This window comes from Nocardia africana NBRC 100379 (genome assembly GCF_001612635.1).
Lineage (GTDB): Bacteria > Actinomycetota > Actinomycetes > Mycobacteriales > Mycobacteriaceae > Nocardia > Nocardia africana.
Genome location: NZ_BDAV01000014.1, coordinates 112,834 through 343,519, shown reverse-complemented (window position 1 = coordinate 343,519; position 230,686 = coordinate 112,834). Strand labels below are relative to the sequence as shown.

At 69.0% G+C, this 230,686-nt stretch carries 208 protein-coding genes, 1 tRNA gene and 2 pseudogenes (2 of these 211 running past the window's edge); 138 read left to right on the top strand and 73 right to left on the bottom strand.

The window, feature by feature from the left end:
- Both NA3_RS26400 and NA3_RS26395 read right to left on the bottom strand, forming a co-directional pair.
- Positions 1-949: the 5' portion of an FAD-binding oxidoreductase gene (locus NA3_RS26400; RefSeq protein WP_062966306.1), read on the bottom strand. 476 nt of this gene lie to the left of the window's left edge; the window shows 949 of its 1,425 coding nt (coding positions 1-949); it begins with the start codon at positions 947-949; its stop codon lies beyond the left edge, outside the window.
- 543 nt (positions 950-1,492) lie between these two features.
- Complete coding sequence (locus NA3_RS26395) at positions 1,493-2,791, bottom strand: glycosyltransferase (protein WP_062966305.1); 1,299 nt, start codon at positions 2,789-2,791, stop codon at positions 1,493-1,495.
- Between the two features lie 91 nt (positions 2,792-2,882).
- On the opposite strand from NA3_RS26395, the gene NA3_RS26390 reads away from it, so the two are divergent.
- A complete protein-coding gene (locus tag NA3_RS26390; protein WP_062966304.1) occupies positions 2,883-3,521 on the top strand; it encodes a TetR/AcrR family transcriptional regulator in 639 nt (212 codons plus the stop codon).
- Between the two features lie 157 nt (positions 3,522-3,678).
- On the top strand, positions 3,679-4,785 hold the full coding sequence (locus NA3_RS26385) for a 4Fe-4S binding protein (RefSeq protein ID WP_063917755.1): 1,107 nt from the start codon (positions 3,679-3,681) through the stop codon (positions 4,783-4,785).
- A gap of 6 nt (positions 4,786-4,791) precedes the next feature.
- Here NA3_RS26385 and NA3_RS26380 read toward each other — a convergent pair whose 3' ends face one another.
- Together NA3_RS26380 and NA3_RS26375 are read right to left on the bottom strand one after the other, a co-directional pair.
- Entirely contained in the window at positions 4,792-5,418 is a 627-nt protein-coding gene (locus tag NA3_RS26380) for a DedA family protein (RefSeq protein WP_062966303.1), read from the bottom strand.
- A gap of 53 nt (positions 5,419-5,471) precedes the next feature.
- On the bottom strand, positions 5,472-7,211 hold the full coding sequence (locus NA3_RS26375; RefSeq protein ID WP_227995308.1) for a hypothetical protein: 1,740 nt from the start codon (positions 7,209-7,211) through the stop codon (positions 5,472-5,474).
- A 279-nt stretch (positions 7,212-7,490) separates the two neighbouring features.
- Here NA3_RS26375 and NA3_RS26370 point away from each other — a divergent pair, with 279 nt between their 5' ends.
- Together NA3_RS26370 and fmdA are read left to right on the top strand one after the other, a co-directional pair.
- On the top strand, positions 7,491-7,766 hold the full coding sequence (locus tag NA3_RS26370; protein WP_062966301.1) for an FmdB family zinc ribbon protein: 276 nt from the start codon (positions 7,491-7,493) through the stop codon (positions 7,764-7,766).
- Positions 7,767-7,782: 16 nt separating this feature from the next.
- Entirely contained in the window at positions 7,783-9,036 is a 1,254-nt protein-coding gene (fmdA, locus tag NA3_RS26365; protein ID WP_062966300.1) for a formamidase, read from the top strand.
- Between the two features lie 27 nt (positions 9,037-9,063).
- Here the strand turns inward: fmdA and NA3_RS26360 are convergent, their stop codons facing one another.
- Complete coding sequence (locus NA3_RS26360) at positions 9,064-9,528, bottom strand: MarR family winged helix-turn-helix transcriptional regulator (protein ID WP_062966299.1); 465 nt, start codon at positions 9,526-9,528, stop codon at positions 9,064-9,066.
- A gap of 66 nt (positions 9,529-9,594) precedes the next feature.
- Here NA3_RS26360 and NA3_RS26355 point away from each other — a divergent pair, with 66 nt between their 5' ends.
- The gene (locus NA3_RS26355; RefSeq protein ID WP_062966387.1) at positions 9,595-10,686 is read left to right on the top strand and encodes a substrate-binding domain-containing protein; all 1,092 of its coding nucleotides are present in this window, start codon (positions 9,595-9,597) and stop codon (positions 10,684-10,686) included.
- A gap of 3 nt (positions 10,687-10,689) precedes the next feature.
- On the opposite strand, the gene NA3_RS26350 is transcribed toward NA3_RS26355, so the two are convergent.
- Complete coding sequence (locus NA3_RS26350; RefSeq protein ID WP_062966298.1) at positions 10,690-11,175, bottom strand: MarR family winged helix-turn-helix transcriptional regulator; 486 nt, start codon at positions 11,173-11,175, stop codon at positions 10,690-10,692.
- Positions 11,176-11,268: 93 nt separating this feature from the next.
- On the opposite strand from NA3_RS26350, the gene NA3_RS26345 reads away from it, so the two are divergent.
- A complete protein-coding gene (locus tag NA3_RS26345) occupies positions 11,269-11,703 on the top strand; it encodes a nuclear transport factor 2 family protein (RefSeq protein ID WP_062966297.1) in 435 nt (144 codons plus the stop codon).
- 81 nt (positions 11,704-11,784) lie between these two features.
- Here the strand turns inward: NA3_RS26345 and NA3_RS26340 are convergent, their stop codons facing one another.
- On the bottom strand, positions 11,785-13,503 hold the full coding sequence (locus tag NA3_RS26340) for a purine-cytosine permease family protein (protein ID WP_062966296.1): 1,719 nt from the start codon (positions 13,501-13,503) through the stop codon (positions 11,785-11,787).
- A 304-nt stretch (positions 13,504-13,807) separates the two neighbouring features.
- Between NA3_RS26340 and NA3_RS26335 the strand changes: the two genes are divergently transcribed.
- Together NA3_RS26335 and NA3_RS26330 are read left to right on the top strand one after the other, a co-directional pair.
- Entirely contained in the window at positions 13,808-14,476 is a 669-nt protein-coding gene (locus tag NA3_RS26335; RefSeq protein WP_062966295.1) for a trimeric intracellular cation channel family protein, read from the top strand.
- A complete protein-coding gene (locus NA3_RS26330; RefSeq protein WP_062966294.1) occupies positions 14,476-15,738 on the top strand; it encodes an amidohydrolase in 1,263 nt (420 codons plus the stop codon). The genes NA3_RS26335 and NA3_RS26330 overlap by 1 nt, the downstream gene beginning before the upstream one ends.
- 22 nt (positions 15,739-15,760) lie before the next feature.
- Here NA3_RS26330 and NA3_RS26325 read toward each other — a convergent pair whose 3' ends face one another.
- Positions 15,761-16,234 carry a DUF6194 family protein gene (locus NA3_RS26325; protein WP_062966293.1) on the bottom strand — a complete coding sequence of 158 codons (474 nt, stop codon included), beginning with the start codon at positions 16,232-16,234 and terminating at the stop codon, positions 15,761-15,763.
- Positions 16,235-16,281: 47 nt separating this feature from the next.
- On the opposite strand from NA3_RS26325, the gene NA3_RS26320 reads away from it, so the two are divergent.
- The gene (locus tag NA3_RS26320) at positions 16,282-17,025 is read left to right on the top strand and encodes a MerR family transcriptional regulator (RefSeq protein WP_062966292.1); all 744 of its coding nucleotides are present in this window, start codon (positions 16,282-16,284) and stop codon (positions 17,023-17,025) included.
- A 233-nt stretch (positions 17,026-17,258) separates the two neighbouring features.
- On the opposite strand, the gene NA3_RS26315 is transcribed toward NA3_RS26320, so the two are convergent.
- Positions 17,259-17,678, bottom strand: a complete 420-nt coding sequence (locus NA3_RS26315; protein ID WP_062966291.1) for a group I truncated hemoglobin — start codon at positions 17,676-17,678, stop codon at positions 17,259-17,261.
- Between the two features lie 272 nt (positions 17,679-17,950).
- Positions 17,951-18,652, bottom strand: a complete 702-nt coding sequence (locus NA3_RS26310) for an NADPH-dependent F420 reductase (protein ID WP_218021900.1) — start codon at positions 18,650-18,652, stop codon at positions 17,951-17,953.
- A gap of 90 nt (positions 18,653-18,742) precedes the next feature.
- On the opposite strand from NA3_RS26310, the gene NA3_RS26305 reads away from it, so the two are divergent.
- The 3 genes from NA3_RS26305 to NA3_RS26295 all read left to right on the top strand — a co-directional run bounded on the left by NA3_RS26305 (position 18,743) and on the right by NA3_RS26295 (position 21,773).
- A complete protein-coding gene (locus tag NA3_RS26305; RefSeq protein WP_218021899.1) occupies positions 18,743-19,129 on the top strand; it encodes a winged helix-turn-helix transcriptional regulator in 387 nt (128 codons plus the stop codon).
- A gap of 192 nt (positions 19,130-19,321) precedes the next feature.
- Entirely contained in the window at positions 19,322-20,422 is a 1,101-nt protein-coding gene (gene gcvT, locus NA3_RS26300) for a glycine cleavage system aminomethyltransferase GcvT (protein WP_062966289.1), read from the top strand.
- A gap of 250 nt (positions 20,423-20,672) precedes the next feature.
- Complete coding sequence (locus NA3_RS26295; protein WP_036500139.1) at positions 20,673-21,773, top strand: branched-chain amino acid aminotransferase; 1,101 nt, start codon at positions 20,673-20,675, stop codon at positions 21,771-21,773.
- Positions 21,774-21,820: 47 nt separating this feature from the next.
- Here NA3_RS26295 and NA3_RS26290 read toward each other — a convergent pair whose 3' ends face one another.
- Complete coding sequence (locus NA3_RS26290; RefSeq protein WP_062966288.1) at positions 21,821-24,157, bottom strand: arylsulfatase; 2,337 nt, start codon at positions 24,155-24,157, stop codon at positions 21,821-21,823.
- A 240-nt stretch (positions 24,158-24,397) separates the two neighbouring features.
- On the opposite strand from NA3_RS26290, the gene NA3_RS26285 reads away from it, so the two are divergent.
- Positions 24,398-25,378, top strand: a complete 981-nt coding sequence (locus NA3_RS26285) for a formylglycine-generating enzyme family protein (RefSeq protein WP_084491875.1) — start codon at positions 24,398-24,400, stop codon at positions 25,376-25,378.
- 145 nt (positions 25,379-25,523) lie between these two features.
- Positions 25,524-27,191, top strand: a complete 1,668-nt coding sequence (locus tag NA3_RS26280; RefSeq protein WP_062966287.1) for a SulP family inorganic anion transporter — start codon at positions 25,524-25,526, stop codon at positions 27,189-27,191.
- On the opposite strand, the gene NA3_RS26275 is transcribed toward NA3_RS26280, so the two are convergent.
- The 7 genes from NA3_RS26275 to NA3_RS26245 form a co-directional block, all read right to left on the bottom strand.
- Entirely contained in the window at positions 27,178-27,837 is a 660-nt protein-coding gene (locus NA3_RS26275) for a GAP family protein (RefSeq protein ID WP_062966286.1), read from the bottom strand. The two genes, NA3_RS26280 and NA3_RS26275, sit on opposite strands and share 14 nt — an antisense overlap.
- Before the next feature lie 217 nt (positions 27,838-28,054).
- Positions 28,055-28,663 carry a TetR/AcrR family transcriptional regulator gene (locus NA3_RS26270; protein ID WP_062966285.1) on the bottom strand — a complete coding sequence of 203 codons (609 nt, stop codon included), beginning with the start codon at positions 28,661-28,663 and terminating at the stop codon, positions 28,055-28,057.
- Positions 28,664-28,780: 117 nt separating this feature from the next.
- Complete coding sequence (locus tag NA3_RS26265; protein WP_084491874.1) at positions 28,781-29,515, bottom strand: ABC transporter ATP-binding protein; 735 nt, start codon at positions 29,513-29,515, stop codon at positions 28,781-28,783.
- Complete coding sequence (locus tag NA3_RS26260) at positions 29,512-30,636, bottom strand: ABC transporter permease (protein WP_062966284.1); 1,125 nt, start codon at positions 30,634-30,636, stop codon at positions 29,512-29,514. The genes NA3_RS26265 and NA3_RS26260 overlap by 4 nt, the downstream gene beginning before the upstream one ends.
- Before the next feature lie 183 nt (positions 30,637-30,819).
- Positions 30,820-31,533: an MBL fold metallo-hydrolase gene (locus NA3_RS26255; RefSeq protein ID WP_062966283.1), complete on the bottom strand. Its 714-nt coding sequence runs from the start codon at positions 31,531-31,533 to the stop codon at positions 30,820-30,822.
- Between the two features lie 104 nt (positions 31,534-31,637).
- Positions 31,638-32,609, bottom strand: a complete 972-nt coding sequence (locus tag NA3_RS26250; protein ID WP_062966282.1) for a carbohydrate kinase family protein — start codon at positions 32,607-32,609, stop codon at positions 31,638-31,640.
- A 102-nt stretch (positions 32,610-32,711) separates the two neighbouring features.
- Positions 32,712-33,062, bottom strand: a complete 351-nt coding sequence (locus NA3_RS26245) for a HesB/IscA family protein (protein WP_062966281.1) — start codon at positions 33,060-33,062, stop codon at positions 32,712-32,714.
- Positions 33,063-33,375: 313 nt separating this feature from the next.
- Between NA3_RS26245 and NA3_RS26240 the strand changes: the two genes are divergently transcribed.
- The 6 genes from NA3_RS26240 (at position 33,376) to NA3_RS26215 (ending at position 41,451) form a co-directional block, all read left to right on the top strand.
- Complete coding sequence (locus NA3_RS26240) at positions 33,376-34,044, top strand: DUF3043 domain-containing protein (protein ID WP_062966383.1); 669 nt, start codon at positions 33,376-33,378, stop codon at positions 34,042-34,044.
- Between the two features lie 216 nt (positions 34,045-34,260).
- Positions 34,261-36,201, top strand: a complete 1,941-nt coding sequence (gene cobT / locus NA3_RS26235) for a nicotinate-nucleotide--dimethylbenzimidazole phosphoribosyltransferase (RefSeq protein ID WP_084491873.1) — start codon at positions 34,261-34,263, stop codon at positions 36,199-36,201.
- A 175-nt stretch (positions 36,202-36,376) separates the two neighbouring features.
- Positions 36,377-37,120: an adenosylcobinamide-GDP ribazoletransferase gene (locus NA3_RS26230; RefSeq protein ID WP_062966280.1), complete on the top strand. Its 744-nt coding sequence runs from the start codon at positions 36,377-36,379 to the stop codon at positions 37,118-37,120.
- 504 nt (positions 37,121-37,624) lie between these two features.
- A complete protein-coding gene (locus tag NA3_RS26225; RefSeq protein ID WP_227995480.1) occupies positions 37,625-38,665 on the top strand; it encodes an ATP-grasp domain-containing protein in 1,041 nt (346 codons plus the stop codon).
- A 38-nt stretch (positions 38,666-38,703) separates the two neighbouring features.
- Positions 38,704-40,707 (top strand): hypothetical protein, encoded by a 2,004-nt coding sequence (locus NA3_RS26220; protein WP_062966279.1) that lies wholly within the window; start codon positions 38,704-38,706, stop codon positions 40,705-40,707.
- A gap of 21 nt (positions 40,708-40,728) precedes the next feature.
- Complete coding sequence (locus NA3_RS26215) at positions 40,729-41,451, top strand: maleylpyruvate isomerase family mycothiol-dependent enzyme (protein WP_062966278.1); 723 nt, start codon at positions 40,729-40,731, stop codon at positions 41,449-41,451.
- Positions 41,452-41,518: 67 nt separating this feature from the next.
- On the opposite strand, the gene NA3_RS26210 is transcribed toward NA3_RS26215, so the two are convergent.
- The 4 genes from NA3_RS26210 to asnB form a co-directional block, all read right to left on the bottom strand.
- The gene (locus NA3_RS26210; protein ID WP_062966277.1) at positions 41,519-43,111 is read right to left on the bottom strand and encodes a purple acid phosphatase family protein; all 1,593 of its coding nucleotides are present in this window, start codon (positions 43,109-43,111) and stop codon (positions 41,519-41,521) included.
- Between the two features lie 347 nt (positions 43,112-43,458).
- Complete coding sequence (locus tag NA3_RS26205; RefSeq protein ID WP_062966276.1) at positions 43,459-43,728, bottom strand: DUF2277 domain-containing protein; 270 nt, start codon at positions 43,726-43,728, stop codon at positions 43,459-43,461.
- Positions 43,729-43,781: 53 nt separating this feature from the next.
- On the bottom strand, positions 43,782-44,129 hold the full coding sequence (locus NA3_RS26200; RefSeq protein ID WP_128145167.1) for a hypothetical protein: 348 nt from the start codon (positions 44,127-44,129) through the stop codon (positions 43,782-43,784).
- Between the two features lie 231 nt (positions 44,130-44,360).
- Positions 44,361-46,286, bottom strand: a complete 1,926-nt coding sequence (asnB, locus tag NA3_RS26195) for an asparagine synthase (glutamine-hydrolyzing) (protein WP_062966274.1) — start codon at positions 46,284-46,286, stop codon at positions 44,361-44,363.
- 456 nt (positions 46,287-46,742) lie between these two features.
- Here asnB and ctaC point away from each other — a divergent pair, with 456 nt between their 5' ends.
- Positions 46,743-47,741, top strand: a complete 999-nt coding sequence (ctaC, locus tag NA3_RS26190) for an aa3-type cytochrome oxidase subunit II (protein ID WP_062966273.1) — start codon at positions 46,743-46,745, stop codon at positions 47,739-47,741.
- 18 nt (positions 47,742-47,759) lie between these two features.
- Positions 47,760-48,176 (top strand): cytochrome c oxidase subunit 4, encoded by a 417-nt coding sequence (locus NA3_RS26185; protein WP_062966272.1) that lies wholly within the window; start codon positions 47,760-47,762, stop codon positions 48,174-48,176.
- A gap of 138 nt (positions 48,177-48,314) precedes the next feature.
- Here the strand turns inward: NA3_RS26185 and NA3_RS26180 are convergent, their stop codons facing one another.
- On the bottom strand, positions 48,315-49,598 hold the full coding sequence (locus NA3_RS26180) for an FAD-binding oxidoreductase (protein ID WP_062966271.1): 1,284 nt from the start codon (positions 49,596-49,598) through the stop codon (positions 48,315-48,317).
- Positions 49,599-49,626: 28 nt separating this feature from the next.
- Positions 49,627-50,538, bottom strand: a complete 912-nt coding sequence (locus NA3_RS26175; RefSeq protein WP_063917766.1) for a CPBP family intramembrane glutamic endopeptidase — start codon at positions 50,536-50,538, stop codon at positions 49,627-49,629.
- A gap of 358 nt (positions 50,539-50,896) precedes the next feature.
- On the opposite strand from NA3_RS26175, the gene NA3_RS26170 reads away from it, so the two are divergent.
- Complete coding sequence (locus NA3_RS26170; protein ID WP_062966269.1) at positions 50,897-51,664, top strand: SDR family oxidoreductase; 768 nt, start codon at positions 50,897-50,899, stop codon at positions 51,662-51,664.
- 172 nt (positions 51,665-51,836) lie between these two features.
- Here the strand turns inward: NA3_RS26170 and NA3_RS39330 are convergent.
- The 3 genes and pseudogenes from NA3_RS39330 to NA3_RS26160 form a co-directional block, all read right to left on the bottom strand.
- Positions 51,837-51,992 (bottom strand): annotated as a pseudogene (locus NA3_RS39330) (phosphotransferase); the annotation flags it as partial.
- Between the two features lie 28 nt (positions 51,993-52,020).
- Complete coding sequence (locus NA3_RS26165) at positions 52,021-52,470, bottom strand: PASTA domain-containing protein (protein WP_062966268.1); 450 nt, start codon at positions 52,468-52,470, stop codon at positions 52,021-52,023.
- A 163-nt stretch (positions 52,471-52,633) separates the two neighbouring features.
- On the bottom strand, positions 52,634-53,524 hold the full coding sequence (locus tag NA3_RS26160; protein ID WP_227995307.1) for an IclR family transcriptional regulator: 891 nt from the start codon (positions 53,522-53,524) through the stop codon (positions 52,634-52,636).
- 343 nt (positions 53,525-53,867) lie between these two features.
- Between NA3_RS26160 and cysD the strand changes: the two genes are divergently transcribed.
- Genes cysD through NA3_RS26135 form a run of 5 tightly spaced genes read left to right on the top strand, consistent with a single transcriptional unit; the run spans position 53,868 to position 59,877 of the window.
- Complete coding sequence (gene cysD, locus NA3_RS26155; protein ID WP_062966267.1) at positions 53,868-54,773, top strand: sulfate adenylyltransferase subunit CysD; 906 nt, start codon at positions 53,868-53,870, stop codon at positions 54,771-54,773.
- A complete protein-coding gene (gene cysC, locus NA3_RS26150; protein ID WP_062966266.1) occupies positions 54,773-56,665 on the top strand; it encodes an adenylyl-sulfate kinase in 1,893 nt (630 codons plus the stop codon). Before cysD ends, cysC begins: the two co-directional genes overlap by 1 nt.
- 35 nt (positions 56,666-56,700) lie before the next feature.
- Positions 56,701-57,939: a hypothetical protein gene (locus tag NA3_RS26145; protein WP_227995306.1), complete on the top strand. Its 1,239-nt coding sequence runs from the start codon at positions 56,701-56,703 to the stop codon at positions 57,937-57,939.
- Complete coding sequence (locus tag NA3_RS26140; protein WP_062966265.1) at positions 57,936-58,727, top strand: SDR family oxidoreductase; 792 nt, start codon at positions 57,936-57,938, stop codon at positions 58,725-58,727. The genes NA3_RS26145 and NA3_RS26140 overlap by 4 nt, the downstream gene beginning before the upstream one ends.
- A 13-nt stretch (positions 58,728-58,740) precedes the next feature.
- Positions 58,741-59,877 (top strand): sulfotransferase family protein, encoded by a 1,137-nt coding sequence (locus NA3_RS26135; RefSeq protein WP_062966264.1) that lies wholly within the window; start codon positions 58,741-58,743, stop codon positions 59,875-59,877.
- 79 nt (positions 59,878-59,956) lie between these two features.
- On the opposite strand, the gene NA3_RS26130 is transcribed toward NA3_RS26135, so the two are convergent.
- Entirely contained in the window at positions 59,957-60,622 is a 666-nt protein-coding gene (locus NA3_RS26130) for a TetR/AcrR family transcriptional regulator (RefSeq protein ID WP_062966378.1), read from the bottom strand.
- 140 nt (positions 60,623-60,762) lie between these two features.
- On the opposite strand from NA3_RS26130, the gene NA3_RS26125 reads away from it, so the two are divergent.
- Genes NA3_RS26125 through NA3_RS26105 form a run of 5 tightly spaced genes read left to right on the top strand, consistent with a single transcriptional unit; the run spans position 60,763 to position 65,850 of the window.
- Entirely contained in the window at positions 60,763-61,914 is a 1,152-nt protein-coding gene (locus tag NA3_RS26125) for an acyl-CoA dehydrogenase family protein (RefSeq protein ID WP_062966263.1), read from the top strand.
- 25 nt (positions 61,915-61,939) lie between these two features.
- On the top strand, positions 61,940-62,698 hold the full coding sequence (gene fabG, locus NA3_RS26120; protein ID WP_062966262.1) for a 3-oxoacyl-ACP reductase FabG: 759 nt from the start codon (positions 61,940-61,942) through the stop codon (positions 62,696-62,698).
- A gap of 20 nt (positions 62,699-62,718) precedes the next feature.
- Positions 62,719-63,876, top strand: a complete 1,158-nt coding sequence (locus NA3_RS26115; protein WP_062966261.1) for an acyl-CoA dehydrogenase family protein — start codon at positions 62,719-62,721, stop codon at positions 63,874-63,876.
- Positions 63,873-65,357: a long-chain-fatty-acid--CoA ligase gene (locus NA3_RS26110; protein WP_062966260.1), complete on the top strand. Its 1,485-nt coding sequence runs from the start codon at positions 63,873-63,875 to the stop codon at positions 65,355-65,357. Before NA3_RS26115 ends, NA3_RS26110 begins: the two co-directional genes overlap by 4 nt.
- A 40-nt stretch (positions 65,358-65,397) precedes the next feature.
- Entirely contained in the window at positions 65,398-65,850 is a 453-nt protein-coding gene (locus NA3_RS26105) for a MaoC family dehydratase (RefSeq protein ID WP_062966259.1), read from the top strand.
- A 101-nt stretch (positions 65,851-65,951) separates the two neighbouring features.
- Here the strand turns inward: NA3_RS26105 and trpD are convergent, their stop codons facing one another.
- A complete protein-coding gene (gene trpD, locus NA3_RS26100) occupies positions 65,952-67,004 on the bottom strand; it encodes an anthranilate phosphoribosyltransferase (RefSeq protein WP_062966258.1) in 1,053 nt (350 codons plus the stop codon).
- 91 nt (positions 67,005-67,095) lie between these two features.
- Complete coding sequence (locus tag NA3_RS26095; protein ID WP_062966257.1) at positions 67,096-67,563, bottom strand: hypothetical protein; 468 nt, start codon at positions 67,561-67,563, stop codon at positions 67,096-67,098.
- A gap of 209 nt (positions 67,564-67,772) precedes the next feature.
- On the opposite strand from NA3_RS26095, the gene ctaE reads away from it, so the two are divergent.
- The 5 genes from ctaE (at position 67,773) to NA3_RS26070 (ending at position 72,555) form a co-directional block, all read left to right on the top strand.
- The gene (gene ctaE / locus NA3_RS26090; protein ID WP_082857314.1) at positions 67,773-68,384 is read left to right on the top strand and encodes an aa3-type cytochrome oxidase subunit III; all 612 of its coding nucleotides are present in this window, start codon (positions 67,773-67,775) and stop codon (positions 68,382-68,384) included.
- 81 nt (positions 68,385-68,465) lie between these two features.
- Positions 68,466-69,344 (top strand): cytochrome bc1 complex diheme cytochrome c subunit, encoded by an 879-nt coding sequence (gene qcrC / locus NA3_RS26085; RefSeq protein ID WP_084491870.1) that lies wholly within the window; start codon positions 68,466-68,468, stop codon positions 69,342-69,344.
- 20 nt (positions 69,345-69,364) lie between these two features.
- A complete protein-coding gene (gene qcrA, locus NA3_RS26080; protein WP_062966377.1) occupies positions 69,365-70,513 on the top strand; it encodes a cytochrome bc1 complex Rieske iron-sulfur subunit in 1,149 nt (382 codons plus the stop codon).
- The gene (gene qcrB, locus NA3_RS26075) at positions 70,510-72,138 is read left to right on the top strand and encodes a cytochrome bc1 complex cytochrome b subunit (protein ID WP_062966254.1); all 1,629 of its coding nucleotides are present in this window, start codon (positions 70,510-70,512) and stop codon (positions 72,136-72,138) included. Before qcrA ends, qcrB begins: the two co-directional genes overlap by 4 nt.
- Positions 72,139-72,279: 141 nt before the next feature.
- Complete coding sequence (locus NA3_RS26070) at positions 72,280-72,555, top strand: Lrp/AsnC family transcriptional regulator (RefSeq protein ID WP_036500227.1); 276 nt, start codon at positions 72,280-72,282, stop codon at positions 72,553-72,555.
- Between the two features lie 15 nt (positions 72,556-72,570).
- Here the strand turns inward: NA3_RS26070 and NA3_RS26065 are convergent, their stop codons facing one another.
- Positions 72,571-74,406: a DEDD exonuclease domain-containing protein gene (locus NA3_RS26065; RefSeq protein WP_084491869.1), complete on the bottom strand. Its 1,836-nt coding sequence runs from the start codon at positions 74,404-74,406 to the stop codon at positions 72,571-72,573.
- A gap of 550 nt (positions 74,407-74,956) precedes the next feature.
- Here NA3_RS26065 and NA3_RS26060 point away from each other — a divergent pair.
- From NA3_RS26060 to NA3_RS26015, 10 genes are all read left to right on the top strand, one after another.
- Entirely contained in the window at positions 74,957-75,550 is a 594-nt protein-coding gene (locus NA3_RS26060; protein WP_062966253.1) for a C40 family peptidase, read from the top strand.
- 175 nt (positions 75,551-75,725) lie between these two features.
- Entirely contained in the window at positions 75,726-76,823 is a 1,098-nt protein-coding gene (locus tag NA3_RS26055; protein ID WP_084491868.1) for an NlpC/P60 family protein, read from the top strand.
- Between the two features lie 53 nt (positions 76,824-76,876).
- On the top strand, positions 76,877-77,878 hold the full coding sequence (locus NA3_RS26050; RefSeq protein WP_062966252.1) for a hypothetical protein: 1,002 nt from the start codon (positions 76,877-76,879) through the stop codon (positions 77,876-77,878).
- Positions 77,879-77,941: 63 nt separating this feature from the next.
- Entirely contained in the window at positions 77,942-79,114 is a 1,173-nt protein-coding gene (locus tag NA3_RS26045) for a glycosyltransferase family 4 protein (protein WP_062966251.1), read from the top strand.
- Positions 79,115-79,226: 112 nt separating this feature from the next.
- Positions 79,227-79,610 (top strand): hypothetical protein, encoded by a 384-nt coding sequence (locus NA3_RS26040; protein ID WP_062966250.1) that lies wholly within the window; start codon positions 79,227-79,229, stop codon positions 79,608-79,610.
- Between the two features lie 23 nt (positions 79,611-79,633).
- Positions 79,634-80,071 (top strand): SRPBCC family protein, encoded by a 438-nt coding sequence (locus tag NA3_RS26035; protein WP_062966249.1) that lies wholly within the window; start codon positions 79,634-79,636, stop codon positions 80,069-80,071.
- Positions 80,068-81,369, top strand: coding sequence for an ArsA family ATPase (locus tag NA3_RS26030; protein WP_305781565.1), 1,302 nt, complete (start codon positions 80,068-80,070; stop codon positions 81,367-81,369). The genes NA3_RS26035 and NA3_RS26030 overlap by 4 nt, the downstream gene beginning before the upstream one ends.
- Positions 81,366-82,049, top strand: coding sequence for a hypothetical protein (locus NA3_RS38825; RefSeq protein WP_227995305.1), 684 nt, complete (start codon positions 81,366-81,368; stop codon positions 82,047-82,049). The genes NA3_RS26030 and NA3_RS38825 overlap by 4 nt, the downstream gene beginning before the upstream one ends.
- On the top strand, positions 82,046-83,104 hold the full coding sequence (locus NA3_RS26020) for an ROK family protein (RefSeq protein ID WP_062966248.1): 1,059 nt from the start codon (positions 82,046-82,048) through the stop codon (positions 83,102-83,104). The genes NA3_RS38825 and NA3_RS26020 overlap by 4 nt, the downstream gene beginning before the upstream one ends.
- Before the next feature lie 325 nt (positions 83,105-83,429).
- On the top strand, positions 83,430-84,155 hold the full coding sequence (locus NA3_RS26015) for a lysophospholipid acyltransferase family protein (protein ID WP_030514742.1): 726 nt from the start codon (positions 83,430-83,432) through the stop codon (positions 84,153-84,155).
- Between the two features lie 122 nt (positions 84,156-84,277).
- Here NA3_RS26015 and NA3_RS26010 read toward each other — a convergent pair whose 3' ends face one another.
- The gene (locus tag NA3_RS26010; protein ID WP_062966247.1) at positions 84,278-84,793 is read right to left on the bottom strand and encodes a polyadenylate-specific 3'-exoribonuclease AS; all 516 of its coding nucleotides are present in this window, start codon (positions 84,791-84,793) and stop codon (positions 84,278-84,280) included.
- 172 nt (positions 84,794-84,965) lie between these two features.
- Here NA3_RS26010 and NA3_RS26005 point away from each other — a divergent pair, with 172 nt between their 5' ends.
- The 3 genes from NA3_RS26005 (at position 84,966) to NA3_RS25995 (ending at position 87,219) form a co-directional block, all read left to right on the top strand.
- Positions 84,966-86,351, top strand: coding sequence for a class II 3-deoxy-7-phosphoheptulonate synthase (locus tag NA3_RS26005; RefSeq protein ID WP_062966246.1), 1,386 nt, complete (start codon positions 84,966-84,968; stop codon positions 86,349-86,351).
- Between the two features lie 14 nt (positions 86,352-86,365).
- Positions 86,366-86,758: a hypothetical protein gene (locus NA3_RS26000; protein ID WP_062966245.1), complete on the top strand. Its 393-nt coding sequence runs from the start codon at positions 86,366-86,368 to the stop codon at positions 86,756-86,758.
- A 146-nt stretch (positions 86,759-86,904) separates the two neighbouring features.
- Positions 86,905-87,219 carry a hypothetical protein gene (locus NA3_RS25995; RefSeq protein WP_128145168.1) on the top strand — a complete coding sequence of 105 codons (315 nt, stop codon included), beginning with the start codon at positions 86,905-86,907 and terminating at the stop codon, positions 87,217-87,219.
- 8 nt (positions 87,220-87,227) lie between these two features.
- Here the strand turns inward: NA3_RS25995 and pknB are convergent, their stop codons facing one another.
- Entirely contained in the window at positions 87,228-89,204 is a 1,977-nt protein-coding gene (gene pknB / locus NA3_RS25990; protein ID WP_157126598.1) for a Stk1 family PASTA domain-containing Ser/Thr kinase, read from the bottom strand.
- 136 nt (positions 89,205-89,340) lie between these two features.
- On the opposite strand from pknB, the gene NA3_RS25985 reads away from it, so the two are divergent.
- Entirely contained in the window at positions 89,341-89,709 is a 369-nt protein-coding gene (locus NA3_RS25985; RefSeq protein WP_062966372.1) for an Rv2175c family DNA-binding protein, read from the top strand.
- 169 nt (positions 89,710-89,878) lie between these two features.
- On the opposite strand, the gene NA3_RS36270 is transcribed toward NA3_RS25985, so the two are convergent.
- The 4 genes from NA3_RS36270 to NA3_RS25965 form a co-directional block, all read right to left on the bottom strand.
- The gene (locus NA3_RS36270; RefSeq protein WP_084491867.1) at positions 89,879-91,114 is read right to left on the bottom strand and encodes a phytoene/squalene synthase family protein; all 1,236 of its coding nucleotides are present in this window, start codon (positions 91,112-91,114) and stop codon (positions 89,879-89,881) included.
- The gene (locus NA3_RS25975; protein WP_084491866.1) at positions 91,111-92,742 is read right to left on the bottom strand and encodes an alpha-(1->6)-mannopyranosyltransferase A; all 1,632 of its coding nucleotides are present in this window, start codon (positions 92,740-92,742) and stop codon (positions 91,111-91,113) included. Before NA3_RS25975 ends, NA3_RS36270 begins: the two co-directional genes overlap by 4 nt.
- Positions 92,743-92,810: 68 nt before the next feature.
- Positions 92,811-94,388, bottom strand: coding sequence for a phytoene desaturase family protein (gene crtI, locus NA3_RS25970; RefSeq protein ID WP_062966243.1), 1,578 nt, complete (start codon positions 94,386-94,388; stop codon positions 92,811-92,813).
- Positions 94,385-95,509 (bottom strand): polyprenyl synthetase family protein, encoded by a 1,125-nt coding sequence (locus tag NA3_RS25965; protein ID WP_062966370.1) that lies wholly within the window; start codon positions 95,507-95,509, stop codon positions 94,385-94,387. Before NA3_RS25965 ends, crtI begins: the two co-directional genes overlap by 4 nt.
- A gap of 469 nt (positions 95,510-95,978) precedes the next feature.
- On the opposite strand from NA3_RS25965, the gene NA3_RS25960 reads away from it, so the two are divergent.
- Together NA3_RS25960 and NA3_RS25955 are read left to right on the top strand one after the other, a co-directional pair.
- Positions 95,979-96,974 carry a methylenetetrahydrofolate reductase gene (locus tag NA3_RS25960; protein WP_084491887.1) on the top strand — a complete coding sequence of 332 codons (996 nt, stop codon included), beginning with the start codon at positions 95,979-95,981 and terminating at the stop codon, positions 96,972-96,974.
- A 149-nt stretch (positions 96,975-97,123) separates the two neighbouring features.
- The gene (locus NA3_RS25955; protein ID WP_062966242.1) at positions 97,124-97,831 is read left to right on the top strand and encodes a hypothetical protein; all 708 of its coding nucleotides are present in this window, start codon (positions 97,124-97,126) and stop codon (positions 97,829-97,831) included.
- Here NA3_RS25955 and NA3_RS25950 read toward each other — a convergent pair.
- The 5 genes from NA3_RS25950 to NA3_RS25930 form a co-directional block, all read right to left on the bottom strand.
- Positions 97,815-98,960, bottom strand: a complete 1,146-nt coding sequence (locus NA3_RS25950; RefSeq protein WP_084491886.1) for a glycosyltransferase family 2 protein — start codon at positions 98,958-98,960, stop codon at positions 97,815-97,817. The genes NA3_RS25955 and NA3_RS25950 overlap by 17 nt on opposite strands.
- Positions 98,961-99,107: 147 nt before the next feature.
- The gene (locus NA3_RS25945) at positions 99,108-99,815 is read right to left on the bottom strand and encodes an LppM family (lipo)protein (RefSeq protein ID WP_062966240.1); all 708 of its coding nucleotides are present in this window, start codon (positions 99,813-99,815) and stop codon (positions 99,108-99,110) included.
- Positions 99,816-99,889: 74 nt separating this feature from the next.
- Positions 99,890-100,675 carry a carotenoid biosynthesis protein gene (locus NA3_RS25940; protein ID WP_062966239.1) on the bottom strand — a complete coding sequence of 262 codons (786 nt, stop codon included), beginning with the start codon at positions 100,673-100,675 and terminating at the stop codon, positions 99,890-99,892.
- A complete protein-coding gene (locus NA3_RS25935; protein ID WP_062966238.1) occupies positions 100,672-102,234 on the bottom strand; it encodes a phytoene desaturase family protein in 1,563 nt (520 codons plus the stop codon). The genes NA3_RS25940 and NA3_RS25935 overlap by 4 nt, the downstream gene beginning before the upstream one ends.
- A complete protein-coding gene (locus NA3_RS25930; protein WP_062966237.1) occupies positions 102,231-102,857 on the bottom strand; it encodes a GNAT family N-acetyltransferase in 627 nt (208 codons plus the stop codon). Before NA3_RS25930 ends, NA3_RS25935 begins: the two co-directional genes overlap by 4 nt.
- A gap of 239 nt (positions 102,858-103,096) precedes the next feature.
- On the opposite strand from NA3_RS25930, the gene NA3_RS25925 reads away from it, so the two are divergent.
- The 23 genes from NA3_RS25925 (at position 103,097) to NA3_RS25815 (ending at position 131,023) form a co-directional block, all read left to right on the top strand.
- Positions 103,097-103,540, top strand: coding sequence for an SAV_6107 family HEPN domain-containing protein (locus NA3_RS25925; RefSeq protein WP_227995303.1), 444 nt, complete (start codon positions 103,097-103,099; stop codon positions 103,538-103,540).
- A gap of 124 nt (positions 103,541-103,664) precedes the next feature.
- Positions 103,665-104,093, top strand: coding sequence for an SCO2097 family morphological protein (locus NA3_RS25920; protein ID WP_062966235.1), 429 nt, complete (start codon positions 103,665-103,667; stop codon positions 104,091-104,093).
- 490 nt (positions 104,094-104,583) lie between these two features.
- Entirely contained in the window at positions 104,584-105,015 is a 432-nt protein-coding gene (mraZ, locus tag NA3_RS25915; RefSeq protein ID WP_030514722.1) for a division/cell wall cluster transcriptional repressor MraZ, read from the top strand.
- A gap of 164 nt (positions 105,016-105,179) precedes the next feature.
- Positions 105,180-106,151, top strand: a complete 972-nt coding sequence (gene rsmH, locus NA3_RS25910; RefSeq protein ID WP_062966234.1) for a 16S rRNA (cytosine(1402)-N(4))-methyltransferase RsmH — start codon at positions 105,180-105,182, stop codon at positions 106,149-106,151.
- A gap of 84 nt (positions 106,152-106,235) precedes the next feature.
- The gene (ftsL, locus tag NA3_RS39100; protein WP_265337374.1) at positions 106,236-107,159 is read left to right on the top strand and encodes a cell division protein FtsL; all 924 of its coding nucleotides are present in this window, start codon (positions 106,236-106,238) and stop codon (positions 107,157-107,159) included.
- A gap of 56 nt (positions 107,160-107,215) precedes the next feature.
- Positions 107,216-109,078, top strand: a complete 1,863-nt coding sequence (locus NA3_RS25900) for a peptidoglycan D,D-transpeptidase FtsI family protein (protein ID WP_227995302.1) — start codon at positions 107,216-107,218, stop codon at positions 109,076-109,078.
- A 183-nt stretch (positions 109,079-109,261) separates the two neighbouring features.
- Positions 109,262-110,944 carry a UDP-N-acetylmuramoyl-L-alanyl-D-glutamate--2,6-diaminopimelate ligase gene (locus NA3_RS25895; protein ID WP_062966232.1) on the top strand — a complete coding sequence of 561 codons (1,683 nt, stop codon included), beginning with the start codon at positions 109,262-109,264 and terminating at the stop codon, positions 110,942-110,944.
- Positions 110,941-112,461 (top strand): UDP-N-acetylmuramoyl-tripeptide--D-alanyl-D-alanine ligase, encoded by a 1,521-nt coding sequence (locus NA3_RS25890; protein WP_062966231.1) that lies wholly within the window; start codon positions 110,941-110,943, stop codon positions 112,459-112,461. The genes NA3_RS25895 and NA3_RS25890 overlap by 4 nt, the downstream gene beginning before the upstream one ends.
- On the top strand, positions 112,458-113,534 hold the full coding sequence (gene mraY, locus NA3_RS25885; RefSeq protein WP_062966230.1) for a phospho-N-acetylmuramoyl-pentapeptide-transferase: 1,077 nt from the start codon (positions 112,458-112,460) through the stop codon (positions 113,532-113,534). The genes NA3_RS25890 and mraY overlap by 4 nt, the downstream gene beginning before the upstream one ends.
- A gap of 47 nt (positions 113,535-113,581) precedes the next feature.
- Positions 113,582-115,045 carry a UDP-N-acetylmuramoyl-L-alanine--D-glutamate ligase gene (murD, locus tag NA3_RS25880; RefSeq protein ID WP_062966229.1) on the top strand — a complete coding sequence of 488 codons (1,464 nt, stop codon included), beginning with the start codon at positions 113,582-113,584 and terminating at the stop codon, positions 115,043-115,045.
- Complete coding sequence (gene ftsW / locus NA3_RS25875; RefSeq protein ID WP_063917753.1) at positions 115,042-116,565, top strand: putative lipid II flippase FtsW; 1,524 nt, start codon at positions 115,042-115,044, stop codon at positions 116,563-116,565. The genes murD and ftsW overlap by 4 nt, the downstream gene beginning before the upstream one ends.
- The gene (gene murG / locus NA3_RS25870) at positions 116,562-117,737 is read left to right on the top strand and encodes an undecaprenyldiphospho-muramoylpentapeptide beta-N-acetylglucosaminyltransferase (RefSeq protein WP_062966228.1); all 1,176 of its coding nucleotides are present in this window, start codon (positions 116,562-116,564) and stop codon (positions 117,735-117,737) included. Before ftsW ends, murG begins: the two co-directional genes overlap by 4 nt.
- 98 nt (positions 117,738-117,835) lie before the next feature.
- The gene (murC, locus tag NA3_RS25865; RefSeq protein WP_062966367.1) at positions 117,836-119,281 is read left to right on the top strand and encodes a UDP-N-acetylmuramate--L-alanine ligase; all 1,446 of its coding nucleotides are present in this window, start codon (positions 117,836-117,838) and stop codon (positions 119,279-119,281) included.
- A gap of 46 nt (positions 119,282-119,327) precedes the next feature.
- Complete coding sequence (locus NA3_RS25860; RefSeq protein ID WP_372464237.1) at positions 119,328-120,104, top strand: cell division protein FtsQ/DivIB; 777 nt, start codon at positions 119,328-119,330, stop codon at positions 120,102-120,104.
- A 424-nt stretch (positions 120,105-120,528) separates the two neighbouring features.
- Positions 120,529-121,749 (top strand): cell division protein FtsZ, encoded by a 1,221-nt coding sequence (ftsZ, locus tag NA3_RS25855; RefSeq protein WP_062966227.1) that lies wholly within the window; start codon positions 120,529-120,531, stop codon positions 121,747-121,749.
- Between the two features lie 388 nt (positions 121,750-122,137).
- On the top strand, positions 122,138-122,863 hold the full coding sequence (pgeF, locus tag NA3_RS25850) for a peptidoglycan editing factor PgeF (protein WP_062966226.1): 726 nt from the start codon (positions 122,138-122,140) through the stop codon (positions 122,861-122,863).
- Positions 122,860-123,627: a YggS family pyridoxal phosphate-dependent enzyme gene (locus NA3_RS25845; RefSeq protein ID WP_084491864.1), complete on the top strand. Its 768-nt coding sequence runs from the start codon at positions 122,860-122,862 to the stop codon at positions 123,625-123,627. The genes pgeF and NA3_RS25845 overlap by 4 nt, the downstream gene beginning before the upstream one ends.
- 187 nt (positions 123,628-123,814) lie before the next feature.
- Complete coding sequence (locus NA3_RS25840) at positions 123,815-124,618, top strand: cell division protein SepF (protein WP_062966225.1); 804 nt, start codon at positions 123,815-123,817, stop codon at positions 124,616-124,618.
- Positions 124,619-124,740: 122 nt separating this feature from the next.
- Positions 124,741-125,043 carry a YggT family protein gene (locus tag NA3_RS25835; RefSeq protein WP_030514706.1) on the top strand — a complete coding sequence of 101 codons (303 nt, stop codon included), beginning with the start codon at positions 124,741-124,743 and terminating at the stop codon, positions 125,041-125,043.
- A gap of 75 nt (positions 125,044-125,118) precedes the next feature.
- The gene (wag31, locus tag NA3_RS25830; protein ID WP_062966224.1) at positions 125,119-125,952 is read left to right on the top strand and encodes a DivIVA-like cell division protein Wag31; all 834 of its coding nucleotides are present in this window, start codon (positions 125,119-125,121) and stop codon (positions 125,950-125,952) included.
- Between the two features lie 130 nt (positions 125,953-126,082).
- Positions 126,083-126,283, top strand: coding sequence for a hypothetical protein (locus NA3_RS25825; protein WP_062966364.1), 201 nt, complete (start codon positions 126,083-126,085; stop codon positions 126,281-126,283).
- 310 nt (positions 126,284-126,593) lie between these two features.
- Positions 126,594-129,821, top strand: coding sequence for an isoleucine--tRNA ligase (ileS, locus tag NA3_RS25820; protein WP_062966223.1), 3,228 nt, complete (start codon positions 126,594-126,596; stop codon positions 129,819-129,821).
- Positions 129,822-130,447: 626 nt separating this feature from the next.
- Complete coding sequence (locus tag NA3_RS25815; RefSeq protein WP_062966222.1) at positions 130,448-131,023, top strand: C40 family peptidase; 576 nt, start codon at positions 130,448-130,450, stop codon at positions 131,021-131,023.
- A gap of 108 nt (positions 131,024-131,131) precedes the next feature.
- On the opposite strand, the gene NA3_RS25810 is transcribed toward NA3_RS25815, so the two are convergent.
- The gene (locus NA3_RS25810; RefSeq protein ID WP_218021898.1) at positions 131,132-132,331 is read right to left on the bottom strand and encodes an ABC transporter permease; all 1,200 of its coding nucleotides are present in this window, start codon (positions 132,329-132,331) and stop codon (positions 131,132-131,134) included.
- 79 nt (positions 132,332-132,410) lie between these two features.
- Between NA3_RS25810 and NA3_RS25805 the strand changes: the two genes are divergently transcribed.
- Complete coding sequence (locus NA3_RS25805; RefSeq protein WP_227995300.1) at positions 132,411-132,824, top strand: MarR family winged helix-turn-helix transcriptional regulator; 414 nt, start codon at positions 132,411-132,413, stop codon at positions 132,822-132,824.
- Between the two features lie 10 nt (positions 132,825-132,834).
- Here NA3_RS25805 and NA3_RS25800 read toward each other — a convergent pair whose 3' ends face one another.
- Positions 132,835-133,713 carry a UTP--glucose-1-phosphate uridylyltransferase gene (locus NA3_RS25800; protein ID WP_062966220.1) on the bottom strand — a complete coding sequence of 293 codons (879 nt, stop codon included), beginning with the start codon at positions 133,711-133,713 and terminating at the stop codon, positions 132,835-132,837.
- 236 nt (positions 133,714-133,949) lie between these two features.
- Between NA3_RS25800 and NA3_RS25795 the strand changes: the two genes are divergently transcribed.
- The 3 genes from NA3_RS25795 (at position 133,950) to NA3_RS25785 (ending at position 139,342) form a co-directional block, all read left to right on the top strand.
- Positions 133,950-135,278, top strand: coding sequence for a DNA polymerase IV (locus tag NA3_RS25795; protein ID WP_062966362.1), 1,329 nt, complete (start codon positions 133,950-133,952; stop codon positions 135,276-135,278).
- 112 nt (positions 135,279-135,390) lie between these two features.
- The gene (locus NA3_RS25790; RefSeq protein ID WP_128145170.1) at positions 135,391-135,888 is read left to right on the top strand and encodes a WKL family lipoprotein; all 498 of its coding nucleotides are present in this window, start codon (positions 135,391-135,393) and stop codon (positions 135,886-135,888) included.
- Positions 135,889-136,072: 184 nt separating this feature from the next.
- The gene (locus NA3_RS25785) at positions 136,073-139,342 is read left to right on the top strand and encodes an arabinosyltransferase domain-containing protein (protein ID WP_265337882.1); all 3,270 of its coding nucleotides are present in this window, start codon (positions 136,073-136,075) and stop codon (positions 139,340-139,342) included.
- A gap of 14 nt (positions 139,343-139,356) precedes the next feature.
- Here the strand turns inward: NA3_RS25785 and NA3_RS25780 are convergent, their stop codons facing one another.
- Both NA3_RS25780 and NA3_RS25775 read right to left on the bottom strand, forming a co-directional pair.
- On the bottom strand, positions 139,357-140,064 hold the full coding sequence (locus NA3_RS25780) for a sensor domain-containing protein (protein ID WP_063917749.1): 708 nt from the start codon (positions 140,062-140,064) through the stop codon (positions 139,357-139,359).
- Positions 140,052-141,047 carry a hypothetical protein gene (locus NA3_RS25775; protein WP_227995298.1) on the bottom strand — a complete coding sequence of 332 codons (996 nt, stop codon included), beginning with the start codon at positions 141,045-141,047 and terminating at the stop codon, positions 140,052-140,054. The genes NA3_RS25780 and NA3_RS25775 overlap by 13 nt, the downstream gene beginning before the upstream one ends.
- A 344-nt stretch (positions 141,048-141,391) precedes the next feature.
- Between NA3_RS25775 and lspA the strand changes: the two genes are divergently transcribed.
- The 7 genes from lspA to NA3_RS25735 all read left to right on the top strand — a co-directional run bounded on the left by lspA (position 141,392) and on the right by NA3_RS25735 (position 148,768).
- Complete coding sequence (gene lspA, locus NA3_RS25770; RefSeq protein WP_062966360.1) at positions 141,392-141,997, top strand: signal peptidase II; 606 nt, start codon at positions 141,392-141,394, stop codon at positions 141,995-141,997.
- The gene (locus NA3_RS25765) at positions 141,994-142,920 is read left to right on the top strand and encodes an RluA family pseudouridine synthase (RefSeq protein WP_062966217.1); all 927 of its coding nucleotides are present in this window, start codon (positions 141,994-141,996) and stop codon (positions 142,918-142,920) included. The genes lspA and NA3_RS25765 overlap by 4 nt, the downstream gene beginning before the upstream one ends.
- A gap of 12 nt (positions 142,921-142,932) precedes the next feature.
- Positions 142,933-143,592, top strand: a complete 660-nt coding sequence (locus tag NA3_RS25760) for a hypothetical protein (RefSeq protein WP_062966216.1) — start codon at positions 142,933-142,935, stop codon at positions 143,590-143,592.
- Between the two features lie 201 nt (positions 143,593-143,793).
- Entirely contained in the window at positions 143,794-146,241 is a 2,448-nt protein-coding gene (locus tag NA3_RS25750) for a cation-translocating P-type ATPase (protein ID WP_062966214.1), read from the top strand.
- A gap of 93 nt (positions 146,242-146,334) precedes the next feature.
- On the top strand, positions 146,335-147,174 hold the full coding sequence (locus NA3_RS25745) for a PhzF family phenazine biosynthesis protein (RefSeq protein ID WP_062966213.1): 840 nt from the start codon (positions 146,335-146,337) through the stop codon (positions 147,172-147,174).
- Between the two features lie 171 nt (positions 147,175-147,345).
- Entirely contained in the window at positions 147,346-148,275 is a 930-nt protein-coding gene (gene rarD / locus NA3_RS25740) for an EamA family transporter RarD (RefSeq protein WP_062966359.1), read from the top strand.
- Positions 148,276-148,354: 79 nt separating this feature from the next.
- A complete protein-coding gene (locus NA3_RS25735; protein WP_062966212.1) occupies positions 148,355-148,768 on the top strand; it encodes a VOC family protein in 414 nt (137 codons plus the stop codon).
- A 56-nt stretch (positions 148,769-148,824) separates the two neighbouring features.
- Here the strand turns inward: NA3_RS25735 and NA3_RS25730 are convergent, their stop codons facing one another.
- Entirely contained in the window at positions 148,825-149,442 is a 618-nt protein-coding gene (locus tag NA3_RS25730) for a class I SAM-dependent methyltransferase (RefSeq protein ID WP_062966211.1), read from the bottom strand.
- 40 nt (positions 149,443-149,482) lie between these two features.
- Complete coding sequence (locus NA3_RS25725) at positions 149,483-150,952, bottom strand: alpha/beta hydrolase family protein (RefSeq protein ID WP_084491862.1); 1,470 nt, start codon at positions 150,950-150,952, stop codon at positions 149,483-149,485.
- Between the two features lie 139 nt (positions 150,953-151,091).
- On the opposite strand from NA3_RS25725, the gene NA3_RS25720 reads away from it, so the two are divergent.
- The gene (locus tag NA3_RS25720; RefSeq protein ID WP_308189534.1) at positions 151,092-152,393 is read left to right on the top strand and encodes a serine hydrolase domain-containing protein; all 1,302 of its coding nucleotides are present in this window, start codon (positions 151,092-151,094) and stop codon (positions 152,391-152,393) included.
- A gap of 63 nt (positions 152,394-152,456) precedes the next feature.
- Here the strand turns inward: NA3_RS25720 and ilvA are convergent, their stop codons facing one another.
- Positions 152,457-153,812 (bottom strand): threonine ammonia-lyase IlvA, encoded by a 1,356-nt coding sequence (gene ilvA, locus NA3_RS25715; protein ID WP_062966209.1) that lies wholly within the window; start codon positions 153,810-153,812, stop codon positions 152,457-152,459.
- A gap of 137 nt (positions 153,813-153,949) precedes the next feature.
- Complete coding sequence (locus NA3_RS25710; protein ID WP_062966357.1) at positions 153,950-154,393, bottom strand: nitroreductase family deazaflavin-dependent oxidoreductase; 444 nt, start codon at positions 154,391-154,393, stop codon at positions 153,950-153,952.
- Between the two features lie 108 nt (positions 154,394-154,501).
- On the opposite strand from NA3_RS25710, the gene NA3_RS25705 reads away from it, so the two are divergent.
- Positions 154,502-154,738 carry a hypothetical protein gene (locus NA3_RS25705; protein WP_062966208.1) on the top strand — a complete coding sequence of 79 codons (237 nt, stop codon included), beginning with the start codon at positions 154,502-154,504 and terminating at the stop codon, positions 154,736-154,738.
- A 48-nt stretch (positions 154,739-154,786) separates the two neighbouring features.
- Here the strand turns inward: NA3_RS25705 and dnaE are convergent, their stop codons facing one another.
- Positions 154,787-158,332, bottom strand: coding sequence for a DNA polymerase III subunit alpha (gene dnaE / locus NA3_RS25700; RefSeq protein WP_062966207.1), 3,546 nt, complete (start codon positions 158,330-158,332; stop codon positions 154,787-154,789).
- A 538-nt stretch (positions 158,333-158,870) separates the two neighbouring features.
- Here dnaE and NA3_RS25695 point away from each other — a divergent pair.
- Together NA3_RS25695 and NA3_RS36265 are read left to right on the top strand one after the other, a co-directional pair.
- Positions 158,871-160,214 (top strand): T6SS phospholipase effector Tle1-like catalytic domain-containing protein, encoded by a 1,344-nt coding sequence (locus NA3_RS25695; protein WP_084491861.1) that lies wholly within the window; start codon positions 158,871-158,873, stop codon positions 160,212-160,214.
- Between the two features lie 520 nt (positions 160,215-160,734).
- On the top strand, positions 160,735-161,268 hold the full coding sequence (locus tag NA3_RS36265) for a transglycosylase SLT domain-containing protein (RefSeq protein ID WP_128145171.1): 534 nt from the start codon (positions 160,735-160,737) through the stop codon (positions 161,266-161,268).
- A gap of 18 nt (positions 161,269-161,286) precedes the next feature.
- Here the strand turns inward: NA3_RS36265 and treY are convergent, their stop codons facing one another.
- From treY to NA3_RS25675, 3 genes are all read right to left on the bottom strand, one after another.
- Entirely contained in the window at positions 161,287-163,713 is a 2,427-nt protein-coding gene (treY, locus tag NA3_RS25685) for a malto-oligosyltrehalose synthase (RefSeq protein WP_062966206.1), read from the bottom strand.
- Positions 163,710-165,884, bottom strand: a complete 2,175-nt coding sequence (gene glgX, locus NA3_RS25680; RefSeq protein ID WP_062966205.1) for a glycogen debranching protein GlgX — start codon at positions 165,882-165,884, stop codon at positions 163,710-163,712. Before glgX ends, treY begins: the two co-directional genes overlap by 4 nt.
- Before the next feature lie 91 nt (positions 165,885-165,975).
- Positions 165,976-167,013 carry a bifunctional helix-turn-helix transcriptional regulator/GNAT family N-acetyltransferase gene (locus tag NA3_RS25675; RefSeq protein ID WP_062966204.1) on the bottom strand — a complete coding sequence of 346 codons (1,038 nt, stop codon included), beginning with the start codon at positions 167,011-167,013 and terminating at the stop codon, positions 165,976-165,978.
- Between the two features lie 157 nt (positions 167,014-167,170).
- Here NA3_RS25675 and NA3_RS25670 point away from each other — a divergent pair, with 157 nt between their 5' ends.
- The 7 genes from NA3_RS25670 (at position 167,171) to NA3_RS25640 (ending at position 174,174) form a co-directional block, all read left to right on the top strand.
- Positions 167,171-168,442 carry an adenosylmethionine--8-amino-7-oxononanoate transaminase gene (locus tag NA3_RS25670; protein ID WP_062966203.1) on the top strand — a complete coding sequence of 424 codons (1,272 nt, stop codon included), beginning with the start codon at positions 167,171-167,173 and terminating at the stop codon, positions 168,440-168,442.
- 148 nt (positions 168,443-168,590) lie between these two features.
- Complete coding sequence (locus NA3_RS25665; RefSeq protein WP_218021897.1) at positions 168,591-169,436, top strand: class I SAM-dependent methyltransferase; 846 nt, start codon at positions 168,591-168,593, stop codon at positions 169,434-169,436.
- Positions 169,437-169,511: 75 nt separating this feature from the next.
- Complete coding sequence (locus NA3_RS25660) at positions 169,512-170,666, top strand: FAD-dependent monooxygenase (RefSeq protein ID WP_062966202.1); 1,155 nt, start codon at positions 169,512-169,514, stop codon at positions 170,664-170,666.
- Positions 170,667-170,735: 69 nt separating this feature from the next.
- Entirely contained in the window at positions 170,736-171,884 is a 1,149-nt protein-coding gene (locus tag NA3_RS25655) for an 8-amino-7-oxononanoate synthase (RefSeq protein ID WP_062966201.1), read from the top strand.
- 30 nt (positions 171,885-171,914) lie between these two features.
- On the top strand, positions 171,915-172,595 hold the full coding sequence (gene bioD / locus NA3_RS25650) for a dethiobiotin synthase (protein ID WP_062966200.1): 681 nt from the start codon (positions 171,915-171,917) through the stop codon (positions 172,593-172,595).
- A 58-nt stretch (positions 172,596-172,653) separates the two neighbouring features.
- Positions 172,654-172,992 (top strand): MmcQ/YjbR family DNA-binding protein, encoded by a 339-nt coding sequence (locus NA3_RS25645; protein WP_062966355.1) that lies wholly within the window; start codon positions 172,654-172,656, stop codon positions 172,990-172,992.
- Positions 172,993-173,028: 36 nt separating this feature from the next.
- On the top strand, positions 173,029-174,174 hold the full coding sequence (locus NA3_RS25640; protein ID WP_062966199.1) for an alpha/beta fold hydrolase: 1,146 nt from the start codon (positions 173,029-173,031) through the stop codon (positions 174,172-174,174).
- Between the two features lie 12 nt (positions 174,175-174,186).
- On the opposite strand, the gene NA3_RS25635 is transcribed toward NA3_RS25640, so the two are convergent.
- The 4 genes from NA3_RS25635 to NA3_RS25620 form a co-directional block, all read right to left on the bottom strand.
- Positions 174,187-175,209: an ABC transporter substrate-binding protein gene (locus tag NA3_RS25635; protein ID WP_062966198.1), complete on the bottom strand. Its 1,023-nt coding sequence runs from the start codon at positions 175,207-175,209 to the stop codon at positions 174,187-174,189.
- 219 nt (positions 175,210-175,428) lie between these two features.
- On the bottom strand, positions 175,429-176,250 hold the full coding sequence (locus tag NA3_RS25630; RefSeq protein ID WP_308189533.1) for an ABC transporter ATP-binding protein: 822 nt from the start codon (positions 176,248-176,250) through the stop codon (positions 175,429-175,431).
- On the bottom strand, positions 176,247-177,278 hold the full coding sequence (locus tag NA3_RS25625; protein ID WP_062966197.1) for a FecCD family ABC transporter permease: 1,032 nt from the start codon (positions 177,276-177,278) through the stop codon (positions 176,247-176,249). The genes NA3_RS25630 and NA3_RS25625 overlap by 4 nt, the downstream gene beginning before the upstream one ends.
- Before the next feature lie 186 nt (positions 177,279-177,464).
- Positions 177,465-178,049 carry a TetR family transcriptional regulator gene (locus NA3_RS25620; protein WP_062966196.1) on the bottom strand — a complete coding sequence of 195 codons (585 nt, stop codon included), beginning with the start codon at positions 178,047-178,049 and terminating at the stop codon, positions 177,465-177,467.
- Positions 178,050-178,222: 173 nt separating this feature from the next.
- Here NA3_RS25620 and bioB point away from each other — a divergent pair, with 173 nt between their 5' ends.
- The 5 genes from bioB (at position 178,223) to NA3_RS37790 (ending at position 184,739) form a co-directional block, all read left to right on the top strand.
- Positions 178,223-179,236 (top strand): biotin synthase BioB, encoded by a 1,014-nt coding sequence (gene bioB / locus NA3_RS25615; RefSeq protein WP_030514661.1) that lies wholly within the window; start codon positions 178,223-178,225, stop codon positions 179,234-179,236.
- 83 nt (positions 179,237-179,319) lie between these two features.
- Positions 179,320-179,544, top strand: coding sequence for a biotin synthase auxiliary protein BsaP (gene bsaP / locus NA3_RS25610; RefSeq protein WP_030514660.1), 225 nt, complete (start codon positions 179,320-179,322; stop codon positions 179,542-179,544).
- A complete protein-coding gene (locus NA3_RS25605) occupies positions 179,544-180,170 on the top strand; it encodes a DUF2567 domain-containing protein (protein ID WP_062966195.1) in 627 nt (208 codons plus the stop codon). Before bsaP ends, NA3_RS25605 begins: the two co-directional genes overlap by 1 nt.
- 327 nt (positions 180,171-180,497) lie before the next feature.
- A complete protein-coding gene (locus NA3_RS25600) occupies positions 180,498-184,454 on the top strand; it encodes an NACHT and WD repeat domain-containing protein (RefSeq protein ID WP_063917760.1) in 3,957 nt (1,318 codons plus the stop codon).
- A gap of 108 nt (positions 184,455-184,562) precedes the next feature.
- Positions 184,563-184,739 carry a hypothetical protein gene (locus NA3_RS37790; RefSeq protein WP_167355044.1) on the top strand — a complete coding sequence of 59 codons (177 nt, stop codon included), beginning with the start codon at positions 184,563-184,565 and terminating at the stop codon, positions 184,737-184,739.
- A gap of 18 nt (positions 184,740-184,757) precedes the next feature.
- Here NA3_RS37790 and NA3_RS25595 read toward each other — a convergent pair whose 3' ends face one another.
- Complete coding sequence (locus tag NA3_RS25595; protein WP_062966193.1) at positions 184,758-185,402, bottom strand: DedA family protein; 645 nt, start codon at positions 185,400-185,402, stop codon at positions 184,758-184,760.
- Between the two features lie 147 nt (positions 185,403-185,549).
- On the bottom strand, positions 185,550-186,326 hold the full coding sequence (locus tag NA3_RS25590) for an NUDIX hydrolase (protein WP_062966192.1): 777 nt from the start codon (positions 186,324-186,326) through the stop codon (positions 185,550-185,552).
- Between the two features lie 95 nt (positions 186,327-186,421).
- Here NA3_RS25590 and nadA point away from each other — a divergent pair, with 95 nt between their 5' ends.
- The 3 genes from nadA to nadC are packed head-to-tail and all read left to right on the top strand — an operon-like array spanning position 186,422 to position 190,174.
- The gene (gene nadA / locus NA3_RS25585; protein ID WP_062966191.1) at positions 186,422-187,483 is read left to right on the top strand and encodes a quinolinate synthase NadA; all 1,062 of its coding nucleotides are present in this window, start codon (positions 186,422-186,424) and stop codon (positions 187,481-187,483) included.
- 44 nt (positions 187,484-187,527) lie between these two features.
- Positions 187,528-189,279: an L-aspartate oxidase gene (locus NA3_RS25580; RefSeq protein ID WP_062966353.1), complete on the top strand. Its 1,752-nt coding sequence runs from the start codon at positions 187,528-187,530 to the stop codon at positions 189,277-189,279.
- 34 nt (positions 189,280-189,313) lie between these two features.
- The gene (nadC, locus tag NA3_RS25575) at positions 189,314-190,174 is read left to right on the top strand and encodes a carboxylating nicotinate-nucleotide diphosphorylase (protein ID WP_062966352.1); all 861 of its coding nucleotides are present in this window, start codon (positions 189,314-189,316) and stop codon (positions 190,172-190,174) included.
- A 6-nt stretch (positions 190,175-190,180) separates the two neighbouring features.
- On the opposite strand, the gene NA3_RS25570 is transcribed toward nadC, so the two are convergent.
- Together NA3_RS25570 and NA3_RS25565 are read right to left on the bottom strand one after the other, a co-directional pair.
- Positions 190,181-191,350 carry a winged helix DNA-binding domain-containing protein gene (locus NA3_RS25570; protein WP_062966190.1) on the bottom strand — a complete coding sequence of 390 codons (1,170 nt, stop codon included), beginning with the start codon at positions 191,348-191,350 and terminating at the stop codon, positions 190,181-190,183.
- A gap of 9 nt (positions 191,351-191,359) precedes the next feature.
- On the bottom strand, positions 191,360-192,271 hold the full coding sequence (locus tag NA3_RS25565) for an alpha/beta hydrolase (protein ID WP_062966189.1): 912 nt from the start codon (positions 192,269-192,271) through the stop codon (positions 191,360-191,362).
- A 41-nt stretch (positions 192,272-192,312) separates the two neighbouring features.
- Between NA3_RS25565 and NA3_RS25560 the strand changes: the two genes are divergently transcribed.
- The 5 genes from NA3_RS25560 to NA3_RS25540 all read left to right on the top strand — a co-directional run bounded on the left by NA3_RS25560 (position 192,313) and on the right by NA3_RS25540 (position 198,085).
- The gene (locus NA3_RS25560; RefSeq protein WP_062966188.1) at positions 192,313-192,789 is read left to right on the top strand and encodes a MarR family winged helix-turn-helix transcriptional regulator; all 477 of its coding nucleotides are present in this window, start codon (positions 192,313-192,315) and stop codon (positions 192,787-192,789) included.
- 103 nt (positions 192,790-192,892) lie between these two features.
- Positions 192,893-193,759 (top strand): arylamine N-acetyltransferase family protein, encoded by an 867-nt coding sequence (locus NA3_RS25555; protein WP_062966187.1) that lies wholly within the window; start codon positions 192,893-192,895, stop codon positions 193,757-193,759.
- Between the two features lie 63 nt (positions 193,760-193,822).
- Positions 193,823-195,589, top strand: a complete 1,767-nt coding sequence (locus NA3_RS25550; RefSeq protein ID WP_062966186.1) for a penicillin-binding transpeptidase domain-containing protein — start codon at positions 193,823-193,825, stop codon at positions 195,587-195,589.
- Positions 195,590-195,822: 233 nt separating this feature from the next.
- Positions 195,823-197,385, top strand: coding sequence for a serine/threonine-protein kinase (locus NA3_RS25545; protein ID WP_062966185.1), 1,563 nt, complete (start codon positions 195,823-195,825; stop codon positions 197,383-197,385).
- A gap of 94 nt (positions 197,386-197,479) precedes the next feature.
- Positions 197,480-198,085 (top strand): maleylpyruvate isomerase family mycothiol-dependent enzyme, encoded by a 606-nt coding sequence (locus NA3_RS25540; protein WP_062966184.1) that lies wholly within the window; start codon positions 197,480-197,482, stop codon positions 198,083-198,085.
- 26 nt (positions 198,086-198,111) lie between these two features.
- Here the strand turns inward: NA3_RS25540 and NA3_RS25535 are convergent, their stop codons facing one another.
- Complete coding sequence (locus tag NA3_RS25535) at positions 198,112-198,963, bottom strand: helix-turn-helix transcriptional regulator (RefSeq protein ID WP_062966183.1); 852 nt, start codon at positions 198,961-198,963, stop codon at positions 198,112-198,114.
- 142 nt (positions 198,964-199,105) lie between these two features.
- Between NA3_RS25535 and NA3_RS25530 the strand changes: the two genes are divergently transcribed.
- The 6 genes from NA3_RS25530 to hisH all read left to right on the top strand — a co-directional run bounded on the left by NA3_RS25530 (position 199,106) and on the right by hisH (position 204,343).
- Positions 199,106-200,140 carry an aldo/keto reductase gene (locus NA3_RS25530; protein WP_084491860.1) on the top strand — a complete coding sequence of 345 codons (1,035 nt, stop codon included), beginning with the start codon at positions 199,106-199,108 and terminating at the stop codon, positions 200,138-200,140.
- 29 nt (positions 200,141-200,169) lie between these two features.
- On the top strand, positions 200,170-200,457 hold the full coding sequence (locus NA3_RS25525) for a putative quinol monooxygenase (RefSeq protein ID WP_039777553.1): 288 nt from the start codon (positions 200,170-200,172) through the stop codon (positions 200,455-200,457).
- A 163-nt stretch (positions 200,458-200,620) separates the two neighbouring features.
- Positions 200,621-201,958 carry a histidinol dehydrogenase gene (gene hisD, locus NA3_RS25520; protein WP_062966181.1) on the top strand — a complete coding sequence of 446 codons (1,338 nt, stop codon included), beginning with the start codon at positions 200,621-200,623 and terminating at the stop codon, positions 201,956-201,958.
- Entirely contained in the window at positions 201,955-203,088 is a 1,134-nt protein-coding gene (locus tag NA3_RS25515) for a histidinol-phosphate transaminase (RefSeq protein WP_062966180.1), read from the top strand. The genes hisD and NA3_RS25515 overlap by 4 nt, the downstream gene beginning before the upstream one ends.
- Entirely contained in the window at positions 203,085-203,717 is a 633-nt protein-coding gene (hisB, locus tag NA3_RS25510; protein WP_030514645.1) for an imidazoleglycerol-phosphate dehydratase HisB, read from the top strand. Before NA3_RS25515 ends, hisB begins: the two co-directional genes overlap by 4 nt.
- A complete protein-coding gene (gene hisH, locus NA3_RS25505) occupies positions 203,714-204,343 on the top strand; it encodes an imidazole glycerol phosphate synthase subunit HisH (protein WP_062966179.1) in 630 nt (209 codons plus the stop codon). The genes hisB and hisH overlap by 4 nt, the downstream gene beginning before the upstream one ends.
- A 4-nt stretch (positions 204,344-204,347) precedes the next feature.
- Here the strand turns inward: hisH and NA3_RS25500 are convergent, their stop codons facing one another.
- Positions 204,348-204,824: a hypothetical protein gene (locus NA3_RS25500; RefSeq protein ID WP_062966178.1), complete on the bottom strand. Its 477-nt coding sequence runs from the start codon at positions 204,822-204,824 to the stop codon at positions 204,348-204,350.
- Positions 204,825-205,055: 231 nt separating this feature from the next.
- Here NA3_RS25500 and priA point away from each other — a divergent pair, with 231 nt between their 5' ends.
- Genes priA through hisI form a run of 4 tightly spaced genes read left to right on the top strand, consistent with a single transcriptional unit; the run spans position 205,056 to position 207,809 of the window.
- Positions 205,056-205,787, top strand: coding sequence for a bifunctional 1-(5-phosphoribosyl)-5-((5-phosphoribosylamino)methylideneamino)imidazole-4-carboxamide isomerase/phosphoribosylanthranilate isomerase PriA (priA, locus tag NA3_RS25495; protein ID WP_062966177.1), 732 nt, complete (start codon positions 205,056-205,058; stop codon positions 205,785-205,787).
- A gap of 1 nt (position 205,788) precedes the next feature.
- Positions 205,789-206,631 carry an inositol monophosphatase family protein gene (locus tag NA3_RS25490; RefSeq protein ID WP_062966176.1) on the top strand — a complete coding sequence of 281 codons (843 nt, stop codon included), beginning with the start codon at positions 205,789-205,791 and terminating at the stop codon, positions 206,629-206,631.
- A complete protein-coding gene (gene hisF / locus NA3_RS25485) occupies positions 206,628-207,401 on the top strand; it encodes an imidazole glycerol phosphate synthase subunit HisF (RefSeq protein WP_062966175.1) in 774 nt (257 codons plus the stop codon). The genes NA3_RS25490 and hisF overlap by 4 nt, the downstream gene beginning before the upstream one ends.
- A gap of 60 nt (positions 207,402-207,461) precedes the next feature.
- Complete coding sequence (gene hisI, locus NA3_RS25480; RefSeq protein WP_030514639.1) at positions 207,462-207,809, top strand: phosphoribosyl-AMP cyclohydrolase; 348 nt, start codon at positions 207,462-207,464, stop codon at positions 207,807-207,809.
- 5 nt (positions 207,810-207,814) lie between these two features.
- On the opposite strand, the gene NA3_RS25475 is transcribed toward hisI, so the two are convergent.
- The 3 genes from NA3_RS25475 to NA3_RS25465 form a co-directional block, all read right to left on the bottom strand.
- Positions 207,815-208,339 (bottom strand): MarR family winged helix-turn-helix transcriptional regulator, encoded by a 525-nt coding sequence (locus NA3_RS25475; RefSeq protein WP_227995297.1) that lies wholly within the window; start codon positions 208,337-208,339, stop codon positions 207,815-207,817.
- 149 nt (positions 208,340-208,488) lie between these two features.
- The gene (locus NA3_RS25470; RefSeq protein ID WP_062966174.1) at positions 208,489-209,085 is read right to left on the bottom strand and encodes a hypothetical protein; all 597 of its coding nucleotides are present in this window, start codon (positions 209,083-209,085) and stop codon (positions 208,489-208,491) included.
- Between the two features lie 129 nt (positions 209,086-209,214).
- Positions 209,215-209,691, bottom strand: coding sequence for a peroxiredoxin (locus NA3_RS25465; RefSeq protein ID WP_062966173.1), 477 nt, complete (start codon positions 209,689-209,691; stop codon positions 209,215-209,217).
- Between the two features lie 96 nt (positions 209,692-209,787).
- Between NA3_RS25465 and NA3_RS25460 the strand changes: the two genes are divergently transcribed.
- From NA3_RS25460 to NA3_RS25420, 9 genes and pseudogenes are all read left to right on the top strand, one after another.
- Positions 209,788-211,365 (top strand): anthranilate synthase component I, encoded by a 1,578-nt coding sequence (locus NA3_RS25460; RefSeq protein ID WP_372464235.1) that lies wholly within the window; start codon positions 209,788-209,790, stop codon positions 211,363-211,365.
- On the top strand, positions 211,362-212,303 hold the full coding sequence (locus tag NA3_RS25455) for a TIGR02234 family membrane protein (RefSeq protein WP_084491858.1): 942 nt from the start codon (positions 211,362-211,364) through the stop codon (positions 212,301-212,303). Before NA3_RS25460 ends, NA3_RS25455 begins: the two co-directional genes overlap by 4 nt.
- Before the next feature lie 151 nt (positions 212,304-212,454).
- A complete protein-coding gene (gene trpC / locus NA3_RS25450; RefSeq protein ID WP_030514633.1) occupies positions 212,455-213,279 on the top strand; it encodes an indole-3-glycerol phosphate synthase TrpC in 825 nt (274 codons plus the stop codon).
- On the top strand, positions 213,276-214,550 hold the full coding sequence (gene trpB, locus NA3_RS25445; protein ID WP_062966172.1) for a tryptophan synthase subunit beta: 1,275 nt from the start codon (positions 213,276-213,278) through the stop codon (positions 214,548-214,550). Before trpC ends, trpB begins: the two co-directional genes overlap by 4 nt.
- The gene (gene trpA / locus NA3_RS25440) at positions 214,547-215,338 is read left to right on the top strand and encodes a tryptophan synthase subunit alpha (RefSeq protein ID WP_062966171.1); all 792 of its coding nucleotides are present in this window, start codon (positions 214,547-214,549) and stop codon (positions 215,336-215,338) included. Before trpB ends, trpA begins: the two co-directional genes overlap by 4 nt.
- 83 nt (positions 215,339-215,421) lie before the next feature.
- Positions 215,422-216,363: pseudogene (lgt, locus tag NA3_RS25435) on the top strand (prolipoprotein diacylglyceryl transferase); the annotation flags it as partial.
- Positions 216,364-216,712: 349 nt separating this feature from the next.
- Positions 216,713-217,189, top strand: coding sequence for a TM2 domain-containing protein (locus tag NA3_RS39325; RefSeq protein ID WP_062966169.1), 477 nt, complete (start codon positions 216,713-216,715; stop codon positions 217,187-217,189).
- A 103-nt stretch (positions 217,190-217,292) separates the two neighbouring features.
- Positions 217,293-218,714, top strand: coding sequence for a pyruvate kinase (pyk, locus tag NA3_RS25425; protein ID WP_084491857.1), 1,422 nt, complete (start codon positions 217,293-217,295; stop codon positions 218,712-218,714).
- Between the two features lies 1 nt (position 218,715).
- Positions 218,716-219,621 (top strand): acyl-CoA thioesterase, encoded by a 906-nt coding sequence (locus NA3_RS25420; protein ID WP_062966168.1) that lies wholly within the window; start codon positions 218,716-218,718, stop codon positions 219,619-219,621.
- A gap of 15 nt (positions 219,622-219,636) precedes the next feature.
- Here NA3_RS25420 and NA3_RS25415 read toward each other — a convergent pair whose 3' ends face one another.
- The 4 genes from NA3_RS25415 to NA3_RS25400 form a co-directional block, all read right to left on the bottom strand.
- Positions 219,637-220,041, bottom strand: coding sequence for a hypothetical protein (locus NA3_RS25415; RefSeq protein ID WP_062966167.1), 405 nt, complete (start codon positions 220,039-220,041; stop codon positions 219,637-219,639).
- Positions 220,042-220,148: 107 nt separating this feature from the next.
- Positions 220,149-220,778: an arsenate reductase/protein-tyrosine-phosphatase family protein gene (locus tag NA3_RS25410; protein WP_062966166.1), complete on the bottom strand. Its 630-nt coding sequence runs from the start codon at positions 220,776-220,778 to the stop codon at positions 220,149-220,151.
- Between the two features lie 147 nt (positions 220,779-220,925).
- Complete coding sequence (locus NA3_RS25405; protein WP_062966165.1) at positions 220,926-221,507, bottom strand: phenylacetaldoxime dehydratase family protein; 582 nt, start codon at positions 221,505-221,507, stop codon at positions 220,926-220,928.
- 113 nt (positions 221,508-221,620) lie between these two features.
- Positions 221,621-221,707: transfer RNA gene (locus tag NA3_RS25400), tRNA-Leu, on the bottom strand.
- A gap of 196 nt (positions 221,708-221,903) precedes the next feature.
- Here NA3_RS25400 and NA3_RS25395 point away from each other — a divergent pair.
- From NA3_RS25395 to NA3_RS25380, 4 genes are all read left to right on the top strand, one after another.
- Positions 221,904-222,530 carry an ANTAR domain-containing response regulator gene (locus NA3_RS25395; RefSeq protein WP_030514623.1) on the top strand — a complete coding sequence of 209 codons (627 nt, stop codon included), beginning with the start codon at positions 221,904-221,906 and terminating at the stop codon, positions 222,528-222,530.
- A gap of 222 nt (positions 222,531-222,752) precedes the next feature.
- Positions 222,753-225,533: a DNA polymerase I gene (gene polA, locus NA3_RS25390; protein WP_372464234.1), complete on the top strand. Its 2,781-nt coding sequence runs from the start codon at positions 222,753-222,755 to the stop codon at positions 225,531-225,533.
- A gap of 29 nt (positions 225,534-225,562) precedes the next feature.
- A complete protein-coding gene (locus NA3_RS25385; protein WP_062966163.1) occupies positions 225,563-226,207 on the top strand; it encodes a class I SAM-dependent methyltransferase in 645 nt (214 codons plus the stop codon).
- Positions 226,208-226,613: 406 nt separating this feature from the next.
- Positions 226,614-227,042: a 2-isopropylmalate synthase gene (locus tag NA3_RS25380; protein ID WP_062966162.1), complete on the top strand. Its 429-nt coding sequence runs from the start codon at positions 226,614-226,616 to the stop codon at positions 227,040-227,042.
- 90 nt (positions 227,043-227,132) lie between these two features.
- Here the strand turns inward: NA3_RS25380 and trxA are convergent, their stop codons facing one another.
- Positions 227,133-227,498 carry a thioredoxin gene (gene trxA / locus NA3_RS25375; RefSeq protein WP_030514619.1) on the bottom strand — a complete coding sequence of 122 codons (366 nt, stop codon included), beginning with the start codon at positions 227,496-227,498 and terminating at the stop codon, positions 227,133-227,135.
- A 76-nt stretch (positions 227,499-227,574) separates the two neighbouring features.
- Positions 227,575-228,198, bottom strand: coding sequence for a 2'-5' RNA ligase family protein (locus tag NA3_RS25370; RefSeq protein ID WP_227995296.1), 624 nt, complete (start codon positions 228,196-228,198; stop codon positions 227,575-227,577).
- A gap of 83 nt (positions 228,199-228,281) precedes the next feature.
- On the opposite strand from NA3_RS25370, the gene NA3_RS25365 reads away from it, so the two are divergent.
- The 3 genes from NA3_RS25365 to NA3_RS25355 form a co-directional block, all read left to right on the top strand.
- Entirely contained in the window at positions 228,282-229,346 is a 1,065-nt protein-coding gene (locus tag NA3_RS25365; protein WP_062966346.1) for an isocitrate/isopropylmalate dehydrogenase family protein, read from the top strand.
- 152 nt (positions 229,347-229,498) lie between these two features.
- Positions 229,499-230,407: an ABC transporter substrate-binding protein gene (locus tag NA3_RS25360; protein ID WP_227995295.1), complete on the top strand. Its 909-nt coding sequence runs from the start codon at positions 229,499-229,501 to the stop codon at positions 230,405-230,407.
- 6 nt (positions 230,408-230,413) lie between these two features.
- Positions 230,414-230,686, top strand: partial view of an amino acid ABC transporter permease gene (locus tag NA3_RS25355; RefSeq protein WP_062966344.1) — the start only. It continues 678 nt past the right edge of the window; only the first 273 of its 951 coding nucleotides appear in the window; its start codon is at positions 230,414-230,416; its stop codon lies off the right edge, out of view.

Genomic DNA, 230,686 nt, shown 5'->3' with positions numbered 1-230,686 from the left:
CATCGAATGTGTCGACCAGAGGGGACAATTCACGCAGCGGAGTCAGCAGATCGTGTGCCGTGGCCGCGTCGGCTTGCACCACGGCCTCGATGATCGCGAACGTCCGCCCGGCGAACATCGGCGGCACGTCGGGTGCGTCGGGGAAGCGCAGTACTCGTGCCACGGAGGTCACCGTCTCCGGAACCGTCGCGGTCCATCGCGTCCACCTGTGGAAGATGTCGCGGGTCGATTCGACCGGCCAGAACAGGGCGCCGGCGACCACGTCACCGATGGCGTGCAGACGCAGCGTGAGGGCGGTGATCACGGCGATATCGGCGCCGGCGAGGGCCGAATCGAACAGGTCGTCGCCTGCTCGGACGCGCCGGAGCACACCGTCGGCGGTGACGAGTTCGAGCTCGAGGACCGAGGCTCGGGCGGGGCCGTGTGAACGGGCGAACCAGCCCAGGCCGCCGCCCAGCACGAGGCCGACCACGCCGACGTCGGCGGAGAAACCGCCGATCGGTACGAGCCCGGCGGATGCCGCGGCCGCGGTGAGGTCGGCGCAGCGAGCACCGGCGTGGACGTGCGCGAGGCGTGCGGCGGCGTCGACCTCGACCCGGTCGAGTGCGCCGGTGCGCAGCAGGATCGTGCGGGCGAGGTCGCCCAGCGGGGTGGCGTTGTGGCCGGTGGATTGCGGTGCGACGCGCAGTCCGAGTGCGGCGGCGGCGCGGACGGTGAGTGCGACGTCGTCGGTCGTCGCCGCGGTCACCACGGCGATCGGTCGTTGATCGGCCAGCAGTTGCCATGCGGCGCGGGCCTGATCCCATTCGGCATCGGTGGGGCGAACGAGGGTGCCGGTCAGGGCGGCCGCGAGGTCGGCGAGGGTACGAAAGTTGTTCGGTAACTCGGCGTTTCGGTCGATGACGGGGCTGCTGTGCGCGCGGTGGAGGGCATCGTGCGGGAGGGTCATGATTTCTCCTTGTTGGGTTGGCTGGTGCGGCCCGATGCGGGCGCGACGGATTGTCCGGCCCGTGGGACATGCAGGCCGGATGAAGTGAAAGATGATGTGGTCGAAGAGAACTGGCCGTGTGGGGCAACCCGAGAAATGTGATGCCTGGCGATGACCGGTGTGTCACCGGGGAAATGGCTGGATGCGCTGATCATCCCGGCTGTGGTGATCGAAAAGGTGTCGAGCTGCCGGTGGGTTTGTCGTGAGCGGATCGTCTCCATCGACGGCGGTGCTCGAGGCCGCTCTGTCGATGACGTCGGCGCCCCGCAGCGTGCGCACGACCGGACGCTGATCGGCACTCCTGAAGCAGGAGACGAGGTTTGGAAAGCGAGCGTGGGCCGACAGGATGCCGCGCGAACGGTTTGCGATGCACCGGACGCCTGGGTGGCGACCGACCGGATCCCGCTTCGGCCTCTCAACGACTCGCAACCAGGTCTTCGCCGGCGCGGTCGTTATGGCCCGCGAACCCGAACGCCGCCCCCCGATCTGATCACCGGACGATGTTTATGCCCGCTGCTGAGTGGCGGATCGCACGGCGCCGGCGACGATCTCGTGTACGGCCCCTGGCCCGGGTGATCGACGGATCGAGTCGCCGATCGCCTTGGCGCGCAGGCGATAACGTTCGTCGGTCAGCACCGTGCGGACCGCGGCGGCGACCTCGTCCGGCGTGGGATTGTCGGTGCGCAGGTCGATGCCGACGCCGGACCAGGCCACCCGCGCGCTGACCTCCGTCTTGTCCTCGGTGCGGCCCGCGACCACGATCGGCACGCCGTGTTCGAGCGCGTAGTGCACGCCGCCGTAGCCCCCGTTGGTGACGAAGACGTCGGTCTGCGGCAGCAACCGGTCGTAGGGCAGGAATTCGGCGACACGCACATTGGCGGGCAGGTCGCCCGGCAGCGTGCCGACCGGTCGCCCGCCGGTGCTGACCACGACGATGACGTCGTCGCCGGCGAGTGCGCGCACCGTGGGTTCGACCAGCGTCCATTCACCGGTGGCGACCGTGCCCTGTGTCACGTGCACGACGCGACGGCCCGCGAGATCGTCCCACCACTCCGGCACCGGGCTCGTAGACGGTCGCGAGCGGGCCACCGGCCCGACGAAATGCACGGTGTCGGGCAAGCCGCGGCGGGGATACTCGAATTCGGGGACGGTGAACTGCACGATGTGGTCGGCTCCGGCCGGCCAGTCGAGGAAGAAGCGCGGCAGTGCGCGCCCCGTCTCGGCGCGCGCGATCTCGTTCGCGAAGCGCTGGACGGGAGCGAACACGAACCTCTCGGCGCCGAGGGTGAGTATCGCGTTGCGCAGACGTCCCAGCCGTCCGGGCATCGGTGCGATCCCGAGACCGAACGGCGCGACATCCGGATGCTTCAGCGCCAGAGGCAGAATCCCCAGGTTGACCAACAACGGTCGTTCCGCGCGCGGAATACCGCTCAGCACCGCGGCGGCGGCGAACATCGACTCGGCGAGAACGGCATCCGTGGACTCGGCGGCGATGGCCTCCCGGACCGCTCGCAGCTGGGCGGGCACCGGGCGGAGGAAGATCTCGATCATGTCGTATCGAATCCCCGCGGGGCCCGACAGCCCGCGACGGCCGGGGAAGGCGGCATCGATATCGCGATCGTCGTAGTCGGCCTCCGGCGGAAGTGGCAGGAAGTCGGCGCCGGTGGCGAGGACGTCGTCGCGGAAGCGGGTACCGGTGAGGAACCGCACGCGGTCACCCGCGGCGACGAGAGCCTCCGCGACGGACAGCAGGGGTGTGACATGGCTGCGCACAGGAGTGGCGGTCAGGAGAACGGAGGTCATGGGCAGGTCTTCCGACGGGTGAAGCGAAGTAAGATTGGTGACACCGATGAAGTATTCACTACCTTGCTGGGGTAGTCAATTAGGAATTGAGATGACTGACAAGACCGCCACCCGGACCTATCGATCCGCTCTGCGCACTGAACAAGCCGCGGCGACCCGCCGCCGTGTGCTCGACGCCGCGGCGGCCTGCTTCGTGGAGCGCGGCTACGGCGGCACCTCGCTGTCCGATATCGGGACGCGCGCCGGAGTCTCGACCGAAACCGTGAAGGCCAACGGCCCCAAGCGCACTCTGCTGCTGGGCGCCTTCGAGCAGGCGTTCGCGGGCGAGGAGGGGGAGGCGCCCGTATCCGACAGCGACGCCGCGGTCGAGGTCAACGCCATCGCCGACCACGACGCGTTCCTGCGGGCGGCCGCGAGTTTCGTCGCCGCGGCCAACGCGCGCACCAGCGTGCTGTGGACGGAGTTCCTGAGTGCCGCGAACGCCGATACCGCCGTCGCCGAGGCGCTGGCCGGACTGCTGGCCCGCCGCAAGCAGGACTATCGCAACGTGGTCGGCATGTTGCTCGACCGCGGAATCGCCCGCGACGACACCGATCCCGAAACCGCGGCCGACGAGCTGTCCTTCCTCTGGTCACCCGAAAGTCACCAGCAACTCGTCCTGCAGGGCGGATGGAGTATGGAACGCTACGAAGAGTGGCTCGTCGCCGCGGTCCGGCGTCAACTGGGCTGAGATCCGAAAGCGGTTGCTGTGCAGTGATTGTCACTTCTCGTCCTAGGTTGCGGTTCCATAACGTCTGCGGCCGTGGCGGTTACCGGCGATGATTTCCGGCCGCCGGATTCGTCTATCTCTTCGAGGCCGTACGTCTCGTGGAGATAGGAGGGGCGCGATGTCGTCAACCGACCGGGAACCGGCGGAGGCGGGGCGCTACGCGGAGCACCCGACCGTCAAACACCTTGCCGCACAAGGGAGAAAGGCGCCCGATCCGGTGCTGACCGCCGCGCGGCTGCGTGAGATCTGCCTCGCTGCCGGGGCCGACGACGTGGGCTTCGTGTCCGTCGACGACCCGAGGGTGGCGGAGGAGCGCGAGCACGCGCGCGGCATTCTGCCGTCGGCGCGCACCTTCGTGGCCTTCTGTATCCGGATGAACCGCGACAATCTGCGCAGCCCGATGCGCAGCCTCGCCAACGCCGAGTTCAACCATGCCGACGACGAGACGAACGTGGTGTCGCGGCGCATCACCCGAGCCCTCGAGGAGGCCGGCTACCGCGCGGTCTATCCGGCGCCGGGATATCCGATGGAAGTCGAACAGTTTCCGGGGCGGGTGTGGGTGCTCGCGCACAAGGTGGTGGCCGAGGCTGCGGGTCTGGGCGTCATGGGCATTCACCGCAACGTCATCCACCCGAAGTTCGGCAACTTCATCCTGCTCGGCACCGTGGTGACCGACGCGGTGGTCGACGAGCCGAGTGCGGCGCTGGACTTCACCCCGTGTCTGGAATGCAAGTTGTGCGTCTCCGCGTGCCCGGTCGGTGCGATCACCCACGACGGTGGTTTCGATTTCCAGGCCTGCTACACCCACAACTACCGGGAGTTCATGGGCGGCTTCACCGACTGGGCCGAAACGGTCGCCGACAGCGCCGACCGCGACGACTACCGCGAGCGCGTCACGAGGGGTGAATCGTTCTCGATGTGGCAGAGCCTGTCGTTCAAACCCAACTACAAGGCCGGCTACTGCATGGCCGTGTGCCCGGCCGGCGAAGATGTGATCGGCGCCTTCCTCGACGACCGAAAAACGCATCTCGACGAGGTGGTGCGCCCGTTGCAGAACAAGGCGGAAACCGTCTACGTGCTGCCGGGATCCGCGGCCGAGGAACACGTCACGCGCCGATTCCCCAACAAGACGCCGAAGCCGGTCGGCAACGGTTTCGGCGACGAGGTCAACGATCTGCTCGACCAGATCGGGCCGCGCCCGCGCCGCGGCACGCCGCCGCGGTGAGCTCGCCTACGCGCGTTTGCGCAGTTGCCCGAGTAGTGGCACCAGCGACACCACGACGATGACCGCGACCGCGGGCAGCAGGTACTTGTCGACGTTGGGCATCGACGCCCCGAGCCAATAGCCCAGCAGGACCAGGCTCTGCGACCACAGGATCGCGCCGACGATCTGCCACACCGTGAACGTGCGGGTGGGCACGTCGAGCACCCCGGCCACCGGGCTGATGACCGTCCTGACCATCGGCACGAATCGGCCGATCACGATCGCCCGGCGCGCGCCGTACCGGTCGAGCCAGCGTTCGCCACGAGCCACGACCGTGTGCAATCGAGGGTTCGATGTGCGATGGAGGACGGCTCGGCCGCCGTGCTTGCCGAAGGCGTATCCGGCCTGGGCGCCGGCGATCGAACCTACTGCGGCGCAGAGCAATACCTGCCACAGGATGAGGTGAGGACCGGAATGAGCCCTGCCCGCGCACAGGATGCCGGCGGGGAAGATCAGGGTGTCGCCCGGAAGGAAGAACCCCACCACCAGCAGACCCGACTCGGCGAAGGTGCCGGCCAGCACGGCCAGCGCCCCGAAGTTGGCCAGCAGCGAGGACCCACTCGTCGGATTGAGTGCGGTCCACGTGCCGGTCACGGGACAACCGTAACGGTTTGCCGGATTCGGGGCCGGATACGGCGTCGGTCGCGCTAGGAAACGCTTCCGTCCCGGCTGTGCTCGACTGTCTGACCCGGTCGTAGCACCGTTCCGCACTCACCGGTCCGCTGGTAGTCGGACAACAGGTGCGGAAGGACCTCGCTCGAGTACCGGCGCAGTTGATCGAGCTGCTTGTCGCCGCGCACCACGTCCTTGCGGACCCAGTCCTCGTCCGGACTGGACGTGTTCTGCGACTGCTGAATCCGGTAGTAGTCGCGGTCCATGCGCGGATCGACGGTGAGGCCGTTCCGCATCCAGACGCCGTGAGTGTGGACGAACGTGGGCTTCAGGTCCTCGAACACGTAGTCGGCGAGGCCGACGTCGGCCTTGCCCGCGTAGATGTCGGCGATGTGCGCATCGGCGAGCCCCGCCATATCGATCAGCCGCAGTCGGGAGGTCAGCGCGCTTCCGCCCATGTCGGGGGCCAGTAGCGTGCCCTGCTGCAGGTCGAGGATGTCGGCGTAGCCGTTGAAGTAGCGCCCGAAGCGGAACGCTATCCAGCACAACGGGATATCGGAATCCGCACGGTAGGACTCGGCGGCGTCGGCCAGGGCGACACCGGAGGGGATCATGGCGGCGACCAGCGTCAGCGCGACCAGTGCCCTTCCCCGGGTGCGCAGCCGGGCCAGCACCTCCGTCGCCGAGAGTACGACGACCAGCGCGGCGAGCGCCCACACCGGAGTGGCGAACCGGAACTGCCCCATCCAATCCGGTTGCAGCACACAGTAACCCGTAATCGCCAGAGCCAGCGGAACCAGCAGGGCGACAAGGCCGTTGCGGATTCTGCCCGGCCCGGCCAGGGCGAACCCGACCACACCGACGGCCGCGACCACGGCGGGTGCGCCCGCGTACTGCACGAGGTCACCCGCCCTGGTCAGGTCGTGCACGGTCGGCATCGCCTGATTCTTGGCGACCGCCGTATTCGCGACGAGCCGGCCGAACTCGCTGATCCGCCACGCCAGATACGCCCCGAACGGAATCGCGAACGCCGCAGCGGAATACAGCACATGACGAAGTGCGACAGGCCAGGTGGCGCGGCGAACCAGGATCACCGACACCAGGGGATAGGCCGCGAGGTAGATCAGGCCGTCGGGCCGGGTCAGCGCCGCGAACGCCGCTATCGCACCGGCCGTCACAGCCATCGCGGGTGTCCACAACCGCTCGTCCAGCACCGCCAGGAACAGGCGGACGGCCAGAGCGCTCGCCGCCAGCGCGAACAATGAATTCTCCAGGCCGGAGAAACACCAGATGACGAACGACGGAATCGCGGCGAGCACGGCGGCGGTGACGAACGTCACCAGCGCGGGCCAACGCGACACCCGCCGCGCGGCGACGTAACAGCAGACGAGGATCCCGGCGCAGCACAGTGCCGCGACCGCCTTGGGGTAGAAGACGAAGTCCGGGATGCCGAACAGGGAGCCGGAGTCGAACAAGCCGCACCATTTGCCCAGCACCAGCACCGCGAGCCAGGTGGGATCGGAGAATCCCTCGACCGGTTGCGCGCCGGGTTGCAGGACCGGCCCGGCGCCCTCGGCGACACTGCGCGCGTAGGCGAACGTGATTCCGGCGTCGTCCACCAGCCAGATGCCGTACTTCGCCGCCTGCCACACCAGTAACAGCACGCCGCTCGTCACCGCGGCCGCCGCGCCCCACCATGATCGCCCGCGTCGCTGCCGGACGTTCTCCCGCTGCCGGCCGGAGGTTTGCGGCCGTGCTGCTACTACCTCAACCATTCACCAGAACCCATACTCGAAAGGTGTTGCCAAGCGGCGCAACGGCTTTTGCGCACTTGCGAATTCCTCGACAGAAGTCGGTCGATCTTGAATCCGTGTGCCGACGGCTGTCAATCCGCCGAGTGCGGTCAGCGGTGGGGAACGCGTGCGTGCCGGTGCGTGACAGGGCACGCGGGCATCGAAACGAGAAGTTCACCCGCGACGAATGATCCGGTAACACCCCGAGCCGTAGATTCTGTTCAGAAAATATTTCATCTGAAAGCAATCGGAGGTGCGTCCATGCCGTTGTATCAGTTCAGCTGTCGCGGATGCGGGGTGTTCGACCGGTCCTATCGCATGGCCGAGGCGCCCGCGAGTGTGGCGTGCCCACAGTGCGCGCAGGCGGCGGTGCGTCGGCCCGGGGGCGGGTTCGTCCGGCGCTCGGCCGCCGTCCGGCTGCTCGACTCCACCGCGCGCACCGCATCCGAACCGGCCGTCGTCGGCGCCGTGCCGCCGGGCCGGGCACCGCGCGTGACGACCGCCGACCCCCGCCACCGTCGCCTGCCGCGGCCCTGATCGAAAGCGAACCGCCATGCCCGAACTGATCTTTCCCCTCGACTCCAGCAAGAAGTTCACCGAACAAACGCTCGTCGGCCACAACCGCTGGCACCCCGACATCCCGGCGGTGGCGACGGTGAAGCCGGGTGACGAATTTCGCGTGCACGTCCGCGAATGGTTCGACGGCGCCATCGTCAACGACGACTCCGCGGCCGACATCCTCGACGCCCCGCTCAGTACCGTGCACTGCCTGTCCGGTCCGTTCGCGATCGAGGGGGCGCGGCCGGGAGACCTGCTGATCGTCGACATCCTCGACATCGGACCCATTCCGCAGGAGGACTCCGGGCCGCTGGCCGGGCAGGGTTGGGGATATACCGGCATCTTCGCCACCGACAACGGGGGTGGCTTCCTCACCGAGCAGTTCCCCGACGCGTACAAGGCGATCTGGGATTTCAGCGGTCACACCGCCACCTCCCGGCACATCCCGGGCGTCAGCTTCACCGGCATCCAGCATCCCGGCCTGATGGGTACCGCGCCGTCGACGGCATTGCTCTCGTCGTGGAACGCCCGCGAGGCCGCGTTGATCGCCACCGATCCCGAGCGGGTACCGCCGCTGGCGCTGCCGCCGCTGCCGCGCGATGCCGTGCTCGGTTCGCTGACCGGCCCCGAATTCGACCGGGTCGCCGCCGAGGCCGCGCGCACCGCCCCGCCGCGCGAGAACGGCGGTAACCAGGACATCAAGAACTTCACGCGGGGCAGCCGGGTGTTCTATCCGGTGTTCGTCGACGGCGCGAACCTGTCGGTGGGAGATCTGCACTTCTCCCAGGGCGACGGTGAGATCACCTTCTGCGGGGCGATCGAGATGGGCGGCTACATCGATCTGCGGGTGGACCTGATCAAGGACGGGATGAGCCGCTACGGCGTCACCGAGAACGCGATCTTCCTGCCCGGCAACGAGGGGCCGGTCTATTCGGAGTACCTGGCATTTTCCGGCACGTCGGTGACTCTCGACGGGCAGCAGCGGTATCTGGATTCGCAATTGGCGTTTCAGCGCGCCTGTCTGCACGCGATCGACTACCTCAGCTCTTTCGGCTACAGCCGCGAGCAGGCGTATCTGATCCTCGGGGCGGCGCCGATCGAGGGCCGGTTCTCCGGAGTGGTCGATATCCCGAATGCCTGTGCGACGGTGTACATTCCGACGGCGATCTTCGACTTCCCGGTCACTCCGACGGCCGCTGGTCCGGTGGCCGTCGACCCCGGTCCCGGGGTGCCGCACGCCGCGCGCTGACGTCCGGTGATCGAGCGAAGGGCGCGATCAACCGGTGGGCCGGGTCGCCCCGGTCGCCGCGGTGGAGTGCTCGGCCCCCAGGAAGTCGAGCAATGTCGTGAGCTCGCCGATCAGCTGCGGCCGGGCGGCGGGGATCGTCTCGAGGGCGCTGCCCTCGAGGCTCCGCCGCATCTTCTGATAGGCGAGAGTGCCACGGCGCGTGCGGGATACGAGCACGCGACGGCGATCGAGCGGATCCACCTTGCGGTGCACCAGATTGTCCGACACCATCGCGTCGATCAGCCGGGTGAGGCTGGCGCCGGTCAGCGGAGTGAGTTCGGCGAGCTCCGACATCGACAGGCCGGTCCCGCCGCCCAGCGCCGCCAGCACGTGCCAGCGGGCGACGGTCGGCTCACCGAGCCGCGCCGTGATCGCCTCGTCGAGCCGCTGTGATGCGCGTCGTAACAGGCGCGCGAAATCTTCCAGGGCGTCTTCTGCGCTGCTACCGTCCATCGGAGACGAGTATACAGCGCCGTATGGGTAATTTTCAGATGAAAATATACGGTGGTGGTGGTTCCGATGTCATACGGGCACTGGGCGGGTGAGCGCCGGCCGACCGTGGATATCGCCCTCGTGGTCCCACTCAGTGGTCCGGCGGGCATGTTCGGGCCGTCGTGCGAAGCGTGTGCGATGCTCGCCGCCGCCGATCTCGATGCCGCGGGCGGGATTCTGGACCGGCCGGTACGGCTGCACGCCGTCGACGCCGGCGCTCCGCCGCCGGTGCTGGCCGCTCGCGTGCGGCGTTTGGTGAATTCCGGTGCGGTCGATGCGGTGGTCGGCTGGCATCTGTCGGATGCCCGGCGCGCGATCACCCCGCATACGGCGGGACGGGTGCCCTACATCTACACGACGTTCTACGAGGGTGGGGAGGACGCGGCCGGGGTGTACATGGTGGGGGAGACTCCCGATCGGCAGTTGTTTCCCGCACTGCGGTGGCTACGCGCCGAATACGGTGTCCGGCGCTGGTGCGTCGTCGGCAACGACTACGTCTGGCCGCGCGAGACCGCCCGCGTGACAAGGGAATTCGCCTCCGTGCTCGGAATAGAGCTGGTCGGCTCGGCATTCGTGCCGCTCGGCGGCCGGGACTTCCGTGGGGTGCTCGACACGATCCGGGCATCGTCCGCCGAAGGGGTGCTCATGCTGATGGTCGGCGCCGACGCCGCGGCGTTCAATCGCGCCTACGCGCGTGCCGGCCTGGACCGCGACCGGATCCGGCTCGCCATGATGATCGGCGAGGATGTGCTGTATGCCAGCGGTGTCGCGGGCACGCGCGGTCTGTTCACGGCGTGCGGATATCTCGAGGGCGTCGCGTCGGCGCCGTCGATGGAGTTCGGCGCGCGGTACGAGCGGCTGTTCGGCGCGGAGGCGCCGACGTTGAACAATATCGGTGAATCCTGTTACGAGGGAATGCTTCTGCTGGCCGCGCTGGCCGAACGGGCGCGCAGCCTCGAGGTGGGCGCCATCGAGCGTGCCGCTGCCCGGGTCAGCTATCAGGGTCCGCGTGGTGAGGTGCGGGTTCGCGGTGCGCACACGACGCAGCCGGTGTATCTGGCCGAGGTGGACGCGCTCGACTTCGGTCTGCTGGCGGATCTGACACCGCGGGGGCGGTAGCGCCTATTCCTGGTCCGGTAGCCCGGCCAGGTGGGCGTTGACGCGGCCCAGCAGATGGAACAACTGGGCGCGTTCGTCGTGATCGAGGGGTGTCATGATCTGCTCGTTGACCCCCTCGAGGACCCGATCGAGTTCGGCCAGGCGGCGCTCACCGGCGGTGGTGATGCTGATGACGTTGCGGCGTTTGTCGGCCGGGTCGGGGTCGCGGCGGGCCCAGCCGCCCGCTTCGAGGTCGTTGAGCACGGCGACGAGATCGCTCTTGTAGATGCGAGTGCGGCCGGACAAGGCCGCCTGGCTCGCCGGGCCCAGCTCGGCGAGTGCGGCGAGGACGACGAAATGGTCCTTGCGGGCGTGTGCCGCGCGCAGCGCCTCGCGCGAAAGGCGTTGCGCCTGAACGGCCGTCATGCCGACCAGGCGCGCGAACTGGCTCTTGAGCCGCTCGGGGGTCTCGGTGCCGTGGTCGAAGCGCAGGTCGTCGCCGGTCTCCATGGTGCGAGCCTAACCCACTTGCGTTAGTCGCACTAACGATCTACATTCGTTAGTGTCATAAACGTTAGTAGCTCCAACGAATTGGGGAATGGCATGACCAGCACCGACACCGTGATCCGCGAACTCGCCGACCGTGCCGAACTCGCCGATCTGGTCGCCCGCCACAGTCTGTGGATCGATGAGCGCCGCTACGACGAGACCGACCGGCTCTTCACCGCGGATGTGCGTGTGACATCGCCGCGCGGGGAGTCCTCCGGCAGGGAGGAGCTCATCGCCCTGGTCCGCAAGGGCCATGACACCTATGTCCGGACACTGCACAACAAGACCAACATCGTCATCGATCTGGACGGCGACACCGCCACGGTGCGCGCCCACGACATGGCCGTCTTCGTCATCGACGACAAGACCGAGGCGATCGCCGGCGGAATTCACCGGTATCGGGCACGCCGCACCGAACAGGGCTGGCGCTTCGACAGCCTCGACATCACGCCGGTCGCTCTCACCGAAGCGCTGAGCAGGGCGCTGTAGGGCGCGGCACCGGGACCGGAAGACGTGGTGCGGGGGCGTGACACCCCGGCACGCACGCGAATCCCGCTGTCGCTCCGAGGATTACAGCGCCGGTGAGGATTGGCGCAAGCCGAGGTCGGCGGAGGTGGCCACCGGATCCTGATGGGTGGCCGACTGGCACTGTTCGTGGCAGCCCTTGGTGAGCGTGCACGTCAGCGAGGACACCGTGCCGCCATGGAAGGGGCAGTCGTGCACCATGTCGGGAAGTTCGTAGCGCTTGCCGTCGACGATGTCGAGCAGCGTCTGCCCGGCCCACAGCGGTTCTCGCTCGATCTCCTCGCGCAGCGGATTCTTGCGTGCCAGATAGTATTTGCCCTTCGTCGCGACCGCGATGAGCGGCGCCAGCACCATCGCGACGGCCAGTGCGAGGTACGGCGACCACGCCTGGCAGAACTCGCCGAACGCGCCGAAGAACGCGGCGATCGAGACCGCCGAGGCCACCAGCATCGACACGAAGCCCACCGGGTTGATCGCGTACAGATACGCCCGCTTGAACTCCACGTACGGCGGGCTGATCTTCAGCAGGCCCTTGTTGATCACCAGATCCGCGACGATCGCGCCGATCCAGGCGATGGCCACATTGGAGTAGAAGCCGAGGATGGTGTTGAGCAGCGAGAACATATTGCACAGCATCAGCGTCAGCGCGATCGCGATGTGCAGCGCCAGCCACACCACCCGGCCCGGATGGATGTGCAGGGCCCGGCTGAAGAAGTTCGACCACGACAGCGAACCCGAATAGGCGTTGGTGACATTGATCTTCACCTGCGACAGCAGCACCATCACCGTCGCGACGCCCAGCGCGACGCCGTGGTTGTGCAGAACCGCACCGTACCCGCCCAGGAACTGCTCGATCGGTTCGGTCGCGCGGGTGAACCCGACCTGATCGACCACGTAGAAGGCCAGGAAGGCGCCCGAAATCTGCTTGGCCGCACCGAGAATCACCCATCCCGGCCCCGCCAGCAGCACGGCCGACCACCATTTCAGCGGCGGAGTCTCCGACTTCTCCGGCATGAACCGCAGGTAGTCGACCTGCTCACCGATCTGCGCGATCAGTGACAACGCGACGCCGGCCCCCGCACCCACGGCGATCGCGCCGACCCGCTGGCTGCCGCCGTCACCGGTCCAGGACAGGAAGCCGTCGGCGCCGTGCGGATCGGCGATCAGGATCATCGCGATCGGCGCGACGAACAGCACCAGCCACAGCGGCTGGGTCCATACCTGGAACTTCGCCAACGCCGACATCCCGTAGAGCACAAGGGGAATGATGAGTACCGAGCCCAGGATGTAGCCGATCGGCAGCGGTATGTGGAAGGTCAGCTTCATCGCCTGCGCCATGATGGCGCCCTCGAGCGCGAAGAAGATGAAACAGAAGCTGGCGTAGATCAGGCTGGTGAGCGTGGATCCGAAGTAGCCGAAACCCGCCCCGCGGGTCAGCAGGTCCATGTCCACGTTGTATTTCGCGGCGTAGTAGGCGATCGGGATGCCGGTGAGGAAGATCGTGGCCGCCGCCACCAGAATCGCGACGATCGCGCTCGCGCTGCCGTGGCTGACCGCGATGGACGCGCCGATGGAATAGTCGGCGAGATAAGCGATTCCGCCGAGCGCGGCGACCCCGCACGCCATCGGCGTCCAGCGGCGGAAGGTGCGCGGGGCATAACGCAGCGAATAGTCCTCGATGGTGTCCTTGGCGGCCCACGCCTGGAAGCGGTTCCACCGCGTCGGTGGAACGCCGGAGGTCGGCGGTGTCGGGGAAGTGTTCATCGTCAGATCTCCTTGCAACGAACGCTGCGACGCTTCGGAACTCTGTCGACCGCACTGTCCTACGTCATCCGATCAGCAGCAAAACTCAAGGTAGGAGAGCTGATTCCGTTTGACAACGTTCAAATGAATATTTTTCGAACGGGCAATCTGTTGGTTACAAGCGGGTTCGGACGGTCGCTCCGCGACCGGCCGGGCCGGACCGCGGCAACCGGCACCACGAGGGCCCGCCGGTTGCCGGGCGATTCGCCGACCGGCGGGTACCGTGCCGATAGGTGCGGCGGATATCGCGGAAGGAACGGGGTCGATGGCGGCAGTGTCGGATACCGTCCCCGAATTGCTGCGCGCTCTCGATCTGACCGGCGTGTTCGCCAACGCGATGCTCGGCGGTGCGGTGGCGCGGACGTTCCGGTTCGACCCGATCGGATTCGCCGTGCTCGCAACCGCTTCGGGGCTGGGTGGCGGCATCATCCGGGACACGCTGCTGCAGCGGGGGACGCCGGTGGCGCTGGTCGACTACACCTACCTGGTGACGGCCCTGTTCGGGGCGTTGATCGCCTTCGTGTTCCGGTTCGAGGGCCGGTTGTGGGACCGGCTGTTCCCCTGGGTGGATGCGCTGGCGCTGGGCTGCTGGGCGGCGGTCGGCGCGCAGAAGACGCTCGAAGTCGGGCTCGGATGGCTGCCGGCGGTGTTGCTGGGGACGACGACGGCGGTCGGGGGCGGGGTGGTTCGCGATATCGCCGTGGGACGGGTGCCGACGATTTTCGGGGGTAACACGCTGTATGCCACGTGTGCGCTGCTGGCCAGTGCGACACTGGTGATCATCTGGTATTCGGGGCATGTGACGGCGGGTTCGATCGCGGCGACAGTGGTCGGAGCGGGGTTGTGCCTGCTGGCGCGATGGCGGGGATGGATGCTGCCGGAGCAGATGAGTTGGCCGGAGCGGTTGCGTTACGGACGGCGAAAGGAGAGGTGATGGCCTCGACTGCGCAGGAAGCGGCGGTATTGGCCGGGCTGGACGGAATCGGTGGGTGGCAGGACGAGTTCTATCGCGACCTGCACGCCCACCCGGAACTGTCGCATCAGGAGCATCGCACCGCCGGATTGATTGCCGGCAAGTTGCGGTCGTGGGGGTACGAGGTGCGCGAGGGGGTCGGCGGGACCGGTGTGATCGGGATCCTGCGCAACGGGGAGGGCTCCGGTGTGCTGCTGCGGGCCGATATCGATGCCCTGCCGGTGCGGGAGGCGACCGGATTGCCCTACGCCAGCGCGGTTTCCGCCACCGACCCCAGCGGCAACGAGGTGCCGGTGATGCACGCCTGCGGCCACGACGTGCACGTGACCTGCCTGCTCGGCGCGGCGCAACTGTTCGCCGAACACACCGATCAGTGGCAGGGCACCCTCGTCGCCCTGTTCCAGCCCGCCGAGGAGGTCGGCGACGGGGCCCGCGGGATGGTCGAGGACGGTCTGGCCGAGCTCCTGCCGAAGGTCGATGTCGCGCTGGGACAGCATGTGCTGCCCGCGCCGGCCGGGACCGTCGGAACGGGCAGTGGGCCGATGCTGGCGGCCGCCGACAGCATGCGGATCACCGTGTACGGGCGCGGTGGGCACGGGTCGATGCCGCAGGCGACCGTCGATCCCGTTGTCCTCGCGTCGATGATCGTGCTGCGGTTGCAGATGGTGGTCTCGCGCGAGGTGGCGCCGACCGAGACCGCGGTGCTGACCGTCGGCAGTATCACCGCGGGAACCAAGAGCAACGTCATCTCCGATCACGCTGTGCTGCAACTGAATGTGCGCACCTACAGCGAGTCCACGCGGACCACGATCCTCGACGCGATCCGCCGGATCGTCACCGCCGAATGCCAGGCGTCGAACTCTCCCAAGGATCCGGAATTCGAGCTGTTCGACCGATTCCCGGTGACCGACAACGACGCCGAGACCACCCGCCGGGTCGCGGGCGCGTTCGCCACCCACTTCGGCGACCGCGCCGTCGAACTGCCGAAGCAGAGTGCCAGTGAGGATTTCAGCGATATCCCCAACGCCCTCGGCGTGCCGTACACCTATTGGGGCGTCGGTGGCATCGACCCGGAGACGTTCCGGGCAGCCGCGAAGGCGGGACGGATAGCCCAGGACATCCCGGTGAACCACTCGCCGTCCTTCGCACCCGTCATCGAACCCACGCTGCGGACAGGGACGGAAGCACTGGTCGTGGCCGCGTTGGCGTGGCTGGGACGGTAGGTCACGGTCGTCCTCGACGGGATCAGTTGTCCGCGTGGGATTCTCGGCGCTCGTATCGGCTGCGGGCGATGTGGTGGGCACGCCGGAGGAGGTCGGTGACGGTGGTGGCGGTGCGCGGGCCCGGGTTCACTACGGCGAGCCAGCCCTGTGCGCCGTAGACGGGGTGGGGGAACAGGGTGTCGGCGATGCTCGGGTCGGCCGGGATCGCGGCGTGGTCGCGCGGGGTGTGGCCGGTCACCTTGTTGAATGCCTCTTTGCCCGCGAAGATGTTGAGGCGGAAGGTGTTCGGGCGGTCCAGGCGGGATGATTCGTCGTCCGGGTAGTCCTTGGTGACGATGGTGGCGAAGGGCTGGGTGCGGGGGACTACGCCGTCGGGGGCGTAGTAGAAGAAGCTGTCGCCCCAGCTGATTTCGGGGGTGCCGTCGCCGGGCCGGGGGCTCAGCGTCAGGACGCCGCCGAGGTTGCCGACGTATTCGATGATCTCGTTGATCTCCATTGCTCTAGCGTTTCATTCATGTGCTTGTGGAGACTTCGCCCATCGAAATGGCAGGTCGGCGAGTGACGAGTCGCAAATCTGCTGTTCTACGGACTGCGGATGTGGCGCGGCGGGCAGGCTGTTCCGTTCAACAGGTGCGAAACCTCGAACGGGACGGTGTGCTGCCCGCGGTCGAGCGTGGTCCGTCCGGATATCGCACCTACGGTGCGGTGCATGTGCTGTCCGCCCGCGCGTATCGGCTGCTGGCGGCGGCGGTCGGGCCCGCGGAAGCGAAAGTCGTTCTGCGCGCGGCACATTCCGGGCAGCACGTGCCCGCGCTGCTGGACGCCGCGCACGCGCGCCTCGATGCGCAGCGGCGGGAACTGCGGCTGGCGCAGCGAGCGGCCGAAGCGATCGCGGAGGAACCGATCGGGGATGCGAGGTCTGCCGACTCGATGACGGTGTCCGAGCTGGCGGAGGCGCTCGGTGTGCGGGCGTCGGCATTGCGGCACTGGGATGCGGAGGGGTTGGTCGTGCCCGGCCGGGCCGGTGCGCGCGGGGCGCGGCTGTACGCGCCGGAGGATGTGCGGGATGCGCGGATCGCGCATCAGCTCCGGCTCGCCGGATATCGCATTCCGGCGCTGCGCGACCTGTTGTCTGCCCTGCGTGCCTTTCGAGGTGGTGACGTGGCGGCCGCACTCGCCGCACGGGAGGTCGAACTGGACGCGCGCTCCTGGGCGTTGTTCGAGGCGGCCGCCCTGTTGTTCCGGATCGTCGCCCCGTCCGGCGACGACTCCCCGGAGATCGGGTGAGCGGTCGCCGGTCGATGCGTCTCGTTTCGGGGTCGCCCACGGGTCGTCTGCCCGTGACTGCCCGGCCCGGATGTTCGGCCGCCGTCGATCCTGTGCGCGGAGCAGGAGCGAGCGGCGGCCGATCCAGCGCGGTCCTCTGCGCGGCGATGTCTCGCTGAAATTCGCGGTGCCGGGTGAGCGGGTCGGCGGCGTAGAGAAGTGTGGCTCTCTCACCGATCAGCCGCGAGTGCCGCTCACGAGACGGGTGCGTCGGAGGCGATGTCCGGTGCCAAAGGGGCGATAGCGCCGATGATTTCGCCGACGGTCGGCTCCGGGACGCCGGCGGCCGTGAGGGCATCGGTGAGGTGGCCGGCGACGAGGGTGAAGTGGTGCATGGTGATGCCGCGGCCCTGGTGGACCTGCTTCATCGGGGCGCCGGTGTACGGTTCGGGTCCGCCGAGGGCGGCGGCGAAGAATTCCACCTGGCGGCCCTTCAACCTCGACATGTTGGTGCCGGTGAAGAAGCCGGCGAGGTCTTCGTCGGCGAGGACCCGGATATAGAAGTCCTCGACGACGGTTTCCAGTGCTTCGTGTCCGCCGATCTGCTCGTAGATCGACGGGGCGGGCGCGGACGGGGCTGCGGACGATTTCGAGAAAAGTGACGAGATTCGCATGAAAACAGGAAATCAGCGGCGTGTTTCACCTCCGTTAGTTGTGTGTCGCCGACGGGTTGCCCTGTGTAGAAAGGCGGTTGCTCCGATCTCACCTGCACCGCGGGTGGGCTGCGAGGTTTCTCTCGCTGCGGTGACGAGGGAGCGGGCCGGTCCGGATGTGCGACCGGCCGGCGGCCTCGATTCGTGCGCGCGGTGTGACCGGCCGCCCCGTATCCCGATGCGCGAGCCCGGCGCCGTGACGCCGGAACCGCAAACCTCCGCGGCGCACGGAACTACGAGGTCGGCATGGCCGGTACCGCCCGGCTGGGATCCACGCCCGAGAAGGCCAGCGAGATGACGAAACCGGCGGCCTCCTCCAGCTGACGTGCGCGGTCCAGACCGCCCAGCACCACCGGTTCGGCGCCGACGTCGCGGACCAGTTCTTCGGTGGTGCGCAGGGCGGCCGCGTCGTCGCCGCAGATCGTGACCGACGGCGGCAGGTTGGTAGTTCCGGTATCGGCGGATTCGGCTGCGGCCCATTGTTCGCTCGGGAACAGATGGAACGCCTTGACCACCCGCGCGCCCGGCGTCAGTTCCGCGACGCGCTGCGCATGTGAGGTCCCGGGCGGCACGCGCAGTACGCCGACGCCGTGGTCGACCGCATTGGTCGCGTCGATGACCGTGAGTCCGGACAGCGCGCCGCCGGGCGCGCCGACCGCGCGGAAAATCTCCTCCACGCCGGTATAGGCCACCGCCAGCAGCACCGCATCCGCGCCGGCCCAGGCTGCTGTGCCGGGGTTTGCCTCCGATCCGGCGCCCGCCGCAATCGCCGCCAGCGGCACCGCTCGCGCGCCCGCACCCAGCCGCTGCGCGAGTTGCCGGGCCTTCTCCACCGAGCGACCGGCCACCGTGATCTCGTGACCGGCGTGCGCCCATCGGCGGCCCAGTGCCTCGGCCAAGGTGCCGGTGCCGAGAATCGTGATTCGTATACGCATCGTGTGCTCCTTCGATTTGTCGATCCGGCGCTACGGTAGGACAGCCGATACGCACCGATCGGTGCGCGACGGATGGGTGATCATCACGGGATGAGCGGTTACGACGAGCATGCGGGCGAACTGGTCGCCGATTGCCGATTGCGTGCGGCCACAGACCTTTTCGCGCACACCTGGGATCCGGTGGTGCTGGTCGGACTGCTCGGCGGGGCGCGCCGGCGCAGCGAATTGCGGGCCGAGATCGGCGGCATCACCGACAAGGCGCTGACCGAGGCGCTGCGTCGGCTGCTCGGCCGCGGGCTGATCGAGCGCCACCGCTACGCGCAAGCGCCGCCCCGGGTCGAATACGCGCTGACGCCGCTCGGGCTGAGCCTCGTCGAAGGCCCGATGCGCGCGCTCGGCGAGTGGATCGAGATTCATGGCGACGCACTATTGGATGCCGGCGAGCCTGAAGGGGAGCGTCAGGACGAACCGGCGTAGCGGCGCGCCCGTGCCGAGAGCGGTGTGTTGCGCCGGTCCGGGTGAGCCCACGCCTGCGGTCCACGTCGGAGCGCCGCCGGCATTCGATCGTCCGAGGCGTCGCCACCCGGGGCTCACGGAGTGCGCAGCGCAGAACCGACACGACGGCCCGGCCGTGAACCACCGGCCCACGACGCTCGATAAGCTCGCCGGGTGACCGACGAGACGCTGCAGCAGGGCCCCATCCACGCCGTCCACGCGGAGCTGGGCGCGACCTTCGCCCCGTTCGGGGGGTGGGAGATGCCCGTGCAATACGCGGGCACCGTCGCCGAGCACACCGCCGTGCGGACCACCGTCGGTGTGTTCGATGTGAGCCACCTCGGTAAGGCGACCGTGCGCGGCGCGGGAGCGGCGGCGTTCGTGAACGCGGCGCTGACCAACGATCTCGGCCGCGTCGGTCCGGGGAAGGCGCAGTACACGCTGTGCTGCACCGAGCAGGGCGGCGTGATCGATGACCTGATCGCCTACTACGTCTCCGACGACGAGATCTTCCTGGTCCCGAATGCCGCCAATACGGCCGCGGTGGTGGCGGAGTTGCGCAAGGCGGCGCCGGAGGGCATCACGATCACCGATGAACACCGCGAGTACGCGGTCTTCGCGGTGCAGGGCCCGAAATCCGCGGAAGTGCTTGCCGCGCTGGGCCTTCCGACCGATATGGAGTACATGGCGTTCGCCGATGCCGAGTGGGACGGCCGGCCGGTCCGCGTCTGCCGGACCGGATACACCGGTGAACACGGCTACGAACTGCTGCCGCGCTGGGCCGATGCCGAGGCGGTTTTCCGCGCCCTGACGGCGCAGGTCGAGGCCGCGGGCGGGCAGCCGGCCGGACTGGGTGCGCGCGACACGTTGCGCACCGAGATGGGCTATCCGCTGCACGGTCACGAACTGTCGCTGGAGATTTCGCCGGTGCAGGCCCGCGCGGGCTGGGCGGTCGGCTGGAAGAAGCCGCAGTTCTGGGGCAAGGCGGCTCTGACGCAGGAGAAGTCGGCGGGTCCGCGCCGAATCCTGTTGGGGCTCAAAGCACTCGATCGCGGTGTGCTGCGGCCGGGGCAGACGGTGCTGCGTGGCGAGGAGACGGTCGGTGAGACCACCTCGGGCACCTTCTCGCCGAGCCTCAAGGTCGGCATCGCGCTGGCGTTGCTGTCCACCGAGGCCGGACTGGAGCCGGGCGACGAGGTAGCCGTCGACGTGCGCGGACGCCGGTTGCGCGCCGAAGTGGTCCGCCCGCCGTTCGTCACACCACACACCTCCTGAACGGCGGCGCCCGCCACACGTGACCGAAATCATGACGCTTCCGGAGTGGAGGGTCCGGTGACCGCTCGGTGTGCCGCGCGAAGGCGGGCAGCGGCTCGCCCGGATGGATCGTTGTGCGAGGAATGGGACGCATCGACCGCCGTCGAGAGGGCATTACGCCACGATTGTCCGGATCCTTCGCCGCTGCCCGCCCAGTCCTGACGCAGGTCCGGGCACCGGCGCCGACGGCCGCAGTTCTAGTATCGAGGTCATGACAGTCGCTGCACAGTTCACTCGTACCCCGCATCCCGCCCCGGTTCCGGCGGATCGGCGCACGGAGATTCTGGCGGCGCCCGGGTTCGGTCGCTACTTCACCGACCACATGGTGTCGATCGACTATCTCGACGGGCAGTGGACCAATGCGCGGGTCGAACCGTACGGGCCGCTGTCGCTGGATCCGGCGACCATGGTGTTCCACTACGGTCAGGCCATCTTCGAGGGCCTCAAGGCGTATCGGCAGGCCGACGGCAGTATCGCCACCTTCCGCATCGATGCCAACGCGGCGCGGTTCCAGCGGTCGGCGCGGCGGCTGGCCATGGCGGAGCTGCCGGAGGAATTGTTCATCGAATCGGTGCGCCAGCTGCTCGAGGTCGACGCGGACTGGGTGCCCGCGGCCGGTGGTGAGGAGTCGCTGTATCTGCGGCCGTTCATGTTCGCCACCGAGGCGGGGCTCGGCGTCAAGCCCGCGTCCGGCTACAAGTACCTGCTGCTGGGTTCGCCTGCGGGCGCGTACTTTCCGCGTGGCGTGAAGCCGGTGCGGGTGTGGCTGTCCACCGAATACGTGCGCGCCGCGCCCGGTGGTACCGGTGAGGCCAAGGTCGCCGGCAACTACGCGTCCTCGCTGCTGGCGCAGCAGCAGGCCACCGACAAAGGCTGCGACCAGGTCGTATGGCTCGACGCCTGCGAGCGCAAGTACGTCGAGGAGATGGGCACGAACAACCTGTTCTTCGTCTACGGTTCCGGTTCCGAGGCCCGGTTGGTCACCCCGGAACTGTCGGGGTCGCTGCTGCCCGGCATCACCCGCGACAGTCTGCTGACCCTCGCCGCCGACTCCGGATACCCGGTCGAGGAACGTAAGGTGTCGGTCGAGGAATGGCGTAAGGGTGCCGAATCCGGTGAGATCACCGAGGTTTTCGCGTGCGGCACCGCCGCGGTCATCACCCCGGTCGGCTGGGTGCAGTCCGCCGAGGGCGAATTCGAGATCGGCGGCGGCGAGCCCGGCGAGGTCACCATGGCGTTGCGCGACACGCTGACCGGAATTCAGCGCGGCACGTTCGCGGACAACCACGGCTGGCTGCGCACCCTGGCCTGACAGCCGGTGCCCCGGGGGGTCGGCCCGGGGCACCACGGTAGGAATCGTCAATCGCGCGACAGCGCTGCCTCGTAATGCTTTTCGACGTCGACATAGGCGTCGTCGGCGATATCGAAGATGACCTTCGCGATCTCACCGCCGGTGAAATCGAACCTGCCGCGATAATCGCCGGTTACCGTGTCGGCGCTGTCGTAGCCGATACAGAGCCCTTCGCCGCAGAGCGTGAAATGTCCCGACTGCGTGCGGATCTCGGACTGTGCGACGGCCTCGTCGTCGACGTACAGCGTTGCCGTACCCCAGAATTCGCCGTGATCGCCCGGCCGCTCCTTCCGGAAATCGACGCCGATGATGTGCCGTCCGGGCTCCGGCGCCGGCGCCTCGAGTCGCTGCTCGGGCGGTATGCCGAGGAAGTTGTAGGTGTAGCGCAGCTTCTCGTCCTTGATGTACAGCGCGTGGCCGCCGAATCGTGAACCGTGGGCGAAGATCACGCCCTGGGTCTCGGGCGTGGTGCTCACTTCGGCGAGAACCTTGAACGACACCGCGTGGGTATTGGCGGCGGCACGTTCGGGTACTTCCGTGGTGCCCGGGTAATAGACGTACTTGCCGCAGGGTGGCACCGGCACCTTGAATTCCAGCCCGAGGAACGTCTGCAGGTCCTTGCCGGTGACGCCGAGGTCGTTGAGCGGCAGTACCTTGTTGATCTCCGCTTCCCGGAACCACAGGCCGATCATGTCGCGAAGCTTGTCGGGATACTCTTCGGCTAGATCGTGATTCTCGGAACGGTCGACATCGGTGTGGTACAGCTCCCAGCGATCCTTGTCGAAATTGCTGAGGCCGCTGGTCGGCCCGTGCACGGTGACCGCCTTCCACCCCTTGTGCCAGATGGCCCGGTGCCCGAGCATCTCGTAGTACTGGGTTTCCTTCCGGGTGGGGGCGTCCGCGGAATCGAAGCTGTATTTCATCGATACGCCCGACAGTGGATTCTGGTGGACGCCGTCGACCGTTTCCGGCATCGGCACACCGCAGCATTCGAGAATCGTCGGCACGATATCGGTGCAGTGGTGGTATTGGTCGCGGATCTCGCCGCGCGCTTCGATTCCCTTGGGCCAGAAGATGACCAGCGGATCGGCGACACCACCCTGATACGAATAGCGCTTGAACATCTTGAACGGTGTGGAGAAGGCCGCGGCCCATCCGGTCGGGTAGTGGTTGTAGGTGTCGGGGGTGCCGAGTTTGTCGATCATTTCGAGGTTGTCCTCGATATTGTCCGGATAGCCGTTGAAGAATTTGTTCTCGTTGACCGAGCCGTTCGGAGATCCCTCGCCGGAGGCACCGTTGTCGGCGGCGTAGATCACCAGCGTGTTCTCCAGCTGGCCGGTCTCCTCCAGATAGTCGATGATGCGCCCGACCTGGTGATCAGTGTATTCGGAGAAGCCGGCGTACACCTCGGCCATGCGGGCGAACAGCTTTCGCTCCGGCTCGCTCAGTTCCGACCACGGGCGCACCGCGTCGGCCTCGGCGAATGTGCCCGGCGGCATCGGATTGAAGTCGGTGAGTTCGGTGCCCTGGGGCAGGATGCCGCGTTCGATCATGCGCGGCAGCACCCACTCGCGATAGGCGTCGTAGCCGTCGTCGAACCTGCCCTTGTACTTGTCGATCCATTCCTTCGGGGCATGGTGTGGGGCGTGATTGGCGCCGGGACAGAACCACAGGTAGAACGGTTTGCCCGGATGGGTTTGGCGCTGATCCTGCAGGAACGAAATGGCCTTGTCCGCAAGGTCTTTCGACAGGTGGTAGCCCTCCTCGGGCTGATACGGCTGGTCGATGAAGTGATTGTCCTCGGCCAGATCCGGATACCACTGGTTGGTCTCACCGCCGACGAAACCGTAGAAGCGGTCGAAGCCCTGTCCCAGCGGCCACCGCTCCCGCGAGGAGCCGGCGGTCCACTCGTCGACGGGGATGTTGTGGTTCTTGCCGACCCAGTAGGTGCCCCAGCCGGCCTTCCGCAATACGGTGGCAATCGAGGCGTTCTCCGGCGGGATGTGGGAGCTGTAGCCGGGGAATCCGGACGAGGTCTCCGAGATCGAGGCGAACCCGTTGAGGTGATGGTTGCGGCCGGTGAGGAAGGTGGAGCGAGTCGGCGAGCACAGCGCCGTGGTGTGCCATTGGCTGTAGGTCAGTCCCTCGCGCGCGAGCCGGTCCATGGTCGGCATCTCGATCCGCCCGCCGTAGGGCGACCAGGCCGCGCATCCGGTGTCGTCGTACAGCACGACCAGCACATTCGGTGCGCCCTCCGGTGCTTTCTTCGCCAAGAAGGCGTCCCAATCGGGAACCGAATCCCGGATGTCGAGATTGACGACGCCCTTGAACTGCTTATCGCTCATAGCTGGAACCCCTGTCGGAGACTGGTCTGCGTCACGGAGTACGTGCCGCCTGCGAGTGCACCACCGGCCGTCGTGACGGGCCTCATCCGCTCGGGGTGAATCCGGGTTTCGCCGCCGCGGTCGCGCATCCAGTTGCCGATACCGCCCCCGACCGGGCGAATCGGGCGGTACGGTCGGGTCAGCGTACGGTCGGCTACCACTGCCGGCGTTGACGTTTCGGACAGTGAGGGAGAGGAAGTCATGCCACATCGCACCGACTCCGGCACCCACCACGCCTGCTGCGCACCCGCGGCGGGAAAGAGCGCCGAATCGACCGGGCCCGGTGCCGATGCCGGTCGGCCGGGCGAGACGGATCGACGGGCCGAGTTCGAGGCCGCGTTGATCGCCGTTCCCGGCGGCACCTTCACCATGGGAGACGAGAGCCGCTGGGCTTATCCCGGCGACGGCGAGGGCCCGTGCCACCCGGTCACCGTGGACGCCTTCGCCATCGGGCGGTACGCGGTGACCAATGCCGATTTCGCCGCATTCGTCGCCGACACCGGCTACCGCACCGATGCCGAGAAATACGGCTGGTCGTTCGTCTTCGCCGGATTGCTACCGCCGGATATGCCGCCCACCCGCGCGGTCGTCAACGCACCCTGGTGGCGGCAGGTGGAGGGCGCGGACTGGGCGCATCCGTTCGGGCCCGGCTCCGATGTCGGCGCCCTGGCCGACCATCCCGTCGTCCATGTCTCCTGGGAGGACGCCCGGGCCTTCTGCGCGTGGTCGGGCACGCGGCTGCCCACCGAGGCCGAATGGGAGTACGCCGCCCGCGCCGGATCCACCGGCCCGTTCCCCTGGGGCGAGGACTTCGAGCCGGGCGGGCAGCGGCAGATGAACGTCTTCACCGGCGAATTCCCCCGCACGGCCCCCGGCGCGCATCTCGGCACGATGCCCGTGAGCGCGTACGCGCCCAACGGTTTCGGGCTCTACAACACCACCGGAAACGTGTGGGAGTGGTGTTCGGACTTCTTCTCGCCGGACTACTACCGGCACAGTCCCGAGGCGAATCCCACCGGACCCGATCTCGGCCGCGACCGGGTGATGCGGGGCGGATCGTATCTGTGCCACCTGTCCTACTGCCGCCGCTACCGGGTCTCGGCGCGCCAGGGCAGCGAGCCGGTCTCCTCGACCGGGAATCTCGGTTTCCGGGTGGTCGCCGATATCCCGGCCGCGCGCTGAGGGTCGCGGCGGCGCGGTTCACCCACCACGTATGAGGTGCTCGGGCCGGACGGCTCGGACACTGTGGCCACGGGACGCTGCCGTGCGCGTTCGGGTGACGTGAGGTCCCGGCGGGCCGAGCCGAACGGGGTGGAGTGGAGGGCAGATGAGCAGCGTGGTGGCGCCGACGCTCACCGGTTATCGCCGCACCTGGCTGCGGGCCGATATCGTGGCCGGGCTCAGCGCGGGTGCGGTGGTGATTCCGCAGGCGATGGCGTACGCGACCATCGCGGATCTGCCGGTGCAGATCGGCCTCTACACCTGCATGGTGCCCATGGTCGTCTACGCGCTGCTGGGCGGCTCGCGCACCACGAGCGTGAGCACCACCTCCACCATCGCGACCCTGACCGCCTCCACGCTGGTCGGCGCGGGGATCGCCGCCGGATCCGCGGACGCGCAGACCTCACTGATGACCTTGACCCTGCTGGTCGGGGTGGTCCTGGTGCTGGCGCGGCTCGCGCGACTGGGCTCGATCATCGAGAACATCAGCGACGCGACGCTCACCGGAATCAAGATCGGCGTCGGTCTCACCGTGGCGGCCGGGCAGCTGCCGAAACTGCTGGGCGTGCCCGCCGACCCGGCCGCCACCGGATTCTTCCGGGTGCTGTGGTCGGCGCTGAGACAACTCGGCTCGGCGAATCCGGCGACGGTGATCCTGGCGGCGGCCGGTATCGCGGGTCTGTACGCGATGTCGACGCTGCTGCCGCGTGTTCCGGGTCCGCTGGTGGTGGTGGCGGTCGGGATCGCGCTGGTCGCCTTCGCCCATCTCGACGATCACGGGGTGGCGTTGATTGCGCCGGTTCCGTCCGGGATCCCGCTGCCCGGGGTGCCTCGGCTGCACGACATCGGCGACCTGCTGCCGGGAGCGCTGGCCATCTCGATGATGGCGTTCCTGGAGACGGTCGCGGTGGGCCGTGGTGTTCGCCGCGCGAGCGAGCCCCAGATCGACAGCAACCGAGAGCTCTTCGCGAACGGGATGGCGTCGCTGGCGGGTTCGTTCTTCCACACTCTGCCCCCGGCGGGCGGGTTCTCACAGACCGCGGTGGCGTTGCGCGCCGGTGCGCGCACACAAGTGGCGGCGATCGTCACCGCGGCGCTGGCGGTCGCGGTGGCGCTGTTCCTCGCGCCCGTGCTCGACGATCTGCCCCAAGCCACCCTCGGCGCGATGGTGGTGGTGGCGACGCTCGGTCTGCTGGATTTCGGTGCGCTGGCGCTGTTCTGGCGCGTCAGCCGCGTCGAATTCTGGATCGCGGCCGGTACCGCGGCGATCGGGCTGGTGATGGGGTTGCTCCCCGCGGTCGCGGCCGGGGTGGTCGCCACGCTGTATCTGGTGTTGCGCGAACTCAATCGCCCGCACGTGGTGCAGTTGACGCGCGGTCCGGACGGCCGGTGGGCAGGCGGAACGCCCACGGCCGCAACCGAACCCGCGAATCCGCTGGTGCTACGGGTCGCGTCGGGGCTGTACACCGCGAACGTACGCGCCAATACCGAGGGCATCCGGCGTCGCGTGGACGAGCTCGCGGCGGCCGGGCATCCGGTGCACACCGTCGTGCTGGACTGCTCCTGGATACCGGATGTGACGCTGACCGTGATGCGCGCGTTCCTCGACGTGGTGAACGAGCTGCAGGACAGCGGTGTCACCGTCTACTTCGCCGAACTGCCCGCGCGCAACCTGGCGACCGTCCGCCGCACCGCGCGCGGGCGCGTCCTGCAGGAGCAGGGCCGGCTGTTCACCACCGTGGACCGGGCGGTCACCGCGCTCACGCCAGATTGACGATGCCGCGGATGGTGAAGAGGGCGCCGAACACCAGCAGCACACCGATCGACAGCAACCGGGTGTGGCGGATCATCCAGACCTTGGCCGCGTCGAGACCGGTGCGGGCGCGCTCACCCAGGAGCAGGTAGATGCCGATCGGGACGATGAAATCGAGGACCGCGGCGACGAGCAGGGCGATCGTCCCGACCGCGGACGCGGCGACCGAGGTGGCCGAACTCGCGATCAGGCTCATGCCCGACAGCATGATGAACAGATTCGGATTGACCACCGCCAAGGCCAGGCCCGCGAGGAACGCGCCGCGCGGGCCGGTGTTCTCCAGTTGGGTCATCCAGCGGGGTCCACCGCCGGGGGCGGTTTTCGGCGTGCGCACCGCGATGTAGGCACCGGCCAGCAGGAACAGCACACCGACCACCAGCCCGGCCCAATGCGAGGTCTGTTTCGACGTGGATTGCGGATCGCCCGCCCCGCCCAGCAGCGCGGCCACCGCGATCTGGGCGTAGACGAGCAGGAACGCGGCGCCGAATGCGGAGGCGTTGGCGATCGGGCGATGCGACTGCAGCAGCAGCACACATCCCGCGACGGCGCCCGGGGTGACGATCAGGCCGATCACTTCCGGAAGCAGCAGTACGAGCAGATCACCCATCTCAACTCCTCGCCAGGGCCGGGTGCCTGCGCCGGAACACATCCATTCGCGCGGCGGTGGGGCTCGTCTGGTGGTGCGCGGGTGCGGTCCCGCACGATGACGGTACTGCGCGGGCACCGGCCTGCAGTCACACGTTGCGGGTGAGATCGGCGGGGGCAGTGGCGGAGTGGAGCATGCAGTCCCGGGCGGTGCCGGTGAAGCCCGAGGCCGAGACGAACTACGCGCCGGGGGTGGTGCGCGAGACGGCCGCGGTGTGAACGAGATACGGACTCAGTAACTCTCGGACGCGTGCCGCCACGGTGTCGACGGGGGTGTGGTTTTCCACCAGGCGCGAGGCGGTGTGGACGACGGCGTTGATCAGTTCGGCGGTCGTCGCCGGGTCGGATGCGCCGAGTTCGGTCAGCGCGGCGATCAGCGGCGTGCGGAGTTCGTCGTGGATGGCGCGGCCCTGAGCGGCGAGGGCGTCGGGTGCGACGTGGGTCGAAAGTCCTTGCACCACCGCGTGTTCGCCCTCGTCGACCAGTTCGAGGTTGGCCAGCGCGTAGGCCAGGACCTTGGCGCCGGGGTCGCCGGCCATGGCCATACGCTCGGTGATCCGTGCGCTCCAGCGCGGTAGCGCGTCGGCCAATACCGCTTCGAACAGTTCGTCTCGTGAGCCGAAATACTGATACACGCTGGGCCGGGCCAGGCCGGCGCGGGCAGCCACCTCGGCGAGGGTGGGCGCCGCACCGGTCTGTTCGGAGAGGATCGCGCGCGCGGCGTCGAGGAGGGCACGTCGCTGTGCCTGCCGGTGTTCCGCGACCGTCGCCGCCTGAATCCTCGGCACGAAACCTCCTTCTCGCCGCGGCCGGGACGGTGTCACCCGGCCGGGCCGCATCCGACCCTGTGCGACAGTGCTATCACACCCTGTCACGGTCGCACTGGGTCGCGGTGGGCCACGACCTCAGCGTTCGGGGGTGAGCCGGCCGTCGACCATGTGCAGGACGCGGTCGCAGCGGTCGAGGATGTCGTGGTCGTGGGTGACCATGACGGTGGCGACCGCCGCCGCGCGGGTCTCGCGGGCGAGCAGTTCCACCACCTCCGCGCTGCGGGCGCGATCCAGGGCGGCGGTGGGCTCGTCGACCAGCAGGACTCGTGGCGACCCGATCAGCGCGCGGGCGATGCCGACGCGCTGGCGTTCGCCGCCGGACAGTTGCTCCGGTCGCCGATTCGCCTTCTCGCCCATGCCGACCGCGTCGAGCAACTCGCGCGGATCGCGGCGGGTGCCGGTGAGACGGGCGACCAGGCGCAGCTGGTCGGCGGCGGTGAGCGCGGGCAGGAGGTTGCCGGATTGGAAGACGAAACCGATGTGGCGCAGCCGGAATCGGGTGCGGTGCCGGGCCCCGAGGGCGAACAGATCGGTGCTGCCGACGCGAATCCGTCCCGCGCCGGGCGTGGTGAGACCGCCCGCCACGGCGAGCAGACTCGATTTGCCGGAGCCGGAGGGTCCGATGATCGCGACGAATTCCCCCGGCGTAACCGACAGGTGCACGTCGTCCAGCGCGGTCACCGTATCGGCGCCGTCGCCGAGGGTGAGGGTTATGCCGTCGAGTTCCAGTCCCCTATTCGAGGCGGACAGATCGCGTCCACGCGAATTCTCTTGTGCCACAGCGACCTTGCGTGTCGTGAAAATGCTCATCGATGGGCTCCCAAGGCCGCGAGGGGATCGATTCTGGTGACACGCACGATGGCCGCGGCCGCGCCCAGCAGACCGAGCAGCACCAGCAGTCCGGCTCCGGTCGCGATGGCCGCGGGGTCGAGGGTGAACGGCATGCCGTGAATGAATCGGCTGCCGCCGACGGCGATCAGCACCCCGAGGGCGGTCGCGCCGGCCAGCACCACCACGGCCTGAGTCAGTCCATCCGCGAGCAGGAACCGCGTCGGTGCGCCGATCGCCCGCAACACCGCCAGTTCGCCCGCGCGCTGAATGGTCCACACCAGGAAGAACGCGCCGACCACCAGTGCCGAGATCGCGTAGAGGAACACCTTGATCAGCGACATGGTCGCCATTTCCGCCGAGAAGCCGGGGGAGGCGTCGTAGGAGGCGGTGCGGGTCATGGCGGTCGTGTCCGCCGCCGCGTCGCCGGCGGCCAGGTCGACGGTCGCACCCGGCCGCGCACGCAACGCCACGGCACTGGCCTCCCGATAGGCCTGTTCCCGCACCTGCTCGCCCGGTTTCACCCCGGCATGGATCTGCTGCCAGGTGCGCAGCGGCACGTAGGCGACATCGACGTGGCCGAAGGTCTGTTTGGCCGCGGTGACGCCGGTGATCGTCAACGTCGTGCCGAGCCGATCGATGACGACGGTGTCGCCGAGTCGCGCCCCCTTGTCGAGGGCGGTCGCACTCACGACGATGCCGTCCGGCCGGTCCAGCCGCGTGCCCCGGGCCGGCTCGGGGGCCAGGAACGACTGCGGTTCGACGCCGAACAGCGCGAAATCGACCGCGACCCCGCCACCGGTCTTGGCGTTGACCAGCGTGTTGCCGAAGGGGGCGGCCTCGGCCACGCCCGGCTGGGACCGCCATGCCGCGACCTGTGCGGTGTCGATCGTGCTGCGGGTGAAGGCCGAGTCGGTCTTGGTGCCGTGCGCGAAGGCGAAGGCGTCGACCGGCAGGGCGCGCAGGCCGGAGACACCGTCGTCGACCAGTCCGGACGACAGCCCGGACAGCATCACGGTCAGGATCGAGATGAGCGCGACCACGCCGCCCATCAGGCCGAATCTCACTCGCGCGTACCACAGTTCGCGCAGTGCCAGGAACATGACAACTCCTCACGGCTGCCGCCGGGCGGACCGGCGGCGCGACAGCACCATCTTCCTGACGGTGCGTCGGTAAGATACCAACGCGTCGTCGGTAAAAGTTCGACGGGGGTGATGCAACTGCGCAGGAAATGCGAAAAGCCCTCTCGCACAAGGCGAAAGGGCTTGAAGGATGGAGCTGGTCGCTCAGCCGGGCATGAGCATATGCCACTGTTCCAGGGTGGTCGGGCGCATGACGTAGTTGTTCTCGCGCACCGACGACAGGGCCGCGCTGGGTTCTTCGGAGTACCAGTGGCCGGGGTAGACGACCGGGTCGCCGGACAGCTCGGCCAGGTGGCGCAGGCTGCGGAACATGGCGTCGGAATCGCCGCCGGGGAAGTCGGTGCGGCCGCAGCCGTCCACGAACAGCGTGTCACCGGCGACGAGCCGGTCCTCGAACAGGAAGCACTGGCTGCCCGGCGTATGGCCGGGAGTGTGCAGGAATTCGATCTCGACGCCACCGACGGCGAGGGTGTCGCCGTGGTCGTGTCCGGTCAGCTCGCTCGGGGCGATACCGGTGACGTTGGCGACCCAGGACAGTTCCTCATGATTCACGTGCACCGGAACCTGCACCCGCTCGAGCAGTTCCTTCACTCCGCGCAGGGTGAAACCCATCATCGTGCCGCCGACGTGGTCGGGATGATGATGAGTGGCCAGCACGCCGGTCAGCCGCAGGCCGTCGGCCTGGGCGATATCGACCAGATCACCCGCCGCGTACGCGGGATCGACCACCACACATTCGCCGGATTCGCGATCACCGATCAAATACGAGAAATTGCGCATCTGGGTGGCAATCGGATCGCCGACGGCCCAGTCCCGGCCCGCCAGCAGCTGACGAAAATATAAACGATCGGATCCCATACGCACACCCTATTGTTCGCCGGCGAACTCCGCGCATCCGGACGCAATGTTGTGAATCGTCACGGCCGTGGGCCGCCGGATGGCTCTGCCGCTCGGGCCGGCGCTCAGCTCAGCAGTGCGCCGAGTTCGTCCGCCGCCTCCGGGCCGTACGCGCCGCGCAACCGCCGCAGCGCCTCGTCGCGGTCGAGCGACCACTCCTGGGTGCCGATGGTTTCCAGGACCAGCACCGCGGTCAGCGAACCCAGCTGGGCCGAGCGCTGCAGGCTGAGTCCGGCGGTGTGCCCGGTGAGGAAGCCGGCTCGGAACGCGTCGCCGACGCCGGTCGGGTCGACCTGCGAAAGTTCCGGCACCACTTCGACATTCACCTCGACGCCGTCACCGTCGACGATGAGCGCGCCCTTGGCACCGAGGGTGGTGACGCGAATGCCGACCCGGCGGCCGATCTCCTCGGGGGACAGGCCCGTCTTCTGCAGCAGCAGGCCCCACTCGTACTCGTTGGTGAAAAGGTATGTGGCGCCGTCGATCAGGGCGAGCGCCTGGTCGCCGTCGAGGCGGGCCAGCTGCTGCGAGGGGTCCGCGGCGAACGGGATACCGAGCTTGCGGCACTCCTCGGTGTGGCGCAGCATCGCGTCGGGATCGTTGGCGCCCACCAAAACCAGGTCCAGCGAATGGTTTTCGGCCACCTCCGCGATAGAGATGTCGCGGGCCTCGCTCATCGCGCCGGGATAGAACGACGCGATCTGGGCCATGGTCTCGTCGGTGGTGCAGACGAAGCGCGCGGTGTGCGCGGTCTCGGAGATCCGCACCGCCGAGCAGTCCACGCCGTGGCGCTCGAGCCAGTCGCGGTACTCGCCGAAATCGGGGCCGACCGCGCCGACCAGCAGCGGGCTCCCGTTCAGCAGACCCATCGCGTACGCGATGTTGCCGCCGACACCGCCTCGGCGAATCACCAGATCGTCGACCAGAAAACTCAACGACACGTGCTGCAACTGATCGGCAAGCAGGACGTCGGAGAATTTCCCCGGAAATCGCATCAAATGGTCGGTCGCGATGGAAGCGGACACAGCGATGGTCACGAAGCCCGGTCCTTGTCTGTCGAGGGCGGAATCAGCCTTACCGTACCGTGTGCACGACACGGCGCGGAACCTCCGCAGAGATTCCGCGCCGGGAGCAGATCGTCAGTTGAAGCTGTCGCCGCAGGCGCAGGAGCCGGTGGCGTTCGGGTTGTCGATCGTGAAGCCCTGCTTCTCGATGGTGTCGACGAAGTCGATGGACGCACCCTGGACATAGGGGGCGCTCATCCGGTCGACGGCGAGCGTGACCCCGCCGAACTCGGCGGTCAGGTCGCCGTCGAGGGTGCGATCGTCGAAGAACAGCTGGTACCGCAGACCCGCGCAACCGCCCGGCTGCACCGCGATGCGCAGCGCCAGATCGTCGCGGCCCTCCTGGTCCAGCAGCGCCTTCGCCTTGGACGCGGCGGCGTCGGTCAGGATCACACCGTGGGTGGTGGTCTCGTTCTGCACAGTCATGAAGTCTCCTCGCAGACCCTCGTTACCCGTGAACGTTGTTTCCGTGAACAGCGCACGGCTCGGTAGCTGTCAACGCCACGTCGCGGGTGGCTATTCCAATCTTGCCACTGCGCGCGCCGACGTGGGCCCGTCGGCCCCGGAATTGCCGGGTTGGCGGCGGTCGGACGTGCGAATCGCCACACGGGCCAGGCGTGTCACGGGGTACAGACCGGCCGGTCGGAGCCGGTTTGCCGGTATGGGTGGTATGACCGATCACACAGCTCGGCGGAGACCGTATTTCCAGGCCGGTATGCCATCCAATAGCCTGGTCGGCGTGAAGTTCCTGCGCCGTGGCGATGCCAGCACCACCGACGACCACGTCGACGACACGTCGGCCACGACCGACGACGACGCGGCCACGGCAGCGCAGCGGCCCGCACCGACGGCCGGCAAGGGGCGGCCGACGCCCAGACGCCGCGACGTCGAGGGCAGACGCCGCGGGCCGGTCGCGCCCGCCCCGCTGACCGCCAAGGAGGCCCGCGCCCGGCGCAAGGCCACCCGCGGCAACCGCGAGGAACGCAAGGTCGCCTCGGCCGAGCGCCGGGCCGCCGCGGCCGATCGCCGCGCCCGGATGCTGGCCGGCGAGGACAAATACCTGCTGCCGCGCGACCGCGGCCCGGTTCGCGCCTACGTCCGCGACCTGGTCGACGCGCGCCGCAACCTGGTCGGACTGTTCATGCCGCTGGCGCTGGTGCTGATCCTGACCATGTTCCTCACCCCGCAGGTGCAGGCCTACGTCACCCTCGCGATGATCGTGATGATGCTGTTCATGGTCGCCGAGGGCTTCGTGATCGGCCGCCTGATCAACAAGCGGGTGCGCGAACGCTATCCCGACGACACCACCTCGAGCTGGTCGCTGGGCTGGTACGCCTTCGTTCGCGCCTCCCAGATCCGCCGCATGCGCGCCCCGAAGCCGCGGGTGTCGCCCGGCGACGCGGTCTGAGTTCGGGTTGTGTGTGGGAATGTCGCCCGCCGAGTCGCATGGCCGGCCGGCGGCACAGCCGCACGGCCGGCTCGGTGCGCTTCTCGTGCCGCCGCGAGGCTCCGGCATCGCCGCCGCTGAGGCAGAGAACTCGGGCGGTGCGGAGTGCTGTGGCGCGGGTAGCCGGTGCTCGGGTGGGCGGCGTCTCGGGTGCGGGCCGATTGGTACCGTGCTGACGTGGTGAACGATGCTGCGGGCGGCCGAGGGCTGCGGACGCTGGTGCTCGGTGGGGCGCGCTCGGGGAAATCCGCCTACGCCGAGGAGGTGGCCGGACGCAGCGGACCGGTGCGCTACGTGGCGACCGCGATTCCCGATCCGGCCGACGCCGACTTCGCCGATCGTATTGCCGCCCATCGCGTTCGGCGGCCCGGCACCTGGCATGTGGTGGAGGGCGATCCGATCACCGTGCTGGGTGACCCGGCGCCGGTGACGTTGATCGACGACCTCGGCACCTGGCTGACGGCCCGCATCGACGCGCGCTCGGCCTGGGAAGCGCCGCGCGGAACCGTCGGCCCCGATATCGATGCGCTGGTCGCGGCGGTGTCCGGTTATGCGGACCGCTTGCTGATCGTGAGCCCGGAGGTGGGTCTGGGCGTGGTTCCGGCGACCGCGTCGGGCCGGCTGTTCCAGGACGAGATCGGGACGCTGAATCAGCGGCTCGCGGCGGTGTGCGACGAGGTCGTGCTGGTCGTCGCCGGAGTGCCGGTCGTGCTGAAGGGCGCGGGCGCATCCACCGGGAGCGGGATCGCGGCGGCCACGGCCGCCGGGCTCGGAGGTGCTGCGGCGGAGCGGGTTTCGGCTTCGCGAACCCCTGATCATGCGGGCAGTGAGCGTCCTGTCCACGGTTCCGGTTTCGCCGACTCCGCTGCGGCGGAAAGAGCTTTGTCAGCCGATCACGATGCGGACGGCGCGGCTGCGACGACCGAAACGAGTGACGCGGCTGGTGCGGGGGCCTCGGCGGGTCGCGAGTTCGCTGGAGCCGGAGCTGCTGCCGCCGGCTCGACGGCGGTCTCGACGCCGCGCGGCCTCGCCGAATTCGATGGCACCACACCGGCATTCGGCCCGGTCGCCGCGCCGGACGCGCGCGTGCGAGCCGAGGCCGAGCAGCGGCAGTTGCAGTTGACCAAACCGGCGGGGGCGCTGGGGCGGTTGGAGACGCTGGGGAACTGGGTGGCGGCGTGCCAGGGTGAGTGCCCGCCGCATCAGTTCCGGCGCGCCCGGGTCGTGGTGTTCGCCGGAGACCACGGTGTGGCCCGCCACGGGGTGTCGGCGTATCCGAGTGAGGTGACCGCGCAGATGGTCGCCAACTTCCTGGCCGGAGGGGCGGCGGTGAACGCGCTGGCGCGCCTCGCCGATGCGACCGTGCGCGTGGTGGACATCGCGGTGGACGCCGACACCGATCCGTCGGTCTCCACGCACAAGATCCGCCGCTCCAGCGGCGCCATCGACCGCGAGGACGCCCTCACCGAAGCCGAGCTGTACGCCGCGCTGGCCGCGGGCCGCGCCATCGCCGACGAGGAGATCGACAGCGGGGCCGACCTGCTGATCGCCGGCGATATGGGGATCGGAAACACCACGCCCGCAACGGTTCTCATCGCCACGCTCACCGACACCGAACCGGTGCTGGCGATCGGCCGCGGCACCGGCGTCGACGATGCCGGATGGATGCGCAAGGCCTCCGCGATCCGCGACGCCATGTGGCGCGCGCGTCCCCACCGCCAGGACCCGTTCGCGCTGCTGCGGATCGCCGGGGGGGCGGATTTCGCCGCCACCGCGGGCTATCTCGCTCAGGCCGCCGCCCGGCGCACACCGGTGATCCTCGACGGTGTGGTGGTCGCCGCCGCGGCGCTCATCGCCGAAATGCTCGCCCCGGGTGCGAAGCGCTGGTGGGTGGCCGGGCACCGGTCCACCGAGCCGGCCCACCCGCTGGCGCTCGCCAAGCTCGATTTGGAGCCGCTGGTCGAACTGGACATGCGGCTCGGGGAGGGCTCCGGTGCGGTGAGCGCGCTGCCGCTGCTGCGCGCGGCCATCGCCGCGCTGTCGGAGATGTCGACCTTCGGCGAGGCCGGGGTGAGCACCGCCGACACCGATTCGGCCGCACCGGAAGTCGTGTCCTGAACGAGGTGGGTGGTGCCGGCCGGCCCGGTGCACCGGATGGCGGTCGACGCGCGCGGCACTCACCGAGCCGGTCGCGTGGCCGGTACGCGGTCTCCGTGAATTCGGTCCGTGGGCGGCGCGGCATCTCCGTATCCGGCGTCGGGGAACGCGCCGTGCATGTCTCGAGGTCCGGGCGATGATCGCGGTGGCTCGGCTCGCGCTCTCGTGGTTGACGGTGTTGCCGGTGCGCGGACCCGAGACGGTCGACCGCACGGCCGCGGCGGGGGCCATCGCGGCGGCACCGGTGGTCGGGGCGGTGCTGGGTGCGGGCGCGGCCGGGTTGCTGTGGGTATCGACCTGGGCGGGAATGAGTTGCGCGCTCGCCGGCCTGATCACCGTCGGCGCGCTGGGATCGGCCACCCGCGGAATGCATCTGGACGGGCTGGCCGATACCGCGGACGGGCTCGGCAGTTACGGGCCGCCGGAACGTGCCCGGGAGATCATGAAGAGCGGCGGGGCGGGGCCCTTCGGGGTGGCCGCGTTGATCTTCGCGATCGGCATTCAGGCGCTGTCGTTCGCCGCCCTCGCCGAACACGGCCGCTGGTTCGCGGTGGGGCTCGCGGTTGCGGTCGGGCGGGTCGCCGTCGTTCTCGCCTGCCGTGGGTATGCGCCCGCTCCCGGGGCCGGGTTCGGTGCGCTGGTGGCGCGCACGCAATCGGTGGTGACACCGGCGGTCTGGACTCTCGTCGCGCTCGCCGCCGGCGTTGTCGCCGCGTCCGCTCGGTGGCTCGGGCCGGTCGCGGTCGCCGTGGCTCTGGCCGGTGCGGCTCTGCTGGTGTGGCATTGTGTGCGGCGTTTCGGCGGGCTCAACGGTGATGTGCTCGGCGCCGCCGTCGAGGTGACCGTCGCGATCACCGCCGCGGTGCTGTCGGTCTCCTGAGCTCCTGCCGGATCCGCGCACGGTCTTCCCGGACGGAACGACCAGCGAAAATGATTGTGTATCAATAACGCAACGGCGTTGCCCCTGTTTGGGAATGAAACATCGGGGTATCCGTGAGCAATGACGGTGATAGAGCGGATCGCCGTTGTTGCCGCCCGCCGACGATGCCGAGCGCACGCGCGGCGATACCGGAGCCCGCCGAATTCGCAGCCCCCGGTATCGAGCGCAGGACCACCGCGCGATAAGACGACCTCGCGATCGACGAACGGTGCACCGAGGTCGAAGAGGGGAGCAGGTTTGTCGATTTCATCCCGTGAATCGAAGCGCAGGAACCCGGAGAAAGGCTATGTGGCCCTGCTGGGTTGGAGTCTGAACGCGGTCGAAGCGGTGGACCGATTCGATCGGCGCTATGTCGTGGTGGCTCCGGAGTGGGCGGAGGAATACTGCATCGAGCATGAAATTCCCTATCTCTGCTGGAATTTCGAGCGGCTCAACGACCGGTCGATGGAAATCGCGGAGACCTTGAAGGAGATGGGCGTCGACGTCGCCATCCCGATCTTCGAGGAGACCGTGGAATGGGCGGGTGCGATCAACTCGGTGCTGCTGGGCAATCCGCGGCTGCTCGGCCAGGCGATGCTGCTGCGCGACAAATCGCTGATGAAGCGGCGCGCACAACTGGGCGGTATCCGGGTCGGCATCTTCGAGGAGGCACACGAGCGTGACGACGTCATCCGCTTCCTCAAGCGCGTCAACCAGACCCTGCTCAAACTCGACGGCGATCCGAACGACCCGATCCACATCAAGGCCTTCGACAAGGCCGGCTGCCTCGGTCACCGGGTGATCCGCACTCCCGACGAGATCGACGCGATCCCCGACGACGAGTTCCCGGTCCTGATGGAATCCCATTTGGACGGTTGGGAATTCGCGGTCGAGGCATGGATCCACGACGGCAAGATCCGATTCCTCAACATCTCCGAATACGTGCGGCTCGGCTACTCCGTCTTCGTCCCCGCGACACCGGAGCTGGAAAAGTACCGGCCGGAGATCACCCGGCAGGTGGAAAAGCTGATCAAGACCTTCGATATCGAATTCGGCTTCGTCCATCCGGAGTATTTCGTCACCAGCGACGGCGAGATGTACTTCGGCGAGGTCGCCTATCGTCCGCCCGGGTTCAAGGTGTTCGAATTGCTGGAGCGCGCATACGGATTCAACGCCTATCACGCGCTGGTGCTCGCATTCGATCCCAAGACCACCGAGGAGGAGATCGTGGCGTTCTTCCCCCGCGAAGTGGTGGATGCGAAAGGACATGCCGGGTCGTTCGGCGTCTATCCGCGGCGGCGGGTGGTCAGCCGGTTGTCGATCCCGGAGGAGACGGAGGACCACGAGTATTTCGAAACCCACGAACTCACCGCCCCCCTGTCGGAAAAGGTCACCAAGCGAACCGCATTCGGCAATCACTGGGGTCTGCTGTACTTCTTCGGCGAAGACCCGTACGCTCTGCGGGACCTGCTGAAGCGACAGGAAGAACTCGACTTCTACGTATGACTCCTTCTCGGCAGGAATGGATCACGGGAGGGTCCTGATTGTCTCCACTCGGCAGCGACGACGACACTCTGGACAGACGTCTCGCCACGCTGGACGAAGCCACCCGAATTCTGGGCGACACCAGCGATTTCGGTAAGCAGGTGAAGCTGTCCAGGGTGCTGGGCGCGCTGCGCCGGGTGCTGCTGCTGCCCGGCGGCTGCGCGGCGGTGCGGGCGCGGGCGAGCGGTCTCGAGGCGGCCGGGCTGTTCCTGGGCACCGACTGGGCGCATCCGGAGATCCTGATCCCGGCGTTGAGTGTGGGTTCGTTGCGCAGCGCCAACGCCGACACGGTGGTGCTGGAGACGGTGAGCGATCTGCGCCTGCTGGCCGTGGCCAAGGGCGAATTCCCGCATCCGTCGGTGAGCGCGGAGCAGGCGCTGGGGCATCTGTCGCAGGTGCTGGCGATGAATCTGAGCTTGCTGTTCACCCCGCCCAGCGAGGCCGAACGCGAACAGCAGGGGCGGATGGCGCGGGTCTCGCGGGAGCTGCTGCATCACCTGGTGGAGGAAATCGGCTACGAGAAGGTGCTCGAGCATCTGGTCGACGAGATCTGGCGGATTCTGCGCCAGCGGCCCATCCAGGTCGAGCAGGTGAAGCGGATGATCACGCAGATCGCCGTCGCCCGCAGCAATCCCGATATCGACCTCGGCGCCAGCGGGCTGGGCGCGGACCGGCTGATCAGCAGCCTCTACGGCACCACCGACGCCTGCCGGGAGGATCCGGGCGTGGAGGTCTACCGCACGCGCCTGGACAGTATGGACGACAGCGCATTGCAGTACGAGGCAACGGGTTTCGCGCGCTCGATGCACGACACCGGGCTGGTGTCGCCGTATCACGCGGTCCTGCTGCGATTCCTGCTGACCAAGGGCGAATATCTGCTCGGGGAGGCGCTGGGCTTGTCCAGCACCGGGCGCGACAGTCTGCTGTGCTACCACGAACTCGTGCGCAAACTGATCGAGGAGGCCGTGCACGTCGAGACCGCGCAGGGCATCTACGGGCTCGCGCTGCTCCTCGAGCGGGGGATTCTGTATCAACCGCCGGTCGCGCCCGCGCTGTGGCGGCAACTCGCGTTGCCGGTGTCACCGCGCTCCCGGGAGCGACTGCACCAGGTGTTCGGGCCGGTGCCGGACGCACGGGCGCGGCTGCTGTCCGGAATGCTGTCGATTCTGGGCCTGCCGCTCGGCGTCGGCCAGGGCGACAATCCGACCTGCCAGTCGGCGCGCGCCCTGTCGATGTGGGCCTACAACGATCCCGACTACCTGTTGCAGACCGTGGTGTGGGCGGCCCGCGACGACGAGATCGTCATGCATTTCGAGGGACAGCCGATCTCCTCCAAGGAGGCCGGGGCCGGGGTCGCGACCTCCCTGCCGATGGACCTGGACCCGGTATCGCTGCTGGTCGTCCCGCATCTCGACCGGATCTACGCCGAAATGGGGCGGCGCTGCGCCGGGCGCGAGGGCGATCCGCATCGGTGGATCAACCCCGAGTTCCACGGCTGGTGGTCCGGGCGCGGATTCCGCATCAACGTCGACGTGGAGACCGGGCGCCTGATCGATGTCGACGAATTCCTGCGGCACTTCTACGCCAGCTACCACCCCTTCTACAACGGCAATCAGCCGCTGATCCACCCGCAGCCGGCCGGCATCGCGGTGACCGACAGCGCCGCCCGGTTCGTCGGCTGGCACGCGATCACGATTCTGCGAGTGAGCCTCGATCCGCAGGACACCATGCGGGTCTACTTCTACAACCCGAACAACGACAGCGGCCAGGACTGGGGAGACGGCGTGGTCGTCGGCACCGCCGGGCACGGGGAACGGTTCGGTGAGGGATCGCTGCCGTTCGAGCAGTTCGCGTCGCGGCTCTACATCTTCCACTTCGATCCGCTCGAACGCGGAGAGCCGGCCGCGGTGGAGCGTGCGGAGCTGGATCGGGTCGTCGGCTACATTCACCGCAGCTGGGGTGCGGACCGGCTACCGGAGATCGTGAGCGATGCGCCGGCGTGACGCGGCGGATACGTTACCCGCATGGACGATTCACGCCGGCGAGCGGCACTCGTGGCCGAGGGCGATGCGATCGCCGCGATACCGCAGGAAGCGTACGGGGCGCCGGTGGCGGCCTGCCCCGGCTGGGATGTGGCGCGGCTGATCTCCCATCTGGGCCGGGTGCATCGGTGGGCGACGGGATTCCTGCGCGGTGAGGACGCGCCGGTGCCCCGCCCCGACCGTGAGGACCTCTCGGAGTGGTATCGCGAGAGCCGCGATCTGTTGCTGCGGCAACTGGACGGGATGGATCTCGACGCCGAGATCGACACCTTCATCGGCCGGCGGACGGTGCGGTTCTGGCTGCGGCGCCAAGCCCACGAGACGGCGATGCACCGCTGGGATGCGCAGGACGCGGTGCGGCCCGGCGCGGCGGCGCCCATCGACGCCGACTTCGCGGGTGACGGCATCGACGAATGGCTGCACGTGTTCGTCCCGCGCTTCCTCGCCCGAGTGGATGTGCCCGGCGACCTTGCCGGAGCCGCAACGCAATTCACGTGCACCGACCTCGGCCTCCCGCCATGGACGCTGCGACTGACCCATCCCGAACCGACGATCGACTACGGCGCGGCGGCGGCCGATACGGTTCTGTCCGGCAGTGCGGCGGACCTGCTTCTCACCGTGTGGCATCGGCAACCGGCCACACCGCCCGAGGCCACCGACGCCGGGCTGGCACGCCGGGTGCTGGATCTGATTCACGTCACCTAGCAGCGGCCGGAGCGGCGACTGTGGGACCCGAGCAGTTCGGAGGCTCGGCGCGACTATCGCGGCCCGGTCAGTGGTCCGAACGCGGCCGCGTGAGGATGAAGCTGTCCACCGGCTTCAGCGTGCCGGTCACGGCGTAGTAGGTGGCGGTCATGGTGGTGTGGCCGCCGGGGGCACCGGGATCGACGTCGAAAGCGCAGAAGCCGTAGGGATGGTCGGGATCCTTGAAGGCGGACCAGGGCGCCTGCTCCATCACGTAGATCGGCGCCTTCTTACCCGTGGCCGGGTCGACCGCGCCGACACCGGTGATCACCCGGCACTGCTGTCCGGGGAAGAACAGCCCGTTCGAGGGGGCGGAGGTTCCGCCGCCGCCGATCACGAGATGCACTGTGCCCTTCGAGGTGTCGATGATCTCGGGTGCGGTCGCGGTGGCCGGAGTGACCGCCTCGGGCACCGGGTTCGGGGTGAGGGTGTCGCTGCCGAGGACGCCGCGGACGGGATGTGAACGCTCGTAATGGTGTTCGTGGCCGCACAGCACCAGGTCGACCTGGTAGCGGTCGAACAGCGGCAGCCACTCCTGCCGGATCCCCAGATCGGCGCCGTTGGACCTGTCGGCCGAGGAGATCGCGGTCTGGTGCATGAACACGACGATCCAGTCGATGGCGCGGTCGGCCCGGGCGGTGGCCAATTCCTTGTCCAGCCACCGTTTCTGGGCGCCGCCGGAGTAGCCGTGCACGTAGGAGTTGCCGCCGTCCTGCAGGCAGATGTCGTCGTTGGCCACCGCGATCACCCGGACCGAGCCGACCGTGAAGGCGTACCAGAGCCCGCGCGCGAGATCCTCGGCCCCGCTGTCGGGCACGGTGAAATACGTTTGGAACGCCTCGTAGCCGATCGGCCCGTTGCCGCGTTCGTTCTCGTGATTACCCGGCGCCGGCATCCACGGGCGGTGGCGAGCGGACCGGGAATTGTTGGCCCACCAGTCGTTCCAGGTGCGGATCCGGTCGGTGGCGAGATTGGCGTAGCACAGGTCGCCGTTGACGAGATTGAACAGCGGGGCCAGATGTTCGATCCCCGCGGTGACATCGCCGGCGACGGGGGAGCCGAGGTTGTCGTTGACGTAGCGGCCGTTGTCCAGTTTGCCGAGCGTCGGAGTGCCCTGGTCGCCGAAACTGGTGAAGCGGAACGCGGCCCTGCCCGCCGGCGCGGTGCGATGGGTGCCCAATTCCGGTGTGGCGCCGTCGTGTCCGGCCGCGTAGACGTAGTCGGTATCCGGCGTGAGCCCGGTCAGCACCGCGTGATGCGCGTACACCTCCGTGCCCGAGGCGGCGTCCCGGTAGACCCGGGTCCGCGCCTGTGCGGTCGCGCCGAAACCCGTTGCGGCCGTGCCGAATCGAACCACCGGATTGCGCACCGATCCCGAGCTCTGCCAGCTGACCACGGCCTCGCGAGCGGCGTCGGCGCCGAACTGCAGATGCAACCCCGTCACCGGCGGTGCGGCCACCCGGGCCGGTCCGATCGCCAATTCCGGTGACAGCGGCCAGAATCGTCCCCCGGTACCGGTCGAGGAACTGTCGCCGTGCAATGCCGCCGTCGTCCCCGCACCGACGGCCAGCCCGGCGATCGCCGCCGCTCCCGAGGCGCCGAACAGCCATCGCCGGCTCACCCCGCGCGATCGGTCGGGGCGAGCACCGCCTCCCTCCGGTCCGCCTGCTCGAGCAGCGGCTTCCGCCCCGGTGACATCTCCGTGGGCACCGGCGCCCGGCGTCGAACCAGGACCCGCCCCCGCCCCGGCGCTACCCGCCTGCTCCGATACCGGCTCCGACGCATCCCGCTCGTCCATACCCCCAGCCAACCGTGCGCGGGTTCAGAAAACCCCACGCCACGGCGAACTCCGGGTGAATCACGAGCCGAATGCCGTCGAGCACTCCCCGTGACTGCCCGATGCCACGGACACCAGCCTGTCGACGGTCCGGGTGGTGGCGAAAGGTAGGTCCGCTCAGGGCCTCGTGCTCAGGCGCGGGCGGCGATGCGTGCTTGCACTTCCGGCCGCCGCAGCGGGGGCACCGACTTCGGCGGCACCTTGCGGTCGGGGAGGGTGGCCAGCAGGCGGGTGGTGGCCGCGGCGATTTCGGCGACGGCCTCGTCGACCGCGGGGCGGGTGGCCGCGGAGATGCTGCTCAGACCACCCACCTTGCGGACGTACTGCAGTGCGGCGGCTTCGATCTCCTCGGCTGTGGCTTCCGGTTCGAGCCCGCGCAGGGCGGTGATGTTTCGGCACATAGTTACGAGGTTAGGCCGCGCACCGCGTGCGATCGAGCCGATGCGATACCGGCTCAGGCGGCGCTGCCGCTCGAGAACGGCGAATAGCCGTAGCCGTAGCCATACCCGTAACCACCGGTCCACGGGCTGTACCACCCGGGATAGAAGCCGCCGTACCCGCCGCCCGGCAGGCCCCAGCCGGGCGTTCCCCAGCCGCCGTGATGGCCCCAGCCATGATGACCCCAGCCGTGGACGAACTGGATATCCGTGGCGGGTACCTGGACTTCCTGGGACCGAGTCGGGGCTGTTTCGGCGAGAGCGGGGGCGGCGGCCGCCACGATCGGGGCCGCCGCGACGGCGACCGCGATCACCGTGCGGGCCATGCGGGTGCGGATCTTCGAGGGCAGGTCGTTTCGAACCATCGGAATTCCTTCGGTACGTGTCTCGGTCATATCCGTTCGCGACTCGATCCGAGCCGCTCGAGTAGCTTGACGTCACTTAATGTACCGCTGTTTAACGGTACGTTCAAGAGCGTCGAAAAGATGACGTGACGTCGATACGTGCGCACGAAGGGAAGGGCTCGACAAGAACGGGCGTCGCACCGCCGGCCGTGATCGGCCGCGGTACGACGCCCGCGTCGTGGTAGCCGCCGGCTAGAGCCGCACGGGGTAGGTGGGCTCCTGGATATCGGGCTTGATCCGGTCCTCGACGAAGATGCCGTGCCAGATCATGAACACCAGCAGCGTCCACAGGCGACGGCTGTGGTCGCCGTTGCCGGCGCGGTGTGCCTCCAGCATCGCCTTGATCGCGGACTTGTCGAGCAGGTGGTCGGTTTGCGATTCCGCGATCTGGGTGGCGGCCCAGTCGTAGAGCTCGGGGCCGCGCAGCCAGTGCCGCAACGGCACCGGGAAGCCCAGTTTCGGCCGGTGCAGCACATGCGGCGGGACGATCGTCTCCAGCGCGCGACGCAGCGCGTACTTGGTGGTCTCCTTGGTGATCTTCTGCTGATACGGGATCTGCTCGGCGACCGCGAACACCTCGGGGTCCAGGAACGGCACCCGCAGCTCCAGCGAATTGGCCATGGTCATCTTGTCGGCCTTGACCAGGATGTCGCCGCGCAACCAGGTGAACAGGTCCAGATGCTGCATGCGGGCCACCGGATCCCAGCCGCGCGAGCGCGCGTAGATCGGGGCCGTCACATCCTGATGCGTCCACTCCGGCCGGAATTCGCGCAGTACCGACCGCAGCTGAGCGTCGTTGAAGCTGCGAGCATTGCCGTAGTAGCGCTGCTCGAGCGGCAGCGAACCGCGATGCAGCAGGCTCTTGCCGCGCGTCCCGTCCGGAATCCGGTCCGACAGCTTGCCGGCCAGCCGCCGCACACCCTTCGGCAGGTATTCGAAAGGCTTGAGCGACAACGGTTCCCGATAGATCGTGTAGCCGCCGAACAGCTCGTCGGAACCCTCACCGGAGAGCACCACCTTGACGTGCTTGCGGGCCTCCTGCGCCACGAAATACAGCGGCACCAGCGCCGGATCGGCCACCGGATCATCGAGATACCAGACGATCTCGGGGATCGCGCCGGCGAACTCCTCGGGGCTGACGGTGCGGATGAAATGCTTCGCGCCGATCGCCTCCGCCGTCTCGGCGGCCACATCGGCCTCCGAATACCCCTCCCGCTCGAACGCCGAGGTGAAGGTGAGCAGATTCGGGTTGTGCCGGATCGCCAGCGCCGCGATCGCCGTGGAGTCGATACCACCGGACAGGAAGGCGCCGACGGTGACGTCCGCGCGCATGTGCTTGGCGACCGAATCCTCGAGCACCGCCGCGATCTCGCGGTAGCGGGCGTCCTCCGAGCCGGCCGCGAACGGGCGCACCCGGAAATTCGGCTCGAAGTAGCGGGTGACCTCCGGCGTGGCGCCGGGACGCAGCGTGGCGTAGCAGCCGGATTCCAGGCGGCGGATGCTCGCGTGCAGCGATTCCGGCTCCGGCACGTACTGCAGCACCGTGTAGTGCTCGAGCGCGCGCGGATCCAGCGCGTCGGAGAGATTCAGCGCGGGCAGCAGTTCCAGCAGGCTCTTCTTCTCGCTGGCGTAGGCGGTGCCGCCCGGGCCGGTGGCCAGGAACAGCGGCTTGATGCCGAACGGGTCGCGGGCCAGCACCAGCTCCTGGGCTTCGGTGTCCCAGATGGCGAAGGCGAACATGCCGCGCAGCTTGGAGAATGCCGCGGTGCCCCAGTGGTGATAGGCCGCGACGATCGCCTCACCGTCGCCCTCGGTGGCGAATTGCGCCCCGAATTCGTCGCTCAGCTGCGCGCGCAACTCCAGGTAGTTGTAGATCTCACCGTTGAACGCCAGCGCATAGCGCTGCGGATTCTCCGGCGGACCCCAGCGCAGCGGCTGATGCGAATGCTCGATGTCGATGATCGACAGGCGGTTGAAGCCCAGGATGATGTGTTCGTCGTGCCAGGTGCCGCGCTCGTCCGGGCCGCGATGGCGCCCGCACTGCAAGGCGTCGTACACCTGCTGTACGACGGAGTCGGTGGCCACATCGGCGGTCAGAAATCCCAGCAGTCCACACACTGCGTCGAGAACCTCGTTTCCGGATCGGGTACGCGGAGAACATTCGAAACCAGTCCCCGAGTATGCCGCACCGCGGCCCGGCTCGTCGCCTCGCTGGGCGGCGGTCGTGCTCGCCAGGCATTTCGCGTCCGGCGCGCGTGGGTGCGAAACCGATCGGCCGGGTATCGCACCCGGTGGCCGGTGTGTCGAAAGCGACCCGGGGACAACGCGGGAGGCGGTTTGGTCTACGCTGCGTAGTACTCGGGAACTCTCGTGGTCGGCCGTGCGTTCGGTGCGGCTCGCGGAAGGCTCCCGAACGTGCTGAAAACGCGCCGCCCGGCATCCGGGTGGCGCCGTGTCGGATGGACGACCAGGAAGGCGTTGAGCGTGGCGCACAAGGCGAGCGAAGCGATAGGGGCACGACCCGCCCGGGTACGGCGGGGCCGCATCCTTCGGCGGGCCGGGCTGGCGGTGTCCATGGGGATCACCGTGATGCTCGTCTCGGGCTGCTCGATCGACAATCCCGTGCTTCGGTTCGGCTGGCCCACGGGTGTGACCCCGCAGGCGACCCGGATGCGGGAACTGTGGACGTGGTCGGTCGTCGCCGCCCTGGCGATGGGTGTGCTGGTCTGGGGGCTGACCTTCTGGACCGTGACCTTCCACCGCAAGAAGAAGGACTCCCCGGAGTTCCCGCGGCAGACCGGGTACAACGTGCCGCTGGAGCTGACCTACACGGCGATTCCGTTCGTGATCATCGCGGTGCTGTTCTACTTCACCGTGGTCGTGCAGAACTACGTGCACGAGAAGACCTCGAACCCCGATGTGGTCGTCGACGTGACCGCGTTCCAGTGGAACTGGAAGTTCGGTTATCAGAAGGTCGTCGGTCAGAACGGCCAGGTCTACCAGGGTGTCGACCAGACCCGTCAGGCGATGAACGAGCAGATCCAGGCCGAGTACAAGGAGCGCACCGCCGACGGCCACCCGCAGCCGGGTCCGTTGCACGGCCTGCCCGCCAACGACATCTCCTACCTGCACTACGACAAGGTCGAGACCGTCGGCTCGTCGAACGAGATCCCGGTGCTGGTGCTGCCGACCAACAAGGTCGTGGAATTCCAGCTGGCCTCCGCCGACGTCATCCACTCCTTCTGGGTTCCGGAGTTCCTGTTCAAGCGCGACGTGATGCCGAACCCGAAGGAAAACCACTCCGACAACACCTTCCAGATCACCAAGATCGAGCACGAGGGTGCTTTCGTCGGCCGCTGCGCGGAGATGTGCGGTACCTTCCACTCGATGATGAACTTCGAGGTGCGTGCGGTGACGCCGGACAAGTTCGACAAGTACATCGCCGCCCGCGAAGCGGGTAAGACCAATGCCGAGGCCCTGTCCAGCATCGGCGAGTCGCCGGTCGCGACGACCACGCATCCGTTCGACACCCGTCGCACCGCGCGTGAAGCCAGCCAGGCCGAGAGCAAGTAAGAAGGGTACTGAACTGCAATGAAGGTCGAAGCACGCATCTTCGAGCTGCTCACGGTGTTCTTCATCATCGTGGCGGTCGTCTACGGATTCTTCACCGGCCAGTCCCGCACCGGCGTCGAGTGGGCGGGTACCACCGCCATCGTGCTGACCGCCGGACTGACGCTGATCGTCGGCACCTACTTCCGCTTCGTGGCCCGCCGCCTGGACCTGCGCCCCGAGGACTACGAAGAGGCCGAGATCGTCGACGGCGCCGGCGACCTGGGATTCTTCTCGCCCGGCAGCTTCTGGCCCATCCTGCTGGCCGGTTCCGCCTCGGTCACCGCGCTCGGCTTCGCGTTCTTCCAGTACTGGCTGATCGGCCTGGGCGTGCTGTGCGTCCTGGCCTCGGTCGCCGGCCTGGTGTTCGAGTACCACGTGGGACCCGAGAAGCACTGAGCATCATCCGACGACAGCGCCCCGGCTTCGGCCGGGGCGCTTCGTTGTTGATGGAGTTGTTCCAGATATCGCCGGGACATCGCCGGAAAGCCGAACGCCCCGACATGTCTGCCGGGGCGTTCGGTCTACGCAGGGAGTTCAGTCGGGGGTGTGGTAGCGGCGGGCGCGTTCGGAGCGGCAGATGTCGTCGATACCGGAGGTGATGTCGCGCAACAGTTCCGGGGCGCCGGAGCGGCCGGAGTAGGTGCCGGTGGGGCGCAGGCGGCAGGTGAAGGTGATGAAGCCGTGGTCCTCGCCGGCGGATTCGTGCAGATACGGGGACCGCACGCCGTAGGTCATGGCGGAGATGACCGTGATGGCGCCGCTGCGTTCGCGATGGTCGGCGAACAGGTCGTGCAGGCGGTGGAAAACGGTGCTGTAGCTGCTCATGGGCGCGAAGACCGCCACCCGGTAGGCGGGGCCGCGCTCGGAGGAGCTGATCACCGTGTCCGCGAGATATTCGGCGTCGCGCAGCGTGAGGACCTTGGGTGCGAACATCAGCGCACCGGCGGCGGCGTTGCGCACCGGCATACCGGCGCGGCCACCCGCGGCCGAGGCGATGGCGCCCAACGACTTTCGTGCCCGCGCGCCCAGTTCGCGGCGGGCCCGTAGCGAGGGGGTGGCGGTGGTGGGGTGCAGACTCGACCACTGGCCGAAGCGGACCGTGCCGAGCTGGATGTTCCCGGTGCCGACCGGACGCGACACCCGCAGCGGGGCGGTGTCGACCCAGCGGCCGACCTGCAGCAGGGCGTCACCGGGGCGGGTGATCTCGGCATGCGAGTGTTCGACGAAGGTGTCGAAGTCGAGGAAGCGGTGCGCGTCGGAGGTGAGCCAGGTGTGGTCCTTGTCGACCTCGATGGCTTGCAGCGTCAGCGCCGTGATGATGCCGGTGCGCCCGGCCCCGCCGAGGATGCGGCGGAATCGGTCGGCATGGTGGGTGCGCCCGCAGGTGCCGAATCTGCCCTCGGGATCCACGTATTCGAGGGCGACCACGTTGTCGCTGAACATGCCGTAGCGGTGCGAGGCCGCGCTGAGCCCGCCGACGGCCGCGAAACCGCCGGCGGTGATCTCGCGGTGGTCGCCGACGATCGGCAGGCCCAGACCGTGTGCGGCCAGGGTGCGATCGATATCGGACAGTCGTGCGCCGGCCTGCACGCGCACCAGTCGCGCGTCGGCGTCCACCGCCTGCACCCGGTTCATCCGCCGCAGCGACATCACGATGCGGCGGTCGGGCGGGGCCGGTTCGTCGTCGAGTTGCTCGCTGTTGTGCTCGCCGCCGCGCACGGTCAGCGGTTGCGGTCGTGAATCCCGCACTGTGCGAACGACATCCGCGGTGTCGCGGGGCAGATATTCCTCCGGCAGAGCAGCGAGCGTGGTACTCATGGCCTCAAAGCTAACCACAGTAGCGGCGCTACGTCTGCACCGAAGTTCGCAGTGCAGGTGCGGGGGTTTTCGCGACCGGGGCGAAGGCGAACAATGCGGTCGCGACGGCCGCCCACAGCATCCACCCCGGGATGCCGGAACCGCCCAGCAGCGCGTGCGCGTGCCCGCTCGAGTCGGCCGACTGCAGAGCGGCGAAGATCATCACTCCGCCGTTCCACGACGCGTGCGCGATCGCCGCGGGCCACACGCTGGCCGACCGCAGGCGCAACCAGCCGAGGACGGCGCCGAAGCTGACGCAGAACGGGATGTAGGCCAGTGCCGACCAGGCGCCGATATCGGTGAAGCCGTAACCGAGCAGTGTGAGCGGGGCGTGCCAGAGGGCCCAGACGACTCCGGTCGCGATCAGCGCCACCGGGGTGCCGTAGCGGGAGATCAGTTGGGGCAGTAGCCAACCGCGCCAGCCGATCTCTTCGCCGAGGGCGTTCGGCAGCGTCGCGATGACGGACGTCGTCAGCGTCTCGAACAGCATCGCCACCAGCGTCGAGGTGTCGATGGCGCCCAGATCGAAATGGAACCAGCCGAGCGCCGCACTGACCTCGTAGCCGATCCACGCGACCATCTGCGTGCCGAGCCACGCGGCGACCATCAACCGGGCGGTGCGCGTGGGTGCCGGACCGAGTCCGAGGCCGACGTCGGCGGCGAAGCCGGGAGCCGCCTGGACGCCCGGGGCCGCGGAGCGCGCGAGGACGGGCTGCCGCATCCTCGACCGCGCCACCAGAACGGCCACTGTCGGGGCGAACATCATCAGGGCCGCTCCGTCGTGCAGCCAGGGCACCGATTCCAGGCCCTTGCCGTCGATCCAGGGAATCGATGCGAGCACCCACGCGAGCGCGTACGCGACCACGATGTAGGTGGCGATATCCGAGCGCCGAGCAACCATATGTCCGTCCTTGCGACTGAATCCGATGCCGATCGGGATCGGCCGCCACCTTTCCGGCATTCGGCGCCCCCGGATACTTCGACGCGGGGGATGTGGGATCGGTTCCCGCGCAGTGTGGTTCGGACGGAGTGTCCGGGGATGTGCGGGCGTGCCGGGCGAGTCGAGGCCGGACGTACCGTGACCTTTTCGTGAAACCGCCACAGGAAATGCGGAAAACCGCCGGATTCTGCGAGGTTTGCACGATTAGTCCACCCATCACCCGACTGCCCGATGTTTACCGTTGTTTGCGATGGTGATTCGGATGTGACATCGGCTGTCGGGTGCTTGCCCGACCGCGGGTGCGGGGTTGGGTGGGGGGATGAGCACAGTGCTGGTGACCGGAGGAACAGGCGCGCTCGGGCGGCACATCGTGGATCGGCTGCGCGAACGCGGGCACGACGTGCGGGTGCTCTCGCGGCGCCCGGGTGCGGGAACGCACGTGGGGGATCTGACGACCGGGGCCGGGGTGCGCGAGGCTGCCGAGGGCGCGGAGTCGATCGTGCACGCGGCCTCGGACTTCCGGCGCTTCGGCAAACCGGATATCGAGCAGACGCGGAATCTGCTCGCGGCCGCCGGGGGAGCGCGGCATCTGATCTACGTGTCGATCGTCGGCATCGACCGGATCCCCTTCGGTTACTACCGCAACAAACTCGCCTGCGAACAACTGATCGCCGACAGCGGTGTGCCGCATACAATTCAGCGCGCCACCCAGTTCCACGACCTGATCGCCGCGGTCCTGTCCGGGGTACAGAAGCTCCCGATCGCCCCGCTGCCCTCGGATTTTCGCTTCCAGCCGGTCGCCACCGAAGACGTGGCCACCCGCCTGGCCGACCTGGTCGAATCGGAACCACGCACTCGCGCAGACGATTTCGGCGGCCCGCAGGTACTCACCCTGGCAGAACTGACGAAGACCTGGCAGCAACACCACGGTCGCCCGCGCCGGACGGTGCGGTTGCCGCTACCCGGCACGATCGCCCACGCCTTCCGCGCCGGTTACAACACCTGCCCGGACCACGCCGACGGGACGCGTACGTGGGCGGAGTACGTGGCCGCGGACCCGGGACCGAGCTACCGGCTGCGTGGCTGATCCGCCGGAGACAAGCGGTCCAGCAGGCCGGGCAGGCGCTGCGAATATGAGTGGCCGAGCCGGTCTCGAGGCCGTGGGTCACCTCGTGCCACGGTCCGAGCCGATGCCACACCGATGCTCGTCTGCGGAGTTCGCCGGTCACCCCGTACGTGGCGGCCACGGCGGCCGAGAACTCGGGCGGCGCGCCGTACAGCGCCCACGCCAGGTCGATGGCCGGATCGCCCAGGTGCGCATCGCCGAAATCGATCACGCCGGCGGCGCGGGCGCCGCTCGACCCAGCGGCCGTCGACCAGGGTCGCCACGGTGTCCCAGCCTCCGGAAACTCCATGGCGCGACCGTAACGCGATCGCTGTGGTTCAGCAGGGACTCTGCCCGCCGACCTCGCCGGTGGTGAGCTCGATGGTGGTGCCGGTCGGGACCGAGGTTTCCGCGTCCGGAGTTTGGCGGGTGATGACGCACTGGCCGCCGCCCGGCCCGCGGCCGGTGCCGCCGGTGATGTGCGCGTACAGGCCCGCGGCGGTGAGGAGTTGGTCGGCGAGGGCCGGGCGGTCGCCGCGGACATCGGGAACGGTGACCGTGCCGGGCGAAGGCGATGCCACGCTGGAGGGCTGGATGGGGTGCACGCCGGTGGCCGTGGTTGCGGTGGCGGACGCCGTGGTCACGACGGTGGTCGGCGTTGCGGACGTGACGGTTTCGGAATCGCAGCCGGACAAGGCGGCGGTCAGCGCGAGTGCGGCGATCGAAATCCGCGCGGAGAGAACGGCACGGCGGTCGTCGGAACGGCGTGGAGAGTTCGTGGTCGGCACATCTCGACCGTAGTTGCTGCGGCGTCGATGCGCGTGGACCGGTTGTGACATGGTGTCGCCGAGCCTGTTCCGGCACCGACGGTTCCCCCGTCCACCGGCGATCTGCTGAGCCTGCTGCTGTTGCGCTGGATGGCGGCACATCCGGGCACGGCGTGCCCGCTGATCAGGTGCCGGTGGCGGTCCGGGTGATCTTTTCCGCGGTGGCCGTGACGGCGGCGCCGAGGTCGGTGAGGCGTTGGGCGGACAGGCGGGTGTCGGGGCACGCCACTACGGCGGCGATGACGCGGTCGCCGGCGAAGATGGGTGCGGCGACGGTGACTACGGCATTCTCGGCGCCGAGTTCGTCGGGGAGGTAGTCGATGGTGATCAGGTCGGTGATCATGCTGCCCAGGCGATTGCGGAGTGGATCGGTGACCGGGGAATTACGCAGGGCGGCAAGGGCTTCGAGTACCGGAGCGGATTCGTCGGCGAGGCGTTCGACGGAGTAGCCGCGGGCGCGGACGGCGTCGAGTACCGCGAGCAGACGCTCGCGATGGGCGGGGTCGGCGTGGTCGATCCAGGTGGTGCGTTCGGAATCCGGTGCCCAGGCGATGAATTCACGAGCCACCGGCGGTGCGAGGGGCAAGCGGCGGCCCTGCCGGATCCACGGCACCGATGGGGTCCCGGCGACCTCGGTGATGATGATGGAACCGTCGTCGCGTTCGGCCAGGAAAACCGGAAAGCCCTGTTCGGCAACGAATTCCCGCAACAAATCAGCGGACAGGCGGCGCAGCGGGAACGCGGCCTCCGCGCGGCGCGCGACAGCGAGCAGCCCCATCCCCAGGCCGTAGTTGCCGTCGAGATCGCGCACGGTCCAGCCGTCGGTGGTCAGCTGGGTCAGCACCGCGTGCGCCGTCGCCCGCGAGAGCCCGGTCTCGCGCACGATCCGCGCCAGCGACAAGTGCTCGGCCGGCCGGCGCGAGAGCAGTTCGATCACCCGCACCACCCGATGCGTGGGTGGTGATCCTGATCCCGCGGACGCGGCGGGAGTCGCGATGTCGATGCCCTCGGACATGGCGTCCTTTCCTGGTCGATAGGTCGATCCGCGCGGCCGGTGATCGCTCGGCGGCAATGGGTCACACCGGTCTCCGCCGCCGCTCACCGTACCGGTCGCCGCAGGCGTGGCCATGGGTGTGCGGCGGGGGTGTTCGGTGCCCGTACGGCGCGGTCGCCACCAGGAGCCGGAGGCCATCGGCCGAGCTGTCACCGGCAGCCCCTTGACCGACGCGTAGCTGTCCGCTTATCGTCGGTGTCACAATATCGAACAATAGCGTCGAATATTCGACACTGCAACCCCGAAGTGGTCGAGATTTCGGATCCGGGGAAGCGGTGCGAGCGATGCGGACAAGGCGAATGTGATGCGGACGGGATACGAGCTGTCGCATCTGTCGGCCCTCGAGGCCGAATCGGTGCACATCTTCCGGGAGGTGGCGGCCACCTTCGAACGACCGGTGCTGCTGTTCTCCGGCGGTAAGGACTCGGCGGTGATGCTGGAGTTGGCGCGCAAGGCGTTCTGGCCGGCGGCGCTGCCGTTCGCGCTGCTGCACGTCGACACCGGGCACAACTTCGACGAGGTGATCGACTTCCGCGATCGCACGGCGGCCAGGCTCGGCGCGCGGCTGCTGGTGGCGCGGGTGCAGGACGATATCGACGCCGGGCGGGTGACCGAGCGCCCGGGGGAGAGCCGGAACCGGTTGCAGACCACCACATTGCTGCGCGCGATCGCCGAACATCGGTTCGACGCCGTGTTCGGCGGGGCGCGCCGCGACGAGGAGAAGGCCCGCGCCAAGGAGCGGGTGTTCAGTTTCCGCGACGAATTCGGCGCCTGGGAGCCGCGGGCGCAGCGCCCGGAGGTGTGGAACCTCTACAACGGCAAACACCGTGCGGGCCAGCACATCCGGGTGTTCCCGCTGTCGAACTGGACCGAACTCGACATCTGGGAGTACATCGACCGCGAGGCGGTGGAACTGCCGTCGCTGTACTACGCGCACCGCCGCCCGGTCTTCCGCCGCGACGGAATGCTGCTGGCCGCCAATCCCTTCCTGACTCCGGGCCCGGACGAACCGGTATTCGAGACGACGGTGCGGTTCCGCACCGTGGGCGATGCCACCTGCACCGGATGTATAGAGAGCGAGGCCGACAACCCGGCGGCCGTGATCGCCGAAACCGCGATCACCCGGCTCACCGAACGCGGCGCCACCCGCGCCGACGACCGCATCTCCGAATCCGGGATGGAAGACCGCAAGCGGGAGGGTTACTTCTGATGAGCCGCAATCTGTTACGTCTCGCGACGGCCGGCAGTGTCGACGACGGCAAGTCCACCCTCATCGGCCGCCTGCTCTACGACTCCAAGAGCCTGTTCTCCGATCAGCTGGCCGCCATCGAACGGGCCAGCGCCCAACGTGGCGATGCCGCAACGGATCTGGCGCTGGTGACCGACGGCCTGCGTGCCGAGCGGGAACAGGGCATCACCATCGACGTGGCGTACCGCTACTTCACCACGCCGCGCCGCAAGTTCATCATCGCCGACACCCCGGGCCACGTGCAGTACACGCGCAATATGGTCACCGGCGCCTCCACGGCGGATCTGGCGCTGATCCTCGTCGACGCGCGCAAGGGTGTCGTCGAGCAGACCCGCCGCCACGCGTTCCTGGCCTCGCTGCTCGGGGTGCCACACCTGGTGGTGTGTGTGAACAAGATGGATCTGGTCGACTGGTCGGCCGCGCGATTCGAGGAGATCCGCGAGGAATTCGCCAATTTCGCGGCGAAACTGACCGTCGGCGATCTGAGTTTCGTGCCGGTATCGGCGCTGCACGGCGACAATGTGGTCACCGATTCCGCGCATACGCCGTGGTATGCGGGCCCGCCGCTGCTGAGCCACCTGGAACAGGTGCATATCGCCTCGGACCGCAACCTGATCGACGCGCGGCTGCCGGTGCAGTACGTCATCCGCCCGCATGCCGCCGACGCCGCCGCCGGCGGGGCCGGGCATCGCACCTATGCGGGGACCATCGCGGGCGGCATCTTCAAACCCGGCGACGAGGTGGTCGTGCTGCCGTCCGGGCGCTCGTCGCGGGTCGCGCGGATCTGGGGGCCGGGCGGGGTTAAGGTGGACGAAGGGTTCACCGGGATGGCGGTCTCGGTGGAACTCGACGACGAAGTCGATGTGGGGCGCGGAGATATGCTGGCCCGTCCCGGTAATCGGCCGCATATCGCCGACGAGGTCGACGCGATGGTGTGCTGGTTCTCCGAGACCACCGAATTGTGGCCCGGGGCGCGCTATGCGATCCGCACCGCCGCCCAGACCACCCGCGTGCAGGTCCACGACCTCGACTACCGGCTCGACGTCAACACCTTGCATCGTGTCACCGACGCAGAAGCCTTGGCGCTCAACGACATCGGCCGCCTCACCCTGCGCAGCCAGCGTCCGCTGATGGTCGACAGTTATCGCGACAATCGCCGTACCGGCAGTTTCATCCTGATCGACGAGGACACCGATCAGACCGTGGCCGCCGGGATGATCCTGGCCCGCGACACCGGGCCGGAGTCGGTGCCGGACGCCTCGGCCGCACCGGCGGTGGTTCGCGAGGACGTCGTCTGGCACAGCTCGTCGGTGGGCCGCGGCCAGCGCCCGCACGCCGGTGCGACGGTGTGGCTGACCGGTCTGTCCGGCTCCGGAAAGTCCACGATCGCCGTGGAATTGGAGCGCCAGCTGGTGGCCGCCGGCCGCCCGGCCTATCGGCTCGACGGCGACAATCTGCGGCACGGGCTCAACGCCGATCTCGGTTTCACCGACGAGGACCGGCGCGAGAACATCCGCCGGGTGGCCCAGGTGGCCTCGTTGTTCGCCGATGCCGGCCTGATCGCCATCGTCTCGGTGATCAGCCCGTTCGCCGACCAGCGCGAGCAAGCGCGCGGAGTGCATGCCGCGAGCGGCCTGGACTTCCACGAGATCTTCGTCGACACGCCGCTCGAGGTGTGTGAGCGCCGGGATCCGAAGGGGTTGTACGCCAAGGCCCGCGCGGGCCGGCTGCCGGAGTTCACCGGTATCGACTCACCCTACGAACGTCCCGAACACGCCGAGCTCGTGATCACTCCCGACCACGGCTCACCCGCCGACATCGCCGCGCTGATCCGCCGCGAACTGAGACTGTGAATCGCAGTACCGCCCGCACAACACGCTAGGACGACATGAGTACATCGACAGGATCGTCACCGGGAACCGCCACCGCCACCGGAAACGGACTTGCGGGCGGGGCTCCGCTGACCGAACCGTTCACCGCGGCGATCGCCGAGGCCGAGAAGCTGATCGCGGCAGCGGATTTCATCCATGATGAGAAGGATCTCGCCGAGGGCTACGCCTATCTCGCGGGCAGTATCGCCGCCTGCCTGCAGCTGTCGGGCACGCACGGCACCAGCCACCCGTATTTCGTGAGCTCCACCGGTCCGCACGCGAAAATGGGCCTGGACAACCCGGATACGCTCTACTACCACGCCAATGTCGAGCCGGGTGCGGAATATCTGCTCACCGGTGTCCGCGGCAGTACCGTCGACCTCAGCTTCCAGGTGCTGCGCGGCGACTACACCGCCACCGACGTGCCCAACGGCGACGACGCCTTCGACGACCGTCGCCTGCGGATCGCCGCCGACGGCAGCTACCAGCTCCGCTTCGGCCCGCCGAAAGCTGATGCCGGACCGAACTATTTCGTCCTCGGCGAGGGCGCCTCGATGCTCGCGGTGCGCGAGGTCTACGGCGACTGGAACGCGGAGAAGAAGGGCAGCATCCGCATCGAGCGCCTCGACACCGTCGGGACCGCGCCCGCCGAACCCGGTGTCGAACAGCTGCGCAAGCGGTATCGGGCCGCGGCGCGGGCGCTGGTGCAACGCATCCACACCTGGTTCAACTTCCCGAAGTGGTTCTACCTGGACCTGCCGGTGAACACTCTCACCGAGCCGCGGCTCACCCCGGGCGGGCTCAGCACGCAGTACTCCTCGGTCGGACATTTCGATCTCGACGACGACCAGGCGCTGGTGATCACGGTGCCGAAATCCGATGCGCCGTATCAGGGATTCCAGCTCGGCAGCCGCTGGTATATCTCCCTCGACTACGTCAACCATCAGACCAGCCTGAACAGCGCGCAGGCCCAGGTCGATCCGGACGGGATGATCCGCATGGTGGTCTCGGCTCGCAACCCGGGCATCACCAACTGGATCGAGACCACCGGACGTCGCCGCGGCATCCTGCAGCTCCGGTGGCAGCGCGTCGCCCGCGAGATGACTCCCGCGGACGGGCCGCAATTCGCCCTCGTGCCGTTCGACGAGGTGGCGGCGCAGCTGCCGCACTACGACCTCAACCGCATCGACGAGCAGGGCTGGCGCGCCCGCATCGCCGACCGCCAGCGCGGTTTCGCCGATCGGATGCTCGGATGAGCGCCGGAACGGGCCTGCTGGCCGACAAGGTGGTCGTGATCAGCGGCGTGGGCCCCGGACTGGGCCGTGCCCTGTGCGTGCAGGCGGCCGCTGCCGGCGCGAAGGTGGTGCTGGCCGCGCGGACCGAATCGCGGCTGCGGGAGGTGGCCGGCGAGATCGACGGCGCGGGTGGGACGAGCCTGATCGTGCCGACCGACATCACCGACGACGCCGCGGTGGCGAATCTGGTCGAGCGCACGGTCGAAACCTTCGGCCGGGTCGACGCGCTGATCAACAACGCCTTCGCCATGCCGTCGATGAAACCGCTGGAGCGCACGGACTTTCAGCAGATCAGCGACAGCCTGGAGTTGACCGTTCTCGGCACACTGCGGGCGACCCAGGCCTTCACCGACGAACTGGCCAAGACCCACGGCGCGGTCGTGATGATCAACTCGTCGGTGCTGCGGCACTCCGAACCGCGCTACGGCAGTTACAAGGTCGCCAAATCGGCGCTGCTGGCGATGTCGCAGACGCTGGCAACCGAACTGGGCGCCAAGGGGATTCGGGTCAACAGTGTGGCGCCCGGCTATATCTGGGCCGACCAGCTGAAATGGTATTTCGGTGAGGTCGCCAAGAAATACGGCATCACGGTCGACCAGGTCTATGAGCAGACCGCCTCCCGGTCGGATCTGAAGCGCCTGCCCGAACCGGACGAGATCGCCAGGGCCGTGGTGTTTCTCGCCTCCGAGTGGGCCAGCGCCATCACCGGCCAGACCCTGGACGTCAACTGCGGCGAATACCACGTGTGAGGAACAGAATTTCATGACCGCTCGTACCACTGTCGGCACCGTCGAGGATCTGCACGCATCCGCCACCAAGGCGTGCGGCCTCACCGATTTCGGCCCCGACGACTACACCGAGGCACTCGGTGTGCTGCTCGACTCGTATCGGCGCGACGCCGACCTCACCGAACTCGGTTCCAAGATGAACCGCTACTTCCTGCGCGGCGCACTGGTCGCGCGGGCGCTGAGCGAGGCGTCCTGGAAGGCCAATCCCGGGTACGCCGAGACCGCGATCCAGCGGCCGATCTTCGTCACCGGCCTGCCCCGCACCGGCACCACCGCGCTGCATCGGCTGCTGGCCGCCGACCCACAGCATCAGGCGCTCGAGATGTGGCTGACCGAACTGCCGCAGCCGCGCCCGCCGCGCGAGACCTGGGCCGACAATCCGGTGTTCCAGCAGATCGACGCCGGTTTCGCGCAGCATCACATCGACAATCCGGAATTCATGGGCCTGCACTACATGAGTGCCGCCGAGGTCGAGGAATGCTGGCAGCTGCTGCGCCAGACGGTGAAGTCCATCGCCTACGAATCGCTGGCCTATCTGCCGACCTATTCGCAGTGGCTGCAGCAGCAGGACTGGACCAACGCCTATCAGCGGCACAAGCGCAACCTGCAGCTGATCGGCCTGGGCGACACGAGGGGCTGGGTGCTGAAGAACCCCAGCCACCTGTTCGCGCTGGACGCGCTGATGGAGGTCTACCCCGACGCGCTGATCATCCAGACCCACCGCGACCCGGTGACCATCGTCGGTTCCTCGTGCAGCCTGTCCGAACAGGCCACCAAGGGCTGGTCGAACACCTTCGCCGGTGAGACGATCGGCCGCACCCAGCTCGAACTCTGGTCGCGCGGCCTGCGCGAATTCAATTCCGCGCGTGCGCGATACAACCCCGACCAGTTCCTCGACATCCAATTCGAGGATCTGCGCGCGGATCCGTTCGGCACCGTCGAGAAGATCTATTCGGCCTTCGGACTGGATTACACCGAGCCCGCCCGCGATGCCATGCGGGCGCTGGACGAGGAAAGCAAATCCGGCGACCGCAAACCCGCCCACAAGTACTCGCTGGCCGACTACGGGCTGACCGAGGACGAGGTGCGGTCGGTCTTCGCCGACCTCTGAGCTCGCTCTCTACGCCGCGGGCCGGCTCGGAATCGTCGTCCGAGCCGGCCCGCGGGCGTTTCTGCCGGGTGGGCCGGTGTCAGATCTCGGCGGACTTCTCGCGGCGGCGGGCGCGCCGCTGCTGAATGGCGGCGAAACGAATCTCCAGGCCGGTGATGAACGACTCCAGCGCCAATTCGAAACTCTCCGAATCGATTTCGTCGGCCTTGGCGCGCAGGAGATGGGCCTGCTCGAGATGGGGATAGCGGTCGCGGTAGACCTGCACATCGTCGACGAAGCCGCGCGAGAACGAGCCGATGGTCGAGCCCATCACCACATAGCGCGTCGCGGCGCCGATCATGGTGGCCTGGCGGGGTGGCCAGCCGGCGCCGACCAGGCCGCCGTGCACGGCGTCGGCCGCGCGCAGATTCTCCTCGCGCTTACCGGGGCCCGAGGCCAGGTAGGGGACGAAGTTGGGGTGGCGGACCAGGGCGGCGCGGTAGGAGCGCGCCCACGACACGAGGCCGGTGCGCCAGTCGGCGGTCTCGAAGGCCGAGGCGTCCACATGGGACATGATGCCGGCGGCGATATCGTCGAGCAGATCGTCCTTGGTGGGGTAGTGCCCGTACAGCGAGGCCGCCTGAACGCCCAGCTCGGCGGCCAGTTTCCGCATCGAGAGCTCGGGGAGTCCGTCGCGGTCGATCAATTCCAGTGCCGTCTCGCGGATGCGTTCGCGACTCAGTAGCGGTACCCGTGGCCGGGGCATCTTCGCCACCTCCTTCGCCGCGACACCGATCCGTGCCGAGTCAACCTACACCGTTGGGTACCGGGGCCTTGAACATCCGAACGCTGTTAGTTTATCGTGGCGGTAGATACCTAACAACGTTCGGTTAGGAGTTTTCCGTCATGGATCTGCAACTCGGCGATGCCCACCGCGAGCTGCGCGAGGTCGCCCGCGCCTGGGTCGACAAGGAGGTCGTGCCCTACGCCGCGGCCTGGGACCGAGCCGAATCGGTGGATACCGCGATCGTGCGCAAACTCGGCGACATGGGTTTTCTCGGTATCGAGATCCCGGAGGAGTACGGCGGCTCGGGTGGCGACGCGCTGTCGTACTGCCTGCTGCTCGAGGAGCTCGGCCGTGGTGACAGCTCGGTGCGCGGCATCGTGTCGGTCTCGCTCGGCCTGGTTGGCAAGTCGATCAAGGCCTACGGCAGCGAACAGCAGAAACAGGACTGGCTGCCGCGCTTGTGCGCGGGGGAGTCACTGGGCTGCTTCGGCCTCACCGAACCGGGCACCGGATCCGACGCGGCGAATCTGACCACCCGCGCGGTCCGCGACGGCGAGGACTGGGTGCTCACCGGCACCAAGATGTTCATCACCAACGGCACCTGGGCCGATATCGCGCTGATCTTCGCCCGCACCGGACAACCGGGCCCCAAGGGGGTCACCGCATTCCTCGTGCCCACGGACGCACCGGGTTTCGGCCGCACCGAGATCAAGGGCAAGCTCGGCCTGCGCGGCCAGGCGACCGCGGAAATCGTGCTCGACGGGGTACGCGTGCCGGATTCGGCACGACTCGGCGCCGAGGGGCACGGCTTCCGGATCGCGATGGCCGCCCTCGACAAGGGCCGCATGGGCGTGGCCGCGGGATGTGTCGGGGTCGCCCGCGCCTGCCTCGAGGCCGCGGTGCGCTATGCCGGGGAACGCGAACAGTTCGGCAAACCGATCGCCTCCTACCAGCTGGTCCAGGAGTTGATCGCCGACATCGCCGTCGACGTGGAGGCCGCGCGGCTGCTGGCCTGGCGGGTCGCCGACCTGGTCGACCGCGGCGAACCGTTCGGCACCGAGGCGTCGGTGGCGAAGCTGTTCGCCAGTGAGGCCGCGGTGAAGGCGGCGAACAACGCCATCCAGGTCTTCGGCGGGTACGGGTACATCGACGAATACCCGGTGTCGAAGTATCTGCGCGACGCGCGGGTGCTCACCCTCTACGAAGGCACCAGCCAGATCCAGAAACTACTCATCGGCCGCGCCCTCACCGGCGTGAACGCCTTCGTCTGACAACCGATTCCGAGGAGAGAATTCGATGACAGAACAGCGCAGAGTGGCCGTGGTGACCGGCGCCGCCCGGGGCATCGGCGCGGCCACCGCGGCCCGCCTGGCCGCCGACGGGGCGGCCGTCGCCATCGCCGACCTCGACGAGAACGCCTGCAAGGCCACCGCGGACTCGATCGTCGCCGCCGGTGGCGTGGCCGTCCCGCTGGCCTGCGATGTCACCGACGAGGCGAGCGTCGACTCCGCCTTCGATCGGGTCGCGGCGGAACTGGGCTCGCTCGACATCCTGGTCAACAACGCCGGCGTGCTGCGCGACAACCTGCTGTTCAAGATGTCGGCCGACGACTGGGACACCGTGATGTCGGTGCATCTGCGCGGCGCGTTCCTGTGTTCGCGTGCGGCACAACGGCATATGGTCGCCCGCCGCTACGGCAAGATCGTCAACACCTCCAGCGTCTCGGCGCTCGGCAACCGCGGCCAGGCCAACTACTCGGCCGCCAAGATGGGCATCCAGGGACTCACCCGCACCCTGGCGATCGAACTGGGGCCCTACGGCATCACCGTCAACGCGGTCGCGCCGGGCTTCATCGTCACCGAGATGACCGCCGCCACCGCGGCCCGCGTCGGCGTGAGTGTCGAAGAGTGGCAGGCGAAATCGGCCGAGATCACGCCGGTGCGCCGGGTCGGCCGCCCCGAGGACATCGCGAACACCGTGGCCTTCCTCGCCTCCGACGAGGCGTCCTTCATCACCGGCCAGACCATCTACGTCGACGGCGGCCGTCGGCTCTGAAACCGTTCCAGGAGAACATCATGCGCAGAACAGGCTTCACCGCCGACCACGACGCCTTCCGCGGCACCATCCGCAAATTCGTCGAGACCGAAGTGGTCCCCGTCTACGACACGTGGTACGAGGCGGGCATCGTGCCCCGCGAGTTCTATTACAAGCTGGCCGAATTGGGCGTATTCGGTATCGAGGTGCCCGAGGAATACGGCGGCGCCGGTATCGAGTCGTTCAAATTCCAGGCCATCCTCATGGAGGAGACGGCACGGGCGGGTGTGTCGTTCGGCGGGTCCAGTGTGCACGTCGGGCTGTGCCTGCCGTATCTGAAGAAGCTCGCCACCGAGGAACAGAAGCAGCGCTGGCTGCCCGGATTCGCCGCCGGTGAGATCATGTTCGCCATCGCCATGACCGAACCCGGCACCGGATCGGATCTGGCCGGAATGCGCACCACCGCCAAGCTTTCCGAGGACGGCACGCACTATGTGCTCAACGGCGCCAAGACGTTCATCACCGGCGGCGTGAACGCCGACCGGGTGATCGTCTGCGCCCGCACCGCGCCGCCCCGCGAGGACGACCGCCGCTTCGGCATCTCCCTGCTCGTGGTCGACACCACGTCGCCGGGTTACACGGTCGGCCGCAAACTCGACAAGCTGGGCCTGCGGACCTCCGATACCGCCGAGCTGAACTTCACCGACGTACGCGTGCCGGTCGAGGATCTGCTGGGCGAGGAGAACAAGGGCTTCTCCTACCTGGGTCAGAATCTGCCGCAGGAACGGCTCTCCATCGCCGCCGGCGCCTACGCCCAGGCGGCGGCCGCGGTGCGGTTCGCGCAGGAATACACCCAGCAGCGCAACGTCTTCGGCAAACCCGTCGCCTCGTTCCAGAACACCAAATTCGAGCTCGCCGCCTGCAAGGCCGAGGTCGACGCGGCCGAGGCCGTGGTGGATCGGGCGCTGGACGCCCTCGACGCCGGTGAACTCAGTGCCGCCGACGCCGCCTCGGCGAAGCTGTTCTGCACCGAGGTCGCCGCGCGGGTCATCGACCGCTGCCTGCAACTGCATGGTGGCTATGGGTTCATCAACGAATATCCGATCGCCCGGCTGTATGCCGACAATCGGGTCAATCGCATCTACGGCGGGACGAACGAGGTCATGAAGATGATCATCGCCAAGGATATGGGGCTGTGAACGCGACGCTGTCGCTGGCGAGCATTCTCGCCGAACCGGCGCGGCGCCGGCCCGATCACGTGGCGCTCATCGAGGGCGAGCAGCGGCTCACCTTCGCCGAATTGTGGCGTGCGGCAAGGGAACAGGCCGGTGCGCTGATCGCGCGCGGCATCCGGCCGGGAGACCGGGTCGCGCTGATGTGCCCGAATACGGCCGACTTCCCCCGGGCCTACTACGCGATCCTCGCCGCCGGGGCGACGGTGGTGCCGGTGCATCTGCTGCTCACCGCCGACGAGGCCGAATTCGTCCTGCGTGACAGCGGGGCGACGCTGCTGATCTGCCATCCGCAGGTGGAACCGGTCGGCGCGGAAGCGGCCCGTCGGGCCGGAATCGCCTGTCTGCGCCCGGAAAGCCTTGTGGGCGAGGCGATCGCGCTGTTCGTCCCGCGTTCACCGCTGGATACGGCGGTGGTGTTCTACACCAGCGGGACCACCGGCCGCCCCAAAGGTGCGGAGCTGAGCCATCTCAATATGGTCATGTGCGCCACCGTGAACGCCTTCGACGCCAACGATGTGCACCGCGACGACATCGCCCTGGGGGCGCTGCCGCTGTTTCACGTATTCGGGCAGACGGTCTCGATGAACTCCACCTGGCGGGTCGGCGCGACCCTCGTGCTGATGCCGAGATTCACCGCGCCCGAGGCGATTCGGCTCATGGTGACCGAACGCGTGAACACCTTCCACGGCGTCCCGACCATGTATCACGGACTGATCGAGGCGGCCGCCGACGCCGGCGAACTCCCCGCGCTGCGACTGTGCATCTCCGGGGGCGCGGCACTGCCGCTGCCGGTGCTGGAGCGGTTCGAGGAGGTGTTCGACGCGCAGATCCTCGAGGGATACGGGCTGTCGGAGACCTCTCCGACCGCCGCGGTGAACCAGCCGGTCTTCGGACCGCGCGCCGGCACCGTGGGACATCCGGTGTGGGGTGTGGACGTGGAGATCGCCGATCCCGCCATCACCGACCGCACAGAGTTGCTGCCGGCCGGCAGCGTCGGTGAGGTCGTGGTGCGCGGGCACAATGTGTTCAGCGGCTATACCGGCAATCCCGAGGCGAGCGCGCGGGCCGTGATCGACGGCTGGTTCCGCACCGGCGACCTCGGGGTGCGGGACGAGCAGGGATATCTGCGGATCGTCGACCGGATCAAGGAGATGATCATCCGCGGCGGATTCAACGTCTATCCCACCGAGGTGGAGGAGGCGCTGCTGCGGCATCCGAACATCGCGCAGGTGGCGGTGATCGGGGTGCCGGACGAGAACTACGGCGAGGAGATCGTGGCCGTCGTCGTGCCCGCCGGTGAGATCAGCGCCGAGGAGGTCATCGCCTACGGCCGTGAGCATGTGGCACGGTACAAATACCCGCGGCGGGCGGAGTTCGTGACCGAACTGCCGCTGGGGCCCACACACAAGGTTCTCAAACGCGAACTGAAGCAACGTTTCATGTGACCCGGCGGCGTGCGCCCCGGCAGCACGAAAGGGACGAGATATGACCGATTTCGCCGATCTGGACGCCCTCGCCGCGGCCGTGGGCACCGAACTCGGTGTCAGCGACTGGTTGCAGGTCGACCAGGACCGCATCAACACTTTCGCCGACGCCACCGGCGACCACCAGTGGATTCACGTCGACACCGAGAAGGCGGCGCAGGGCCCCTACGGACACACCATCGCGCACGGATTCCTCACCCTGTCGCTGCTGGTGCCGCTGACCAACCAGGCGACCACGGTGGGCGGCATCACGATGGGAATCAACTACGGGCTCAACAAGGTTCGCTTCATCACGCCGGTGCCGTCGGGCGGCCGCATCCGCGCCCGCGTCCACCTGGACTCGGTCTCCGAGATCCCCGGCGGCCTCCAGGCGGTGCGGACGGTCACCATCGAACTGGACGGCGCGGACAAGCCCGCGTGCGTCGCGGAAAGCATCGTGCGTTACCTGAGATGAGCGTGGGCCGCGGCGGGACGGAATTCGTCCGCTCCCGTCGCGGCGTCACGTCGTTCTGGGGGGCAACGGTGCGAGGCCGGCCGGATTGTCGCGTGCGGCTCTCACTCGCCGAGTTCGTTGCTCACCTTCACCCAGCGGTCCAGGAGTTGCGTGGCGGCGCCCGAATCGACCGAGGCGGCCGCCCGCTCCAAAGCGGGGCGCAGCAGCTCGTGGATATCGGTGCGGGCGGTCTCCGGGGTCAGCTCGAAGGCGACGATGGCGGCGGCGGAATTGAGCAGGACCGCGTCGCGGACGGGCCCGGGGGCGCCGTTGAACATATCGCGGGCGATCGCGGCGTTGACCGTCGCATCGCCGCCGCGCAGCGCCGCCGGATCCGCGCGGGGGATGCCCAGGCGCGTCGGATCGATGACGGTCTCGTACTGCTCACCCCCGGCGACGACCCACACGTCGGTGGTATCGGCGGTGGTGATCTCGTCGAGACCGTCGTTGCCGCGCACCACCAGCGCGTTGGCGCCGCGTTCGGCGAAAGCCCCGGCGATCACCGGGACGAGCTCGGCGAAGGCGCACCCGATCAGGCCCGCGCGCGGCTGCGCCGGATTGGTCAACGGGCCCAGCACGTTGAAGACCGTCGGAATGCCGATCTCCTTGCGCGCCGGACCTGCGAACCGCAGCGCCGGATGAAACAGCGGAGCGAAGCAGAAACCGATACCCACCTCGCGCACACACTGGGCCACCGACTCCGGGCTCAACGCGATCCGCACACCCAGCGCCTCGAGCACGTCCGCGCCGCCGCTCTTCGACGAGGCCGCCCGGTTGCCGTGCTTCACCACCGGAACGCCCGCCGCGGACACCACGATCGAAGACATGGTGGAGATATTGACCGAGCCGGAGCGGTCGCCGCCGGTGCCGACGATGTCGACCGCGCCCATATCGAGCGACACCCGCCGGGCATGGCTCAACATGCCGGTCGCCAGGCCGGACAGCTCGATCGCGGTGGGGCCCTTCATCTTGATGGCCACGCCGAAGGCCGCGATCTGCGCCTGCGTGGCGTTGTCGGAGAAGATCTCGTCGATCGCCCACGCCGCCTCCTCCGCGGTCAGATCGACCCCGTCGGTCAGGGCACCGAGAATCTCGGGCCAGCTGCGCGCGCTCATCGTTTCTCCCGTTCGCGATCGGACACCCGCATCGCTCGTCCGCGCGGGCGTGGGCGGGCCGGGGATTGCCGTCGGCCGCCCGGCTAGCAGCCTAATCGGCGGAGGCAATCTCTTTGTATCCGCTCGGTTGAAGCGCGTCCCAGCCCGTCGCGGTGCCCTCGTGCCGCTGGGCCAATCCCGCCATCCGCGAACGCTCCTGGGAACAGTGCAGTGCATCGAGGATCTGCACCCGCTGTAATACCAATTCGATATGACCGTCGCCCGCATCGTCGGTCGGGACATCGGTCTCGACGTCGGCCGCCGGCGGTGCGGCGGGGGAGTAGCCCTCCTGGGCGGCGATGTCCACGACCTCGTCGCGGGCCGCGGCCGGAATACGCAGATGATGACGCAGCAGGGCCTGCTCCTCGGCGCGCCAGCCGGTCGCGCGCTCGAGCGCGCTCGAGCAGGCTTCGGCATCGTCGAAACTGGACACAACGACCACCAGATCCGTTCGTGCCGGATCCAATTCCGGCGCCGCACCCCGGCCCGACAGGCGCTGCCACACCGATCGAATTCCCATTCCCTCCGCCTTCCTCCACGCTCGCCCGCAGCATCGCATACCCGCGATTTCCGCTGGTCATCATGGTGGCGTTCGCGCTCGACCTGCGGGTTCACCGGACACGCCGAATCGGCCCCCAGACCCGCTCGCGCGCTGATGATTCCGAACCCGACACCCCGAATTCGCACCCGGCTACGCCTGTCGTACTACGACGAGTCATACTTACCGGCGTGACGACCGCAGTAGGGACCCCAGGATCGGCCATTACTCAGCGTGTGCATTCGCTGAACCGGCCCAACATGGTCAGCGTCGGAACCATCATCTGGCTGTCGAGCGAGCTGATGTTCTTCGCCGGCCTCTTCGCCATGTACTTCGTCGCTCGTGCCCAGGCTCATGGCAACTGGCCGCCGGAACCGACCGAGCTGAACCTCAAGCTCGCCGTGCCGGTCACGGCCGTGCTGATCGCCTCCTCGTTCACCTGCCAGATGGGTGTGTTCTCGGCGGAGCGCGGCGATGTCTTCGGCCTGCGCCGCTGGTACCTGCTCACCTTCTTCATGGGCGCGTTCTTCGTGGCCGGTCAGGGCACCGAGTACCACGCGCTCTACCAAGAGGGCACCACCATCTCGAGCAGCATCTACGGCTCGGTGTTCTTCATCACCACCGGCTTCCACGGTCTGCACGTCATCGGCGGTCTCATCGCGTTCATCTTCCTGCTGATTCGCACCAAGGTCAGTAAGTTCACGCCGGCCCAGGCCACCGCGGCCATCGTCGTCTCCTACTACTGGCACTTCGTCGACATCGTCTGGATCGGGCTGTTCGCCACGATCTACTTCGTCCGCTAGCCGGGCGGCGGCCGTCACGCGCGGTCCGCGACAAATACACACTTTGCACAAGTCGGTTCCGTCTACTCCAAAGGGACACAGATGAGTTCATCTCCCCCGTCAGCGCCAGATCCCACGAGCGGGATCGGCAGCGCTGAGAACAACCAGGCCATCAAGACCCGCAAGCAGCGCCGGATGCGCCGCAAGCTCGCCGGCGGTCTGGTTCTTCTGATGGGCCTCGTCGGAGCCGGCTTCGCGGCATCGGCGCTCACCCCGCACGCACAGGTCGCGACGGCCAACGAGGATCAGTCGGCGCTGATCCGCGAGGGTAAGCAGATCTACGAGACCTCCTGCATCACCTGTCACGGCGCCAACCTGCAGGGTGTGCCGGACCGCGGCCCCAGCCTGATCGGTGTCGGCGAGGCGGCGGTTTACTTCCAGGTGTCCACCGGTCGCATGCCCGCCGCGGGCAACGGCGCGCAGATTCAGCGCAAGCCCCCGAAGTTCGACGCCCGCCAGACCGACGCGCTGGGCGCGTACGTGGCGGCCAACGGCGGCGGCCCGACCGTGGTCCGCGACCCGAACGGCGAGATCGCGCAGGATTCCCTGATCAAGGGTGCCGACCTGGGACGCGGTGGCGAGTTGTTCCGCCTCAACTGCGCGTCCTGCCACAACTTCACCGGTAAGGGCGGTGCGCTGTCCTCCGGCAAGTTCGCGCCGCCGCTGGAGCCGGCCAGCGCGCAGCAGATCTACACCGCGATGCTCACCGGCCCGCAGAACATGCCGAAATTCTCCGACCGGCAGCTGTCTCCGGAGGAGAAGCGTGACATCGTGGCCTATGTGAAGGACCGCACCGAGACCAAGCCGGAGGCCGGATACGGCCTGGGCGGTTTCGGTCCCGCGACCGAGGCCATCGCCATCTGGGTCGCCGGCATCATCGTGCTGGTGGGCGCCGCGATGTGGATCGGATCGCGATCATGAGCGAACAGGAGCGAAACGAGATGAGCCGGCCTGAGGATGGCGGCGGTAAGGGCGTGAACCTGAACCCCACCGAGGAGCAGCTCGACGCGATGTCGACCGCCGAGCTGGTCGAACTCGGTACCGCGCGCGACGGCGTCGACGTCGTCTACCGCGCTCCGCGCTGGCCGGTTCCGGGCACACGCGCGGAGAAGCGTGCCGAGCGCCACGTGACGTTCTGGTTCGCCATCTCCGCCCTGGCGGCGGCCGCGCTGATCGGCGTCTACCTGTTCTGGCCCTGGGAGTACAAGGGCCGCAATGAGGACGGCAACGGCCTGTATTCGCTGGCCACGCCGCTCTACGGCCTGCTACTGGGTATCGCGGTGCTGGCCATCGGCGTCGCCGCGGTCATCATCCGCAAGAAGTTCATCCCGAACGAGATCTCCATCCAGACCCGTCACGACGGTCCCTCCGACGAGGTCGACCGGCGCACCCTGGGCGCGCAGCTGTCGGACGCGCTGGAGACCTCGACGCTGGGTCGTCGCAAGATGATCACCCGTACCGCCGGACTGGGCGTGGGTGTGCTGGGTATCGGCGCACTGTTCCTGTTCGTCGGCGGCATGATCAAGAACCCGTGGGCCAAGGGCATGAAGTCCCCGCTGTGGGTGTCGGGCTGGACTCCGGACTACCCGGGCCAGACCATCTACCTGCGCAAGGACACCGGCCGGCCCGAGGACATCGTGCTGGTGCGGCCGGAGGACCTCGACGCCGGCGCCATGGAGACCGTGTTTCCGTGGAAAGAGGAGTGGCGCGGCAACGAGGAGGAGACCCTCCAGTCGCTGCGTGGCATCCGTAACGCGGTCATGTTGATCCGCCTGCGCCCGGAGGACGGGCAGAAGGCGATCAAGCGCAGGGGCCAGGAGAGCTTCAACTTCGGTGACTACTGGGCGTACTCGAAGATCTGCACTCACCTGGGCTGCCCGACCTCGCTGTACGAGCAGCAGACCAACCGGATCCTGTGCCCGTGCCATCAGTCGCAGTTCTCGGCGACCGAGTGGGGTAAGCCGATCTTCGGTCCCGCCGCCCGCGCCCTGCCGCAGCTGCCCATCACCGTCAACACCGACGGCTACCTGGTCGCCAACGGCGACTTCATCGAGCCGCTCGGTCCGGCCTTCTGGGAGCGTCGTTCATGAGTCCGAGCAAAGTGGTCGCACAGGCCAACGAGATGGACGAGCGGTACCGTGCCGCGGCGTTCGTGAAACGGTCGATCAACAAGGTCTTCCCGACCCACTGGTCGTTCCTGCTGGGTGAGATCGCGCTCTACGCCTTCATCATCCTGATCCTGTCGGGTATCTACCTGACGCTGTTCTTCGATCCGTCGATGAGCGAGGTCGTCTACCACGGCGCTTACCAGCCGCTGCGCGGCGTCACCATGTCGCGGGCGTACGAGACGGCGCTGAACATCTCCTTCGAGGTGCGCGGCGGTCTGTTCGTCCGCCAGGTGCACCACTGGGCGGCGCTGCTGTTCGCGTGCTCGATCATCATCCACCTGTTCCGCATCTTCTTCACCGGCGCGTTCCGCAAGCCGCGTGAGGCGAACTGGGTGATCGGCTCGCTGCTGCTGATCCTGGCGATGTTCGAGGGCTTCTTCGGTTACTCGCTGCCCGACGACCTGCTGTCGGGTACCGGTCTGCGGGCCGCCTTCGGTGGTATCACCATGGGTATTCCGCTGGTCGGCACCTGGATGCACTGGCTGATCTTCGGCGGTGACTTCCCGGGCACGATCATCATCCCGCGCCTGTACATCGCGCACGTGCTGCTGTTCCCGGGCATCATGCTGGCGCTGATCGCGGCGCACGTGGCGATCGTCTGGTACCAGAAGCACACCCAGTTCCCCGGACCGGGCCGCACCGAGAACAACGTGGTCGGTGCCCGCATCGTGCCGGTGTTCGCCGCCGACCAGGGCGCGTTCTTCATGTTCACCCTGGGCGTGCTCGCCGTCATGGGTGGTGTGCTGCAGATCAACCCGATCTGGAACCTGGGCCCCTACAACCCGTCACAGGTGTCGGCCGGTTCGCAGCCCGACTTCTACATGATGTGGACCGACGGTATGGCCCGTCTGATGCCGCCGTGGGAGCTGTACCTGGGTCGCTACACCGTGCCGGCTCCGTTCTGGGTCGCGTTGATCATGGGCCTGGTGTTCGCGGTGCTGATCGCCTACCCGTGGATCGAGAAGCGCCTCACCGGCGACACGGTGCACCACAACATCCTGCAGCGTCCGCGTGACGTGCCGGTGCGCACCGCGATCGGCGCCATGGCCATCGCCTTCTACCTGGTGCTGACCCTGGCGTGTGTCAACGACATCATCGCGCTGAAGTTCGATGTGTCGCTGAACGCGACGACCTGGTTCTTCCGCATCGCCCTGCTCGTCGCGCCGCCGATCGCCTACTTCCTGGCGTACCGGTTGTGCCTGGGTCTGCAGCGCGCCGACCGCACGGTCCTCGAGCACGGCATCGAGACCGGTGTGATCAAGCGCCTGCCGCACGGTGAGTACATCGAGGTGCACCAGCCGCTGGGCCCGGTCGACGCTCACGGCCACCCGATTCCGCTGGAGTACCAGGGCGCGCCGGTGCCGAAGAAGATGAACAAGCTGGGCTGGGCCGGCAAGCCGGGTTCGGGCTCGTTCCTGCGGGCTGATCCGCCCGCCGAGGCCGAGGCGCTCACCGCGAGCGAGCACGAGGCCGAGCACAAGCAGCTGGAGGTCCTGGCCACCTACCAGGAGCAGACCAGCGGCAGCGGCGGCAAGCACAGCCACTGAGTTCGCTGTCACGAAGCCCCGAGTCGATCGTTCGGCTCGGGGCTTCGTCGCGTCCGTGGCCCGTCCGGGCCCATCGCTCGTCCGGCCGCCGGTACGGCCGCGCTGCGGGGGCGGGGCCGGTGCGCAATTAGACTCGCGCTCATGATTACCGCGATCGTTCTGATCCACGCCGAGGCGGCCCGGATTCCCGAAACCGCGCAGGCACTGGCCGATCTCGACGGCGTCGCCGAGGTCTACTCGTGCGCGGGAGACGTCGACCTGATCGCGGTGGTGCGGGTGCGCGATCACGAACAGATCGCCGAGGTGGTGACCGGCCGGGTGAACAAGACCGCCGGCGTCCTGCGCACGACGACCCATATCGCCTTCAAGTCGTATTCGAGTGCGGATGTGGAGGCGGGGTTCTCGCTGGGGGAGTGAATGCCGGCGGGGCCGCTAGGCGCTGGTACGCGTGAGGTATTCGCTCGCGGCCGATTCCGCGCGGGTGGCCGCCTCGGCGCGTTCGACCCAGGCGAGCCAGGGACCCGCGCCCAGCCGTGGTTCCCGGTAGCCGTCGCTGGTGCGGACGATGCGGGTTCCGGGTTGCTCGAGCCAGCGGGCGATCACGCCCGTCTCCTCGGGCGGGGCACCGCGCAGCGCCGGGTGGTCGGGATCGTGCAGATCATCCGTTCCGGTCGGGATGCGCGGCTCCGGCGACGGGCCCGAAGTGACTGTGGTGGGGCGGACCGTCTCGGCCGCGGCGACCAGGCTCTCGACCACCGGCATCGGCGGGATACCGCGCGCGGCGGTTCCGGCGGCGGCGAGGCGACCGTAGCGGATCACCGCGAATTCCCAGCCGCCGCTGCCGTCAGGGCGGGCCGCGATCAGCTCGGCGATCCGGGCGAGGGCGGCCAGGCGCTGTGTGCGGCGTAGCGCCCGCACCACCGCGCAGGTCCGATCACGCAACCGCGCGGCCGCCTCGAAATGCTCGGCGGCGACGTACTCGTCGATGCGGGCGGCGATCGCGCGCAGAGGTGCGTCGTCGCGGCCGATGAACAGATCCCGCACCGCGCGGGGCGCGGCCGCGTACTGTGCGGCCGGCACCCGTTCGCCGAAGATCGCCGCCGGGCAGCCGCCCACGGCCGCGGGCGGGCAGTCGCCGCCGTGCACACCGCCGCGGGGGATCCGCGTCGTGCAGGTGCGCAGGCCGCTGTATTCCGCGAGGGTCGAGGCCACCTCGGTGGCGTCGGTGCGAGAAGTGAAGGGCCCCAAGGCATCCGCGGTGGGCGTGCGGCTCACCGCGAATCGCGGGAAGGGCTCGTCGGTCATGGTCAGCCACCATGCGCGCTTGGGAAATTTCGAGCGCCGATTGTAGGGCGGGGTGTGCGCCACCAGCAGGCGCAGCTCGCGCACCCCCGCTTCCAGTCCGTGTGCGCAGCGGACGTGATCGACCCGGGTGGCGAGCATGACCATTTCCCGCATGCGCGTGCGGGTTTCGGAGCCGGTGAAGTAAGTGCGCACGCGCCGGCGCAGATTCACCGCCGTCCCTATATAGAGGACCTCGTCCGAGGGCCCTCGGAACAGATAGACCCCCGGTGCGGCGGGCAGATCGGCGGCGAGGATGCGTTTGGAGCGCTGGCGGCGGGTGACCTCGGGCAGATAGTCCAGCAATTCGGGCAGGGTCTGGACACCGAGATTGCCCACCCGCTCGAACAGCGCGTGCAGGACGTCGACGGTGGCGCGCGCGTCGTCGAGGGCGCGGTGCGTGGGCCGGGTGGAGGCGCCGAGCAGCTGAGCCAGCGCCGAGAGCCGCACCGTCGGCGCCTCGTCCCGATCGAGAATGCGCCGCGCCAGCTGCACCGTGCACAGCACCTGGAAGGCCGGCCACGCGGTGTCGCAGCGCTGGGCCGCCGCCTTCAGGAAGGACATGTCGAAGCGGGCGTTGTGGGCGACGAGCACTGCGCCCGACGCGAATTCGAGAAATCCGGGCAGCACCGACTCGATCCGCGGAGCCTGCAGGACCATCGCGGTGGTGATGCCGGTGACCTGCACGATCTGCGGGGGAATCGCGCAGCCGGGATCGACCAGGGTCGCGAATTCGCCGAGTACTTCGCCGCCGCGCACCTTCACCGCGCCTATTTCGGTGATGGCGTCCCCGTCGGGCCGGGTTCCGGTGGTCTCGAGGTCCACCACCACGAAGGTGACGTCTCGGAGTGCGATCTCGGGCTCGTCACCGCCGTGACCTGGGAGTTCGAGGGCCAGCTGGGCCGGTCGCGGAACGGGGGAGGGCACGGCGAGCAGCGTAGGCGCAGGGTCCGACAGGATCGGTCCGGACGCCCGCCGGCGGCCGAGCCGGCGCGAGCTTTGCGCCCTGCGAGGTTCGGATTGCACGAGTATGCCGAAAAGTGACCAGGGTCACGGTAATTCGGTATAGCTATGAATAGCGGCGAACCGGCGACGTTCGCGGCGGCGACGACGACGTAGGGCTTGACTGCCCGGTGTTGATCATCAAACCTGCGGACTGTTCGGTTGGTTTTCGGCCGGCATGCTCTGGGCTACTTGCGGTTTCCTCTCTCGGGCGCCTCGCGGCTCCGGTGTCGGCGCGCCCGATTGCGGGGTGAGTCGCACCTGGGCAAACGCGATCGGCAACCGCCGTCGTTATCGTTTCGTGATTACTGTGAGCTATCTCGCAGACTGTCGAGCGGGAGCTCCTACCCGAACCCGCCTCGAAGCGTCGGGGCTTTACAACGCACCGTTATGTCCTCGTAACCTTTTCGAGACCTCACGGAGTCCGACGCACCACCGGGTGCGGCGTCGTGGGGCAGATGAGGAGTACCGCATCATGGCGATCAAGCGACAGGTTCAGGGGCTGCCTCGTACCGCCCGCCGGGCCGTTGCGGCCGGAGCCGTTGGCGCAGCAACCCTCAGCGCTCTGCTGCTCCCGGCGACCACCGCCGCGGCCGCGCCGGTCGACGTACCGGGCGTCGGCACCTTCGATGTTCCCGATCAGGTCCTCGGCGCGGTTCCGCCGGGCGCCGTCCCGCCGGGCATCCAGATCCCGGGCATCGCTCCCGCGCCTTTCGCGCCGCAGCAGACCGTCGGCCGGCGCGCGGCCGATGCCGCCCTGTCCAAGGTCGGCGCCCCCTACTCGTACGGCGCCGCCGGCCCGAACGCCTTCGACTGCTCGGGCCTGGTGAAGTGGTCCTACGAGCAGGCCGGTCGCGAACTGCCGCGCACGAGCTACGAACAGCTCTCCGAGGGCACCCCCGTCTCGCTCGACGCGCTGGAGCCCGGTGACGTGGTGTCCTTCTACGGCGGCAGCCACTCCGCGCTCTACGTCGGCGACGGCAACGTGGTGCACGCCTCGACCGAGGGCGAGCCGGTGAAGGTCGCCCCGATCTCCTCGATGCCGGTGGCGGGCGCTCGCCGCTACTGATTCACCCCCGCCCGGATCGGCGCATTCCGTACAGTTCGGACCGCCGATCCGGGCATTCGGGCGTTACGGCGTGATCGTTTCGTGCTCTGCTGGACATGGACGGTCGCCGTTCCGTAACCTTATCGAGACCTTCGTGGTTTCCAGCTCGGGACGAGAGAACGGGGCACGGCAGGCCGTGACAGCGCACAAGGGCAACGCGCAACGCAACAACAGAACCAGACGCCTGGTCGGCGGCTCACTGGCGGTGGGCGCGCTCGTGTTCGGAGCGTCCTCCGGTGGCCTGGCGACGGCCGATCCGGCGCCCGCGGAACAACCGGCCACCGCCGGTGACGCGGTGCAGCGGCTCATCGAGTTGTCGCATCAGTCGGAGCAGCTCAATCAGCAGGCGCTGGCCGCCCAGGGCGATCTGGAAGCCAAACAGGGCGTGGCCCGCGACGCCGATGCCAAACTCGCGACCGCGACCCAGGCCCTCGATGCCGCCAAGGCCGAGGTGCGCAAATATCAACCGGCCGTGGACCGGACCGCGATCGCCGCCTATCAGGGCGCCCGGACCAACCGGCTGTTCTCGGTACTGGTCTCCGATTCCCCGCAGCAGCTGCTCGACCAGATGTCGACGCTGGACGTGCTCTCCACGCAGACCGCCGACCAGCTGGCGCAGTTCTCCAAGGCCACCGATTCGGCCACCGCCGCCGAAACCGCGGCCAAATCCGCCTCCGACGCCGCGCAGGCCGCCGCGCAGAAGGCCGATCAGGTGCGCGCGGACCTCGAACACAAGCGTGCCGATCTGCAGGGCGCGATGGCCCAGGTCATCCAGGCCTGGGGTGCGCTCTCGGCCGGAGAGAAATCCACCCTCGCCGGATCGTTGTTCCCGCCCGGGTTCGACCGGGACACCCTGTTGCGCGGTCTGGTTCCGGGCAGCGGAACCAGTGCGCTGGCCGCGGGATTGACCCGCGTCGGCGACCCGTATGTCTGGGGTGCGACCGGCCCCGATCAGTTCGACTGCTCCGGTCTGGTGCAGTGGGCGTTCCATCACGTGGGTATCGATCTGCCGCGCACCAGTCAGGCGCAGGCCACGGTCGGCACGCCGGTGTCGCGGGACTCGTTGCAGCCCGGCGACGTGGTGTTCTTCTACTCGGACGCCTCGCATGTCGGCATCTACGCCGGTAATGGCATGATTCTGCACGCCTCCACCTTCGGTGTGCCCGTCGCGGTGGCGCCGATGGGCAATACGCCCTTCCATTCCGCGCGCCGATACTGGATCGGAATGCCGTAAACACTGCGAGAATCTGGCGGCGAGTCATCACACCGACGTGAGGATCGTGTCGTATGAGCGGATTGTTGCGGGTCCGGACATGGCTGGCGCATCGCGGGCGCTTCGAGTTCGTCGCCACCCTCGCCGTCGTAGTGGCTCTGACCGCGGCCGGCGGCGCACTCCTCGTGCTGCCGAAGACCGGCCTGCACACCGTGCCCGCCGCCGCGGAATCCGATTCCGCGCCGGCGCACGCCGATCCGCAGCTGCCCGAGTTGCGTCGCATCATGAGTTCGTACGGACCCGTTGTCGCGCAACAGGTTTCGGGTGACGACGGCAAACTGTCGGTGGTGCTGGGCCATCCGCACCAGCGCGGCGACGTCGACCAGCTCGCCCGCGAGGTGGGACCGGCGGTCACCGCGGTCTCCCAGGTGTGGGGTACCGACTGGGCCCACGAAGCCGTGGTCGCCGTCGCGTCGAGCGGTTCGGAATTCGCGGCGCTGACTCACGCCACCGGCCCGGTGTCCGACGAGGTCGCCGCGGCCTCGGTCTCGGATCCGTTCGTGCCCGGCACCCGGCCGACCGGTCAGCGGATCGTTTTCTCGCCCGATGCCGGGCGCCGGCTCGGCCCGGACGGTCTGCGCGAAACCCTGCGCCACGAACTCACCCACGTCGCCGCCCGGGCCGGGACCGTCGACGGCTCCCCGCAGTGGGTGCTGGAAGGGTTCGCCGAATACTGCGGCCACCGTGGGGACCAGCAGCGCTTCGCCCAGGTGGCACCGACCGTCACCACCCGCGCCCGCTCCGGTGATCTGCCCGCGGACCTGCCCGCCGATGCCGCGTTCATACCGGGCCCGGGCGCCGATGCCGCCCTCGCCTACGAACAGGCCTGGTCGGCCCACGCGTTCGTCGCCGATCGGTTCGGGGAGCCGAAACTCGTCGCGCTCTACCACCGGCTGGCCACCGGCCCGCAGGACGCAGCCGCGCTGGACCGAGGCCTGCGCGAGACCCTGGGTCTCGGCCACACCGAATTCGTCTCCGCCTGGCGCGACTGGATCAAGGCTCGCGTCGCAGCCTGAGCACCCGGCCGCGGCCACACCCATAGCGCCGGACGTCGCGGCCACACCCATAGACTCGCCCCCATGGGCCGCACGCTGTTGATCACCAACGACTTTCCGCCCCGGCCGGGCGGTATCCAGTCGTATGTTCATTCGCTCGCGCTGCGGATGCCGCCGGAGGACCTCGTGGTCTACGCGCCCCGCTGGCGCGGCGACTCTCATCTGCGGTTCGACGCCCAGCAGCCGTTCCCGGTGGTGCGCCACCCGACCACACTGATGCTGCCGACTCCGCTTGTGCTGCGGCGCGCCGCGAAATTGCTACGCGACGAAGGATGCGACACCGTCTGGTTCGGTGCCGCCGCGCCACTGGCCCTGATGTCGCCGGCGCTGCGCCGCTTCGGAGCGGAGCGAATCCTCGCCAGCACCCACGGCCACGAGGTGGGCTGGTCCATGCTGCCGGGCGCCCGTCAGGTGCTGCGCGTGATCGGCGACCACACCGATGTCGTCACCTACGTCAGCAAATACACCCGCCGGCGCTTCGCCGCGGCATTCGGCGCCCGGGCGGCCCTGGAATATCTGCCGCCGGGTGTGGACAGCACCGTCTTCCGTCCCGATCCCGCCGCGCGGGCGGAACTGCGCGCCCGGTACGGCCTGGGCGAACGGCCCACGGTGCTGTGCCTGTCGCGGCTGGTCCCGCGCAAGGGCCAGGACATGCTGATCCTGGCGATGCGCGAGATCCGCCGCCGCATCGACGGCGCGGTGCTCGTCATCGCGGGCGGGGGGCCGTACGAGGAGAAGCTGCGCGCGCTGGTGCGTTCGCTGGACCTGGAGGCCGACGTGGTGTTCACCGGTCGCGTCCCCGCCGCCGAACTGGCCGCCCATCACACGATCGCGGACGTCTTCGCGATGCCCTCGCGCACCCGCGGCGCCGGGCTCGACGTGGAAGGTCTCGGCATCGTCTATCTGGAGGCATCGGCGACCGGTGTGCCCGTGGTGGCCGGAAATTCCGGTGGCGCACCGGAAACCGTGCTCGAGGGCCGCACCGGCACGGTGGTCGACGGGCGCGACGAACGAGCCGTCGCCGCGGCGGTCGTCGACATCCTGTCCGACCCCGATGCCGCGGCGCGGATGGGTGCTGCCGGCCGCGAATGGGTCGCCGACCAGTGGCGCTGGGATGTGCTGGGCGGCCGGCTGCGCAGTCTGCTCGATCCCGGCGCACAGTCCGGCGTCGTGGGCTCCGACGGCAACGTCCGGTGAGTCCGACCGCGCGGGGCGACGGGTCGCGTGTGCTCGGCACTGCGTTACCGCCTCCGGCCTCCGACCCAGTAGGCTCGGGCCTCATGAGCGAGCGCAGCAGCGAGCCACAGCCGTGAGCAGTATCCAGGTGGCCGACCAGACCTTCGTCGCCGCGCCCGGCGCCGCGGTCGCCGAGGTTCTGGCCGATCGGTCGCGGTGGCGCCGCTGGTGGCCCGACCTCACCCTCGAGGTGCGAGAAGACCGGGGTGACAAGGGAATTCGCTGGTCGGTCAGCGGAGCGCTGACCGGCACCATGGAGGTCTGGCTGGAGCCGTCGCTGGACGGCGTGATCCTGCACTACTTCCTGCACGCCGAACCGCCGGGCGCGGACGCACTCTCGCCCCGAACACTGATGGCCGCCAACCGTTCCCGGCGGGTAGCCGGCAAGAAGATGTCGTTCGAGGTGAAATCGCGGCTGGAGGCCGGCCGTCCGGCCGGTGTGGCGCCGTCACGCTAGGTCGAAAGGAAACGCTGTCAGTCATGGCCGACCGGACCCAGAGGTCGATCACCATCGATGCCCCCTCGGATCGGGTGATGGCCGTCATCGCCGATCTGCAGTCGTATCCGGAATGGGTGTCGGCGGCACGATCGGTGGACGTACTGGAGACCTTCCCCGACGGACGGGCCCGCACGGCGAAATTCGTGCTGGACGCCGGCGTCGTCAAGGACACCTATGTGCTGTCCTACACCTGGCGGGACGACGGCCGCGCGGTGAGCTGGCGACTGGTCAGCGGCGAACTGCAGAAGGCGCAGGACGGCACCTACGAGCTCATCGACCAGCCCGACGGCACCACCCAGGTGGTGTACGAGCTGACCGTGGACCTCACCATCCCGATGATCGGGATGTTCAAACGCAAGGCCGAGAAGGTGATCACCGATACGGCCCTCAAGGAACTCAAGAAACGGGTCGAAGGCTGACCCGGCCTCCGCGGCGCGGTCGTGGTGCCGTCACGACCCGTCTCGAACTGTTCATCGGCAAGGGCGGAGTCGGTAAGACCACGCTCGCCTGTGCGGCGGCCATCGCCGCGGTGCAGGCCGGACAGCGGGTGCTGGTCGCCTCGGTGGATCAGGCCCATTCGCTCGGCGACGCATTGGGTTTCCGCTTCTCTCACGATCCCGGCACGGTTGCCGGGGTGGTGACCGTCGCCCCCGGATTCGACGTCATCGAGATCGATTCGCTTGCGCTGCTGGAGGATCGGTTCCGTGATGTCGCGCGGATGCTGTCCGGCGCGGGCCACGATCACGGCATCGACCTCGCCGCGCTCGATCCGGCCGAGCTGACCGGGCTGCCCGGTGTGCAGGAACTGCTGGCATTGACCGAGATCGCGCAGTTCGCGAACGAGGACGACTGGGATCTGATCATCGTGGACTGCCCGCCCTCGGCGGATATGTTGCGCATCGTCACCGCACCCGACACCCTGCTCGGCTACCTCGAGCGGATCTGGCCCACCCATGCCCGGGTGATGAGCGCGACCGGCCCGGATATGCGGCGCGCGGTGCTGGCGGCGACGGTGGAGCGGATCGCGGCCGCGGTCACGGCGATTCGTGATCTGCTGGCCGATCCACAACGCACCGGGGCCCGGCTGATCACCGGCGCCGAACGGGTCGCACTGGCCGAATCCGCGCGGGTGCGTTCGGCGGCGGCGCTTCTGGGTATGCGTCTGAACGCAGTGGTGGTGAACAAAGTGCTGCCGCCGGTGCCGCCGGCCGACGGTGGCGCTCACCCCGCGGTGCAGTGGTATCTGCAGCGGCGCGCGGAACAACTCGACGTGATCGCGGACCTGCGCCGCCGGATGCCGGATGTGCCGGTGGTGATCGCCCATCACAGCGGTCCGGAACCGGTCGGCCCGCAGGCGTTGGCGGCGCTGGCACAGGCATTGCCCGTTCGTGGCAACCGGCCGACCGCCGAGCCAGACCCTATGCTGGGCGACACGACGCCGGAGCCGGGTACCGCGGCGGGGGAGCCGGAGGTGCGGTGGGAGTCGGGCACCGGGCTGGATTCGGTATTCACGCTGCGGATGCGTCTGCCGGTGGTCGACCCGGGCACGCTGCGACTGGGACGAGTGGAGGACGATGTGATCGTGGGAGCGGACGGGGTCCGGCGGCGGCTACGACTGGCGCCGGTATTGCGGCGGTGCACGGTCGAGGGCGCCGAACTCGACGGTGAGCAGCTGATCGTGCGTTTCCGGCCCGACCCGGGGGTCTGGCCGCAATGACCCACGCCCACGACGACAGTTTCGGCGAATTCGCCCAGGAACTGCGCGCCCTCGCCGAGACCCTGCTCGAACGTCTCGAACCCGCCCTGCGTCGCGCGGCCGCCGACGGCCGCGAATGGGACAGCTGCAGCTGGTGTCCCGTCTGTGCGGCCGCGGCACTGGTCCGCGGCGAACACCACGAGGTCGTCGCCGCGGTCGCCGACCACGGCACCGCGATCGTGACCGTGCTGCGCGAGGCACTGGCCGGAGTACCGGTCGAACCGCTACTCCCGGACGACGTTCCGGACGTCGACGACGAATCCGGCGAATATGATTCCGCGGCAACGGAAGTCGGCGCCGATCCCAGCTCGGAGCGCACGGAGCACGACGGGTGGATCGCGGGCGGGGCGGCCGGAGATCCGTCCGACGCCGGTGCCGGAGCGGGCGGCAGTGGGCCCGGAGCCGAAGCGGGCGGCAGTGGTAGCGGAGCGGACCGCCGCGCGAAAGGCGTTCGCCGAGATGTGCCCGGGAACGGCCGCGCCGGCGCTGCGGAGGCGGCCCCGGGGGCGAAGCCGGCGCCCGGCGAGCAGCAGAGCACGACGCGGCGGGGTGGCCGGCGCGCGGCCGAACGTGCTGGGCGGGGGCGGGATTCGGTCGAGCGACCCGGATACGTTCCCATCTCGGTGCGGATCAAGAAATGACCACCAGGGTCGGACGAGAGGCCCCGCTCACCGTCGGCATCGATGTCGGCGGGACGAATATCCGGGCGTCGGTCGTCGACGGGGACGGAGAGGTTCTCGACACCGTCCAGGCGCCCACGCCGCATTCGTCGCACGCACTCGAGGACGGCCTCGACCGCGCGGTCCGGGAACTGTGCGCGCGCCACGACATCGGCGCGGTCGGGCTGGCGGTCGCCGGATTCGTCGACGAATCCCGCTCCTCGGTGCGCTTCGCACCGCATCTGCCGTGGGAGGACACCGCGGTCGCCGGCCGGCTCGGCCGCAGGCTCGAGTTGCCGGTGATCCTCGAACACGATGCCAATGCCGCGATGTGGGCCGAATACCGGTTCGGCGCGGCCGCGGGCGCGCACAACGGCGTGCTGGTCGCCATCGGTACCGGAATCGGCGCGGCGCTGCTGGTCGAGGGGCGGCTGTATCGCGGAAGTTACGGTGTCGCACCGGAATTGGGCCATCTGCAGGTGGTGCCGCACGGCCGGATCTGCCCGTGCGGCAAACGCGGCTGCTGGGAGCGCTACTGCAGCGGTACGGCCCTGGTCGACACCGCGATCGAGATGCTGGCCACCGATCCGATGCCCTCGACGATCCTGGCGCGGGAGGTGGTCGGTGATCCGGGATCGCTGACCGGGCGCCGGGTCGCGGGCGCGGCCCACGACGGTGATCCGGTGGCGCTGCACGTGATGGCCGATTTCGCCCGCTGGCTCGGGCTGGGCCTGGCCTTCGTCAGCGACATCTTCGACCCCGATCTGATCGTCATCGCGGGTGGGGTGAGCTCATCGGCGCCGCTGTTCCTCGACGACGCGCGCGAACATTACGCCGCCGCCATCACCGGCGGCCGTCATCGCCCCCTGGCTCGCATCCGCACCACGCAACTGGGTGAGGCGGCGGGGATGATCGGCGCGGCCGAACTCGCGCGCACGGCGCTCGAGACGGGGGCTACCGAGGGGCTTGCGCGGAACAGCCGCGGCGCCGAGTCGGCGGCCGTGCGGCGAGCCCGATCCGCCGCGGGCCGCGAATAGTCGTCCTGGTTCTCGAAGGCGCTTGCCGAGGGCGATGTCGCGCGGCGGGAAACGAATCGGCCACTCTCGTCGTCGTCCGGCGGGCGGCCGAGGCGTGGGGGCAAACGATCCGCGGCGTCGCACATCTCGCCGATTCTTCGACGCTCGGTCGGTTTTCGCGCACTGAAGCGCCTCACGTGTACCCGATTTCACCGATGTGATTGCCGGCATGTGAAATACCTCGTGTGGGGTTGGTCGCAGCAGGTCGGCGACGGTAGAGTCGTTTCCGACGGAGGTGCCTGCGACGAGGCCGGTCCCGTTCGACAATCACAGGGGAAAGGACGCAATGTTCTACTGGCTGCTCAAATTCGTGCTGGTCGGGCCCTTCATGCACATCTACAACCGGCCGAAGGTCGAGGGCGTGGAGAATATTCCCGCCGACGGAGCAGTCATCCTCGCCGGCAATCATCTGTCGTTCACCGACTGGTTGTTCACCCCGTTGCTGAGCCCGCGTCGCATCACCTATCTGGCCAAGGCCGAATACTTCACCACGCCCGGACTCAAGGGCCGGCTGCAGAAGTTCTTCTTCTCCGGCACCGGCCAGTATCCGATCGACCGCAGCGGCGCCAGCGCCGCCGAGGACGCGCTCAACACCGCTCGCAAACTGCTGAGCGAGGGTCGCATGGTGGGTCTGTACCCGGAAGGCACCCGCTCGCCCGACGGTCGCCTGTACAAGGGCAAGACCGGTGTGGCACGCCTCGCCCTGGAGACCGGTGTGCCGGTGATCCCGGTGGCACTGATCGGGACCGACGAGGTGTGCCCTCCCGGACCGTTCCGGTGGCGCCGTCGCCGCGTCACCGTGAAATTCGGTGCGCCGATCGACTTCTCCCGCTACGAGGGCATGGGCGGTAACCGCTTCGTCGAGCGGGCCGTCACCGACGAGATCATGTACGAGCTGATGCGGATGTCGGGTCAGGAGTACGTCGACGTCTACGCCGCCAGCCTCAAGAAGGGCGTGCCCTCGGGCAGTCGTCCCGAGGCCGAGCGAATCCCGGAGACCCTGGCGAGCTGACTGTCGCCCTCTCTACGTTCTCGGCCCCCGGACAACCGTCCGGGGGCCGACTCGTCTCGGCACGAGAATTGCCGCGAGCGAGTCGCGACCGCGTCGCCACCACAGCGCCGCGCCCGGGCCGCTTACCGCCGATCGATTCCGGTGATCGCGCCGCTGCGGCGGAACGCCTCGATGGCCTCGTACTTGGCGAGATTGTGCCGCGCGTCGGCCAGCGCGTCGTGCGCGTCGGCCGGCACCGGCGGCAACTCCGGCCGGCCGTGGTGATCCCAGTGCTGGCGCAGTTCGTTGGTGTAGCGCGGCAGCGCCGCCGGCAGATCCACCATCGAACCCCACAGCTGGCAGAACGCCACATGGTCGTAGGCCCCCACCCACGCCCACAATTCCGGACGCACGGTCGGCCGCGGTACCAGGAATTGATAGAGGTCGTCGCGAATGCGCTGACGGCTGCGCCACAGCGGCGAGGAGGGGGAGGGGAGTTTCGGCAGGACATTGCGACGCACCCACTGCCCGGCTCGCTCGGGGTCGAATTCCGTTGAGACCGCGTAATATTCCCGACCGTCCTCGCAGACCACGCCGATCGAAATCAGATCGATCGTCACCCCGTCCTCGATGAATTCGCAGTCATAAAAATATTTCACGCGGTCGTGCCCTTTCCGATTCGGCGTACACCGGCGCTCGCGGTGATATCTCGGCCGAACCGCCCGACCCGGCCCCGCGCTCGAGGTTACGGCCCCGCCCGCGCGGACGTATTCATCGGCCCCCTACCCTCCGGGTTACCCCGCGATTGCGGAAGGTCCGTATTCTGATCTGGTGAACTGGACCGTCGACGTACCGATCGATCGCTTGCCGGAACTGCCACCGTTGCCTGCCGAGCTCCGTCGGCGACTCGACGCCGCCCTCGCCCGCCCCGCCCTGCAGCAGCCGTCGTGGGATCCCGAGCAGGCCGCCACCATGCGCACCGTCCTCGAGAGTGTGCCGCCGCTGTGCGTGCCCGCCGAGGTCGAGGAGTTGCGCCTGCAGCTGGCCGAGGTCGCCCGCGGCGAAGCCTTCCTGATGCAGGGCGGCGACTGCGCGGAAACCTTCGCCGACAACACCGAGCCGCACATCCGGGGCAACATCCGTACCCTGCTGCAGATGGCGGTGGTGCTGACCTACGGCGCGAGCCTGCCGGTGGTGAAGGTCGCCCGGATCGCCGGCCAGTACGCCAAACCCCGCTCGGCCGACGTCGACGCGCTCGGCCTCAAGTCCTATCGCGGCGACATGGTCAACGCCCTCGTCGCCGACGCCGCCCAGCGCGAACACGACCCCTCGCGGCTGGTGCGCGCCTACGCCAACGCCAGCGCCGCGATGAACCTGGTGCGCGCGCTCACCGGCGCCGGAATGGCCGATCTGCACAAGGTGCACGACTGGAACCGCGACTTCGTCGCGCAGTCGCCGGCCGGTGCCCGCTACGAGCAGATGGCCTCCGAGATCGACCGCGGCCTGGCGTTCATGAACGCCTGCCGGGTGCAGGATCCCAGTCTGCAGTCGGCGAAGATCTACTGCAGCCACGAGGCGCTGGTCCTCGACTACGAGCGGGCGATGCTGCGGCTGTCCCACAACGCCGCCGGCGATCCGGTGCTCTACGACCTGTCCGCGCATTTCCTGTGGATCGGTGAGCGCACCCGGCAGCTCGACGGCGCCCATATCGCCTTCGCCGAACTGCTGGCCAATCCGATCGGTATCAAGATCGGCCCGACCACCACGCCGGATCAGGCGGTGGAATACGTCGAGCGGCTCGATCCCACCAACGAGCCGGGCCGGCTCACCCTGGTCGCGCGGATGAGCAACACCAAGGTCCGCGACGTGCTGCCGCCGATCATCGAGAAGGTGCAGGCCACCGGACATCAGGTGATCTGGCAGTGCGATCCCATGCACGGCAACACCCACGAATCGTCCACCGGCTACAAGACCCGACACTTCGACCGCATCGTCGACGAGGTGCAGGGCTTCTTCGAGGTGCACCACGCCCTGGGCACCCATCCGGGCGGCCTGCACATCGAGCTGACCGGCGAGAACGTCACAGAATGCCTCGGCGGCGCCCAGGACATCTCGGATCTGGATCTGGAGGATCGCTACGAGACGGCCTGCGATCCACGCCTCAACACCCAGCAGTCCTTGGAATTGGCATTCCTGGTCGCCGAGATGCTGCGGTGACGGATCGGCCCGGAGTGGACGTCGTATTTCGCAATGACGAGGGCCCCTCGCGCGGTGACGGCCGCCCGCGTGGGGAAGGTCCGGCCAGCGCGCAGAGCGCGCTGCGGATCGGCAACGCCGATCGCACCATCCTGCGGTTGCTGCGCGATCGCGACCGCGACGGGATTCCGTCGGAGGTCGTGCTGCGCGACGGCAGTCGCCTGCTGATCTTCAACATCTGCTGGGGCTACGAGATCTCCTGGGGGTTCGACGTGGCCCACGGCTACGCGCCGGTCGCTGCCGCCGCGCAGATCACCACCAACATCAGCCCGAGTGTCGGCGGGGTGCCGGTGGAGGTGTTCACCACCGCCGCGGTGGTGGCGGTCAACGATCCGGAAACCGGTGACCCGTTGCTGGCGGTCGGCTGAACCGACCCGCCGGGGAAGCACGCGATCGTGACATGATCCGCAGAAGTTAGCTGTCCAGTTGCTGAACGCGGAAACCTGCACTAGGTTTCCAGGCGTGACACTGCAGCGGCAACGGGCTGTGCGGGAATTGTGCGGAGAGGATCGCTATGCAGCGCGCATCGGTAGCCAGAGGATTGCAAACTGCGAGCAGGCCGATCGCCGCCCTCGCCGAACATGTGCTCGAGATCGACGGCGTCCCGGTGACGATCGTGATCGAACGTCCGGAGGTCGACCGCGCCGGAATCGCGTGGCGCTGCCGGGTGCGGGTGGTGCGCGGCAACGGCCGGCTCGAACATTCCCAGGTGGTGGGCGCCAGCGCCAGCGCGGTGCTGCAGCAGGCGCTCGACCTGGCCAGTCAGCGGCTGGGCATCAGCGAGGCCGAACTGCTCGGCGGTGCGGATGTGGGCGGCGTCCTCGGCTGAACTCGGATTCAGAACGGCAGGACGGTCAGGGTGACCGTGGACCCCGGCGCCACGTTCGAACCGCCGAACGGTGACTGCACGCGGACCGTACCGCGGTCACCGCTGAACACCTGGTTCAGCACGACCTTGAGGCCCATGCCCTCGAGTTGGGAGCGGGCCACGGCGGCGTTCTTGCCGGTGACATCGGGAACCTGGACGGCATCGGAGACGATCAGCGTCACCGTGGCGCCGGAGAGCACCTGGGTGCCGGCGGCCGGATCGGTGCCCGCGACCTGGCCCGATGTGATCCTGGCGTCGAAGTCGGTGCGGGTGTCGCCGACGGCGAGTCCGGCGTTCTGCAGCGCCGCCTTCGCCTCCTCGACGGTCTTGCCGCGCACGTCGGGCAGCTTCACCGGCTGCGAACCCTTACTGCGGTAGACCTTCACCTGCGCGCCGGTCGGCAGCACCGTGCCGGGCGCCGGATCCAGTTGCGCCACCGACCCTTTCGGGGCGGTGCTGGGTTTCTCGCCGCCGTCGACGGGGGTGAGCCCCGCATCGCGGATGAGCTGGTTCACCGTCTTCGTGTCCTGGCCGGGCTGAAACTGCGGCACGTGCGGCTGACCGCTCGACACCAGGACGGCGACCGTCGACCCCTTCAGCACCTTCGCCCCGGCGGAGGGATCGGTGCCGACCACCCCGCCGACGGGAATGATGTCGGAGGCCTTGTCGCGCACGGTCGTCCCGAAACCGGCGTCCTTCAGCTTCGCGGTCGCCTGTTCCGTGGTCATCCCGGCGATCGCCGGCACCGACGAATAGCGGCCGACGCCCAGCCACCAGCCGCCGATGCCCAGCAGCAGCGCGAGGACCACCACCACGGCCGCCCAGATCAGGACCCGGCGCCGGGACGTGCCACGATCCGGGACGAATTCCGGCCGATGCGGTGGGGCCGGCGGGTGGTGCGGACGGTCCGGTTCGGGATCGGGCATCGGATGGGCCGCGGTCATGACCCGGGTGCGGGCCGGCTCGGACGCGAGCCGGGTCGTCGCCTCGGTGACCGGCTGCGGCGTGGGGGCCGGTCCGGCGGGCGGGGTCTGCACGACGCGGTATCGCGCGGACAGGTGTTCCGCCGATTCCTTGGGTGCCGGTACCCGGTAGTCGGGCAGATGCAGCACGGTGGCGATGCGATGCAGTTCGGCGGCCATTTCGGTGGCATCGGCGAAGCGGTGCGCGGGCTCGCGGGCGGTGGCGTGGGCGACCAGGTCGTCGAATTCCGGCGGCACGCCCTCGATGAACCGGCTCGGGCTCGGCACGTCCTTCTCGACCCGCTGATAGGCGATCGACAGCGAGGTGTCGCCGGTGAACGGCGCACGGCCGGTGAGCATTTCGAAGATCAGGATGCCGAAGGAGTACACATCGCTGCGGGCGTCGGCGTTGCCCGCGGTGACCTGTTCCGGCGACAGATAGGCCGCGGTGCCGAGGATGACGCTGGCCGAGGTCAGATTCGAGCCGGCCACCGCCCGCACCAGGCCGAAGTCGGCGATCTTCACCTCACCGGCGTCCGAGATCAGCACGTTCTCCGGTTTGACGTCGCGGTGCACGAGTCCGGCCGCGTGTGCGACACCGATCGCGCGCAGCACCGGTTCGGCGACCGCGCGCACCGCGTGCGGGGGCATCGGACCGCGCTCGCGCAGGAGTTCGCGCAGGGTGCCACCCTCGACGAGCTCCATGATGAGGAACGGATACTCCCCGTCGATGCCCTGGTCGTAGACCGCCACGAGCGAGGGGTGCTTCAGCTTGGCCACCGAGCGGGCCTCGAATTCGAAGCGGGTCAGGAACTGCGGGTCGCCGGCGAACTTCGGGTCCATCACCTTGATCGCCACGGGCCGGTCCAGCCGGGTGTCGACTCCCCGGAACACCATCGACATCCCACCGCGCGCGATCGGCGCGTCGATGCGGTAGCGCCCGTCCAGCATCTGGCCGATCAACTGCTGTCCTCCGAATTTCACCTAGCGGTTGCCGCCCCCGTGACGGCACCCCCGATCGTATAGGCGCGCGCCGTCACGGTCGCTGATGACGTGCTTACGCCCCCGTCGAAACCGGGCGTACGCCGTATCCGGATGCCGACGGACTACGGTTGTGCAGGTGAGTGCATTTCCTTGCAGCGACGATGTCGTTCCCGAATCGGTGACCCTGCTCCCGTTGCCGGATGTGGCCGAACAACTCGGCATCGCGGTGACCAGAGTGCATCAGATGTTGCGCGATCATCAATTGATCGCGATCCGCCGCGGTGGTATCGCCGGTATCCCGGAAGATTTCTTCGATTCTTCGGGCGCGGTCGTCAAGCCCCTGACCGGCCTCATCACGGTGATGCGTGATGCGAAATATACGAACGAGGAAATCCTCGAGTGGATGTACGCCGAGGACGACACCCTGCCCGGCCGTCCGATCGACGCCATCCACGGGCCGCTCGCCCGCGAGGTCGTCCGCCGGGCCGCCGCCGAACCGTTCTGAGGCGATGTAGGCGGCCTGGGCCGGTGACTTCGGGCCGCCGGTCGGCGACCGGGGCGCGGAGTGGCGCGCTGTCGAGTGCTGCACGACGGCTTTGCTGTGCGCCTGCTCCGAGGGGCGGCTTCGGCCGTTCGATGGTGCCTGAGGTCCGTGGTGGGCGGCGAGTGCGGCGTCAGGCGCGTGGCGCGTTCGGCTGTACTGTGCGGAAGGCCCGGGGGAGCGCGGTGTGGACGGGCGGGGACGGATGGCTCGGCCGGCGCAGCCCGGATCCGAATTCGGTGATCGCGACCCGAAGCCGCCGCGAGGTGGGAACCGTTGCGCGGCGGTCGAATACGGCATAGTCGTGGCGCTCGATCTCGTCGAGGATTCCGCCGTAGAGCACGGCCGCGGTGCGAATGGCGGGGCGTACCCGCGGTCGGAGCAGATCGATGCCGGGCGCGGCGGTGCGATAGACCGCGCGGTTGACCGCGATCAGATGCGCCAGGGCGCGGCGGACTCGGGGATCGGTCCGGCCGGTGCGCCGGCAGTGGGCGAGCAGACCGGCGTCGACGCCGAAGGCCGCGAGTTCGTCGCCGGGCAGGTAGACGCGCCCGCGATCGAGATCTTCGGCGACATCACGCAGAAAGTTGGTGAGCTGGAAGGCCTCACCCAGCGCGGCGGCCGCCGGTTCGGCCTCGGCCACCGGTACCACCGTGCCGAGAACCGGCAGCAGTTGCAGTCCGATCGCCGCCGCCGAACCGCGCATGTACTCCCGTAGTTCGCCCATATCCGCATACCGATTCCGGAACAGCGGGCTCCCCGGCACATCCATCCGCATGGCGTCGAGAAACACCCGGAAGTGTTCGGGCGCGATGCGATACCGGGCAATGGTGTCGACGAGTGCGGTGAGTACCGGGTCGTCGATCGCGGCGCATGTCGCGGGAAGGGACGCGGCCGCCGTGGTGACCGTCGTGGGTGGGCAGCCGTCAGCGATGGTGCTCGCGGGAGATCCGGTGGTTGCGGCGCGCATCGCCAGGGTACCGGGCTCCGTGGTGAGAAGCCCCGCATTCTCCAGCGCAAGGCGGAGTTGCGTTTCGATCCGGTCCAGCCGCCATGCCGCAGTGAGATCGGCCGCTCCGGAATCTGAGGCGGCCCGGCTGCAAGTGTGCTCGGGGCGGGCGACGTTACGTGCCGCCCCGGGGTGCCCCAGGTCGGACGCACCGGAAAGAGTTGTCTCACAGGAGCTTTCGGCCTGATCCACGACGTCGTCGACGGTGCGTGCGAACGCGTAGAGCGCATGCACCGCAGCCTGTTGGGGCGGGGACAGGAGCCGGGTGGCCAGGAAATAGGTGCGGCCGTGTTCCGCCGCGATGGCCCTGCAGTGCCGGTATGCGGCCGCCAGTTCGGCATCGGGGCCGCGGCCGGTCATTGCTTGGGTCTGCCCGAATCGGCGCGCAGTCGCAGCGGATCCACCTTGCGCAGCGACAGCGCCGCCACCACGGCGACGAAGGTGGCCGCCGCGACGTGCCAGACGTTGTAGAGGCCGATCGAGCCGCCCGGCTGGAACACCAGCATCAACCAGGTGCACAGCCCTACCAGGATCATCAGGGTGGTGGTCGACATGGCGAATCCGGCGGCCAGCGCCAGCGGCCACGAGTAGTACCAGGGCAGGGCCGCGGGGGACAGGATCACGATCGCGACGAAGGCGATGAGAATGCCCATCACCGCATCGCGTTCGGAGCTCTTGTAGCGCCACCAGGTCCACGCCAGGATGGCGACCAGTGCGAGCGCGCAGAGCCCGCGCGTCCACACCAGCACCTCGCCGAGATTCAGCGGCGTCACCCAGGTCACCATGTGCGCCATGATCGTCGGCAGCGAGAGCCAGTTGATGATCTTCTTCGATCCCGACAGCGCCGTCAGCCAGCCGATACCCACACCGGCGACCGCGGAGGCGGCCACGAAGACCACCGCGAACACCGACACGCCGAGGCCCGCGATCTTGACGAAGGTCCGAATCGGATGCGGCAGCGGCCCCTTGTTCTCCGCGGCTCGCCGCTCGCGTTCGTGAATCATCCAGATCCACACCAGGAACGGCAGCGCCACCCCGGCGGTCGCCTTGATCGCGACGCCGATCGCGACGACCACGATGCCGGCGGCGTGGTGGCGTTCCAGCACGAGGGCGATGCCGGCGGCCATCAGGCCGACCATGAGCATCTCGTTGTGCACGCCGCCGATCAGGTGGATCAGCACCAGCGGGTTCAGCACCGCCAGCCACAGCGCCACCGTCGGCTTACCGCCGAGGTGTTTGGTCATATGGGGGACGGCCCACATCATCAGGGCCAGTCCCGGCAGCATGACCAGGCGCATCGCGATGGTGCCGGCCACCACGTTGTCACCGGTGATGCTGGTGATGGCCTGTCCCATCAGCAAAAAGATCGGGCCGTAGGGGGCGGTGGTGGTGGTCCAGACGGGGCTGACATTGTCCAGCAGTACACCGGGATTCACCACCGGCCCGACCTTGTACGGGTCGAAACCGTCGCGCAGCAGCGCGCCCTGCGCCAGATAGGAGTACACGTCCTGGCTGAACATGGGCACGGCGAACAGCAGCGGCAGGATCCAGATGCCGACGATCGCCCGCAATTCGTTCAGCGTCACGGTGCTGCCGGGACCGCGGTGGGCGCCGGTGCCGATGGTGATGCGCCCCAACCGGACCCAGGCGATGATCATCGACAGCACACCCAGCCACACCACGATGGTGGCCAGCGCGTAGCCGTGCCCGAATCGCAGCCAGGACAGGTGGGCCGCTTCCAGCAGCGGATCGCTGCGGCGCACCGCGCCGGCGCCCAAGCCGCCGAAGGTGATCAGTACCGCGCCCCAGAAGCCGAGCAGGGCGGCGTGGCCCTCGGGGCTGCGGAAGAAGTCGCCGGCCCAGCGCACCCACCAGCGCGCGGTGTGCACGGCCGGTTCGGGGACCGGCACGACGGTCACCGGCACCGTGGTAACCGTGCTGGTCACCGGCGCTGTCGCGGGGGCAGTGTCCGTATCGGGGGTCGGCATGGTTCGTCTTCCCCCCGGGAATGTCGGTGCGGTGCGGAACCGCGGGAGTGGTCAGTTCGCGGGCCAGTTTAACGGTTTGCCGGCAACCCTAGCGCGCCGGTCGGCGCCGTGGCGCCGTCGGCGTGCCGGAAGGCGCCGGTAATGCGTTCGGCGGCCAGTTTTCCCGAGAGCAGGGCGGTCGGCACGCCGACTCCCGGGGTGGTGCCGCATCCGGCCAGCACCACGTTGGCCGGGGTGCGGGCGAGGTTGCGGGTGCGGAACGGTCCGGTCTGACGGAACAGGTGCGCGGCCGAGAACGGAGTTCCGGCGATCATTCCCTGCTCGTACCACGTCTGCGGCGTGTCGAGGTGATCGACGGTGAAATGCCCGGCGATCTCCCGGTATCCGCGCTCTTCCAGCACGGCCAGCAGTTCTTCCAGGTAAGCCGGCCCCAGTCGCGACCAATCCAGTGGCGCGGCTTCGAGATTCGGGCACGGTGCCAGCACCGACAGCGGTTCGTAACGGCCGGTGGGCCGTTCGACGAACTGGCCGGGATCGCTGAGCGCGGGCCGGGTGATCAGCAGCGACGGATCGCTCATCAGCCGCCCACGACCGCGCCGCGCGGCGATTTCGGCGAAGGTCTCCTCCCAGGCCCGGCCGAAATCGATGGTGTGGTGGGCCTGTATCGGCCATCGCGCCGCCACGTCGGCCGGGATGGTGCCGTGCGCCACCACCGCGGAGGGGGCGGCCCGCAGCGGGCGGTGCCGGCGAATGCCGAAGCGGCTCAGCGAGCCCAGGTCGGCGGTCACGACCACCGCATCGCAGTCGAAGCCGCGCCCGTCGGCGGCGCGGACCCGCCGGGCGCGCCCGGCGTGATAGTCGATACCGCTGACCTCGCAGTTCAGTTCCAGCCGCCCACCGGCGCCGGTGAACGCGGCCGCCAGCGTCGCGGTGATCGCCCGCATGCCGCCGACCGGGAAGTAGACGCCCAGCGAGGTGTCCATATGTGGAATCGCGCCGTAGACGGCCAATGCCTGCGCGGGTGCGGTCCCGGCGTAGAGAGCCTGAAAGGTGAACAGCCGCGCCAGCTTCGGGTCTCCCAGGATGCGCTCGACCCGGGGGCCGAGCCGGCCGAACGCGCCCAGCCGAACCAGTTCCCACAGCGCCGCGCGCTTCTCGGGGATGCGGACCATATCGAGCGGGGAATCGAAATTGGTGTCCATGAACTGGTCGTAGGCGCCGGCGTAGATCCGGGCCAGCCAGTCCCGCAGGTCCAGATAGCCCCGTTCCTGCGCGGCTCCGCAGGTGCGGCGCACCTCGGCCGCCATCCGCTCCGGGTCCGAATACACCCCGATCACGCTGTCGTCGGCGAAGCGCGCCCGGTAGGCGGGGTCGAGGCGGTGGATCCGCAGTCCGTGGGCCGCGGCATCGGTGCCGACCGCGGCCAGTGTCTCGTCGATCAGGCCGGGCAGGGTGAGAACCGTTGCCCCGGAGTCGATTTCGTAGTCCGGCCCGCGACGGACCCCCACCCGCCCGCCCGGATGATCGGCGCGTTCCAGCAGGGTGACCCGGCGCCCGGCTCCGGTCAGATACAGCGCCGCGGCCAGCCCGGACAGGCCGGCGCCCACGACGACGATGCGATCCGACCGTCCCGCAACGGTTTTCATGCCACCCGCCTGGTCGCGGCCAGCGCCATCGCGCGCAGCCGGTCACCGGCCTCGGGGGTGACCGAACTGGCCGCCAGCGCGCCGAGACCGCGGTCGGTGAGTTCGGTGATGCGGCGTTCCACATCGTCGACGGCGCCGAGTCCGGTGATGAGCTCGCGCAACCGGGTGACCTGCTCGGGAGCCAGGTCGGTGCCCAGCGACGAACGCAACAGCCGCGCCGCGGCGGGATCGGTGGCGTCGGCGCGGCGCAGCGCCTCGGCGACGAGGACCGTGCGTTTACCCTCTCGCAGGTCGTCACCCGACGGTTTGCCGGTGACGGCCGGATCTCCGAAGACGCCGAGCAGGTCGTCACGCAACTGGAACGCGATGCCGATATCGGTGCCGAACTCCCGGTAGGCGGCGATCAGTTCGGGATCGGCCCCGGCCAGCGCGGCGCCCAGGTGCAGTGGCCGCTCCACGGTGTAGGCGGCCGTCTTGTACCGGTTGATCCGCAGCGCGGCGGCCACCGAATCGTCGGCACCGGCCTCACCGTGTACGTCGAGCAGCTGGCCGCCCATCACCTCGGTGCGCATCGCCGCCCACACCGGGGCGAAGCGGGCCCGGGCCGCGGCGTCCAAGCCGGCGGCGGCGATCATGTCGTCGGCCCAGGTCAGCGCCAGATCGCCGATGAGGATCGCCACGCTCACTCCGAAATGCGCCGAATCGCCACCCCAGCCCTGGTCGCGGTGGCGATCTTCGAAGTCCACGTGCACGGTCGGGAAGCCGCGCCGGGTGCGCGAGGAGTCGATGATGTCGTCGTGGATCAGCGCGCACGCCTGCACCAGTTCCAGGGCCGCGCACGCGGTGAGCACCGAGTCGGCCTGGTCACCGGACGGATCGCCGCCCGCGCCGAGCCATCCGGTCCAGGCGAACGACGGCCGGGTCCGCTTGCCGCCGCGCAGCACGAAATCCTCGAGGGCGGCCGTCGCGGAGATGAAGACCGGTCCCAGTTCGGCGACCAGTTCGCGGCGGCCGGCGAAGAATCCGGTCAGCGCCTGTTCGACCGCGCGCACCAGCGCCGCGGAGTCGTTCGGCGCCGGACGTGCCGGGCTGGCCGGACCAACGGACAACGCAACCTCCAGATAGTTCGTCGTATCGGCGAGCCGATACCGGGTACGCCGGGGCGTCTCGGGCGTACCGAGAATGTGGCCGGCGAGACCCTGCGTAGGCGCCGGCGGCGGCTGCGGCGGTCCCGCCGATTCCCTCGGCCGGCCATCGCGAACGGGTTCGCGTCGCGGCGCCTGCCGGACCACCGTGAACCTTACTGCGTCGGTTCTGCCGCCCGACAGCGCCGTAGCCGGCACGTGACCGGCACCGCACCGCATCGGACGGGCGCGATCGAGGCCGGTCGGTGCGCCACCGTCGTGGTGCTCGGCGGAGCCGGTGAACAGATCGCGCGGCCGGGTGTGGACCGCCGCCCCGGAGTCGCCGGGGCGAGCAGCGGCCGCGACGGTGATGCACGGCTCCGGCCCGAGCCGAAGCGGCGGCTGGACCGGCGCGGATCCGGGCCGGGCGGCCTGTCGGGAGGGGGCGTCCTACTACACTGGACCGGTGAGTTTCGACAACGTACGGGGACGATCGACCCCAGGCCGACCCTCCCGGACGCCGTCCGCAACTCCCTCCGTGGTGGGGCAGCTGGGCCGCCGCCCCGACGGCACCATCCCGTTCTCGGTCGAATTCAATCCGCCGCGCGACGCCGCGGCCGAGGCGCGGCTGTGGCGCGCCGCCCGTGAGTTCGAGCGGATGCATCCGGCGTTCGTGTCGATGACCTACGGTGCGGGCGGATCCACCCGCGACCGCACCGCGCGCATCACGGGGCAGCTGGCCCGCGACACCACACTGCTGACCGTCGCGCATCTGACCGCGGTCGGGCACAGCGTGGCCGAACTGCGGTCCATCGTCGGCAGCTACGCCGATGCCGGCATTCGCAACATGCTCGTACTGCGGGGTGACCCGCCGGGCGACCCGCTGGGCGAGTGGCGCAAACATCCCGACGGTGTCGAATACGCCGAGGAACTGGTCCGCATGGTCTGCGAGCTCGGCGACTTCCACGTGGGCGTGGCGTCGTTCCCGCAGGGCCACTACCGCTCTCCCGACCTGGACCACGACACCCGCTATCTGGTCTCGAAACTGCGTGCGGGAGCGGAATATTCGATCACGCAGATGTTCTTCGACGTGGAACACTATCTGCGCCTGCGGGATCGGGTCGCGGCCTACGATGCCGAACAAGGCGCCAAGCCCATCATTCCCGAGCTGATGCCGATCACCTCGCTGCGCACCGTGCAGCGCGCCGAGGAGCTGTCGGGCCGGCCGCTGCCCCCGCGGATCATGCAGCGGCTCGAGCAGGCGGCCGGTACCGATCCGGAGGCCAATCGCAACGCGGTACGCGCGGTGGGCATCGAGATCGCCACCGAGATCGGTCAGCGACTGATCGACGAGGGCGCGCCCTGCCTGCACTTCATCACCTTGAACTTCGCCAAGGCGACCACCGAGGTACTCACCAACCTCGGCTATACGGTGACTCCGGCGGCGGCCGTCAACGCCTGATCGGCGTTTCGCGGGCGAGTTGCCGCGCATTCGCCTCGACCGGCGGTACCCTCTCGTGCACCGTGACGACGCGGAGGTCCCCGAGTCATGCTGTGCGGCCCGGCGGACCGACCTGGTGCGGATGTTCCGCTGAACTCAGGAGAACCCCGATGGCCGTGGTGACCAGTCTCGTCCGTCTTTCCGCAGCGCTGACCGTGACCGGTGCGCTGACCTTCGCCGGCGCCGCCGCCGCGACCGCCGCTCCGCCCGACCCCGCCGCCACCATCGCCGCCGTGGGCCAGAACCCGGCGGCGGCGACGGATTTGCTGACCGCGTATCAGACCGCGGTCGAGTCGCTGAAACAGCTGGGTATCCAGCCGTTCCTGTATCCGTCCGGCTCGGCGTTCTGCCAGGACGGCAGCACCCTCGGCCTCGTTCCGGCGCTGGCCGGCGCGGTCCCCGGTCCGTGGCCCAAACTGGCGGTGCCGGTGCCCGGACTGGATCTGTCCGCGGTGAAGGCGGGACAGACGATGTTCGCCTTCGTCCCCTACGGCATGGGTCCCGACGGCCCCGACACCACCGGTATGCAGGTGGCCTGGTTCAACGTCTCCAACGGTCGCGGCGGATTCGCCGCCATGGGCCCGCTGTCGCAGGTCATCGGCTCGATGGTGCCGCCGAATCTGCCGCCGGAGGTACGCCCGGCGTTCGAGCAGGCGATCCGCAACTTCTTCCTGGCGGCGCTGCCGGTCGGCGGTGTGCGCGCGGTGCCGGTGGACACCGGCTCCGGAACGGTGCTGGCGGCGGTGTTCGGCACGGTCCGCAACGGCGCCAACACGTGCATGTTCCTGCCGACGGTCGGCGTTACCTCGGTGCCCTGACTTCGACGGGCCCGGGCCGGGAGCGGTCCGGGCCGTCCGGCACCGGGCGGCCCTTCCAGCGCAGTGCCCCGCGCCGATGCAGCAGCCACGACCGGCCCGACAGTCGCAGATACGCGCCGATCGACACCGGATGTGCCAGCGCCGCAGCGATATCGGCACCGCGCGGGAGCGTTCCCGATTCCAGTGAGCGGGCCAGCAGCCGGCTCGCGACACCCGATCCGTAGCCGGCGACACCTATCCGCCGGATCCGGCCGCGGCCGAACAGTGCGGCGAGGGCGGGCAGCACGTACGCGACCGCGGCGACCGCATCCACCGCCAGGGCACCGGCCGGGCCGCCGTAGGCCGACCACAGCCAGCGGGTGTAGCCGCCGTCGACTTCGGCTGCGCCCCGGTACATTCGGGTACTCGCCAGCGTCCCCGCCGCCACCAGCACGGTGCGATGTCCGGCGCGGCGCAGCACCCGCGCCAGCGCCAGATCCTCGGTGATCGACCCGGCCACCGCCGCATGACCGCCCACCGCGCGATAGACCGCCGTGTCGAAGACGAGGAACTGCCCGCACGCCACCGCGGTCGACGGGCGCAGGCCGCGATCGGCGAGCCGCACCGGCAGCGTCGCGGCCCACGACCAGCACAGCAGCGGCTGCACCAGCGCCTCCGCGAGCGATCCCGCCCGCTGATACGGCCACGGCGACACCGAACCCGCACCGCTGCGGCGCAATTCGCTCACCGCCGCGGCGATGGCGTGCGGGCGCAGCCGGACGTCGGCATCGAGGAAGATCAGGACACCGGGCGGCGGGCCGGCGGTGACGCCCGCGAGTTCGGCCAGGCGTGCGCAGGCCGCGGTCTTGCCGGTCCATCCGGGCCCGGGTTCGGTGTCGGCGGCGACCACGGTGAATCGATCGTCGTCACCGATCGCCTCGACGGCGGCCGGGAAGGTGCCGTCGGTGGATCCGTCGTCCAGGATCCAGATCCGCATGCGCGAAACACCTTGCTGGGCACGCAGATCCGCGATCAGCCGCGGTAACCGAGGTGCTTCGTCGCGGGCCGGGATCGCGATGATCACCGGCTCGATCACCGGGGTGGCGTCGGCCCGCAGCCGCCGCATGCCGAGCCGGTTCACCAGCGCCATCACACATCCCGTGCCGGCCACGACCGCGCCCGCGGTGACGAGTGGCTCGACGACCGGCCGCGGGCCTCGCGGCGTCACGCGGCCCTTCCCGGCGGCTGGGCCGGGACGGCGGGGACGGTGCTCACGGGCGCCCATAGTGGCGGCGGATCAGGCGTCCTGCTTCGCCCGTGGACGCCACGGCGGCGTGGGGTTGCGATTCAGGTACGCCAGCACCGCGACCATGGCGGCCACCGCGAGGGTGATACCACCGACGATTCCGGCCCATCCGGCGAAGGAGCGGGTGTTCGGGTCGGCGTAGCTGACCTCGGCGCGCACGGTGCTCACCTCGCCGGCCGGCAGCTTCCACGAGACCGTCGAATCGCCTTGGCGAGTGCCGTTGGTGGTGCCAACCCGGGCCGGGAAGGCGACCGTGAACTGCACGTCGGAACCTTGCGGCGGAACGGATTTCAGGTCCACCCGGCCGGTGAGCGTGACCTTGTCGCCGGTGCGGATGAACTGCAGGTTGAACATGCCCTGCGTCTGATCCGACAGCGCGCCCAGCTGCTGCACCTCGCCGAAGGTCAGGTCGTCGAAGTAGACCTGGCTGCCGACGTAGCCGTCCTGGCTGTAGGGCTCGACCCGGATCTTCGTGGCCAGGGTTTCGGGGGCCTTCAAGTCGGGGCCCTTGTCCTTGTCGTTGGCCGGGATCACCGCGGCCACCAGATGCCCGGACACGCGGTCGTTGGAGGACACGCCCATCGACACCTGGACCCGCAGGCAGCCGGTCAGCAACGGCGCCAGCAGCAGCGCCAGGAAGGCTACGGACCAGAGGCGATGACGCCGGGTTCGTCGCGGCGTGTGGGTCGACTCTGGCATCGATGGTGTCGGACTCGGCTGCACGGCACACATCGTGCCATGAGCCGGAGTGATCGTCGGCACGCGACGGGCGTTTACGGCGGCGCGAGCAGCCGGTCGTGGTGTCGCGCCGCTCGCAGCACCCACACCGCGGTGGGTACGGCCACCACTCCGAGACCGACCAGGCCGTACCCCGCGGACGCGGGCAGATCCAGGAACACCGCATGGGCCAGGGCCGATCCGAACCACGTCCACAACAGCACCGCGATCGGCACCGCGGGACCGGCGCCGCGCGGTGCGCAGCGGCGTTCGAGCGCCGCGAGCAGCGTCGCCATCAGGGCGCCGACCGCGAACCAGCCGAGGTAGTTCGTATACGGGACAGCGCCGATTCCGGGCAGGCCCGGGTGGGCCGAACACCAGGTCCACTGCCCGTCGGCGACCATCTGCGGATCGAGGTAGAGGTCCCAGCCCACCGCACCGACGGCGGTAGCCACGATGCGGGTGCCGGTGCGCCGGCACAGCAGCCCGGTCGCCACCCAGATGGGGTAGAGGCCGCCGACCCAGGCCACCGGCACGAGCAGTGGCACCTGCGCGAGTGCGGGACCGAGCCGGCCGTGCGCGTAGTGATAGCAGCCGAACGGGAATCCGCTTGCGGTGCCGATCATTTCGGCAACCGCGCCGACGCCACCGACGATCACGGCGTAGCCGGCCGCCCAGCCGATGCCCCGGGCCACCCACGCGTGCAGCAGCGCGGTGGCCGCCGACAGCGCGACGATCAGGATCGTCACCCGGTCACGCGCCGAGCCGTCGGTGAGGGGATAGGCGATCTGCGCCGCGACCCAGGCCACGGCGGTCACCGCCGGCCACTGCCGCGCCGTCATCGCCGTGCGAAGCGGCCGCGGCGCAGCGATCGCAGCACCAGCCCCGCCGCGGTACGCCCGCTCGCGCCCGACACTCCGCCGCCGGGATGGGTGGAGGCTCCGGTCAGATACAGCCCGGGCGCACCCGGCACCTTCTGTCCGGACAGTTCCGGAATCGGCCGCCAGAAGAACATCTGATCCAGTGACATCTCCACATGCATGACATTGCCGCCGATCAGCCCCAGTTCGCTCTCCAGATCGGCGGGTGTCTGCACATACCGCTGCCGCACCGAATCGGCGAAACCGGGTGCGTAGGAATCGACTTCGGCGATGATGCGGTCGGCCTCGCGCTCACCGTGCGCGCGCCACTCGCTGCCGTCGGCCAGTCGGTGCGGATGCCACTGCGCCCACAGTGACAGCTGATGTTCGCCGGGCGGTGAGATCGAGGGGTCGAGGGCGCTGAAACTCATCGCCAGCACCACCGGCCGCGGCGGCAGTTCCCCGGCCAGCGCGGCGGCGTGGGCGAGTCGCAACTGCCGTCGATCGGTCACCAGCAATTGCAGCCCGCGCGTCGACTCCTCCGGTGTGGCGCCGGGGTATGCCGGCAGCGCGGCGGTGGCAGTCCGCACCACCATGCCGATGCCGGGCCCGACCCGGATGCGCCGCCGCCAGTCGGCGAGCACGGTGTCGTCGAATCCGCCGCGCCGCAACAACTCCAGGGTGGTGAGCACGTGTGTGCCGGAAATCACGGTGCGGGCGGACAGCTCGCGGCCGGCCGCCGTGCGCACCCGCCAGCCGTCGCCCGAGCGACGCAGCTCGGTCACCTCGTCACCGGCCGAGACGATGCCGCCGTCGGCGCGCAGCCGCGCCACGAGCGCGGTGGTGAGCGCACCGCTGCCGCCGACCGCGCGGCCGGGCGGGAGTGTATGCATCAGGGCCGCGAACCCGGCCATCGGCGCGGTGCCGGGTTCCGACATCGGCGGTCCCGACTGCGCGCCGAACCAGGCCAGCGCCGCCTTCAGCCGCTCGTCGTCGAACCAGCTGTCCAGCAGGGCATCCCCGGACTGCAGGAATTCCCGCGACAACGCGCTGCCGCCGCCCCGGGCGTCGAGGCCCCAGAACGCGCGCAGGAACCGGCCCGGCGTCGGCGCGCCGCCGAACGCCCGCATCACCCGCTGGGCCCGCGGCCCCCAGATGCGCACGAACCGGCGGTAGGCGTCGGCGTCGCGGGGGCCGCAGGCGCGTTCGATCGAGGCGCAGGTGCGGTCGACATCGCGGTGGAAGACGATCGGCTCGGCGCCGGAGCCCACCGGCGCGGGCGCGAAAGCCCAAGGGTCGCAGTCGATGTAGCGCAGCCCGAACCTGTCCAGTTCGAGTTCCTCGATGATGCCGGTGTGGCGGATCATGATGTGCGCCGAGGAACCCCGGTCCACCAGATGCCCCGGGAAGCGCTCGACCGTCGACACCGCGCCGCCGAGCACCTCGTCGCGTTCGAGGACCTCCACCGGATGTCCCGCGCGTGCCAGATAGCAGGCAGCGACCAGCGCGTTGTGACCGGAGCCGAGAACCAGTGTCGTCACTGCTCGGGCGTCCGCAGCGGCAGCCGGCGGCCGAGGACGGCGAAGCGCCGGGTATCGCCGGAGAAGACGAAATGCCGGACCACATCGGTGAATCCCTGCCGGCGATACAGCCGCCAAGCGCGGTTGGCCTCGCGGTCCACCTCCGGGGTGGACAGCAGCACCGCCGCCTCCGTGCGCTGCTCGAGCAGCCGTACCAGCAGGGTCTCGCCGATGCCGCGGCCCTGAGCGGAGGGATGGACGTGCAGTTCGGTGAGTTCGAAGTAGTCCGACAGCAGGGCGCGCGCGGTCTGCTCCGGCCAGCCGGAGCGGCGCATCCCGGTGTGGACCTGCTGATGCCACCACTGGTGGGGCGCACCGCGATAGCCGTAGGCGATCGCGACGATCGGCGCGGTGCGCAGATCGACGTGGCCGCTGTCGTCGGGGACCACCGCGGCGACGGCCTGCCAGCCCGGCCGGGTGGTGTGTTCGGCCCACATCGGGGCGCGGTGGTGTTCGGTGCCGCGTGGATAGTCCATCGCCGCGACGTACACGGCGAGGGCGTCGTGCAGCCGATGGCGCAACGTCGCGGCCGAGAGGTCGACGACGACGGGCGCGGGAGTCTGGCGGGGCCTGACGGCGGTCATGTGCGGGGAGCCATATCTTCGGGGCCGTCTCTGTCTGTCGAGGGTGTCTGTGGTCTGAGGGCGGACGTCGGAGGTGGGCGCGTGGGGCGCGGGGGTCCCCATCCAGGGTGCGCGGCTCGCGTTCGGCGCGAAAGTCTGTCGGTGGTCGTCTCTATATTCACATCAATTGAAACGTTCGAATACCTGTTCGGTCCGGCACGGTCGACCGGGCGCGGTATGCGAAATGTGGAGGTGTCGAGATGGCTGGTCGGATGGACGATCCCCGACGTAGCGGACGGGCGGGCGGACTGCTCGACCGGGCGGACACGATGGTGCAGCAGGCCTGGGCCGAACCCGACCCGCGCGAGCGGTTGCGCAGCGCCTACCTGGCGGCGCTGCGCGGGGCCGGGGCGGTGCTGGCCGCGACCGGTGCCGACCGCGCGCCGCGGGCTCGCTCCCGCAACGCCTGGGTGCTGATGCAGCAGGCCGCACCGGAGTTCGTGATGTGGTCGGACTACTTCAGTTCCTTCTCCGAGACCCGGGCCGCGCTCGAGGCCGGTCTGGACCGCGCGATCAGCGATACCCAGGCCGACGAGTTCGCCTCGCGGGTGGAGGCATTCCTGCGCGATGTGGAGGATGCGCTGGCGATTACGGCGGCTCGGTTGCGTCCCGCGCCGGGCTGGCCGACCGGCGGCACGGCGTGAACATCGGCGAGTAGGTGGTAGCGCACTGATCGAACTCGTATCATTGGTGGCAGTAGCCGCCAAGGTCGGCTACTTGTCGTCTACCCGGAGGCGACAACCAGGACCTAGTGCCGGGGGAGGTACCGTGCCACTCTCCGAGCACGAGCAGCGCATGCTCGAACAGATCGAGAGCGCGCTCTATGCTGAGGACCCGAAATTCGCCTCGACCGTGCGTGGTGGTCGGCTTCGCTCTGCCACCGGAAGACGCAGGCTTCAGGCGGCCGCGCTGTTCGTCCTCGGCCTCGTTCTTCTCATTGCGGGAATCGCCCTGCCCGTCAAGCCCGGCGGATTCCCGATCATCAGCCTGCTCGGCTTCATCGTGATGTTCGGCGCGGGTGTGCTGTTGCTGCTGGGCGGCTCGGGTATGACCAAGAGCGGCCGGGGCAGCGGCGATGCCCCCTCCGGCCCCGGTGGCATTCCCGGCCGTGCGGCAAAGGGTAAGCAACGCAAGGCCGGTGGCTTCTCCGCCCGCATGGAGGATCGGTTCAGACGCCGCTTCGAGCAGGACAGCTGAGCCCAGGCTCGCGTCCGCGGAAGCGGCGGCGAGTGACCGAATGTGGTTGCGTGATGATTGCCGTGCCCAGCGCCGAGTAGCCGACAACTGAACAACCTGGAACGACACGCCGTGATGTGCGGCGTGTCGTTTTTCTTTTCCCGGAGTGATCCGGATCGCGTTCACGCGGTCCCGGTTTCGTCGGCCGCCCGCATCTCCCCACCTTGCCCCACGCCCGGCCCCCACTCTCACCCACCGCCGGTCGGGGCCGCTTTCAGCTGCGGGTTTGCTGGCGGTTGTCGGGCTGCCCGCCCCGCCGGCGACGCGTGTCGGGGGAACTCGGCGAAAACTCCCCACCCCGGTGATAGCTGAGCTGACCTGCTCAATCCCTGAGCCGGGGACCGAGATCACCGCGGCTTTCGATTGAAAGTGGGGGAAAGTGGGGTAATGTGGAGCGCGCACTGATAAGAGCCGATCCGGACGAGGTGATCGAGCGGGAGGTGTCGAGACTGTGTTTCTCGGTACCTACACGCCTCGGCTGGACGACAAAGGGCGACTGACGTTGCCTGCGAAGTTTCGAGACGAACTGGCGGGAGGGTTGATGGTCACGAAAGGTCAGGACCACAGCCTTGCCGTCTATCCCAAAGAAGAGTTCACCGCCCTGGCGCGGCGAGCCGCGGCGGCGTCCCGAAGCAACCCGCAGGCAAGGGCTTTCGTTCGTGCCTTGGCGGCGTCCACGGACGAGCAACGTCCCGATGGGCAAGGCCGGATCACGTTGTCGGCCGAACATCGCCGCTACGCGAATCTGTCCAAGGACTGCGTGGTGATCGGCTCGGTCGATTTCCTCGAGATTTGGGACAAACAGGCGTGGGATTCCTACCTCGCCGAGCACGAGGAGGACTACTCGCTGGCAGGAGACGAGTCGCTGGGCGGAATTTTCTGATCCGAGACAGGCGAGTGCCCTGCGGCCTCTGCCCGGCACGGACCCTGACGTACTTCCCCAACGCCAGGTGCCGTGTTCGGTCAGAGACCCCGGGGCATTGGCTGTCCACTCGTAAGGCCATCCACCCGTCGCAAGCACCGTGAGCCAGGATCCGGGAGGTCGAGGTGAACCATGACAGCGACCGCCCCCGCCATGTTCCCGTTCTCTTGCGTCGCGCCGATGAAATCCTCGGCCCCGCACTGGAATCCGGCGGAGTCCTGGTCGACGCCACGCTCGGTTTGGGCGGGCATGCCGAACATTTCCTGCGGACCTATCCCGCGATCCGCCTGATCGGGCTGGACCGCGATACCGAGGCGCTGCGCCTGGCGGGCGAGCGGCTCGCGCCCTTCGCCGATCGAATCACGCTGGTGCACACCAGATATGACGGCCTGCCTGATGCGCTGCGGCAGGCCGGGCTGCCGGAGCGCGGCTCCGTGCGCGGGGTGCTGATGGATCTCGGTGTGTCCTCGATGCAGCTCGACGAGGCCGAGCGGGGATTCGCCTATTCGGTGGACGCTCCACTGGACATGCGGATGGATCCGACCTCCGAGCTCACCGCGGCCGATGTGCTCAACACCTACAGCCACGGCGACCTGGCCCGGATCCTGAAAACCTATGGCGAGGAACGCTTTGCGGGCCGGATCGCGAGTGAGATCGTCCGCCGGCGCGCGCAGCGGCCGTTCACGACCAGTGCCCAACTGGTGGAACTGCTCTACGACGCGATCCCCGCGGCGACTCGGCGCACCGGCGGGCACCCCGCCAAACGCACCTTCCAGGCCCTGCGGATCGAGGTCAATCGCGAGCTCGAGTCGCTCGAGGCCGCGGTGCCGGCGGCGTTGGCGGCGCTGGAGGTCGGCGGCCGGATCGTCGTCATGTCCTACCAGTCGCTGGAGGACAAGGTCGTCAAACAGATCTTCGCGCAGGCCTCGGCCTCGCGCACACCATTGGACCTGCCCGTCGAATTGCCCGGTATGGGACCGGAATTCGCGATTCTGACCAGGGGCGCGGAGAAGGCGAGCGAAACGGAGATCGAGGAGAACCCACGCGCGGCGCCGGTGCGTATGCGGGCCGCGGAGCGAATCCAGGCGGCCGGGTGACAGCGATCCGGCTACGGGGGTATTGCCGGTCCGGCAGCACTACGGCGGGCAGTCCCACAAGAAATCGGTAGGGGAGGCAGGAATATGAGCGTGCGGACACGGGTGGACGCACCACAGCGGACGCAGCGGTCCGCGCCGCGGCGAGCGCACAGCGCCGACCGCGTGAAATCCGGTGCGGCCCAACGCGCGTATGCGCGCCGGCGCAATCGGGCGGGCGAGCGCGTGCTTCCGCCGCTACCCGGGCGCACCGGGTCGATGATGGCCGGGCGGCTGCCGTTCGTGGCGGCGATTCTCGCCCTGCTCGGCTGCGGTCTGCTCGCGACCCTGGTGCTGACCACGCATGCCGCCGAGGACAGCTATCAGCTCAGCGACGCCCGCCGCATCAACCGGCAGTTGCTCGACGAGCGCGCCGCTCTGCAGCGCGAGGTCGAGGCCGCCGACTCGGCGCCCGAACTGGCCAACCGTGCCCGCGAACTGGGCATGATCCCGGTCAAGGACCCCGCCCGCCTGCTCGTGGCGCCGGACGGTTCGGTCACGGTGGTCGGCAAGGAGACCCCGGCCGAGGGCGCGCCGGTGCCGCCGCTCAACACGAGCCCCGCCAAGCTGCCGCCGAAACTCGTTCAGGCCCAAGGCGAACGGCTGGTCCCGGTGACCACCACCCCGGCCCCGCCGGCGCCCGCTCCCGGCCCGGCCGAGCAGAACCAGGCTCCGGCGCCGACGACGACCGCGCCGCAGCCGCCCGCGCAGCCGGCGCAGGTTCCGGCCCCGGTGCAGGCCGCACCGGCAGCGCCGGCCGCACCGCCGGCCGGTACCCAGCCGGCGGCACAGGCGGCCCCCGCCGCACCCGCTGCCGAGCCGGAGCCCGCGGCCCAGGCGGCGCCGGTCGCCCCCGCCGGGACGCAACCGACGGCCCCGGCCGGTCCGCCCGCGCCCGTGGCACCCGCCGCGCAGCCGGCCGGGTCCCAGCCGCCACTGGTCCAGGCGGCACCCGAGGGGGCCGATCGATGACCGGCCGCGGCGGAGGCAGAGCCGGCGGGGGTACTACGGGACGCGGCCGGGCGGGTATGCGATCCACGCCCGCCCGGCCGCGTCGCACTCCCCGGCCGCGGGCGGGTTCGCCCGCGGATGCCTCCACGCGGCTGCGGTTCGGAGTCGGACGCGTCCTCATGCTGGTGGCGCTGCTGGTCGTGGCGATGCAATTGCTCTGGCTGCAAACGTTTTCCGCGCCCAGCCTGTCGGCCGAGGCGGCCAGCCAGCGCACGGTGCATCAGACCGATTGGGCGCAGCGCGGTGCCATCCGCGATCGGGACGGCCGCGCGCTCGCGTTCACCGTGGTGACCAAGAAGCTCAATTTCCGGCCGGTGGCGGTGCGCAAGGATCTGGCCGACGCGCGGGCGAAGAGCGACAAGGCGCCCGAGGCCGACAAGCGGCTGGAGGCGATCGCCAAGACGATCCACGAGAAGCTGGGCAAGGACGCGCCTCCGGAAGCGGATCTGCTCGCCAAGTTGCGCAGCGACGACCAGTTCACCTATCTGGCCTACAACGTCGATTCGCGCGTCGCCGACGAGATCACCGAGAAGTTCCCCGAGGTGGGGACCGAACGTCAGGACACGCCGGTCTATCCGGGCGGCGCGCTGGCGGCCAACGTGGTGGGCGCGACCGGCTGGGACGGACACGGCCAGGTGGGGCTCGAGGCGTCGATGGACGCGACGCTGGCCGGCACCGACGGTTCGCACACCTACGATCGCGGCTCCGACGGGGCGGTCATCCCCGGCAGCGAACGCGACAAGGTGCCCGCGGTCAACGGCTCCGATGTCGAACTGACCCTCGACTCCGATCTGCAGTACTACGTGCAGCAGCAGGTCCAGGAGGCCAAGGACAAATCCGGCGCGCAGGACGCCTCGGCGGTGGTGCTCGACGCCCACACCGGCCAGGTGCTGGCCATGGCCAACGACAACACCTTCAATCCGGCGCAGGATCCGAAGTTCTGGGCCTCGGCCGATATCGGCAATCCGTCGGTGACCAACGCGTACGAACCCGGTTCGGTGAACAAGATCATCACCGCGGCGGCCGCCATCGAATACGGCGTGACCAACCCGGACGAGATCCATCAGGTCCCGGGTGAGATTCACATGGGCGGCGTGGTGGTGCACGACGCGTGGTCGCACGGCGTGATGCCGTACACCACCACCGGCATCTTCGGTAAGTCGTCGAACGTGGGCACGCTGATGCTCGCACAGCGAGTCGGTGAGGACCGCTTCGCGGATATGGTCAAGCGTTTCGGCCTGGGGCAGCGCACCGGTGTCGGACTGCCCGGTGAGAGCGGTGGCATCGTGCCCCCGCGCGATCAGTGGTCCGGCTCGACGTTCGCGAATCTGCCCATCGGGCAGGGTCTTTCGATGACGCTGCTGCAGATGACCGGGATGTACCAGGCCATCGCCAACGACGGGGTGCGGATCCCGCCGCGCATCGTCAAGGACGTGATCGGCCCCGACGGGCGCCGCAGCGGCGAACCGCAGCCGGACGGCGTACGGGTGGTGAGCCCGCAGACCGCGAGTACGCTGCGGCAGATGTTCCAGGCCGTGGTGCAGCGCGACCCGATGGGTTATCAGCAGGGTACGGGCGCTTCCGCGGCGATCGAGGGCTACCAGATCGCCGGGAAGACCGGAACCGCGCAGCAGATCGACGACAAATGCCAGTGCTATTCCAGCGATCGCTACTGGATCACCTTCGCCGGGATCGCCCCGGCCGACAATCCGCGCTACGTCATCGGCATCATGGTGAACGCACCCGTGCGCAGCACCGACGGCAGCGGCGGGCAGTCGGCGGCGCCGCTGTTCCACAGCATCGCCTCCTGGGCGCTGCAGCGCGATCGGGTTCCGCCGTCCACCGTGCCGCCGAAACAGCTTGTGCTCCAGGCGATGTAGTGGTGTGCGCGGCTGAATGTCCGGTTTCGCAACCGTGGGTGTCCGTCTGCGGCCCGCCGCACGGGCGGGTGCGGGCGCGGTGAGGCCGGGGAGCCGGTGCGCGCGAGGCGGCCACGCTGCGTGGCCGTCGATCGCCCACAGGTAACCTGACTCCCCGACCCCGAATCTCGACCCGATGCACAGATGTGCGCCCACGAAAGGAGCCTGGTGCCCGTGCAGCCCAGCCCGCAGGTGCTTCGCCCCGCCGTCGCGTTGACGACGCCGGTGCAGGCCGTTGCCGAACTGACCGGTGCGCGGCTGAACTCCGGCGATCCGGCCGGGATCGAGATCACCGGCATCGAACAGCGCTCGAACGCCGTGCAGCCCGGTGACCTGTTCGCCGGTCTGGCCGGTGGTAAGGCCCACGGCGCGCGCTTCGCCGCCGACGCCGTGGCACGCGGTGCGGTCGCGGTGTTCACCGACGCCGCCGGAGCGGAGCTGATCGGCGAACTGGATGTGCCCGTGCTCGTGCACGACGATCCGCGTGCGGTGCTGGGCGAGTTGTCGGCGGCCGTCTACGGCCATCCGTCGCGGCGACTACAGGTCATCGGCATCACCGGCACGTCGGGTAAGACCACCACCTCGTATCTGGTCGAGGCGGGCCTGACCGCGGCCGGGTTGTCCACCGCGCTGATCGGCACGATCGAGACGCGGATCGCGCGGCGTGTCGATCCGAACCCGGAGGAGGCCGCGGCCGGTGCGAGCGCCACCGTCGAGTACCGCCGGGTGCCCAGCGCGCTGACCACGCCGGAGGCGCCGCAGCTGCACGCGATGTTCGCACTGATGGTGGAACAGGGCGTGCAGGCCGTGGTGATGGAGGTGTCCAGCCACGCGCTGGCGCTGGGCCGCGTGGACGGTGTGCACTTCTCCGTCGGCGCGTTCACGAATCTGTCGCAGGATCATCTGGACTTCCACGCCGATTTCGAGGACTATTTCGCCGCCAAGCGCCGGCTGTTCGTCCCGGATCCGGGCGCGGCGCAGCGACAGGTCGCCGCCGATACCTGCGTGATCTGCGTGGACGACGCCTGGGGCCGGCGGCTGGCGCGGGAGGCGAGCGGGCGCGCCCGGGTCGTCACCGTGGCGACCGCGGACTGCCCGACCGGCGAAACCGAGCCGGAGTGGACGGTGACCGGCGCCACCGCGCTGGCCGACGGCGGGCAGCAGTTCACCGCGGTCGGCCCCGCGGGTGAGATTCCGGCCCGGCTGCGGCTGCCCGGGCGCTACAACATCGCCAACGGCCTGCTCGCGATCGCGGTGTGCGCCGAGGCGGGTGTCGACGCGGCGGTGGCGGTCGCGGCGCTGGGCGAGGTGGATGTGCCCGGCCGGATGCAGCGGGTGAACGCGGGACAGGACTTCCTGGCACTCGTCGACTACGCGCACAAGCCGGCCGCGGTCGAATCGGTGATCGCGACGCTGCGCCGGCATCTGCGCGGCACCGGCGGCCGCCTGGCCGTGGTCGTGGGCGCCGGTGGCGATCGTGACGCCGGTAAGCGACCGCTGATGGGCGCCACCGCGGCGCGCGGCGCGGATCTGCTGGTCATCACCGACGACAATCCGCGCACCGAGGATCCGGCCGAGATCCGCGCCGCGATCCGCGCGGGCGCGCTCGGTATCGCCGAGGCCGAGCGCGGTGAGGTGCGCGAGATCGGCGATCGGGCCGCCGCCATCGCCGCGGCCGTGGAGTGGGCACGGCCGGGGGATGTGGTGCTGGTGGCAGGTAAGGGACACGAGACCGGGCAGGAGATTGCGGGTGTGAAGTATCCGTTCGACGACCGTGAGGTGCTGGGACAGGCCCTGGAGCGTAAGAAAGACCTGACGGTTTCATGATCGAAATGACTCTGCGGGAGATCGCCGAGATCGTGGGCGGCATGCTGCACGATGTGAGCGATCCCGCGGTGACGGTGAGCGGTGCGGTCGAATTCGATTCGCGCCGAATCAATTCCGGCGACCTGTTCCTGGCGCTGCCGGGGGAGCACGTCGACGGACACGACTACGCCGGCAAGGCCGTGGCCTCCGGTGCGGTGGCGGTGCTGGCCGCGCGGCCGGTCGGCGTGCCGGCGATCGTGGTCGAACCGTCCGCCCCCGCCTCCGACGCGTCGGCGAACCGCTCCTATGTGCTGGCCCACGACACCGACGGCTCCGGCGCCGCGGTGCTGGCGGCGCTGGCGAAACTGGCGCGCGCGAGTGTGGACCGGCTGGCCGCGGCCGGCCTGAACGTGGTCGGGGTGACCGGTTCGGCCGGGAAGACCTCCACCAAGGACCTGCTGGCGCGCGTACTCGCGCCGCTGGGCGCGGTGGTCGCCCCGCCCGGATCCTTCAACAACGAACTGGGCCATCCGTGGACGGCCCTGCGCGCCGGAGCCGACTCCCGCTTCCTGGTGCTGGAGCTGTCCGCGCGCGGTCCGGGCCATATCAAGGCGCTGACCGATATCGCGCCCCCGCGGATCGGTGTGGTGCTCAACGTCGGCACCGCGCACCTGGGTGAGTTCGGCGGCCGCGACGCCATCGCGCAGGCCAAAGGCGAACTGGTGGAAGCGCTTCCGCCCACCGGTGTCGCGGTGCTCAACGCCGACGACCCGCGGGTGGCGGCGATGGCCGCGCGGACCCGGGCCCGGGTGGTGACCTTCGGTCAGGCGTCCGGCGCCGATGTGCGGGCCACCGACATCGTGCTCGACGCCGAGGCGCGGGCGCGGTTCACCCTGCACGCCAACGGGTCTCGGGCCGAGGTGCATCTGGCGGTGTACGGCGAGCACCAGATCTCGAACGCACTGGCCGCGGCCGCCGTCGCGCTGGAATGCGGTGCGGACCTCGACACCGTGGCACGGGCGCTGGCCGGTGCCACGGTCGATTCGGCGCACCGGATGGATGTGCGGACCCGGCCCGACGGGGTCACCGTCGTCGACGACTCCTACAACGCCAATCCGGATTCCATGCGCGCCGCGCTCAAGGCGCTGGTGTCGATGTCGCGCGCCGGCGGTACGCCGGATGCGCCGCGCGGCCGGCGCAGCTGGGCTGTCCTGGGCGAAATGGCCGAACTGGGCGAGGATTCGGTCGTCGAACACGACGGCATCGGACGGCTCGCGGTGCGGCTGGACGTCGACCGGCTGATCGTGGTCGGCACCGGGCGCCCGGCCCGCGCGCTGCATCAGGGCGCGGTCATGGAAGGCTCGTGGGGCGAGGAATCGGTTCTCGTACCCGATATCGAATCCGCGATCGCCCTGCTGGACAACGAGATCGCGGCCGGTGATGTGGTGCTGGTCAAAGCGTCGAACTCCGCCGGTTTGTGGGCGGTGGCGCAGCACGTGCTCGCATCGGGTGGGCAGGGCACGGAGGCAGCTGGATGAGGCAGATTCTGTTCGCGGCGGGGATCGCGCTGGCGGTATCGATCCTGCTGACGCCGCTGCTGATCCGCATGTTCGCCCGCCGCGGATTCGGCCAGGAGATCCGCATCGACGGCCCCGAGAGTCATCAGGCCAAGCGTGGCACCCCGACCATGGGCGGTGTCGCGATCCTGATCGGCATGTGGGCCGGATATCTGGGCTCGCATCTGATCGGCATCGGCTATCACGCCGACGGGCCCTCGGTCTCGGGCCTGCTGGTACTGGGTCTGGCCACCGCGCTGGGCGTGGTCGGCTTCATCGACGACTTCATCAAACTGCGCAAACAGCGCAATCTGGGCCTGACCGCCGCCGGTAAGTACATCGGCCAGCTCGGTTCCGCGGTGATCTTCGGCGTGCTGGCGCTGCAGTTTCGCGGCGCGGGCGGGCGGACCCCGGCCAGCCGGCATCTGTCGTATGTGCGCGAGATCAACACCGTCTCGATGAGCGTGATCATCTTCCTGGCGTTCGTCTGCCTGGTCGTGGTCGCGTGGTCGAACGCGGTGAATCTGACCGACGGCCTGGACGGCCTGGCCGCGGGTTCGATGAGCCTGGTGCTCGGCGCCTACGTGATCATCACGTTCTGGCAGTACTACCACGCCTGCGAATTCAAGGCCGAGGCCGGCTGTTACAACGTGCGCGATCCGCTGGATCTGGCGCTGGTGTGTGCCGCCGGCGCGGCGGCGTGCGTCGGATTCCTGTGGTGGAATGCGGCTCCCGCCAAGATCTTCATGGGCGATACCGGTTCGCTGGCCCTCGGTGGCCTGCTCGCCGGATTGTCGATCACCACCCGCACCGAACTGCTCATGGTCGTGATCGGCGCGCTGTTCGTCGCCGAGACCGTGTCGGTGGTGCTGCAGGTGGCGGTGTTCCGGACCACGCGTAACCGGTTGTTCAAGATGGCCCCGTTCCACCACCATTTCGAGCTGAGCAAATGGGCGGAGACGACGGTCATCATCCGGTTCTGGCTGCTCGCCGGAATCGCGGCGGCGGTGGGTCTGGGCTTGTTCTACAGCGAATACCTCTCTCAGGTCGGGTAGCAGCGATGGTCGAACATACTCCGCGGGCCCTGCGATCACCGGGTCCCATGCTCGAATTTCTGCGTGGCCGTGACGTTCTCGTCGCGGGATGGGGGGTGTCGGGCCGCTCGCTGATCGAGCCGCTGCGCGACATCGGCGCCCGTCCGGTGGTCACCGACGCCGGGGAGAAGGCGATGGCCGAGGCCGCCGAGCTCGGCCTCGACACCGCCACCGGCACCGCACTGGTCGAACCCGGTGCGCTGGAACGGTTCGCGCTGGTCATCACCAGCCCGGGCTGGCGACCGGATTCGCCGGTGCTGGTTTCCGCGGTCACCGAGGGCATTCCGGTCTGGGGCGACGTCGAATTCGCCTGGTGGGTGGACCAGGCGCGACTCTACGGTCCGGTGCGCAAATGGCTGGTGATCACCGGAACCAACGGTAAGACCACCACCACCCAGATGACGCACGCGATCCTGCGTGCGGCCGGGCTGCCCAGCGTCGCCTGCGGCAATATCGGACTGCCGATCCTGGACGCGCTGCGCCGCACCCCGGGGCCGCAGATCCTCGCGGTCGAGCTGTCGTCGTTCCAGCTGCACTGGGCGCCGTCGGTGCGCCCGGAGGCCGGCGTGGTGCTGAATGTGGCCGAGGATCATCTGGACTGGCACGGCGGCCTCGACGCCTACGCCGCCGCCAAGGCGCGGGCCCTGACCGGACGGGTCGGCGTGGTCGGACTCGACGATCCCGTGGCCGCCGCGCTGGCGCGAAAGTCCAAGGCGCGCCGGACCGTCGGCTTCCGCATCGGGGTGCCGGCCGACGGCGAACTCGGCGTGGTCGACGGCAAGTTGCTGGACCGCGCCTTCACCAAGGCCGCGATCCTCGCCGAGGTCGGCGATATCAGCCCGCCCGGACCCGCCGGTGTCGCCGACGCGCTGGCCGCGGCCGCGCTGACCCGCGCCATCGACGTGGCGCCGCAGTTCGTCAAGGAGGGCTTGGCCGAGCACAAGGTGGGACCGCATCGCGCCGCCTTCGTGCGGGAACTGGCCGGTGTCGGGTTCGTCGACGATTCGAAGGCGACCAATCCGCATGCCGCGCGGTCGTCGATCCTGGCGCATCCGCAGGTGGTGTGGATCGCCGGTGGTCAGCTCAAGGGCGCCCATATCGACGATCTGATCGAGGAGGTCGCCGAGCGCCTCGTCGCCGCGGTGGTCTTCGGTCAGGACGCGCCGATCATCGCCGCGGCAATGGCGCGACACGCGCCGGATGTCCCGGTGGTCGAGCTCGGTTCGGGTGACGATGCACAGATGAGCGGGGAACCCTCCACGGCATCGCTGGTCGCCGAGATCGACGGCGCCGACGCGGTGATGGCCCGCGCGGTCCGCATCGCCGCCGGATACGCCGGGCGCGGTGACACCGTGCTGCTCGCCCCGGCCGCGGCCTCCCTGGACATGTTCGCCGACTACACCCATCGCGGCCGCAGTTTCGTCGCGGCGGTGCAGGCCCTGGACGAGAGAGATATCGGGAGCCAGCAGTGACGAAACCGGCGCGCAAGCCCGTGGGCACCTGGTTCGGTGCCTGGCTGGCGCGCCCGCTGGCCGATTTCCACCTGGTCGTCACCATCGCCACCCTGCTCACCGTGCTCGGTCTGGTGATGGTGCTCTCGGCCTCGAGCGTGGAGGCCTACGCCGACGGCGGTTCGGCCTATTCGCTGTTCATGCAGCAGGCGTTCTTCGCCGCCCTGGGCGCGGCGCTGTTCTATGTGGCGCTGCGGATTCCGATGCGCGTGCTGCGGCAGCTGTCGTTCCCGCTGTTCGCGGCGTCGGTGCTGTTGCTGGTGCTGGTGCTGATCCCCGGCATCGGTTCGCAGGTCCAGGGTTCGCGTCGCTGGTTCGACCTCGGATTCGTCTCGGTGCAGCCGTCGGAGATCGTGAAGGTCACCCTGATCGTGTGGGGTGCGCATCTGCTGGCGACCCGCCGCAGCGACCAGACCGGGTACAAGGACATTCTGGTGCCGCTGGTGCCGGCCGGTCTGCTGACCTGTCTGCTGATCGTGCTGGAACCGAACCTGTCGACGACGATCGCGGTCGGCCTGGTGCTGGTCGCGCTGCTGTGGTTCGGCGGATTGCCGGTGCGGCTGTTCGTGACCATCGCGGTCTCGGGTGCGGTGGCGGCCGGGATTCTGGCGCTGTCGGCCGGCTATCGCTCCGATCGCATGCGCGCGTTCTTCAATCCCGGCGACGATCCGCAGGGCATCGGCTATCAGGCACGCCAAGCGCTGTTCTCCCTCGCCGACGGCGGCATCTGGGGGCGCGGGCTCGGCCAGAGCCGGGCCAAGTGGAGTTATCTGCCCAACGCGCACAACGACTTCATCTTCGCCATCATCGGCGAGGAACTCGGATTTCTCGGATGTGCCCTGGTGCTGGGGCTTTTCGCGCTGTTCGTCTTCGTCGGACTGCGCATCGCCGCCCGCTCGGCCGATCCGTTCCTGCGATTGCTGACCGCGGCCGCGACCACCTGGATCACCGGTCAGGCGTTGATCAACATCGGCTACGTGGTGGGTCTGCTGCCGGTGACGGGCCTGCAGCTGCCGCTGGTGTCGGCCGGTGGTTCGTCGCTAGCGATCACGCTGATGATGTTCGGCCTGATCGCGAGTGCGGCCCGGCACGAACCCGAGGCGATCGCCGCGTTGAAGGCCGGGCAGGACGGGCGGTTCAGCCGATTGCTGCGGCTGCCGATCCCGGAAACCTACGCACCCGCCCGGGCGGGCCGGGCCCGTGCGGTCTCCGGCCCGCGACGGCGGGAACTGCCGCCGGCACGCAAGCGGTCGGGCAAATCCGGTCAGTCGCGCGGCGGGGGCACGTCCCGCGGGGCCGCGGCGGCGCGGGGTGGGAGTGCGGCGGTACCGCGGCGGTCGATAGATTCGGATTCGGCACGACGACGCAGCGCCGACGCCGGACGGCGGGAGGCGCGCGGAGCGTCGTCGTGGCGCACGACCCGGGCCTGGGAGCCCAGCTATCCGATGACACATGCGAGAGAACGAGGTAATTCGAGGTGACAACCGGCGAGAGCGGCGGCACGACGGGTTCCGGGCAACGGACGCTCTCGGTGATCGTCGCCGGCGGGGGCACGGCCGGGCATATCGAACCGGCGATGGCGGTCGCGGACGCATTGCGCCGGCTGGATCCCTCGATCCGGATCACCGCACTGGGCACCCAGCGCGGGCTGGAGACGACACTGATCCCCGAACGCGGCTATCCGCTGGAGCTGATTCCGCCCGTCCCGCTGCCGCGTAAACCCACCGCCGATCTGCTGCGCCTGCCCGGCCGGGTGCGCGCCGCGGTCGCCCGCACCCGCGCGGTGATCGACGCGGTCGAGGCCGATGTGATCATCGGATTCGGTGGCTACGTCTCGGTGCCCGCCTACCTCGCGGCCGGCGGGGGAGTGCTGCGGCGTTCGCGCCGGGTGCCGCTGGTGGTGCACGAGGCCAATGTGAAGGCCGGGATCGCGAACAAGGTCGGCGCCCGCCGCGCGGCGCGTGTGCTCGCCGCCGTGCCGAATTCGGGGGTGCACGCGCGCGGGCGCGCCGATGCCGAGGTGGTCGGGATTCCCGTGCGCGCCTCGATCGCCACCCTGGACCGGCCCGGACTGCGCCCGCAGGCCCGCGAGCACTTCGGCCTGCCGCAGCAGGGACCGGTGCTGCTGGTCTTCGGTGGCTCCCAGGGCGCGCGCCGGTTGAACGAGGCGGTCTCCGGCGCTGCCGCGCAACTGCTGGCGGCCGGTATCTCGGTGCTGCACGCGCACGGTCCCAAGAACACCCTCGATCTGGACGGCATCGACACCGAATCCGGCCGCGACGGCGCGAAATACGTTGCGGTGCCGTACCTGTCGCGGATGGATCTGGCCTATGCCGCCGCCGACGCCGCGGTGTGCCGCTCGGGCGCGATGACCGTGGCCGAGGTGTCGGCGGTCGGCCTGCCGGCGTTCTATGTGCCGCTGCCGCACGGCAACGGTGAACAGGAGTTCAACGCGCGCCCGATCGTCGCGCAGGGCGGTGGCAGAATCGTGGCCGACGCGGAGATGACGCCGAAGTATGTGATGGACGAGGTGATCGCGCTGCTCACCGACCCGGCCGCGCTGACGAACATGTCGGTCGCCGCCGCCGGTGCCGGACATCGCGACGCCGCGGACACGGTGGCGCGAATCGTGCTGGAGGTGACCGGACGGTGACCGGAGGAAACGAGACGGCCGAAGCGGCAGCCGCGGACCCGGTGAACCTCACCGGGCAGGCTCCCGCCGAACTGCCGGAACTGCTGCGGCGGGTCCACATGGTCGGCATCGGTGGTGCCGGCATGTCGGGGATCGCGCGGATTCTGCTCGCCCGCGGCGGCGAGGTGTCGGGTTCGGACGCCAAGGAGAGCCGCGGCGTGCTGGCGTTGCGGGCGCGCGGGGCCCAGGTCCGCATCGGCCACGACGCGAGTGCGCTGGATCTGCTGGAGGGCGGCCCGAGCGCGGTGGTGACCACCTACGCCGCGATCCCGAAGACCAATCCCGAACTGGTCGAGGCGAATCGGCGTGGCGTGCCGGTGCTGATGCGCCCCACGGTCCTCGCGGAACTGATGCGGGGCCACCACACGCTGCTGGTGTCGGGCACCCACGGCAAGACCTCCACCACCTCGATGCTGGTCGTGGCGTTGCAGCACTGCGGCTTCGACCCCTCCTTCGCCGTCGGCGGTGAGTTGAACGAGGCGGGCACGAACGCCCATCACGGCACCGGCGGCTACTTCGTGGCCGAGGCCGACGAGTCGGACGGCTCACTGCTGCAATACGATCCGGACGTCGCGGTGGTCACCAACATCGAATCCGATCATCTGGATTTCTTCGGCTCCGACGAGGCCTACGTCCAGGTGTTCGACGACTTCGTGGCGCGCCTGGTCCCCGGCGGACTGCTCGTGGTCTGCCTGGACGATCCCGGCTCGCTGGCACTGGCCCGCCGGGTCGCCGACCGCGTGGCGGCAGGGGAACTCGATATCCGGGTGGCCGGCTACGGCTCGACGGAGACGGTGGACGTGCCGGTGCCGATGCAGGCCCGGCTGCTGGCCTGGGAACCGCGCGACGTGGGCGGAGTGGCCACGGTGCACCTGGGCGACGAACCCGCGCCGCGCACACTGCGCCTGTCGGTGCCCGGCCGTCATATGGCCCTCAACGCCCTCGCCGCGCTGCTCGCCGCCCGCGACGCCGGGGCCGACGTGGACGAAGTCCTGCAGGGCCTGGAGGGATTCGGGGGCGTGCACCGCCGCTTCCAGTTCGTGGGCCGCGAGAACGGGGTGCGGGTCTTCGACGACTACGCCCACCACCCGACCGAGGTGCGAGCCGTACTCGGCGCGGCGGCGGAGCTGGTCCGCCAGGAGGCGGCCGACGGCGCCCGCTCCCGGCAGGGGCGGGTGATCGTGGTGTTCCAGCCGCACTTGTACAGCCGCACAGCGACCTTCGCCGAGGAATTCGGCGCGGCGCTGTCGCTGGCCGACGAGGTCGTGGTCCTCGACGTCTACGGCGCCCGCGAGAAGCCGCTGCCCGGGGTCAACGGCGCCCTGGTGGCGCAGGCGGTCACCAAACCCGTGCACTATCAACCGGATATGTCGCGGGTGGGCCGGCAGGCCGCGAGCCTGGCACGGGCGGGCGACGTGGTGATCACCATGGGCGCCGGCGACGTGACGATGCTCGGCGGGCAGATTCTGGACGGATTGCGGGTGCGCCCGTCGACGGGACGGTGAGCACGGCGCCCCCGCCCGGCGGTGCCGGCCGGAGAGGGAGGTGGAGATGACACGCCGCGCGACGATCGACGAGGCCGATCCGTACGCCGAGGACGAGTCCGCTGCGGACGGCGACGACCGTATCCACCGCGCCGGGGCTCGCGCGCGGATGCCCTTCGACGGCCGGTGGCGGCGGATCCTGTTGTGGGGCGCGCCGATCGTGGTCGTGGTGATCGTGCTGCTCGTGATCGCCTATTTCACTCCCGCGCTGTCGGTGCGCAGCGTGCAGGTCGAGGGGGTGTCCGCGGTGCCCGAACAGGATGTGCGCGCGGTGCTGCAGATCCCCGACGGCCGCTCCATGCTGCGCATCGACACCGATGCGATCGCGCGCCGGGTCGCGTCGCTGCCGAAGGTGCGGTCGGCGCGGGTGCAGCGGGTGTTTCCGTCCACGGTGCGGGTCACGGTGGACGAGCGCACGGCGGTGGTCTTCTTCGACAGCCCGCAGGGACCGCATCTGCTCGACGGCGACAGTGTCGAATTCGCGATCGAACCGCCGCCGCCCGGCGTCGCGAAGCTGGTCACCGGCCACCCGGGCAGTGCCGACCCGGTGACCCGGGCCGCGGTCGCGGTCCTCGACGCCGCGCCGCCGGCACTTCGTGCCCAGGTGGGAGAGGTTGTGGCGCGGTCGGTTTCGGATATCGAACTGAAACTGCGCGACGACCGTACGGTGATCTGGGGCGGCGCGGACGACTCCGAACGCAAAGCCGCGGTGGTCCTTCCGGTGCTGACGCGCCCGGGAACGGTATTCGACGTTTCGAGTCCCGATCTGGTAACGGTAAGATAGTGACACTCGTTGTGCCGTTGCGGTTTTCGACCGGCGGCCGGGAGTCGATGGCCGTGCGTGATGGCCGTGGCACCTGGGCCCGTCCGGGTGCCGCAGTCGCGTGCGGGGCCGGTGAATCCGCGGTCCTGCGGATATCGAGACCCGATCTCGGTGTCTGTGGCGGCCGTTCGCGGTACCATGCCCGACGGGCTCGGACGAGATGGATCACACAAGATTCTGACCCTCGTGTCGGCGCGCCTGCGCACGGATCGCGACGGGTGCGAATAGCGTTCCGCACCAGTCGGATACTTGACATAACGCCAACCCTATGGTTCAGGTTTAGGGTTTGTCCGAGTGAAAACCCGGGCGGACCGGGGACCTCGAATCGGCGCTCTGCCGAGAATCCGAAAACGACAGGCTTTGGATCGAAGGAAGGCGAGAGCCCATGACGCCCCCGCACAACTACCTTGCAGTGATCAAGGTCGTCGGTATCGGCGGCGGCGGCGTGAACGCCGTCAACCGAATGATCGAACAGGGACTCAAGGGAGTCGAGTTCATCGCCGTCAACACCGACGCGCAGGCACTGCTGATGAGTGATGCGGACGTCAAACTCGACGTCGGCCGCGAACTCACCCGCGGTCTGGGCGCCGGCGCGGATCCCGAGGTGGGCCGCAAGGCCGCCGAGGACCACAAGGACGAGATCGAAGAGGTGCTCAAGGGCGCCGACATGGTCTTCGTCACGGCCGGTGAGGGCGGCGGCACCGGTACCGGTGGCGCGCCCGTGGTGGCCTCGATCGCCCGCAAGCTGGGCGCCCTGACCATCGGTGTGGTGACGCGGCCGTTCTCCTTCGAGGGCAAGCGGCGCAGCAACCAGGCCGAAGCCGGTATCCAGGCGCTGCGCGAATCCTGCGACACCCTCATCGTCATCCCGAACGACCGGCTGTTGCAGCTCGGCGACGCGGCGGTGAGCCTGATGGACGCCTTCCGCTCCGCCGACGAGGTGCTGCTCAACGGTGTTCAGGGCATCACCGATCTGATCACCACCCCGGGTCTGATCAACGTCGACTTCGCCGACGTCAAGAGCGTCATGTCCGGCGCCGGTTCGGCGTTGATGGGCATCGGCTCCGCGCGCGGCGAGGGACGATCCGTGAAAGCCGCGGAGGCGGCGATCAATTCGCCGCTGCTGGAGGCGTCGATGGACGGTGCGCACGGCGTGCTGCTGTCGATCGCGGGTGGATCCGACCTCGGTCTGTTCGAGATCAACGAGGCCGCCTCACTGGTCCAGGAGGCCGCGCACATCGAGGCCAACATCATCTTCGGCACGGTGATCGACGATTCGCTGGGCGACGAGGTCCGGGTCACGGTGATCGCCGCCGGCTTCGACGGGGGCACCCCGGCCCGGCGCATCGAACCGGCGGGGAGAACGAATATCGGCGCGGGCCGTGCCGGTGACATCGGCCAGTCCACGACCCGCCGCGAGTTCGGCAGCACCCGCCAGTCGGAGCCCGAGCGTACGGCCGACCCCACGCCGGCCCGCGGCCCGGCCCCGTCCTATGAACCGCGCCCGGCCACCGAGCCGACCATCGCGCACAACAGCCGCTCGCACATTCAGATGCCGGACGAGGACACCGACGACGTCGACGTCCCCGATTTCATGCGCCGGTAACGACGCCGCTCTCGCTGCCCCCTCCGATCGTTTCGGAGGGGGCAGCGGCGTTCGTGGCTCGCGCGGGGCGATCGAAACCCCGTGCGGCACCGGAATTCCGGCGGCCCGGTGCCGGGCGGCCGCGTGATGCCGGTCTCCGGGGCGGCGCCGCCGGCACCCGGGCAACGGCGTGTGAAACCGAACACCGCGAGCGGAGGCGTCGCGCCCGCTGATGGCGGACGCGGCACCGTGGTGTGGCGGCAATGTCGTGTGCATGAACTCGCACGCCGTGGGTACTTCGCGGGGCATGCTCGCGCTGTGCCCCGTTCCGCCGCCCCGTCACATACGTTCCGCATCACTCGGCGGCACGTTCGACTCCGGACCGGCGCAGCCTATTAATCTCGGAGATATGACACAGGCTTCGGTTCGGACGCGACGGGTGACGACCACGCGGGCCGGTGGGTTCTCGGTGGCGCCCTACGACTTGTTCAACCTGGGCGACCACGTCGGTGACGATCCGGAAGCGGTGCGGCGCAACAGGATACGTCTCGCGGAGGGCATCGGCCTGCCGCCCGGCCGTCTGGTCTGGATGGAACAGGTGCACAGCCGCAACGTCGAGATCGTCGACGGCCCGCGCACCGAACCGGTACCGGTGACCGACGCGCTCGTCACCACCGTGCCGAATCTCGCGCTGGTCGTCCTCACCGCCGATTGCGTCCCCCTGCTGATGTCCGACGACGAGGCCGGCGTGATCGCGGCCGTGCACGCCGGACGCGTCGGCGCCCGCATCGGCATCGTGCCGAAGGTCCTGGAGGCGATGGTATCGGTCGGTGCCCAGCCGCATCGCATCGGCGCCTTCCTGGGCCCGGCCGCCGGGGGCGAGGACTACGAGGTGCCCGCCGCCATGCGCGACGATGTGGAGGCTCATCTGCCCGGCAGCGCCACCACGACGCGGCGCGGAACGCCCGGGCTGGATCTGCGGGCCGGTATCCGTCGTCAGCTGGAGGCGGCCGGTGTCGGCGCCGTCGCGGTCGATCCGCGCTCCACCATCACCGACGAAACCCTGTTCAGCCACCGCCGCGGCGCGCCCACAGGCCGCATCGCCGGGGTGATCTGGATGGAGGACCAGCAGTGAACCACGCCGGATCCGACATCGGCACAACAGAATCCGGGGCGGGGACGCAATCGCGCGAGGCCGAACTCGCCGCCGCGCTCGGCCGCCTGGAAGACCGCATCGACGCCGCGTGCCGCGCCGCCGGTCGCGATCGGGCCGGCGTCCGGTTGCTGCCGGTGACCAAATACTTCCCGGCCTCCGACGTGGAGATCCTGTACCGGCTGGGCCGACGGGAATTCGGCGAATCGCGGGAGCAGGAAGCCTCCGCCAAGGTGGCCTCATTAGGACATCTGTCGCAGATGCGCTGGCACATGATCGGCCGATTGCAGCGCAACAAGGCGAAATCGGTTGTGCGCTGGGCCGATACGGTGCACTCGGTGGATTCGGAGCGAGTGGTGAGGGCCCTTGACACCGCCACGGCGGCCGCGCGCGCGGACGGAGCGCGCGCGGATCCGCTGCGTGTGCTACTGCAGGTGAGCCTGGATCGCGATCCGGCCCGCGGCGGCGTCGTCCCCGATGATCTCCCGATGCTCGCCGATCAGGTCGCTGAATCGGAGAATCTGCAGCTCGCGGGCCTGATGGCGATTCCGCCGCTGGATGCGGACCCGGACGCGGCGTTCGCCGAACTGGCCGGTCTGCATCACGCCCTGCTGGCCACGCATCCGGGCGCGACCGAATTGTCGGCGGGCATGTCGGGCGACCTCGAGGTCGCCATTCGACACGGGTCTACCTGCGTGCGTGTCGGTACTGCTCTCATGGGCGAACGACCGATAACCTCGCAGTAGCAAAGAAACCTCATCAGTCACATTCGAAACATATGCTTGGGGCTGACGAGGACTGAGCAGGACTTCAACACCCCAGGTCAGTCGGGGCCGGAGGAAGGTCGACCAGGATGAGCGAGCGTAGCGAGCGAGACATCAGCGCAGCCACGAGCATGCTCGTGCTGGAGCCCAGCGTTAGTGAGGTGGGAGCATGAGTACGCTGCACAGGTTCAAGGCCTACTTCGGCATGGTCCCGCTCGAGGAATACGAAGACGACTACGTCGACGACCGTGGCCCTCGGGGTATCGACGACCGTGGTCCGCTGGGTGCGGACGACCGCGGCGTGCGCCGCTCGCGTTTCGACGACGATCCGTACGACGCCGCGCGCTCGCGCTTCGGTGACGACCGCTTCGCCGACGATCCGGGCTACCCGGAGCCGGCGTACAAGGCGCCCTATCAGCCCGGCTACACGGTGCCGCGCCGCTCGGAGTTCGCCGACGAGTCCTACTCCGACGACCGCTACGAGCCGCTGCGCCGTCCGACCCGGATCGAATCCGCGCCCTCGGGCCGCTCGCGAGGACTCGGCGGCGGCACTCCGATGGTGCGTGGCACCACGCACGGTGCGCTGGCGGTCGATCCCGAGGCCGAGCGGCGGATGGAAGAGCGGCGGATGGAGGAGCGCGCCCGGTTCGAGCCGGCTCCGCGCCGCGCCCCCGTCTTCGAGGACGGAGGTCCGTTGTCCAAGATCACGACACTGCGTCCGCGCACCTATGCCGAGGCCGCGATCATCGGCGAGCGTTTCCGTGACGGTACACCCGTGATCATGGACCTGGTCGAAATGAGCAATGCCGACGCGCGCCGCCTGGTGGATTTCGCCGCCGGATTGGCGTTCGCGCTGCGTGGTTCGTTCGACAAGGTGGCCACCAAGGTGTTCCTGCTCTCACCGTCGGATGTCGATGTATCGGCCGAGGAGCGCCGCCGCATCGCCGAAAACGGCTTCTACAACCAGAAATAACCCCGAACCGGGTGCCGCGCCGCGGCGGCGGCCCCGGTCGGGTGAGCCGCGTGGGGGGAAAGGACGCCGAATGCACGGCGCGGGGAGTTTGCAGGACATCGAATCTGAGGCAAAGTGGACAGGTGGCCTTGTTTCAGGTGCTGTATGTGCTCTTGTTCCTCTTCTGGCTGTTGCTGATCAGCCGAGTGATCGTCGAGTTCATCCGCAGCTTCGCGCGCGACTGGCATCCGCGGGGGTTCGTCGCCGTCGTTCTCGAGGTGATCTTCACGATCACCGATCCGCCCGTGAAACTGTTGAGGCGCCTGATACCTCCCGTGAACTTGGGAGGAATTCGACTGGATCTGTCGATTATGGTTCTGCTTTTCATCGTGTTCATTCTGATGTCCATCGTCAGCAGGCTCGGGCAGCCGATAGCTCCGGTGTGACAGAATGGGCCGAGAAGAAGAGCTTGCTAGAAGATCTACGTTAGATCTCCGTACGAAGCGCGAAGGGATCCTTCCATGCCGCTGACTCCAGCCGATGTGCACAACGTCGCGTTCAGCAAACCGCCGATCGGGAAGCGCGGCTACAACGAGGATGAAGTCGACGCCTTCCTCGACTTGGTCGAACAGGAGCTCTCGCGCCTCATCGAGGAGAATGCGGACCTGCGCCAGCGGGTTGCCGAGCTGGATGCCGAATTGGCGGATGCCAAGAAGTCGCGGCCCGCGCCGCAGGCGGTGAAATCCGCTCCGCCGCAACCCGAACCGCCGAAGCCCGTCCCCGTGGCGCCGCCGGTGCCGGTGCCGGCCGCCGCGCCGGTGGCACCCAAGGACAACTCCGCCGCGGATGCGAATCTCCAGGCCGCGAAGGTGCTGAGCCTGGCGCAGGAAATGGCCGACCGGCTCACCACCGACGCCAAGGCCGAGGCCGAGCAGCTGCTCTCCAACGCCCGGGCGAATTCCGAGCGAATGGTCAGCGAAGCGCAGACCCGTTCGGACGCGATGGTCGGCGAGGCACGGCAGAAGGCCGATGCGCTGCTCTCGGACGCGCAGACCCGCTCCGACAGCCAGCTCCGCCAGGCCAAGGAGAAGGCCGACGCCCTGCAGGCCGACGCCGAGCGCAAGCACACCGAGATCATGGCCACCATCACCCAGCAGCGCAGCGTCCTGGAGAGCCGGATCGAGCAGCTGAAGACGTTCGAGCGCGAGTACCGGGTGCGCCTGAAGTCCTACCTGGAATCGCAGCTCGAGGAGCTGGAGAACCGCGGTTCGGCCGTGCCGGTCGACGGTGGCGAGGCCTTCGAGGCGGTATCCAACAGCCACGGTCCGGCGTCGTTCGCCAAGGGTGGCAAATAGCTCGTCCCGGGTGCCCGCCACCCCGCCGATACGACGGGGTCCGGCGCATGCCGCTGTGTGGTCGTAGTTCCTCCGAGCCGCCCGGCCCCTCGGGGCGCCGCGGCCCGCCCTGCCCGCCTAGGGGGTGACCATGCTCGTTCTGACGCTCGTCCTGGCCGCGATCGGCTTCGCCCTGTTGGTGACGGCGTTGACCACCGGATCGGTGATCTGGGCGTGGGGTTGCATCGTCGTCTGCGTGATCGGTGCGATCCTGCTGCTGGTCAGCGCGCTGGCCATGCGTGAGCCCGAGGACGACCCGCACACACGGCCCGGCCGTCATGCCAAGCGTTGAGCGGGCACAGGCGTGCTGAACGGGGCAGGGAGCAGGGCACGGAAATAACGTTGCCCGCACTGGCTACAATCAAACCTGTAGATCGGCAGTGATCCGGCCATCACCGGGGAGCCTTCGGAAGAACGGCGCCGCAGGCGCCCAGTAGAACCGAACGGGTGAGCCCGTCACAGCTCGCGACGAGAGGTCCGCCCGGAACATCCGGCCGGACAAGCGGGGTGGTACCGCGGCAGCGGCGCACAGGCGCCGACGTCGTCCCCGTGCACCGACTGCGCCGACCGCGCGCACTGGCACGAGGGAGACCACAGCCGCCATGGCGGACGAGACATCCACCCGCAACGCCTATCCCCGCGTCGACTTCACCGATGCGGATGCCGGCTCGCGGCAGGGCGCGAGCGTGTCGTTCCCGGAGCTCGAGCGCCGGGTGCTGGACTACTGGGCCGCCGACGACACCTTCCGTGCCAGCATCGACAACCGTGCCGAGAAGTGCGACGAGTTCGTCTTCTACGACGGGCCACCGTTCGCCAACGGTTTGCCGCATTACGGACATCTGCTCACCGGATATGTGAAGGATTTGGTTCCGCGGTTCCAGACGATGCGCGGTAAGCGCGTGGAGCGGCGCTTCGGTTGGGACACACACGGATTGCCCGCGGAAATCGAAGCGGAGAAGCAACTCGGTATCACGGACAAATCACAGATCGATGCGATGGGCCTCGCGGAATTCAATGCCGCGTGTAAATCCTCTGTGCTTCGTTACACCAATGAGTGGCGCGAGTATGTGACACGCCAAGCGCGCTGGGTCGACTTCGACAACGACTACAAGACCCTCGATCTCGACTTCATGGAGTCGGTGATGTGGGCGTTCAAGTCGCTGTACGACAAAGGCCTTGTCTACCAAGGCTTCCGGGTGCTGCCCTACAGCTGGTACGAGCAGACGCCGCTGTCGAATCAGGAGGCGCGCCTCGACGACGCCTACCGGATGCGCCAGGATCCGGCGGTCACCGTCGACATGCTGCTCGAGGTCGCCCCCGACCATCCGCTGCGCGAACTCGACGGTGCCAACGCGCTGATCTGGACCACCACGCCGTGGACCCTGCCGTCGAACCTGGCGATCGCGGTCCACCCGGACATCACCTATGCCCACGTGCGCGGCAAGGACGGCAAGCGGTACGTGCTGGCCGTCGAGCGGGTCGCGCACTACGCCCGCGAACTCGGCACCGCCGACGACGGGCTCGAGGTGCTGTCGGAGCATTCGGGCGCGGCGCTGGCGGGCCTGCGCTATCGGCCGCCGTTCGACTTCTTCCTCGGCCACCCCAACGCGCATCGCGTGCTGAACGCCGACTACGTGACCACCGACTCCGGAACCGGCGTGGTGCATCTGGCGCCCGCCTTCGGTGAGGAGGACATGGACGTCGCCTCCGCCAACGGTATCGAGGTGGTGCAGCCGCTCGACGCCGGCGGCAAGTTCACCTCGATGGTGCCGCCGTACGAGGGCCTGATGGTGTTCGACGCCAATCCGGTCATCATCAAGGACCTCAAGGCCGCCGGAAAGTTGTTGCGGCACGAGACGATCGAGCACTCCTACCCGCACAGCTGGCGATCCGGTCAACCGCTGATCTACATGGCGGTGCCCTCGTGGTTCGTGGCGGTCACGAAATTCCGCGACCGCATGGTCGAGCTGAACCAGCAGATCACCTGGGTGCCCGAGCACATCCGCGACGGCCAGTTCGGCAAGTGGCTCGAGAACGCGCGCGACTGGAACATCAGCCGCAACCGGTACTGGGGTGCGCCGATCCCGGTGTGGATCTCCGATGATCCGGCCTACCCGCGCGTCGACGTGTACGGCTCGCTGGACGAACTGGAGCGCGACTTCGGCGTGCGCCCGGCGGATCTGCACCGGCCGGGCATCGACGAACTGGTGCGCCCGAATCCCGACGACCCCACCGGGAAGTCGATGATGCGGCGCACGCCCGAGGTGCTCGACTGCTGGTTCGAGTCGGGGTCCATGCCGTACGCGCAGGTGCACTACCCCTTCGAGAACAAGGAGTGGTTCGACGGCGGAGCCGTCACATCGAACACTTCGGGCACGTCCGTTGCTCGAGCGCACAGCCCCGGGGACTTCATCGTCGAGTACAACGGGCAGACGCGGGGATGGTTCTACAACCTGCACGTGCTCTCGACCGCGCTGTTCGATCGCCCGGCGTTCAAATCCGTTGTGGCGCACGGCATCGTGCTCGGCGACGACGGATTGAAGATGTCCAAGTCCAAGGGCAACTACCCCGACGTCAACGAGGTGTTCGACCGCGACGGCTCCGATGCCATGCGGTGGTTCCTCATGGCGTCACCGGTGCTGCGCGGCGGCAACCTGATCGTCACCGAACGCGGCATCCGCGAAGGGGTGAGCCACGCGCTGCGCCCGCTGTGGAACGCGTGGACGTTCCTGCAGCTCTACGCCTCGAAACCCGGTGTGTGGCGGACGGATTCGGCGCATGTGCTGGATCGCTACATCCTGGCCAAACTGGCCGCGGCCCGGGACGTGATGACGGAGGCGCTCGAGGTCTACGACATCGCCACCGCCTGTGACGAACTGCGGTCGTTCGCCGACGCGCTCACCAATTGGTATGTGCGCCGGTCGCGTTCGCGGTTCTGGGAGGAGGACCGCGATGCCATCGACACCCTGCACACCGTGCTGGAGGTCACCTGCCGGCTGGCCGCTCCGCTGCTGCCGCTGATCACGGAGGTGATCTGGCGCGGGCTGACAGGGGAGCGGTCGGTACATCTGACCGACTGGCCGGGTGAGACCGAATTGCCGCGCGATCCGGAGCTGGTGTCGGCGATGGACGAGGTGCGGTCGGTGTGCTCGACGGTGCTGAGCCTGCGCAAGGCGCAGAACCTGCGGGTGCGGCTGCCGCTGTCCGAGGTCACCATCGCCGCGCCGGATGCCGAGCGGCTGCGTCCGTTCGCCGATCTGGTGGCCGACGAGGTCAACGTCAAGAAGGTGGACCTGACCACCGATGTGGCCGCGCACGGCCGGTTCGAACTGGTCGTCAACGCCCGCGCCGCCGGTCCGCGGCTGGGCAAGGACGTCCAGGGTGTGATCAAGGCGGTGAAGGCCGGCCAGTGGCGCGAGGACGACGGTGTGGTCAAGGCGCTGGTGCCCGGCCACGACGACGGCATCGCGCTGCTGCCCGAGGAGTACACCCAGCGCCTGGTGGCGGCCGAACCCGAATCCACCGCCGCTCTGCCGGGCAATGCCGGCCTGGTGGTGCTGAATTCGGAGGTCACCGAGGAACTCGAGGCCGAGGGCTGGGCGCGCGACCTGATCCGCGACCTGCAGGAGACTCGCAAGTCGCTGGGACTCGACGTCTCCGACCGCATCACCGTGGTGCTGGAGGTGCCGCAGGAGCGCGCGGAGTGGGCGCGGACCCATCGTGACCTCATCGCCGGGGAGATCCTCGCCACCGAGTTGAATTTCGCGCCCGCGGGCGCCGAGGCGGCCGATGTGGTCGGCGGCGTGCGCGCCGCGATCGCCAAGGCCTGAGCGCGAATACCGCAACGAGCCCGGTCCGCTTCGCCGGACCGGGCTCGTTCGGCACTACCCGATCCTCCGCCCGCCTCACAGCTCCGCGGGCAAGCGCGTGTGCGGTGCCGGCGGAGTCGCGTGGGCCCTGATCGCATCACCCCATCGGCTCGGCTGGGGACCTTCCGCGCCCGCAATCACGAGGGAAGAGCTCGATGGTGCCTCGAGCCTGAGGCGTCACGTCAGGATCGGCCGAGTCGGCTCCGGTCGGGGCCACGTATACCCAGGTAGACGGGGGTGACACATCGACGCCGGGTGGGGCGACAGGTGTGGGCGCGGTGTGTGGCACACCGATTACCGATATGACCTGGGATGTGTCCGGTGGGGCCGGAACGGATCACGGTTGCGGGTTGGTACTTGTGGTGTGGATGTGACTTGCGCTAAAACAGCTATGTCACAGCAACCGTCATTCTTTAGTTGAGCTTAGGTGTTTTTCCCGGATCGACCCCCGCTGAAAAACTGCACTACCAGGTATTTGACCGGCTGAGATGCCCGTGGGGAAGCGGCCATCCCAAGTCCATGCTGTGTGCTGTGTAATCGCCGGTCGGCGTGCCGTGGTGGATGCATGTCATACGAAGGGCGAGCACATGGCACCGTCATCCGTGCGCGGATCCTCGCGCCGCAGATACACCCGCTATCTCCTGGCCGCGATCGCCGCGGCCGTCTCCGTATCAATGTGGGCAGGCCCGGCGAGCGCCGAGCCCGCCGACACCGGCAGTTCCTCCGGATCCCTCGACACCGGCAGCAGCTCCGGCTCGGGGAGCGGATCGGCGTCCGGCAGTGCCAGCGGTTCCGCGGCGCTCCCGCTGCCCAGCCCGCGGGCGTCGATCGCCCTGAGCATCGCCGGCTCCCAGGCCGGCAAGCCCTACGAATGGGGTGGGACCGGGCCCGACGCCTACGACTGCTCCGGACTGGTGCAGTGGGCGTTCCGGCAGGTCGGCATCATGCTGCCGCGCACGACCTGGCAGCAGGCCACCGCGGGCAGCGCCGTGCCGCTCGGCGCGATGATGCCCGGCGACGTGGTCATCGTGAACACCGACGGCTCCCACGAGGGCATCTACGCCGGCGGCGGCATGCTGCTCAACGCCTACGGGCCCGGTGTGCCGATCGGACTGACGCCGCTGAGCGAATTCGACATCTACGCGATCCGGCGCTTCTTCTGAGACGGGTGCCCGGGCGGCGGATTCTCGTACCGCAGCCCGGGCACTCGGTGGTGTGTGCGCGCGTCGCCGATCGCGATCGCCGCAGCCCTATCGCACGGCGGCGCGAGCTCAGACGCCGACCGCCTGCTCGATTTCCTCCTCGGCGTCGGAGTCCTCGTCGAAATCTTCACCCGACGCGGCGTTCCCGGACATGGGCGCCGCAGCTGCGGGTGCTGCCGCATGGGCCGGGGCCGCCGCCGACGCACCGGCGGGCACTGCCCGCGCGGAATCCTGTGCTGCAGCATGGGCCGCTACGGACATGGCCGCGTGCGCTGGCACATGCGCCGGGGACTGTGCGGCCGCGCGGCGGCGTTCGTAGGCGCCGCCCACGAGCACCAGCACCACACCGGCCGCGAACCACAGCGCCAGGCTCACGATCCGGCCGCCGAGGCCGCCGTTGCCGTCGAAGTAGAGCAGGCTGCGGGCGCCCTCGACGAAGCCCGCGCCGTTCCAGAACGAATGCAGGGCGCCGAAGAAGCCGTTCTGCAGTTCGGGGCGGTAGATGCCGCCGGAGGTGGTGAAGTTCAGCATCACGAACAGCACCATCATCGCGAGCGTGGTCCAGCGCTTCAGGAACGGGTGCAGGCCGATGCCGATGAAGAGGATGCCCGCGGCGTACAACCAGGCCATCGCCCAGATCGAGGCGTAGTCGTGGTCGACGATGTGGAAGACCGGTCCCGCCAGCACGATGCCGATCACACTCACGACGAACGAGGTGGCCACCGCGGTCAGCGCCCGCACGGCCATGCGCGTGCCCGCGCCGGCGACGCTGATCGCCGCCACGCTGCCGTAGGCGCCGATACTGAGCGCGACCAGCACGAAGAACAGGCCCTGTCCGGTCGGGTCGCCCGAGGCGGAGGGCGCGATGTCGATCGTGCGCAGCGGCAGATTCTGCTGGGCGGTCACGGCGCCGAACACCGTCTCGACGGCCATGGCGGTGGTATCCGAATTCGCCTTGGCGACAAGCAGTTCGGGGGATTGCGCATCGGGGACGAAGGCGCCGGCCAGATCGCGATGCTGCAACCGGTCCACGGCATCGGCGCGATCGGCGATCGTGACGACGTCGAGCGCGTCACCGGCCCGGTCCTTCAGCGTCTGTGCCATCACCTTGACCTGGGGGCTGTCGCCGACGATCGCGACCTGCACGTGGTGGGGCTCGGGCTGGTGGAAGGCACCCAGATAGGCCAGGCCCATACCCAGGCACATGAGCAGCGGGGTCAGCAGATGTCCGGCCATGTGCCGTAGCTGGTGCAGGGACATGAACGTCACTCCAAAGGTTGGTAAATACAACTATTGTTTGTTGTACTATACAACCATGAAGGGGTCGCAGTCATACCCGTCCCGCACTGTGGCGATTCAGACAATCCAGCGGGAGCTCACCGCGTTCGCCCGCCGCGCCCGCGGGCGCGCCGCCGAGCTGTATCCCGAGCTGCCGCTGGTGGCCTACAGCATTCTCGACCTGGTGATCGCGCGCGACGGCTGCCTCGCCGCCGAACTGGCCGAGTATTTCGTGCTCGACAAGTCCACGATGAGCAGGCAGGTGGCGGCGCTGGAGAAGCAGGGCTACCTCGTCAAGGAGGTCGACCCGGCCAACCGCCGCAATCACGTCCTGCGCGCCACGCCGGAGGGCAGGCGCGTCGCGGCCGACTCCGAACGAGCGCGCAGTGCCGCCGTGAGCGAGCGTTTCCGCGACTGGGACGATCGCGACGTCGCCCAGCTCGCCGCCTACCTGGAGCGCTACAACGCCGCCGACGGCGGCTGACCGCTCGGTCTCACTCGTTGCACAGATCGCGCAGCAGCGGCCCGTACTGGGGATGGCTGAGCGCGGAGGCGAACTGGGCGACCAGGTAGTCCGCCGGATTGCCCGTGTCGTACCAGCGGCCGCGAATCACCTGTCCGTAGACCGGGTTCGAGGCGGCGAACACGTTGATCGCGTCGGTCAGATACACCTCACCGGTGCGGTGGGTGTACCACTGGTCGACCTGCTTGCGCAGTTCGTCGACGATGCCGGGGGTCACGACGTAGCCGCCGATCGCGGCGTAGGCCGAGGGCGCGTCCTCCGGCTTCGGCTTCTCCCGGAGCCCGCTGATGCGCATGAGGCCGGGCTCGAAGGAATCCTCGACCACCGGCACGCCGTAACGCTGGGAGTCGGCCGGATCCATCGGCATCAGCGCCAGCACCGGCGAGCCGGTCTTGTTGTAGGCGTCGATGAGCTGCTGCGCGCGGGGTATCTCGGCGACGAAGACGTCGTCGGGCCACAACACCAGCATCGGCTCGTCGCCCAGTGCGCGGGCGGCGTTGAGCACGGGCGTGCCGTTGCCGTAGGGACCGTGCTGGTCCAGATAGGTGATGTGGCCGAGCCGGCCGAGTTCGCCGACCTCTTCCACGGCGTCGGCATAGGCGGATTTACCGTCGGCGCGCAGCTGCGCCACCAATGCCGGATTGGGGCGGAAATGGTCCTGGATCAGGGACTTCCCGCCGCTCACCACGATCGTGATATCGGTGATGCCGGAGGCTACCAGCTCCCGCACGGTGTGCTCGATCACCGGTTTGTCGCCGACCGGCAGCATCTCCTTGGGGATGGCCTTGGTCAGCGGCAGCAGGCGGGAGCCGATGCCGGCGGCTGGGATCACTGCCTTGCGGATGGTCATGAACCGATCATCACACACTTCCGCTGCCGGATATGTCGGTGCCCACGCGTAGATTTCCGGGTATGCACTCTGCCCCCGACGCGGCTACCGGCGGTCTCGTGCCTGGTCAGCGCGCATCCGCCGGGGTCGGTGCGGGTACCGGGGGTGGGCCGGCAGTGCATCTGCACGCACAGGAATCCGACAGCAATTTCGGAGCCGACACGGTGGCGGCGCGGCGCTGGGTGCTGCATATCGATATGGACGCCTTCTTCGCCTCGGTCGAACAGCTGACCCGCCCGACATTGCGGGGCCGGCCCGTACTCGTCGGCGGGATGGGCGGCCGGGGCGTCGTCGCCGGCGCCAGCTACGAGGCGCGGGTCTTCGGCGCGCGGTCGGCGATGCCCATGCATCAGGCGCGCCGGCTGGTCGGCGTCACCGCCGTGGTGATCCCGCCGCGCGGGGTGGTCTACGGCGAAGTCAGCGGGCAGGTCTTCGAGACGCTGCGGTCGTGGATTCCGGTGCTCGAGACGCTGTCGTTCGACGAGGCGTTCGGTGAGCCCGCCGAACTCGCCGGCGCCGACGTCCGGCAGGTGCGCGAATTCTGTGAGCGGCTGCGGCAATCGGTGCGGGAGCGAACCGGGCTGGTGGCCTCGGTCGGCGCCGGCACCGGCAAACAGCTGGCCAAGATCGCGTCCGGACTCGCGAAACCCGATGGGGTGCGGGTGATTTCACCGGCCGAACAGCAGGCGCTGCTGGCCGGGCTGCCCGTGCGCAAACTGTGGGGGATCGGGCCGGTGGCCGAACATCGGCTGCGTTCGGTGGGCATCGAAACCGTCGGTGCGTTCGCGGCGCTGCCCGAGCCGGAGGCGGTCTCGCTGCTGGGCGGCAGTGTCGGCGCGGCGCTGCACCGGCTCGCTCGCGGTATCGACGAACGGCCGGTCGCCGAGCGGGCCGAGGCCAAACAGATCAGCGCCGAAACCACCTACGAGACCGACATCGTCACGTTGGCGCAGCTGCGCCCGGCGATCGAGGCGATGGCCCAGGCCGCACACCGGCGGCTGCTGCGCGACGGCCGCGCGGCCCGCACGGTGGTCCTGAAATTGAAGAAGAGCGATATGAGCATCGTGACGCGCTCGCTCACGCTGCCCTATGCCACCACCGATCCGGCCACGCTCACCGCCGCGGCGCAGCGCTCGGCCATCGATCCCGTCGAACTGGGCTCGATTCGGTTGGTGGGCGTGGGTTTCGGCGGTTTGTCGGCGGTGCGGCAGGAATCGCTGTTCCCCGAGCTGGATCGCGACACGGGTGCGGTGGGCGCCGCGGTCTTCGAGGAACCGATCGCCGCACCGGCGCTCGCGGCCGAGCCGGTCGTGCCGCCGCCGACGCGTTCCTACACCACCGAGTTCTGGTATCCCGGACGCGATGTCGGCCATCCCCGGTATGGCCACGGCTGGGTACAGGGCAGCGGGCACGGCCGGGTCACCGTCCGATTCGAGACCCGCTCGACAGGGCCGGGCCCGGCGTATACGTTCGCTGCCGACGATGACGATCTCACCCCGGCCGATCCGCTCCTTAGTCTTCGTTGAAATTTGGCGGGTAGCGTGAGGCCACTCGTGCACTGCCGCCGGTCGGGTGGGAGCTGTCACGTGAACGGAACCAGACCAACTCGAACGCAAAGGACGAGCATTGAAGCTTCAGATGACTGGACGCATCGCGGTCGCCACCCTGGCAGTCGTGGCTGCGCTCGGCATGTCGGCCTGCGGTAGCGGTGACAAGCACTCGAGCCACAAGTCCACCACGACCAAGGCCGCCGCCACCTCGGCCGCCAACGTGCCGCCGGTGCCCACGGTCGCCGATCTGAACTCGGAGCTGGCGCAGGCGCTGGACCCGGGCGTGCCGGCCGCGCAGAAGGCGCAGTGGCTCGAGGACGGTCAGGACGCCCTCGCCAAGGACCCCGAGATGATGCAGAAGCTGACCGACGCGTATCAGCAGAACAACGCCAAGATCAACGTCACCGATGTGGCGTATCTCGGCGGCGACACGCTGACCGCGAAGGTGGACTTCTCCGTCAACGGCGGTGCGCCCACCAAGGCCGACGTGCCGTTCGTCGCCCAGGGCAACAGCTGGAAGCTGCAGAAGAGCTGGGCCTGCGCCGGACTGAAGAACCTGGGCCAGCAGTCGCCCGCGTGCGAGTAGGTCTCGTCGTACCGGCCCGGGCCGGCGTTTCCGCGCGGAACGCCGGCCCGAGTCGTCCCAGCGCGATGACGAGGGGCGATGCCGTGCCGGACGCACAACGAAACTGAACAAAGACTGAGAAAGGTCGGACGACTTCGTTCGGCCCCGACACCCCGCGCTAGCATCTGCCTCCGTGACCGACACGATGGTGAGGGCGGACGACACGCCCGCGGCAGGACAGGGACACCGGGTCGACCGGTCACGACAAGCTCGCTGGGCCCAGCCGATCGCGCTGATCGCCGGTCTCCTGGGCGCCCTGTGCGCCATCGCCGTGCCGCTGTTGCCGGTGCAGATCGACCACACCACGCTGTCGTGGCCGCAGCAGGGCTCGACCCGCGGCATCGACGCGCCGCTGGTCTCCTATGCTCCGCTGACCTTCGACGCCACCGTTCCGTGCGCGGCGCTCGCGCAGCTGCCCGCCCAGGGCTCCACCCTGACCGCGACCATGCCGTCCGGCGCCCCGGACCTGGAGCGCTACGGTTTCGTCGCGCGGGTGCGGCCCGGCACCGACGGTAAGCCCGGCCAGTTCGAAGCGGTGCTGCGCAATCAGTCTCTGGCCAGTGTGCCGGTGGACCGGCTCGGCGTCGACTGCGCGTTCACCGTGCATTCCGAAATCTCCCACACCACAGCCACTTTCACCGGCACGGAGGCGAAACCGGTGACGCTGCAGGGTGATTGGCGCCCGCAGCTGGTCGGTGTGTACAGCGACCTGACCCGGGCCGCCGGAACCAGTGTCACCGCCCAGGTCGACAGCCGATTCTCGGTGGTGCCCACCGTGATCAAGCGCATCGCGACGGTGCTGGCGGTGGTGTTCACCCTCATCGCGCTGGCCGCGCTGTTCCGTCTGGACCGGCTCGACGGCCGGCGCATCCGGCGCTGGTTGCCGCAGCGGTGGTGGAGCTTCGGCGCGGTCGACGCCGTGGTCCTGGGCGGTCTGGTGATCTGGCATTTCATCGGCTCGACCACCTCCGACGACGGCTATCAGTTCGGCATGGCGCGCGCGTCGCTGGTGTCGGGCTATATGGCGAACTACTTCCGGTTCTTCGGCGTGCCCGAAAACCCCGTCGGCACACCGCCGTACGACATCATCGCGCATATGACCGAGATCAGCACCGCCAGTCCGTGGATGCGGATTCCGACGCTGCTGGCCGGTGTGGTCACCTGGCTGGCGCTGAGCCGGGAGGTGATTCCCCGCCTCGGTGTGGCGGTGCGACACGACCGGGTGGCGGTGTGGACCGGTGCGCTGATCTTCCTGGCGGTCTGGCTGCCCTACAACAACGGTCTGCGGCCGGAACCGGTGATCGCGGTCTGCGTCCTGCTCACCTGGTGTTTCGTGGAACGTGCCATCGCGACCCGGCGTCTGCTGCCGTATGCGATCGCGATTCTGGTGGCGGCGTTCAGTTTCACCGCGGCGCCCTCGGGTGTGATCTGCGTGGCGCCGCTGCTGGCCGGGATGCGCTCGGTGTTCCGCTTCGGCAGTGCCCGGGCGCGCGATCTGGCCGCCGATCCGCTTACGGGTGAGCGTCGTTCCCGCTGGGCCGTGGGGTACGGCTACGGGTCTCTGCTCGCGCCGCTGGCCGCGGCCGGAGCCCTGGTGCTGGCCTTCGCGTTCTCGGTGCAGCCGCTCTCGGCGATGTTCGAGATGCGCCGCGTGCACACCGCGGTCGGCCCGTCGGACCCCTGGTACAACGACTACCTGAACTATCAGTGGCTGTTCATGCCGACCGCCGACGGTTCGATCGGGCGCCGCTTCGGCATGGTGGCGATGTGGCTGGGCCTGCTGGTCTGCGTGTTCGTTCTGCTGCGCAAGGGCGGGCGCATCCCGTTCACCGCGGGCGGGCCGGCGCGCCGGCTGCTCGGCATCACCTTCGCGTCGATGCTGCTGATGGCGACCACGCCCACCAAATTCACCCACCACAACGGCGTGTACGCGGGACTCGCGGGTGCGGTGGCGGTGCTGACCGCCGTCGCGGTCGGCCCGCGGGTGATGCGGTCGCCGCGCAACCGGGCGCTGTTCGGCGCCGTGGTCGCCCTGGTGATGGCGCAGATCTTCACCAGCGTCAACGAATGGTGGTACGTGTCCAGCTACGGCATTCCGTGGTGGGACAAACCGCCGTCGATCCACGGCTTCGGGCTGAGCAAGGTCTTCCTCGCCGTGGCCGTGGTGCTGCTGGCCCTGGCCGGATGGTGGCATGTGCGCGCACCGGAACCCGGTACCCCGCACCGGATTTCGCGGTCGGCGTGGCGATGGGCGAAGATTCCGCCGCTGACCGTGGCCGCGGCGCTGCTGGTGGTGTTCGAGATGGCCTCGTTCGCCAAGGGCGCGGTCGCCCAGTATCCGGCGTTCTCGCTGGCCCGTTCCAATGTGGATGCGGTACTGGGCAAACCGTGCGGACTGGCCGACGACGTCCTCGTCGAAACCGATCCCAACGCCTCGATGCTGACGCCGCTGACCGGTGACCCGCAGACGACCTTCACCGCCGGCGCCACCGGATTCGTGCCCAACGGGGTCGGCGATCTGACCCCGCAGGGGGAGCCGACCAACAGCAGCAGTATCTCCAGCGCCTTCGACAGCGGGAAGAACCAGAGCGAGGCCGGCACCCAAACCGCCGGTGCGCCACTGCCTTACGGCCTGGACTCGGCCACCACCCCGGAACTGGGCACCGCCGGTGAGCAGGATCCGGCCGAGCTCACCACAGGCTGGTACCGGCTGCCCCCGGCCGCCGAGCGCACCGGGATCGTGGCGATCACCGCGGCCGGGCGCATCCGCTCGATCGACAAGGACGGCGTGGTCACCCCCGGCCAGCGGGTCGAGATCGAATACGGCGCCAGCGATTCACCGACCGAGGCGCACGCACTGGGCTCGGTGATCCCGGTCGACATCGGGCCGACGCCGTCGTGGCGCAACCTGCGGGTGCCGTTCGGCCAGATTCCGCCGCAGGCCGATGTGATCCGCATCGTCGCCCAGGACACCAGCCGCGACCCCAGCCAGTGGGTGGCGCTGACGCCGCCGCGCGTCCCGCGCACCACGAGCCTGCAGGACATGGTGGGCTCGCACAGCCCGGTGCTGCTGGACTGGGCGGTCGGACTGCAGTTCCCGTGCCAGCGGCCCTACGACCACCGCGACGGGATCGCGCAGGTGCCGAGTTGGCGCATCCTGCCCGATCGCACCGCCGCCCACGACACCACACTGTGGGAGAGCCACGACGGCGGCGGCCCGCTGGGCTGGAGCCAGCAATTGCTGAGCTCGCAGACCCTGGCCACCTACCTGAAGGACGACTGGCGCCGGGACTGGGGTGAGCTGCAGCGCCTGACACCGCGGGACACCTCCGCGACCGCCGCGGTGCCCACGGTGACCCGGGAGACCCACGGCGGCATGTGGAATCCGGGCCACATCAACACCGCCTGGGGCTGAGGCCGCGGGGGCCGTCAGGGTCCGGCGACACCGTCCAGTCGCCGGACCTGTTTGGCCGTGAGGTCCTGCAGCGAGGCCGGATCCACCTGTGCCGGTGAGGTTTCCGCGATCTGCACCACGCTGCTGCCGACGACGGCGATCGTGGCCGCGGAATACAGCGACATGCCGCCGCTGGTGGTGTGGACCTGGAACGAGGTCGACGCCGAACCGGCCTTCGGCTGATCGAGCCCGCCCAGCCGGTAGTCGACGGAGGTGCCGTCGGCGTCGGTGCCGGAATAGGCACGGCAGTCGCGCAGTAGTTTCTGCGCCGCCGCGAACGCCTGCGCCGCATTGCCGTCGGCGTAGCTGGCGATATCGATGTCGATACTGGCGAAGTTCGGCGACGAGTAGTGCACCGCGCCGCGGGCGGACGACCCGCTGTACAGATCGCCCATCGGCGCCAGGACTTTCGCGCATTCGGCCGGATTCGTGCGGGAGCGGTCCGGCGGCGTCTGTCCGTTGCCGGCCGAGGCGTCCTCGAGCTGCGTGAAACCCGGGGGCAGATCGGCCGGGGTGAGCAATCGCGCCCGCAGCGCATCGGAATCGGTGATGGCCGGGGCGGTGATCGGCGGTACGGTCGCCGTCGTGGGCAGCGACGGCAGCGAATCGTCGTGGTGCCCGCATGCGCTCACGCCGACGACGACGCCCGCGAGCACGACCGCGGCGCGATTCACTCGCCCCATCGCACCTGCGTCCGGACGTCCTGGCGCAGCAGCACATCGGTGTGCGGATCGCGGTAGCACTGATTGCCGCCGATGGTGATCGCACCCGAAACAGGTAGCGGCAGGCCGAGATCCACGGTGATGGTGCCCGCACCGCGCATCAGATAGTCGATGATGTCGAGGTCGCCGGAATTGTTGGGCAGCTGCCAGGTGGCCGATGTGGGCGTCTGGGTGATGTCGAGGGCGATGGTCAGCAGATTGCCGTCGCGCTTGGTGAGCGTCGCGGTCGTCATCTGGTCCAGCGGAACCACTCCCGAGACGCGCTGATGCACCGTCCACACCGCACCCTCGCCGACCGCATCGGCGGGGAAGGCGATCGCCTCGTACACTGCCTGGTAGAAGGCCTGTTCGATGGCGGCGCGGGCGGTGTCGGGCGTCGACGGGGCCGGTGCCATCCGCAACGCGGTGACGGCGCCGAGGTCGGTGAACTCGATACCGGCGTGGGATCCGTCGGCGGCCAGCAGTTGCTGATCCAAGGCCGGGTCCGGTGACGTGGCCGTGCCGAGGACGAGGTCCACGCCGTCGGCCTTCGCGTCCGCGGTGAGCGGAATGGTCACCGACGGCGGTGAGAAGTCCCGCACCGCCTGATCGTTGATCTGTTGTTCGACGTGGTGGTCGGTGCGCAGGGTCACCTGCTGGGAGGTGCCCGGGCGCACGGCCGGGCGCAGCGGAGCGTGCGGTTCCTCGCCCGGAGTGACGAGGGTCGCGACCGCGGCGGAGATCGGCAGGGTGACCTCCTTGCCGAAACCCGAGGGCTCGACCTCGGCGTCGCTGGTGGCCTCGGTCCCGTCGCTGCAACCGACGCCGAGCGCGGACAGGGTCACCGCCAGCACCATCAACAGCACTCCCGAGCGCACCGCGCGCGGATTCGGGCCCCGGCCGGGCGCGCCCGCGGGGCGTAGACCGGTCACCGAGGCGCAGGAGTGGGAAGACAACACCGTCACGCCGATCAGGGTACGACCGGTTCCTGAAAAACAGCTTTGACTCCCCGGCCGCCCACGTGCTGGGTGACAGCACCGCGAACCGGCGATGACGTGATAAGGAATGATGTCTAGCTGTGAATACGGACCGGCCGCGTGAGCAGCACCTCGACGACCCCGACGAACCCCCGCGCGAATCCGCGGCGGATCGGGGCGCCGACCGCGACGACGGACCCGGCACGCGCGGCAGCGGCGCGGACTCCACTCCGGCGCCGGACGCCTCGGATGCGGCCATTCGCGGCGAGGCCGGGACGAACGAGACTGCGCCGGACGGAAACGCGCCGGACCGCAGCGACCGCGAAGGGGCCGTGAGCGCCTCCGGGACCGCCGACGATGCGGCGGCCGAATCCGCTGCGGGGCCTTCCGGCGCGCCCGCGGCCTTCCCGCGCCGCCTGCCGTGGCTGCTGGTGATCGCCGCCGTCGTGCTGGCCCTGGATCTCGGCACCAAGGCGCTGGTGGTGGCGAAGATGACGCCCGGCGAACCGATTTCGATCATCGGTGACGTGGTGCGCCTGACCCTGATCCGCAATTCCGGCGCGGCGTTCTCGATGGCCACTGGCATGACCTGGCTGCTGACCCTGATCGCGGTCGCCGTCGTGATCGGGGTGATCCGCATCGGCCGCACCCTGCGCTCGCTGAGCTGGGCGATCGGTCTCGGCCTGGTCCTCGGTGGCGCGCTGGGCAATCTGGTGGACCGGCTGTTCCGTTCACCCGGTCCGCTGCAGGGACATGTGATCGACTTCATCGCCGTCACCAAATGGTGGCCGGTGTTCAACGTCGCCGATTCCTCGATCGTGTGCGGGGCGATTCTGCTGGTGGTGCTGACGGTGTTCGGCTTCGAACCCGACGGCACCCGTGCCGGCCACGACGATGATCGGGGCGCCGGCGCCCGGGACGGGAAGGCAGGCGAATGAGGGAAACACGAGCCATGCCGATCCCTGACGGGCTGGACGGCATGCGGGTCGACGCCGGGCTCTCGCGGCTGCTCGGGCTGTCGCGGACCGCGGTCGCCGCACTGGCCGAGGACGGTTCGGTGCAGATCGACGGCGCCGCGGCCGGGAAGTCCGACCGGCTCGTGGCCGGGGCCTGGCTGGAAGTCGAGTTCCCCGAACCGAAACGGGAACTCACCGTCGAGGCCACTCCGGTCGAGGGCATGAAGATCCTCTACGCCGACGACGACATCGTCGCGGTCGACAAGCCGGTCGGCGTCGCGGCGCACACCGGTGTCGGCTGGTCGGGTCCCACCGTGGTGGGCGGGCTGGCCGCGATGGGATACCGCATCTCGACCTCCGGCGCGCACGAACGCCAGGGCATCGTGCACCGGCTCGACGTCGGCACCTCCGGGGTGATGGTGGTGGCGCAGTCCGAGCACGCCTACACGGTGCTGAAGCGGGCCTTCAAGCAGCGCACGGTCGACAAGCGCTATCACGCACTGGTGCAGGGACATCCGGATCCGTCCAGCGGCACCATCGACGCCCCGATCGGGCGGGCCCGCGGCAACGACTGGAAGTTCGCGGTCACCGCCGACGGCCGGCCCAGTGTCACCCACTACGACACCGTCGAGGCGTTCCAGGCCGCGAGTCTGCTCGACATCCACCTGGAAACCGGGCGCACCCATCAGATCCGCGTGCACTTCTCGGCGATCCGCCACCCCTGCTGCGGTGATCTCACCTACGGCGCCGATCCGCGACTGGCCGAGCGGCTGGGTCTGCAGCGGCAGTGGCTGCACGCGCGCAGTCTCGGCTTCGCCCATCCCGCCGACGGCCGCTGGGTCGAGATCACCAGCGACTATCCCGACGATCTGGCGCACGCCCTGGATGTGCTGCGCGCGGCGTGACGGAGGTGGCCGGTGAGTGAGAAGTGGCGCCCCGCAGCCGGTTTCGGTGTCGTGGTGGTGCTGCTGATCGTCGTGGTCGCCCTGGGCTGGGCGCGGCCGCCGCGCGCGTCGGTCCTCGGCACCGACCGGCTCGGGCCGGACTCCGGTGAACGCGTCGCCGACTATCTCGAGCGCGCGCACGAATCGTTGTCCGGCGCCGATACCGCGCCCCGCTGGGCGCTGGTGACCGCGAGCACCGGCCTGAGCACCGATGAGGTCGTCGACCTCGGTGCGGGACTGCGTATTTCGCAGGTGCTCTATCACGTTCCGATCGACCGCGTGTCCACCCCGGTGATCACGGTGCCGGTCCCGGCCGGAACCGCCGCGCTGCGGGCCGCGCAGGCGGCGGCCGCGGGCGCGATGGATCACGTCCAGGCCGACGACGACCGCTCCCGCCGCCTCGCGGCGGTGCTGGCCGCGCGCCTGCACGCCGGCTGCGCGTGCGCGGTGAACCTCGTGGTCCGCGGCACCCTCGCTCAGTTGCGAGGTGTGGCGTCCCACACCGGAATTCGCAGTGTGCAGGCGCTGCCGCCGGATGCCGCCGCGGGCGCCTTCGCGGTGCTGCCGCTGCTGCCCGACCACGTCGACGTCGTGGCGCCGGGACCCGACGACGGTCCGATTCCCGACCACTGAGCCCTGCGGTGCTGTCGGTGCCGGGCGGCGTAATCGAGGCGGCGGGGCGATACCGGGGCGACGATCTGGTCGCACTCACCCGTCGCATCGCCGATCGCCGGTTTCCCGCCGCGCACACGGCCGGATGCCGGACGATTGCCCGCCCGTGGGCCCGGGCCCGGGTGCCGTCCGATTCGCCGGAAACGCTCTAGGCTGTCGGACATGTCGATCACCGAGCAGCAAGCGCGCGCACCCGGCCTGACCGCGGCAGAGGTCGCACAGCGCGTTCGTGACGGGCAGACCAACGATATGCCGGATCGGGCGAGCCGATCGGTTGCCGACATCGTCCGGGCCAATGTGTTCACCCGGATCAACGCCATCCTCGGCGTCCTGTTCGTGCTGGTCCTGGCCACCGGATCGATCATCGACGGCATGTTCGGCCTGCTGATCGTGGCCAACAGCGTGGTCGGCATCGTGCAGGAGCTGCGCGCCAAGCGGACCCTGGACAAACTCGCCATCGTCGGCCAGGCCAAACCGATGGTGCGCCGCGACGGCGCCGCCGCCGAGATCGGCCCGAAGGATGTGGTGCTCGACGATCTGATCGAGCTGGGGCCCGGTGACCAGATCGTGGTCGACGGCGAGGTCGTCGAATGCGAACTGCTCGAGGTCGACGAATCGCTGCTCACCGGTGAGGCCGATCCGATCGACAAGTCGGTCGGCGCGAAGGTGATGTCCGGCAGTTACGTGGTCGCCGGATCGGGCGCCTACCGAGCCACCAAGGTCGGAAAGGACGCGTATGCCGCGCAGCTGGCCCACGAGGCATCGAAGTTCACGCTGGTCGATTCGGAGCTGCGCAGCGGTATCGACACCATCCTGAAGGTCATCACCTACCTGCTGATTCCGGCGGGTCTGGTCACGATCTACAACCAGCTGTTCTCCAGTCACCAGAGCTGGCAGCACGCGCTGAACGGCATGGTCGCCGCGTTGGTGCCGATGGTGCCGGAGGGCCTGGTGCTGATGACCTCGATCGCGTTCGCGGTCGGTGTGGTGCGGCTCGGCCAGCGCAAATGCCTGGTCCAGGAGCTGCCCGCGATCGAGGGCCTGGCCCGGGTCGACGTGGTGTGCGCGGACAAGACCGGCACCCTCACCGAGAACGGGATGCGGTTGTCGGAACTGCGTGTCGTCGGCGATGTGCCGGAACAGCGGTTGCGCTCGGTGCTGGGCGCGCTCGCTCACGACGATCCGCGTCCCAATGCCAGCGTCCTCGCCATCGCCGAGGCCATGACCGATGATCCGGACTGGGCGTCGACCGCGGTCGCGCCGTTCAGCTCGGCCAAGAAGTGGAGCGGCATCTCCTACGGCGAGCACGGGAACTGGCTGCTCGGAGCGCCGGATGTGCTCCTCGACCCGGATTCCGGCATCGCCGCCACCGCGCAGGACATCGGCGCGCAGGGGCTGCGGGTGCTGCTGCTGGCCTCCTCGGATCGGCCCGTCGACGACCCGGACGCGCCGGGCACGGTGACGCCGCAGGCGCTGGTCGTGCTGGAACAGAAGGTCCGCCCGGACGCGCGCGAAACGCTGGATTACTTTGCCGGACAGGATGTCTCGATCAAGGTGATCTCCGGCGACAACGCGGTGTCGGTGGGCGCGGTGGCCTCCTCGCTCGGCCTGCCCGGCGGTGAGCATGCCGTCGACGCGCGCCGGTTGCCCACCGCCCAGGCCGAATTGGCCGATGTGCTGGACCGCGAAACCACCTTCGGTCGGGTCCGCCCGGATCAGAAGCGTGCGATGGTGGGCGCGTTGCAGTCGCGCGGGCACACCGTGGCGATGACCGGCGACGGCGTCAACGACGTCCTGGCGCTCAAGGACGCCGATATCGGTGTCGCGATGGGGTCGGGCAGTCCGGCCACCCGCGCGGTCGCGCAGATCGTGTTGCTGGACAACCGTTTCGCCACCCTGCCGTACGTGGTGGGGGAGGGCCGGCGGGTGATCGGCAATATCGAGCGCGTCTCGAATCTGTTCCTCACCAAGACCGTGTATTCGGTCCTGCTGGCCTTCCTCGTCGGGGTGGCGGGCATCGGATCGCAGATCTTCGACTACGCCCCGTTGTCGTATCCGTTCCTGCCGCGGCACGTCACCATCGCCGCCTGGTTCACCATCGGCATTCCGGCCTTCATCCTGTCGCTGGCGCCCAACAACGAAAGGGCGCGAACGGGTTTCGTGCCGCGGGTGCTGCGGCTGGCGATCCCCTCCGGCACGGTGATCGGCGTGATGACCTTCATCGCCTACCTGATCGCCTATTGGAGCGCGGACCAGAGCCTGCCGACCGAGGCGCGCGAGGTGCAGATCGGCACGACGGCGCTGATCACGCTGCTGGTGATCGCGGTGTGGGTGCTGGCGATCGTGGCGCGGCCGTGGAACTGGTGGAAGATCCTGCTCATCGCCGGTTCGGTCGCGGGCTATCTGATCCTGTTCACGGTGCCGTTCACCCGCCACTTCTTCAAACTCGACCCGTCGAACGCCGAGCTGACCGGGGTCGCGTTCGCCTGCGGCGCGGTCGGCATCGTGCTGGTGGAGGTGGCGTGGTGGATCACCGCGGTGGTGGCCGGTGAACAGCGGCACCTGTTCCCGGATTCGCCGGGCCGGAAGCCGCTGGGGCGCAAGGCCTGAGCCGCGCCGGCGCGTCAACTGGTCGCATGGTATGGCGCGCCGTGAAGGTTCTTGTGCCGCGCATCGATTCGCAACGCGGGTACCTTCGGCAGTATGGAGGTCCTGCTGCATCAGATCGATGCGTTCGCGGATGCGCCCTTCACGGGTAATCCGGCGGCGGTCATGCCGCTGCTCGGCTGGTTGCCCGACGAACTGCTGCAGCGGCTGGCCGAGGAGAACCGGCTCTCCGAAACGGCCTTCTATATCTCGGCACTCCCGGTGGAGGCCGGGTTGCCGCCCGGAGACGGCCCGGCGTTCTGGCTGCGCTGGTTCACTCCGGCCACCGAGGTCGATCTGTGCGGGCACGCCACCCTCGCCACCGCGGCGCAGATCTTCGACGATATGCATCCCACCGCCGACCGGCTGCACTTCTTCACCCGCAGCGGCTGGCTCGGCGTGGAACGCGACGGCGCGGAGCTCGAGCTCGACCTGCCGCTGGTCGAGTCGGTGGACACCGTCCCGGATCCGGATCTGATCGCGGCGCTCGGAGTGCGGCCGGTGCGCGTGCTGACCGGCCAGGACGAGATGGTCGTGGTCGCCACCGAGGCCGAAGTACGCCAGGCTCGCCCCACCTTCGCCGCGTTCCCGGCGCTGCGCCGCGGCGTGATCCTCACCGCGCCCGGCGACCGCTGCGATTTCGTCTCCCGCTTCTTCGCCCCCGGCGTCGGCGTCGACGAGGATCCGGTCACCGGCTCCGCGCACGCCCAGCTGGCACCGCTGTGGGCCCGCGAACTCGGCCGACGCGAATTGTCGGCCCGCCAGCTCTCGGCCCGCACCGGCCGCCTGCGCTGCACGGTCAACGGCTCCCGGGTGCTGCTGACCGGCCGCTGCCATCGCTACCTCGACGGGGTGGTCCGTCTGCCGCACGAGCAGACTCTGACCCTTCCGCACTGAGGAGACGAGGACGGGCGAGTCCGCCGACGCTCACGGCCCGGATCGGCCCCGCGCGCCGGCGATCCGTACGGTCGACGGGAGCGCTGTCCGAAACCCGCTCGACAGATGCTGCCGGACGGAAGTAGCGTGCCGCTCGTGCGGGTGCGTGGATCGGTGAGCGGTACGGAGGAGATGTCCGGCGCGGGTGGCCCGGTGCGACGGCGGCTCGGGCGGTCGCTCACCGGTGGCGGCGTCGCGGTCGGCGCGGGGGCGTATCTGATCTGGGGAATGTTTCCCGCCTTCTTCGGATTGCTCGACTTCGCGGGGCCGATCGAAATCCTGGCGCAGCGGATTCTGTGGACGCTGGTCGTGGTGCTGGCGTTGCTGCTGGCGGCCGGGCGATTGCGCGAACTGGGGGCGATCGACGGCCGGACCTGGCGGTTGGCGGCGGTGGCCGCGGCGGCGATCTCCCTCAACTGGGGGACCTACGTCTACGGCGTGACGTCGGGGCACGTGGTGGAATGCGCGCTCGGCTATTTCATCAACCCGCTGGTCACCGTCCTGTTCGGCGTGGTGCTGTTCCGGGAGCGGCTGGTGTGGCCGCAGTGGGTGGCGCTGGGGCTCGGTGGCGCCGCGGTGGTGGTGCTGACCGTCGACTACGGCAAGCCGCCGGTGATCGCGCTCGTGCTGGCCTGTTCCTTCGCCACCTACGGTCTGGTGAAGAAGGTGATCCGGCTCGACCCGATGCGCAGCGTCGCCGCCGAGGGCGTGGTGTCCGCGCCGTTCGCGCTGGCGGTCGTCATCGCGCTGAGCATGCGCGGAGACGCCGAGTTCGGGCACGGCGCGGGCCACACCGCCTTGCTGGTCGCCACCGGCCCGGTGACGCTGATTCCGCTGCTGCTGTTCGCCTTCGCCGCGTCGCGGGTGCCGCTGTCGACCATGGGAATTCTGCAATATCTCACTCCCGCACTGCAATTGGCGTGGGGTGTGCTGGTGGGGCACGAGCCGATGCCCGCCTCGCGCTGGATCGGATTCGGGCTGATCTGGACGGCTCTGGCGGTGTTCACCGCCGACGCGCTGCACCGATCCCGGCGCTGGGCACGACGGGACGCGGTGGGTTAATGTCGGATTCGTGGCGATGCTCCCGTAGGCCGACGAGTACCGGTCCGGGGTCGGGATCGCCACTATCTGAGGAGAAATCCTGTCCATCCAGTTCGATCACACCATTGTCGGCTGTCGTGACAATCGGGAATCGGCGCAGTTCTGGGCCGATATTCTGGGATTGAGTGTGGGAAAGCCGTGGGGGCCGTTCATTCCGGTCACCGTGCACAACGGCGTCACCTTCGATTTCGCTCCGGTCCCGCCGCATATCACCGAGATTCAGCCGCAGCATTACGCCCTGCTGGTTTCCGAACCCGAATTCGACGCGGCCTACGCGAAGATCCGGGATCGCGGCCTGACGTTCTGGGCCGATCCGCAGCAGCGCCGGGAAGGCGAGATCAACCACAACGACGGCGGTCGCGGAATCTATTTCCTCGACCCCAGCGGTCACTACATGGAGTTGCTGACCGTGCCGTACGGCGGCTGGCCCGTGGCGACCGGCGAACAGCGGTAGTGCGCGACCGGCGGCCGAATTCGCTTCGGCCGCCGGTCTTTTCCGATTTCGAATTGTCAGGGCGAGACGGCGATACCGAGCGACAGTGCGGCGAACGTCTTCGGCGCCGCGGAATCGTAGAACCGATCCAGCTCGGTGATCTCGAATCCGGCCTCGTCCAATAATCCGCGGATATCGCGGTTCAGGTGGCAGCCACCAGCGATCACCTGCTGGATCGGATCGAGCCGATGCTGCCAGCTGCGCACGTTCGCATCCGGCGCCAGACCGTGCTCGACGAAATGGAAGGTGGCGCCGGGCACCAGAACTCGTCGCACCTCCCGCAGCGCGACGGCGATATCCGGAATGGTGCACAGCGTCCACGTCGACAACGCGCTGTCGAAACTGTTGTCCGCGAAGGGCAACGACTGTCCGTCCAGCCCGGCCCGCTCCACCGGCACCGGCGAACCCGCGACCCGTTTCGCCGCCAGCCGCCACCCCAGATCCGCCGGTTCCACGGCACTGACGCGACTCACCCCGGCAGGATAGAACGGCACGTTGCGACCCGAGCCGAAGCCGATCTCCACCACCCGGCCGCGCAACCCGGCACACACCCGGCGCCGCAACCGGTCGTTGGCCGCCACTCCACACACCCGATCGACCAACCGCGGCAACACCCGCTCGCTGTAGATTCCCACCCCCACACTGTGTCAAGGCATCGCGGCGCACCGCTACCCGTCAGGGCACCGGGGTGACGTATTTGCCGAGCCATGTGGTGATGTAGCTCAGCACCTCGGGCGCGATCGTCGTCTCGATGGTCGGATATTCCTTCGGGCTGCCGGTATCGGCGGGCTGCATCAGATGGTTGAGTCCGTCGAAGACGTGGACGTCGGCATTCGGGTTACCCGCCAGATCGGCCCGCGCGGCCGGCGCGCTCTGGGCGGCCGGAACCTGCATGTCCTTGGTTCCGTAGAAGGCCAGCACCGGAATGCGCAGTGCCTGCAGGGCCGGCGCGGGGTCGTAATCGACCAGGGCCTGGAAGTACGGCGTGGTCAGCTGATCGAGCGCCGATTGCGACTGCCGCTGCTCCGGCGGTAGCGAGTCGTTGTGTTCGGTGGCGAAGCGGCGGATCTGCTCGTCGTCGCCGGTGCGGATCAACGTGGTCAGGGTGGTGATGTAGCCGACCTGCTTGCGGATGGCGTCGGCGTCGGCGTGCTCGCTGTGCAGCAGCAGCTGGTTCTGCGCGAGCAGTACCTCCGAGCCGGGCACGGCGGGTCCGGCCATCATGATCACGAAGGCGAGCCGGCTGTCGGGGCGGGTGGCGGCCAGCGGGGCGAGATAGCCGCCCTCGCTGTGGCCGAGCAGGCCGATGTGGTTGCCGTCGATGTCGGGACGGCTGCGTAGATAGCCCAGCCCGGCCATGATGTCGTCGGTCAGGTCGGTGTAGCTGCAGGTGTCGAGTTGCCCGCCGGTGCCGCCCACGCCTCGGTCGTCGGTGCGCAGGACGGCGTATCCGGCGCGGGTGAGCGTATCGGCGAGCAGCAGGAACGGTTTGTGCCCGGCGATCTCCTCGTTGCGGTCCTGCGGCCCGCTGCCGGTCACCAGGACGACCGCCGGAAACGGTCCCGCCCCGCGCGGCCGGGTGAGCGTCCCGGCGATGGCGATGCCGTCGCTGCGATAGGTCACGTCCTCGGACAGGTACGGGTACGGCGGGCGCGGCTCCTGCGGGCGCAGCGGAGCCGGCACTTTCCCACGGTGCATGGTCAGTGCCAGGTCGTGACCGGACTGGGTGAAGGTCCCGGTGACCGTATCGGCGCGGCGGTCGTAGCGGCCGTTGAAATGCGGATCGCCCGGCAATCCGGGGATCGTGAAGGCGATCGCATCCGGGGTGGTATTTACCTGTTCGAGCGGCAGATCGAAGATGGCCTGCGCCGGAACCGTCACGCTGCCACCGTCTTCGGTGAAGGTCACCCCGATCGGCAGCTGCTGATTCGGCAGCGGCAGCACGCCGTTCCAGTCGCCGATGACGGGTGCCGGGCGCGGTGTCGCGGTCACCTTGTCGGAACTCGAGCAGGCCCCCACCAGCGCCACGGCGAGCAGCGTGGCGACGACCGCGATCAGTTCGCCGCGCCGCCGCGATCTCGGCGGTGTCCCCGCCCCGCCGCGGGTTTCCGGCAATTCGGACCTCGTTGACCGCAACGATCGCATGTCTCAACGATGACACACCGCGGCGGATGCAGAGGTGTTTTGGCAGGTCACGGCATCGGGCGGGCGCGCGGCCCCGGAGATCACAGACCGGGCGGGGGTCGTGTGCGGTCCGCCTCGAACCGGTCTCGGGGGTGTCACCGTGCGGACAACGTCGTTGCCCGCACAACGGTACGCCCGTACCGTAGGGTATGTGAGCAACGACGCTTTACCCGCAGGTTCTGCGGCTCTGCCCGCAGGTGTGCGTGGCTCGGCCGCGGTCGAGTTCGAACCCTTGGTGCGTAACTTCGCACGCATTGTCGGGGGCCGTGCCGGAGCCGGAGGCGGTCTGACCGTGCTTCGGCACGGTGAGCCGGTGGTCGATGTCTGGACCGGCTACTCCGACCTCACCACACCGTGGACCCGTGAGACGGGTAGCGTCGCGTTCTCCGCGACCAAGGGCATCGCCTCCACCGTGATCCATCGTCTGGCCGACCGCGGCCTGATCGACTACGCGGCCCCGGTGGCCGAATACTGGCCGGAATTCGGCGCGGCGGGAAAATCGCGAATCACGGTGGCGCAGTTGCTCACTCACCGCGCCGGACTGTCCTCACTGCCGGGTGTCGCCGGCGGGCTGGACGAGGTGCTCGACCACGAACTCATGGAACACCGCCTGGCCGCCGCCGCGCCGGACCGGTTGCTGGGGGTGCCGGCCTACCACGCCCTCACCTACGGATGGCTGCTGGCGGGACTGGCACGCGCGGTCACCGGCACGAGTATGCGCGAGCTGTTCCGCACCGAGATCTCCGAGCCGCTGGGCATCGACGGTCTGCATCTCGGGCACCCGGGCCCCGACTCGACCACCACCGTCGCCGCGCTCGCCGGCTCCCGGCTGGCCGTGGCCGGCACTGCCCTGGGCGCCCTGCTCCTCGGGCAGGCCGGGCGTTTCCCGGGGCCGGCGGGCGCCGCGACCCGCGCCCTGTTCCTGCCGGGGCTGCACGCCCTCTTCGACGGTGACGAACCGTCCATCCTGGCGACCGAAATGCCCGCCGGTAACGGCGTGTTCACCGCGGGCGCCTTGGCATCGGTCTACGGCGTGCTCGCCGACGACGGCATGATCGCCGGTCGCCGGTACCTGTCGGCGCAGACCATGCGTCATATCCGGCGCGTGCAGACCCGCCGGCTCGATCACGCCCTGTTCTACTTCCCGATGATGTGGCATCTGGGCTATCACACGTTCCCGATCCCGGGGGCCTCCTCCGGATTCGGCCATATCGGTCTGGCCGGGTCCTTCGGCTGGGCCGAACCGCGGCTTGGTCTGTCCGTCGGCTTCGTGCACAACCGATTCACACCGCAGTCGTTCGTGTGGGATCAGCTGGCCGCGGCCTGGGTGCTGCCTCTGGTGGTCCGGGGCGCGCGGGCGATGCGTGACGGCCGCCGTTCGTCGCAGCGACGCGCGGCCTGAACCGACACTGGACGCCGAACTGCCCTGCGCCGCAAAACTTTTGCGACGCAGGGCAGTCGTGGATCAGGTGAGGTACTGGTAGGTGGGGGAGTCGGGATCCAGCTGCTGGCATTGGATCGGCGAGTCGTCCATGCGTGCCAGCAGTGCCGCCAGTCCGGACGGCGCGCCCAGTTCGATGCCGACCAGCGCGGCCCCGGTCTCCCGGTTGTTGCGCTTGACGTACTCGAAGAGGGTGATGTCGTCGTCGGGGCCGAGCACCTCGTCGAGGAACCGGCGCAGCGCACCGGGCTCCTGTGGGAAGTTCACCAGGAAATAGTGTTTGAGGCCTCGGTGCACCAGCGACCGTTCGATGATCTCGCCGTAGCGCGAGATGTCGTTGTTGCCGCCCGACAGCAGGCACACCACCGTCGACCCCGGCTCGATATCGATCTCGGTCAGCGCCGCCACCGCCAGCGCACCCGCCGGTTCGGCGATCACACCCTCGTTCTGGTACAGCTCGAGCATGGCGGTGCAGATGGCGCCCTCGTCGACCTGCATCATGCGGAAAGACCCGGCGCCCCTGGGGGATTCGGTGCCGATGAGCAGCGGCAGCGACGCATGCGACACCACGCGACCCCCGAAGGTCGCGACCGTCGCGTAGGGCAGGTCGCCCACCCGACGTACGGCCGCGCCGTCGACGAACGGATCGATCTTCGGCAGCGTGACCGGACCGCCCGCGATGAGCGCGGCCGTCATCGAGGCCGCACCCGCCGGCTCGACGCCCAGGATGGCGGTGGCCGGCGAGCGGTCGCGCAGATAGGTGCCGATGCCGGCCAGGCATCCGCCGCCGCCGACCGGGATGATCACCAGATCGGGGGCACTGGGCAGCTGCTCGAGAATCTCCACCGCCACGGTGCCCTGCCCGGCCGCGGTGCGGGCGTCGTCGAACGGCGGGACCATGGTGGCCCCGGTGCGGGCGACGTCGTCGGCGGCAGCCGAGGCCGCCGCGTCGAAGGTGTCGCCGACGGCGATCAATTCCACGAAGTCGCCGCCGTGGGCGCGAATGCGATCGCGCTTCTGCTTGGGCGTGGTGGTCGGCACGTAGATGCGGCCCTGGATTCCCATCGCACGGCAGGCGAAGGCCACGCCCTGGGCGTGATTGCCGGCGCTGGCGGTGACGACTCCGGCGGCGCGCTCGGTGGCGTCGAGCTGCACGATCAGGTTGTAGGCGCCGCGCAGCTTGTAGGAGCGGACCGCGGTGAGGTCCTCACGCTTGAGGTAGACGTTCGCGCCGGTGGCCGCCGACAACCGCTCGATTCGCTGTAGCGGTGTCGGCTCGACGATGTCGGAAATTCGCTTGGCGGCCGCGTCGATCTCGTCCGCGCTCAGTTCGGGCAGCGGAGCGGATACTTTCTCTACGACATCCAGCGGTTCAGACACCCGAACATGCTATCGGGCGCGCCAAGTCCTCCGCGCGGCAGTTTCCCCAGCGGTCCGGTATTCCCGGAAACCGGCGACGCCCGGACCGCGGGCCGGGCGTCGCAACCGTGATCATCGTGGACCGGTGTCGGGGTGAATCAGGACTTCGGGGTCAGGACGAACACCGGGATCTCGCGGGTCGTCTTCTTCTGATACTCGGCGTAGTCCGGGTAGGCCTCGACCGCGCGCTTCCACCAGACGGCCTTCTCCTCGCCGGTCACCTCGCGTGCGGTGTAGTCCTTCACCACGTCGCCGTCGCGCAGTTCGACCGTCGGGTTGGCCTTGAGGTTGTAGTACCAGACGGGGTGCTTCGGGGCGCCGCCGAGTGAGGCCACCGCCGCGTACTCGCCGTTGTGCTCGACCCGCATGAGCGGGGTCTTGCGCAGCTTGCCGGTCTTGGCGCCGACACTGGTGACCAGGACGATCGGAATTCCGCGGTCGAGCAGGGTGTTGGCTTCGGTCCCGTTGGAGGCCTCGTACTTCTCGGCCTGCTCGCGGGACCAATCGGACGGGCTGGGTGCGTATTCTCCGGTGAGTGGCATGACCCGCATAACAATCGGCGGCCGCGGATGTGTTCCCCGCGGCTGTCGTGACCGGATCGCCGCAAATGTTCGGTGGACCGAAATTCCGGATACGTGTACCCTGTCAACATGACAGCGGTCAGCCCCATCGTTCGCCCGGTCCGCCGTGCCACGCATACGGTGCGGCTCGCTGGTGTGCCGTGGCCGGTGTACAAAGTCGAGGCCCTCGCGCTGGGTGTGCTGCTCGCGCTGATTCTGGGCCTGATCACCGGGTCGGCACAGCTCGCCGTACTGGTCGCCGCCGGGTTCGCGGCACTGCGCTGGGTCGCCGGAGTCGCGGCGGATCACCGGTACCACACCGACTGACCCCCGCCTCTGTGGCGTCCCCGGGTCTCGGTGCGCGGCGCACCGACCTCAGCTCGCCAGGCAGCCCGGGCCGAGCAGTGCCTTCAGATCGCCCATCAGTGCCGAGGACGGCGAGACCCGCAGGTTGTCGGCGACCTTGAGCATCGTGGTCTTCTCGCGGGATCCGACGTGGCGGATGTGCACATCGGCGGTGCCGGGGTGGCTGGACAGGACCCGCTTGAGCGCGCTCACCTTGTCGGGGGTGCACAGCCGGGTCGGGATCGTCACCGACAGTGGCTTCTCCATACCGATCGACGACAGATCCGGCACCACCAGATCGTTGGCGATCAGCGAGATCCGGTCGTCGCGCACCGAGACCCGCGCCTTCACCAGCACGACGGCGTCCTCGGTGATATCCATCCCGTACACCGAATAGGCCTGCGGGAAGAACAGCACCTCGATACCACCGGTGAGGTCCTCCAATTGCGCCGAGGCCCAGGGCATTCCGTTCTTGTTGACGCGCCTGGTCACCGAGGCGAGGATGCCGCCGATGGTCACCTGGGCGCCGTCCTTGACATCACCCTGCAGAATGGCCGGGATCGGCGTATCCGCCTGGGCGGCGAGCACATGCTCCACTCCGTTGAGCGGATGGCCGGAGACGTAGAGTCCCAGCATCTCTCGCTCCAGGGCCAGCTTGTGCTTGGCCTCCCACTCCTCGTCGGGCACCTTGACATCGAAGACCGAGGAGATCGAATCATCGGCGTCGTCGAGCCCGCCGAACAGGTCGAACTGCCCGATCGCCTCGGCCTTCTTGGTGGCCATCACCGCGTCGATGGCATCGGAATGCACCAGCAGCAGGCCCTTGCGCGGATGGCCGAGGGAGTCGAAAGCGCCTGCCTTGATGAGGGATTCGGTGACCTTCTTGGTGCAGGCGATGGTGTCGATCTTGTTCAGGTAGTCCGAGAAGTCGGTGAACTTCGACTTCTCGGTGCGGGCGGCGATGATCGAGGACACCACGTTGGTGCCGACATTGCGCACCGCGCCCAGGCCGAAACGGATGTCGGTGCCGACCGGCGCGAAGTTCTGTTCGGACTCGTTGACATCGGGCGGCAGCACCGTGATGCCGAGGCGGCGGCAGTCCGACAGGTAGACAGCGGCCTTGTCCTTGTCGTCGCCGACGCTGGTGAGCAGGGCGGCCATGTATTCGGCCGGATAGTTCGCCTTGAAGTACGCGGTCCAGTAGGAGACCAGGCCGTAGGCGGCGGCATGCGATTTGTTGAACGCGTAACCGGCGAACGGGAGGATGGTGTCCCACAGCGCCTTGATCGCGGCCTTGGAGTAACCGTTCTCCAACATGCCCGCCTCGAAGCCCTCGAACTCCGCGGCCAGCACCTCGGCCTTCTTCTTACCCATCGCGCGGCGCAGGATGTCTGCTCGTCCGAGCGAGTACCCGGCCACTTTCTGCGCGACGTGCATGATCTGCTCTTGGTAGACGATCAGACCGTAGGTTTCGCCGAGGATGTCCTTCAGCGGCTCCTCGAGCTCGGGATGGATCGGCTTGACCTCTTGGCGCCCGTTCTTGCGGTCGGCGTAGTCGTTGTGCGCGTTCATGCCCATCGGGCCGGGGCGATAGAGCGCGCCGACGGCCACGATGTCCTCGAAGGCGGTGGGCTGCATGCGTCGCAGCAGATCGCGCATGGGCCCACCGTCGAGCTGGAACACACCCAGCGTGTCACCGCGGGCGAGCAGTTCGAACGTCTTCGGATCGTCCAGCGGCAGCGCGTCCAGATCGACGTCGACGCCGCGGTTGGCCTTGGCGTTGTCGATCGCATCACCGAGCACGGTGAGGTTGCGCAGGCCGAGGAAGTCCATCTTCAGCAGGCCGATGGCCTCACACGACGGATAGTCCCAGCCGGTGATGATGGCGCCGTCCTGGGCTCGCTTCCACACCGGGATGGCGTCGGTCAGCGGCTCGGAGGACATGATCACCGCGCAGGCGTGTACGCCGGCGTTGCGGATCAGGCCTTCCAGACCCTTCGCCGTGTCGTAGATCTTGGCGATATCGGGATTGGACTCGATGAGGGTGCGGACCTCGGCGGCCTCTTTGTACCGCTCGTGCTCGGGGTCGGTGATTCCCGACACCGAGATGTCCTTGGCCATGATCGGCGGCGGCAGCGCCTTGGTGATCTGATCGGCGATCGCGAAGCCGGGCTGGCCGAACAGGACGCGTGCCGAATCCTTCAGCGCCGCTTTCGTTTTGATGGTGCCGAAGGTGATGACCTGAGCGACCCGGTCGCTACCCCACTTCTCGGTGGCGTAGCGGACCATCTCACCGCGGCGGCGATCGTCGAAGTCGATATCGATATCGGGCATCGAGACGCGCTCGGGATTGAGGAATCGCTCGAACAGCAGACCGTGCGGCAGCGGGTCGATATTGGTGATCTTCAGCGCGTAGGCGACCAGCGAACCCGCGGCCGAACCACGGCCGGGCCCGACCCGGATCCCGACCTCGCGGGCATGGTTGATCAGGTCACCGACGACGAGGAAGTAGGCCGGGAAGCCCATCTTCAGGATCACGTCGATCTCGTATTCGGCCTGATCGAGATACTTCTGCGGGACACCGTCGGGGAAGCGGTACTCCAGGCCGCGCGCGACCTCCTTGCGCAGCCACGAGGCCTCGGTCTCGCCCTCGGGCACCGGGAATTTCGGCATCCGGTCGCGGTGGGCCCACACATCCTCGTAGGACTGCACACGCTCGCCGATCAGCACGGTGTTGTCGCAGGCGCCGGGGACCTCGCCGTCCCAGATCTCACGCATCTCCGCGGCCGACTTCAGGTAGTAGCCGCTGCCGTCGAATTTGAAGCGGGTCGGGTCCGAGAGCGTCTTACCGGTCTGAATGCACAGCAGCGCTTCGTGATTCGTGGCGTCGGATTCGTGCACGTAGTGGCAGTCGTTGGTGGCGAGCGGCGGAATGCCCAGCTTCTTCCCGATATCGATCAGGCCCTCGCGCACCCGACGCTCGATGGACAGCCCGTGGTCCATGAGCTCGAGGAAGAAGTTGTCCTTGCCGAAGATCTCCTGCCACTTGGCCGCGGCCTCCAGCGCCTCGCGCTCGTGACCCAGTCGCAGCCGGGTCTGCACCTCGCCCGACGGGCAGCCGGTGGTGGCGATGATCCCCTCGGCGTACTGGGCGATGATCTCGGCGTCCATTCGCGCCCACTTGCCGAGCTGGCCCTCGATCGAGGCCAGACTCGACAGCTTGAACAGGTTGCGCAGACCGGTCGCGTTCTCGGCGACCATCGTCATGTGGGTGTAGGCGCCGGAACCGGAGACGTCGTCGCTCTTCTGGCTCGGGTCACCCCACTGCACGCGCTTGGTGTTGAACCGGGACTCGGGGGCGATGTAGGCCTCGATGCCGATGATCGGCTTGATGCCCTGCTTCTTGGCCGAGTTGTAGAACTCCGAGGCGCCGTACATATTGCCGTGGTCGGTCATCCCGACCGCGGTCATCCCGAGCCGCTCCGCCTCCTTGAACAGCGGCGTGATCTTGGCGGCGCCATCGAGCATCGAGTACTCGGTGTGATTGTGCAGATGTACGAATCCCGAGTCGGCCACGCGAGGAATCCTAGTCGACGGGACCGACAGCCGACGCCGGGGAACTACATGCGTGCAATTCGCGGCTCGGCGTGTCGGGCGAGTCTTCCGGAATCGCCGGGCACGTCCCGCATCGCCGTGGCGAACCTCACCGCCGCGACCACGGCCGCGGGCGATAGCCGGACCGGATACGAGTGGCACCGGTAACGCCGCGCGGGCCCGGCACCGATAACCCGGCTGCGAGAGACGAACGGTCCACAAGGGCAGATCGGTGCGTCACGGCGGTCGGCGGTCACGGTGCCGCTCCCCGTCTCGCCGATGACGGTCGACCGAGACGAGGGCGGTCGGCCGTCATCATTTTCTCCGCCGTCACCGTTGCGAGCGTCGCCGTTTCTTCGTCGTCGCACGCCGCCGCAGGTAGTCGCGAGCGGCGGACTCCACTACTCGCCCTCCCGCCCTCCGATGCGCGCGAGCATTAACGTAATCACCCGCCGGGCGCGATAATTCGAGTAGTTCGCTACTCGCGAGCGACACGGTACGGGGCGGGAGGATTGCCGGTATGAAGCGTTTGGTTGTGTGCTGTGACGGCACGTGGGGATCGGAGAGCAATCCGACGGTCTCCAATGTCGTGAAGATCGCCGAGTCGGTGCGGTCGAGCGCCGTCACCGACGCGGGCGACCATGTGGGACAACGGGTTTTCTATGTCGACGGCCCCGGCTCTCGCGGCTATCTGGCCGATAAGCTGCTCGGCGGCGCGTTCGGGCTCGGACTCGACGCCAATCTGTCCACGATGTACTGGCAGCTCGCCCTGAACTGGGAGCCGGGGGACGAGATCTACGTCTTCGGCTTCAGTCGGGGGGCCTATACCGCCCGCAGCCTGGTCGGGATGGTCAACCGGCTCGGGCTGCTCACCGCCGACGCGATGGTCGAGCGCGCGTATCCCGAGGCGCTGAAGATCTACCGTCAGCGCAAAGTGGATCCCGACGGCCCGGATCGGCCGGAGTGGATCGAATTTCGTGAGCGCCATTGCATCTACCCGGTGCCGATCACCTTCCTCGGCGTCTTCGACACCGTCGGCGCGCTCGGGGTGCCGTTGCTCACCTCGTGGCGCTACCGCTTCCACGATGTGCGGCTGTCGCGCAATGTGCGATACGCGCGGCAGGCGCTGGCGATCGACGAGCGCCGCCGAATGTACGCACCGTGCCTGTGGGAGATCACCGACGACCCCGAGGGCGGTCCGAGCGGCGCCGACCGGGTGCGGCAGGTCTGGTTCGAGGGCGTGCACACCGATATCGGCGGTGGCTACGCCGACAGCCGGCTCTCCGACATCACGCTGCGGTGGATGGTGGAGCAGGCTCGCACCGCGGGATTGAGCTTCGACGACGAGCGCATCGAACAACTCCTGAACCGCCGTACCCCCGTGCAATCGGCGGCCACACCGGATTCGGCGGTCGCCGCGCCGGATTCGCCTCCGCAGCCGCACGATTCGCTCACCGTCTTCTACCGCGTCCTCAATCGCGTGGGCTGGGCGCTGCATCCGCGCAACCCCCGCTTCTATGCCGATTCCTGGCGCCGTCTGTCCGCCCCCGGTGATCGGCGGGTCTACCTCGCCGACTGCGCCGCGCCGTGCGCGACCTACCGCCCACCGAACGTCGTCCGCTGGGCCGAGGAACTGGCAGGACCACTGCCCACCCTGCCGGTCGGTGAGAGCGACCGGAGCAGCGGCGCCGATCAGCCCGGGACCGACGGGCTGCCGCGGACCGTCGGCGATCAGCCCGTGACCGACGGGCTGCCGCGGACCGGCGGCGATCAGGCCGTGACCGATGGCGCGCTGTCGGCGACCGGCGGTGATCAGGTCGTTACCGACGGCCCGCAACCTCCGGTCGCCGGCACGGCCGCCTGACGCCGCCGCACCTCCGGCGTTCGCCGCGCGTTCGCCGCGCTATGCCCTGCCGACCTGCCGCTGGTGCCGCCGGAAATGCCCCAGTTCTCGGCGGCCGCCGGGGCGATCGGCGCACATCTGGCGGCGCATCGCTTGTCGTGTCGAGCCGTCGGCTGCCGTGCGGCCCCCTTCGCTGAACCTGTCCCCGGCGCGTCCGGTGTGCGCCCGGGTTCGCTTGTGTCTCAGTGGCTTAGCCGCGCGCGGCGATTCGAGTTCCGCATATGCGGATGGCGCGTGACCTGATCGAGATAAACCGGCCCTGTGATCGGTCGCACACATCACCGCAGGTCCAGCTGATTTTTCTCAGCGTAATAACACCTGCTGTTCATTCGACGTTATGTTTACGTTAACTTGCCGCAATCATTCTGTGACTCGCCAAGAAGCAGACCAACGGTCTGTTTTCACTGCGGCGAGCGGGCTTTTGTTCTGGATCGTCGCGTTGGTCCCACCACCGTTCGACGTATCCGGAGTTCGTATCGCCATGCAGATCAGAAGACTGTTACCCCTCGCCGTCCTCGCCGCCGTCGTCACCGTGCCCGTCGCGGCCCACGCCGACGCTCCCGCTGTGCCGCCGCAACTGCAGCAGAGTGCCCAGCAGTGGGTTCAGGGATTGCCGCAGCCGCAGCAGGATCAGGCTCAGCAATTCCTGCAGAACGTGCCGCAGCCGCTGCAGCAGGTGGTCCCGCAGACGTATGCCGACAACCTCGACGGCTGGATCAAGCACGCACTCTTCGTGATGGGGCAGCACGGCATTCCGGGCAGCTACGACGGCATCTACCGCAACGTCATGCGCGAGTCGGGCGGCAACCCGCGTGCCATCAACCTCTACGACTCCAACGCCGCGGCCGGCATTCCGTCCAAGGGGCTGATGCAGGTCATCGATCCCACCTTCGCCGCCTACCACGTCGACGGTACCTCGGGCGACATCTACGACCCGGTCGCCAACATCGCCGCCGCCTGCAACTACGCCGCGCACCGCTACGGCTCGATCGACAGCGTGTTCTCGGCGTACTGATCCGGTCTCGAACCGGCCTCAGCGCACCAGCAGCGCCACCGGCAGGCGGGCGAACAGCTTCTCCAGCCGGGTGCGGCCGGTGAAGGTATGGCCGGTGAGGCGGTCGGTCCAGGTGCCCGAGGGCAGGTCGAGGACGGTATCGGCCCACCCGCCCTCGGCCAGGGCCACGCTGTAGCGGGTCGCGGCCACGATCACCTGCGGCGCCTCGCCGCTGCGGCCGCGCGCGTATCCCACCAGGTGTTCGCTGCGGTCACCGCTGCCGAACAGCGGGGTGTAGGAACCGCCGACGAAGCAGTCCGGCCGCTCCCGCCGCAACCACAGGGCGTAGGCGACGATCCACATCTTCGCCGCGCCGGAATTCTCCAATTCCGGTGTGCCCGTAAGTGATTGCAGCATCGCCAGGCGATGCCCGAAATCGACCGGCCGCCGGTTGTCCGGGTCGACCAGCGAGTCCTCCCACAGCTCGCAGCCCTGATACACATCGGGGATGCCGGGCCCGCACAGCTGAAGCAGCTTCTGCCCCAGCGAATCCGACCACGCGTGCGGCGCGAGCCGGGTCGCCAGTTCACCGAGTTCGGCGCCGACCGGCCCGTCGATCACGGTGTCGAGCCAGCGGTGCACCTCCGCCTCGAAGTCGACGTCGGGTTCCTCCCACGAGGAACGCAGACCGGCCTCGCGCACCGCCTTCTCGGCGAACAGGTGCAGGCGTTCGCGAAACCGCGGCACCGTGGCGGGGCGGCGCCCGTCGACCGGCCACACGCCGAACATGTTCTGCAGCAGGAAGTTCGCGGTCGGCCCGTCCGGCGCGGGCGCGAGTTCCAGCCACGCGCCCACCGCCTTGGCCCAGCTGTCGGCCACCTGCGACAGCACCGTGATGCGGGCGCGCACATCCTCGCCGCGCTTGGTGTCGTGGGTCGACAGCGTCGTCATGGTGGCCGGGCAGCGCACCGCGCGTTCGGCATTGGCGAGATGGAATTCCAGCACCGAACGGCCGAACCGGCCCGGGTCACCGCCCATCTCCTGCAGCGACACCAGCCGCGCGGCCTGATAGAACATGGTGTCGTCGACCGCCTTGGCCGCGACCGCGCCGCCGACCTGATGCATCCGCCGCGCCGCTTCTCCGCCGGCGGCCAGCGCCCGCACCAGCACCGACAGCGGGGCGGTCAGCTCCCGGTTGCGCTGCTGAACCTCGGCCACCACCGTGCTGAGCACGCCGGACAGGGGTGCGTAGTCGGTGCGGTACACCGGCATATGCGACAGCACCTCGATGGTGGCGTTGGTGAGCGCCATATCGCTGATCGCGGCCGAATCGAATCCGTTCACCGCGGCGTCGCGCTTGACCGCGCCGACCAGTCGCCGGACCTCGGGCACGAGCAGGCGTTCGGCCACCGCGCGTTTGATGCGGTGTTCGGTATCGGCCATCCAGGCGGCATCGCTGCCGTGTCCCGCCATCCGCCGCGACAGCTCGGTGAGCGCGTTCTCCCCTGCCGGATCGACGAAGATGCCGCCGACCTCCGCGAGTGCTTCGTAGCCGGTGGTGCCGTCGACGGGCAGGGTGGCGTCGAGCGGTTCGTGGCGGGCGAGCACCTTCTCCACCAGCAGCAGCCGCTGCGGGCCGATCAGCCGGCGCAGTTTCGCCAGATAGGCGGCCGGATAGGCCAACCCGTCGGGATGGTCGACGCGCACCCCGTCGATGAGATCATGTTCGCACCAGGCGGCCAGTTCGCGATGGGTCAGGTCGAAGACCGCCGGCTCCTCCTGCCGGATCGCCGCCAGCTCCGAGACCGCCAGGAATCGCCGGTAGCTGCAGATCCCGGCCTTCCAGCTGACGAGGCGATAGTGCTGGCGGTCGTGGATGCGCAGCGCGTTCTCGCCGTCGGTGCCGGGAGCGATCGGGAAACGCAGATCGCGCAGGGCCAGTACGGGTTCGGGGCCCGAGCGGTCGACGGTGAGCGCGGCCGGATCGTTCTCGCTGTGCAACACCGGCAGCGCGAGCCGCCCGCCCGCGCCGTTGCCCGGGCTCCAGTCGATGTCGAAGAAATGCGCGAACTTCGAATTCTTGCCGTTGCGCAGCACATCCCACCACCACGGGTTGCGCTGCGGATCGCCGACGCCGACGTGATTGGGCACCAGATCGACGATCAGGCCCATGCCCCGGCCGCGGACCTCGTCGGCGAGCGCCTTCAGCCCGCCCGGCCCGCCCAGTGCCGCCGACACGGTGGTCGGATCGGTGACGTCGTAGCCGTGCGCGGATCCCGGCACCGCGGTCATCACCGGGGACAGGTACAGATGCGAAATACCCAGCTGCTGCAGGTATTCGGCGATCGCGCGGGCATCGGTGAAGGTCAGGGCGTCCGGGCGCAGCTGTAGCCGGTACGTGCTGCGCACGGGGGTCCGGCGGGCGATCGGGCCGGTGCGGTGTTCAGGCGAAGGGGTGTCTGTCATCTCGATATCGGTGTGGAATCGGTACGGCGGAGAACGAGCAGGCAGCGAGCGGGTACGGCGACCGTGGCCGCTGCGGGGTAGGTGGCATCCGAGCGCCCGGTGGGTGTCGAGCAATCCAGCGCCACCGTCCAATGCGCGCCGAATTCCGGTCCGGGTACGGCGAATTCGAGGGGTGCGTCGTGGGCATTGAAACACAGCAGGAAGGAATCATCGCGCACGCGTTCCCCGCGCGGGCCCGGTTCGGCGATCGCCTCGCCGTTGAGGAACACCGCCAGCGAGCGGGCGAAGCCGGTGTTCCAGTCGGCGGTGGTCATCTCCGTGCCGCCGGGGGTGAACCACGCGATATCGCCGGCGTGTGCGCCGGGGCGCTCGTCGGATACGGTGCCGGGGCGCTCGTCGGCGAGGGTGCCGGGACGTCCGTCGAAGAAGCGCCGGCGCCGGAACACCGGATGGGCGTGGCGCAGCGCGAAGGCGGCGCGGGTGAACGTCAGCAGGTCGGCGTATTTCTGCGCGGCGCCCCAATCCATCCAGGACAGTGGCGAATCCTGGCAGTACGCGTTGTTGTTGCCCGCCTGGGTGCGCCCGATCTCGTCGCCGTGCAGCAACATCGGGGTGCCCTGTGACAATGCGAGGGTGGCGATCATGTTGCGGCTCTGGCGATCCCGCAGGGCACAGACCTCCGGATCGTCGGTGGGACCTTCGATCCCGCAGTTCCAGGACCGGTTGTCGTTCTCGCCGTCGCGGTTGTCCTCGCCGTTGGCGTGATTGTGTTTGTCGTTGTAGGACACCAGATCTCGTAGCGTGAAGCCGTCGTGGGCGGTGACGAAGTTGATGCTCGCGCCCGGGCGGCGGCCGGTCGCCTCGTACAGATCGGAACTGCCGGTGAACCGCGAGGCGAATTCGCCCAGGGTCGCCGGTCGCCCGCGCCAGTAGTCGCGCACGGTATCGCGGTACTTGCCGTTCCACTCGGTCCACAGTCCGGGAAAGTTCCCGACCTGGTAGCCACCCTCGCCGACATCCCATGGTTCGGCGATAAGTTTGACCTGGCTGACCACCGGGTCCTGCTGCACCAGATCGAAGAAGGTGGAAAGCCGGTCCACATCGTGTAATTCGCGCGCCAGCGTGGCCGCCAGGTCGAAGCGGAAGCCGTCGACGTGCATATCCAGGATCCAGTACCGCAGCGAATCCATGATCAGCTGCAGGGTGTGCGGATGGCGCACGTTGAGGCTGTTGCCGGTGCCGGTGTAGTCCATGTAGTGCGCCGGATCGTCCTCGGCCAGGCGGTAATACGCCGCGTTGTCGATCCCGCGCAGCCCGATCGTCGGCCCGAGGTGATTGCCCTCGCCGGTGTGGTTGTAGACCACGTCGAGGATCACCTCGATGCCGGCGCTGTGCAGTGCGCGGACCATGGCCTTGAACTCGGTGACCGCGGCCCCGGCCCGCGGATCGGCCGCGTACTCGTGGTGTGGTGCCAGATAGCCGAAACTGTTGTACCCCCAGTAGTTTCGCAGCCCACGGTCGAGCAGGATCCGGTCGTGCAGGAACTGATGAACCGGCATCAGTTCGATCGCTGTGACACCGAGGGACAGCAGATGGTCGATGATCGCCGGATGCGCGATACCCGCGTAGGTGCCGCGCAGCCGCTGCGGAATCGCCGGATGCGTCATCGTCAGACCCTTGACGTGAGCTTCGTAGATGACGGTTTCGTGATAGGGCCGCCGCGGTGCGCGGTCGCCGGCCCAGTCGAAGTACGGGTTCACCACCACGCCGGTCATGGTGTGCCCCAGCGTATCCGCGCCGAAGGTGTGCAAGGTGGCGTCGGCGGCGAACGTGCCCGCGAAAGCCTTGCCGTAGGGATCGAGCAGTAGTTTGCTGCTGTCGCAGCGCAAACCGCGGGAGGGCTCGTAGGGGCCGTGCACGCGGAAGCCGTAGCGCTGCCCGGGTGCGACGGTGGGCAGATACGCGTGCCAGACGTAACCGTCGACCTCGTCGAGCGGGATGCGGTGCTCACCGCCCGCGCGATCGATCAGGCACAGCTCGACCTGTTCGGCAACTTCGGAGAACACCGAGAAGTTGGTGCCGGCGCCGTCGTAGGTCGCGCCCAGCGGATAGGCGGCACCCGGCCAGACGCCGAGAGGCGTCATCTCACCGGATGTATCGGGCCGAACCATATACCGACAGTAACCGTCGCGCCGGAGCCACCGGTGCGGGTGGGCCGGGTCGTGCGCGGCCGGTAATCCGGTAGCTATCGATGGGCCGCGGTTACCGCAGGCTGCGCCGCCAGGTCTGGCCGACGAGGTCGGCGCCGAAACTGTGGTGCGGCCGGGAATCGACGAGCTCGAATCCGGCGCGCTGGTAGATCCGCCGTGCCGCGGTGAGTACATCGTTGGTCCACAGCACCATGTCCCGATATCCGGCCTCGGTCGCGAATCGCAGGCATTGCTCGACCAGTGCGGTGCCGACGCCGAGCCCGCGCGCCGACGGTTCCACGAGCAGCAGCCGCAGCCGGGCGGTGGTGTCGTCCTCGCGCACGCAGAACACCGCACCGGCCGCGGCGCCGCCGGTCTCGGCGATCCACGCCCGCTCGGTGTCCGGGTCGTGGCCTGCCAGGAAGTCGGCCACGATCGTGGCGACCAGCGCCTCGTAGTCGGTGTTCCAGCCGTATTCGGCGGCGTAGAGCACCGCATTGCGCTGGATGATCCAGCCGTAGTCGCCCGGGCGCGGAGATCGGAGGCGGACCTCGTGCGCGTTGCCCGCCGCGGATGTGTCTGGGCGTCCCGCCGCCGGGATGCTCGGGCGGCCCGCCGCCGGGATGCTCGGGCGGCCCGCCGCCGGGATGCTCGGGCGGCCCGCCGCCGGGGCCGGGTCGAGCAGCTCTTCGATCGTGCGCATCGCGGTGCGCAGCCGATGCCGGTCCGCCGCACTGTGCCCGGCCAGCAGTGCGGCGATGTCGTGTGCGGAGCGGCGGTCGAGGTCGTCGGCCGCGACCCGCCCCGCCTCGGTGAGCTGGACGAGTTGCCGGCGGGCGTCGGAGTCGGATCGCTGCCGGCGCACCAGCCCGGCGCTCTCGAAGCGGGCGAGGATCCGGCTCAGATAGCCGGGGTCCAGGCCCAGTTCGGTGCGCAGCGTGCGGGCGCCCAGCGGTCCGGAGTGTGCGAGTTCGAACAGAATTCGTGCCTCGGTGAGCGAGAAGTCGCTGTCGAGCAGGTGTTCCTCGAGGACGCCGATCAACCGGGTGTAGCGGCGGTTGAACGCGCGCACGGCGCCGACATCGTCGTGGTCGAGTGCGGGGGTCGTCACGGCCCTCCCTTCGCAGTTCTTTGACTGAGTCAAAGATATCGCGGGCGATCTCTCCGCGCGATGGAACGAAGTTTCCCGGGTATGGTCCCCGCGCTCACCCGATTCGCCGCGGTGATAACTTGAACGGCGTTCAAGACCGTCTCGTGAAGGGATCCGCGTGGCCCTGACAGCCGACCAGATCACCGCCCTCGACGCCGCCCACGTCTGGCATCCCTACGGTGGCTTTCCCGCGAGCACCGAACCGCTGGTGGTCGCCTCCGCCGCGGGCACCCGCCTGACCCTCGCCGACGGCCGCGAACTGGTCGACGGGATGAGTTCGTGGTGGGCGGCGGTCCACGGCTACCGGCACCCCGTGCTGGACGCCGCGCTGATCGAGCAGTCGCAGCGGATGAGTCACGTCATGTTCGGCGGGCTCACCCACGAACCGGCGGTGCGGCTGTCCCAGCTGCTCGTGGAGCTGACTCCCGACGGTCTGGACAAGGTGTTCCTCTGCGATTCCGGTTCGGTGTCGGTCGAGGTCGCCGCCAAGATGTGCCTGCAGTACTGGCGGGCGCTCGGACAGCCGGAGAAACGGCGGCTGTTCACCTGGCGCGGTGGGTATCACGGCGACACCTTCACGCCGATGAGCGTGTGCGATCCCGAGGGCGGCATGCACTCGCTCTGGACCGATGTGCTGGCCGAGCAGATCTTCGCGCCCGTACCGCCGGCCGGCTTCGATCCCGCCTATGTCGCGGAGCTGGACCGGCTGCTGGGCGCGCACGCGCACGAGACCGCAGCGGTGATCGTCGAGCCGATCGTGCAGGGCGCGGGCGGGATGCGCTTCCACCATCCGCGCTATCTGAACGAGTTGCGCCGGCTGTGCGACGAGCACGGCGTGCTGCTGGTCTTCGACGAGATCGCCACCGGATTCGGCCGTACCGGAACGCTTTTCGCCGCCGAGGCCGCCGGAGTGGCGCCCGATGTGATGTGCGTGGGCAAGGCCATCACCGGCGGATATATGACCCTGGCCGCCGCCCTGTGCACCACCCGCATCGCCGAAACCGTCAGCGCGGCCCACGGCGGCCTCATGCACGGGCCCACCTTCATGGGTAATCCGCTGGCCTGTGCGGTCGCGGTCGCCTCGGTGGAACTGCTGCTCTCGCGCGACTGGGCGGGCGAGGTCGCCGCGATCGAGTCCGGGCTGAGGTCGGGACTCGCTGCGGCGCAGGACAATCCGCGCGTAGTGGATGTGCGTGTGCTCGGTGCGATCGGGGTGGTGGAACTCGACCACTCGATCGATATGGTCGCCGCGACCCGCGCCGCCGTCGAGGCCGGTGTCTGGCTGCGGCCGTTCCGCAATCTCGTCTACACCATGCCGCCGTTCATCAGCAGCGCCGACGATATCGCGCGCATCGCCGCCGGCGTCGTCGCCACCGCCGCGGCCGGCTGAGCCGAATTCCCTTTCGGTGCGCGCTGTGTCGTATATCGGAAATTTATTTTCGTGTGATATGGTGGCAGTGAGCACGAAATTTCCCGTCTATCATCGGCATTCGCGCGGTGATTTCCACCGGCTCCTTCGGACGGTGAAAGGGAATTCGATGATCGGCACCGAACCCAGTCGCACGGCGATGATGGCGGCCGCGGCCCGTGCGGCCCACCTGCTGATCGACAGCGAGCCCTATCTGTTCCGCGACACCATGGCCTCCGCCCTGCTCGGCCCGCATGCGGAGGAGCTCATCGGCTACCACCTGCACCACGGCGACCATCCGCTGCTCGCCGCGGTCCGGGCGCAGGCGACCGTGCGCAGTCACTGGGTCGAACAGCGACTCGCCGAATCCGCCGCGGCGCAATATGTAATCCTCGGGGCGGGACTCGACAGTTTCGGATATCGCGGTGCGGCCGAAGGCGTCCGGGTATTCGAGGTCGACCATCCCGGCACTCAGCGGTGGAAAAAGGAAATCCTCGCCATCAACGATATCCAGCCGGTCGGCGAGGTGATTTTCGTGCCCGTCGATTTCGAACGCGACGATCTATCGCGGCACTTGGCCGACGCCGGATTCGACCGGGACCGTCCCGCACTGATCGGCTGGCTCGGCGTCAGTATGTACCTCACCGCCGAGGCGATCGGCACGACACTGGCCGCTCTGTCCGGTCTGGCCCCGGGTTCGGAACTGGTGATGGAGTACATGCTCGATCCGGCGCTGCGCGACGGCAACGGACACGCCTACGCCGAATCCGTGCAGCCCGTCACCAGCGCGCAGGGCGAACCGTGGCTGAGTACCTTCACCCCGGAAACCCTCGACGACCTCCTGTGCCGGTACGGATTCGCCACGGTCGGGCACATCAGCCACCGCGCGGCCGTGCCGGCGGACTGGTGGCAGCGGGCCGATGCGCTGCAACCGGTGGATCTGTGCCGATTGGCCCATGCGCGCGTCGGCGGGTGACCCCCGGCGCCGCCTGCGTCGGTGAGCGCGGTGTGTTTGGCTGGACGCCGACGCCTAGGAGCCGAGGAGCAGGGAATGCGGGCACTGCGAGTGATCGTCGTCGGCGGGGGGATCGGCGGAATGGCCGCCGCGATCGCGCTGCATCGGGGCGGACACGACGTCGAGGTCTGGGAGCGGGCCGCCGATATCGGCGAGGTGGGGTCGGGATTGACCTTGTGGCCCAACGGGTTACGTGCCCTGGACGCGATCGGGATGGGTGGGGAGGTGCGTTCGCGCGCGATGGCCGATACCGAGGGCGGAATCCGTGACCGCTCCGGCCGCTGGCTGACCCGCACCGACACCGGGAAATTGGCCGACCGGTACGGCCCGGTGGTGGCCGTCCATCGCGCGGACCTGTTCGACATCCTGCGCACCGCGCTCGGCGACGACCGGCTGCGCCTGGGACGCGCCGTCACCTGGGTCGACATCGAAAACCGTTGGAGCGCAGGGGACGCGGTGCGGGTTCTGCACAGCGGGGGAGCCGAGGCGGCGGATCTCGTGATCGGCGCCGACGGCTTGCGCAGTGTGGTGCGGACCGTGGTCTGCCCACGAGCGCGGCCGCCCCGCTACGCCGGATACACCGCGTGGCGGATGGTCACCGCGCCGCGCCCCGAACTCCGCGCGGGGGGCCAGATATGGGGCAGTGGTGAGATTTTCGGCATCGTCCCGCTGGCCGACCATCGGGTGTACATGTTCGGCGCGGTGAACGCCGCCGAAGGTGAGCGCGGGCTCGACGGCGAATTCGCGGAGGTACAGCGACGTTTCGGCGCGTGGCCCGATCCGGTTCCGCGGCTGCTGGCGGCGGTATCGCCGGAATCGGTGATGCGCCACGACATCTACGATCTGCCCGATCTGCCGACGTTCGTCCGCGGTCCCGTCGCGCTGCTCGGCGACGCCGCGCACGCGATGACGCCGAATATGGGACAGGGCGCCAACCTCGCCCTCGAGGATGCGGCCACCCTGGCCGCGCTGCTCGACGACCGCGGGGTCGACGACGCGCTGCGCACCTACAACGCGCTGCGTCGCCCGCGCACCCGCGCGCTCGCACATCGCTCGCGGCGGATCGGAAGGGTCGCGCAGATGTCGTGGCCGCCCGCCGTCCGGGCTCGCGACACCGCGCTGCGGCTGCTGCCCGGCCGGGCCATGCTGCGCGCCTTCGATCGTGCCCTCGACTGGACCCCGCCGCGCTGACCTGTGCGGGTCCGGTGGACGGCCCCCGCCGCAACCGTCCTGAACGGCGTTCAAGTATGCTTCCGAGCTGTGAACGAGGATCCGTTGAGCTGGTTGGACGAGCGTGCGGGTGACCGGGTGCGCGCCGGATTGCGGCGGCAGCTGCGGGCGCGACCGGCGCACAGCGATCTCATCGACCTCGCCTCCAACGACTACCTGGGTCTGTCGCGCCACCCCGAGGTGATCGCGGGCGCGGTCGAGGCGGTCCGGACCTGGGGTGCCGGCGCGACCGGATCCCGGCTGGTCACCGGCACCACCGTCGCGCACGAGGAATTCGAGGCCGACCTGGCCGACTTCGTGGGGGCGCAGGCGGGCCTGGTCTTCGCCTCCGGCTACGCCGCCAACCTCGGTGTCGTCACCGCACTGGCCGGGCGGGGCGCGCTGGTGGTCTCCGATGCCGGTAGCCACGCCTCGCTGGTCGATGCCTGCCGGCTCTCGCGGGCGCGGGTGGAGATCGCGCCGCATCGTGATGTCGAGGCGGTCGACCGGCTGCTGTCCCAGCGCACGGAGGACCGCGCGCTGGTGCTCACCGATTCGGTGTTCAGCGCCGACGGCGACCTCGCGCCGCTGGCCGACTTGCACCGGGTGGTCCGCGCGAACGGCGCGGTGCTGATCGTCGACGAGGCGCACGGCATCGGCGTCCGCGGCGACGGCGGCCGCGGTCTGGTGCAGGAGCTCGGCCTGCCCGGGCAACCGGATCTGATCGTGACCGCCACCCTGTCGAAAGCCCTTGCCGCGCAGGGCGGAATCGTGCTGTGCGACGAGCGGGTACGGGCCCACCTCATCGATACCGCGCGCACCTTCATCTTCGACACCGGATTGGCGCCCGCCGCGGTGGGCGCCGCACATGCCGCGTTGCGATTGCTGCGCAAGGAACCGGAGCTGGGCGGGCGAGTGCTCGCCCGGTCCGCCGACATCGCGCGCATCGCCGATGTGCCGCAACCGGATTCGGCGGTCGTCTCGGTGGTGCTGGGGCAGGCGCAGGTCGCCTACGACGCCGCGCAGCAGTGCCGTGCGCGCGGCCTGAGCGTGGGCTGTTTCCGGCCGCCGTCGGTGCCGGAAGGCACCTCGCGGCTGCGATTGACCGCGCGTGCCGATCTCACCGACGCCGAGATGGCGACCATCGCCACGGTGCTGGACGAGGTGCTGACCGCGGCGCGGGATCCGCAGGCCGCCTGAGTGATGCGAGAAATGGAGGAGTGAGGCGGTATGAGCAGGTTGATCGTCACGGGAACCTCGACCGATGTCGGGAAGACCGTCGTCACCGCCGCGCTGGCCGCGGCGGCGCGGTCGGCCGGGCGCACGGTCGCGGTATGCAAACCCGCACAGACCGGCGTGGCTCCGGGCGAACCCGGCGACCTCGCGGTGATCGAGCGGCTCTCGGGCGTCACCCGCACGCTCGAACTGGCCCGCTATCCCGAACCGCTGGCCCCCGACACCGCCGCCCGCCGCTGCGGGCAACCGCTGCTGACCCTCGGTGAAACGGTGGCCGGGATCGACTCGCTGGCCGATGCCGGCCTCACGCTGATCGAGGGCGCGGGCGGACTGCTGGTTCGCGTCGGGGAGTTCACGCTGCTCGACCTGGCACAGAAACTGGACGCCCCGGTGCTGGTGGTGGCGGCCGCGGGCCTGGGCACCCTCAACCACAGCGAACTCACCACCCGAGCCCTCGCCGCAGCCGGTGTGCGCTGTGCGGGCCTGGTCATCGGATCCTGGCCCAGCGCACCGGATCTCGCCTCCGAATGCAACCGCACCGACCTGCCCGAGGTCACCGGTGTCGAGGTTGTCGGGGTGATTCCCGAGGGCGCCGGACAGTGGCTGCCCGAGCGATTCGCCGACACCGCCTCCGGATGGTTCCACGCGGACTGGCTGCGGCGCTACCTCGGCTGATCCGCCCGTCGCGGCGACGCCCCGATTCGTGTCGGTGGGGCCTGGCAGGATGCCGGGCATGAGCGCAACCGGGGAGGATGCCCGCGACTACGCCCTGTCGCTGCCGGAGACGTCGGAGCAGTTCGCCTGGGGGATGCCGATTTTCCGGGTCGCGGGCAAGCTGTTCCTGACGCTGCCCGAGGCCGAGACCTCGATGGCCGTGCGCTGCCCGATCGTCGACCGCGACGAACTGGTCGTGGCCGAGCCGGAGAAATTCTGGATCGCCGCGCACGAGGCCGGTAACGCGTGGGTGCGCGCCCGGCTGGCCGCCCTGGACGACCGGGCCGAACTGGAGGCGATCATCCTGGATTCGTGGCGCCAGGCCGCACCCCGCCACCTGCTCGACGACCAGCGGTAATCGAGCCGGGCGCGAACGCCCTTACAGTGGGTGGGGATGTCCATGCGAGATCGGCACCCTTCCACGGTCGCGGATTACGACGATGCGCGACGGCGGGCCCGGCTGGCCGAAACCCGTGTAGGGCACCGCTGGCGGACGCTGGGGCGGACACGGCGCGTGCTGCTGCGGGCGGCGCTGGTCCCGATCGTCGTACTGGTCGTGTTCGCGCAGTACTGGCATTACGACGTTTCCCCCGAGCAAGCACGGCTGGCGCGCACCGATCCCGCGGTGCTGCCCATCTCCGGCCCGGCCGCGGCGAGCGACCGCGATACCGCGGTGTTCGACCTCGTCGGCCTGGGATCGCTCGATGCCTCCGATACCGCGCGGGCCCTGCCCTCGCTGCGGCAACTGGGTTCGGTGTGGGCGGTGCGATACGACAACACCGGTATCGACACCAAGGTCATCAGCGATCTGATCATCCGCGTCACCGAGGCCGCCCGTATTCACAAGGTGGTGCTGGTCGGCCACAGCATGGGCGGGGTGATCGCGCTCGAGATCGCCAAACACATCCACACCCACAGCACGCGCACCCTGTCGGGGGTGATCCTGGACTGCACGCCGGTCAACCTGGCCGCGGTGCGGCCGGAAAGCCGCGACCAGGGCGAGGAGCTGTTGCGCTGGTTCGGCTGGTTCCCGGGCACGCGGGAGAGCCGCGGGCTGCGACTGCTGGCGGAAACCTATTCCCGGCGTGACCAATTCGTCGACTACGGCTCCAGTCCGCCCGGTATCCGGATGGCGTCGCTGCGCCGCACCGTCACCGATGTGCTGCGGCAGAAGATCTTCAACACCGACGCCGCCAGCAACGGCCTCATCGAAGATCAGTTCAAGGCCATCGTTGCCAGCGGCGCGCTCGACGACCTGCACGCGCTCGCGAAACCGGCGGCCGGCAAACCCCGCCCGGCCATCGTGTTCATCCGCCCGCACGATCCCTACCGCGATACCGTCGTCGACGACGAATACACCCATCGCGCACTGATCGACACCGTCGGCGGCGTCGACGGCACGCTTCTCGTGGTGCTGACCCGCAGCACCGGCCACGCCGATCCGCGGCAGCATCCCCGCGAATACAACACGGTGATCGCGCAGCAGATCGTGCCGTTCATCGGGCTGGTGCACTCCGAGCAGACCATGGGCATGCCCTGAGCCGGCCGTGGTTCAGTGCACGGCGTCGTCGAAGGCCGGGCGAATCGCCGAGGGCGGCAGCATGTTCCACCGCTCGAGCTGCGCTCGCACCTGCTCGGCGGCATCGATATTGAGCGGGCTCGACGTCCAGAGCACATAGGGCAGGTTGAGGAACCGCTGCTCGGTCACCGCGCGCAGCCGGTTGATCCCGGGTTTGGATCGCAGCGCATCCACCTTCTGGGCGAAGGTCTGCCCCGGATAGTCGACGAAGACGATGGCGTCCGGGTCGGCGGCGGCCAGGCGTTCCCACGACACCGTCGTCCACGTATCGGCCACATCGTCGAGTGTGTTGCGGGCTCCCGCGGCCTCGAGCACGGCGTGGGGGCCACCGAATCTGCCGCTGGAGAAGATCGTGTCGCTCGCGGAGTCGAAGACGAAGACGGTCGGCGGGGACGCGGCCCGCGGTGCCGCGCGCAACCGCTCGAGGCGGGTATCGATATCGGCGACGAGTGCGGCGGCCCGATCGGAATGACCGGTGATCGCACCCAGATTCGACAGATCCGCGCGCAGCGCCGCCCACGGCTCGACGGTGCCGCGCTGTCGCCGACCGGCGTGCGGGCGGCAGCTCTCGGTGAGGACGTAGGGAGCGATACCGTTGGCGCGCAGCGTATCCGGGGTGAGATCGGTGGCCTCGCTGTAGCCGTAGTTCCAGCCGGCCACCATCACATCGGGACGCTGGGCGAGCACCGTTTCCCGGGACGGCGAACTCGGCGCGACATTGTTCAACCGATCCACCACGTCACCGTAGTGGCGGCGCAGGGTTGCGGCGTCCTGTTGCAGACCGGCCACCGCGACCACCGATTCCTGGGCGCCCACGGCCAGCGTCATCGCGACCATATTGGTGTCGTTGACGAACATGCGCTGCGCCGGAGCCGGAAAGCGCGCCTGTGCACCACAATTGACGAGGGTCAGATTGCCGTCGGAGGACTGTGCGGGGCCGCACGCCACCAAGGACGCGAGGGTCGACCCGGCGGCGAGCCATCGCAGAAGATGCATATCGTCTACCTCCAGCGGTTGTCAGGACTCCAGCTGCCGGGTTCGAGGCGGGCACCGGCAAGGTGCTCGAACGGTGGTCGGCCGGCCGAGGCGACGCCGTCGCCGGCCCGCCGTGAGCCGGGTGGCGCCGGAATCGCGAGGGTCGCTGTCGGCGGGTGATCGGGCCGGCGTCGGGCGTGAACGCGGTCGGCTCGAGAGCGCCGCGAGGGTACCGGTGCCTCATCCGGCCGCCTCCGTATTCGGTTCCAGCAGCAGATGTGTCGCGCCTGTCGCCGGATGCCGGACGCGCGCCGCTCGCACACCGAAGACGGTGGCGAGGACCTCGGGACTCAATGCCTCCCGTGGCGGACGCAGAGCCGATGCGGCTCCGTCGTGCACGACCAGCACCCGGTCGCAGTAGCGGTCGGCCAAGCTCAGATCGTGCAGGGCGACGACGACGGTGCGGCCCAGCCCCCGGACCAGTTCCAGCAGCGCGAGCCGGTGGGTGATGTCCAGATGATTGGTGGGCTCGTCGAGCAACAGCAGCGGACTCGCCTGCGCCAGTGCCCGGGCCAGCAGCACCCGCTGCCGCTCACCACCGGACATCCGCCGCACCGGGCGATCGGCGAACCCGCGGAGATCGACCGCCGTCAAGGCGTCCTCGACCGCACGACGTTCGGCCGGACTACCGGCGCCCCACGGCGGCAGATACGGTGTGCGGCCCAGCGCGACCACCTCACCGGCACACAGATCGGCGGGCGGCTGCTCGTCCTGCCCGACCAGGGCGACCAGGCGAGCGCGCCGGCGAGGGGATATCGCGTGCAGGGTGTCGCCGTCGACCAGGACTCGCCCGGCTCGCGGGCGCAGCAATCCGGCCAGCGTGCGCAGCAGCGTCGACTTCCCGGCGCCGTTGGGCCCGACGATGCCGACGATCTCTCCGGGCCGGACCTCGACATCGACGTCTGCCAGAACCACTCTGCTGCGGGGCCCGCATGCGAGACGTTCCATCCGCAGTGCGGCGCCGGTTTCCGACGCGGCCGAGGCGGCGAGCGGCCGGTTCACGCCGCACCGAACCGGTAGTGCCGCCGCCCCATCAGCAGCAGAAACACCGGCGCGCCGATCAGCCCGGTGAGCACACCGACCGGAATTTCGGTGGGCCGCACCAGGATTCGTGCCGCCGCGTCGGCCACGACCAGGAACAGCGCACCGCACAGCGCCGCGACCGGCAGCAGACGCCGATGCGTGGCGCCCACCAGCATCCGCGCCGCATGCGGTACCACCAAACCCACGAAACCGATCCCGCCGGACACCGCCACCAGGACGCCGACCAGAATCGCCAGCCCGGCGAACAGCCCGTATCGCACGGCGCGCACCGGCACTCCCACCGATGCGGCGGTGTCGGCGCCCACGCTCAACGCGTCGAGCCACCCGTGCACGGCCAGCAGCGCCGCGCCCGCGACCGCGACGACGGTGGCGGGCAGCGCGATTCGTGTCCAATCCGCTCCCGCCAGGCTGCCGAGCAGCCAGAACAGCACCGACTGCGCGGCCTTCGGATCGGCGCTGCGGAAGACGAGATAGCTGCTCAGCGCCGAAAACGCCGATCCCAGTACCGTTCCGGTCAGGACGAGACGCAGCGGCGTCAAGCCGCCCTGCGCCATCGCGATCGCGAAAACCGTTGCCGCTGCGATCACGGCGCCGAGGAGCGCGCCGCCCGACAACGCCCAGATTCCCGCCCCCGCGAACAGTCCCGACGTGATCACGGCCGCCGCGCCCACGCCCGCGCCCGAGGACACGCCCAGCAGATACGGGTCGGCCAGGGGATTGCGCACCAGTGTCTGCATGGCGGCCCCGGCGAGCGCCAGTCCCGCACCGACCACCGCGGCCGATAGCGTGCGCGGCACCCGCAACTGCCACACGATGGTGTCGAAGGCGGAATCGGCCGCACCGGAACCGCCCAGATGTGCGCCCAGCACCTCGACCACCGCTGCAATCGGAAGCGGTTCGGCACCGCACGCGGTCGCCACGACCATCGCGACGAGCAGCGACGCCAGCGTCACGGGGACGACGATCGTTGTCCGGACGCGGTTCATCGCCGGAACTCCACAGGCATCACGCGACCTTTTCAGAGCAGTGCCCGGCGACCGAGGTCTGACTCCCGCATCGGTCCGCAGGTCAGCGGCCGCCGCGGTCACAGTGGCGCGACCGTCCCGGATTCCCACCGGATTCCCGCGCCGCCGGGGATGACGGTCCCGAATACTACCGTCCGAAATGTCCGGCTAGCGCACCCGGCTCCCGAGCAGGTGCAGCACACCGCCCACGAACAGCTGCAAGCCGAAGTCGAACCGCTCGGTGGCCGAGGTGTTCTCGTAGAGCGGGGAATCCTCCTCCGCCAGTGCGCCCGCGGAATCCATCTGCATCCGCGACTGCTCGTCCACCGTCTCGCCGAGTACGTAGTACAGCAGGGTGTAGGCGGCCAGATCGGCCTCCTCGCGCGTCATGCCGCCGCGAATCATCGCACTGGCCAAGCGTTCCCGGCCCTTGCTGGTGGTCAGCCGGGAGGCGTAGGTGGCCGACACCACCTCCGCGCCGTCGCGATACGCCAGCAGACACGACCGCAGCCGGTGCGCCAGTTCGCTGATCTGGCCGGGCCAGTCCTCGGCGGCGACGGGCTCGTCCATCGGGGTGAGGATGCGGTCGGCGACCGCGCCGAGCAGCGCCTGCTTGTTCGGGAAATGCCAGTACAGCGCCCCCGGCTGCACGTGCAGAGCGGTGGCGAGGCGGCGCATGGTCAGATCGGCGAGGCCGTACTGATCGAGGATGGCGATGGCGCCGTCGATCACATCCGTCCGATGTAGCTGCACTTCTACCCCTCGCGTGTTTTGACTCACTGACCCCGCTACCCTAGCCTGAACACCGTTCAAGTTGCACGGCATGGACGCGCAGGCCCGGAGGCGGCAGCCTGCGTAACCACGGAGGGACCGGTCCATGCCGCGATAAGCACGGCCGCACCGGCCGGACGGAAGGGATTCGTGCTGTGACGCAGGCACCCGTGAAGACCGACATTCTGGCCACCGCGCGCGAGCAGGTTCTCGAGCGCGGCGTCGGACTGACCCAGGAGCAGACCCTCGAGGTGCTGCGCCTGGGCGACGACCAGCTCGAGGCGCTGCTGGAGCTCGCGCACGAGGTGCGGATGAAGTGGTGCGGCCCGGAGGTCGAGGTCGAGGGCATCATCTCGCTCAAGACCGGCGGCTGCCCCGAGGACTGCCACTTCTGCTCGCAGTCGGGCCTGTTCCAGTCGCCGGTGCGCGCCGCCTGGCTCGACATCCCGAGCCTGGTCGAGGCCGCGAAGCAGACCGCCAAGACCGGCGCCACCGAATTCTGCATCGTCGCCGCCGTGCGCGGTCCGGACGAGCGGCTGATGGCGCAGGTCGCCGCCGGCGTCGAGGCCATTCGCAACGAGGTCGACATCCAGGTCGCCTGCTCGCTGGGCATGCTCAACCAGGAACAGGTCGATCAGCTCGCCGCCATGGGTGTGCACCGCTACAACCACAACCTCGAGACCTCGCGGTCGCACTTCCCGAACGTGGTCACCACCCACACCTGGGAGGAGCGCTGGGACACCCTGCGCATGGTGCGCGAGGCCGGTATGGAGGTGTGCTGCGGCGGCATCCTCGGCATGGGCGAAACCCTGGAGCAGCGGGCCGAATTCGCCGCCAACCTGGCCGAATTGGAGCCCGACGAGGTTCCGCTGAACTTCCTCAACCCGCGCCCGGGCACCCCGTTCGGTGACCTCGAGGTGCTGCCCGCGGCCGATGCGCTGCGCGCCGTCGCCGCGTTCCGGCTCGCGCTGCCGCGTACCATCCTGCGCTTCGCCGGCGGCCGCGAGATCACCCTCGGCGACCTCGGCGCCAAGCAGGGCATCCTCGGTGGCATCAACGCCGTCATCGTCGGCAACTACCTGACCACGCTCGGCCGTCCCGCCGAAGCGGACCTGGACCTGCTCACCGATCTGAAGATGCCGATCAAGGCGCTCAACGAAACCCTCTGAGCGCCCGCGGCCGCGGCGGTTCGGGTATTGTCGAGCAGCTGGAGAGCTGCACTTCATAAGGGGTTTCGCGAATGGTGGTCCAGATGCCACAGCCTGATATGCAAGAGCGCTACAACCCGTACACCGGGAAGCGGATCGTCGTGGGTCTCGACGATCCGGTGCCGGCGGCCGCGGCCCTGGGGCTGGAACCGCCGCGCTACTGCGAGCACTGCGGCCGCCGGATGATCGTGCAGGTGAGTCCGGACGGCTGGTGGGCGAAGTGCTCCCGGCACGGGGTGATCGATTCCCACAGCCTGGACCATCGCTGATGACCTCCCGCGGCGCCGCCGCAGCCTCTCCCGCACCGCGCGAGTTGCGCGCGGCGCTGGGAATCGTCGCGGCGGTGCTGGTGGTCAGCATCATCGGCGGCGGAGTGTGGGCCATGCTCGCACCGACCGAGAAGGTCTTCGTCGTCGAACCGGGTAGCGGTATGGCGCTCACCGGTGAAAGCGCGCACCGCTTCGACGCGGTCGCGATCTTCGCCTGCGTCGGCTTCGTGGTCGGCCTGCTCAGCGCCGCCGCGGTGTGGCGCTGGCGTGTGATGCGCGGGCCGATCATGTTGCTGAGTCTGCTGATCGGTTCGCTGGCCGGGGCGTGGGTGATGTCGTGGTTCGGCGAACAGGTCGCGCGCTGGATCCACCCCCGCTCACACAACCCGCCCGTGCACACCGTCGTGGAACTCGCGCCCACCGTCGAAGGCTGGACCGCTCTCCTGCTGCAACCGCTGATCGCCGGACTGGTCATTCTCCTGCTGTCGGCGCTGAGCACCTCCGAGGACCTCGGGAGCGGCCGCGGTGACACGGCGGAACCCACGCCGCGCACCCCCCTCTCCGAGGTGACCTACGGGCCCTACCATCGGCCCGGGCCCTATCAGAACGCCGATTTCCAGCGCTGAATCGCGCCGACGCCGGTTGCGCCACCGGATGACTTTGTAGACGTGTGCCCCGCCTCGATCCGCGTCGGTGAGAACGATGTGGCGACAGGCGGTTCGTGTGCGGACGGTTGCGGGGGGATGTGACTCCTCTCGTCGGTGGGTAGCCTGAATCCGGCACTGGGGGGTCGGCGGGTGGATCGGGGGTTTCGAGACCGTGCGGATATCCGGTCCGGAATTCGAATTATCAGCTCCTACCACGGCTTTCGTCGCCGTTCGACGGCGTTCGGCCGGGTGGGCTCGCGAGGCTGCACAGTGTCCGAACGATGACCGACTGTGCAGGAGGTACCCGTGGAATCCGCACCGCCGCGGCGGGGACGGCCCCGATCCTCGCCGAGAACTCTTTTCTCTCAACGCTTCGCGGAACTGTTCGCCGCCGCCGGAAATCCCACGCTGCGGCGGGTCGCGGCGGCAGCCGACGCGCGGATGCGCGCCACCCGCGGCCCGGGACAGAAGTCACCGGTGTCAGTGCAGCGCCTCAGCGATTGGAAGGCGGGCCGGAATGTGCCCGCGCGGTTCGAATCCCTGCTGCCCGTGCTGCTCACCCTGATCGACGAGGCCCGCAAATCCAGCGGACCGGTGACTCCGTCGCTGCTGGATCTGCACCAGTGGCAGCAGCTGTGGACCGCCTCGAACGACTGGGACCCGAATTCCGAAGGCGCCGATGTCGTCTGCCCCTATCTCGGCCTGGCGTCGTACCGGTCCGAGGACGCCGACGTCTTCTTCGGTCGCGCCCGGCACACGGCGGACCTGGTCGGCCTGATCCGCGCCACCGCCGAGGGCGACGGCGGACTGGTCGTCCTCGTCGGCGCCTCCGGGGCGGGGAAATCCTCCCTGCTGCATGCGGGAGTGCTTCCGGCCCTGACCGATTCGGAACCCGTATGGGCGATCGCCACCATGACACCCGGCCCGGATCCGATGCGGGCGCTGCTTTCGGCGGTGAATTCCGAGGGCAGCACACCGGGTGATCCGGATATCACCGACGTCGTGGGATCGATCCCGGATGCTGTCGCCGAATGGGCATCGGCCGGCCGGCGGATCCTGGTGGTCGACCAGATGGAGGAACTGTTCACGCTGTGCGGGGAGGAGCGCAAGCGCGCCGAATTCCTTGCGGTGCTGGAACATCTGGCCATCGGGAACGAACACGGCCCGGTGGCGGTCGTCGCCGCGATCCGCGCCGACTTCTACGCGCGGTGCCTGGACGAGCCGGTTCTGGAAGACGCGCTGAAACATCGCAGCTATCTGCTGGGCCCGATGCGGCTGGACGAGTTGGCCGACGCCATCACGCGCCCCGCCGACATCGCCGGATACAAGCTGGAATCCGGCCTCGAGGAACTGGTGATCAGCGAATTGTGTGGCCTCGGCGGCGGAGGGGACCGCCGAAGCTACGATCCCGGTGCGCTGCCGCTGGTGTCCCATGTGATGGAGGCGGTGTGGGAGCGCCGCGACGGCTCCCGCCTGACGATCGAGGGCTACCGTGCGGCCGGGGGAGTGCTCGGCTCGGTCGCGGCCACCGCCGAGCGGGCCTGGAACGAACTCTCCGACTTCCAGCGCGCCGTCGGTAAACAGGTGCTGCTCGGCCTGGTCGCGGTCGGCGACGATTCCCGAGACACCCGCCGCAAGGTCTCACGCGCCGAATTACTCACCCGGACAGTCGATGCCGTCGACGCGGCGCTGGACGCTCTGGCCCGCACCCGCCTCATCACCCTCGACGCCGATTCCGCCTACCTCACCCACGAAATCGTCCTGGACGCCTGGCCCCGCCTCCGCTCCTGGATCGACGACGACCGCGTCGGCTACCTGGAACGCCAACGCCTGCACACCGATGCCGCCGACTGGTCCGAACACGATCGAGACCCGTCCCTGCTGTATCGCGGGGCACGGTTGACCACCATGCGCGACCACGCCCGCAACGCCGCCCTCGGCCCGGTGGCGGCGGAATTCCTGGCCGCCTCGGAGTCCGCCCGCACGCGCGCGCAGCGCCGGGCGACGGCGCGGAGGTCGGCGCTGGCGGTGCTAACCGTCGTCTCGCTCGCTCTCGCCGGTGTCGCATTCGTTCAGAGCCACAACGCCTCCCACGAACGGGACGGTGCGTTCTTCCGATCGGTGCTGGCCGAAGCCGACCGAGCCGAGTCGTCGGATCCATCGCTGTCGGCTCAGTTGGCGCTGGTCGCATATCGCATGAAACCGGACGACCGCGACGCACGCGCCCGGGTTGTGAGTGCCGGCAGCATGCCGCTCGCGGCGCAACTTCAGGGCCACGGTGGGTGGGTGGAAGCGACGATCATCAGTTCCGACGGTCGGTTGATGGCCTCCGCAGGCAGCGACAAAGCCATCCGCCTGTGGGATATTTCGGATCGGAGTCGCCCACAGCAGATCGGTGTTCTGATGACAGGCGGCACCGAACGGGTCGAAGAGCTCGCTTTCAGTCCCAGTGGAACAATTCTGGTCTCCCACGATCAAGACGGCCCTGTGCGGCTGTGGGACGTGCACGATCCTCGTCGTCCGGCTCAGCTGAGCGGCCCGATTCCGGGCGGATACGCACGCGGACTGGCTTTCGATCCTGATGGGAAAGTGCTGCTCATGGCGGTGAAAGACCGAAGTATCAACGGGGTCGATCTTTCCGATCCGGCGCATCCAGTGGTCCGAAACGTGGTGATTCCTGCCCCGCCGCCCGGCTCGGAGTACGACATGGTGCGTTTCAGCGCGGACATGCGCAGAGCTGTCACCCTCGGTTTCTCTGGGCAGGTTCAGCTATGGCAGGTGAACAGGCTCACCGACACAGCGGTTTCGCAAGTGCGCCTGGCCGATCACGCGGTGTCGCTGGCGATCCGTCCGGACGGTACGAGGGCGGCGATTTCGGTGGGCCGCACAGTGGAGATGTGGAATATCTCGGCGCCGAATCGCCCGGAGCGGGAAACGGAGCCTATTTCGGGTTCCGGTTCGAGCATGTTCTCGCCGCTGGCGTTTCGTGCTGACGGCCGAGTGCTCGCCGACACCGATGGCGGGGGAGTCGTGCGGCTGTGGGACATCAGCAACCCTGGGCATCCTGTCGCGTTCGGGCGACAGCTCTCGGGGCCGAAGGGGTATTTGAGCGCGGTGGCCTTCAGTCCTGATGGCGCCGATCTGGTGGCAGCCGGCCAGGACGGTGTGATTCGCTTGTGGTCGCTTGCGCGAGGGGTTGGCGAGAACTGGCCGCATGGCCGACTGGTGGCGGTTCGGGACAACCGCGTGGCGGTCGTGAACGGATCGGCGATCGAAGTATGGTCGCTCGACAGCCCCACGGCAGCTCATCGGATCGGACAAGTCGACCTTGGCGATTATGGGCGAGCGTGGCTACATGTGAGCATTAGCCCCGACGGACGGAAAATGCTGGTGCTGTCGGGTTTTCGCAATCCGGAACTGTTCGCGATCGGGGGCGTTCCGGCTATTCGCTCGCTAGGGCAGTTGCCGATGGACTCGCCGATCGGTGTCTCCGGAGCCGTTCTCGATCGGGTTGCCTTCAATCATCGTTCCGACCGAGCGGTCATAGTTGGACGCACGAATTCGATCGCATGGTTCCAACTGTGGGACACTTCCGATGCACCTCAGCCCTCGGTGCTCAGCCCACGCATTCCGGTTTCTGCGGACAAGTTCACGTATGTGTGGTCCTCGAACTTCGGTTCGGATGACAAGACTTTGGTGCTTCCGCAGGTGAACGGCATAGTCGGCTTGTGGAGTGTCGCGGACCCCGCACATCCTCGACGAACCGGTGAAATCCGAGCCGGGCAAGCGCAATCCGGTTTGCGCGTCGTGCTCGCGCCCGATGGTCGTACGGTGGTGACAGCTGGTGACGATCAGTTACTCAGAATGTGGGATATCTCGGATCCCGCCCACCCGGAACAGATCGGTGAACCGTTGCCGGGGCATTCGTCCATGCTGTCCGCACTGGCGCTGAGTCCGGATGGAAAGACCCTGGCGTCATCCGATCGCACCGGAACCCGGATTTGGGACATCAGCGACAGATACCATCCGCGTGGAGCCGACCACGCAATGATCAATGCAGACGAGGGCGGCGACGACTCGAGCGCCTTCTATCCCGATGGAAAGCACCTGGTCGGAGCGACCGCCGACGGCACAGTTCACGTGTGGGATCTCGACACCGAACACGCGGTCGACCGCATCTGCTCCACCACGAGATCCGTCCTCACCGAAGAGGTATGGCGCGAACACCTGCCGCAACTGAAGTACCGGCCGCCGTGTGAGTGACGCTGTGGGCGGCCCGGATCGCCATTTATTCGATGGCGATCCGGGCTCGCGGTCGTTACCGTTGCGCCGGATCAGCAAGGAGGAGGTGCCGGGAGGGGAGGTGTACGAATGGCAGGAGAGAAAGCGCGGTCCGGAAGTGATTGCGCGGCAACTGAAGTGCAGGAACGGCCCGATCTCGTCGCGTGGCGGCGGCGGCACGAACTTCGCCGGTCCGCTGCGGCGCAGCCGGTGGCGAACAAGCGCACCTATCGGCGCACGGTCAAGCATCGAGATCGGCAGTGGTGAGCCGGTGACGGTGGGAATTCACCGTCCGTCGTGGGTGGCGTGGTATTCGGATTCGAGCTTCTTCCCTTGGCGGCGTTCGCGCAGCTTCCACACGATCAGCGCCACGACGACGATCACCACGACCGCGATCGCCATATCGCGGCCGACGGTCTTCGCCACCTTCTCGTAGGAATTGCCGGCGACGTAGCCGAGGACCACGAAGGTCGTTCCCCAGACGATGCCGCCGAAGGCGTTGAACGAGAGGAACTTCGGATAGGGCATGCGGGAGGCGCCCACCAGGGCCGGCATCACCGCGCGGAAGAAGGCGGTGAAGCGGCCGAGGAAGACCGCCCAGCCGCCGCGGCGCGCGAGGAAATCCTGGGCCTTGTCCAGGCGACCACGATGTTTGTCCAGGTAGGACGCGGCGAGCAGGCGGCTGCCGAAATGTTTGCCCACCTCGTAGCCCACCGAGTCGCCGATGATCGCCGCGGCCACCACCAGCAGGATCATCACCCACAGCAGCACATGCCCCTGGCTGGCCGCGACACCGCCGAGGACGGCCGCCGTCTCGCCCGGAATCACGAAGCCGACGAAGATCGCGTCCTCGGCGAAGACGAGCAGGCCCACCGTCAGGTAGATCCACACCGGGGCGATATCGAGAATCCGGTGCATCAGCGATTCCATTCCGCCGACGCTACCGTGCGCGGACCACACGTGTCCGGCGGCGGTCGGCGCGGACCATGCGCGGCGCCCCCGCTGTCCGTGTGCCGACCACGGGTGGCCGCTCACGCAGCGGTGATGTCGTCGGGCTCGGCGACATCCGCAAGCCGCTCACCCCGGGGGCCGCAGCGCCGCGAATTCGTCGGTGACCCGAATCTCGTCGTCGGTGAACCGATACACCGCCGCGGGCCGCCCACCCGACCTGCCCGGCGCGGCGGTCTCCCCGGTCGGCGTAATCACCTTGCGGCGGCTCAATACTCGCTGCAGGTTCGTGGTGTCGACGTCGTAACCGAGTGCGGTGCAATAGATTTCGCGCAAGGTGGACATGGTGAACGACGACGGTGCCAGGGCGAAGGCGATATTCGTGTACGAGAGCTTCGCCGCCAGCCGGGTCCGGGCATGGTGCACGACGGTGCCGTGGTCGAACGACATGTTCGGCAGCGCGGAAACCGGATGCCAGCGGGTGTCGGCGGGCAGTTGCGGGTCCGCGGTCAGCGGCACCAGACCGAGATAGGCCGAGGCGATGCGGCGCACCCCGGGCACGCGATGCGGATCGCTGAAGACCGACAGCTGTTCGATATGCCACAGCTCACGCACGTCGACCTTCTCGGCCAGCTGACGGCGGGCGGAGGTGTCGAGATCCTCGTCGTCGCGCAGCCGGCCGCCGGGCAGCGACCAGGTGCCGGTCTGCGGTTCCATCGCCCGCTGCCACAGCAGCACCCCGAGTTCGGTGCGCAGGCCGTGATTGCCGCGCGGACTCTGCGGATCCACCGGTTCGCTCGCGATCACCGAGTGATCACCCCCTGGACCTGCGGTGACGGTGTCCATGAAGCGACGAACCTGGAACACCGCGGTGAGCGATTCGTGAATGGTGCTACTATGGGCCACGTTTTCGATTGTAAGTCGAAAACCGGGTTGAAGCGAATCGGCCCGGGGTGATGCGCGTGGCGCGAGTGCCGCGCGCATGAGGAAGGAGCCATGCCATGGCGTCAACGAGTCTGACGACAGCGACCACTGGTCCGACGACGCAGGCATTCGCAGCGCAGGTCATCGACGGTCCGGGCGGATTCGGCGGAGTCGAGGCCACGCCGGAGTGGGCGCAGGAGATCAAGCGGCTGGCGCGCGAGCGCAACGCGACCATCCTGGCGCACAACTACCAGCTACCCGAGATCCAGGATGTGGCCGATCACGTCGGCGATTCCCTGGCCCTGTCGCGGATCGCCGCCGAGGCGCCCGAGGACACCATCGTGTTCTGCGGGGTGCACTTCATGGCCGAGACCGCGAAGATCCTCAGCCCGGACAAGACCGTGCTGATTCCGGACCAGCGCGCGGGCTGCTCGCTGGCCGACTCCATCACCGCCGACGAACTGCGCGCGTGGAAGGCCGAACATCCCGGCGCCCTCGTGGTGTCGTATGTGAACACCACCGCCGCGGTGAAGGCGCTGACCGACATCTGCTGCACCTCCTCCAACGCCGTCGACGTGGTCGCCTCGATCGATCCCGATCGTGAGGTGCTGTTCCTGCCCGACCAGTTCCTCGGCGCCCACGTCAAGCGCGTGACCGGGCGGGAGAACATGCACATCTGGGCCGGTGAGTGCCACGTGCACGCCGGCATCAACGGTGACGAGCTGACCGAACAGGCCCGCACCCATCCCGATGCCGAACTGTTCGTGCACCCCGAATGCGGTTGCGCCACATCGGCTCTGTATCTCGCGGGGGAGGGCGCGTTCCCGGCCGACCGGGTCCACATCCTGTCCACGGGCGGCATGATCGACGCCGCGAAGGCCGCGCGGTCGAACCAGGTCCTGGTCGCCACCGAGGTCGGCATGCTGCATCAGCTGCGTAAGGCCGCCCCCGGCATCGACTTCCAGGCCGTCAACGATCGCGCGTCCTGCAAGTACATGAAGATGATCACGCCGGCCGCGCTGCTGCGCTGCCTGACCGACGAACTCGACGAGGTGCACGTCGATCCGGAAACCGCAGCGCTGGCCCGCAATTCGGTGCAGCGCATGATCGCCATCGGCAATCCCGGCGGCGGCGAATAGCACCGGCACCCGCCCGCGGGCGGGCCGGAAAGGTTCGATCGATGATGATGACGCCTTCGATCGGCTGGGAAGCCGAAGCTGATCTGGTGGTGATCGGTGGCGGTGTCGCGGGTTTGACCGCGGCCCGCACCGCCTCGCTGCGGGGGTTGCGGGTCCTGACCCTGAGCAAGGGTGGCCCGACGGATACGTCCACGCAATACGCACAGGGCGGGATCGCGGTCGTCGCGCCGGACGGCGACACCGTCGACTCCCATGTCGCCGACACCGTCGACGCCGGGGCGGGACTGTGCGACGCGCAGGCGGTGCGCTCCATCGTGTCGGGCGGCCGGGATGCCGTCGCGGCGCTGACCGATCTGGGCGCGGTCTTCGACCTCGGCCGCGACGGCCAGGTCTCACGCACCCGCGAGGGCGGGCACAGCACGCGCCGTATCATTCACGCCGGCGGTGACGCCACCGGCGCCGAGGTGCAGCGTGCGCTGAACGCCGCCGGACTGCCGGTGCTGTTCGGCACCGCGGCCCTCGACATCGTCACCGGGTCCGACGGGGTGCGCGGTGTGATCGTGGTGTCGGACCAGGGGTTCGGCGTCGTGCACACCCCGGCCGTCCTGCTGGCCACCGGCGGCCTCGGCCAGCTCTACGCCTGCAGCACCAATCCGCCCGGGGCCACGGCCGACGGCATCGCGCTGGCGCTGCGGGCCGGTGCGCTGGTCGCCGATCTGGAATTCGTGCAGTTCCACCCCACCGTGCTGTTCAGCCCCCGCGGGCTCGGCAGGCGGCCGCTGATCAGCGAGGCGGTGCGCGGCGAGGGCGCGGTGCTGGTCGACTCGAACGGTGATTCGGTGACCGCCGGTGTCGATCCGCGGGGCGATCTGGCGCCGCGCGACATCGTCTCCAAGGCCATCGCCGCCCGGATGCGACAGCTCGGCACCGATCACGTGTATCTCGACGCCCGCGCGATCGACGGTTTCGCCCAACGGTTTCCGACGATCACGACCTCGTGTCGCGCGTCGGGCCTGGATCCGCGCACCGACCTGATCCCGGTCGCGCCGGCCGCGCACTTCCAGTGCGGCGGGGTCGTCACCGATACGCACGGACGCACCGCCGTCCCCGGCCTGTACGCGGCCGGCGAGGTGGCGCGCACCGGTCTGCACGGCGCGAACCGGCTGGCATCGAACAGCCTGCTCGAGGGCTTGGTCGTCGGCGAGCGGGCGGGGGCCGCCGCGGCCGAGCGGGTCGCCTCCGCTCCGGAGGTGACCGCGGTGCCGGAGATGTCGCTGCCGCGCATCGATCGCACCGCCCTGCAACAGTTGATGTCGGCACACGCCGCCGTGGTGCGCGACGGTGACGGACTGCGCGGGGCGATGCTGCGCGTCCTGCATCTACGGGACAACGGCCCGGCGAAGTCCGCGGAGTCGGCTGCCGACGCATCGGACGGTGCTGCGGCACAACGGCTTCCCGAAACGACGCCGTCCGATCCCACGAACGGCGGGAGCGACCGCGAGGCCGCGGCATCGGAAATGGCTGCGCCGCATGCGGTTTCTCGGCTGCACGGCGAGCGGGCCGGAGTGCTGGCCGCGGTGGAGGACGCCGCCCTGACCCTGACCGCGCGGACCCTGCTTCTCGCGGCCACCGCCCGCGCCGAAAGCCGCGGCTGCCATACCCGATCCGATTTTCCCGATCCGCGCGAGGAATTGCGGCGCAGTGTCGCGATCCGGCTCGGCGACGACGGCCGCCCGCAGGTGGTCGCCGATCCGCTCCCCGTCGCGGACCCGCTGCCGGTGGTGAGCACTCGATGACCGCCGCCACGCATCACATGCTGAGGAGTAGATGATGGCACTGGACCCCCAACTCGACCCCGGGGAACTGCGTACCCTGATCCGCACCGCCCTCGATGAGGATCTGCGCTACGGGCCCGACATCACCTCGGCCGCCACGGTTCCCGCCGAGGCGACCGTCAAGGCCGCGATGGTCTCGCGCCAGCCGGGCACGGTGGCCGGCATCGACGTCGGGCTGCTGGTGCTCGACGAGGTGATCGGCGCCGGGAATTACGAGGTGACCGACCGCGTCGCCGACGGCACCCGGGTCGGCCCCGGCGACGCGGTGCTGACGGTCGTGGCGCCGACCCGGCAGCTGCTGACCGCCGAACGCACCATGCTCAACCTGGTCACCCACATGTCCGGGATCGCCACCGCCACCGCCGCCTGGGTGGATGCGGTCGAGGGCACGAACTGCCGGATTCGCGACAGCCGCAAAACCCTGCCCGGACTGCGTGCGCTGCAGAAGTATGCGGTGCGCGTCGGTGGTGGCGTCAACCACCGGATGGGCCTCGGCGACGCCGCCTTGATCAAGGACAACCATGTGGTGGCCGCCGGATCGGTGGTCGCCGCGTTGCGCGCGGTGCGCGAACTGGATCCCGATATCGAATGCGAGGTCGAGGTGGACAGCCTCGATCAGCTCGACGCCGTTCTCGCCGAGGATGTGGAACTGGTGCTGCTGGACAACTTCCCGCTGTGGGCCACCCAGGCCGCCGTCCAGCGCCGCAACAGCCGCTCGCCGCGCACGAAACTCGAAGCCTCCGGCGGTCTTTCGCTCGAGTCCGCCGCCGACTACGCGCGCACCGGTGTCGACTACCTGGCCGTCGGCGCCCTCACCCATTCGGTGCGGGTGCTGGACCTGGGCCTGGACATGTGAGCCGGATCAGCTGGTGAGTTCGCGTTCCAGCGGCGTCCGGAAGCGGGGGATGGCGCGCACGTCGCCGTACCAGGCGGCGGTGCGTTCCACCTCGGCATCGATCAGCGCCTTCGCGTCGGCGCCGACGTCTTCGAGTAGCCGCCAGGCGATCTCACCGTCCGCGCGCTGAGCCCAGCCGCCGACGATGCGGCCGTCGACCCAGATGCTCGGGCCGATATTGCCGTTGGTGTCGAACAGGGCCGGGGCGTGCGGGCCGAGGAACCAGTCGCGCGATTGCCAGCCCATCGGCGTCGGGTCCAGGGCCGGCAGCAGCGCCGCCCACGGTCCGGACTCGGGTTCGGGCTCCGTATCGTCGGACAGGACCACTCCGGTCCTGCCGTCGAGGTCGACTTCCGTGAGGTCGAGACTCGACAGTGTCTTGCGCACATCCGTTTTCGTCCATCCGGTCCACCAGACGAGGTCGTCGACGGGAGCCGGTCCGAAGGTGCGCAGCCAGCGGCGGGCCAGTTCGGCGCGCGCCACGTCGAGTGCGACCGGGGCGGCATCCGGCAGCCACGCCTCCCGGGGCGCCCAGGTGTATCGGCTGCTGGTCCAGCTGCCGTTGGGGCGGCCCCGCACGATGAGCCCGTCGCATCCGAGGATGAGCAGCACCCAGGTGGTGATGTTGGTCGGTTTCGAATACGGCTTGCCGGGCGCGGTGTCGACCTGGGTGCGCAGCCGGGGCACGGCGGCCGACAGTTGTGCGCCGGTCGCACTGCCACGGGCCAGCAGTTCGCGATGGGTCTCGTCGGCCACCTCGGCCAGCCAGGCGTCGATATCGCCCTCGACGGCCTGGGCCAGATATTTCCCGTAGGCGCGGCGCTGCTTGACTGCGAGCGCGTCGGCCACCGCGGCCTGCAGGACGGGAACCAGCCCGACCGGCGCGACGAACATGGTCCGGCGCATCCCCAACAGCCGCAGCAGCGACCGATCCTCGTAGAGGGCACGTTCCACGTCCGCGGGCGTCAGGCCGCGAGTGCGGGCACAGACCGACAGATACACCGTCGCCGGATCCGTGGCGTGCAGGGCGACCATCGAATCGGCGATATCGGCGGGATCGGTACCCCGGGATTCGGCAGCGAGCCGATGCCGCCGGGCCAGCCGCGCGCGTCGCTGAGCGACCGTGATCGAACGCATGGTCGAATCCTAGCCTGCTCGATCCCCGTTTCGGATGCGCTGGCCGAGAAAATACGCCGCCCGGTCCAGGGCCTCGTCCGCTTCGTCGAGAAGGCCGGTGAAGGACTGGAACACATGGGGCACACCGGCAGTCACGTCGAGGATGACGTCCACGCCGGCTTCCCGCGCGCGTGCGGCCAGGCGAGTGGAATCGTCCAGCAGCATTTCGTTGGTCCCCACCTGGAGCAGGATCGGCGGAAATCCGGTGAGATCGGCCGAGACCGCCGGACTGAGCAGCGGCTGACCGGCGTCCTGCCCGGCGAGATACATGGCGCCGGTGTGGTCCAGGCCCGCGCGGGTGAACACCGGGTCGATGCCGGCTTTGGTTTCCATGCTCGCCCCCGTGCGGGTCATGTCGAGTCCGGGGGAGAAGGCGACGATCGCGGCGGGCAGCGGCAGGCCGGCGTCGCGGGCGGCCAGACTCGTCGTGATGGTCAACCCACCGCCCGCGGAGTCGCCGGCGAAGGCGATGGCCGAGGGATCGGCGCCACTGTCGAGCAGGGCCCGATAAGCGCTGAGCGTGTCCTCGATCGCGGCCGGGAACGGATGTTCCGGCGCCAGCCGGTAATCGACCGACAGCGCCCGGAAACCGGTCTTGCACACCAGATTCCCGGTCAGCGTCATCGCCGTCTCGGGCGAACCGAAGACGAAGCCACCGCCGTGGAAGTACAGAATCGTTCCGGCTGCGGCCGGCTCCGGCGGTTCGACGAGCACCGCGGGCCGAGCGCCCAGGGTGATCGTCCGCCTGCGTATTCCGGACGGGACGGCCATCTGCGCCATCAGTGTCCGGAATTCCGCCCGTATCTCGGCCACGGACCGCGGCTGCGCGGGGTGGGGCCGCCGCAGCATCGCGTCGACCTGTGCGCGTTGTTCCTCGCTCATATGTACCTTCCTACGAACTATATTCCTGTACAGTATATGCCATGGAATGTAGTTCTGGTCCGGATGCCGTGGATCTGGCGAATCTGTTCGCCGATCTCGTGCGGTGTGAGACGCGGCTGTACAACGCGGTCAACGACCGGCTCCGGGAACGGCACGGCATCGTCGCCTCCCAGTTCGAATCGCTGCGGTTTCTCCGGGATCATCCGGAGGCGCGGGTGGCCGATCTCGCTGCCGAGTTCGCGGCCGGCATCGGAGCGATCAGCAAGGGCGTCGACCGGCTGGTGGCCCGGGGATGGGTGGTGCGCGAGCCGCATCCGTCGGATCGCCGCTCGTCGGTGCTGGCCCTGACCGAGGAAGGGGCCCAGCTCGTCGCCGCGGCCGAAGCGAGCTTCGCGCAGCGGCTCACCGAGCTGTTCGGCGCCGTCACGTCCGAGGCGTCCCTGCCCGCCGTGGCGCACACCCTCGCGCGGTTGCGTGGCGTGCTCGAACGGGAGCGGATCGGCATACCCGCGGGGTGATCGCCGAGCCGCGGCGGCGGTGGCAGTGGGTGGGAAGGATGGCGGCCGCGCGGTCGTTGATCATGGGGAGAACGACGGTTACCGAGACCACGCAGGAGAACTCATGACGGAAAGTCCGGCCCCGGTCGCGAACTGGGACGGTGCGGCACTGGATCTGCCGGCGTATCTCGCCCGCATCGGCTTCACCGGCGAGCCGGCGCCGACCCTCGACACCCTGCGCGCGCTGCAGTACGCGCACACCACCACCATCCCGTTCGAGAACATCGAACCGGTGCTGAAACGCCCGGTGCTGCTGGACCTTCCGTCGTTGCAGGACAAGATCGTCCGATCCCGCCGCGGCGGCTACTGCTACGAGAACGTGGGCCTGTTCGCCGCCGCACTGGAACGGATCGGCTTCGGCGTCACCGGTTTACACGGGCGCGTGAGTATGGGCGCACGCGGTGAGATCCGCCCGGCGACGCACGCGCTGCTGCGCGTGACCACCGCCGACGACGGGCGGGTGTGGCTGTGCGACGTCGGTTTCGGTTCCGGGCCGCTGGCCCCGCTGGAACTGCATCCCGACGCGGGGGAGGTGCGCGCCGGTGACTGGCGATTCCGGCTGGAACGCACGCGCGGCGAACTCGATTCGGAGCTGTGGGTGCTGCACCACTTCGCCCGCGACGGCTGGATCGACCGCTACAGCTTCACCATGAATCCGCAGTACCGCATCGACTACGCGGTCGGCAATCACTTCGTCTCCACGTCGGCGCGCTCGCCGTTCGTGACCCGGCCGTATGTGCAGCGGTTCCGGCCGGACCGGCACGACATCGTCGACAACACGACCTGGATCACCGAATATCCGGACGGCACCGCGCACAGCCGCGATCTGCCGCCGGCCGATCTGCCGAAGATCCTGGCGGCCGAATTCGATATCGAACTCGACGACGCGGACGCGGCGACACTGGCGGCGGGCGACTGGCTGCGCGGCTGACCGGCGGCCCGCGGGGCGGCCGATTTCCGCACCGCGGCGGCGCGCGGCGGTAGTGTCGGCCGCGTGCGCACCGGATCGAAGTTGTTCGCCCTGCTCGCCGCCCCGATTCTCGCTGCCGCCGCTTGTTCCGGAGACAGTTCCGCCGACCGGCTCGACCGCAGCGTGCATACCTTCGCCGATGCGCTGAGCCACGGCGATCCGGCCGCCGCGGCCGCCGTGACCAGCGATCCGGCGCGGGCCACGACCACCCTGGGCGCACTCTTCGACAGCCTCGGCAAGAAGGTGCGCGTCGACGTCCGGTCGGTGGACCGCTCCGACCACCACGCCACGTTCAGCCTCGCCACCACCTGGACCTTCGGTACGGCCGGAAATCAGTGGGCCTACACCACCACCGGTACCGCCGACGAATCCGGCGACGAGTGGAAGGTCCGTTGGAATCCGGCCACGGTGGCGCCCGGCCTCGACACCGGGCCGCTGTCCTACGACACCGTGGCTCCGCAACCGGCCGCGCGCGTGCTCGACCGCGGCGGCGCGGATCTGATGACCCAGCAGGTCGTCACCCTGGTCCAGCTCGCTCCCGGCGCCGACCCGAATGCCGTTGCGGCCCTGCTGGGACCGATCGATCCGAGCATCACCGCGGCGAGCCTGCGCCAGGACATGGACAAGGCCCAGGGCAAACCCGTCACCGCGATCGCGTTGCGGGCCGGTGATCTGACCCCCGTGCAGGATCGGCTCGCCGCGCTGCCGAACGTCACGCTGGTGCCGCAGACCCGGCTGCTCACCGTCGACAAGACCCTCACCTCACCGGCGCTGTCCGGGGTGAGCGAGCTGTGGCAGCACAGCACCGATGCCGCGGCCGGCTGGGCCGTGCGCGCGCAGGCCGCCGACGGTGCCCACACGGTGGGCGGGCAGGACCCGAGACCCGTCGGCGACATCACCACCACGCTCGACACCGGAATGCTGCGCCGTGCCGAGGCCGCGCTCGCGCCGATCCCGACTCCGGCCGCCATGGTGGTACTGCGACCGTCCACGGGTGACGTCCTCGCCGTGGGGCAGAACGCGCCCGCCGACGCCCAGGGCCCGATCGCATTGACGGGCCTGTACCCGCCGGGTTCGACCTTCAAGACGGTCACCGTGTCGGCCGCGTTGCAGGCCGGGCAGGTCACCGCCGACACCATGCTCGCCTGTCCCGGCACCGAGAACATCGAGGGCCGGCAGATCCCCAACGACAACCACTTCGACCTCGGCACGGTTCCCCTGCACACGGCCTTCGCGCGGTCCTGCAACACCACGATGGGGCGGCTCGCGGTGAACCTTCCTCCCGACGGACTGACCCGTGCGGCCGCACAACTCGGCCTCGGTGTGGACTTCACCGCTCCCGGCATGACCACGGTGACCGGAAAGGTGCCCACCGCGGACACGTCCGCGCTGCGGGTCGAAGAAGGCATCGGCCAGGGACGGGTGACCGCGTCGCCGTTCGGCATGGCGTTGGTCGCCGCGACCGTCGCCCACGGTTCGGTGCCGGCGCCCACCATCGTGGCGGGCTCGCCCGGAAAGGCGGATCACACGCCGGATCCCGTGCCGGCGCCGGTGCTCGATCAGGTGAAAGCCATGATGCGCGAGACGATTACGAACGGCACGGCCACCAGCCTCGCCGACATTCCGGGCATGCTCGGCAAGACGGGCACCGCCGAGTACATCGACGACACCCACGCGCACGGCTGGTTCGTCGGCATCGACGGCGACCTGGCCCTCGCGGTGTTCGTCGCCGATGCGGGGAGCTCGACGCCGGCGGTCGAGGCGGCCGGACGTTTCCTGCGGAATCAGTAGTAGCGCACCTTACGGTCGAGTGAAGTTCGTCACATATACTCTCGCTGTATAGCGGATTGATCTCGACCGCATCGCATGGTGGTCACACATATTCCGCACAGATCTCGCTCCGGCGTCAAAGCGGCCCGTCACGCCCGCTACACTCGTCCGGGAACACGCGCGGGACATGACCCCGCGCGCGGTAAGTCACGGATCGCGGAGAAACTCGGAGTAGTGCCATCGAAACCGGCCAAGTGATCGCAGGGCATTACCGCCTGGTCGAGCGGATTGGTAGCGGCGGCACAGGCGTCGTCTGGCGTGCCGTCGACGAACGACTCGAACGGTCGGTCGCGATCAAGCAGATCCTCACCCAGCCCAGTCTGCCGCCGGGTGAGAAAGAGATCGTGCGTCAGCGCGCGTCTCGGGAGGCCCGCAACGCGGCACGCTTCCAGCACCCCAACGCGATCGTGGTCTTCGATATCACCGAGCACGAGGGCGATCCCTGCCTGATCATGGAATATCTGCCGTCGCAGAGCCTGGCCGTGGTGCTGTCCTCGCAGGGGACGCTGCCGCTGCCGCAGGTGGCGCGCATCGGCGAGCAGGTCGCCTCGGCGCTGGTGGCCGCCCATCGCGCGGGCATCGTGCATCGAGACATCAAGCCCGGCAACGTCTTGCTCGGCGACAACGGCACCGTGAAGATCACCGACTTCGGTATCTCCAAGGCCAAGGGAGATGTCAACCTCACCGCCACCGGCCTGATCTCCGGCACCGCGGCATATCTGGCCCCCGAGGTCGCCCGCGGCGCTGAACCCAGTCCGGCCGCCGATGTCTTCGCGCTGGGCGCAACGCTTTTCCACGCTCTCGAGGGGGAGCCGCCCTACGGCACCAATCCGAACCCCCTGGCGTTGCTGTACGCCGCGGCCAACGGTCAGCTGAGCCAGCCGCGCAATGCCGGCCCGCTCACCGATCTGCTGCTGGATCTGCTGAGCTTCGAGCCGGAGGACCGGCCGAGCATGACCGACGTGCGCGATCAGCTCGCCGATTTCGCGGATCAGGCCGTCGATGCCGAATCGACTCGGATGCTGGCCACCCACCGCGGTGCTCGCCGGCAGGGCACCCGCACACTGGATCGCCGTGCGGCACAGGCGGATATCTCCACCGCGGAGATGATGGCCACCGCGTCGGTGCTCTCGGAGCCGGAGATGCAGCCGGTGCGTCCCGCTGCGGCCGCCGCGCATCCCACCCGCTCCCATCCCGTGCCCGCCGCCGAACCCACACCCACCCGCAATGCGAAACCGTGGGTGTTCGCCGGTGGTTTCGCCGCCGGTCTGGTGATCGTCGCCGCTGCGCTGTATCTGATGTTCGGCGGTGCCAAGACGGAATCGCCGGGCTCGCAGGCGCATTCGCCGTCGTCGACCGCCACCGCGCAGGCGGGTACCTCGACACAGAGCGTCGCGGCCGTGGGCCAGACCAAGAGCGCCGGGAAGACGGACGTCGGCTCGGCGGCCGGTGTCATCCAGAACTTCTACGACGCCCTCGTCGACCAGAACGCCGGCACCGCATGGAATCTGCTCACTCCCGCGGCGCAGCAGGTGTACGGCAGCCAGCAGGCCTTCGCGACCTACTGGAAGCAGAACCAGATCACGTCGTACAACACCATCGAGGGCGCACGCGGTGGCGGCAGCAGTGCCAATTCCGATGGGTCGGTGGATATGTCGGTCGCCAGCATCACCTACGGCGGTCAGTCCAAGTCGATCGAACTTCGCGTCGTGGTGGGCAGCAGCGGGAAGCTGCTGATCGACAGCGACACGCACTGATTCGGCCGCAGGCGGGTGTCTCCGCCCACGGGCGGAGGCGTCGATCCGTCCGCGGTAGCTGTCGCGCCCGGTGTGCCCCCGGTAGTCTCGGGCCGTGAGCACTCGGCAGCTGCTGAACGACGAACGGGCCGAACTGATTACGCTGCTGCGTGATCTGAGCGAGGACGAATGGGAGGCGCCCTCGCTGTGCGCGGGATGGCGGGTGCGTGATGTGGTGGGGCACCTGCTCTACGACGAGATGTCGCTGCTCGGCTACACCCGCTTCGCCCTCGGCCACCGGCTGAACACCGACCGCGTCAACGACGGTCTCGTCGACCGGGCTCGTGCCCTCACCACCGCGCAGCTCATCGAACGATTCGAGAACTCCGGACAGCGCATCACCGGCGTGTGGCCGAGCCTGGGCCTGGCCGACATCCTGGTGCATCAGCAGGACATCCGCCGTCCCCTCGGCCGCCCCCGCACCATCCCGGCCGACCGCCTGATCGCGGTGCTGCGCCATCCCGACCCGTTCGCCGGCCCGCGCACATACACGCGCGGCCTGCGCTTCGTCGCCACCGATGTGGACTGGTCCGCCGGCACCGGCCCGGAAGTTCGCGGGCCGGGCGAGGCGCTGGCGCTGGCCGCGGTGGGCCGCCCCGTCGCCCTGGAAGACCTCATCGGTGAGGGAGTGGAGACGCTGCGCCGGCGCCACGGAGTGTGATTGCGCCGCCGCGAAGACGAATGTCGCTATCGCGCAGCGGTTTCGGTGTCGGCCGTCCAGTCGGTGAGTAGGCGCAGAGCGGTCGCGCTCGGCGAATCGGGCTCGACCGTGTGGACGATCAGCGCCTGATCGGGGTCGTCGGGCAGTCGCAGCGTTTCGAAGCCCAGGTCCAGCCGGCCGACCACCGGGTGCCGGTAGACGTAGTGGCCGTGGGTCTTGTCCTTCACCTCGTGGCGCGACCACAGCCGCTCGAAATCCGCACCACGCCGCCGCAATTCGTCGATCAGCGCCGCGATGCCGTGGTCGCCGGGATTGCGGGCCGCGTCCAGCCGGAGATAGGCGACGACGTCGGCGGCCTTGGCCGGCCAGTCCTCGTACAGTTCGCGCATTCCCTCGTCGAAGAACACAAGCCGCGCCAGATTGCGCTGCCCGGGCGGCAGTGCGCCGAAATCGGTGATCAGCGCGGCGGCCGCGCGGTTCCAGGCCAGCACGTCGGTCCCGCGGCCGACGATGTAGGCGGGCACGTCCGCGGTGTCGAGCAGTCGCCGCAAACCGGGCCGTACCTGTTGCGCGGCAGCGGGTTCGGTGCCCGACCACGGCCGCGCCAGCCGGTACAGGTGGTCGCGTTCGAGTGGGTTCAGTCGCAACGCCCGCGCCACCGCGTCCAGCACCGACTCCGAAAAGTGCAGCGTGCGGCCCTGTTCCAGGCGCACGTAGTGATCCACACTCACCCCGGCCAGCAGTGCCAGCTCCTCGCGGCGCAACCCCGGCACCCGGCGGCGGGTGCCGTGCTCGGCCAGTCCCACCTCCTCCGGGCGCAGACGGGCACGGCGCGATCGCAGGAATTCCCCGAGTTCGGCGCGTCGATCCAGGCTCATGCGGCCAGTATCGCGCGCCCGGCCGCGCTCAGCCTGGTCACCGCATGCCCAGGCTCGGCACGCACTGGTAGCCGGCGACACCGGTGACGAGTCTGGATTTCGGCGCCGCCATCGGGGCGGCGCGAACGAAGGAGACGCGTCGATGAGCACCACCCGCCGCCTTGGCAGCACCGGAATGGACATCACACCAGTGGGTTTCGGCACCTGGGTGATCTCCGGACCCGGCTGGCAGTATTCGTGGGGCAGCACCGACGACACCGATTCGGTGGCCGCCATCCGGCACGCCGTCGGCGCCGGACTCAACTGGATCGACACCGCGGCCGCCTACGGACTCGGGCATGCCGAGCAACTCGTCGGCCGCGCGCTGGCCGGAATCCCGGAGCGGGAGCGCCCGTACATCTTCACCAAGACCGGCCTGATCTGGGAAGACGGCGATGACCCGAACGGCCCGCCGCTGCGGGTGATGCGGCCGGAGACGGTCCGCCGCGAACTGGAGAATTCGCTGCGCCGCCTCGGCACCGACCACATCGACCTGTACCAGGTGCACTGGCCCGATACCGGCGCCCGCTTCGTCTACGGCGCCGAGGGCGAACCGACCGGCGACGCCACGCCGCTCGAGGAGTACTGGCAGCTGATGGCGGACCTGCGCAAGGAAGGCAAGGTGCGTGCCGTCGGCCTGTCCAATCACGATGTGCGGCAACTCGATATCGCCGAATCCATCGCGCATGTCGATGCGATCCAGCCGCCGTTCTCGGCGCTCAACCGCGTCGCGGCGCCGGAGATCGCATGGGCGGCCGCGCACGACACCGGTGTGATCGCCTATTCGCCGCTGCAGTCGGGCCTGCTCACCGGCGCGTTCACCGCCGACCGCGTGCTCGCCGCCGACGACTGGCGCCGCGGTTATGCCGAGTTCACCACCGACCTGCCGGTCAATCTCGCCTTCGTCGACGCGCTGCGCCCGATCGCCGCCCGGCACGGCGTCGGGGTGGCGGAGGTGGCGCTGGCCTGGGTCACGGGCTGGCCCGGCATCACCGGGGCGATCGTCGGCGCCCGCACGCCGGCACAGATCGACGGCTGGGCGGGGGCTCGCGACCTGGTACTCACCGCCGACGATCAGGCCGAGATCACCGCCGCGCTGGTCGCCACCGGAGCCGGTACCGGTCCGGTCCGGCCGTGAACCCGTCCGCACGATCGGAGGAGAACGCCATGGACCTGCACGTCGTCGCCGAACTGCACGCCCGGCCCGGCCGGGAGGATCGGCTGCGCACAGCCCTGGAGGCGATGATCGAACCGTCGCTCGCCGAACCCGGATGCCTGGACTACCGGCCCTACGCCGACCCCAACGATCCGGCTCGCATGGTCGTGGTGGAGCGCTGGCACGGGCCGGACGCGCTCGAGGCTCATTTCGCGACCCCGCACTTCCGTCATATCGCCGAGGTCCTGGATCTGATCCTGGCCGAGCCGATGACGCTGTATCGCCTGGTGCCGGAATGAGTCGCCGCGGCCGGAGCCGGATGCGGGGGCGGGGCGCCGCATCCGGCTCGGGCGGCGGATATCCACTGGCGCCGACCCGATAGGCTGGTAGGCGGTCCGGAGCTTTCGCTTCGATGTGATGACCAGCACAGACCGGCCGGACAGACAAGGATTTCACACCGCTATGACTAGCCGCATCGAGCTCGCCCGCGTGGATCTGCGCGGACGTACGCCCTCCGCTGCCGAACTGCGCGCGGCGCTGCCGCGCGGGGGAGTGGACGTGGACTCGGTGCTGCATCATGTGCGGCCGGTGGTGGAGGCGATCCGCGACCGCGGTGTCGAGGCCGCGCAGGAGTTCAGCGCGAAATTCGACGGCATCGCCCCGGCGAGCGTGCGCGTCCCGGCCGCCGAACTCGACAAGGCCCTCGCCGAACTGGATCCGGCCGTGCGCGCGGCGCTCGAGGTGGCCATCGAGCGCACTCGGAAGGTGCACGCCGACCAGCGCCGCACCGACACCACCACCGAGGTGGTGCCCGGCGGCACCGTCACCGAACGCTGGGTCCCGGTCGAGCGCGTCGGTCTCTATGTGCCCGGCGGCAATGCCGTCTACCCGTCCAGCGTCGTCATGAACGTCGTCCCCGCGCAGGCCGCGGGCGTGGACTCGCTGGTGGTGGCCTCGCCGCCGCAGGCGCAGTTCGGCGGACTGCCGCATCCGACGATTCTCGCCGCGGCGATGCTGCTCGGCGTCGAGGAGGTGTGGGCGGTCGGCGGCGCCCAGGCGGTCGCGTTGCTGTCCTACGGCGGCACCGACACCGACGGCGCGCAGCTCGCGCCCGTCGACATGATCACCGGTCCGGGCAACATCTACGTCACCGCCGCCAAGCGGCTCTGCCGCGGCCTGGTCGGCATCGACGCCGAGGCCGGTCCCACCGAGATCGCGATCCTCGCCGACGGCACCGCCGATCCCGCACACGTGGCCGCCGATCTGATCTCCCAGGCCGAACACGATGTACTCGCCGCCAGCGTGCTCGTCACCGACAGCGCGGCGCTGGCCGATGCGGTCGACGCCGCGATCACCACCCAGCTCGCGGTGGTCAAGCACCGGGAACGGGTCTCGGAGGCGTTGTCCGGCAAGCAGTCCGGGGTCGTGCTCGTCGACGACATCGAGCAGGGGCTGCGGGTCGTCAACGCCTACGCCGCCGAACACCTCGAGATCCAGACCGCCGACGCGGCCGCGGTCGCCGGACGGGTCCGCAGCGCGGGCGCGGTCTTCGTCGGTGCGTGGTCGCCGGTGAGTCTCGGCGACTACTGCGCCGGATCGAATCACGTCCTGCCCACCGCCGGGTGCGCGCGCCACTCCTCGGGTCTGAGCGTGCAGACCTTCCTGCGCGGTATCCACGTCGTCGAATACAGCGAAGCCGCGCTGAAAGATGTTGCCGGACACGTGGTCTCGCTGGCCAATGCCGAGGATCTGCCGGCGCACGGCCAGGCCGTGCAGGTGCGTTTCGAGGCCCTGTCATGACCACGACCGCCGATATCCCGGGCGCCGCGGCGACCCTCGACGATCTGCCGCTGCGCGAGAACCTGCGCGGTAAGAGCCCGTACGGCGCACCGCAATTGGCGGTGCCGGTGCAGCTGAACACCAACGAGAATCCGCATCCGCCGAGCCGGGCGCTGATCGACGACGTGGCCGAATCCATTCGCGCCGCCGCCGCCGACCTGCACCGCTACCCCGACCGCGACGCGGTGGCGCTGCGCACCGACCTGGCCGCGTACCTGACCCGCCAGACCGGTGTCACCGTGCAGACGGCGAACGTCTGGGCGGCCAACGGCTCCAACGAGATTCTGCAACAGCTGCTGCAGGCCTTCGGCGGGCCCGGCCGCAGCGCCCTCGGCTTCGTGCCCTCGTATTCGATGCACCCGATCATCTCCGAGGGCATCGACACCGAGTGGATCGAGGCCGAGCGCAACAGCGACTTCTCCCTCGACATCGACTATGCGGCCGCGGTGATCGCCGACCGCCGCCCCGATGTGGTGTTCGTGACCAGCCCGAACAACCCGACCGGGCATTCGATCGCCCTCGCCGATCTGGAGCGCCTGCTCGAGGCGGCGCCGGGCATCGTGGTGGTCGACGAGGCGTACGGCGAGTTCTCCGCCGCGCCCAGCGCCCTCGCACTCATCGACCGGTATCCGGCGAAGCTGGTGGTCAGCCGCACCATGAGCAAGGCCTTCGCCTTCGCCGGTGGGCGGCTCGGCTATCTGGTCGCCGCGCCCGCGGTGATCGAGGCGATGCTGCTGGTGCGGTTGCCCTACCACCTGTCGGTGGTGACCCAGGCCGCCGCCCGCGCCGCGCTGCGCCACGCCGACGAAACGCTGGCCAGTGTCGCCGAACTCGCCGCGCAGCGGGAACGGGTGGCGAAGGCGTTGCGGGAGATGGGGTTCGAGGTCGTGCCCTCGGATGCGAACTTCCTGCTGTTCGGCTACTTCGCCGACGCACCCCGCACCTGGCAGCGCTATCTGAACGAGGGCGTGCTGATCCGCGACGTCGGCATTCCCGGCTATCTGCGCACCACCATCGGCTTGGCCGCCGAGAACGACGAATTCCTGCGCGTGAGCCGGATGCTGGTGGCCACCGAGGTGATCTCCCGATGAGTACGGAAGCGAGTATGAATCGAACCGCCCGGGTGGAACGCACCACCCGCGAATCCAGCATCGTGGTCGAGCTGAATCTCGACGGCACCGGCCGGACCGACATCTCCACCGGCGTGCCGTTCTACGACCACATGCTCACCGCCTTCGGCCAGCACGGCAGCTTCGATCTGACCGTGCAGGCCAAGGGCGATATCGAGATCGAGGCGCATCACACCGTCGAGGACACCGCCATCGTCATCGGGCAGGCGCTCGGCGAGGCGCTGGGTGACAAGAAGGGCATCCGCCGCTTCGGCGACTGCTACATCCCGATGGACGAAACCCTCGCCCACGCCGTCGTCGACGTGTCCGGCCGGCCGTACTGCGTCCACGACGGCGAGCCGGAGCGGCTGCTGCACACCGTGATCCCCAGCGCCGGTCCCGGTGCGTCGTATTCCACGGTGCTGAACCGGCACGTCTTCGAATCGATCGCCCTCAACGCCCGGATCGCACTACACGTGCGGGTGCTGTACGGCCGCGACCAGCACCACATCACCGAGGCCGAATTCAAGGCCGTCGCACGGGCGCTGCGCGCCGCGGTCGAACCGGACCCGCGGGTCACCGGTGTGCCGTCCACGAAGGGAACGCTGTGAAATCGGTTGTGCTGCTGGACTACGGCTCCGGCAATCTGCATTCCGCGGCGCGCGCGCTGGCCCGCACCGGCGCGGAGGTCACCGTCACCGCCGATCCCCAGGCCGCGCTGAACGCCGACGGCTTGGTCGTGCCGGGTGTCGGCGCCTTCGCCGCGTGTATGGCCGGGCTGACGCAGGTGCGCGGGGAGCGGATCATCGGCACCCGCCTCGCCGGCGGCCGTCCGGTGCTCGGCATCTGCGTGGGCATGCAGATCATGTTCGAGCGCGGCGTCGAGTTCGGGGTCGAGTCCGAGGGCTGCGGACAGTGGCCGGGCACGGTGGAACGGCTTCCGGCGCAGGTACTTCCGCATATGGGCTGGAATACCGTGCAGGCTCCCGCCGACAGCGTGCTGTTCGCCGGGATGGATCCCGGGACGCGCTTCTACTTCGTGCACTCCTACGCGGCGCAGAAGTGGGAATGGGACGACAACGGCACCCTCGCCCCGGCGAAGCTGATCTGGGCCGAACACGGCGGGCCCTTCCTCGCCGCGGTGGAGAACGGGCCGCTGTGCGCCACTCAGTTCCACCCGGAGAAGTCCGGCGACGCGGGTGCGCAGCTGCTGCGCAACTGGGTCGGCTCGCTGTAGGGGACTACGTCTGCGGCGGGAGGGTGTCGACCCGGCCCGCGAGCCACCGGCCGTCGACGTTGTCGAGGAACACCCGCAGCTGGGACCGTTCGGGGCGGGGCAGGCCCAGCGTGGCATCGCTGCGTTCGGACCGGTCGATGGTCACCACGACCTGGGAATGGTCGGGGTCGGCCACGTCGGTGCGGCATTCCACCGAGTTGGCCTCGGAGCGGACGTGCGCCGAGGTCACGTGCGCCTGCCGATCGGGCGCCGACGCGGCGAACTGGTCGTGGAACGCGCCGGTGGACAACTCCAGGACCCGGCGGTCGTAGTCGTCGTAGCCGGCCCAGTCGTAGGTGGTGAACTGCCGCCCGAAATCGCAGGCCGCCAACTGAATCGGATCGGTGGGGGCGGCCACGGCCGCCGGGGGCGCGAGCATCGCGGCGCCGACGGCCCCGCACGACAACGCGAACATGATGGGCCGCAACGTGATCCGCGACATGGGTGAAGATCCTCTTCGTCGACAACGATGGCAGTACGTGCCCCCGACCCAGGGTACGTACGCGGAGACCGCCGGTCTGGACCTCCTGCGCACAGTGACACACGCAGTCTTCGGATTGCCCGGCGTTGTCCAGCTCAAACGTGTGATGCTCGTCCCCGCAGCCAGTGACCGGCGTCCTATTTGCGCCATCCCGGCACCGCGACGCCAACCGGTAGCCAGTAGGCTGCACACGTGAGTCTTGTGCTGCTACCCGCCGTCGATGTCGCCAATGGTGAGGCCGTGCGCCTGGTACAGGGGGAGGCCGGCAGCGAAACCAGCTACGGCGCCCCCCGCGATGCCGCGCTGGCCTGGCAGGAGGCGGGCGCCGAATGGGTGCATCTGGTCGACCTGGACGCGGCCTTCGGTCGCGGCTCCAACCGCGAACTGCTCGCCGAGGTCGTCGGTGAGCTGGATGTGAAGGTCGAGCTGTCCGGCGGCATCCGCGACGACGACTCGCTGAAGGCCGCGATGGCCACCGGCTGCGCCCGGGTCAACCTGGGGACCGCGGCACTCGAGGATCCGCAGTGGTGCGCCCGCGCCATCGCCGAATACGGCGATCGGGTCGCGGTCGGGCTGGATGTGCGGATCATCGACGGCGACTACCGGTTGCGGGGCCGTGGCTGGGTCAGCGACGGCGGTGACCTGTGGGAGGTGCTCGAGCGCCTGGAACGCGACGGCTGCGCCCGCTACGTGGTCACCGACGTGAGCAAGGACGGCACGCTGCAGGGGCCCAATCTCGACATCCTGCGGCAGGTGTGCGCGGCCACCGAGGCGCCGGTGATCGCCTCCGGCGGCGTCTCCACCCTCGATGATCTGCGTGCCATCGCCGGGCTGGTGTCCGACGGGGTGGAGGGCGCGATCGTCGGAAAAGCCTTGTACGCCGGGCGTTTCACGCTGCCCGAGGCGCTGGACGCGGTTCGCTGACGTGACCGCCGCCGTCTCCGACCCGGCCGCGTTGCTCGCGACGGCGAGCGAGATATTGGACGGTGCGGCACCGCGTTTCGTCGAAGGGCTGGGGGCGCCGAGCGCGGTGCAGAAGGGCCGCGGCGACTTCGCCACCGCGCTGGATCTGGAGCTGGAGCGCACGCTGTCGCAGCAGCTGGCCGACCGCACCGGAATCCCGGTGCACGGCGAGGAATTCGGCGGGCCGGAACTGAGCTCGGGCACCGCCTGGGTGCTCGACCCCATCGACGGCACCTTCAACTACTCTGCGGGCCATCCGCTGTCGGCGATGCTGCTGGCGCTGGTGGCCGACGGACAGCCCGTTCTCGGTCTGACCTGGCTGCCGCTGCTGGACCGGCGCTACGCCGCGGCGGCCGGCGGGCCGCTGCTGCTCAACGGAAAACCGTTGCCGCCCTTGGAACCCGGTCGCCTCGCCGAGTCGATGATCGGCTTCGGCGCTTTCAACATCGACGCCCACGGCCGGATCCCGGGCCGGTTCCGCTTCGACCTGCTGGGCGCGCTGAGCCGCCTGTCGAGCCGGGTGCGCATGCACGGATCCACCGGCATCGACCTGGCCTACACCGCGTCCGGAGTGCTGGGCGGCGCGGTCGTGTTCGGTCACCATCCGTGGGACAACGCCGCCGGCGTGGCGCTGGTCCGCGCCGCGGGCGGTGTGGTGACCGATCTGCGCGGCGAAGAATGGTCGATCACCTCGCGGTCGGTGCTGGCCGCCGCGCCCGGGGTGCACGAAGAGCTACTGGACATGATCGACAGCGCCGTCGACCGCGCCTCCGAGCGCAACGAGAATTCGGAAGGGACGCAATGACACTGGCGGTACGCGTGATTCCGTGCCTGGACGTCGACGCCGGCCGGGTGGTCAAGGGCGTGAACTTCGAGAATCTGCGCGATGCGGGCGACCCGGTGGAACTGGCCGCCGCCTACGACGCCCAGGGCGCCGACGAGCTCACCTTCCTCGACGTCACGGCCTCGAGCGGTGATCGCGGCACCATGATCGACGTGGTGACCCGCACCGCCGAGCGGATCTTCATCCCGCTCACCGTGGGCGGTGGCGTGCGCACGGTCGAGGATGTGGACCGGCTGCTGCGCGCGGGCGCGGACAAGGTGTCGGTGAACACCGCGGCGATCGCGAATCCGGAGATCCTGCGCGAGATGTCGCAGCGCTTCGGCTCGCAGTGCATCGTGCTGTCGGTGGACGCGCGCCGCGTGCCCGACACCGGCTCGCCCACCCCGTCGGGCTGGGAGGTGACCACCCACGGCGGCAAACGCGGCACCGGTATCGATGCGGTGGAGTGGGCGGTACGCGGCGCCGAACTCGGCGTCGGCGAGATCCTGCTCAACTCGATGGACGCCGACGGCACCAAGGGCGGTTTCGACCTGCCGATGATCAGTGCGGTGCGCGAGGCCGTCTCGGTGCCGATCATCGCCAGCGGCGGCGCCGGCGAGGTCGACCATTTCGCCCCCGCGGTGCGCACGGGCGCCGACGCGGTACTGGCCGCCAGCGTCTTCCACTTCGGCGATCTGACGATTCCGCAGGTCAAGGACGCGATGCGGGCCGAGGGCATCACCGTCCGCTGAGGCCGAACGGCATCTGCGCAGAGGACGAACAGCTCCGACAGGACAGGTATAACGATGGGTATGAGTTTGGATCCCGCCGTCGCCGCCCGGCTCAAGCGCAACGAGGCGGGCCTGGTCGCGGCGATCGCGCAGGAACGCGGCACCGGCGATGTGCTGATGATGGCGTGGATGGACGACGAGGCCCTGGCCCGCACCCTCGCCACCCGCAAGGCCACCTACTACTCGCGCTCGCGGCAGCAGTACTGGGTCAAGGGCGAGACCTCGGGACATACCCAGTACGTGCACGAGGTGCGGCTGGATTGCGACGGCGATGCCGTGCTGCTGATCGTCGACCAGCAGGGCGCGGCCTGCCACACCGGCACCCACACCTGCTGGGACGGAGATCTGCTGCTCGCCGACGCGAGCTGAACCGGTCAGTGGGCGGCGCCGGCCGTCGCCTCGGTGGCCGGCGGGTCGGGTAGTCCGTCGGCGCGCCCGATACCCCGGGACAGGCCCGCGTCGAGCTGCGTCACCAGTGCCTCACCGAGGGTGAGCAACTGTTCGACCTGCTCGTCGTCGATGCCGTCGAACACCAGCCCCCGCACCCCTTCGAGGTACGCGGGGGTCGCCTTCTGTACCTGTTCGAAACCCTCGTCGGTCAGCACCGCGTAGGCGCCGCGGCGGCCGCGCACCACGTCGCGGCGGGCCCAGCCCAGCCGTTCCAGCTTCGTCACCACATGCGACAACCGCGATAGCGAAGCATTTGCCCTACCGGCCAGCTCGCTGAGTTGCAGGCGATGTCCGGGCTCCTCGGACAGCAGTGCCATCAGGAAATACTCGAAATGCGTCATACCGGCTTCGCGTTGCAGCTGGGTGTCCATTGCCGCCGGTAATCGGGTGGTCAGCGCGACCAGAGTCCGCCACGCTCGCCGTTCGGTGGGATTGAGCCATTCCGTCACTTCGCGCCCTCTCTTGCAGCCCAGTGACGTAAATCTCCGTTCACCGTCACTCGCGACCAACAAGTTTGCCACGACGTCGCTCGCTGGTCAGCCCGGTTGCCGGCGACGTGACAGCTATCACGCCGGTGCGCGATCGCGACGCTGTCGGTTCACTCCCTGATATCGCCTGGTGGACGCGTGTCGTTAGCAGTGTCGGGCGCGGTGACGATGCCGGCTTCGGCGCGGCGGGCCGACCGCGCTCGCCACTGTTTGCGTAGCAGTAGCACGAGCAGCACCGCGACGATCGCGGCCGCCACGATGGCGCCCACCAGCGAGGCGCCGCGGAATCCGGGCGCATCGACGTCGAGCACGCGTTCTCCGGCGTGCGCGGCGCTGTTGCCGCCCAGCACGATGGTGAGTGTCATCAGATTGGGCAGGGCCACGAGCAACGCCAGCACCGCCGCGGCGCCGGCGGCGAATTTGCCGGCTCGGGTGCGCCATACCCGCACCGCGCCGAGCAGGAGCAGCAGGGGGATCAGCGTGCACAGGAAGCCGATCGCCAGCCCCGACCAGATGCCCTGGGCGAAGCTGCCGTGCCCGGACATGCCGGCGATCCGCTGCGCCCACCAGCGCGGAATGAAGGCCGACAGCACGAAATAGGCGACGACCAGCACGATGATGACCGCGAGCAGGCCGAGGGCTCGATTCCGCCACACGGTGGCTCGGGGCTTGGTCCCGGAGTTCGTGAGGGAGCTCGTCGATGTCATGAATCCAGCGTATGCGCGAGGCGCGCGCCTACGCCGGGAGAATCGTGCCGTGTCAGGCCGTCAGTGCGCCCTCACCTGGGAAAAGGAGCGTGCACCCAGGGGCCGCCCGGGGTGTGTCCGGCGGTCGCTTCAGGACCGGTGCTCACGCAGGGCGGTCAGCGCCGCGTCGGCGTGGACGTTCGCGCGCAGTTCGCCCGAGATCACCGCGAGAACGGTGCGGTCGGTGTCGATCACGAAGGTCTGCCGCTTCACCGGCAGGAAGTTGCCGAGCAGACCGCCGATCGCGCCGGAACGCTTGACGCCGAACCGTTCCGCCACCGCGCCGTCGCGATCGGACAGCAACGGATAACCGAGGGTTTGCGCCTGTGCGAAACCGGCCTGGGTGTCGACCGAATCGGTGCTGATTCCCGCGCAACTGGCGCCCAGGGCCGCGAATTCGCTTGTCAGATCACGGAAATGACAGGCCTCCGCGGTGCACACGGGAGTATTGGCGGCGGGGAAGAAGAACAGCGTCAACGGCCCGCCGGCCAGCAACGAATCGAGCGACCGGACCGCGCCGGTCTGGTCGGGAAGTTCGAACCCGGGTGCGCGCTGGCCTTTTTTCACAGTCGCGAGGGTACCGGGCGGCACGGTTGCCCGGTACCTTCCGCGAATCGCGTGGGTCGCGGCGGGGCCAGGAAATCTCGGTTGCGGCGGACTGGAATGATGAGCGATATGCACGGCGCCGCATTCGACCGTCCGAAAACCGCAACCACCACCACCCGGGACCAGTTCCGCGAACTCGCGGCCGCGCACCGGGTGGTGCCGGTGACGCGCAAGGTGCTGGCCGATTCTGAGACCCCGCTGTCCGCCTACCGGAAGCTGGCCGCGGACCGGCCGGGCACCTTCCTGCTGGAGTCGGCGGAGAACGGTCGTTCGTGGTCGCGCTGGTCGTTCATCGGCGCCGGCAGTCCCACCGCGCTGACGGTCGTCGACGGCCAGGCGGCGTGGCTGGGCGCCACCCCCGCCGACGCCCCGGCCGGCGGCGATCCGCTGGCAGCGCTGCACGACACCCTGGAACTGCTGCGCACCGAGCGCCTGCCCGGCCTGCCGCCGTTGACCGGTGGGCTCGTCGGCTATCTGGGCTACGACATCGTGCGCCGCATCGAACGGCTGCCGGAACTGACCACCGACGATCTGCACGTCCCCGAGATGGTGCTGCTGCTGGCCGCGGATCTGGCCGCCTTCGACCATCACGAAGGCGCCATCACGCTGATCGCCAACGCGGTGAACTGGAACGGCACCGACGAGCGCGTCGACGTGGCCTACGACGACGCCGTCGCCCGGCTCGACCGGATGACCGCGGCGCTGGCCGCGCCCGCCGAATCGACCGTCTCCGTCTTCGACCGTCCCGAACCGGACTACATCCGCCGCCGCACCAGCGAGGACTTCGGTGCGGGCGTGCGGCGGCTGGTCGGCGAGATCGAGGCCGGCGAGGCGTTCCAGGTGGTGCTGTCGCAGCGGTTCGAAATGGACTTCGACGGCGAACCGCGCGATGTGTACCGGATGCTGCGCGCCTCGAACCCGAGCCCGTACATGTATCTGATGCACATTCCCGACGGTGCGGGCGGCACCGCCTTCTCCATCGTCGGATCGAGCCCGGAATCGCTGGTGACCGTGAAAGACGGTGTGGCGACGACACATCCGATCGCCGGCACCCGGTGGCGCGGCGCCACCGAGGAGGACGATGTGCTGCTCGAGAAGGATCTGCTCTCCGACGAGAAGGAGAACGCCGAACACCTCATGCTCGTCGACCTGGGCCGCAACGATCTGGGCCGGGTGTGCGAGCCGGGCACCGTGCGCGTCACCGAATACCGTCACATCGAGCGCTACAGCCACGTGATGCATCTGGTGTCGACGGTGACCGGGCGGCTGGCGGCCGGTCGTATCGCCCTCGACGCCGTACGTGCCTGCTTCCCGGCCGGCACGCTCTCCGGTGCGCCGAAGGTGCGGGCCATGGAGTTGATCGAGGAGAACGAGCCCACCCGCCGCGGCGTCTACGCCGGGGTCGTCGGCTACCTCGACTTCGCCGGTGACGCCGATACCGCGATCGCCATCCGCACCGCGCTGCTCAAGGACGGCATCGCGTATGTGCAGGCCGGTGCCGGCATCGTCGCCGATTCCCAGCCCGACTACGAGGACGAGGAGTCGCGCAACAAGGCGATGGCCGTTCTCAAGGCCGTCGCCGCCGCGCGCACCGTGCGCACCTTCACCCCCGAACCCGACGGTGCCCCGCTATGAGTAATCCGGAATCCGATCCAGCCCAACGACATTCGCCGGACCGCCCGGAAGGCACGTCCGTGCCGGGCACGAACGGCGCGTCGTCCACCGCGGCGAGCCCGCCGCGGTCCGATGCCGCCGGCTCCGCCGCCGATCGCGCGCCGGTTCCACCGGGCGTCGACGACCAGGCCACCCAACGGTCCGGCGACGGTGACCCCGACCGCTACGTTCCCGAGACGGATACCGCCGAGGACACGACACCGAAACGCGCCCGCCCCGTGCTGCCGGTCCTGCTGCTCGCCGTCGGCGCGGGCGCGCTGTGGGCCTCCTCGCGCATGACCTGGGTGACGCTGCGTTCCTCCGACGGCCTGACCGAACCGCGCACCCAGCATCTCAACGGCGGTCTCTGGTTCGGGGCGCTGACGCCACTGGCGCTGGTGCTGCTGGCCTCGATCGCGGCCGTCTTCGCCACCAGGGGCTGGCTGCGCCGGCTGATCGGGGTGGTGGTGGCGCTGGTCGCCGCGGTCGCGGCGGTGCCCGGCCTGGCCCTGCTGACCCACCACGGCACGATCGCCGAACGGGCCGCCCGGCTCGCCGAACTGCCCGCCCGCGCGCACGTCGACGCCGCCACGGCCGCCACGTTCCCGGCCGCGCTCAGCGTCGTCGGCGCGCTCGCCGCCTTCGCCGCCGGGGTGCTGCTGGCCCGCATGCCCGAAACGACCGCCCGCATGTCGGGCAAGTACGACAACCCGGTGTTCCGCCGGGCCGCGGCCGCGGAACAGGTCGCCGACCGACGCCGCACGGGCGACGCGGAGTCGGGCGCCGACGCGCCCCCGACTGCGACGCCGAAGTCCTCTCCGCACACCCCGGAGCCGGAGTCGGGCGAACTCTCGCAGCGCGTGCTGTGGGACGCGCTCGACGCGGGCGCCGATCCGACCGACGACGAGCCGGGCCGATGAGCGCGATACCACGGCGTGCCGGGCGGCAGGCGTCACACCCCGCCTTCGGCTCGGCTTACCCTTCCATTTACTCTTTATCAGCATCGGTGAGACAGCACCTGGGGGGATTCTCAGGTAGCAAGTCCGTCTCCCCAGAAAGGATTCGAGCCAGATGACGGTACTCGACTCGATTCTCGACGGGGTCCGTGCGGATGTGGCCGCTCGGGAAGCCCTCCTGGATTTCCAGGCCGTCAAGAAGGCCGCCGCCGCGGCACCCTCGCCGCGCGATGCGCTCGCCGCACTGCACGCGGACGGGATCGGAGTCATCGCCGAGGTCAAGCGCGCCAGCCCCTCGAAGGGTGAGCTCGCCGACATCCCGGACCCGGCCAGCCTGGCGAAGTCCTACGAGGACGGTGGTGCGCGCATCATCAGCGTGCTCACCGAGGGCCGCCGCTTCCACGGTTCCCTCGACGATCTGGACGCGGTCCGCGCGGTCGTCGACGTGCCGATCCTGCGCAAGGACTTCGTCGTCGGCCCGTACCAGATCCACGAGGCGCGTGCGCACGGCGCGGACGTGATCCTGCTGATCGTGGCCGCCCTGGAACAGGACGTGCTGGCCTCGCTGATCGATCGCACCGAATCGCTGGGCATGACCGCGCTGGTCGAGGTGCACACCGAGGAGGAGGCGGATCGGGCACTGACCGCCGGCGCCTCCGTCATCGGCGTGAATGCCCGCAACCTGAAGACCCTCGAGGTCGATCGCGACGTCTTCGCCCGCATCGCGCCCGGACTGCCCACCGAGGTCATCCGGGTCGCCGAATCCGGCGTCAGCGGCACCGCCGACCTGCTCGCCTACGCCGGCGCCGGCGCCGATGCGGTGCTGGTCGGCGAGAGCCTCGTGACCAGCGGCGACCCGCGTGCCGCCGTCTCCGAGCTGGTGACCGCGGGCACCCATCCGTCCTGCCCGCGTCCGCTGCGGCGGGGTGTCACCCGATGACCGGCGTGCACGAGCAGCTGCCCCAGGCCAGCGAGGGCGTCACCCACCGCAGCCACGAACCGGATGTCGGCGGCCACTTCGGCGTCTACGGCGGCCGGCACGTGCCCGAGGCACTGATGGCGGTGATCGAAGAGGTCTCCGCCGAATACGACAAGTCCCGCCTGGATCCCGACTTCCTGGCCGAACTCGACCGGCTGCAGCGCGATTACGCGGGCCGGCCCTCGCCGGTCTTCGAATGCAAGCGGCTCTCCGAGCACGCCGGCGGCGCCCGCATCCTGCTCAAGCGCGAGGATCTGAACCACACCGGTTCGCACAAGATCAACAACGTGCTGGGCCAGGCCCTGCTCGCCCAGCGCATGGGCAAAACCCGCGTCATCGCCGAGACCGGCGCCGGTCAGCACGGTGTCGCGACCGCCACCGCCTGTGCATTGCTCGGCCTCGAGTGCGTGATCTACATGGGCGCGGTCGATACCGCCCGCCAGGCGCTCAACGTCGCCCGGATGCGACTACTCGGCGCCCGGGTGGTGTCGGTGACCACCGGATCGCAGACGTTGAAGGACGCGATCAACGAGGCGCTGCGCGACTGGGTCACCAACGCCTCGGAGACCTACTACTGCTTCGGCACCGCCGCCGGGCCGCATCCGTTCCCGCTGATGGTGCGCGATTTCCAGCGCGTCGTCGGCCTCGAGGCGCGGGTACAGGTGCAGGCGCAGACCGGCCGGCTGCCCGATGCCGTCGTGGCGTGCGTGGGCGGCGGATCGAACGCGATCGGCATCTTCCACCCGTTCCTCGACGACGAGGGCGTGCGGCTGATCGGCTACGAGGCGGCCGGTGACGGTGTCGAAACCGGCAGGCACGCAGCCACTTTCGCGGGCGGCCGGCCGGGTGCGTTCCAGGGCGCCTACTCGTACCTGCTGCAGGACGAGGACGGCCAGACCATCGAATCGCATTCCATCTCGGCCGGTCTGGACTATCCCGGTGTCGGACCCGAGCACGCCTACCTGAAGGACATCGGCCGCGCCGAATACCGGCCGATCACCGATGTCGAGGCGATGGACGCGCTGCTGCTGCTCTCGCGCACCGAGGGCATCATCCCGGCCATCGAATCGGCGCACGCGGTGGCCGGCGCCTTGCAGCTGGGCCGCGAATTGGGTTCGGGCGCAATCATTCTGGTGAATCTGTCCGGACGCGGCGACAAGGACATGGATACCGCGGCGCGCTGGTTCGGCCTGTTCGACGACGCCGCCGCCCCGGAGGAGAAACACTCGTGAGCCGTCTGGAATCGACCTTCGCGGCCAGTCGCGGCGAGGGCCGCGCCGCGCTGATCGGATACCTGCCCGCGGGCTACCCGGACCTGGCCGGATCCATCGACGTGTGCACCGCGATGGTCGAATCCGGTTGTGACATCATCGAAGTCGGTATCGCCTACTCCGATCCGGTGATGGACGGCCCCACCATCCAGGCCGCCACGGAGCAGGCCCTGCGCGGCGGCGTGCGGGTACGTGACGTGTTCACCGTCGTCGAGGCCATCACCGCCGCCGGGGGCAACGCTGTGGTGATGACCTACTGGAATCCGGTGCTGCAGTACGGCGTCGATCGCTTCGCCCGTGACCTGGCCGCGGCCGGTGGTCTCGGGCTGATCACCCCCAACCTGATTCCCGAGGAGGCGGGGGAGTGGTTCGAGGCCTCCCGCGCCCACGATCTGGACCGCATCTTCCTGGTCGCTCCCTCCTCCACCGAGGAGCGCCTGGTCAAGACCATCGAGGCCAGTAGCGGATTCCTCTACGCCGCCTCCACCATGGGTGTCACCGGCGCGCGCGACGCGGTGTCCTCGGCGGCACCGGAACTGTGCGCGCGGGTGCGCGCGCACTCCGATATCCCGGTCGGTGTCGGCCTGGGCGTGCGCAGCGGTGCGCAGGCGGCCGAAATCGCTTCCTACGCCGACGGAGTGATCGTCGGCTCGGCGCTGGTCACGGCCGCGGGAGAAGGGCTGGACCAGGTCCGCAAGCTCACCGCGGAACTGGCCGAGGGCGTGCGTTCGGCGGCCGTCACCAGCTGATCGGCGACGCGAACTGGGCGGAGCGCGCCCCCTCCGTTACGGTGGGGCCCGTGACTTTTCCAGTCCTGGCAGACGGCGTCGATATGCACGGTGGGGCACTACTGGCCTATATTCCCAGTCCGCCGCGAGGCGTATGGGATGTGGGGCCGTTCCCGCTGCGCGCCTATGCGATCTGCATCATCATCGGCATCATCGTCGCGATCTGGTGGGGTGAGCGGCGCTGGCGCGAGCGCGGCGGCGAGCCGGGCAAGGTCCTCGACGTGGCGATGTTCGCGGTGCCGTTCGGACTCGTCGGCGGCCGGCTCTACCACGTGGCCACCGACTGGGAGAAGTATTTCGGCGCCGGCGGGCATGCGATCAACGCGCTGAAGATCTGGGAGGGCGGCCTCGGTATCTGGGGTGCGGTGCTGCTCGGCGGCGTCGGCGCCTGGATCGGCTGCCGGGTGTATCGAATCCCCTTGCCCGCGTTCGGTGATGCCATCGCTCCCGCGATTCTGCTCGCCCAGGCCATCGGCCGCCTCGGCAACTACTTCAACCAGGAGCTCTACGGCCGCAAGACCGATCTGCCGTGGGGCCTCGAGATCTATCTGCGATTCGACTCCGACGGCCAGCTGGACATGATGAACGGCGTGTCCACCGGCGTGGTGGAGAAGGTCGTGCAGCCGACCTTCCTCTACGAGCTGATCTGGAATCTGCTCGGCGTCCTGGTGCTGGTGGCGGTCGACAAACGCTGGCGGATCGGCCACGGCCGCCTGTTCGCCCTGTACGTCGCGATCTACACCTTCGGCCGCTTCTGGGTCGAGCTGCTGCGCGACGACGAGGCCACCCACATCTTCGGCATCCGGGTCAACTCCTACACCTCGGCGATCGTATTCCTGTGTGCGCTGGCCTATTTCGCCCTCGCCACCAAGGGCCGCGAAGCCGCCGCACAGCTCGCCGCCGGCGGTGAGCGCCCCTGGCCCTGGCAGTGGGGTGCGCTGCGCAAGCACGGCGCCGCCGGACAGGAAGCCGCGGCCGCTGCAAGCGCGCCTGCCGTTACGGCCGGCGAATCCGCCGACGGCGAGAAGCCGGGCGACGCCGCGACACCGGAGGACGATCCGAATTCCGCCGCGAAGGCCGACGACTCGACGGCGGCCGGGAAGCCCGACGCGGGCGCCATCTCCCCATCCGGCGAATCGGGTGAGTCCACCTCCGGCCCCTCCGATGTGGCCGAGACCGGCAACGAACCGGATCCGTCCGCCGATGACAAGGATGCGGCCGGTGTCCCCACCGCCGGGAACAGCGAGCAGCGGGCCGACGGCACGTCGGGTAAGCCGGGCCGGAAGAAGGCGGACAAGAGCTGAGCGGGCCCACCGCTCGAATCAGGAGGACTTCGTGACCGACCCCTATCAGCCGCAGCCGGGCTACGGCCCGCAGTACGGGGCACCGGGTACCGGACCGGGAAATCCGGGCGGCTACGGCGAATCCGGCCCCTACGGAGCGGCCCAGTCCGGCCCCTACGGCCACAGCCAGCCGTACGGCCAGCCTGCCGACCCTTACGCCCAGCCGTACGCCCCCGGCCCGGGCTACCCGCCCGCGCCGTACGGCATGGACCCGGAGGCGCCGTACGGGCGCAACATGTACGGCGAACCGCTCTCGGACAAATCGAAGCTGACCGCCGGGCTGCTGCAACTGTTCGTCGGCGGTCTCGGGATCGGCCGGTTCTATCTCGGCTACACCGGCATCGGCGTCGCCCAGCTCCTGGTCACGCTGTTCACCTGCGGTCTGGGTGGAATCTGGCCGTTCATCGACGCGATTCTGATCCTCACCGGCAAAGTTCGCGATCCGTACAACCGGCCCTTGCAGGAGTGACGACCATGCCGGCCAAGTATGTGACGTGCGTCATATTTTCGTCGATTGACAGTGCGGGGTGTGCCGATCAGCGCCACTGCGGCGGCAGGACTAGGCTCGGTGCGTGATGCGACGGACAAAGATTGTGTGCACTCTCGGGCCGGCCACCGCCACCGAGGACCGGATCCGTGAACTTGTCGACAGCGGCATGGACGTGGCCCGGTTGAATTTCAGTCACGGAGAACACGCCGATCACGCCGAGAACTATCACAAGGTGCGGCACGCCGCCGAGCAGATGGGCCGTGCGGTCGGCATCCTCGCCGACCTGCAGGGGCCGAAGATCCGCTTGGGCCGGTTCATCGAGGGCCGCACCGTGTGGGCGACGGGCGAGGAGGTGCGGATCACGGTCGACGACGTGGAAGGCACCCACGATCGCGTCTCCACCACCTACAAACAACTATCCGAGGACGCCAAGGCCGGTGACCGGCTGCTCGTCGACGACGGCAAGGTCGGGCTGACCGTGGTCCGCGTCGAGGGCAACGACGTGGTGTGCCGCGTCACCGAAGGCGGTCCGGTCTCCAACAACAAGGGCGTCTCGCTGCCGGGGATGGATGTGTCCGTTCCCGCCCTGTCCGACAAGGACATCGAGGATCTGGAATTCGCCCTGCGGCTCGGCGTGGACTTCATCGCCCTGTCGTTCGTGCGGTCTCCCTCCGACGTCGAGCTCGTCCACGACGTCATGGACCGCGTCGGCCGCCGGGTGCCGGTGATCGGCAAACTCGAAAAGCCCGAGGCCATCGACAATCTCGAGGCGATCGTCCTCGCCTTCGACGCGATCATGGTGGCCCGTGGCGACCTCGGCGTCGAGCTGCCGCTCGAGCAGGTGCCGCTGGTGCAGAAGCGGTCGATCCAGATGGCGAGGGAGAACGCCAAACCCGTCATCGTCGCCACCCAGATGCTGGAGTCGATGATCGGCAACTCCCGCCCGACCCGCGCCGAGGCCTCCGACGTCGCCAACGCGGTGCTCGACGGCGCCGACGCCGTCATGCTCTCCGGTGAGACCTCGGTCGGCCAGTATCCGATCGAAACGGTGCGGACGATGGCGCGCATCGTGCACGCCGTGGAATCGGAGTCCTCGACCCGGGTGCCGCCGCTGACCCACGTCCCGCGGACCAAGCGCGGCGTGATCTCCTACGCGGCCCGCGATATCGGCGAGCGGCTCAACGCCAAGGCGCTGGTGGCCTTCACCCAGTCCGGCGACACCGTGCGCCGGCTGGCCCGCCTGCACACCACGCTGCCGCTGCTGGCGTTCACCCCGCTGCCGGAGGTGCGCAGCCAGCTGGCGCTGACCTGGGGTGTGGAGACCTTCATCGTCCCGCCGGTGGGCACCACCGACGAGATGATCGGCCAGGTCGACAAGGAACTGCTGTCGCTGAATCGCTACGCCAAGGGCGATCTCGTGGTGATCGTGGCCGGCTCCCCGCCGGGTACCGTCGGCTCCACGAACCTGATCCACGTGCATCGCATCGGCGAGGAGGACCACTGAGGTGAGCGCATCACTGGGCGAATCGGTCGGGACCGGCCGCGAGAGCGGCGGCGATCTCGCCGTCCTGCTCGGCCTGCTCGAGCTCGAGGAGATCGGCGAGGACGTCTTCCTCGGTCACCATCCGGAGAAGGTGTGGAGTCGCACCTTCGGCGGCCAGTTGGTGGCGCAGGCGATCATCGCGGCCGGCCGCACGGTCGGACCGGGACGCCCGGTGCACGCGGTCAACGCTCATTTCGTGCGGGGCGGTGATGTGCGCAAACCGATCGAATACCGGGTCGAGCGCCATCGTGACGGGCGGGCCTTCGCCAACCGCACGGTGACGGCGTATCAGGACGATCAGGAACTGTTCGTGATGCTGGCGGCGTTCCAGGACTGGGCCAAGGGCCTGGAACACGCCAGCCCGCAGCCGCAGGTGCCCGATCCGGACGGCCTGCCCCGGGTGGAGGAGTCCTTCTCCGGGTTCGAGGACAAACTGCAGATGTTCGTGCAGGCGCCGCATCCGATCGATATGCGCTACACCAACGATCCGGCCTGGATCCTCAAGGGCACCGGCGGCACCCTCAACCACAACCGTGTGTGGATGAAGGCCGACGGCGAACTGCCCGACGATCCGCTGATCCACGTGGCGACGCTGGGATATTCGTCCGACACCACGGTGCTGGATTCGATCATCACCACGCACGGGCTGTCGTGGGGCCACGACCGGATCGTGGCCGCCACCGTGAATCATTCGATCTGGTTCCACCGTCCGTTCCGCTTCGACGACTGGGCCCTGTACGCGACGCAGTCACCGGTGGCCGCCGGTTCGCGCGGTCTGGCCACCGGTCACTTCTATTCGCGGGCCGGAGAGCTGCTGGCCACCGTCGTGCAGGAGGGCGTGATCCGGCACTTCCCGGCGCGCAAGTAGCGCCGGGCGCGCCGGTCAGAGGCGTTCGCGGTTCTCGTCGAAGTCGTAACTGTCGCGATGCAGCGCGTGAATCGTGTAGGGCACGGCGTCGGCGGTGGTGGCGATCCCGAGGACCAGCCGATGCTCGAGTGCGGCCAGACCGGTCTCGGTGAGCTGATCGGGATCGCCCACCAGGCTGAGTGCTATCTCGTAGGTGCACCGCGAGCCGGGATGGCGGTCGGGGTGTTCCAGGCGCCACTGGGTTTCCAGCACCGTGTGGGCGGGTTGATCGGCGTCGACGGGCAGGGTGAAGCGCCAGGCGAAAACATCGTGCTCGGCGAGGTGGTCGTCGACCACGCAGCGCACGGTGTGCACGACGCGGTCGAGCGTTTCCGGTGTGACGTAAACATGGAGTGAAACATCCGAAATTCGTTTCGGCATGTCTGTGTCCTGTTCCGGTGTCGAACCATCGGCGTCGGCAGTTTCCGCGGGGAGTCTAACCCCGGAATCCGATCCGTGGGAGGGCGGCATGCCCGGCACCGGATTGTTCAGGCGTGGCGGCCGATTCGCACGGGCTCGATACCCCAGGGCGGCGTCTCGACGCGCCCGCCGGGCAGCAGGACCAACCGGGGCCGGCCGGACTCCGTGCGGCCCGTGTCGCGGGGGGCGTGCAGGGCGAGCAGCAACGGGACCAGCGTTTCGGCGATCCGATCGCCCACGGCACAGTATTTTTCGCTCGACAAGCCGACCGGGTCGGCGATGTTCTCCCGGCCCACCAGAGCCAGATCGTTTCGGGCACTGTCGATCTGGGCGATCGTGCGGGCGCCGGAGACCTTCGTCACGCGGTAGGCCTCGAGCAGTGTGAAGGTCCGGGGCCGGGCGGCCGGAACCAGGTCGATGATGTGGTCGCGGATCTGCTCGGTCATCGCCAGCACGAGGTCCGCGCGCGTGACCATCTCCGGCTTCAACTTGCGTGCTGAGAAGTTGCTAGGATCCGCGCCGAGGCCTGTGATGGTCTGTGCCGCAAGGGGATCGACGCCGAAGCCGACGAGCGCGCGGGTGCCGGCGCTCTCGGCGGTCAGGTCGTCGAGGCCGTGTTCGGCCGCGACGGCGCGGGTCAGACGTTCGGCGATCACCGAGCGGCAGACGTTGCCGGAGCAGACGAACAGGACGTGCATGACCGCTACGGTAAGTGGCAACGGCCCCCGGTAGAAGCCCGGGACGGCCGAAAACCGCTGATTTAACGTGATGTTCAGCTGCCCGTAGCGCGTCGCGTTCGACCGTTTGCCGAACTTTCGCTGATCGGCCGGGTACAGGGTGCGGCGCTACGGCTGCCGGTCCGCGCCGGAACCCTCGGCGCCGGAGGCGTTTCGATAGTAGGAGGATTCCTCGACGACGGGTGCGACCGTCGGTTCCGTGCCGAGATGAGCGCTGTCCGCGCCGGCGCGCGTGGCGTTGTCCTGCGCCCGGCCGCGCGCACTGAACAGCGGCCCGCGCATGGCCCGGGTGGGAGCGACGGCGCCCAGACCGGTCGGCGTGGTCATATCGTCGTACATGGTGTCGATGCCGCCGCGCAGGAAATAGGCCTCGTGCCAGAATCCGGTGCCGCCGGAGTCGCGCAGAAACCGCTGCCACCAGTCGCGGTGCGGCTGGGAACGGGTCCAGCGCTCCAGACTGTCCAGATCGCGCCAATACTGGCGGGCGCCCCAGTGTGGCGGGAACAGCGACCAGATGATGTCCTCGTGCCGCAACAGGCCGTCGGGCCGATCGTGATGGGAGCGGTACAGTTTCGGCCCCAGGCCGAGCAGACGCAGCATTCCCCGCGGCGTCCGCACCCGCATCCCCAGATAGATCACCACCAGATCGGGATATTCCGAAAGATCCGCGGTGAGCCGGTTCACCCGCATACGCGCGACCTCCTCCTGCCCGGGGTCGTGTGCCCCACCCTACGCGTATTCACGGGGCAACCTGCCGATTCGGTTCGAATACGACAAAAGCGGCCCGATCGGACCGCCCAGGATGGTGCCGAGTGTGGGACTCGAACCCACACGTCCGTGAGGACAACGGTTTTTGAGACCGTCGCGTCTGCCAGTTCCGCCAACTCGGCGCACCGGGAGGAAATGATAGCCGGTGGGTGCCCAGGTTACCGAATCGGTGCCGTGCGGGCGGGTTCCCGCTGGGTAGATGGGTTGTGAGCGACGTTGAACGGTACGCTTTAGGACACTCGGCGTGCGTGGCCGGTGACAGGGTGGGACCGGAGGCGCACATCGGGTGTCGGCATCGGAATATCGAGGGGTCTGTCTATGGGAACGAATGCAGGGGGCGCGGGCGCGAAGCAGGACGCGCCGGCTGCCGCGAAGCGTGTCGTGGTGGCCGAGGACGAGGCGCTCATCCGGATGGACCTTGTGGAGATGCTCTCCGAGGAGGGCTACCAGGTGGTGGGTGAGGCCGGCGACGGCCAGCAGGCGGTCGATCTGGCCGTGGAACTGCGCCCCGATCTGGTCATCATGGATGTGAAGATGCCGCGGCGCGACGGTATCGATGCCGCCGGCGAAATCGCCTCCAAACGTGTTGCGCCCGTAGTGATTCTGACCGCGTTCAGCCAGCGTGACCTGGTGGAGCGGGCGCGCGACGCGGGTGCGATGGCCTATCTGGTGAAGCCGTTCACGAAATCGGATCTGGTGCCCGCGATCGAGTTGGCGGCCAGCCGTTTTCACGAGATCTCGGCGCTGGAACAGGAGGTCGCGAATCTGTCCGACCGCCTGGAGACCCGCAAACTGGTCGAGCGCGCCAAGGGCGTGCTGATGCAGACGCAGGGACTGTCGGAGCCGCAGGCGTTCAAGTGGATCCAGCGCACCGCGATGGATCGGCGCACCACCATGAAGGCGGTCGCGGAGGTCGTTCTGGAGAATCTCGCGCCCAAGTCCTGAGCGTCGCTCGTTCGCGACCGTCACGCGGGTGGCGGCTCGCGATCGCGCACCGGTCGCGGGCTCGGGGCGAGCCCGGCGTGCGAAGTCCGGCGGGTACCGCTGAGGCGGGTGTGGTCGGAGTGAAAGGCACGCGTCGGTACCGCGGGTGCGGATTCCCCGCGACACATCCCGGTCCGTGCCCGGTGGCCGGGGATGTCGGTGGATATCCCTAGACTCTGTGCCGTGACTCCAGCCTCCACCGATCAGCGTCAGGGCAGTGTGTCGTCCACCACCGCCGCAGCGGCAGCGCCGAAGGCCGGCAGTACGGCAGCGGGTGCTCCCGGCGAGCGGCCCACGCTGTTGTTGCTGGACGGCCATTCTCTGGCCTACCGCGCCTTCTACGCGCTACCGGCGGAGAACTTCAAGACCGTCACCGGGCAGACCACCAACGCCGTCTACGGCTTCACCGCCATGCTGATCAACCTGCTGCGCGACGAGCGGCCCACGCACGTGGCGGCCGCGTTCGACGTCAGCCGGAAGACCTTCCGGGTGGAGGCCTACCCGGAGTACAAGGCCAACCGCATCACCACTCCTGACGAATTCCGCGGGCAGGTGGAGATCACCCAGGAGGTGCTGGGCGCGCTCGGCATCCCGGTCATGGCCATCGAAGGCTACGAGGCCGACGACATCATCGCCACGCTCGCGACTCAGGCTGTGCCGCAAGGTTTCCGGGTGCTCATCGTCACCGGCGACCGGGATTCGCTGCAGCTGGTCAACTCCGATGTCACCGTGCTGTACCCCAAGAAGGGCGTCTCCGAGCTCACCCGCTTCACGCCGGAGGCGGTCGAGGAGAAGTACGGCCTGACCCCCGCCCAATATCCGGATTTCGCGGCCCTGCGCGGCGACCCGAGCGACAACCTGCCGGGTATTCCGGGCGTGGGGGAGAAGACCGCCACCAAGTGGATTCGCGAATTCGGCGATCTGCCCACCCTGGTCGAGCGGGTCGACGAGGTGCGCGGCAAGGTCGGCGACGCCCTGCGCGCGAACCTGTCCAGCGTGGTGCTCAACCGGCAGCTCACCGAGATGGTCAAGGACGTTCCGCTGCCGTACACCCCGGAACAGCTGGCGCAGCAGCCGTGGGACCGCGACAAGATCCACCGCCTGTTCGACGATCTCGAGTTCCGGGTGCTGCGGGACCGGCTGTTCGAGACGCTGGCGCCGCCGGAGCCGGAGGCCGAGAGCGGTTTCGAGATCAGCGGTGGCCCGGTCGCGCCCGGCGCCGTCGCGGACTGGCTGGCCGAGCATGCGAAAGCCGGTGTGCGCCATGGTGTTTCGATCGTCGGTACGACCACGCCCGTACAGGGTGATGTGCGGGCGATCGCGATCGCCGCCGCCGACGGGGAGGGCGGCTACTTCGACGTGGTCGCGCTGACCCCCGAGGACGAGCTCGCCCTGGGCCGCTGGCTCGCCGACGCCGAGACCCCGAAGGCGGTGCACGAGGCCAAGGCGGCCATCCACGCACTGCGCGGGCGCGGCTGGCGGCTGGCCGGGCTCACCAGCGACACCGCGCTCGCCGCCTATCTGGTCCGGCCCGGGCAGCGCACCTTCAACCTCGACGATCTGTCGCTGCGCTACCTGTCGCGGGAGTTGCGGGTCGAGGCCGCCGCGGACGCCCAGCTGTCGCTGCTCGACGACGAAGACCAGGTCGACACCGAACTGGCCCAGGCCGAGATCCTGCGTGCCCGCGCGGTGGCCGATCTGGCCGAGGCGTTCGACACCGAGCTCGACCGCATCGAATCGGTGCCGCTGCTCACCGAGATGGAACTGCCGCTGCTGGGCGTGCTGGCCGAACTCGAGCATGCCGGCATCGCCGTCGACTGCGACAAACTGGACGAGTTGCAGGGCGAATTCGCCGACCGGGTGGCCTCGGCCGCGGAAGCGGCCTACGAGGTGATCGGTGAGCAGATCAACCTCGGCTCGCCGAAGCAGCTGCAGGTGGTGCTGTTCGACAAACTGGACATGCCCAAGACCAAACGGACCAAGACCGGCTACACCACCGACGCCGACGCGCTCGAGTCGCTGTTCGAGAAGACCCAGCATCCCTTCCTCGAACATCTGCTCGCGCACCGCGACGCCACCCGCCTCAAGGTCACCGTGGACGGGCTGCTGAAGTCGGTCGCCGACGACGGCCGCATCCACACCACGTTCAACCAGACCATCGCCGCCACCGGCCGGTTGTCCTCGACCGAGCCGAATCTGCAGAACATCCCGATCCGCACCGACACGGGCCGGCGAATCCGCGACACCTTCGTCGTCGGCCCCGGCTACGAGTCGCTGATGACGGCGGACTACAGCCAGATCGAGATGCGGATCATGGCGCATCTGTCCAAGGACGCCGGGCTGATCGAGGCGTTCAATTCCGGCGAGGACCTGCACAGTTTCGTCGCGTCCAAGGCGTTCGACATCCCGATCGCCGACGTGCACCCGGAGATGCGCCGCCGGATCAAGGCGATGTCCTACGGTCTGGCCTACGGCCTGTCCGCCTATGGACTCTCGCAGCAGCTGCGGATCAGCGCCGAAGAGGCGAAGGCGCAGATGGAGGTCTACTTCTCCCGCTTCGGCGCGATTCGCGACTATCTGCGCGACGCGGTGGACCAGGCGCGCAAGGTCGGCTACACCGAGACGCTGTTCGGCCGCCGCCGCTACCTGCCCGATCTGGATTCCAGCAACCGTCAGCGCCGCGAGGCCGCCGAGCGGATGGCGCTCAACGCGCCCATCCAGGGCACCGCCGCCGACATCATCAAGGTCGCGATGATCAACACCCAGGCCGCCATCGCCGAGGCCGGCCTGCGGTCCCGCATGCTGCTGCAGATCCACGACGAACTCGTCTTCGAGGTCGCGGCCGGTGAGCGGGAGGCACTGGAATCGCTTGCCCGCGAACAGATGTCGAACGCCATCGACCTGTCGGTACCACTCGAGGTCTCGGTCGGCGTGGGCCGCAGCTGGGATTCGGCGGCGCACTGAGAGAAGCCGCTGCATCGTAGGGTGGCGCGGTGGGTGCATGGGACTGGGATCACAACGCCTTCTATCACCGGACGCTGCTGCGGCAGCTGCCGCAGCGGTGTGCGCGGATCCTCGAAGTCGGTTGCGGGGCGGGCACTTTGGCGGCCGAGCTGGCGCGGCGTGCCGACCGGGTCGACGCGGTGGACCGGTCGCCGGAGATGATCGAGGCGGCCCGCCGTGTCGTCCCGGGCAACGTCGAATGCACACGGGCCGACATTCTCGGGCACCCGCTGCCGGAAGCCGCCTACGACGCCGTCGTGTCGCTCACCACCCTGCATCACCTGCCCCTGGAACAGGTGCTGCCGCGGCTCGCGCACGCGCTGCGGCCGGGCGGGGTACTCGCGGTGATCGCGCTGCCGCGGGCCGATCCTGTGCGTGAACTGCCCGCGGAAGTCGCGGCGGCACTCGGGCAGCGCGTCTTCGGCCTGGCTTTCGCGACGCTGCGCGCCACGGGTCGCGGCACCTGGTACGAACACGAACCCACGCACGCGGAGATGCCGGTCGTGCTCGATCCGCCGTTGACCACGCGCGAGGTCGCGCGGCGGGCGGGCGACATCCTGCCGGGCGTGCGGGTGCGCCGGCTGGTGTTCTGGCGCTATCTGTTGCGATGGGACAAGCCCGGGCAACTCCGGTGACGACACACCGAAGACGTCCGGGGAACATCCTGTGGACCCGCTGTGGCCTGCGTGAATGCGGCGCTCACCCTGGCACTGTCCGTTGGCATACCGTTCACGGGAAAATGTGACGAAGTTACTCGTTGGTTCCGCCGCAATATTGTTGCCATCGACGCGGTGAGTCCATATTCTCGAAGCCGTGCCGAATCCCGCCGCAAGCCACAGCGCCGCGCGCAACGTCGCCGACCGCGACCGCGTGGTGCTCCTTCCGCTTACCGCGATGGTGGCTGCGGCGCGACTTCTCGTAGTACCTCGCCGTAGCGGGAGCTGATTCGGACCGGCCCCCTCGCTGCGGCCGTTGACAAGTGTTTGCGCTGGTCCCCTCTGTCATCCGACCAACGACAAAACTTCGGGAAGACCTAGTCCAATGACGATCACTATCGATACACATGACTTCATCGCGGCCGCGCCCAAGGGGCTGCGCGCCGAATCCGCCGACCTGACGCCCGCGGAGTTCTACGACCGCTACTGCGCGCACACCGGCCCGGTCAAGCTCAGCGAGTGGGCGCGGGCCGAACAGCGGGCGACCTATACCGCGACCATCGAACTGGCCGGACATGCGCGGACCGTGGTGTCCGCGGGCAGCCCGGTCGCCGCGCTGACCTCGGCGCTCTACGACGAGGGCTACCCGGTGGAGATTCTGCAGTTCCACCAGCGGCGCACCGGCAGCGGGACCGCCACCTTCGTGCAGTGCGAATGCAACGGCCGCCGAGGCTGGGGTGCCGCGCTCGCCGGGGACGGACCGGAGTCGACGGTCCGGGCCATGATCGCCGGCATCAACAAACTCGGGAACTGAGCCGGCTCGGCCACCGGGCCGGCACACGAAAACGGCAGTGCCGCATCCTGTTTCGTGAAGAAATCGGGATGCGGCACCGGTTCGTGCGGGTCAGCCCTGCTGCTGTTCGGCGAGCTGCTTGCGCACCTCTTCCATATCGAGCGCCTTCACCTGGGAGACCAGATCTTCCAGCGCGGCCGGCGGCAGTGCGCCCGGCTGCGCGAAGACCAGGACACCCTCGCGGAAGGCCATGATCGTGGGGATGGAGCGGATGTTGGCGGCGGCGGCGAGGCTCTGCTCGGCCTCGGTGTCGACCTTGCCGTGGACGACATCGGGATGCTGTTCCGAGGATGCCTCGAAGGTGGGCGCGAACGCCTTGCAGGGCCCGCACCAATCGGCCCAGAAATCGACGAGGACGACGTCGTTTCCGGTCACAATCTCGTCGAAGTTCTGCGCGGTCAGGGTCTGGGTGGCCATGGGTTCCTCTCGTGTCGTTGTCTGCGGTGCAACGCGGGATGCTGTGCATATCTTCCGCGCGGCCGGCGTCCGCGGCTCAACCGTGGACCCCACCCCCTGGGGCGACCGGCCACTCGATCCGCCGATCACCGTCCCACCGCCGAATACCCACTACGGTAGTCGCAAAATCCCGCTCGGCGGCCACCGCGTCGATCACCGCGGGCCAGTGCTCCGGCTTCAGCCGCCGTGCCAGCGTCACGTGCGGGGTCCACGCGTCCGGGCACATGTTCGACGGAACGCCGGGGCACCCGTCCACGACCGCGGCGATGCGCCGTTGCATCGTCAGCAGGTCTTCGGTGGGCACCACCAGCCGTACCAGAATCGGATGGCGGGCGCCGAATATCAGCAGCCCGCCCAGCCGGATCGGGAGCGGCTCGAACGGCAGGGCGGCCAGTGTCTTGTCCAGTCGCGGCCAGATCTCACGGGCGACCGCGACGGTGATGTGCGGTCGGTGTTCCGGTGTGGGACTGCGCATTCCGGCCTCGGCCAGCGCACGCCACTGCCGGCGGATTTCGGCCTCCGCCGCCTCGTCGAGTACCAGTTCCACCGACTGCACCATGGTGCAGGACAACTTACGCGCGAGGGCCGGTCCCGGTGCGTCGATCAGGGAGTTCGCCGGGCAGGCCGGGCCCGAGGTCGGCTCGGTGACCCGGCACCCCATAGGGTGACCCGGTGTGCCGGGCCGCGAACCGGCCGGGACGGGGTGCGAGCAGAGGAGTGAGCGCGGTGGATGCGCGGCGGGCGATGCGGCTCGGGCTGATCGAGGGCGACGGCATCGGGCCGGAGGTGGTGCGGGCGACCCGGGCGGTGGTGGACGAGGCTCTCGCCGCGGCCGGTGCGGCGACGCCGGAATGGGTCGAGCTGCCGATCGGGCACGCGGCCATCGCCGAATGCGGGGAACCCCTGCCGGAGACCACGCTGTCCGCTCTCGCCGACCTCGATGCCTGGATTCTCGGACCGCACGACAACGCCTCCTACGCCCCGCACCACCGCGTGGGGGCTCCGCCGGGTGGGGCGATCCGCAAACGGTTCGGCCTGTACGCGAATATCCGCCCGGCTCGGACCTTTCCGGGCGTGCGGGCGGCGGCGACCGACATCGATCTGGTGATCGTGCGCGAGAACAGCGAGGGCTTCTACGCCGACCGCAACATGTTCGCCGGTTCGGGCGAATTCCGGCCCACCGCCGATGTGGCGATGGCCGTGGCCGTGATCACCCGCGCCGCCTGCGAACGCATCGCGCATCAGGCCTGCGCGCTCGCGGCGGCGCGGCGCGGCCGGTTGACGATCGTGCACAAGGCGAATGTGCTGCCGCTGACGATGGGACTGTTCCGCGAGGTCTGCGCGGAGGTCGCCGCCGGATATCCGGGGATCGTGGTCGACGATGAACATGTCGACGCCGCCGCGGCCCATCTGGTCCGGGCGCCCGGTGACTACGACGTGCTGGTGACCGAGAATCTGTTCGGCGACATACTCTCCGACCTCGCGGGCGAACTGGCCGGTTCGCTGGGCTTGGCGGCCTCGCTGAACTGCTCGGACGACAAGGCGATGGCTCAGGCGGTGCACGGCGCGGCGCCCGCGCTGGCAGGGCGAAACCGGGCGAATCCGGGCGCGCTGCAACTGTCGGCCGCGATGCTGCTGCGCTGGCTGGGCACTCGCGGTGACGATCCGGCAGTGCTCGGCGCGGCCGACCGGATCGAGCGCGCGGTGGCGGCGACCCTGGCGGCCGGTGTCGCCACCGCCGACCTCGGCGGACTGGCCTCGACCAGTGAATTCACCGAGCAGGTCCGGGCTCGCGTGCATCGCCGGTGAATCGGCGTGTACCCCTGCCGCCGGTCGCGGCGCGCATTAACCTTCGGTAACCGACCGGCGCATCTCGTGCCGATCGCCTAGATTTTCGAATGGCTGCATTGCTACACGGTGACCCGCCCACGGAGGCGGGTCGCGCGAATACGGAGGGCCGCGTGTCAGTTCGACTCGGCGCCCGCGGGTACATCCTGCGAGCCGCGTGCGTGATCGTCGGTGCGGCAGTGCTGGCGGCGGGATGTGCGGACAACACCGAGGGGGAATCGCCCAAGGTACCCAAGGTGCCGGTGACGAAGGTCGAGTCGATCGCCGCGCAGCTGCCGCCGAAGATCGCGCAGGCGGGGCGGCTCGTGGTCGGTGTGAACGTTCCATACCAGCCCAACGAGTATCGGGACCCGCACACCGGCCAGATCATCGGATTCGACGTCGATCTGATGGATGCGGTCGCCGCCGTGCTCGGCGTGCGCGCCGACTACCAGGAGGCCGACTTCGAGAAGATCATCCCCGCGATCGAGGCCGGCACGGTCGACGTGGGAATGTCGTCGTTCACCGACAACCTGACGCGGGAGAAGACCGTCGACTTCGTCGACTACTTCTCCGCCGGCATCCAGTGGGCGCAGCGCAAGGGTCGTCCGATCGATCCGGACAACGCCTGCGGCAAGAAGGTCGCGGTGCAGCGCACCACCACCGAGGACATCGACGAGATCCCGGCGAAGTCGAAGGCATGCACCGACGCCGGCAAGCCCGAGATCCACAAGATGTCCTACGACGAACAGAGTGCCGCGGCCACCGCCCTGGTCCTCGGACAGGTCGACGCCATGTCCGCCGATTCCCCGGTCACCGCGTACGCGATCAAGCGCAATCCCGACACCATCGAGGCCGCGGGTCCGGTGTTCGAGGCCGAACCCTACGGCTGGCCGGTGCCGAAGGGTTCGCCGCTGGCCCCGGTGCTGCAAGCGGCGCTGCAGCATCTGATCGATACCGGCGTCTATCGCACCATCGCGCAGAACTGGGGCGTGGAAGCCGGTGCGATCACCACCTCGGTCATCAACGGCGCGAAAGGCTGAGTGCACATGTCCGCGCAACCCCCCGCCGGCTCGCAGGCCGGGTCGCCCGAGGCGCCGATGCCGGAGCCGATCGAGGCCGTACCGCTGCGGCGGCCGGGACGCTGGATCGCCGCGGCGGTGCTGCTGATCCTGCTCGGGCTGTTCGTCTACGGTGCGGCCACCAACCCGGCCTATCGCTGGGACACCTACTGGAAATATCTGTTCGATCGGCGGATATCCGAGGGTGCGGTGGTCACCCTCGAACTGACCGTGCTGGCGATGGCGATCGGCGTCGTGCTG

Coding starts and splice junctions, on each gene's coding strand:
- NA3_RS25825 (WP_062966364.1), top strand. CDS start 126,083: ATGCTCGTTCTGACGCTCGTCCTGGCCGCGATCGGCTTCGCCCTGTTG.
- NA3_RS25955 (WP_062966242.1), top strand. CDS start 97,124: ATGGCCGTGGTGACCAGTCTCGTCCGTCTTTCCGCAGCGCTGACCGTG.
- qcrA (WP_062966377.1), top strand. CDS start 69,365: ATGAGCCGGCCTGAGGATGGCGGCGGTAAGGGCGTGAACCTGAACCCC.
- NA3_RS25860 (WP_372464237.1), top strand. CDS start 119,328: ATGACACGCCGCGCGACGATCGACGAGGCCGATCCGTACGCCGAGGAC.
- murC (WP_062966367.1), top strand. CDS start 117,836: ATGGTCGGCATCGGTGGTGCCGGCATGTCGGGGATCGCGCGGATTCTG.
- trxA (WP_030514619.1), bottom strand. CDS start 227,498: ATGGCCACCCAGACCCTGACCGCGCAGAACTTCGACGAGATTGTGACC.
- NA3_RS26140 (WP_062966265.1), top strand. CDS start 57,936: ATGAGCGCCGGAACGGGCCTGCTGGCCGACAAGGTGGTCGTGATCAGC.
- NA3_RS25660 (WP_062966202.1), top strand. CDS start 169,512: ATGCGGGCACTGCGAGTGATCGTCGTCGGCGGGGGGATCGGCGGAATG.
- NA3_RS25405 (WP_062966165.1), bottom strand. CDS start 221,507: ATGCGGGTGAACCGGCTCACCGCGGATCTTTCGGAATATCCCGATCTG.
- nadC (WP_062966352.1), top strand. CDS start 189,314: ATGGCACTGGACCCCCAACTCGACCCCGGGGAACTGCGTACCCTGATC.
- NA3_RS26130 (WP_062966378.1), bottom strand. CDS start 60,622: ATGCCCCGGCCACGGGTACCGCTACTGAGTCGCGAACGCATCCGCGAG.
- mraY (WP_062966230.1), top strand. CDS start 112,458: ATGAGGCAGATTCTGTTCGCGGCGGGGATCGCGCTGGCGGTATCGATC.
- NA3_RS26290 (WP_062966288.1), bottom strand. CDS start 24,157: ATGAGCGATAAGCAGTTCAAGGGCGTCGTCAATCTCGACATCCGGGAT.
- NA3_RS25840 (WP_062966225.1), top strand. CDS start 123,815: ATGAGTACGCTGCACAGGTTCAAGGCCTACTTCGGCATGGTCCCGCTC.
- ftsL (WP_265337374.1), top strand. CDS start 106,236: ATGAGCGTGCGGACACGGGTGGACGCACCACAGCGGACGCAGCGGTCC.
- NA3_RS26135 (WP_062966264.1), top strand. CDS start 58,741: ATGACCGCTCGTACCACTGTCGGCACCGTCGAGGATCTGCACGCATCC.
- hisF (WP_062966175.1), top strand. CDS start 206,628: ATGACACTGGCGGTACGCGTGATTCCGTGCCTGGACGTCGACGCCGGC.
- fmdA (WP_062966300.1), top strand. CDS start 7,783: ATGCCCGAACTGATCTTTCCCCTCGACTCCAGCAAGAAGTTCACCGAA.
- ctaC (WP_062966273.1), top strand. CDS start 46,743: ATGGGGATCACCGTGATGCTCGTCTCGGGCTGCTCGATCGACAATCCC.
- hisD (WP_062966181.1), top strand. CDS start 200,621: ATGACTAGCCGCATCGAGCTCGCCCGCGTGGATCTGCGCGGACGTACG.
- crtI (WP_062966243.1), bottom strand. CDS start 94,388: ATGAAAACCGTTGCGGGACGGTCGGATCGCATCGTCGTCGTGGGCGCC.
- pgeF (WP_062966226.1), top strand. CDS start 122,138: ATGACACAGGCTTCGGTTCGGACGCGACGGGTGACGACCACGCGGGCC.
- NA3_RS26280 (WP_062966287.1), top strand. CDS start 25,524: ATGAGCAGCGTGGTGGCGCCGACGCTCACCGGTTATCGCCGCACCTGG.
- NA3_RS26205 (WP_062966276.1), bottom strand. CDS start 43,728: ATGTGCCGAAACATCACCGCCCTGCGCGGGCTCGAACCGGAAGCCACA.
- NA3_RS26115 (WP_062966261.1), top strand. CDS start 62,719: ATGCGCAGAACAGGCTTCACCGCCGACCACGACGCCTTCCGCGGCACC.
- NA3_RS25645 (WP_062966355.1), top strand. CDS start 172,654: ATGAGCGCAACCGGGGAGGATGCCCGCGACTACGCCCTGTCGCTGCCG.
- NA3_RS26335 (WP_062966295.1), top strand. CDS start 13,808: ATGGCGGCAGTGTCGGATACCGTCCCCGAATTGCTGCGCGCTCTCGAT.
- NA3_RS25530 (WP_084491860.1), top strand. CDS start 199,106: ATGAGCACCACCCGCCGCCTTGGCAGCACCGGAATGGACATCACACCA.
- NA3_RS26180 (WP_062966271.1), bottom strand. CDS start 49,598: ATGAGTACCACGCTCGCTGCTCTGCCGGAGGAATATCTGCCCCGCGAC.
- nadA (WP_062966191.1), top strand. CDS start 186,422: ATGGCGTCAACGAGTCTGACGACAGCGACCACTGGTCCGACGACGCAG.
- NA3_RS26395 (WP_062966305.1), bottom strand. CDS start 2,791: ATGACCTCCGTTCTCCTGACCGCCACTCCTGTGCGCAGCCATGTCACA.
- NA3_RS25410 (WP_062966166.1), bottom strand. CDS start 220,778: ATGCACGTCCTGTTCGTCTGCTCCGGCAACGTCTGCCGCTCGGTGATC.
- NA3_RS25665 (WP_218021897.1), top strand. CDS start 168,591: ATGATCGGCACCGAACCCAGTCGCACGGCGATGATGGCGGCCGCGGCC.
- NA3_RS37790 (WP_167355044.1), top strand. CDS start 184,563: ATGGCAGGAGAGAAAGCGCGGTCCGGAAGTGATTGCGCGGCAACTGAA.
- NA3_RS25725 (WP_084491862.1), bottom strand. CDS start 150,952: ATGCGATCGTTGCGGTCAACGAGGTCCGAATTGCCGGAAACCCGCGGC.
- NA3_RS26215 (WP_062966278.1), top strand. CDS start 40,729: ATGGACGATTCACGCCGGCGAGCGGCACTCGTGGCCGAGGGCGATGCG.
- NA3_RS25895 (WP_062966232.1), top strand. CDS start 109,262: ATGTGCGCCCACGAAAGGAGCCTGGTGCCCGTGCAGCCCAGCCCGCAG.
- NA3_RS25940 (WP_062966239.1), bottom strand. CDS start 100,675: ATGACGGCGCGGCAGTGGCCGGCGGTGACCGCCGTGGCCTGGGTCGCG.
- NA3_RS26320 (WP_062966292.1), top strand. CDS start 16,282: ATGGCAGGTCGGCGAGTGACGAGTCGCAAATCTGCTGTTCTACGGACT.
- NA3_RS26255 (WP_062966283.1), bottom strand. CDS start 31,533: ATGGGATCCGATCGTTTATATTTTCGTCAGCTGCTGGCGGGCCGGGAC.
- NA3_RS26375 (WP_227995308.1), bottom strand. CDS start 7,211: ATGGTTGAGGTAGTAGCAGCACGGCCGCAAACCTCCGGCCGGCAGCGG.
- NA3_RS25555 (WP_062966187.1), top strand. CDS start 192,893: ATGACGGAAAGTCCGGCCCCGGTCGCGAACTGGGACGGTGCGGCACTG.
- hisB (WP_030514645.1), top strand. CDS start 203,085: ATGAGTACGGAAGCGAGTATGAATCGAACCGCCCGGGTGGAACGCACC.
- NA3_RS25625 (WP_062966197.1), bottom strand. CDS start 177,278: ATGAACCGCGTCCGGACAACGATCGTCGTCCCCGTGACGCTGGCGTCG.
- ileS (WP_062966223.1), top strand. CDS start 126,594: ATGGCGGACGAGACATCCACCCGCAACGCCTATCCCCGCGTCGACTTC.
- NA3_RS26145 (WP_227995306.1), top strand. CDS start 56,701: ATGAGTACATCGACAGGATCGTCACCGGGAACCGCCACCGCCACCGGA.
- NA3_RS26045 (WP_062966251.1), top strand. CDS start 77,942: ATGGGCCGCACGCTGTTGATCACCAACGACTTTCCGCCCCGGCCGGGC.
- treY (WP_062966206.1), bottom strand. CDS start 163,713: ATGACAGACACCCCTTCGCCTGAACACCGCACCGGCCCGATCGCCCGC.
- NA3_RS26020 (WP_062966248.1), top strand. CDS start 82,046: ATGACCACCAGGGTCGGACGAGAGGCCCCGCTCACCGTCGGCATCGAT.
- NA3_RS25365 (WP_062966346.1), top strand. CDS start 228,282: ATGCGGCTCGGGCTGATCGAGGGCGACGGCATCGGGCCGGAGGTGGTG.
- NA3_RS25500 (WP_062966178.1), bottom strand. CDS start 204,824: ATGTCGCGGATCACGTTGCGGCCCATCATGTTCGCGTTGTCGTGCGGG.
- NA3_RS26170 (WP_062966269.1), top strand. CDS start 50,897: ATGAGCACAGTGCTGGTGACCGGAGGAACAGGCGCGCTCGGGCGGCAC.
- NA3_RS25695 (WP_084491861.1), top strand. CDS start 158,871: ATGAAGCGTTTGGTTGTGTGCTGTGACGGCACGTGGGGATCGGAGAGC.
- NA3_RS25795 (WP_062966362.1), top strand. CDS start 133,950: ATGGACGCCTTCTTCGCCTCGGTCGAACAGCTGACCCGCCCGACATTG.
- NA3_RS26105 (WP_062966259.1), top strand. CDS start 65,398: ATGACCGATTTCGCCGATCTGGACGCCCTCGCCGCGGCCGTGGGCACC.
- ftsZ (WP_062966227.1), top strand. CDS start 120,529: ATGACGCCCCCGCACAACTACCTTGCAGTGATCAAGGTCGTCGGTATC.
- NA3_RS25745 (WP_062966213.1), top strand. CDS start 146,335: ATGGAGGTCCTGCTGCATCAGATCGATGCGTTCGCGGATGCGCCCTTC.
- NA3_RS25605 (WP_062966195.1), top strand. CDS start 179,544: ATGACCTCCCGCGGCGCCGCCGCAGCCTCTCCCGCACCGCGCGAGTTG.
- NA3_RS26390 (WP_062966304.1), top strand. CDS start 2,883: ATGACTGACAAGACCGCCACCCGGACCTATCGATCCGCTCTGCGCACT.
- NA3_RS26360 (WP_062966299.1), bottom strand. CDS start 9,528: ATGGACGGTAGCAGCGCAGAAGACGCCCTGGAAGATTTCGCGCGCCTG.
- NA3_RS26095 (WP_062966257.1), bottom strand. CDS start 67,563: ATGGGAATTCGATCGGTGTGGCAGCGCCTGTCGGGCCGGGGTGCGGCG.
- NA3_RS25415 (WP_062966167.1), bottom strand. CDS start 220,041: ATGCCGAAACGAATTTCGGATGTTTCACTCCATGTTTACGTCACACCG.
- NA3_RS26125 (WP_062966263.1), top strand. CDS start 60,763: ATGGATCTGCAACTCGGCGATGCCCACCGCGAGCTGCGCGAGGTCGCC.
- NA3_RS26295 (WP_036500139.1), top strand. CDS start 20,673: ATGACAGTCGCTGCACAGTTCACTCGTACCCCGCATCCCGCCCCGGTT.
- NA3_RS26230 (WP_062966280.1), top strand. CDS start 36,377: ATGATCGCGGTGGCTCGGCTCGCGCTCTCGTGGTTGACGGTGTTGCCG.
- NA3_RS26305 (WP_218021899.1), top strand. CDS start 18,743: ATGAGCGGTTACGACGAGCATGCGGGCGAACTGGTCGCCGATTGCCGA.
- NA3_RS25570 (WP_062966190.1), bottom strand. CDS start 191,350: ATGCGTTCGATCACGGTCGCTCAGCGACGCGCGCGGCTGGCCCGGCGG.
- NA3_RS26355 (WP_062966387.1), top strand. CDS start 9,595: ATGTCATACGGGCACTGGGCGGGTGAGCGCCGGCCGACCGTGGATATC.
- NA3_RS26345 (WP_062966297.1), top strand. CDS start 11,269: ATGACCAGCACCGACACCGTGATCCGCGAACTCGCCGACCGTGCCGAA.
- NA3_RS25395 (WP_030514623.1), top strand. CDS start 221,904: ATGGGAACGAATGCAGGGGGCGCGGGCGCGAAGCAGGACGCGCCGGCT.
- NA3_RS26245 (WP_062966281.1), bottom strand. CDS start 33,062: ATGACTGTGCAGAACGAGACCACCACCCACGGTGTGATCCTGACCGAC.
- NA3_RS36265 (WP_128145171.1), top strand. CDS start 160,735: ATGCAGATCAGAAGACTGTTACCCCTCGCCGTCCTCGCCGCCGTCGTC.
- NA3_RS25580 (WP_062966353.1), top strand. CDS start 187,528: ATGATGACGCCTTCGATCGGCTGGGAAGCCGAAGCTGATCTGGTGGTG.
- NA3_RS25930 (WP_062966237.1), bottom strand. CDS start 102,857: ATGACCGCCGTCAGGCCCCGCCAGACTCCCGCGCCCGTCGTCGTCGAC.
- NA3_RS26325 (WP_062966293.1), bottom strand. CDS start 16,234: ATGGAGATCAACGAGATCATCGAATACGTCGGCAACCTCGGCGGCGTC.
- bioD (WP_062966200.1), top strand. CDS start 171,915: ATGAGCAGGTTGATCGTCACGGGAACCTCGACCGATGTCGGGAAGACC.
- NA3_RS26225 (WP_227995480.1), top strand. CDS start 37,625: ATGGAAATCGCGGAGACCTTGAAGGAGATGGGCGTCGACGTCGCCATC.
- qcrB (WP_062966254.1), top strand. CDS start 70,510: ATGAGTCCGAGCAAAGTGGTCGCACAGGCCAACGAGATGGACGAGCGG.
- NA3_RS38825 (WP_227995305.1), top strand. CDS start 81,366: ATGACCCACGCCCACGACGACAGTTTCGGCGAATTCGCCCAGGAACTG.
- fabG (WP_062966262.1), top strand. CDS start 61,940: ATGACAGAACAGCGCAGAGTGGCCGTGGTGACCGGCGCCGCCCGGGGC.
- cysD (WP_062966267.1), top strand. CDS start 53,868: ATGCGGACGGGATACGAGCTGTCGCATCTGTCGGCCCTCGAGGCCGAA.
- NA3_RS25370 (WP_227995296.1), bottom strand. CDS start 228,198: ATGGGGTGCCGGGTCACCGAGCCGACCTCGGGCCCGGCCTGCCCGGCG.
- NA3_RS25595 (WP_062966193.1), bottom strand. CDS start 185,402: ATGGAATCGCTGATGCACCGGATTCTCGATATCGCCCCGGTGTGGATC.
- NA3_RS25890 (WP_062966231.1), top strand. CDS start 110,941: ATGATCGAAATGACTCTGCGGGAGATCGCCGAGATCGTGGGCGGCATG.
- NA3_RS26015 (WP_030514742.1), top strand. CDS start 83,430: ATGTTCTACTGGCTGCTCAAATTCGTGCTGGTCGGGCCCTTCATGCAC.
- NA3_RS25945 (WP_062966240.1), bottom strand. CDS start 99,815: ATGCCAGAGTCGACCCACACGCCGCGACGAACCCGGCGTCATCGCCTC.
- NA3_RS26185 (WP_062966272.1), top strand. CDS start 47,760: ATGAAGGTCGAAGCACGCATCTTCGAGCTGCTCACGGTGTTCTTCATC.
- NA3_RS25535 (WP_062966183.1), bottom strand. CDS start 198,963: ATGAGCCTGGATCGACGCGCCGAACTCGGGGAATTCCTGCGATCGCGC.
- NA3_RS26275 (WP_062966286.1), bottom strand. CDS start 27,837: ATGGGTGATCTGCTCGTACTGCTGCTTCCGGAAGTGATCGGCCTGATC.
- NA3_RS26070 (WP_036500227.1), top strand. CDS start 72,280: ATGATTACCGCGATCGTTCTGATCCACGCCGAGGCGGCCCGGATTCCC.
- NA3_RS26200 (WP_128145167.1), bottom strand. CDS start 44,129: ATGGTTCGAAACGACCTGCCCTCGAAGATCCGCACCCGCATGGCCCGC.
- NA3_RS25975 (WP_084491866.1), bottom strand. CDS start 92,742: ATGCCGACCCCCGATACGGACACTGCCCCCGCGACAGCGCCGGTGACC.
- NA3_RS26315 (WP_062966291.1), bottom strand. CDS start 17,678: ATGCGAATCTCGTCACTTTTCTCGAAATCGTCCGCAGCCCCGTCCGCG.
- NA3_RS25815 (WP_062966222.1), top strand. CDS start 130,448: ATGGCACCGTCATCCGTGCGCGGATCCTCGCGCCGCAGATACACCCGC.
- murD (WP_062966229.1), top strand. CDS start 113,582: ATGCTCGAATTTCTGCGTGGCCGTGACGTTCTCGTCGCGGGATGGGGG.
- NA3_RS26035 (WP_062966249.1), top strand. CDS start 79,634: ATGGCCGACCGGACCCAGAGGTCGATCACCATCGATGCCCCCTCGGAT.
- cysC (WP_062966266.1), top strand. CDS start 54,773: ATGAGCCGCAATCTGTTACGTCTCGCGACGGCCGGCAGTGTCGACGAC.
- NA3_RS25995 (WP_128145168.1), top strand. CDS start 86,905: ATGCAGCGCGCATCGGTAGCCAGAGGATTGCAAACTGCGAGCAGGCCG.
- NA3_RS25710 (WP_062966357.1), bottom strand. CDS start 154,393: ATGCCACTCACCGGAGAATACGCACCCAGCCCGTCCGATTGGTCCCGC.
- NA3_RS25455 (WP_084491858.1), top strand. CDS start 211,362: ATGAGTAATCCGGAATCCGATCCAGCCCAACGACATTCGCCGGACCGC.
- bsaP (WP_030514660.1), top strand. CDS start 179,320: ATGCCACAGCCTGATATGCAAGAGCGCTACAACCCGTACACCGGGAAG.
- NA3_RS36270 (WP_084491867.1), bottom strand. CDS start 91,114: ATGACCGGCCGCGGCCCCGATGCCGAACTGGCGGCCGCATACCGGCAC.
- NA3_RS26285 (WP_084491875.1), top strand. CDS start 24,398: ATGCCACATCGCACCGACTCCGGCACCCACCACGCCTGCTGCGCACCC.
- NA3_RS25640 (WP_062966199.1), top strand. CDS start 173,029: ATGTCCATGCGAGATCGGCACCCTTCCACGGTCGCGGATTACGACGAT.
- NA3_RS25785 (WP_265337882.1), top strand. CDS start 136,073: ATGGTGAGGGCGGACGACACGCCCGCGGCAGGACAGGGACACCGGGTC.
- NA3_RS26050 (WP_062966252.1), top strand. CDS start 76,877: ATGAGCGGATTGTTGCGGGTCCGGACATGGCTGGCGCATCGCGGGCGC.
- NA3_RS26265 (WP_084491874.1), bottom strand. CDS start 29,515: ATGAGCATTTTCACGACACGCAAGGTCGCTGTGGCACAAGAGAATTCG.
- NA3_RS26160 (WP_227995307.1), bottom strand. CDS start 53,524: ATGTCCGAGGGCATCGACATCGCGACTCCCGCCGCGTCCGCGGGATCA.
- trpD (WP_062966258.1), bottom strand. CDS start 67,004: ATGAGCGCGCGCAGCTGGCCCGAGATTCTCGGTGCCCTGACCGACGGG.
- NA3_RS26260 (WP_062966284.1), bottom strand. CDS start 30,636: ATGTTCCTGGCACTGCGCGAACTGTGGTACGCGCGAGTGAGATTCGGC.
- NA3_RS26330 (WP_062966294.1), top strand. CDS start 14,476: ATGGCCTCGACTGCGCAGGAAGCGGCGGTATTGGCCGGGCTGGACGGA.
- NA3_RS25565 (WP_062966189.1), bottom strand. CDS start 192,271: ATGAGCGAGGAACAACGCGCACAGGTCGACGCGATGCTGCGGCGGCCC.
- NA3_RS25790 (WP_128145170.1), top strand. CDS start 135,391: ATGACTGGACGCATCGCGGTCGCCACCCTGGCAGTCGTGGCTGCGCTC.
- hisI (WP_030514639.1), top strand. CDS start 207,462: ATGAGTTTGGATCCCGCCGTCGCCGCCCGGCTCAAGCGCAACGAGGCG.
- trpB (WP_062966172.1), top strand. CDS start 213,276: ATGACCGGCGTGCACGAGCAGCTGCCCCAGGCCAGCGAGGGCGTCACC.
- NA3_RS26340 (WP_062966296.1), bottom strand. CDS start 13,503: ATGAACACTTCCCCGACACCGCCGACCTCCGGCGTTCCACCGACGCGG.
- NA3_RS26385 (WP_063917755.1), top strand. CDS start 3,679: ATGTCGTCAACCGACCGGGAACCGGCGGAGGCGGGGCGCTACGCGGAG.
- glgX (WP_062966205.1), bottom strand. CDS start 165,884: ATGGTTCGGCCCGATACATCCGGTGAGATGACGCCTCTCGGCGTCTGG.
- NA3_RS26350 (WP_062966298.1), bottom strand. CDS start 11,175: ATGGAGACCGGCGACGACCTGCGCTTCGACCACGGCACCGAGACCCCC.
- NA3_RS25515 (WP_062966180.1), top strand. CDS start 201,955: ATGACCACGACCGCCGATATCCCGGGCGCCGCGGCGACCCTCGACGAT.
- qcrC (WP_084491870.1), top strand. CDS start 68,466: ATGAGTTCATCTCCCCCGTCAGCGCCAGATCCCACGAGCGGGATCGGC.
- NA3_RS25560 (WP_062966188.1), top strand. CDS start 192,313: ATGGAATGTAGTTCTGGTCCGGATGCCGTGGATCTGGCGAATCTGTTC.
- NA3_RS26060 (WP_062966253.1), top strand. CDS start 74,957: ATGGCGATCAAGCGACAGGTTCAGGGGCTGCCTCGTACCGCCCGCCGG.
- wag31 (WP_062966224.1), top strand. CDS start 125,119: ATGCCGCTGACTCCAGCCGATGTGCACAACGTCGCGTTCAGCAAACCG.
- NA3_RS25470 (WP_062966174.1), bottom strand. CDS start 209,085: ATGACATCGACGAGCTCCCTCACGAACTCCGGGACCAAGCCCCGAGCC.
- NA3_RS26310 (WP_218021900.1), bottom strand. CDS start 18,652: ATGCGTATACGAATCACGATTCTCGGCACCGGCACCTTGGCCGAGGCA.
- NA3_RS26370 (WP_062966301.1), top strand. CDS start 7,491: ATGCCGTTGTATCAGTTCAGCTGTCGCGGATGCGGGGTGTTCGACCGG.
- NA3_RS25380 (WP_062966162.1), top strand. CDS start 226,614: ATGACGATCACTATCGATACACATGACTTCATCGCGGCCGCGCCCAAG.
- NA3_RS25765 (WP_062966217.1), top strand. CDS start 141,994: ATGAGGGAAACACGAGCCATGCCGATCCCTGACGGGCTGGACGGCATG.
- NA3_RS25780 (WP_063917749.1), bottom strand. CDS start 140,064: ATGGGGCGAGTGAATCGCGCCGCGGTCGTGCTCGCGGGCGTCGTCGTC.
- NA3_RS25750 (WP_062966214.1), top strand. CDS start 143,794: ATGTCGATCACCGAGCAGCAAGCGCGCGCACCCGGCCTGACCGCGGCA.
- trpC (WP_030514633.1), top strand. CDS start 212,455: ATGACGGTACTCGACTCGATTCTCGACGGGGTCCGTGCGGATGTGGCC.
- NA3_RS26175 (WP_063917766.1), bottom strand. CDS start 50,538: ATGGTTGCTCGGCGCTCGGATATCGCCACCTACATCGTGGTCGCGTAC.
- NA3_RS25635 (WP_062966198.1), bottom strand. CDS start 175,209: ATGCATCTTCTGCGATGGCTCGCCGCCGGGTCGACCCTCGCGTCCTTG.
- NA3_RS25525 (WP_039777553.1), top strand. CDS start 200,170: ATGGACCTGCACGTCGTCGCCGAACTGCACGCCCGGCCCGGCCGGGAG.
- NA3_RS25800 (WP_062966220.1), bottom strand. CDS start 133,713: ATGACCATCCGCAAGGCAGTGATCCCAGCCGCCGGCATCGGCTCCCGC.
- NA3_RS25460 (WP_372464235.1), top strand. CDS start 209,788: ATGATGAGCGATATGCACGGCGCCGCATTCGACCGTCCGAAAACCGCA.
- NA3_RS25950 (WP_084491886.1), bottom strand. CDS start 98,960: ATGGCGCTGGTGAACCGGCTCGGCATGCGGCGGCTGCGGGCCGACGCC.
- rarD (WP_062966359.1), top strand. CDS start 147,346: ATGTCCGGCGCGGGTGGCCCGGTGCGACGGCGGCTCGGGCGGTCGCTC.
- NA3_RS25925 (WP_227995303.1), top strand. CDS start 103,097: ATGGCTGGTCGGATGGACGATCCCCGACGTAGCGGACGGGCGGGCGGA.
- NA3_RS25900 (WP_227995302.1), top strand. CDS start 107,216: ATGCGATCCACGCCCGCCCGGCCGCGTCGCACTCCCCGGCCGCGGGCG.
- NA3_RS25705 (WP_062966208.1), top strand. CDS start 154,502: ATGACAGCGGTCAGCCCCATCGTTCGCCCGGTCCGCCGTGCCACGCAT.